This window comes from Cyanobium sp. WAJ14-Wanaka (genome assembly GCF_024345375.1).
In the GTDB taxonomy this organism is placed as follows: Bacteria; Cyanobacteriota; Cyanobacteriia; order PCC-6307; family Cyanobiaceae; genus Cyanobium_A.
In genome coordinates this window covers 107976-336937 of record NZ_JAGQAZ010000002.1, presented here as the reverse complement: position 1 = coordinate 336937, position 228962 = coordinate 107976, and the positions used below count along the sequence as shown (strand labels likewise).

214 protein-coding genes, 2 tRNA genes and 1 pseudogene (2 of these 217 cut by a window edge) are annotated in these 228962 nt (G+C 61.1%); 104 read left to right on the top strand and 113 right to left on the bottom strand.

Translation table 11 applies throughout. The features are described 5' to 3' along the window. Positions 1–90, top strand: the end of a protein-coding gene (gene clpX, locus KBY49_RS08455) for an ATP-dependent protease ATP-binding subunit ClpX (RefSeq protein ID WP_254934348.1). 1278 nt of this gene lie to the left of the window's left edge; the window shows 90 of its 1368 coding nt (coding positions 1279–1368); its start codon lies off the left edge, out of view; the stop codon is at positions 88–90. Positions 91–118: 28 nt separating this feature from the next. Next, the gene (locus KBY49_RS08450; RefSeq protein ID WP_254934347.1) at positions 119–2032 is read left to right on the top strand and encodes a DNA polymerase III subunit gamma/tau; all 1914 of its coding nucleotides are present in this window, start codon (positions 119–121) and stop codon (positions 2030–2032) included. A gap of 27 nt (positions 2033–2059) precedes the next feature. Here KBY49_RS08450 and KBY49_RS08445 read toward each other — a convergent pair whose 3' ends face one another. Together KBY49_RS08445 and KBY49_RS08440 are read right to left on the bottom strand one after the other, a co-directional pair. Continuing rightward, the gene (locus tag KBY49_RS08445; RefSeq protein ID WP_254934346.1) at positions 2060–3430 is read right to left on the bottom strand and encodes a glycosyltransferase family 2 protein; all 1371 of its coding nucleotides are present in this window, start codon (positions 3428–3430) and stop codon (positions 2060–2062) included. A 24-nt stretch (positions 3431–3454) separates the two neighbouring features. Then, positions 3455–4891, bottom strand: a complete 1437-nt coding sequence (locus tag KBY49_RS08440; protein WP_315857015.1) for a SpoIID/LytB domain-containing protein — start codon at positions 4889–4891, stop codon at positions 3455–3457. Positions 4892–5057: 166 nt separating this feature from the next. On the opposite strand from KBY49_RS08440, the gene rpmI reads away from it, so the two are divergent. The 3 genes from rpmI to KBY49_RS08425 are packed head-to-tail and all read left to right on the top strand — an operon-like array spanning position 5058 to position 6211. Further along, a complete protein-coding gene (rpmI, locus tag KBY49_RS08435) occupies positions 5058–5255 on the top strand; it encodes a 50S ribosomal protein L35 (RefSeq protein WP_254934641.1) in 198 nt (65 codons plus the stop codon). A 49-nt stretch (positions 5256–5304) separates the two neighbouring features. Continuing rightward, a complete protein-coding gene (gene rplT, locus KBY49_RS08430; protein WP_254934345.1) occupies positions 5305–5652 on the top strand; it encodes a 50S ribosomal protein L20 in 348 nt (115 codons plus the stop codon). 22 nt (positions 5653–5674) lie between these two features. Next, complete coding sequence (locus tag KBY49_RS08425) at positions 5675–6211, top strand: hypothetical protein (RefSeq protein ID WP_254934344.1); 537 nt, start codon at positions 5675–5677, stop codon at positions 6209–6211. A 39-nt stretch (positions 6212–6250) separates the two neighbouring features. On the opposite strand, the gene KBY49_RS08420 is transcribed toward KBY49_RS08425, so the two are convergent. After that, positions 6251–6802: a hypothetical protein gene (locus tag KBY49_RS08420; protein WP_254934343.1), complete on the bottom strand. Its 552-nt coding sequence runs from the start codon at positions 6800–6802 to the stop codon at positions 6251–6253. 149 nt (positions 6803–6951) lie between these two features. On the opposite strand from KBY49_RS08420, the gene KBY49_RS08415 reads away from it, so the two are divergent. From KBY49_RS08415 to KBY49_RS08400, 4 genes are all read left to right on the top strand, one after another. Beyond that, positions 6952–7734, top strand: a complete 783-nt coding sequence (locus tag KBY49_RS08415) for a thiazole synthase (RefSeq protein WP_254934640.1) — start codon at positions 6952–6954, stop codon at positions 7732–7734. Positions 7735–7859: 125 nt separating this feature from the next. After that, positions 7860–8027, top strand: coding sequence for a photosystem II assembly protein Psb34 (gene psb34 / locus KBY49_RS08410; protein WP_254934342.1), 168 nt, complete (start codon positions 7860–7862; stop codon positions 8025–8027). A 55-nt stretch (positions 8028–8082) separates the two neighbouring features. Beyond that, positions 8083–9276, top strand: coding sequence for an NAD-dependent epimerase/dehydratase family protein (locus KBY49_RS08405; protein WP_254934341.1), 1194 nt, complete (start codon positions 8083–8085; stop codon positions 9274–9276). Positions 9277–9290: 14 nt separating this feature from the next. After that, positions 9291–10439 carry a glycosyltransferase family 1 protein gene (locus KBY49_RS08400; protein ID WP_254934340.1) on the top strand — a complete coding sequence of 383 codons (1149 nt, stop codon included), beginning with the start codon at positions 9291–9293 and terminating at the stop codon, positions 10437–10439. On the opposite strand, the gene mrdA is transcribed toward KBY49_RS08400, so the two are convergent. The 5 genes from mrdA to cbiD are packed head-to-tail and all read right to left on the bottom strand — an operon-like array spanning position 10436 to position 16096. Further along, positions 10436–12199, bottom strand: coding sequence for a penicillin-binding protein 2 (gene mrdA, locus KBY49_RS08395; protein ID WP_254934339.1), 1764 nt, complete (start codon positions 12197–12199; stop codon positions 10436–10438). The two genes, KBY49_RS08400 and mrdA, sit on opposite strands and share 4 nt — an antisense overlap. Positions 12200–12201: 2 nt before the next feature. Continuing rightward, a complete protein-coding gene (locus tag KBY49_RS08390) occupies positions 12202–12558 on the bottom strand; it encodes a hypothetical protein (RefSeq protein WP_254934338.1) in 357 nt (118 codons plus the stop codon). Positions 12559–12615: 57 nt separating this feature from the next. Next, on the bottom strand, positions 12616–13257 hold the full coding sequence (locus KBY49_RS08385; RefSeq protein ID WP_254934337.1) for a hypothetical protein: 642 nt from the start codon (positions 13255–13257) through the stop codon (positions 12616–12618). Positions 13258–13303: 46 nt separating this feature from the next. Then, the gene (gene guaA / locus KBY49_RS08380; RefSeq protein WP_254934336.1) at positions 13304–14902 is read right to left on the bottom strand and encodes a glutamine-hydrolyzing GMP synthase; all 1599 of its coding nucleotides are present in this window, start codon (positions 14900–14902) and stop codon (positions 13304–13306) included. Positions 14903–14935: 33 nt separating this feature from the next. Next, entirely contained in the window at positions 14936–16096 is a 1161-nt protein-coding gene (cbiD, locus tag KBY49_RS08375) for a cobalt-precorrin-5B (C(1))-methyltransferase CbiD (RefSeq protein WP_396099671.1), read from the bottom strand. Positions 16097–16175: 79 nt separating this feature from the next. Between cbiD and KBY49_RS08370 the strand changes: the two genes are divergently transcribed. Continuing rightward, positions 16176–17327: an alanine--glyoxylate aminotransferase family protein gene (locus KBY49_RS08370; RefSeq protein ID WP_254934639.1), complete on the top strand. Its 1152-nt coding sequence runs from the start codon at positions 16176–16178 to the stop codon at positions 17325–17327. Positions 17328–17339: 12 nt separating this feature from the next. Next, positions 17340–17411, top strand: a tRNA-Gly gene (locus tag KBY49_RS08365). Positions 17412–17430: 19 nt separating this feature from the next. Here the strand turns inward: KBY49_RS08365 and KBY49_RS08360 are convergent. The 3 genes from KBY49_RS08360 to KBY49_RS08350 all read right to left on the bottom strand — a co-directional run bounded on the left by KBY49_RS08360 (position 17431) and on the right by KBY49_RS08350 (position 18436). Beyond that, positions 17431–17592 (bottom strand): hypothetical protein, encoded by a 162-nt coding sequence (locus KBY49_RS08360; RefSeq protein WP_254934334.1) that lies wholly within the window; start codon positions 17590–17592, stop codon positions 17431–17433. 275 nt (positions 17593–17867) lie between these two features. After that, the gene (locus KBY49_RS08355) at positions 17868–18104 is read right to left on the bottom strand and encodes a hypothetical protein (protein WP_254934333.1); all 237 of its coding nucleotides are present in this window, start codon (positions 18102–18104) and stop codon (positions 17868–17870) included. Positions 18105–18163: 59 nt separating this feature from the next. Next, entirely contained in the window at positions 18164–18436 is a 273-nt protein-coding gene (locus tag KBY49_RS08350) for a hypothetical protein (protein ID WP_315857014.1), read from the bottom strand. Positions 18437–18480: 44 nt separating this feature from the next. On the opposite strand from KBY49_RS08350, the gene KBY49_RS08345 reads away from it, so the two are divergent. Next, complete coding sequence (locus KBY49_RS08345) at positions 18481–18948, top strand: DUF6554 family protein (RefSeq protein WP_254934332.1); 468 nt, start codon at positions 18481–18483, stop codon at positions 18946–18948. Between the two features lie 16 nt (positions 18949–18964). Continuing rightward, complete coding sequence (locus KBY49_RS08340; protein ID WP_254934331.1) at positions 18965–19381, top strand: hypothetical protein; 417 nt, start codon at positions 18965–18967, stop codon at positions 19379–19381. Here the strand turns inward: KBY49_RS08340 and KBY49_RS08335 are convergent, their stop codons facing one another. Beyond that, a complete protein-coding gene (locus tag KBY49_RS08335; RefSeq protein WP_254934637.1) occupies positions 19382–20971 on the bottom strand; it encodes a DEAD/DEAH box helicase in 1590 nt (529 codons plus the stop codon). A gap of 74 nt (positions 20972–21045) precedes the next feature. Between KBY49_RS08335 and KBY49_RS08330 the strand changes: the two genes are divergently transcribed. Further along, positions 21046–21486 (top strand): HNH endonuclease, encoded by a 441-nt coding sequence (locus KBY49_RS08330; protein WP_254934330.1) that lies wholly within the window; start codon positions 21046–21048, stop codon positions 21484–21486. Here the strand turns inward: KBY49_RS08330 and KBY49_RS08325 are convergent. Further along, on the bottom strand, positions 21432–21647 hold the full coding sequence (locus KBY49_RS08325; RefSeq protein WP_254934329.1) for a serine protease inhibitor: 216 nt from the start codon (positions 21645–21647) through the stop codon (positions 21432–21434). The genes KBY49_RS08330 and KBY49_RS08325 overlap by 55 nt on opposite strands. A gap of 32 nt (positions 21648–21679) precedes the next feature. Here KBY49_RS08325 and KBY49_RS08320 point away from each other — a divergent pair, with 32 nt between their 5' ends. Together KBY49_RS08320 and pdxA are read left to right on the top strand one after the other, a co-directional pair. Next, positions 21680–22630, top strand: a complete 951-nt coding sequence (locus tag KBY49_RS08320; RefSeq protein WP_254934328.1) for an SDR family oxidoreductase — start codon at positions 21680–21682, stop codon at positions 22628–22630. A 108-nt stretch (positions 22631–22738) separates the two neighbouring features. Then, positions 22739–23767, top strand: a complete 1029-nt coding sequence (gene pdxA / locus KBY49_RS08315) for a 4-hydroxythreonine-4-phosphate dehydrogenase PdxA (RefSeq protein WP_254934327.1) — start codon at positions 22739–22741, stop codon at positions 23765–23767. Here pdxA and accB read toward each other — a convergent pair. Together accB and efp are read right to left on the bottom strand one after the other, a co-directional pair. Beyond that, positions 23754–24239: an acetyl-CoA carboxylase biotin carboxyl carrier protein gene (gene accB, locus KBY49_RS08310; protein ID WP_254934326.1), complete on the bottom strand. Its 486-nt coding sequence runs from the start codon at positions 24237–24239 to the stop codon at positions 23754–23756. The genes pdxA and accB overlap by 14 nt on opposite strands. Before the next feature lie 5 nt (positions 24240–24244). Further along, entirely contained in the window at positions 24245–24805 is a 561-nt protein-coding gene (efp, locus tag KBY49_RS08305; RefSeq protein ID WP_254934325.1) for an elongation factor P, read from the bottom strand. 146 nt (positions 24806–24951) lie between these two features. Between efp and KBY49_RS08300 the strand changes: the two genes are divergently transcribed. Continuing rightward, entirely contained in the window at positions 24952–25992 is a 1041-nt protein-coding gene (locus tag KBY49_RS08300; protein WP_254934324.1) for a peptidylprolyl isomerase, read from the top strand. 60 nt (positions 25993–26052) lie between these two features. On the opposite strand, the gene gap is transcribed toward KBY49_RS08300, so the two are convergent. Further along, entirely contained in the window at positions 26053–27075 is a 1023-nt protein-coding gene (gene gap, locus KBY49_RS08295; RefSeq protein ID WP_254934323.1) for a type I glyceraldehyde-3-phosphate dehydrogenase, read from the bottom strand. Between the two features lie 189 nt (positions 27076–27264). On the opposite strand from gap, the gene murC reads away from it, so the two are divergent. The 3 genes from murC to KBY49_RS08280 are packed head-to-tail and all read left to right on the top strand — an operon-like array spanning position 27265 to position 29989. Further along, positions 27265–28716 carry a UDP-N-acetylmuramate--L-alanine ligase gene (gene murC / locus KBY49_RS08290; protein ID WP_254934636.1) on the top strand — a complete coding sequence of 484 codons (1452 nt, stop codon included), beginning with the start codon at positions 27265–27267 and terminating at the stop codon, positions 28714–28716. A 4-nt stretch (positions 28717–28720) separates the two neighbouring features. Next, positions 28721–29623 (top strand): UDP-N-acetylmuramate dehydrogenase, encoded by a 903-nt coding sequence (gene murB, locus KBY49_RS08285; protein WP_254934322.1) that lies wholly within the window; start codon positions 28721–28723, stop codon positions 29621–29623. A gap of 24 nt (positions 29624–29647) precedes the next feature. Then, positions 29648–29989 (top strand): YbaB/EbfC family nucleoid-associated protein, encoded by a 342-nt coding sequence (locus KBY49_RS08280; protein ID WP_254934321.1) that lies wholly within the window; start codon positions 29648–29650, stop codon positions 29987–29989. On the opposite strand, the gene rsgA is transcribed toward KBY49_RS08280, so the two are convergent. Genes rsgA through grpE form a run of 4 tightly spaced genes read right to left on the bottom strand, consistent with a single transcriptional unit; the run spans position 29986 to position 33050 of the window. After that, positions 29986–31008, bottom strand: a complete 1023-nt coding sequence (gene rsgA / locus KBY49_RS08275; protein ID WP_254934320.1) for a ribosome small subunit-dependent GTPase A — start codon at positions 31006–31008, stop codon at positions 29986–29988. The genes KBY49_RS08280 and rsgA overlap by 4 nt on opposite strands. After that, complete coding sequence (locus KBY49_RS08270; RefSeq protein ID WP_254934319.1) at positions 30998–31192, bottom strand: sulfurtransferase TusA family protein; 195 nt, start codon at positions 31190–31192, stop codon at positions 30998–31000. Before KBY49_RS08270 ends, rsgA begins: the two co-directional genes overlap by 11 nt. 50 nt (positions 31193–31242) lie before the next feature. Then, positions 31243–32364, bottom strand: a complete 1122-nt coding sequence (gene dnaJ, locus KBY49_RS08265) for a molecular chaperone DnaJ (protein WP_254934318.1) — start codon at positions 32362–32364, stop codon at positions 31243–31245. Continuing rightward, a complete protein-coding gene (gene grpE, locus KBY49_RS08260; protein ID WP_254934317.1) occupies positions 32364–33050 on the bottom strand; it encodes a nucleotide exchange factor GrpE in 687 nt (228 codons plus the stop codon). Before grpE ends, dnaJ begins: the two co-directional genes overlap by 1 nt. 106 nt (positions 33051–33156) lie before the next feature. Between grpE and KBY49_RS08255 the strand changes: the two genes are divergently transcribed. The 3 genes from KBY49_RS08255 to KBY49_RS08245 are packed head-to-tail and all read left to right on the top strand — an operon-like array spanning position 33157 to position 37311. After that, entirely contained in the window at positions 33157–34959 is a 1803-nt protein-coding gene (locus KBY49_RS08255; protein ID WP_254934316.1) for a GspE/PulE family protein, read from the top strand. Between the two features lie 21 nt (positions 34960–34980). Then, a complete protein-coding gene (locus KBY49_RS08250; protein ID WP_254934315.1) occupies positions 34981–36057 on the top strand; it encodes a type IV pilus twitching motility protein PilT in 1077 nt (358 codons plus the stop codon). 3 nt (positions 36058–36060) lie between these two features. After that, entirely contained in the window at positions 36061–37311 is a 1251-nt protein-coding gene (locus KBY49_RS08245) for a type II secretion system F family protein (RefSeq protein WP_254934314.1), read from the top strand. Here KBY49_RS08245 and KBY49_RS08240 read toward each other — a convergent pair. Next, positions 37299–38609 (bottom strand): NAD(P)/FAD-dependent oxidoreductase, encoded by a 1311-nt coding sequence (locus KBY49_RS08240; protein ID WP_254934313.1) that lies wholly within the window; start codon positions 38607–38609, stop codon positions 37299–37301. The two genes, KBY49_RS08245 and KBY49_RS08240, sit on opposite strands and share 13 nt — an antisense overlap. Positions 38610–38615: 6 nt before the next feature. Here KBY49_RS08240 and dusA point away from each other — a divergent pair, with 6 nt between their 5' ends. Beyond that, positions 38616–39641, top strand: a complete 1026-nt coding sequence (gene dusA, locus KBY49_RS08235) for a tRNA dihydrouridine(20/20a) synthase DusA (RefSeq protein WP_254934312.1) — start codon at positions 38616–38618, stop codon at positions 39639–39641. Between the two features lie 21 nt (positions 39642–39662). Here the strand turns inward: dusA and KBY49_RS08230 are convergent, their stop codons facing one another. From KBY49_RS08230 to KBY49_RS08200, 7 genes are all read right to left on the bottom strand, one after another. Further along, positions 39663–40166, bottom strand: coding sequence for an RNA-binding protein (locus KBY49_RS08230; protein WP_254934311.1), 504 nt, complete (start codon positions 40164–40166; stop codon positions 39663–39665). A gap of 90 nt (positions 40167–40256) precedes the next feature. After that, positions 40257–41669 carry an argininosuccinate lyase gene (gene argH, locus KBY49_RS08225; protein ID WP_254934310.1) on the bottom strand — a complete coding sequence of 471 codons (1413 nt, stop codon included), beginning with the start codon at positions 41667–41669 and terminating at the stop codon, positions 40257–40259. A 44-nt stretch (positions 41670–41713) separates the two neighbouring features. Next, positions 41714–43057, bottom strand: a complete 1344-nt coding sequence (locus KBY49_RS08220; RefSeq protein WP_254934635.1) for a PP2C family protein-serine/threonine phosphatase — start codon at positions 43055–43057, stop codon at positions 41714–41716. A 42-nt stretch (positions 43058–43099) separates the two neighbouring features. Next, on the bottom strand, positions 43100–44584 hold the full coding sequence (gene ftsY / locus KBY49_RS08215; protein ID WP_254934309.1) for a signal recognition particle-docking protein FtsY: 1485 nt from the start codon (positions 44582–44584) through the stop codon (positions 43100–43102). Positions 44585–44591: 7 nt separating this feature from the next. Then, positions 44592–45263: a transcription antitermination factor NusB gene (nusB, locus tag KBY49_RS08210; RefSeq protein WP_254934308.1), complete on the bottom strand. Its 672-nt coding sequence runs from the start codon at positions 45261–45263 to the stop codon at positions 44592–44594. Continuing rightward, positions 45263–45988 carry a DUF502 domain-containing protein gene (locus tag KBY49_RS08205; protein ID WP_254934307.1) on the bottom strand — a complete coding sequence of 242 codons (726 nt, stop codon included), beginning with the start codon at positions 45986–45988 and terminating at the stop codon, positions 45263–45265. The genes nusB and KBY49_RS08205 overlap by 1 nt, the downstream gene beginning before the upstream one ends. Before the next feature lie 57 nt (positions 45989–46045). Then, positions 46046–46717, bottom strand: coding sequence for an HpsJ family protein (locus KBY49_RS08200; protein WP_254934306.1), 672 nt, complete (start codon positions 46715–46717; stop codon positions 46046–46048). 42 nt (positions 46718–46759) lie between these two features. Here KBY49_RS08200 and queG point away from each other — a divergent pair, with 42 nt between their 5' ends. The 3 genes from queG to KBY49_RS08185 all read left to right on the top strand — a co-directional run bounded on the left by queG (position 46760) and on the right by KBY49_RS08185 (position 51184). After that, on the top strand, positions 46760–47707 hold the full coding sequence (gene queG / locus KBY49_RS08195; RefSeq protein WP_254934305.1) for a tRNA epoxyqueuosine(34) reductase QueG: 948 nt from the start codon (positions 46760–46762) through the stop codon (positions 47705–47707). 26 nt (positions 47708–47733) lie between these two features. Further along, positions 47734–48642, top strand: coding sequence for a tetratricopeptide repeat protein (locus tag KBY49_RS08190; protein WP_254934304.1), 909 nt, complete (start codon positions 47734–47736; stop codon positions 48640–48642). 67 nt (positions 48643–48709) lie between these two features. Then, on the top strand, positions 48710–51184 hold the full coding sequence (locus KBY49_RS08185; protein ID WP_254934303.1) for a DNA topoisomerase (ATP-hydrolyzing) subunit A: 2475 nt from the start codon (positions 48710–48712) through the stop codon (positions 51182–51184). Positions 51185–51227: 43 nt separating this feature from the next. Here the strand turns inward: KBY49_RS08185 and purF are convergent, their stop codons facing one another. Genes purF through dnaN form a run of 4 tightly spaced genes read right to left on the bottom strand, consistent with a single transcriptional unit; the run spans position 51228 to position 57020 of the window. Further along, positions 51228–52724, bottom strand: coding sequence for an amidophosphoribosyltransferase (gene purF / locus KBY49_RS08180; RefSeq protein WP_254934302.1), 1497 nt, complete (start codon positions 52722–52724; stop codon positions 51228–51230). 11 nt (positions 52725–52735) lie between these two features. Next, on the bottom strand, positions 52736–55111 hold the full coding sequence (gene purL, locus KBY49_RS08175) for a phosphoribosylformylglycinamidine synthase subunit PurL (RefSeq protein ID WP_254934301.1): 2376 nt from the start codon (positions 55109–55111) through the stop codon (positions 52736–52738). A 26-nt stretch (positions 55112–55137) separates the two neighbouring features. Then, entirely contained in the window at positions 55138–55842 is a 705-nt protein-coding gene (locus tag KBY49_RS08170) for an RNA methyltransferase (RefSeq protein WP_254934300.1), read from the bottom strand. Positions 55843–55847: 5 nt separating this feature from the next. Beyond that, positions 55848–57020 (bottom strand): DNA polymerase III subunit beta, encoded by a 1173-nt coding sequence (gene dnaN / locus KBY49_RS08165; protein WP_254934299.1) that lies wholly within the window; start codon positions 57018–57020, stop codon positions 55848–55850. Between the two features lie 240 nt (positions 57021–57260). Between dnaN and KBY49_RS08160 the strand changes: the two genes are divergently transcribed. After that, on the top strand, positions 57261–57407 hold the full coding sequence (locus KBY49_RS08160; RefSeq protein ID WP_254934298.1) for a hypothetical protein: 147 nt from the start codon (positions 57261–57263) through the stop codon (positions 57405–57407). A 24-nt stretch (positions 57408–57431) separates the two neighbouring features. Here KBY49_RS08160 and thrC read toward each other — a convergent pair whose 3' ends face one another. From thrC to KBY49_RS08145, 3 genes are all read right to left on the bottom strand, one after another. After that, the gene (thrC, locus tag KBY49_RS08155; RefSeq protein ID WP_254934297.1) at positions 57432–58490 is read right to left on the bottom strand and encodes a threonine synthase; all 1059 of its coding nucleotides are present in this window, start codon (positions 58488–58490) and stop codon (positions 57432–57434) included. 85 nt (positions 58491–58575) lie between these two features. Then, positions 58576–59142, bottom strand: coding sequence for an alpha/beta hydrolase (locus KBY49_RS08150; RefSeq protein WP_396099656.1), 567 nt, complete (start codon positions 59140–59142; stop codon positions 58576–58578). Positions 59143–59182: 40 nt separating this feature from the next. Next, complete coding sequence (locus KBY49_RS08145; protein ID WP_254934295.1) at positions 59183–61045, bottom strand: AarF/ABC1/UbiB kinase family protein; 1863 nt, start codon at positions 61043–61045, stop codon at positions 59183–59185. Positions 61046–61173: 128 nt separating this feature from the next. Between KBY49_RS08145 and recN the strand changes: the two genes are divergently transcribed. Together recN and uvrA are read left to right on the top strand one after the other, a co-directional pair. Then, positions 61174–62850, top strand: coding sequence for a DNA repair protein RecN (recN, locus tag KBY49_RS08140; RefSeq protein ID WP_254934294.1), 1677 nt, complete (start codon positions 61174–61176; stop codon positions 62848–62850). Between the two features lie 25 nt (positions 62851–62875). Then, positions 62876–65839, top strand: coding sequence for an excinuclease ABC subunit UvrA (gene uvrA / locus KBY49_RS08135; RefSeq protein WP_254934293.1), 2964 nt, complete (start codon positions 62876–62878; stop codon positions 65837–65839). On the opposite strand, the gene KBY49_RS08130 is transcribed toward uvrA, so the two are convergent. Next, complete coding sequence (locus tag KBY49_RS08130) at positions 65836–66873, bottom strand: LCP family protein (protein WP_254934292.1); 1038 nt, start codon at positions 66871–66873, stop codon at positions 65836–65838. The genes uvrA and KBY49_RS08130 overlap by 4 nt on opposite strands. Before the next feature lie 64 nt (positions 66874–66937). Further along, positions 66938–68134 (bottom strand): formate-dependent phosphoribosylglycinamide formyltransferase, encoded by a 1197-nt coding sequence (gene purT, locus KBY49_RS08125; RefSeq protein WP_254934291.1) that lies wholly within the window; start codon positions 68132–68134, stop codon positions 66938–66940. 98 nt (positions 68135–68232) lie between these two features. Between purT and KBY49_RS08120 the strand changes: the two genes are divergently transcribed. After that, a complete protein-coding gene (locus KBY49_RS08120; RefSeq protein ID WP_396099795.1) occupies positions 68233–68421 on the top strand; it encodes a cytochrome B6 in 189 nt (62 codons plus the stop codon). Positions 68422–68438: 17 nt separating this feature from the next. Here the strand turns inward: KBY49_RS08120 and KBY49_RS08115 are convergent, their stop codons facing one another. The 3 genes from KBY49_RS08115 to KBY49_RS08105 are packed head-to-tail and all read right to left on the bottom strand — an operon-like array spanning position 68439 to position 70098. Next, positions 68439–68681 (bottom strand): hypothetical protein, encoded by a 243-nt coding sequence (locus KBY49_RS08115; RefSeq protein WP_254934290.1) that lies wholly within the window; start codon positions 68679–68681, stop codon positions 68439–68441. Between the two features lie 12 nt (positions 68682–68693). Then, positions 68694–69791 (bottom strand): phospho-N-acetylmuramoyl-pentapeptide-transferase, encoded by a 1098-nt coding sequence (mraY, locus tag KBY49_RS08110; protein WP_396099652.1) that lies wholly within the window; start codon positions 69789–69791, stop codon positions 68694–68696. A gap of 31 nt (positions 69792–69822) precedes the next feature. Further along, positions 69823–70098 carry a DUF3134 domain-containing protein gene (locus KBY49_RS08105; RefSeq protein ID WP_254934289.1) on the bottom strand — a complete coding sequence of 92 codons (276 nt, stop codon included), beginning with the start codon at positions 70096–70098 and terminating at the stop codon, positions 69823–69825. Between the two features lie 81 nt (positions 70099–70179). Here KBY49_RS08105 and KBY49_RS08100 point away from each other — a divergent pair, with 81 nt between their 5' ends. Continuing rightward, positions 70180–70377, top strand: coding sequence for a hypothetical protein (locus tag KBY49_RS08100; RefSeq protein ID WP_254934288.1), 198 nt, complete (start codon positions 70180–70182; stop codon positions 70375–70377). Positions 70378–70394: 17 nt separating this feature from the next. After that, positions 70395–71600: an argininosuccinate synthase gene (locus tag KBY49_RS08095; protein ID WP_254934632.1), complete on the top strand. Its 1206-nt coding sequence runs from the start codon at positions 70395–70397 to the stop codon at positions 71598–71600. Here KBY49_RS08095 and KBY49_RS08090 read toward each other — a convergent pair. The 4 genes from KBY49_RS08090 to KBY49_RS08075 all read right to left on the bottom strand — a co-directional run bounded on the left by KBY49_RS08090 (position 71566) and on the right by KBY49_RS08075 (position 73871). Next, positions 71566–71871 carry a hypothetical protein gene (locus tag KBY49_RS08090; RefSeq protein ID WP_254934287.1) on the bottom strand — a complete coding sequence of 102 codons (306 nt, stop codon included), beginning with the start codon at positions 71869–71871 and terminating at the stop codon, positions 71566–71568. The two genes, KBY49_RS08095 and KBY49_RS08090, sit on opposite strands and share 35 nt — an antisense overlap. A 107-nt stretch (positions 71872–71978) precedes the next feature. After that, positions 71979–72365: a 30S ribosomal protein S6 gene (gene rpsF, locus KBY49_RS08085; protein WP_254934286.1), complete on the bottom strand. Its 387-nt coding sequence runs from the start codon at positions 72363–72365 to the stop codon at positions 71979–71981. 88 nt (positions 72366–72453) lie between these two features. Further along, positions 72454–72918, bottom strand: coding sequence for a Tic20 family protein (locus KBY49_RS08080; RefSeq protein ID WP_254934285.1), 465 nt, complete (start codon positions 72916–72918; stop codon positions 72454–72456). Between the two features lie 47 nt (positions 72919–72965). After that, on the bottom strand, positions 72966–73871 hold the full coding sequence (locus KBY49_RS08075) for a shikimate dehydrogenase (RefSeq protein WP_254934284.1): 906 nt from the start codon (positions 73869–73871) through the stop codon (positions 72966–72968). A 123-nt stretch (positions 73872–73994) separates the two neighbouring features. On the opposite strand from KBY49_RS08075, the gene dnaK reads away from it, so the two are divergent. Continuing rightward, the gene (dnaK, locus tag KBY49_RS08070; protein ID WP_254934283.1) at positions 73995–75902 is read left to right on the top strand and encodes a molecular chaperone DnaK; all 1908 of its coding nucleotides are present in this window, start codon (positions 73995–73997) and stop codon (positions 75900–75902) included. On the opposite strand, the gene KBY49_RS08065 is transcribed toward dnaK, so the two are convergent. Together KBY49_RS08065 and psbQ are read right to left on the bottom strand one after the other, a co-directional pair. Continuing rightward, positions 75886–76971, bottom strand: a complete 1086-nt coding sequence (locus KBY49_RS08065; protein ID WP_254934282.1) for an FAD-binding oxidoreductase — start codon at positions 76969–76971, stop codon at positions 75886–75888. The genes dnaK and KBY49_RS08065 overlap by 17 nt on opposite strands. 22 nt (positions 76972–76993) lie before the next feature. Then, complete coding sequence (gene psbQ, locus KBY49_RS08060; protein ID WP_254934631.1) at positions 76994–77488, bottom strand: photosystem II protein PsbQ; 495 nt, start codon at positions 77486–77488, stop codon at positions 76994–76996. Between the two features lie 125 nt (positions 77489–77613). Between psbQ and purU the strand changes: the two genes are divergently transcribed. Continuing rightward, positions 77614–78486, top strand: a complete 873-nt coding sequence (gene purU / locus KBY49_RS08055) for a formyltetrahydrofolate deformylase (RefSeq protein ID WP_254934630.1) — start codon at positions 77614–77616, stop codon at positions 78484–78486. 29 nt (positions 78487–78515) lie between these two features. Here purU and KBY49_RS08050 read toward each other — a convergent pair whose 3' ends face one another. The 3 genes from KBY49_RS08050 to KBY49_RS08040 form a co-directional block, all read right to left on the bottom strand. Continuing rightward, positions 78516–80234 (bottom strand): S8 family serine peptidase, encoded by a 1719-nt coding sequence (locus KBY49_RS08050; RefSeq protein WP_254934281.1) that lies wholly within the window; start codon positions 80232–80234, stop codon positions 78516–78518. Positions 80235–80262: 28 nt separating this feature from the next. Next, the gene (locus KBY49_RS08045; RefSeq protein ID WP_254934280.1) at positions 80263–81834 is read right to left on the bottom strand and encodes a radical SAM protein; all 1572 of its coding nucleotides are present in this window, start codon (positions 81832–81834) and stop codon (positions 80263–80265) included. Positions 81835–82247: 413 nt separating this feature from the next. Beyond that, positions 82248–83432 carry a hypothetical protein gene (locus KBY49_RS08040; RefSeq protein ID WP_254934279.1) on the bottom strand — a complete coding sequence of 395 codons (1185 nt, stop codon included), beginning with the start codon at positions 83430–83432 and terminating at the stop codon, positions 82248–82250. On the opposite strand from KBY49_RS08040, the gene KBY49_RS08035 reads away from it, so the two are divergent. Both KBY49_RS08035 and KBY49_RS08030 read left to right on the top strand, forming a co-directional pair. After that, complete coding sequence (locus KBY49_RS08035; RefSeq protein ID WP_254934278.1) at positions 83426–83629, top strand: hypothetical protein; 204 nt, start codon at positions 83426–83428, stop codon at positions 83627–83629. The two genes, KBY49_RS08040 and KBY49_RS08035, sit on opposite strands and share 7 nt — an antisense overlap. 71 nt (positions 83630–83700) lie before the next feature. Beyond that, positions 83701–83934 (top strand): hypothetical protein, encoded by a 234-nt coding sequence (locus KBY49_RS08030; RefSeq protein WP_254934277.1) that lies wholly within the window; start codon positions 83701–83703, stop codon positions 83932–83934. Positions 83935–83979: 45 nt separating this feature from the next. On the opposite strand, the pseudogene KBY49_RS08025 reads toward KBY49_RS08030, so the two are convergent. Both KBY49_RS08025 and acnB read right to left on the bottom strand, forming a co-directional pair. After that, a pseudogene (locus KBY49_RS08025) lies at positions 83980–84180 on the bottom strand (hypothetical protein); the annotation flags it as partial. A gap of 67 nt (positions 84181–84247) precedes the next feature. Further along, positions 84248–86860, bottom strand: a complete 2613-nt coding sequence (acnB, locus tag KBY49_RS08020; RefSeq protein WP_254934276.1) for a bifunctional aconitate hydratase 2/2-methylisocitrate dehydratase — start codon at positions 86858–86860, stop codon at positions 84248–84250. 180 nt (positions 86861–87040) lie between these two features. Between acnB and KBY49_RS08015 the strand changes: the two genes are divergently transcribed. Continuing rightward, complete coding sequence (locus KBY49_RS08015; protein ID WP_254934629.1) at positions 87041–88120, top strand: 3-deoxy-7-phosphoheptulonate synthase; 1080 nt, start codon at positions 87041–87043, stop codon at positions 88118–88120. Here KBY49_RS08015 and KBY49_RS08010 read toward each other — a convergent pair. From KBY49_RS08010 to KBY49_RS07995, 4 genes are all read right to left on the bottom strand, one after another. Further along, a complete protein-coding gene (locus KBY49_RS08010) occupies positions 88106–88795 on the bottom strand; it encodes a diacylglycerol/polyprenol kinase family protein (RefSeq protein ID WP_254934275.1) in 690 nt (229 codons plus the stop codon). The two genes, KBY49_RS08015 and KBY49_RS08010, sit on opposite strands and share 15 nt — an antisense overlap. A gap of 33 nt (positions 88796–88828) precedes the next feature. Further along, positions 88829–89776, bottom strand: coding sequence for a sigma-70 family RNA polymerase sigma factor (locus KBY49_RS08005; RefSeq protein ID WP_254934274.1), 948 nt, complete (start codon positions 89774–89776; stop codon positions 88829–88831). 157 nt (positions 89777–89933) lie between these two features. Beyond that, a complete protein-coding gene (gene ppk1 / locus KBY49_RS08000; protein WP_254934273.1) occupies positions 89934–92078 on the bottom strand; it encodes a polyphosphate kinase 1 in 2145 nt (714 codons plus the stop codon). Positions 92079–92144: 66 nt separating this feature from the next. Beyond that, positions 92145–93401, bottom strand: a complete 1257-nt coding sequence (locus KBY49_RS07995; RefSeq protein WP_254934272.1) for an MFS transporter — start codon at positions 93399–93401, stop codon at positions 92145–92147. Positions 93402–93527: 126 nt separating this feature from the next. On the opposite strand from KBY49_RS07995, the gene moaC reads away from it, so the two are divergent. Together moaC and KBY49_RS07985 are read left to right on the top strand one after the other, a co-directional pair. Continuing rightward, positions 93528–94025: a cyclic pyranopterin monophosphate synthase MoaC gene (gene moaC, locus KBY49_RS07990; RefSeq protein ID WP_254934271.1), complete on the top strand. Its 498-nt coding sequence runs from the start codon at positions 93528–93530 to the stop codon at positions 94023–94025. Then, positions 94000–95253 carry a molybdopterin molybdotransferase MoeA gene (locus tag KBY49_RS07985; protein ID WP_254934270.1) on the top strand — a complete coding sequence of 418 codons (1254 nt, stop codon included), beginning with the start codon at positions 94000–94002 and terminating at the stop codon, positions 95251–95253. Before moaC ends, KBY49_RS07985 begins: the two co-directional genes overlap by 26 nt. A gap of 2 nt (positions 95254–95255) precedes the next feature. On the opposite strand, the gene KBY49_RS07980 is transcribed toward KBY49_RS07985, so the two are convergent. Beyond that, the gene (locus tag KBY49_RS07980) at positions 95256–95717 is read right to left on the bottom strand and encodes a molybdenum cofactor biosynthesis protein MoaE (RefSeq protein WP_254934269.1); all 462 of its coding nucleotides are present in this window, start codon (positions 95715–95717) and stop codon (positions 95256–95258) included. Between the two features lie 11 nt (positions 95718–95728). Continuing rightward, on the bottom strand, positions 95729–95989 hold the full coding sequence (locus KBY49_RS07975) for a MoaD/ThiS family protein (RefSeq protein ID WP_254934268.1): 261 nt from the start codon (positions 95987–95989) through the stop codon (positions 95729–95731). Positions 95990–96057: 68 nt separating this feature from the next. Here KBY49_RS07975 and moaB point away from each other — a divergent pair, with 68 nt between their 5' ends. Then, a complete protein-coding gene (gene moaB / locus KBY49_RS07970; protein WP_254934267.1) occupies positions 96058–96555 on the top strand; it encodes a molybdenum cofactor biosynthesis protein B in 498 nt (165 codons plus the stop codon). A gap of 112 nt (positions 96556–96667) precedes the next feature. On the opposite strand, the gene KBY49_RS07965 is transcribed toward moaB, so the two are convergent. Beyond that, positions 96668–97714: a GTP 3',8-cyclase MoaA gene (locus tag KBY49_RS07965; protein WP_254934266.1), complete on the bottom strand. Its 1047-nt coding sequence runs from the start codon at positions 97712–97714 to the stop codon at positions 96668–96670. A 176-nt stretch (positions 97715–97890) separates the two neighbouring features. On the opposite strand from KBY49_RS07965, the gene KBY49_RS07960 reads away from it, so the two are divergent. Beyond that, on the top strand, positions 97891–98160 hold the full coding sequence (locus KBY49_RS07960; RefSeq protein WP_254934265.1) for a hypothetical protein: 270 nt from the start codon (positions 97891–97893) through the stop codon (positions 98158–98160). 6 nt (positions 98161–98166) lie between these two features. Here KBY49_RS07960 and KBY49_RS07955 read toward each other — a convergent pair whose 3' ends face one another. Further along, positions 98167–98850: a molybdenum cofactor guanylyltransferase gene (locus KBY49_RS07955; protein ID WP_254934264.1), complete on the bottom strand. Its 684-nt coding sequence runs from the start codon at positions 98848–98850 to the stop codon at positions 98167–98169. On the opposite strand from KBY49_RS07955, the gene KBY49_RS07950 reads away from it, so the two are divergent. Beyond that, complete coding sequence (locus KBY49_RS07950) at positions 98849–98980, top strand: hypothetical protein (RefSeq protein WP_396099642.1); 132 nt, start codon at positions 98849–98851, stop codon at positions 98978–98980. The genes KBY49_RS07955 and KBY49_RS07950 overlap by 2 nt on opposite strands. 5 nt (positions 98981–98985) lie before the next feature. On the opposite strand, the gene KBY49_RS07945 is transcribed toward KBY49_RS07950, so the two are convergent. Next, the gene (locus KBY49_RS07945; protein WP_254934263.1) at positions 98986–99480 is read right to left on the bottom strand and encodes a nitrate reductase associated protein; all 495 of its coding nucleotides are present in this window, start codon (positions 99478–99480) and stop codon (positions 98986–98988) included. A 59-nt stretch (positions 99481–99539) separates the two neighbouring features. On the opposite strand from KBY49_RS07945, the gene KBY49_RS07940 reads away from it, so the two are divergent. Beyond that, positions 99540–101684, top strand: coding sequence for a molybdopterin oxidoreductase family protein (locus tag KBY49_RS07940; RefSeq protein WP_254934262.1), 2145 nt, complete (start codon positions 99540–99542; stop codon positions 101682–101684). A 9-nt stretch (positions 101685–101693) separates the two neighbouring features. Here KBY49_RS07940 and KBY49_RS07935 read toward each other — a convergent pair whose 3' ends face one another. From KBY49_RS07935 to KBY49_RS07905, 7 genes are all read right to left on the bottom strand, one after another. Continuing rightward, on the bottom strand, positions 101694–102254 hold the full coding sequence (locus KBY49_RS07935) for a Crp/Fnr family transcriptional regulator (RefSeq protein WP_254934261.1): 561 nt from the start codon (positions 102252–102254) through the stop codon (positions 101694–101696). 10 nt (positions 102255–102264) lie between these two features. Then, positions 102265–103104: an ABC transporter ATP-binding protein gene (locus tag KBY49_RS07930; protein WP_254934260.1), complete on the bottom strand. Its 840-nt coding sequence runs from the start codon at positions 103102–103104 to the stop codon at positions 102265–102267. A 13-nt stretch (positions 103105–103117) separates the two neighbouring features. Continuing rightward, a complete protein-coding gene (locus KBY49_RS07925; RefSeq protein ID WP_254934259.1) occupies positions 103118–105157 on the bottom strand; it encodes a nitrate ABC transporter ATP-binding protein in 2040 nt (679 codons plus the stop codon). Continuing rightward, on the bottom strand, positions 105157–105999 hold the full coding sequence (ntrB, locus tag KBY49_RS07920) for a nitrate ABC transporter permease (RefSeq protein ID WP_254934258.1): 843 nt from the start codon (positions 105997–105999) through the stop codon (positions 105157–105159). The genes KBY49_RS07925 and ntrB overlap by 1 nt, the downstream gene beginning before the upstream one ends. Positions 106000–106125: 126 nt before the next feature. Further along, the gene (locus KBY49_RS07915; protein ID WP_254934257.1) at positions 106126–107421 is read right to left on the bottom strand and encodes a CmpA/NrtA family ABC transporter substrate-binding protein; all 1296 of its coding nucleotides are present in this window, start codon (positions 107419–107421) and stop codon (positions 106126–106128) included. A gap of 225 nt (positions 107422–107646) precedes the next feature. Beyond that, on the bottom strand, positions 107647–107784 hold the full coding sequence (locus tag KBY49_RS07910) for a nitrate reductase associated protein (RefSeq protein ID WP_254934628.1): 138 nt from the start codon (positions 107782–107784) through the stop codon (positions 107647–107649). Between the two features lie 22 nt (positions 107785–107806). Continuing rightward, a complete protein-coding gene (locus KBY49_RS07905) occupies positions 107807–108886 on the bottom strand; it encodes an anthranilate phosphoribosyltransferase family protein (protein WP_254934256.1) in 1080 nt (359 codons plus the stop codon). A gap of 151 nt (positions 108887–109037) precedes the next feature. On the opposite strand from KBY49_RS07905, the gene KBY49_RS07900 reads away from it, so the two are divergent. From KBY49_RS07900 to KBY49_RS07885, 4 genes are all read left to right on the top strand, one after another. Then, positions 109038–110567 (top strand): ferredoxin--nitrite reductase, encoded by a 1530-nt coding sequence (locus KBY49_RS07900; RefSeq protein ID WP_254934255.1) that lies wholly within the window; start codon positions 109038–109040, stop codon positions 110565–110567. Between the two features lie 79 nt (positions 110568–110646). After that, on the top strand, positions 110647–111984 hold the full coding sequence (locus tag KBY49_RS11715) for a CbiX/SirB N-terminal domain-containing protein (RefSeq protein WP_254934254.1): 1338 nt from the start codon (positions 110647–110649) through the stop codon (positions 111982–111984). Then, positions 111981–112760, top strand: a complete 780-nt coding sequence (cobA, locus tag KBY49_RS07890) for a uroporphyrinogen-III C-methyltransferase (RefSeq protein ID WP_254934253.1) — start codon at positions 111981–111983, stop codon at positions 112758–112760. Before KBY49_RS11715 ends, cobA begins: the two co-directional genes overlap by 4 nt. 164 nt (positions 112761–112924) lie before the next feature. Next, a complete protein-coding gene (locus KBY49_RS07885; protein ID WP_254934627.1) occupies positions 112925–113401 on the top strand; it encodes a redox protein in 477 nt (158 codons plus the stop codon). Here KBY49_RS07885 and KBY49_RS07880 read toward each other — a convergent pair whose 3' ends face one another. The 7 genes from KBY49_RS07880 to queC all read right to left on the bottom strand — a co-directional run bounded on the left by KBY49_RS07880 (position 113402) and on the right by queC (position 121931). Next, positions 113402–115531, bottom strand: coding sequence for a transglutaminase family protein (locus KBY49_RS07880; protein WP_254934252.1), 2130 nt, complete (start codon positions 115529–115531; stop codon positions 113402–113404). A 3-nt stretch (positions 115532–115534) separates the two neighbouring features. Further along, positions 115535–116416, bottom strand: coding sequence for a transglutaminase family protein (locus KBY49_RS07875; RefSeq protein WP_254934251.1), 882 nt, complete (start codon positions 116414–116416; stop codon positions 115535–115537). Beyond that, positions 116401–117399 (bottom strand): alpha-E domain-containing protein, encoded by a 999-nt coding sequence (locus KBY49_RS07870; RefSeq protein WP_254934250.1) that lies wholly within the window; start codon positions 117397–117399, stop codon positions 116401–116403. Before KBY49_RS07870 ends, KBY49_RS07875 begins: the two co-directional genes overlap by 16 nt. Then, positions 117393–118850 (bottom strand): circularly permuted type 2 ATP-grasp protein, encoded by a 1458-nt coding sequence (locus tag KBY49_RS07865; RefSeq protein WP_254934249.1) that lies wholly within the window; start codon positions 118848–118850, stop codon positions 117393–117395. Before KBY49_RS07865 ends, KBY49_RS07870 begins: the two co-directional genes overlap by 7 nt. A 128-nt stretch (positions 118851–118978) precedes the next feature. Further along, on the bottom strand, positions 118979–119872 hold the full coding sequence (locus tag KBY49_RS07860) for an aminotransferase class IV (protein ID WP_254934248.1): 894 nt from the start codon (positions 119870–119872) through the stop codon (positions 118979–118981). Beyond that, positions 119869–121227: an anthranilate synthase component I family protein gene (locus tag KBY49_RS07855; RefSeq protein ID WP_254934247.1), complete on the bottom strand. Its 1359-nt coding sequence runs from the start codon at positions 121225–121227 to the stop codon at positions 119869–119871. Before KBY49_RS07855 ends, KBY49_RS07860 begins: the two co-directional genes overlap by 4 nt. Beyond that, a complete protein-coding gene (queC, locus tag KBY49_RS07850; protein ID WP_254934246.1) occupies positions 121224–121931 on the bottom strand; it encodes a 7-cyano-7-deazaguanine synthase QueC in 708 nt (235 codons plus the stop codon). Before queC ends, KBY49_RS07855 begins: the two co-directional genes overlap by 4 nt. Positions 121932–121958: 27 nt before the next feature. On the opposite strand from queC, the gene KBY49_RS07845 reads away from it, so the two are divergent. Beyond that, positions 121959–122567 carry an ecotin family protein gene (locus tag KBY49_RS07845; protein WP_254934245.1) on the top strand — a complete coding sequence of 203 codons (609 nt, stop codon included), beginning with the start codon at positions 121959–121961 and terminating at the stop codon, positions 122565–122567. Here KBY49_RS07845 and KBY49_RS07840 read toward each other — a convergent pair. The 4 genes from KBY49_RS07840 to gcvT all read right to left on the bottom strand — a co-directional run bounded on the left by KBY49_RS07840 (position 122564) and on the right by gcvT (position 127888). Further along, positions 122564–123208 carry a 7-carboxy-7-deazaguanine synthase QueE gene (locus tag KBY49_RS07840; RefSeq protein WP_254934244.1) on the bottom strand — a complete coding sequence of 215 codons (645 nt, stop codon included), beginning with the start codon at positions 123206–123208 and terminating at the stop codon, positions 122564–122566. The genes KBY49_RS07845 and KBY49_RS07840 overlap by 4 nt on opposite strands. Further along, positions 123186–124829: a CTP synthase gene (locus tag KBY49_RS07835; RefSeq protein ID WP_254934243.1), complete on the bottom strand. Its 1644-nt coding sequence runs from the start codon at positions 124827–124829 to the stop codon at positions 123186–123188. The genes KBY49_RS07840 and KBY49_RS07835 overlap by 23 nt, the downstream gene beginning before the upstream one ends. Positions 124830–124847: 18 nt before the next feature. Beyond that, positions 124848–126695: an aspartate--tRNA ligase gene (gene aspS / locus KBY49_RS07830; protein WP_254934242.1), complete on the bottom strand. Its 1848-nt coding sequence runs from the start codon at positions 126693–126695 to the stop codon at positions 124848–124850. A gap of 71 nt (positions 126696–126766) precedes the next feature. Further along, positions 126767–127888 carry a glycine cleavage system aminomethyltransferase GcvT gene (gene gcvT / locus KBY49_RS07825; RefSeq protein WP_254934626.1) on the bottom strand — a complete coding sequence of 374 codons (1122 nt, stop codon included), beginning with the start codon at positions 127886–127888 and terminating at the stop codon, positions 126767–126769. A gap of 338 nt (positions 127889–128226) precedes the next feature. On the opposite strand from gcvT, the gene KBY49_RS07820 reads away from it, so the two are divergent. After that, positions 128227–128625, top strand: a complete 399-nt coding sequence (locus KBY49_RS07820) for a Crp/Fnr family transcriptional regulator (RefSeq protein WP_254934241.1) — start codon at positions 128227–128229, stop codon at positions 128623–128625. A 4-nt stretch (positions 128626–128629) separates the two neighbouring features. Here KBY49_RS07820 and speE read toward each other — a convergent pair whose 3' ends face one another. Both speE and KBY49_RS07810 read right to left on the bottom strand, forming a co-directional pair. Beyond that, the gene (speE, locus tag KBY49_RS07815; protein ID WP_254934240.1) at positions 128630–129514 is read right to left on the bottom strand and encodes a polyamine aminopropyltransferase; all 885 of its coding nucleotides are present in this window, start codon (positions 129512–129514) and stop codon (positions 128630–128632) included. 25 nt (positions 129515–129539) lie between these two features. After that, complete coding sequence (locus KBY49_RS07810) at positions 129540–131249, bottom strand: hypothetical protein (RefSeq protein ID WP_254934239.1); 1710 nt, start codon at positions 131247–131249, stop codon at positions 129540–129542. Between the two features lie 59 nt (positions 131250–131308). Here KBY49_RS07810 and arfB point away from each other — a divergent pair, with 59 nt between their 5' ends. Beyond that, on the top strand, positions 131309–131740 hold the full coding sequence (arfB, locus tag KBY49_RS07805; RefSeq protein ID WP_254934238.1) for an alternative ribosome rescue aminoacyl-tRNA hydrolase ArfB: 432 nt from the start codon (positions 131309–131311) through the stop codon (positions 131738–131740). Between the two features lie 18 nt (positions 131741–131758). Here arfB and mazG read toward each other — a convergent pair whose 3' ends face one another. From mazG to KBY49_RS07785, 4 genes are read right to left on the bottom strand one after another with little or no spacing between them, the layout of a single operon-like run. Further along, on the bottom strand, positions 131759–132673 hold the full coding sequence (gene mazG, locus KBY49_RS07800) for a nucleoside triphosphate pyrophosphohydrolase (RefSeq protein WP_254934237.1): 915 nt from the start codon (positions 132671–132673) through the stop codon (positions 131759–131761). Positions 132674–132691: 18 nt separating this feature from the next. After that, entirely contained in the window at positions 132692–133177 is a 486-nt protein-coding gene (locus KBY49_RS07795) for a DUF2227 family putative metal-binding protein (RefSeq protein ID WP_254934236.1), read from the bottom strand. A 26-nt stretch (positions 133178–133203) separates the two neighbouring features. Beyond that, positions 133204–133980, bottom strand: a complete 777-nt coding sequence (locus tag KBY49_RS07790; RefSeq protein WP_254934235.1) for a hypothetical protein — start codon at positions 133978–133980, stop codon at positions 133204–133206. Positions 133981–133985: 5 nt separating this feature from the next. Beyond that, the gene (locus tag KBY49_RS07785; RefSeq protein WP_254934234.1) at positions 133986–134951 is read right to left on the bottom strand and encodes a lysophospholipid acyltransferase family protein; all 966 of its coding nucleotides are present in this window, start codon (positions 134949–134951) and stop codon (positions 133986–133988) included. A gap of 26 nt (positions 134952–134977) precedes the next feature. Here KBY49_RS07785 and KBY49_RS07780 point away from each other — a divergent pair. Both KBY49_RS07780 and KBY49_RS07775 read left to right on the top strand, forming a co-directional pair. Next, positions 134978–135049, top strand: a tRNA-Val gene (locus tag KBY49_RS07780). 379 nt (positions 135050–135428) lie between these two features. Then, positions 135429–135929, top strand: a complete 501-nt coding sequence (locus tag KBY49_RS07775) for a glycosyltransferase family 32 protein (protein ID WP_254934233.1) — start codon at positions 135429–135431, stop codon at positions 135927–135929. Between the two features lie 53 nt (positions 135930–135982). Here KBY49_RS07775 and KBY49_RS07770 read toward each other — a convergent pair whose 3' ends face one another. Further along, entirely contained in the window at positions 135983–136237 is a 255-nt protein-coding gene (locus KBY49_RS07770) for a hypothetical protein (RefSeq protein ID WP_254934625.1), read from the bottom strand. A gap of 80 nt (positions 136238–136317) precedes the next feature. Here KBY49_RS07770 and KBY49_RS07765 point away from each other — a divergent pair, with 80 nt between their 5' ends. Genes KBY49_RS07765 through KBY49_RS07755 form a run of 3 tightly spaced genes read left to right on the top strand, consistent with a single transcriptional unit; the run spans position 136318 to position 140430 of the window. Further along, on the top strand, positions 136318–136755 hold the full coding sequence (locus KBY49_RS07765; protein ID WP_254934232.1) for a protein phosphatase: 438 nt from the start codon (positions 136318–136320) through the stop codon (positions 136753–136755). Positions 136756–136781: 26 nt separating this feature from the next. Then, positions 136782–137630: a hypothetical protein gene (locus tag KBY49_RS07760; RefSeq protein WP_254934231.1), complete on the top strand. Its 849-nt coding sequence runs from the start codon at positions 136782–136784 to the stop codon at positions 137628–137630. Continuing rightward, positions 137590–140430 (top strand): valine--tRNA ligase, encoded by a 2841-nt coding sequence (locus KBY49_RS07755; RefSeq protein ID WP_261346435.1) that lies wholly within the window; start codon positions 137590–137592, stop codon positions 140428–140430. The genes KBY49_RS07760 and KBY49_RS07755 overlap by 41 nt, the downstream gene beginning before the upstream one ends. A gap of 30 nt (positions 140431–140460) precedes the next feature. On the opposite strand, the gene KBY49_RS07750 is transcribed toward KBY49_RS07755, so the two are convergent. The 3 genes from KBY49_RS07750 to KBY49_RS07740 are packed head-to-tail and all read right to left on the bottom strand — an operon-like array spanning position 140461 to position 143439. Further along, complete coding sequence (locus KBY49_RS07750; RefSeq protein WP_254934229.1) at positions 140461–141174, bottom strand: ATP-binding cassette domain-containing protein; 714 nt, start codon at positions 141172–141174, stop codon at positions 140461–140463. Positions 141175–141187: 13 nt separating this feature from the next. Next, positions 141188–142339 (bottom strand): ABC transporter permease DevC, encoded by a 1152-nt coding sequence (gene devC, locus KBY49_RS07745; protein ID WP_254934228.1) that lies wholly within the window; start codon positions 142337–142339, stop codon positions 141188–141190. A 14-nt stretch (positions 142340–142353) separates the two neighbouring features. Next, positions 142354–143439 carry an efflux RND transporter periplasmic adaptor subunit gene (locus KBY49_RS07740; RefSeq protein ID WP_254934227.1) on the bottom strand — a complete coding sequence of 362 codons (1086 nt, stop codon included), beginning with the start codon at positions 143437–143439 and terminating at the stop codon, positions 142354–142356. An 84-nt stretch (positions 143440–143523) separates the two neighbouring features. Between KBY49_RS07740 and KBY49_RS07735 the strand changes: the two genes are divergently transcribed. Further along, positions 143524–144156, top strand: a complete 633-nt coding sequence (locus tag KBY49_RS07735) for a TVP38/TMEM64 family protein (RefSeq protein ID WP_254934226.1) — start codon at positions 143524–143526, stop codon at positions 144154–144156. A gap of 310 nt (positions 144157–144466) precedes the next feature. Continuing rightward, positions 144467–147538, top strand: a complete 3072-nt coding sequence (locus tag KBY49_RS07730; protein ID WP_254934225.1) for a choice-of-anchor I family protein — start codon at positions 144467–144469, stop codon at positions 147536–147538. A 68-nt stretch (positions 147539–147606) separates the two neighbouring features. Here the strand turns inward: KBY49_RS07730 and KBY49_RS07725 are convergent, their stop codons facing one another. Beyond that, positions 147607–147786, bottom strand: coding sequence for a hypothetical protein (locus KBY49_RS07725; RefSeq protein WP_254934670.1), 180 nt, complete (start codon positions 147784–147786; stop codon positions 147607–147609). Between KBY49_RS07725 and KBY49_RS07720 the strand changes: the two genes are divergently transcribed. Then, positions 147785–148078: a hypothetical protein gene (locus KBY49_RS07720; protein ID WP_254934224.1), complete on the top strand. Its 294-nt coding sequence runs from the start codon at positions 147785–147787 to the stop codon at positions 148076–148078. The genes KBY49_RS07725 and KBY49_RS07720 overlap by 2 nt on opposite strands. Here the strand turns inward: KBY49_RS07720 and ligA are convergent. Beyond that, positions 148075–150168, bottom strand: coding sequence for an NAD-dependent DNA ligase LigA (ligA, locus tag KBY49_RS07715; RefSeq protein ID WP_254934223.1), 2094 nt, complete (start codon positions 150166–150168; stop codon positions 148075–148077). The genes KBY49_RS07720 and ligA overlap by 4 nt on opposite strands. A gap of 9 nt (positions 150169–150177) precedes the next feature. After that, positions 150178–150597: a hypothetical protein gene (locus KBY49_RS07710; RefSeq protein ID WP_254934222.1), complete on the bottom strand. Its 420-nt coding sequence runs from the start codon at positions 150595–150597 to the stop codon at positions 150178–150180. 107 nt (positions 150598–150704) lie between these two features. Between KBY49_RS07710 and KBY49_RS07705 the strand changes: the two genes are divergently transcribed. After that, positions 150705–151244 carry a SprT family zinc-dependent metalloprotease gene (locus tag KBY49_RS07705; RefSeq protein ID WP_254934624.1) on the top strand — a complete coding sequence of 180 codons (540 nt, stop codon included), beginning with the start codon at positions 150705–150707 and terminating at the stop codon, positions 151242–151244. A gap of 115 nt (positions 151245–151359) precedes the next feature. Further along, positions 151360–151866 carry an RNA helicase gene (locus tag KBY49_RS07700; RefSeq protein ID WP_254934221.1) on the top strand — a complete coding sequence of 169 codons (507 nt, stop codon included), beginning with the start codon at positions 151360–151362 and terminating at the stop codon, positions 151864–151866. Here KBY49_RS07700 and KBY49_RS07695 read toward each other — a convergent pair. After that, entirely contained in the window at positions 151863–152477 is a 615-nt protein-coding gene (locus tag KBY49_RS07695) for a chorismate lyase (RefSeq protein ID WP_254934220.1), read from the bottom strand. The genes KBY49_RS07700 and KBY49_RS07695 overlap by 4 nt on opposite strands. 130 nt (positions 152478–152607) lie before the next feature. Between KBY49_RS07695 and KBY49_RS07690 the strand changes: the two genes are divergently transcribed. The 5 genes from KBY49_RS07690 to KBY49_RS07670 are packed head-to-tail and all read left to right on the top strand — an operon-like array spanning position 152608 to position 157967. Further along, a complete protein-coding gene (locus KBY49_RS07690; RefSeq protein ID WP_254934623.1) occupies positions 152608–153651 on the top strand; it encodes a glycosyltransferase family 4 protein in 1044 nt (347 codons plus the stop codon). A gap of 8 nt (positions 153652–153659) precedes the next feature. Next, positions 153660–154958 carry a glycosyltransferase gene (locus tag KBY49_RS07685; protein ID WP_254934219.1) on the top strand — a complete coding sequence of 433 codons (1299 nt, stop codon included), beginning with the start codon at positions 153660–153662 and terminating at the stop codon, positions 154956–154958. Between the two features lie 21 nt (positions 154959–154979). Next, positions 154980–156116, top strand: a complete 1137-nt coding sequence (locus tag KBY49_RS07680) for a glycosyltransferase family 4 protein (protein WP_254934218.1) — start codon at positions 154980–154982, stop codon at positions 156114–156116. Between the two features lie 10 nt (positions 156117–156126). Next, positions 156127–157215 (top strand): glycosyltransferase family 4 protein, encoded by a 1089-nt coding sequence (locus KBY49_RS07675; protein WP_254934217.1) that lies wholly within the window; start codon positions 156127–156129, stop codon positions 157213–157215. Between the two features lie 8 nt (positions 157216–157223). Further along, a complete protein-coding gene (locus KBY49_RS07670; RefSeq protein ID WP_254934216.1) occupies positions 157224–157967 on the top strand; it encodes a glycosyltransferase family 2 protein in 744 nt (247 codons plus the stop codon). An 8-nt stretch (positions 157968–157975) separates the two neighbouring features. Here the strand turns inward: KBY49_RS07670 and KBY49_RS07665 are convergent, their stop codons facing one another. Together KBY49_RS07665 and mnmG are read right to left on the bottom strand one after the other, a co-directional pair. Beyond that, positions 157976–158620, bottom strand: a complete 645-nt coding sequence (locus tag KBY49_RS07665) for a hypothetical protein (RefSeq protein WP_254934215.1) — start codon at positions 158618–158620, stop codon at positions 157976–157978. Between the two features lie 108 nt (positions 158621–158728). Continuing rightward, complete coding sequence (gene mnmG, locus KBY49_RS07660) at positions 158729–160672, bottom strand: tRNA uridine-5-carboxymethylaminomethyl(34) synthesis enzyme MnmG (protein WP_254934622.1); 1944 nt, start codon at positions 160670–160672, stop codon at positions 158729–158731. An 80-nt stretch (positions 160673–160752) separates the two neighbouring features. Between mnmG and KBY49_RS07655 the strand changes: the two genes are divergently transcribed. Beyond that, positions 160753–162009, top strand: a complete 1257-nt coding sequence (locus KBY49_RS07655) for an O-antigen ligase (protein WP_254934214.1) — start codon at positions 160753–160755, stop codon at positions 162007–162009. Between the two features lie 61 nt (positions 162010–162070). Further along, the gene (locus KBY49_RS07650; protein ID WP_254934213.1) at positions 162071–163216 is read left to right on the top strand and encodes a glycosyltransferase family 4 protein; all 1146 of its coding nucleotides are present in this window, start codon (positions 162071–162073) and stop codon (positions 163214–163216) included. Between the two features lie 43 nt (positions 163217–163259). Here the strand turns inward: KBY49_RS07650 and dnaB are convergent, their stop codons facing one another. From dnaB to KBY49_RS07635, 3 genes are all read right to left on the bottom strand, one after another. Beyond that, entirely contained in the window at positions 163260–164693 is a 1434-nt protein-coding gene (gene dnaB / locus KBY49_RS07645; protein WP_254934212.1) for a replicative DNA helicase, read from the bottom strand. Between the two features lie 35 nt (positions 164694–164728). Beyond that, entirely contained in the window at positions 164729–165187 is a 459-nt protein-coding gene (gene rplI, locus KBY49_RS07640) for a 50S ribosomal protein L9 (protein WP_254934211.1), read from the bottom strand. A gap of 89 nt (positions 165188–165276) precedes the next feature. Then, complete coding sequence (locus tag KBY49_RS07635) at positions 165277–166203, bottom strand: acyl-CoA desaturase (RefSeq protein WP_396099623.1); 927 nt, start codon at positions 166201–166203, stop codon at positions 165277–165279. Positions 166204–166258: 55 nt separating this feature from the next. Here KBY49_RS07635 and KBY49_RS07630 point away from each other — a divergent pair, with 55 nt between their 5' ends. Then, positions 166259–167041, top strand: coding sequence for a hypothetical protein (locus KBY49_RS07630; RefSeq protein WP_254934210.1), 783 nt, complete (start codon positions 166259–166261; stop codon positions 167039–167041). Here KBY49_RS07630 and KBY49_RS07625 read toward each other — a convergent pair. After that, on the bottom strand, positions 167038–167901 hold the full coding sequence (locus KBY49_RS07625) for a fatty acid desaturase (RefSeq protein ID WP_254934620.1): 864 nt from the start codon (positions 167899–167901) through the stop codon (positions 167038–167040). The two genes, KBY49_RS07630 and KBY49_RS07625, sit on opposite strands and share 4 nt — an antisense overlap. Positions 167902–168102: 201 nt before the next feature. On the opposite strand from KBY49_RS07625, the gene KBY49_RS07620 reads away from it, so the two are divergent. The 4 genes from KBY49_RS07620 to KBY49_RS07605 all read left to right on the top strand — a co-directional run bounded on the left by KBY49_RS07620 (position 168103) and on the right by KBY49_RS07605 (position 173057). Next, positions 168103–169362 (top strand): methionine gamma-lyase family protein, encoded by a 1260-nt coding sequence (locus KBY49_RS07620; RefSeq protein WP_254934209.1) that lies wholly within the window; start codon positions 168103–168105, stop codon positions 169360–169362. Between the two features lie 20 nt (positions 169363–169382). Beyond that, positions 169383–169772: a glycine cleavage system protein GcvH gene (gene gcvH / locus KBY49_RS07615; RefSeq protein ID WP_254934619.1), complete on the top strand. Its 390-nt coding sequence runs from the start codon at positions 169383–169385 to the stop codon at positions 169770–169772. Continuing rightward, a complete protein-coding gene (gene gcvP, locus KBY49_RS07610; protein ID WP_254934208.1) occupies positions 169772–172714 on the top strand; it encodes an aminomethyl-transferring glycine dehydrogenase in 2943 nt (980 codons plus the stop codon). The genes gcvH and gcvP overlap by 1 nt, the downstream gene beginning before the upstream one ends. A 148-nt stretch (positions 172715–172862) precedes the next feature. Continuing rightward, the gene (locus KBY49_RS07605; RefSeq protein ID WP_254934669.1) at positions 172863–173057 is read left to right on the top strand and encodes a hypothetical protein; all 195 of its coding nucleotides are present in this window, start codon (positions 172863–172865) and stop codon (positions 173055–173057) included. Positions 173058–173069: 12 nt separating this feature from the next. Here the strand turns inward: KBY49_RS07605 and KBY49_RS07600 are convergent, their stop codons facing one another. From KBY49_RS07600 to KBY49_RS07590, 3 genes are all read right to left on the bottom strand, one after another. Further along, the gene (locus KBY49_RS07600) at positions 173070–174893 is read right to left on the bottom strand and encodes a diflavin flavoprotein (RefSeq protein WP_254934207.1); all 1824 of its coding nucleotides are present in this window, start codon (positions 174891–174893) and stop codon (positions 173070–173072) included. 4 nt (positions 174894–174897) lie between these two features. Beyond that, complete coding sequence (locus KBY49_RS07595) at positions 174898–176637, bottom strand: diflavin flavoprotein (RefSeq protein ID WP_254934206.1); 1740 nt, start codon at positions 176635–176637, stop codon at positions 174898–174900. Between the two features lie 130 nt (positions 176638–176767). Next, complete coding sequence (locus KBY49_RS07590) at positions 176768–177178, bottom strand: Hsp20/alpha crystallin family protein (protein WP_254934205.1); 411 nt, start codon at positions 177176–177178, stop codon at positions 176768–176770. A gap of 366 nt (positions 177179–177544) precedes the next feature. On the opposite strand from KBY49_RS07590, the gene KBY49_RS07585 reads away from it, so the two are divergent. Genes KBY49_RS07585 through KBY49_RS07575 form a run of 3 tightly spaced genes read left to right on the top strand, consistent with a single transcriptional unit; the run spans position 177545 to position 182245 of the window. Beyond that, positions 177545–178177 carry a peptidylprolyl isomerase gene (locus KBY49_RS07585; protein WP_254934204.1) on the top strand — a complete coding sequence of 211 codons (633 nt, stop codon included), beginning with the start codon at positions 177545–177547 and terminating at the stop codon, positions 178175–178177. After that, on the top strand, positions 178174–181083 hold the full coding sequence (locus KBY49_RS07580; RefSeq protein ID WP_254934203.1) for an ABC transporter transmembrane domain-containing protein: 2910 nt from the start codon (positions 178174–178176) through the stop codon (positions 181081–181083). The genes KBY49_RS07585 and KBY49_RS07580 overlap by 4 nt, the downstream gene beginning before the upstream one ends. Before the next feature lie 4 nt (positions 181084–181087). After that, on the top strand, positions 181088–182245 hold the full coding sequence (locus tag KBY49_RS07575) for an HlyD family secretion protein (RefSeq protein ID WP_254934202.1): 1158 nt from the start codon (positions 181088–181090) through the stop codon (positions 182243–182245). A gap of 3 nt (positions 182246–182248) precedes the next feature. On the opposite strand, the gene KBY49_RS07570 is transcribed toward KBY49_RS07575, so the two are convergent. Genes KBY49_RS07570 through KBY49_RS07555 form a run of 4 tightly spaced genes read right to left on the bottom strand, consistent with a single transcriptional unit; the run spans position 182249 to position 187021 of the window. Next, complete coding sequence (locus KBY49_RS07570) at positions 182249–182791, bottom strand: MEKHLA domain-containing protein (RefSeq protein WP_254934201.1); 543 nt, start codon at positions 182789–182791, stop codon at positions 182249–182251. Then, complete coding sequence (locus tag KBY49_RS07565; RefSeq protein ID WP_254934618.1) at positions 182757–183677, bottom strand: SWIM zinc finger family protein; 921 nt, start codon at positions 183675–183677, stop codon at positions 182757–182759. Before KBY49_RS07565 ends, KBY49_RS07570 begins: the two co-directional genes overlap by 35 nt. Positions 183678–183696: 19 nt before the next feature. After that, on the bottom strand, positions 183697–186798 hold the full coding sequence (locus tag KBY49_RS07560; RefSeq protein WP_254934200.1) for a DEAD/DEAH box helicase: 3102 nt from the start codon (positions 186796–186798) through the stop codon (positions 183697–183699). 10 nt (positions 186799–186808) lie between these two features. After that, entirely contained in the window at positions 186809–187021 is a 213-nt protein-coding gene (locus KBY49_RS07555; RefSeq protein ID WP_254934199.1) for a hypothetical protein, read from the bottom strand. Positions 187022–187054: 33 nt separating this feature from the next. Here KBY49_RS07555 and alaS point away from each other — a divergent pair, with 33 nt between their 5' ends. Both alaS and KBY49_RS07545 read left to right on the top strand, forming a co-directional pair. After that, positions 187055–189769 (top strand): alanine--tRNA ligase, encoded by a 2715-nt coding sequence (gene alaS / locus KBY49_RS07550; protein ID WP_396099617.1) that lies wholly within the window; start codon positions 187055–187057, stop codon positions 189767–189769. A gap of 15 nt (positions 189770–189784) precedes the next feature. Continuing rightward, positions 189785–192385, top strand: a complete 2601-nt coding sequence (locus KBY49_RS07545) for a cyclic nucleotide-binding domain-containing protein (RefSeq protein ID WP_254934198.1) — start codon at positions 189785–189787, stop codon at positions 192383–192385. Here the strand turns inward: KBY49_RS07545 and speA are convergent. Next, positions 192370–194316 carry a biosynthetic arginine decarboxylase gene (gene speA, locus KBY49_RS07540; RefSeq protein WP_254934616.1) on the bottom strand — a complete coding sequence of 649 codons (1947 nt, stop codon included), beginning with the start codon at positions 194314–194316 and terminating at the stop codon, positions 192370–192372. The genes KBY49_RS07545 and speA overlap by 16 nt on opposite strands. Positions 194317–194606: 290 nt before the next feature. On the opposite strand from speA, the gene ndk reads away from it, so the two are divergent. Continuing rightward, on the top strand, positions 194607–195065 hold the full coding sequence (gene ndk / locus KBY49_RS07535) for a nucleoside-diphosphate kinase (protein ID WP_254934615.1): 459 nt from the start codon (positions 194607–194609) through the stop codon (positions 195063–195065). Between the two features lie 19 nt (positions 195066–195084). Here ndk and KBY49_RS07530 read toward each other — a convergent pair whose 3' ends face one another. Continuing rightward, a complete protein-coding gene (locus tag KBY49_RS07530) occupies positions 195085–196215 on the bottom strand; it encodes an FAD-dependent oxidoreductase (protein WP_254934197.1) in 1131 nt (376 codons plus the stop codon). 87 nt (positions 196216–196302) lie between these two features. On the opposite strand from KBY49_RS07530, the gene gatB reads away from it, so the two are divergent. Further along, positions 196303–197784, top strand: a complete 1482-nt coding sequence (gene gatB / locus KBY49_RS07525; protein ID WP_254934196.1) for an Asp-tRNA(Asn)/Glu-tRNA(Gln) amidotransferase subunit GatB — start codon at positions 196303–196305, stop codon at positions 197782–197784. Position 197785: 1 nt separating this feature from the next. On the opposite strand, the gene coaE is transcribed toward gatB, so the two are convergent. Further along, complete coding sequence (gene coaE / locus KBY49_RS07520; RefSeq protein ID WP_396099788.1) at positions 197786–198403, bottom strand: dephospho-CoA kinase; 618 nt, start codon at positions 198401–198403, stop codon at positions 197786–197788. A gap of 74 nt (positions 198404–198477) precedes the next feature. Here coaE and argJ point away from each other — a divergent pair, with 74 nt between their 5' ends. The 5 genes from argJ to KBY49_RS07495 all read left to right on the top strand — a co-directional run bounded on the left by argJ (position 198478) and on the right by KBY49_RS07495 (position 202596). Then, positions 198478–199713 carry a bifunctional glutamate N-acetyltransferase/amino-acid acetyltransferase ArgJ gene (argJ, locus tag KBY49_RS07515; protein ID WP_254934194.1) on the top strand — a complete coding sequence of 412 codons (1236 nt, stop codon included), beginning with the start codon at positions 198478–198480 and terminating at the stop codon, positions 199711–199713. Between the two features lie 146 nt (positions 199714–199859). Continuing rightward, positions 199860–200138, top strand: a complete 279-nt coding sequence (locus KBY49_RS07510; RefSeq protein WP_254934193.1) for a hypothetical protein — start codon at positions 199860–199862, stop codon at positions 200136–200138. After that, positions 200139–200585 carry a hypothetical protein gene (locus KBY49_RS07505; RefSeq protein ID WP_254934192.1) on the top strand — a complete coding sequence of 149 codons (447 nt, stop codon included), beginning with the start codon at positions 200139–200141 and terminating at the stop codon, positions 200583–200585. Then, positions 200585–200923 (top strand): hypothetical protein, encoded by a 339-nt coding sequence (locus KBY49_RS07500; protein WP_254934191.1) that lies wholly within the window; start codon positions 200585–200587, stop codon positions 200921–200923. Before KBY49_RS07505 ends, KBY49_RS07500 begins: the two co-directional genes overlap by 1 nt. Continuing rightward, entirely contained in the window at positions 200923–202596 is a 1674-nt protein-coding gene (locus KBY49_RS07495) for an AarF/ABC1/UbiB kinase family protein (protein WP_254934190.1), read from the top strand. Before KBY49_RS07500 ends, KBY49_RS07495 begins: the two co-directional genes overlap by 1 nt. A 15-nt stretch (positions 202597–202611) precedes the next feature. Here KBY49_RS07495 and eno read toward each other — a convergent pair whose 3' ends face one another. Further along, positions 202612–203907: a phosphopyruvate hydratase gene (eno, locus tag KBY49_RS07490; RefSeq protein ID WP_254934189.1), complete on the bottom strand. Its 1296-nt coding sequence runs from the start codon at positions 203905–203907 to the stop codon at positions 202612–202614. 130 nt (positions 203908–204037) lie between these two features. Here eno and gloA point away from each other — a divergent pair, with 130 nt between their 5' ends. From gloA to KBY49_RS07425, 13 genes are all read left to right on the top strand, one after another. Further along, positions 204038–204430 (top strand): lactoylglutathione lyase, encoded by a 393-nt coding sequence (gloA, locus tag KBY49_RS07485; protein WP_254934188.1) that lies wholly within the window; start codon positions 204038–204040, stop codon positions 204428–204430. 11 nt (positions 204431–204441) lie between these two features. Next, on the top strand, positions 204442–207144 hold the full coding sequence (locus tag KBY49_RS07480) for an ATP-dependent Clp protease ATP-binding subunit (protein WP_254934187.1): 2703 nt from the start codon (positions 204442–204444) through the stop codon (positions 207142–207144). Between the two features lie 66 nt (positions 207145–207210). Next, positions 207211–207462 carry a preprotein translocase subunit SecE gene (secE, locus tag KBY49_RS07475; protein ID WP_254934186.1) on the top strand — a complete coding sequence of 84 codons (252 nt, stop codon included), beginning with the start codon at positions 207211–207213 and terminating at the stop codon, positions 207460–207462. A gap of 121 nt (positions 207463–207583) precedes the next feature. Then, positions 207584–208192 (top strand): transcription termination/antitermination protein NusG, encoded by a 609-nt coding sequence (nusG, locus tag KBY49_RS07470; RefSeq protein ID WP_254934614.1) that lies wholly within the window; start codon positions 207584–207586, stop codon positions 208190–208192. A 125-nt stretch (positions 208193–208317) separates the two neighbouring features. Then, the gene (gene rplK / locus KBY49_RS07465) at positions 208318–208743 is read left to right on the top strand and encodes a 50S ribosomal protein L11 (protein ID WP_254934185.1); all 426 of its coding nucleotides are present in this window, start codon (positions 208318–208320) and stop codon (positions 208741–208743) included. Between the two features lie 50 nt (positions 208744–208793). Further along, on the top strand, positions 208794–209501 hold the full coding sequence (gene rplA, locus KBY49_RS07460) for a 50S ribosomal protein L1 (protein ID WP_254934184.1): 708 nt from the start codon (positions 208794–208796) through the stop codon (positions 209499–209501). Between the two features lie 269 nt (positions 209502–209770). Beyond that, positions 209771–210298 (top strand): 50S ribosomal protein L10, encoded by a 528-nt coding sequence (gene rplJ, locus KBY49_RS07455; RefSeq protein WP_254934183.1) that lies wholly within the window; start codon positions 209771–209773, stop codon positions 210296–210298. A 50-nt stretch (positions 210299–210348) separates the two neighbouring features. After that, positions 210349–210732, top strand: coding sequence for a 50S ribosomal protein L7/L12 (rplL, locus tag KBY49_RS07450; RefSeq protein ID WP_254934182.1), 384 nt, complete (start codon positions 210349–210351; stop codon positions 210730–210732). Positions 210733–211089: 357 nt separating this feature from the next. Next, positions 211090–211824, top strand: a complete 735-nt coding sequence (locus KBY49_RS07445; RefSeq protein WP_254934613.1) for a ribonuclease H — start codon at positions 211090–211092, stop codon at positions 211822–211824. A gap of 9 nt (positions 211825–211833) precedes the next feature. Continuing rightward, complete coding sequence (locus KBY49_RS07440; protein WP_254934181.1) at positions 211834–212994, top strand: quinone-dependent dihydroorotate dehydrogenase; 1161 nt, start codon at positions 211834–211836, stop codon at positions 212992–212994. Beyond that, positions 212994–214592: a PilN domain-containing protein gene (locus KBY49_RS07435; RefSeq protein WP_254934180.1), complete on the top strand. Its 1599-nt coding sequence runs from the start codon at positions 212994–212996 to the stop codon at positions 214590–214592. The genes KBY49_RS07440 and KBY49_RS07435 overlap by 1 nt, the downstream gene beginning before the upstream one ends. Then, positions 214589–215272 carry a hypothetical protein gene (locus KBY49_RS07430; protein WP_254934179.1) on the top strand — a complete coding sequence of 228 codons (684 nt, stop codon included), beginning with the start codon at positions 214589–214591 and terminating at the stop codon, positions 215270–215272. The genes KBY49_RS07435 and KBY49_RS07430 overlap by 4 nt, the downstream gene beginning before the upstream one ends. 199 nt (positions 215273–215471) lie before the next feature. Beyond that, the gene (locus tag KBY49_RS07425; protein WP_254934178.1) at positions 215472–217466 is read left to right on the top strand and encodes a type II secretion system protein GspD; all 1995 of its coding nucleotides are present in this window, start codon (positions 215472–215474) and stop codon (positions 217464–217466) included. A 1-nt stretch (position 217467) separates the two neighbouring features. On the opposite strand, the gene KBY49_RS07420 is transcribed toward KBY49_RS07425, so the two are convergent. Continuing rightward, positions 217468–218139: a pentapeptide repeat-containing protein gene (locus tag KBY49_RS07420; RefSeq protein WP_254934177.1), complete on the bottom strand. Its 672-nt coding sequence runs from the start codon at positions 218137–218139 to the stop codon at positions 217468–217470. 260 nt (positions 218140–218399) lie between these two features. Between KBY49_RS07420 and KBY49_RS07415 the strand changes: the two genes are divergently transcribed. Continuing rightward, positions 218400–219533, top strand: coding sequence for a histidinol-phosphate transaminase (locus tag KBY49_RS07415; RefSeq protein ID WP_254934176.1), 1134 nt, complete (start codon positions 218400–218402; stop codon positions 219531–219533). Between the two features lie 10 nt (positions 219534–219543). On the opposite strand, the gene KBY49_RS07410 is transcribed toward KBY49_RS07415, so the two are convergent. Then, a complete protein-coding gene (locus KBY49_RS07410) occupies positions 219544–220626 on the bottom strand; it encodes a glycosyltransferase (RefSeq protein ID WP_254934175.1) in 1083 nt (360 codons plus the stop codon). Between the two features lie 50 nt (positions 220627–220676). Between KBY49_RS07410 and KBY49_RS07405 the strand changes: the two genes are divergently transcribed. Continuing rightward, on the top strand, positions 220677–221429 hold the full coding sequence (locus KBY49_RS07405; RefSeq protein WP_254934174.1) for a hypothetical protein: 753 nt from the start codon (positions 220677–220679) through the stop codon (positions 221427–221429). Positions 221430–221451: 22 nt separating this feature from the next. On the opposite strand, the gene KBY49_RS07400 is transcribed toward KBY49_RS07405, so the two are convergent. Further along, positions 221452–222657 carry a phosphoglycerate kinase gene (locus tag KBY49_RS07400; protein ID WP_254934173.1) on the bottom strand — a complete coding sequence of 402 codons (1206 nt, stop codon included), beginning with the start codon at positions 222655–222657 and terminating at the stop codon, positions 221452–221454. A gap of 96 nt (positions 222658–222753) precedes the next feature. Here KBY49_RS07400 and KBY49_RS07395 point away from each other — a divergent pair, with 96 nt between their 5' ends. Genes KBY49_RS07395 through KBY49_RS07385 form a run of 3 tightly spaced genes read left to right on the top strand, consistent with a single transcriptional unit; the run spans position 222754 to position 224953 of the window. Beyond that, on the top strand, positions 222754–223128 hold the full coding sequence (locus KBY49_RS07395; RefSeq protein WP_254934172.1) for a universal stress protein: 375 nt from the start codon (positions 222754–222756) through the stop codon (positions 223126–223128). Further along, positions 223125–224015, top strand: coding sequence for a ribosome biogenesis GTPase YlqF (ylqF, locus tag KBY49_RS07390; protein ID WP_254934171.1), 891 nt, complete (start codon positions 223125–223127; stop codon positions 224013–224015). Before KBY49_RS07395 ends, ylqF begins: the two co-directional genes overlap by 4 nt. Then, the gene (locus tag KBY49_RS07385; protein ID WP_254934170.1) at positions 224012–224953 is read left to right on the top strand and encodes an RluA family pseudouridine synthase; all 942 of its coding nucleotides are present in this window, start codon (positions 224012–224014) and stop codon (positions 224951–224953) included. Before ylqF ends, KBY49_RS07385 begins: the two co-directional genes overlap by 4 nt. Here the strand turns inward: KBY49_RS07385 and KBY49_RS07380 are convergent. After that, positions 224950–226557 carry an ABC transporter ATP-binding protein gene (locus KBY49_RS07380; RefSeq protein WP_254934169.1) on the bottom strand — a complete coding sequence of 536 codons (1608 nt, stop codon included), beginning with the start codon at positions 226555–226557 and terminating at the stop codon, positions 224950–224952. The two genes, KBY49_RS07385 and KBY49_RS07380, sit on opposite strands and share 4 nt — an antisense overlap. A 114-nt stretch (positions 226558–226671) precedes the next feature. Here KBY49_RS07380 and KBY49_RS07375 point away from each other — a divergent pair, with 114 nt between their 5' ends. Beyond that, a protein-coding gene (locus KBY49_RS07375) for a bifunctional (p)ppGpp synthetase/guanosine-3',5'-bis(diphosphate) 3'-pyrophosphohydrolase (RefSeq protein WP_255002964.1) crosses the window boundary here: on the top strand, positions 226672–228962 show its 5' portion. The gene runs 28 nt beyond the window's last position; 2291 of the gene's 2319 nt are visible here — the first part of the coding sequence; it begins with the start codon at positions 226672–226674; the stop codon falls past the right edge of the window.

Below are 228962 nucleotides of genomic sequence, written 5' to 3'. Positions count from 1 at the left end.
ATCACCCGAGATCTGGTGGACCAACGCAGCAAGGCCCAGGTGTTGACCCATCCCAGCTCGCTGGAACTGGAGCGGCAAGAATCGGCCTAATCGCCGGTAACCTGCGGGTTCAGTTCCGGTGCGTCCTACGGCATACCAGCCGCTCCACCACAAATACCGGCCCCAGCGTTTTGACCAGCTGGTGGGCCAGGAGGCGATTGCGGCCACCCTGGGCAATGCCCTGCGCCAAAACCGAATCGCGCCGGCCTACCTGTTCAGTGGCCCCCGGGGCACCGGCAAGACCTCCAGCGCCAGAATTCTGGCCCGCTCGCTGAACTGCATCGGTTCAGACGGGCCCACGCCAGAGCCCTGCGGCACCTGTGAACTCTGCAAATCGATTGCATCAGGCCAGGCCCTGGATGTGATCGAAATTGATGCCGCCTCCAACACCGGCGTCGACAACATCCGCGAACTGATCGAGCGCTCCCGCTTTGCGCCGGTTCAGGCCCGCTGGAAGGTGTATGTGATCGACGAGTGCCACATGCTCTCGACCGCAGCCTTCAACGCCCTGCTCAAAACCCTTGAGGAACCGCCGCCGCGGGTGGTCTTTGTGCTGGCCACCACCGACCCCCAGCGGGTGCTGCCCACGATCCTGAGTCGCTGCCAGCGCTTTGATTTCCGCCGGATCCCCATGGCGGCCCTCGAGCAGCACCTCGGCTGGATCGCCGAACAGGAACAGATCGGCATCACGGCCGAAGCCCTTTACGTGGTGGCCCAGCGGGCCCAAGGGGGGCTGCGCGACGCCGAAAGCCTGCTCGACCAGCTGAGCCTCCTGCCTAGCCCGATTGAGGCGGCGGCGGTTTGGGAACTGCTGGGGGTGGTGCCGGAGCAGGAATTGCTGAATCTCGCCAGTGCCATGGCCGCCAGCGAACCCCTGACCCTGCTGGAGGCCAGCCGAGAACTGCTGGAAAGGGGCCGTGAACCCGGGGCTGTGCTCCAGGGGCTGGCCAGCCTGTTGAGGGATTTGGTGCTGGCTGGCACGGCCCCAGATCGGCTCGAGTTGACGAGCGTTTCACCCCAATTCCGCAGCGAACTGCCCGAACTGGCCCGCCGCATTGGCAAGGCCAAGTTGCTCCACTGGCAGGCCCAGCTCAAGGGCAGCGAGCAACAACTGCGCCACAGCGTCAACCCCAGGCTTTGGCTGGAGGTGCTGCTGCTGGGTCTGCTGGCAGAAGCCCAGGTAGCCGCCCCGGCCATGCCGGCAAAAGTTGCCCCCCAGGCTCCCCAAGCACCCCACCAAACCCCGCTCGCCCAGACCGCACCAACGACACCCACCGCTGCTACTACCCCTGCAGCTGCCCCTGCCGCTCCCACCGCCCCCGCAACTCCCCCAGCCCCAATTGCTGGGCAGAGTCCACCTGGGGAAAGCCCGCCTGAAGTGGGCACAGTTGAACCCAACACCGCCAACCTGCCGGAGCTCTGGCAGCAGGTGTTGGCGGGGCTGGAGCTGCCCTCGACCCGAATGCTCCTATCCCAGCAAGCCCAGTTGGTGCGGCTGGATGGCAAACGGGCCGTGGTCAGCGTGGCGGGCAATTGGATGGCCATGGTCCAAAGCCGGCTGCCCCTGCTGGAAAAGGCCATGACCCAGGCCCTCGGCAACCCCCGCCAGTTGACGCTGGAAAGTGGCGGCGAAGTTCCCCAAGCCCAACCATCAGCACCAGCTCTACCGGTAATCCCAGCGGCGCCAGTGGCCCGGGCGGCCGTCCAGGCAATCCCAGCACCAGTGCCGGTGGTTCCCCGCCCAGGGCCCACCACCACTGCTACAACCACCACTGCGGCAACCAACCCAGCGCCCATTCAGCAGGCCCCAGTTACGCAGAGCCCAATTCAGCAGGCCCCAGCTCCCCTGGAAGCCCGTCCCCTGGAAACCCGTCAGCAAGCACCCCTCGATGAAAAAGCCAAGCGCCTGGCGGATTTCTTCAACGGCGAAGTGATTGAGCTGGATGGGGGCTTGGAAGGGCCAGACGAACCGGCTGACATCGACGCCGCCTAAGCCAAGGCCAAAAACTCAGGCCCAAAATCAGGCCGGCAGCTCCTCGCCCACCTCACCCAGGTGCATGGTTTTTGCCCATACAAGCCGCTTCGGCAGCAGGGCCATGCGCAGGCTCGTCCAGGGGATGACCACAAACCAATGACCCAGGTAGGCGATGCCAAGGGCCAGGGAGATGGGGTTAATGGCAGGTAGGGGAGGCCCCTCACTGGGGCGGCGGCAACCCACCGCAATCGAAGCCCCAGAAAGGCCAAAGGCCACAAAAGAGAGGGGCCAAATCAAGGGCAGCGTGGCCGTGATCAAGGCCCCAAGCAAATCCGCAATCGCCACCATGGGCAGGGCGTACTGGAGCAGAAAAAAGCAAGCCAAATCCAGCTTTTGGGCTCCCGTGAGTCGATCCGAAAGCAGCTGGGGGCCGTAGTCGAAAAAGCGCTGCAGCCCCCCCTCTGCCCAGCGCTGGCGCTGGCGCCACAGGGCTTTCCAGCTCAAAACCGCCTCCTCCTGCACCGGTGGATCCCAAAGCACGCCTATCGGCTGCTGGTTGACCAACAAACGGAAGCTGAGGTCGAGGTCGTCAGTCACCGTGGCCTCGTTGAAGCCGCCGCAAAGATCAATGGCATCACGGCGCAACAGCTGCCCGTTGCCCCGCAGTTCGGCCACACCAGCAGTGGCAAGGCGGCCCTCCTGAATCACCGCATCCAGGGCCATCTCCATCGCCTGGAGCCTGGTGAGCCAATTTACCGAGGCATTGACCTCGGCCTTACGCAATTGCACAGCCGCCCAGGCACCGGTCTCGGCGAATGGGATCAACCGCTCCAGGGTGTCGGCCTGCAGATCGGCATCGGCATCGAGCACCAACATCCAGCGGGCCTGCAGCTGCTTCAGCACCTCATTGAGGGCTCCGGATTTGCCGCCACCGGCATCCGGGCTGCGCCGCAACACCTGCAACAGGGGAAAGCGCAGCTGCAGCTCGCCCAACCGCTCCGGGGTGCGGTCGGTGCTGCCGTCATCGACTACCCAAAGTTTGATCAGGTCGGTCGGATAGCTCAACTGGGCAATGCGCTCCACAAGCCGGCCGATTACGGCTTCCTCATCCCGGGCCGCAACCACCACATCCACCGCTGGCCAATCAAAGGCGAATAAATCTGCCGCCATGGCTGGCTGGCCTCCATCACCTGGCTGGGCAGATTGCCCAGACCTATTCCTCATCACGGACGACAGCACCGTGCGCATGCTGTAGCCCCCCAACAGCACGGCCAAGGCAATGGCGGGGATCAGGTTGAAGGGCGTATGCAACCAATGGGGGGCCATGCCAGCCCAACCACAACTGACCACAAACAGCACTGACTTGCCGCGACGTGGCTGGTGGGCGGTTTCGGTAGTACTGCCGCCCGCAGCCATGGACTTCCAAGAATTGAGCAAACTCTAAAGCGAACCCAACGGCCGCAAGCTGGCCCCAGGGAAGTAATGCTCAAGGATCCGCTGCAAACTCCAGCCCCGGGCCGCCAAATCAATGGCCCCAGCCTGGGATAGGCCCGCCCCATGGCCAAAGCCACCACCTTCTAATTGCCAGCGACCTGGACCCGCGGGCTGCACCACAAACAGGGTGCTGGGCAAGGTTTTAAGCCGGCGGCGGATGGCGTCGAGGCGCAGCAGCTCCACACCCTTGGGGCCCTCAATCCTCAGGACAAGCACCCGGCCACTGGGACCCCGCTCCAGCACCTCCAGGTGCTTGGCCTCAATCAGACGACTCCAGCGATAGCGGGGATGGTCGGCGCCATAGGCCTGGGCCCCCGGGCTGCTGGATCCAGGGGCCAGCCACCTTTCGAGGGCGCCGCTCTGGAGCGGCAAGGGGAACTGTTTTTGGAGGCCCAAGGAAGCATCTAATGCCGGCTTGAGATAGGGCAGGGGCCCGCCACCCCAGCCCTCCTCAAAAGCGGCAGCAACTCCGCCATTGGTTGCGTGATAGACGGCGTGGATCGGTTTTCCCTGCCAGCTGAGCACCTGGCCTGCAGTCGCTGCAATCGCTTTGGCCACAGATGCATTGGCCGCCCTGGGATCCCCATAGACCTGGCACTGGGTATCGGCGCAAAGGTGGTAGCCATCCACCTCAAAACGCTGCTGGTTGCGCACCGCCCAGGTGCGCGCCAAGACGGCCTGGGCCTGGAGGGCGGCCACCGGGGCACCCGCACCAATTTCAAAGGGCACAACCCCATGCAGATAGCGCTCTAGGGGTACCTGCTCCACCAGGGTCCAACGGTCGGTCGCGTCGCTTTGGAGCCGAAACGGCCCGGCATAGACCCCGCCCTGCCAGCGCAGGCCCCCCGGAGCCTCTATGCGGGCGGGCGCATCCAAAACCAGCGTCTGGGGGGTGCTGAAGCCAGGGGCGGGTCCGCGCACCACAAGCACCGAGCGCTGGCCCAGCTTTTGCTGCCAGAGCCGCAGGGGGGGATCCCCTGGCCGGGTGTCCGGCAGCGGCCCATTGGCCTGGGCCCAGACCTCCCAATCCGCCGGATGGGCAATCTTGGTGCTCACCCCCAGGCGCTGCCAGCGCTCGGAGGCCGCCTGGGCACTCTCGTAGCTGGCGAAGGGTCCCCAAACCTGGCGCCGCAGTTCGAGGGGTTGGCGCAGGGGCTGTTGCTGCCAGCGAAATACCAGTTCGGGGGCGATCAGCCGCTGGCCCGAAACACTGATAAGGCTGATTGATCCCTTGGCGCTGCGCAAGACCAGCGGTTCAGGCGGATGCAGGTGGGCAGCCAGGGCCAACCAAAGCCGGGGATCCCGCTTGGCAAGCGGCTGGGGGGCGGCCACTGGCCAATGCAGGGCGGCGCCGGGCTGCTGGGGGGGCTGGAACCCTTGCACCTCGGCACGGCAACCGCCGGTGAATAGGCCCCAGGCTGCCCAAAGAGCACTCCAAGCAAGCGATTTGGGGAATCGCATCGAGGCCTCAGCCATTGGAAGCGGTGGGGGTATTGGTGAAAAGCATGCCCGCGTCGTACTCTGCTTGTTTGCGCACGCGCCAGGAGACATGCCGAAGCTCAAGACCCGCAAAGCAGCCGCCAAGCGGTTCAAGGCGACCGGCACTGGCAAATTCATGCGTCGTCGGGCGTTCCGCAGCCACCTGCTAGACCACAAGAGCCCTAAGCGCAAGCGCTACCTGGGCACCATGGCCGTTGTTGATGAGCGCGATGCGGACAATGTGAGCGCCATGCTCCCCTACGCCTAGGTCCCACCTGGCTGACCAGCCACCTTCATAACCACAGAAATTTCCAGCTATGGCTCGCGTAAAGAGGGGCAACGTCGCCCGTAAACGCCGTAACAAAATCCTTCGCCTAGCCCGAGGTTTTCGGGGTGGTAACGGCTCCCTCTTCCGCACCGCCAACCAGCGGGTGATGAAGGCGCTCTGTAACGCCTATCGCGATCGTCGCCGCCGCAAGCGTGATTTCCGTCGTCTCTGGATTGCCCGGATCAACGCCGCAGCCCGCCTGAATGGCTTGAGCTACAGCCGTTTGATGGGTGGCCTCAAGAAGGTGGACGTTCGCATCAACCGCAAGATGCTTGCCCAGCTAGCTGTGGTCGATCCCGCCAGCTTCACCAGTGTGGTTGGTGCCGCTAAAAACTGAGTTAACCCCTTCGTAGGCCCCCTTGGACGCCCTCCTTCCCCAGGCCTACCTAATTGGTCTTGTCGTGCTGCTGGGGGCCGCCGCCGTGGTGGTGGCCCGCCAGATTTGGCGCGTGCGGGGCGATGAGCTAACCCTCGCCAAGTTGGAAAACAGTGGCGAAGGCAAGCCTTCGGATGCAGCAACCCTCTACGAACTGGCCTCCGTACAACTGCGTAAGCGGCTCTACGGCCAGGCCGCTGAGAACCTGAAGCTGGCCCAAAAACGGGCTGAAGCGGCAAAGGAACCCGCTGAGGCCAGGGCCCTAATCCAAAACGCCCTGGGCTTTTCCCTAGCCGCCCAGACCAACTACAAAACTGCCATTCGCCACTACCGGCTCGCCCTCGAGGCCAAGCCGGACTACCCGGTGGCCCTCAACAACCTGGCATTTGCCCTGGAAAAACAGCTCAAACAGGAGGAGGCAAAGGCCACCTACGAACGGGTATTGGCCCTAGACGGCGCCAATAAGACGGCCAGCAAGCGTCTCAAATTGCTCGAAAGGCAACTGGGAACTGGCAAATAAGTGAACTAGAAACGAACTAGGAGCAAACCAAAAAACCGCCTACTTCTGGCCAGGCTTCCAGAGCGGGCGGATTGGCACAGCTTTGCTGGAGCCCTGGGGTGCCAGGGCCAACTTGCCTCCCATGTCGGTGAGGCGATCGGCGTTCCAACCACTGAGGGCGATGCCCTGCAGACCCTGGAAGGAACCGCCTGCGTTCAAGCCCCCGCCGAGTTTGCCCGCCAAGGGCAGCAGATCCAGCTGGTCGGATTGGGCGTTGAGATTGCCCTGGACCGGAGTGGCTTGGCCGGCAATGGTCATGCTGCCGCGCAAAACCACCATGGCGCCAACGGCATTGACAGACTCAAAATTGAGGAGCACCGGCACCGGGGCACTGCCCCCAAAGGCCTGATAGGTGCCGCTCCAGCGCCGGGGCATTTCCTTGGCGATCGCCTGGGCCCGGGCCCCAGGGTCAAACATCTGCACCGGCCCGAGCTCGGTATCGGTGGCGGAGTCGAACCTGGCGGCTGCCCCAGTGGGCTGCTGGAAGGGCACAAACGCCCCACCGGGCAACTGCGCTACCTCTACTGGGGCTGGAGGCAAGGGGACGGGCACGACAGGGGAGGGTCTATTGGATGGGAGGCTAGTCGGACTGAGCCTCGACGACCGGTTTACCCGTGTCAGAAACACCCCTGTCCGCAAACAACTTCGGCGAAGCAAACCCTGGGGAGTCAGCCCTAGCTGGGGGCAGCTGCCAAGACCCCCTGTGGATTGGGGGCCGCTGCTTTCGTAGCCGCCTGATGACCGGCACTGGCAAGTACCCCAGCCTGGCCGCCATGCAGGCCTCCCTAGCCAGCAGCAACTGCGAGATCGTCACGGTGGCAGTAAGGCGGGTGCAAAGCCTGGCCGCAGGCCACGAGGGCCTAATCGAAGCAATCGACTGGTCGAAAATTTGGATGTTGCCCAACACTGCTGGTTGCGCCACCGCAGAGGAAGCAATCCGGGTGGCGAGGCTGGGGCGCGAACTGGCCAAGCTGGCCGGCCAAGAGGACAACAGCTTCGTGAAGCTGGAGGTGATTCCCGACGGCAAATATCTGCTGCCTGATCCGATTGGCACCCTCAAGGCGGCCGAGCAACTGGTGAAGGAGGGCTTCACGGTGCTGCCCTACATCAATGCCGATCCCTTGCTGGCCAAGCACCTAGAAGAGGCAGGTTGCGCCACGGTGATGCCCCTGGGCTCGCCGATCGGCTCTGGCCAGGGGATCCGCAATGCCGCCAACATTGCCCTGATCATCGAAAACGCCACGGTGCCCGTGGTGGTAGATGCGGGCATTGGCGTGCCCAGCGAAGCGGCCCAGGCCATGGAAATGGGGGCTGACGCCCTGCTGATCAACAGCGCGATTGCCCTGGCAGGTGATCCCCCAGCCATGGCAAGGGCCATGGCCATGGCCGCCGTGGCCGGTCGTAGCGCTTTCCAGGCCGGCCGACTGCCGATACGGGCCGAGGCCAGCCCCAGTTCGCCCACCGGCGGCAGGATCGGCAGCTGAATCGGCGGGAAGCCACAGCAAAAATCGGCAGCGCCAATGTTCAACAATCCGTGAAGTTCCATGCCAGCTGGATGGGCCAATCCCGCTGGGCTCCATAGGTTTGCCCGCAAATCCAAATCGATGTGATGCAGGTCACCGAAGAAGACGGCGGACGCCTCAATGCCTTTGCCAAGGAACCCCGCATGGTGCTGATGGAGGAGGGCGAAAACAGTGTCAGCGACAGCAAAGTGCTGCTGATTGGTGGGGCCCTGTTTGTGGCAGCCCTGGTGGCAGTGGCGGCGGGAATCAGCTGAACGCCTGTAGTAACTTGCGCAGAGGAGCATTCCGCTCGTACCGCTGGAGTTTGGAGTGAAGGTTTTCGTTCTCGGTGGCGACGGCTTTTGCGGTTGGCCCTGTGCTGTGAATCTCGCCGACGCTGGCCACGAGGTGGTGATCGTCGACAACCTCAGTCGCCGCAAGATCGACATCGACCTGGAGGTCGAGTCGCTTACTCCTATCGCCACCATGGGCGACCGGCTCAAGGCCTGGGAGGAGGTGGGCGGCAAGCCGATGCGCTTTGTCCACCTAGACATCGCCCAGGAATACGACCGGCTGGTAGACCTGCTGCAGACGGAGAGGCCAGGGGCGGTGGTCCATTTCGCCGAACAGCGGGCAGCGCCCTATTCGATGAAGAGCAGCGCCACCAAGCGCTACACCGTGGACAACAACGTCAACGGCACCCACAACCTGCTCGCCGCGATCGTGGAAAGCGGCCTCGACACCCACATCGTGCACCTCGGCACCATGGGGGTCTACGGCTACGGATCCCACCGAGGCGCCACGATCCCCGAGGGCTACCTGAAGGTGGAGGTGCCCCAACCTGACGGCAGCCGTTTTGAGGAGGAAATCCTCCATCCGGCCAGCCCAGGCAGCGTGTATCACATGACTAAGACGCTCGACCAGCTGCTTTTCCTCTACTACAACAAAAACGACCGGATCCGCATCACCGACCTGCACCAAGGCATCGTCTGGGGCACCAACACCGCGGCCACTGAGCGGGATCCCCGGCTCACAAACCGCTTCGACTACGACGGCGATTACGGCACCGTGCTCAACCGCTTTCTGATGCAGGCGGCCATTGGCTATCCGCTGACGGTCCACGGCACCGGTGGCCAAACCAGGGCCTTTATCCACATTCGCGACTCGGTCAAATGCGTGGAGCTGGCCCTGGAGAATCCTCCGGCCAAGGGGGAGCGGGTGAAGATCTTCAACCAGATGACCGAAAGCCACCAGGTGGGCGAACTAGCCCAAAAGGTGGCTGCCCTGACGGGTGCCCAAATCAACAACCTGCCCAACCCCCGCAACGAAGCAGTCGAAAACGACCTGATCGTCGACAACCGCTGCTTCATTGAGCTGGGCCTCAAGCCCACCACCCTTGATGACGGCCTTCTGGCCGAAGTGGTGGACGTGGCACGGCGCTGGGCCGACCGCTGCGACCGCAGCCGGATTCCCTGCGTGTCGGCCTGGACCCAGGACCAGGCCCAGGCCATCGCCAAGCCCTAATTCAGGCGAATCCATTGAAGATCGCCTTTTTTACTGAGACCTTCCTGCCCAAGGTCGACGGCATCGTCACCCGCCTGACCAAAACGGTGCCGCACCTGGTAGCGGCTGGCGATGAGGTGCTGATCTTCTGTCCCGAAGGTGCTCCAGACAACTACCTGGGGGCCCAGGTGGTGGGCGTGCCCGCCATGCCCCTGCCCCTCTATCCAGAACTAAAACTTGCCCTGCCGCGGCCCGCCGTGGCCGAAGCCCTCGATCGCTTTGATCCCGACCTAATCCATGTGGTGAATCCGGCCGTGCTCGGCCTGGGCGGTATCTGGCTGGCCAAGACCAAGGGCTATCCCCTGGTGGCGAGTTACCACACTCACCTGCCCAAATACCTGGAGCACTACGGCATGGGCATGCTGGAGCCGCTCCTCTGGGAGCTGCTCAAGGCCGCCCACAACCAGGCCAGTCTCAATCTCTGCACCTCCACCGCCATGGTGGGCGAGCTCAGTGACAAGGGCATCCAACACACCGCCCTGTGGCAGCGGGGCGTGGATACGGAGTTGTTCCGGCCGGCACTGCGCTCCGATGCCATGCGTGAGCGCCTGCTGGGAGGCCGCAGCGACACCGGCAGACTGCTGCTCTACATCGGCCGGCTATCGGCCGAAAAGCAAATCGAGCGGATCAAGCCGGTGCTCGATGCCCTGCCCGATGCCCGGCTTGCCCTGGTGGGTGATGGCCCCTATCGCCAGCAGCTCGAAAAGATCTTTGCCGGCACCGCCACCAATTTCGTAGGTTACCTGGGCGGCGAAGAGCTGGCCTCCGCCTATGCCAGTGGCGACGCCTTCCTATTCCCCTCCAGCACCGAAACCCTCGGCCTGGTGCTGCTGGAAGCGATGGCTGCCGGCTGCCCCGTGGTGGGAGCCAACCGGGGGGGCATCCCGGACATCGTCACCGATGGAATGAACGGCTGTCTCTATGACCCCGAGGGCAGTGATGGCGGCGCTGCCAGCCTTATTGCCGCCGTCAGTCGCCTGCTGGGGGATCCGGCCCAACACCAAACCCTGCGCCTCAACGCCCGCGAAGAAGCCGAGCGCTGGGGCTGGGCTGGCGCCACCGATCAGCTGCGGAGCTACTACCGCAATTTGCTTGCCAAGCCAGAACTGCAGTTGGTTGCCTAAGTCTGGATTGGCTTGGTCGGGGCCTTGTATCCCCTAAACCAGGTGGTCATCAGGGCGCGCACCATCGGTGCGGCAACGGTGCCGCCATAGCCGCCGGAATTTTCACCAAAGGCGACGATCACCAAGGTGGGCTTGCTGTTGGCGGGGGCGTAGCCCCCAAACCAAGCATGGTCGGGGCGGGGCGGATCCTCTCCAGTACCGGTTTTACCAGCCACCGGCGGCAGGTTGGGATCGTTGAGCACCTTGCCGGTACCGATGGTCACCACCTGGCGCAGGCCCTGGTGCAACACCTGCAGGGTGACCGGTTTGAGGCCCAGCCAGCGGCGCTGGGTTGGACGCTCCACCAGGTGCGGAGTCACCAGCCAGCCGCCATTGGCCACTGCTGCATAGAGCCGGGCCATCTGAATAGGCGTCACCTGCAGGGCCCCCTGGCCAATCGCCGAGGTGATCGTGTCGACCGGCGTCCAGGGTTCACCCAGGGCCTTCTTTTTCCAGGCGGGATCTCCCAAAAGGCCCGGCGTTTCCTCGTCGTGCAATTCCAAACCCGTGGCACTGCCATAGCCCAGGCGCCTCGCCGCCTCGAACAGGGCAGTCGGGCCCACCTTCAAGCCCACTTGATAAAAAAAGGTATTGCTGCTGGCCGCCAAGGCCAGGGGAAAGCCAATCACCCCCAAAGCCCCATGGTCGCCGTAGCAGAGCCCTGCGTAGCAAAAGGAATGCATGGTCATCAGCTTGGAATCCGCCGTGAACTTGCCCGACTCCAAGGCTGCAATGGTGGTCACCAACTTGAAGGTGCTGGCTGGAGGGAAACCCTGAAAAGCTCGATTCAAGAGGGGTGCATCTACTCCGTTTAACCGGGCCCACTGGCTGGTGCTGGGGCCATCGGCGAAGACATTGGGATCAAAGGTTGGTCGACTGGCAATGGCCCGAATCGCTCCGGTTTGGGGGTCCATCGCCACAATTGCCCCCTTGCGCACGCCATCGAGGGCTCGCTCGGCCGCCCGTTGCAGGGGTAAATCAAGGCTTAGGCGCAGATCCTGGCCCTGTTTGGCCGGTTTATCGCCAAGGATTTGCTGCACCTGGCCGGCCGCATCCACCTCCACCTGCTGGCCGCCCCACTGGCCCCTCAAGATCGACTCATAGGCACGCTCAACCCCGCTGCGGCCAATTCGATCGCGAAGGCGGTAACCCTTGCCCTCCAGCTCCTGATATTCCGCCTCGGTGATGCCGCTGGTATAGCCCAACACGTGGGCCCCCAGTCGCCCATTGGGATAGCTGCGAAGCACGTCCACATCCACCTCGGCCCCCCGGAGGGCATCGGCCTGCTCCCTAAACCTCAACACCTGCTCGGGCTTGAGCTCCATCGCCAGGGCAATGCGAAAACCCTCCGGATTGGCCCCATCGCGGCGCTGCTGCTCCAGGGTTGCGGCCGGAATGGCCAGGATCACCGCCAAGCGATCCCGCAGCTGGGGCCATTGGCCAGGCTCCAGCTGGTTGGGCTTGAGATAGAGGTTGTAGGTAAGGCGGCTAGTCGCCAGCACCTGACCGTGGCGATCGAGGATGCGGCCACGAATCGGATTGCGGGGCATCAGCCGAATCCGGTTGTCGTCGGCACGGGCCCTGTTTGCAGGGCCCTGCAGCAATTGCAACCAGGCAAGCCGCGCCACCATCGCGCCACTGGCAAGCAACACCAGGGCCAGCAGCAAAACGGGCTGCTGACCCATGCCGCTGCGGCGAACCGTACCTTGCCCCGGCAGCATGCCTAGGGCGCCCCCAGCCTTTGCTCCAGGAGCTGCAGACGCTCACCGATCTGCTGCAGACGCTCCTGCAGCTCGGTAGGGGGGGCAGGGGCTTGCTCCGGCGGCACATCCCGCACGCTCACCTTCATCACCGGGTTGCCCAGGCCCGGACTTAGCCGATCGAGCTGTTCACGTACCTGGGATGCCGCTACTTCACCTTCCTGGCGCAACTGCTCGAGGGGATTGCCATCACCACCTTGGAAGGCAGCCACCACATCCTTAGCTCCTCCCTTGCGGGCCCGACCAGCCATGGCAAGCCCCACCGGCAGCACGTCCTGCATCAACTTCAGGCGCAGGGAGTCAAGGGGATCTACGGCCATGGACCTGTTGATGGCACTGAGATAGGCAGTCTGACCCTTGACGAATGGTTCTGGGCCCTAGGGCGCGGGCCGTTGCAGGGCGGGTTGCACCCCTGGATCCAAAATCACCTGGCGGCAATTCTGCTGACTGCCCCACCACCAGCCTGCGGCCACCGCCACGGCCAGCAATCCAGCCAGGGGCAAGACCGCTTGGCGGGTCACGTCTAAAGCACCCCACTCCAGCCAGGCCCGCATGTTGCGCTCGCGGTCAAAGCGGCGCCGGATCTTTGCCTCCGCCCTTTCGCGCCTCTTCAGTGATCTGACCACCCAGCGCTCGAAGGCCCGCTTCTTGGTGACCGCCATCTTGCGCTCAACCTCGAGCAGGTGGCCAGCGCTCAACTCGGGATTAAACGTGCTGATCAGCTCGAGGCTTTTGAGAAACATCTCAACGGCCCCATCCTTGGCGGCCGCCTCCTGATCATCCAGCAACTGCCAATCCAGCTCCGGATAGAAGCGGCTGCGGTTACTGATGATCTGGTCTTCCTGGAGTTGGCCGGGCTCCCGCAGCCAGCGGTCGGTATTGGCATCAAAGCGGCGCCAATACAGGAAAGGATTGAGGTAAATAACCTTGCCGCCCAGCAAAATACTGTCCTGCTGGAGCCGACGTTGCAGCTCCTGTTCGTTGGGCTGGGAGCTAGTGGGCTCGGGGGCGGCAGTCACGACAGGAGGCCTGGGAGCCGATGGTATCGAACTTGCCTAGCCGGAGCTACTCCCACTCAATAGTGCCTGGGGGCTTGCTGGTGATATCGAGCACAACCCGGTTAACCCCCTTCACCTCATTGACGATCCGGTTCGAGATGGTCTCGAGCAGGTCGTAGGGAAGGCGCGACCAGTCGGCGGTCATGCCGTCTTCGGAGGAAACGCAACGCACCACCACCGGGAAGGCATAGGTGCGCTTGTCACCCATCACGCCCACGCTGCGCACGGGTAGGAGCACGGCGAAGGCCTGCCAAATTTCGTCGTAAAGACCGGCATCTCGCACTTCCTCACGCACGATCAAATCCGCATCCCGCAGGATATTCAGCTTCTCGGCGGTAACTTCGCCCAAGATGCGAATTGCCAGGCCTGGGCCCGGGAAGGGATGGCGACCGACAATTTCCTGGGGCAGGCCCAGGTTGCGGCCCACCCTGCGCACCTCATCCTTGAACAGGCGCCGCAGTGGCTCCACCAATTTAAATTGGAGATCCTTAGGTAGGCCGCCAACGTTGTGGTGGCTCTTAATTTTGACGGCAACCCGCTCACCGGTTTTGGGGTCAATGCCGGTACCGGCACTCTCAATCACATCCGGATAAAGGGTGCCCTGGGCGAGGTAATCAAAGGGCCCAAGTCGCTTGCTCTCCTCCTCAAACACCCGAATAAATTCGGTGCCGATCAACTTTCGTTTTTCCTCTGGATCGGTAATGCCGGCGAGCTTGTTGATGAAGCGCTCGCGGGCGTTGATGTATTCCACATTGATGTGGAATCGTTTATCAAAAAACTCCACCAAAAACTCAGGCTCGCCCTTACGCATAAAACCCTGGTCGATAAACATGCAGGTCAGCTGATCGCCAATCGCCCTATGCAGCAGGAAGGCAAGGGTGGAGGAATCAACACCCCCTGAAAGGGCAAGCAGCACCCGTTTATCACCCACCTGGGCTTGCACATCTGCCACCGCTTCTTCGATGAATGCGGCGGTGGTCCAATCAGCCTCACAACCACAGATGTGGTACACGAAGTTGCGCAGCATCGCCATGCCGCCAATGGAATGGACCACCTCAGGATGGAACTGGACCCCATATAGCCGGCGCCCAGGATTAGCTACTACCGCCTCAGGTGTGTTTTCGGTATGGGCAAGACGCACAAAATCTTGGGGTAGCTGCTCGACGGAATCGCCGTGGCTCATCCACATCGTTGATCCGGTCTCCACATTGGTGAGCAGATCAATCGGGTCGTCAACAAATAAAGGTGCCTTGCCATATTCAGCGCGGCCTGCGGCCACCACCGAACCGCCCAGCTGCTGCACCATCAACTGCATGCCGTAGCAAACCCCGAGCACCGGAATACCCAGATCCCAAATGGCTGGATCGCAAACCGGAGCATCAGGCTCATAAACCGAATTTGGGCCGCCACTGAGAATGATTCCCTTCGGCGCAATGGTCCGCAACTCTTCAGCGGTGGTGGTGTAACCCATTACCAGGGAGAACACCTCCGTTTCCCGCACCCGCCGAGCAATTAATTCGGAATATTGGGAACCAAAATCCAATATCACAATCGCCGGATAGCGGGACGATTGGGAGGTTTGATCGAAAACAGCTACTGAAGACATCCGCGGCACTTGGCCCGAAGCATTCGATCAAGCCTAGGTGTCGCCCCCAACCTTTCCACCCAAATCCCTGCCACCCCAATCCCTAAAGAAGCGCTCACCCACAGGACCCTGGCCGCAAATTGTCCGAGAGCGATCAAAGAGCACTGCCCCCACCGCCAGCTGGAGCTGGCCGTAGCGGGCCAGATAGGCCATGGAACGCTCCTCCACGGCCCTGGCCAGGCGCCGCCGCAGGCGCTCTGCCATAGCTGGATCACTGGTTGCCAACTCCGCCAAGCCCTGCTCCACCGTGGCCGCCCGATATAGGTCCTGGAGGGCATCACCGGCCATACCCTCCAGGGCAGCCAGGGAGGTGAGCACCTCGGCCCGCCCATCCGCCAGATGGTGGTGGGTATGGAAAATGCCACCCGCAAGCTTTATCAACTTGCCCTGGTAGCCAAACAGCAGCAGGCGGGCTACCCCAGCTTCAGCGGCGGCCACCAACACAGGGCCCAGCCAGTTGCCTGCCTTTAGCAGCAGCTCTGGGGCCAGGCCCAGCTGGGGGGCGAGATCGAGGCCGTTTTCGCCGATCACCACCACCAGATCCCCGCCAAATCCTGGCCTGGCCGCCCGCTGGCGCAGCTCCAGGAGCACCCGCTCCAACTGGTCGGGGGTGGCGCTTTGCTGCACCTCCGCCTGGGTGCCTATCAGGGCCAGCCCCTCCACCACCCCAAAGGCGGCGTTGCTGGTGCGCTCCGCCAGGGCCCGACCGGAGGGGAAAACCACCCGCACCGCCAGGGCCTGGCCTGGCTCCACCAGGGGGCCCAGGTTTACCTCCAAAAGTTCACGGGCAAAAGCAGAAAGACAAATCTCACCGGTTTGGGAGTGCACCCCCACCCCTTCACCAGCCTCCAGCTGCAACCAGCCCTCGCTGGGCGTCAGCTCAGGCATCCAACGCACCTCCACCCAGATCACCAGCCCGCGGGTGAGGTCGAGCCCATCGCCGGGCTCACAGCGGGCCACCGCCAGGGCCCGGCCTTCACCAAGGGGAGCCGCCGCAACCACCGGCACCTCGGCCAGCTGCTGCTGTTTAGCCAGGGGATCGAGCAGCAATGGCTGGCTAGCCAGGAAGGGCTCTCCCCTAAGGGCCAACATCGCCGCCCGGGCAGCCGCTGCCACCCAGACGGGCAGGGTGTAGCCGGGGGGTGAAGGTGGCACCAAGACGGACCAATCAGGGTCGTTTTTTATGGTGGTCGATAACCAGCCCTTGGCGTGCTTTGAGCGCCCCCTAATTTTCATGCAGGACAAGCTCACCCTGATGATCCCTGGCCCCACCCCGGTGCCGGAAAGCGTGCTGATGGCCATGGGCCGCCATCCGATTGGTCACCGCAGCGCCGATTTCCAAAAAATCGTCAAGCGCACCACGGAGCAGCTCCAATGGCTGCACCAAACCAAGGAATCGGTTTTGGTGCTGGCGGGCAGTGGCACCGCTGCCATGGAAGCCGGAATCATCAACGTGCTCAGCAAGGGTGACAGGGTGCTCTGCGGCGACAACGGCAAATTTGGGGAGCGCTGGGTAAAAGTTGCCAAGGCCTATGGCCTTGACGTGCAGGTGATTAAGGCTGAGTGGGGCCAACCGCTGGATCCGGAAGCCTTCCGAACCGCCCTCGAAGCAGATGGCGCCAAGGCGATCAAGGCCGTGATCCTCACCCACTCGGAAACCTCCACTGGGGTGATCAACGACCTTGAAACCATTGCCAAATATGTGCGCGCCCACGGCACAGCCCTGACCATTGCCGACTGCGTCACCAGCCTGGGCGCCTGCAATGTGCCTATGGACGCCTGGGGCCTGGACGTGGTGGGTTCCGGCTCCCAGAAGGGCTACATGATGCCGCCGGGCTTGGCTTTTGTGGCCATGGGCGAGCGGGCCTGGGCAGCCCACGCCAAATCCGACCTTCCCAAGTTTTATTTGGATCTGGGTAAGTACAAAAAAGCGGCGGCAGACAACAGCAACCCCTTCACTCCCCCGATCAACCTCTACTTCGCCCTCGAGACAGCCCTCGAGATGATGCAGAACGAGGGGCTGGAGGCAATTTTTAGCCGCCATGGGCGCCATCGCCGCGCAGCCCAGGCCGGCATGAAGGCCATTGGCATGGCCCTCTATGCCGCCGAAGGCCATGGCAGCCCCGCAATCACGGCGGTGGCTCCAGATGGAATCGATGCGGAAAGTCTGCGCAAGCAGGTCAAGGAGCGCTTCGACATCCTTTTGGCCGGTGGTCAGGACCACCTCAAGGGCAAGGTGTTCAGGATTGGCCACCTCGGCTTTGTTTGCGACCGCGATGTGCTCACCGCCGTGGCCGCCATCGAAGCGACAGTGCAGGCCCTCGGCCTCGCCAAGACGCCAATCGGCTCCGGGGTGGCCGCAGCTGCCACGGAGCTGGCCCGCTAGGATCGAGGGCATGCGGGTGTAATTCAGTGGTAGAATGTCAGCTTCCCAAGCTGAACGTCGCCGGTTCGAGTCCGGTCACCCGCTTGTTTAAAAATGCCTCGCTTCAAGCCCGTGGCTTGATTAATTGGAGCATCTGGGGGCCAGAGGCTGCCATGCGCCGCTCGCAATCGAGGCCAGCCAAGATTGCCTTAGCTGATTCAGTTATCTCACCCTGCTCGGCAGCCTGCTTGGCCTGCTCTTCAAATCGCAGAGCCGAAAGGCTCAAGCTGTGCCTCTGCCCCGCCTGGGCTGGCTGTGGATTGGAAATCTGAAGGATGGCGGCAGTCATTAACGGCTAGCGAAACAAAAACAAGAGAAACAAAGCAACAGTCAAACTACGCGCGAAATGAGAGGGCGTGTAAAGCTGATGATCAACGCACGAATCTCGAAGCATTCCCACCAAAAATGGCAGGAAAGTTCCTATCGAATAATCATACTAAACAACCAACTACATCTTTCCCCGTGGCCAAGGAGGCTGGGGGAATGGATCGAAAGTTAGGGCTAGGTTCCCGGTTCTTCCTGATTGCCTCCCAGGGCAGCAATTTGGGTTCGCAGTTGTTGGGAGCGCTGCAGATCACCCCGGGTGAGGGCAACCGCCAGGGCAAATTCCAATTTTTCAAGCTTGTGCTCACCCTCTAGGGGCGCAACAACCGGAAAAGTGCCCGGGCGGTGGCTCGCACCGGATACGCCACTCTCCTGGGGTTGCTGGGGGCGGTGCTGGGAAGGAGGAAAGGCCATGGCAGGCTTTCTCCCCATTCTGGCACCGCTGCCAATAGCGGCGCGGGCTTCGGGAGTTCTTAGGCGGCCTCAGCCAGCTGCTGGGGGGCGATCTCCAGCAGATTGCGGCAATCGTTGAGCAGGCGCTCCACATTGTCGAGGCTGGCCAGATCGGGGGGCTCCTCCTGGTTGCGGTGATCTAGCTGGATTTCCAGGGCAGCCAAACGCTGCTCGAGTTTGACGAGGCGATGGGAGAGGGCATGGATGGTTTCAGCCAAATCCTCCGCATTGCGGGTGATCCGAAAGGAGACCGACTCGGGGGCCATGGTGGCAGTGGCAATGGAGCCGATCACAACACAAATCCACCCCTTGAGCAAAGCCAATTGGCCCGATAGCGTTGGTCACCCTTTCCACCAGCCCCCACAAGGACATGGCCCTGCTCAAACGCTGCACCTTGCGTTGCACCTTGGGCCGGCTAGCCGTGTTCCTGGCCCTGGGCCTAAGCCCAGCGGCGGTAAGGGCCCAGGTGAGCGAAAGCGCTGTGCAAACCACGGAAGGCAATGTGATGGTCACGCCTGGGGCCAAGGGAGCCCAGATGTATTGCTACCTGCGCGCCAACGGCAACAGCTACCAGGTGAGCTGGAATGCGGCCTACGCCCTGGTCAAGCGCCAGAAAGACAGTCCCTTCAAAACCTCGGAGGAACATGCATCGGTGATGATTTCCGAGGCTGTCGTCCAAAATCCTGCCAAATTCCCCGATTGCGGCCGCTACCTGGGTGACCTATTTACTAAGGGCGAAGCCAAGACCGAGAGCCCAACCGAAACCAAGGCTGGCAGCGGCAGCGGCGCTACCAATCGCAAGTAGCCGCGCCGTTCCACCCTTGGCCATCAGGGCCCTGGGAACCCTGCTGCTGGGGGGCCTGCTGCTGACGGGCTGCAGCGAACAGCCCCTGCCCGAGCGGCAAATGCGCAGTGATGATTGCCTACGCCAACTCACCTTCGACCAGCTCGCAGAGCAACTAAAGCGCTGCGACGAAGTGGTCAAGGCATTCCCCAACAACCCCGGACCACTCAACGACCGCTACCTGCTGCGCAGCCTGATCGAGCCACGCCAAAACAAAGCCGCCTGCCAGGACATTCGTCGGGCCAACGCCCTGGCCAAGCAGGCCAAGGCGGGAAGCCTTGGCATAACCATGCAGAACGAACTGAAGCTGCGGCTGGAGCTTTGCAACACGCCCCTGCCCCGCCCAGCCCCAGCCCCAGCCCCAGCCCCAGCCCCAGCCCCAGCCAAGGGCTAATCACCACTCCTGCATCAATTGCCGCACCATCGCCGGCAGGCTGCGCCGTTGCAAGAGCCGCTCCTGGCTGTTGAGCAACAGGGAAATCCGCTCGGCCTTACTGGCAATCAGGCCATCCACCAGCTGGTCGGCCACACCGAGCTGGAGCCAATGGCTGGTTAGGGCACGCCCCATGCCGATGCGATGACAACGGTCTTCCGCCTGCTCCGTATCGCCAGGGGTCCAGGGCCGCTCGACCAGCACCACGTGACTGGCGCGGTGCAAGGTGAAACCCAGGCCACCGGTGCCATAGGTGGCAATCAGCAGGGAGCTGCTGCCGCGCTGGAAACCATCCACCTGGCGCTGCCGCTCGGCGGGGGCTACGGCACCGGTGAGCAAGGACCCCTGGGCCAGGGCCTGGTGCAGCAATTGGGCCGTGGCCACAAAGGAGGTGAAGACCACCACCGCCTCCCCCTGCTCCAGCAGGGGAGCAACCAGATCCCTGGCCGCCGCCAATTTGTATTCGGAGCCGATTTGGCGCATGGCCGTGAAAATTGCCAGAACTGCCGCATCTCGGCGCACCTCGCCGCGGTCGGCCCGGCGGCGGTAGGCCTCCACCTTGCGCTGCAAACGGTGGTCAAACCCCTGGCCAGCGGCAGGGTCCAGTTCCACGGGCCAGCAGCGGCGCAGCTTGGGCGGCAGATCCAGGCAATCCTGCTTGCGGCGATGCAGGAGCAGGGGGCGGGTGAGCCTTTGGAGCTCGGCCAAGCGCGTGGCGCCCGAGGCCTGCCAGACCCGCTGACCAGCCTGTTCACGCCAATGGCCCAAACAAAACAATTCCTCGTATTGGCGCTGATCCCGGGCTAGGGGGTGGCCAATGGCGGCCAACAGGGGAAAAAGCTGGGCGGGTCGGCCATTTTTCATCGGTGTGCCCGTAAGCAGCCAAATGGCCCGCAGCCGGGGATGGCGCGCCAGGCGCAAAAGGGCACGACTGCGGGTGGTCTGGCCGTTCTGGGCAAAATGGGCCTCATCGGCAATCAATACCGTGCCGGCTGGGGGCAATTCGGCCGGCAGCTTGGCCCAGCTGTGCAGCTCCAAATGCAGGCCCAGGGCCACCGCCTCAGCCCCCCAATGGGCGTGCAGCCCCACCGGGGCAATCACCATGATTCGACAGTCGGCCAGGCGTCCCAGGGCCCTTGCCGCCACCAGGGCGGTGAGGGTTTTGCCCAAACCCATGGCATCGGCCAGCACTGCCCCCCGCCGGGCCAACAACCAGCGCACCCCGGCCTTCTGGTGGGCGAAGAGGCTGCGGCCATCGGGCAAGGGATTTTGTAATTCAGCTGCGGCCACCATTTGCCGGTGCGGGGGCAAAGGGGGCAGGGGCTGCTCCATCCAGGCCAGCCACTGGGCCAGCTCAGGCTCCAAAGGGAAGCGGCCGGCCAAGGCCTGCTGCAGGGCCGCTGAAGCCTCCAGGGGAAATTGCCAGCAGCGACGCTTGCTTAACCACTGCCCCCTGGGGCGAATCGCCCGGAGCTGGGCCTGGGTTACCGCATCAAACGGGCTAACCACCTCGATTTGCCCCGTTGCCCCCAGCCGCAGCAAACAGCGCATTCGCGAAACTGCAGTCTTCGACACATTGACAGCCAGGGCAATAGCGTCAAACTGCCGCCAACCGAGTCGCGCTGATGCAGGCCAGGGATGCAGTTTTCCTCGAGGATCTCTGTCCCAAGCTCCGTGTCAGACGATGGCGCCAGTCGCTCCACCAATTCACCGATCAGAGCTGCATCTACTGCGGCAAGCGCTCTGAATCGATTGATCACGTGCACCCCCAGAGCTTGGGTGGCCTGAGCGTCACCGAGAACTGTGTGCCCGCCTGCCTGGCCTGCAACGGCCACAAGGGGGATTCCGATGCCTTCAGCTGGTATCGCCGCCAGAGCTTCTATGACCCCCGGCGGGCCATGGCCATCCGCGCCTGGACCGATGGGGACCTGCGACTAGCCCTGCGCCTGTTGCAGTGGGCCAATCCCAGCCCCGCCACTGAGGAAATCCCGCAGCTGCAGCCGGTGGCCAATCACCAAACCTTGCAGGCATCGACGCCGTTGTGGCGCTGGCAGATGGCGGCCTGATCACTGGGGCGCTCCGGCGCCACCACCACCGCCACCAGGCACAAAACCGCCGCCAGCAGGGCCGGTCCAGCCACCGGAGCGATCCGCTGCCGCCGGGCGTGATGCTGAACTGAAGGGCGAGGAACCGGGGCAAAGGTGGGAGTGAAAGCTGAGGCCGTCATGCCAACAAGATCTAACTAATACAGATGTACTCATGACCAGGGCTGCTGTCAACCCCCCTCTCCAGTTGCTGGTTATTGGCGGGGGCTACACCGGCCAGCGGTTTGCCCGGGCCTGGCGCCAACTCGGCAACGGGGCCTTACTCACAAGCCGCCAGGCGAAGGCCCCCAGCTACCCAGGAAGCTGGCTGGTGTTTGACCCGGAAATCGGGGCCATCCCAACCCTGGAGGAGCTGGCAGGCACCACCCACGTGCTGGTGAGCCTGCCGCCCAGGGCCAATGGCGAAGATCCTGCCCTGCTGCACCTTGGCGAGCTACTGCGCCACCTACCCCTGGCCTGGCTGGGCTACCTATCGACAACGGGCGTCTACGGAGACAGCGGGGGAGCCTGGGTGGACGAAAGCACGCCGGTGGCAGCAGCCCAAGGCCGCAGCAGGGCCAGACAGCAGGCAGAAGAGAGTTGGCTGGAATCAGGCCTGCCTGTGCAAATTTTTCGCCTACCAGCTATCTACGGCCCCCACCGCTCCCCCTTCAAAGCCTTGTTGGCGGGAGAAAGCAGGCTGATTCACAAGCCCCAGCAGGTTTTCTCCCGGGTGCATGTCGACGACATCGTTGGCTCCCTGCTGCATTGCCAGAAGCAAACGGCAAGCGAACGGCCAAAGCTGATAAACGTCTGCGACGACTATCCCTGCCCCTCCAGCGAAACCCTGGGCTTCGCGGCCCATCTGCTCAACTGCCCCTTGCCCAGGGCCGAAAGATTTGGGGAGATTGCCCCCAGTCTCAGTGCCATGGCCCGCAGCTTTTGGGCCGAAAACCGGCGCGCCTCCAATCACCTGCTCTGCCAAAGGCTGGGTTACAAACTCCGCTACCCGAGCTACCGCCAGGGCTATCTGGCCTGCCTGGCAGAAGAACGGGGCGCCGACTGGTTCGGCAAAGGCGAGCTCGGCGCGGCACAGTCGGAGAAGCCTTCCAGATCAGTCACGTAGGGCAAGCCCAATTCTTGGAGCATGCGACCCCAACGCAGCACAATCCAACCCTGACGCAGGCCCGTTCCCAGGCCAAACAACAGCAAGCCGATCACCAACCAGCGCAGCATGGGCACAAGCTTGAGCCAGGCCCCATCCAACCCCAAGCAACTGCGCCTGGCCATTGCCCTCGGTGATCCCGCCGGCATTGGGGCGGAAGTGACCCTCAAGGCCCTCGCCCAGGGGGCGGCAAGCGAACAGCCCCCCCTGCTGGTGGGCTGCCGCCGCTGGCTTGAAGGTCAGTACGAAATGCTGCGGCAAATCAGCCCCGAACCCCTAGTAGATCCGGCCCAGCTGGAGATGCTGGACCTACCCCTGACAGAACCGGTCAAGCCGGGGCAGGGCAGCACCGGCAGCGGCCATGACAGCTTTCTCTGGCTCACCGCCGCCACCCAGGCAGTGCAAAAGGGCCAATGCCAGGCATTGGTGACCGCTCCAATCTGTAAGGCCAGCTGGCATGCCGCAGGCCACCGTTATCCAGGCCAAACCGAGCGCCTGGCCGAATTGGCCGGCTGCGCCCATGCCTCGATGCTCTTCACCGCCAAAGCCCCCGGCGGCCACTGGCGCATGAACACCCTGCTCGCCACCACCCACATCCCCCTAGCCGAGGTGCCCCGCCAGCTGAATGGGGAGCTCGTGCAAGCCAAACTCGATCTGCTGAACGGGTTTTGCCGGCGCTTTACGGCCCGCCCCCATCTGCTGGTAGCGGGGCTAAATCCCCATGCCGGCGAAGGGGGCCAACTGGGCCTGGAGGAAAGCCAATGGCTGGAAGCCAGCTTGGCCAGCTGGCAACGGGCCCATCCAGAGGTTCGCCTGGAGGGACCCCTACCGCCAGACACCTGCTGGCTTGGGGCTGCGGAGGCCTGGAGAAGCTCCGCCCCTGGCCCAAACGGCTATCTGGCCCTGTATCACGACCAAGGCCTGATCCCGGTGAAACTGCTGGCCTTCGACGCCGCCGTGAACACCACCCTGGGGCTGCCTTTTCTGCGGACCTCACCAGACCACGGCACGGGATTTGGGATCGCCGGCATGGGCGTCGCCCGGGCCTTGAGCATGGCGGCGGCCATCGAAACCGCCGGGGAACTCAGCCGGGCTTGACCCGCATCAAAACCTGGCCAAATTCGACTGGGGTGCCATTTTCCACCAGTATTTCCACCACCTCTCCACCCACTTCGGCTTCGAGCTCATTCATGAGCTTCATCGCCTCAAGGATGCAGATTGTTTGACCCACGCTGATGCGGGAGCCCACTTCGATGAAGGGGGCCTCTCCGGGGGCCGAGGAGCGGTAGAAGGTCGCGACCATCGGGGCCGTGATCTCCAAGAGGTCAGTGCGGCTAGCGGCAGCGGCCGGGGGTGGCGGGGAGGGCGTCGCCGGCAGTCCCCCAGCAGCTGGTGCCATCTGCATCGCAGCAGCCATTGGGGCGGCCTGGACCATGGCCACTGGGGCTGCCCCAGGCAGATTGCGGCGCACCTCGAGGCGGAAATCGTCGCCCTCAAGCTTCAGTTCCTGGATGTCGCTCTCGCCAATCAGGTCGAGGAGCTGGCGGAGTTGGTCGTGACTTAACTGCATGGCGATCAGTTCTCCCTACCCAGGTAGCTATCGGTGCGGGTATCAATCTTGATCCTCTCGCCGATTGAGAGGAACAGGGGAACCATCACCTGGGCACCTGTCTCCACAATGGCGGGCTTGGTGCCACCTGTGGCCGTATCACCCTTAACCCCAGGGTCGGTCTGGGTTATCTGCAGCACCACGGAATTGGGCAGTTCCACCTCCAAGGGCTTGCCATTCCAGTAGATGACGCTGACCTCCATGCCCTCATTGAGGTACTTGCGGGTATCGCCAATCTGTTTGGCGGTCAGACGGGTCTCCTCGTAGGAAGCCATGTCCATAAAGACGTAGTCATCACCCTCCATGTAGGTGTGCTGGAGGGTGGCCTTCTCGAGCACCGCCTGGGGCATGGTCTCGCCAGCCCGGAAAGTCTTCTCCACCACGTTGCCGCTTTGCACCGCCTTGAGCTTGGTGCGCACAAAAGCAGAACCCTTGCCGGGTTTTACGTGCAGAAATTCAACGACACGCCAGACCTGGCCATCCAGCTCAATCGTGGTGCCCGTACGAAAGTCGTTGCTGGAGATCATTCCGGCGGTTCGGATCTGGCGGATTGTACGGCTGGCTACAGGGGCAGCCCCAGCCAGCCCCCAACAATGGACGGTTTCGTTATGCCAAAGTCCAGGCAGCGACACAAAAGGGCATGGCAAAAGGCCAAAACTGGTGGGCCTGGGCAATGTCCCTATTGCTCGGATTACTGGTGGCCCTGCCACCTGCCTGGGCCGCGCTGCCCCAGGGCAATGCGGTAACCGATCCAGCAGCCCTGCTGCGCAACGCCCTGCCGATCGATGCCCCAGATCTGCAGAACCTCCAACACAAAATTGAGGGCACCAGCGACGATCTACGGGCCAAGCGCTGGCCAGCCCTAGAAAACTCCGTTCGCAAGAGCCAAGCGCTGCTGACCACCCGCCAGGGCCCGATCCTGGCCAGCTTTAAGCAACAGGACCACGTCACAGCTGATGAGCTGCTGGGCCAGCTCAATGGACAGCTACAAACCCTGGCCGCCGCCGCCGAAGCCCAGGACCGCGACCGCTTTCTAGAAGCTCGCCGCACTGCCCTAACCACGATTGGCACAGCCGAAGACCTGTTGGTCGGTCCCTTCCCCTATACCCTTCCAGCCGAATACGACGACCTGCCCAGGCTGCTGGGCCGCGCCACCGTGCAACTCACCACCACCAAAGGCGATCTGACCGCCGTGGTGGACGGCTACAACGCCCCCCTGACTGCTGGCGCCTTTGTGGACCTGGTGCAGCGGGGTTTCTATGACGGGCTGCCCTTCATCAGGGCCGAAGACTTCTACGTCCTGCAAACGGGGGACCCCAAGGGCCCCGAAGAGGGCTTTATCGATCCCCAAACCAAGCTGGAGCGCAAGGTGCCACTAGAAATCAAGGTGCCGGGCCAGGAAACCCCCTTCTACAACCAGACATTCGAAGACCTGGGCATGTTCAAGGCAGCGCCGGAACTGCCCTTCTCCACCAAGGGAACCCTGGGCTGGGCCCACTCCGACGAGGGGCTTGCCGATGGTTCATCCCAGTTCTTCCTCTTTCTGTTTGAGCCAGAACTAACTCCGGCCGGGCTAAACCTGATCGATGGGCGCTATGCCGCCTTTGGCTACGTGGTGGATGGCTTTGATGTGCTCGAAGAGCTCACGGCCGATGACGGCATCGTCAAAGCCAAGGTTGTCGAGGGTGGATCAAACCTCCAGCCCCACGCCTAACCCCATCGGGACTAGGCAAATAGACAAAAAAAACCGCCCCGTTCGGGGCGGCCTGGAAGATCACTTCCATTGTTTGGCAACTATCTCAGCGAGATCAACAACGCGCTGGCTGTAGCCCCACTCGTTGTCGTACCAGCAGATCACCTTCAGCATGTTGCCGCCCATCACCAGGGTGAGTTCGGAGTCGATGATGGTGCTCTCATCGGTGCCGGCGTGGTCGCTTGATACCAGGGGCAAATCGCAGTACTTGATGATGCCCTTCATCGAGCCCTCGGAAGAGGCCTTGAGCAGGGCGTTTACCTCTTCTTTGGTCGTGTCGCGGCTGATGTCGAGGACGATGTCAACGACGGACACGTTGGGGGTCGGAACGCGCATGGCGATGCCACTCAACTTGCCCTTCATCGGCGGATAGACCAAGGCAACTGCCTGGGCAGCACCGGTGCTGGTGGGCACAATGTTGACGGCTGCGGCCCTTGCCCGGCGCAGGTCGCGGTGGGCGGAATCCAGGATACGCTGGTCACCGGTGTAGCTGTGGGTGGTCGTCATGGTGCCCTTGACGATGCCGAACTCCTGATCCAGCACCTTCACCACCGGAGCCATGCAGTTGGTGGTGCAGCTGGCGTTGCTGAGGATGTCCCAATCTTCGTGGCGGTACTGGTCAGCGTTAACACCCACCACAAAGGTTCCAACCTTTGCGCCTTTACCGGGGGCCGTGAGGATGACCTTCTTGGCGCCAGCCTCAAAGTGCTTGCTGGCACCAACATCGTCGTTGAAAACACCGGTGGACTCAATTACCAAATCCACGCCCCACTCCTTCCAGGGCAGGTTGGCTGGATTGCGATCGCAGAAGGTCTTGATCTCTTTTCCGTTGACAATAATTGTGTCTTCGGTATAGGTCACCTCCGCATTGCGGAGGGGGCCAAGCATGGTGTCGTACTTGAGCAGGTGGGCATTAGTTTTCATATCGCCCGAACCATTGAGACCAACAATCTCAATGTTTGTGTCTGCACCTCTACTCAGCCAGCAGCGCATGAAGTTGCGTCCGATTCGTCCGAATCCGTTAATTGCAACGCGCAAGGTCATGGCAAACCGCAGCAAAGCCGCGAGAAGAGGGGTTTTGGCTGCAGATCATACAGAAACAGTTTTGCCGAACCCTCTTGCGGCGGAGGCGATCAGGCAGGACCATGCCAAAACGCGCAGCAACTCTTTGCAGAGTTCTGGGCCCCGCCGGCCTAATTTCAGACTGGCCACCATCCCGGATTGGAGTTGCCCTTGGCCCCGTTGCTTGATCGCCACCAGCCTGTCCACTTCATCGGTGTTGGTGGCATCGGCATGTCAGCCATAGCCGAAATCCTTGCCCTCAGGGGCTTTGTCGTCAGCGGCTCCGATGCCCGCGACAACGAAGTTCTCGACAACCTGCGACGCAATGGGGTGCGGGTTTTCCGTCAGCAAAGCGCTGCCACGGTGGCCGCAATCCGCAGCGGCACCTCCCGCCAACCACTGGTGGTAATCAGTTCGGCCGTACCGGAAACGAACCCCGAACTGCGGGAAGCCCGGCGCCTGGGCCTGAGCATCTGCCATCGATCGGATGTGTTGGCCGCGCTGATCAATGCCCAACCTTCCATTGCGGTGGCAGGTAGCCACGGCAAAACCACCACCAGCACCCTGATCGCCACCCTGCTGGCGGCCACCAACCACGATCCCACCGCCGTAATTGGCGGGATCGTTCCCGCCTTTGGCAGCAATGGGCGTTCTGGAGCTGGCCGGCTTTTGGTGGCCGAGGCCGATGAATCGGATGGCTCCCTGGTGAAATTTCAACCCGAATGGGGGGTCCTTACCAATGTGGAGCTCGATCACACCGACCACTACCCAAACCTGGAGGCCCTGATCAGCACCCTGCAGCGCTTTGCCAAGCGCTCCAAGGGGCTCCTGGCCAATAGGGATTGCCCGGTACTGAAGGAGCACTTCAAGGCCCGCCACTGGTGGTCAAACGAAAATCCCGCCCAGGTGAGCTTCGCCGCCATCGCCACCGATGAGCGCGGCGATGGCACCAGTGCCGACTTCTATGAAAAGGGCGAAAAGGTCGGCTCCTTTGAGCTGCCCCTGCCGGGACGCCACAACCTCAGCAACGCCACGGCAGCCATGGCGGCCTGCCGCCTGGTGGGGGTTTCCTTTGCTGAATTGCGGCTGGCCGTAGCCGCCCTTAAGCCGCCAGGCAGGCGCTTTGATTTCCGCGGCGATTGGCACGGCCGCCTAATCGTGGACGACTACGCCCACCACCCCAGCGAGGTGGCCGCCACCCTGGCAATGGCCCAGTTGATGCTCAGCAGTGGCCGCAGCACCCTGCCGATTAATCCGAAGCGGCTGGTGGCCGTGTTCCAGCCCCACCGCTACAGCCGCACCGCCCAATTCCTCGAGGGTTTTGCCCAGGCCCTCAGCCAGGCGGACCTCGTGATAATCGCCCCCCTTTATGGCGCCGGTGAGGCCCCGATTCCGGGGATCAGCAGTGCGGCCCTGGGCCAATCAATTAAGAAGTTGGCGCCCAAGAGCCAGGTGCACGTTGCCGGCAGCATTAAGGAATTGGCCCAGCTGGTGGCCGAGATCAGCCTGGCCGGCGACCTGGTGCTGGCCATGGGGGCAGGCGATGTGAACAACCTCTGGGACCGGCTTCTGAAGGTCAAGTTGCCCAGCGAGCAGGCCACCAACGTGGCCATGGCGGCCTAGGGCCTTGGCGGCCTTGCCTAACCACCCGCCCCTGGGCCTGCAGCGGGCCGTCCGCTTGGATGCCTTCACCACCTGGAAAGTGGGGGGTGAGGCGCAATGGTTTGGCGAACCGGCAACCGGGGCGGAGCTATGGGCCCTGGTCCGTTGGGCCCAACTGCAAAAGCTTCCCTTGCATTGCATCGGGGCCGGCTCCAACCTGCTGATCGCCGATGGGGGCTTGGGGGGCCTCACCCTTTGCCATCGCCGCCTCCAGGGCAGCCAGCTGGATGGCTCGAGCGGATTGGTGGAGGCCGAAGCTGGCGAGCCGATCCCAACCCTGGCCCGCAAGGCCGCCCGGGCCGGCCTCAGCGGCCTGGAGTGGGCCGTGGGCATCCCAGGCACGGTTGGTGGGGCGGTGGTGATGAACGCCGGCGCCCAAGGGGGATGCACGGCCGAATGGCTGCATTCAGTGACGCTTCTCAATCCCCTTCAACCAGAAAAACCAATCGAGTTACTTGCCGCTGAACTCGCCTTCGGATACAGGCAGAGCCTTCTGCAACAGGAACCATGGATTGTGCTTTCGGCCCGCTTTCAACTTGAAAGCGGCCATGACCCAGCTGCAATTACGGAACGCACCAGCGCCAATTTGCACAGCCGCACCAGCAGCCAGCCCTATCAACAGCCCAGTTGCGGCAGCGTTTTTCGCAACCCCGAACCCCACAAGGCGGGGCAATTGATTGAGGCCCTTGGGCTCAAGGGCCGCCAGGTGGGTGGGGCCCAAATTTCGCCCATGCATGCCAATTTCATCGTCAACAGCGGTGGCGCCACGGCCGCAGATATCGAGGCCCTGATTGCCGAAGTTCAGGACCAGGTGCAGTTGGCCCATGGCATGCGCCTGCACACCGAGGTGAGGCGCCTGGGCGATTAGCCTGCAACCAATAACCCACCCCATATGGCTGGCTTCGGACTACCCAATTTTGGCCAGCTGACCGAAGCCTTCAAAAAGGCCCAAGAACTGCAGCAAAACGCCCAAAAGCTCCAGGAGGAGCTCGATGCCATGGAGCTGGAGGGCCAAAGCAGCGATGGCCGCGCCAGCGTCTGGCTATCGGGCAACCAGCAACCCCTCAAGGTGCGGCTGGATCCAGCCCTATTGGCGCAGGGCCAGGAGACGGCCGAGGCCGCCGTCCTGGAGGCCCTAAAGGCCGCCTATGCCGAATCGACCGGCACGATGAAAGGTCGCATGGAAGAGCTCACCGGTGGTCTCAATTTGAACCTGCCTGGCCTGGGCGGTTAATCCGCCTCCGGTTCACCCTGGCGCTGGCGCCGCCTGGAGGCCTGCCGCAGGCTGGGATCCAACCGGAGCTCCAGGCGCCCGCCCCGCTGCCTGAGGCCGGGCTGGGGCCTAACCGTGGCCACTGCCAGCCGCTCCGACACCGCGATCACCTCAGCCAAGCACTGGCCGTAGAGGCCGTAGCGGTCCCAATCTGTGCCGATCGCGCAGCCGGGATCACCCTGGTGCAAACAATTACTGAAGCGGCATTCACCCAGGGCCAGGCCCTGGCGCAACTCTGGAAACAGAGCTGCCAAGGCCGAGGGATCTGAGGGCCATTCGGGTCGGTTGAAACCGGGGGTATCGGCCACCAACGCCCCCGCTGCCAATGCAAAGAGTTCCACGTGGCGGGTGGTGTGTCGACCCCGCTGCAGACGTCCAGAAACTGCCCCGACCCGCAACTCCAAATCAGGCTTCAGGCAATTGAGCAGGCTGCTCTTACCAACCCCAGAGGGGCCACTCAAGACGCTGATTCCAGGCTTTGCCAACAGCGCCCGCAACTCCGGCAGGCCCGCACCTGAATGGGTGGAGATCGCTTGGACCCCATAGCCCCAAGAGCTAATCCGTGCCAGCCAGCCAGCCAACTCCTGGGGGGGCACTAAATCCGCCTTGGAAAGCACCAACAGCACCTCCTGGCCACTGGCCTCAGCAGTGATCAAAAAGCGACAGAGCTGAAAGGGATCCAGGGCCGGCTCTGCCATGGCCACCACCACGACCACCCGGTTCACATTTGCCACGGCCGGGCGCTGCAGCAGGGAGCGCCGCGGATCCACCGCAGACACCGCAGCACGGGCCTGCACCCAGTCGATGCCCTCCACCCTCACCCGATCCCCCACCCAGACCGTTTGCCCCCCCTTGGCCAGCCTGGTGCGGCGCGTGCAGAGCAGCCGTTCCACCCCGCCTGGGCCCTGTTGATCCAATTGCACCCAACAAAAATTGGCCACCAGGGCCACCACCAAACCCGACAGCCCCTCAGCCGCCATGGCGGGTAATCAACAGACGCACGGCGGAGCCATCGCTGGGATGGGGCAGGGCGCTAAGGGCATGGCCTTCGCCGCGGAGACCTTCAGCCACCGTTTGTTCCGGCTCACCCCGGTCGAGATCCACTTCCAATAGGGCGCCGACGGGGATTTTTTCGAGGGCCAGGCGGGTGCGAATGAAGTTCATCGGGCAGGGCGTGCCCCGCAAATCCAGCCTTACAGCAGGGCTTACCCCCACTAGCCGAACAAACCGCCAAAAAGCCCACTTTTATGGGGATGCTTTTGGCCCTTGTTGCTGTGGTGACCTGCCAGTTGCTGCAACAGCTCCCGCTCCTCAGAGTTGAGCTTGGTGGGCAACTGCACCTTGACGCTAAAGAGGTGGTTGCCCCGGGCCACGGGATTGCCCAATTTCGGCACCCCCTTGCCCTGGAGCGTCAGTACGGCACCGGGTTGGGTGCCAGCCGGAATCGGCAGTTGTTCGAGGCCATCCACGGTTTCCACCTCGATGGTGTCGCCGAGAATCGCCTGGAGATAATTCAGGTTGATCTCCGAGCCGATGTTGATCCCATCACGGCGCAGCTGGCCATGGGATTGCACGCTCAAAAACACATAGAGATCGCCCGCCGGGCCGCCCCTTTGGCCCGCATTGCCCTCATTGGCCACCCTTAGCCGGGTGCCGGTATCTACCCCGGCGGGAATATTGATCCGCAGTTTTTTACGCACCTGCTGGAGACCCTGGCCGCCACAGGCTCCGCAGGGATCGGCAATCACCTGACCGCTGCCCTCACAGCTGGGGCATGGGGCCACCTGGGTGAAGTTCCCAAAGGGGGTCCGGGTGGCCCTACGCACCTGGCCCTGGCCCCCACAGGTGCCACAGCTGGTGGGACCACTGCCGGCCTTGGCGCCGGTTCCCTGGCAGGTGCCACAGGTCTCCAGGTGGCGGATCTGCACCTCCTTTTCGATTCCAAAGACCGCCTCCTGAAAGCTGATCGTCAGATCAAGCCGAAGGTCATCGCCCTGGCGGGGGCCCCTACGGCGCTGTCCCGCACCAGCCTGCTGGGCCCCACCAAAGCCACTGAAAAAAGTTTCAAACAGGTCGGCAAAGCCGCCCATGTCGCCCATGTCGGGCGCACCGCCGCCACCGCCCAGGCCGGCTTCCCCAAACTGGTCATAACGGGCCCGGCTTTGGGGATCGCTCAGCACCTCATAGGCGCGTCCCACCTCCTTGAATTTGTCTTCCGCACCGGGGTCCTTGTTGACATCGGGGTGGTACTGGCGCGCCAGACGCCGGTAGGCCCGCTTGAGGGTGTCTGGGTCGGAATCCCGGGCGACTCCGAGCAGGTCGTAGTAATCGGCCATCAGCCGTCCTGGTGGTCCACGGGACCGGCCCCAGCAGCTGGGGATTGGCCGTCTGCCGGCCCAGGACCCATCGACACCTTGACCAGGGCATGGCGCAGCACCCGGCCATTTAGGTGATAGCCCCGCTGCAATTCCTCGATCACCACATCCTCCGGATGGGTTTCGCTGGGCTCCCGCAAAACCGCCTCATGGAGGCTGGGATCAAAGGATTCGCCCTCAACCCGCATCGGCGAAACCCCGAGCTGTTTAAAAACATCCACCAGCTGCTTGTAGAGGCCCTGGTAGCTGCGATGGAGGGCCTGGGCCTCCTCGTGCTGGGGATTGAGCTGCTGGCGGGCCCGGTCGAAGTTGTCGACGACCGGCAGGATTTCGCTGAGGGTGGTGCAGGTGATCTGCAGGCGCTGGTCCTCGCTATCCCGGCTCTGACGCTTGCGGAAGTTGTCGAAATCAGCCGCCAGGCGCATGTACTGGCCGTTGAGCGCTTCGTTCTGCTCCCTAAGGCTGGCTAGCTCGGCCTCCAGATTGACCGGGCTCTCGCCAGTTTCCTGGGAAGTAATTGGCTCTTCCCCTGGTTGTTCAGGGTCAACAGCAGCAGGTTGTTCGCCTGCAAGGGGGGTGGTTTCACCCTCTAAAGCCTGTTCTGGCGCGCCCTGGGGGCTGCCCTCGAAATTGCTCTCACCGCTCATGGAGGAGTCGCCGCTCATGGCTGACGGGGGCACAAATCAGATCTAGACATGTTGGAGGCAGATGGGCACCTCCCACAAGCGGCGGAAGCCCGCACCTTTTGTTCCGATGATTTTTCCCTCCGGCCTTCCCATACCCGAAGCCCGCATCCTCGAGCAACAGCGCCTGGAGGCGGAACTGCTGCTGCAAAAACCGGTGTTGACCCCAGGGGAACTGGGCCAGGCCGATGCAACCCTCCTGGGGGGAGCAGGCGCCAGTTTGGAGATTTGGCGGAGCTGGGGGGCCATGCCCCTGCAGCAGGAGGGCCAGATCCTGAGGGTGGCCATTCCCTGCAACTGGGGCCCCGAGCAGCGCCAGCAACTCCTCCACCAGCTGGGCCGGCCAGCAGAAGAAACCCAATTCCAACTCGCTTTGGCGGCGGACATCAACAGGGCCCTGGAGCAACAAGTAACCCCTGCGCCGATGGTCCGCACCCGATCGCTCACCGAGGGCCTCACCCTGCCCGCAACCGACAGGGCCCTCCAGGAGGGGGGTAATCCGGAGGATCTCGAAACTTCAGCCGCCAACAACGGTTCACCAGTGGTGAGCCTGGTGGATCGCATCATGATCGAGGCCCTCGAGAGTGGGGCCAGCGATATCCATGTGGAGCCCCAGGAGACGGGGCTGGCAATCCGCTTTCGCCTCGATGGGGTTCTCCAGAAGCAACTGGATGACCTGCCCAAACACCTGGTGCCCGCCATCACCTCCAGGCTGAAAATCATGGCCGACCTGGATATCGCCGAGCGGCGCCTACCCCAAGACGGCCGGATTCGACGCAATTACCGCGGCCGAACCATGGATTTCCGGGTGAGCACCCTGCCCAGTCGCCACGGCGAAAAGGTGTGTCTAAGGCTCCTAGATAGCGGTGCCACCCAGCTTGGGCTCGACAGCCTGATCACGGATCCCGATGCCCGCCAGGCCCTGCGGGCCCTGGGCTCCAAGCCCTTCGGCATGATCCTGGTGACAGGCCCCACCGGCTCAGGGAAATCCACCACCCTCTACGCCCTGCTCTCGGAGCGCAATGGGCCGGGCATCAACATTTCGACGGTGGAAGACCCGATCGAATACTGCCTGCAGGGCATCACCCAGACCCAGGTGAATCGCGAAAAGGGCTTCGACTTCAGCACCGCCCTACGGGCCTTCATGCGCCAGGACCCAGACGTGCTGCTGGTGGGGGAAACCCGGGATACCGAAACTGCCAAAACGGCCCTGGAGGCTGCCCTGACCGGTCACCTGGTGCTTACCACCCTGCACTGCAACGACGCCGCCAGCGCCATCGCCCGCCTGGATGAGATGGGGGTGGAGCCGTTCATGGTGAGCGCATCCCTATTGGGGATCGTGTCGCAGCGTTTATTGAGACGGGTATGCCGCCATTGCCGAATCCCCTACCAGCCCAGCAGTGAGGAACTGGGGCGCTTTGGCCTACTGGCCAGCCATGAAACAGCGGTCAGTTTTTACAGGGCCCAGACCTCCGCCAGGGCTCAGCACTCCGCCAGGGCTCAGCAGGGCAACCCCACGGCAGATAGCTGCCCCCACTGCCTGGGCAATGGCTATAGGGGACGGATTGGTGTCTACGAGATCCTGCGGATGAATGAAACCATCGCCGCGGCCGTGGCCAAACGCTCCAGCACCGATGCGTTGCGGCGCCTGGCCCTGGAAAGCGGCATGAAAACCCTGCTGGGCTACGGCCTCGACCTGGTGCGCCAGGGCCACACCACCCTGGAGGAGGTGGAGCGGATGTTGCTGACCGATGCGGGCCTGGAATCGGAGCGTCGAGCCCGCTCCCTGGCCGCCTTGAGTTGCGGCAGCTGCGGGGCGGGACTGCGGGACGAATGGCTGGAATGTCCTTACTGTCTGACCGCAAGGAACTGAGTTGCGGCGGAGCTAGGGGCCATGGAGCCTTATCTCGAAGACCTAATGACCAGGCTGGTGCAGGCGGGCGGAAGCGACCTGCACCTGGGCGCGGGCCAACCCCCCTACGGACGCTTCAACGGCCAACTCAAAGCCATGGCAGCAGAAGCCCTTGATGGGGAGAGCTGCAACAGGCTGGTCTTGGCGCTGCTTAACAACACCCAGCGCAAACAACTGGAGCAAACTTGGGAGTTGGACTGCTCCTACGAACTGCAGGGGGTCTCGCGCTTCCGGGTGAACGTATATCGCCAACGGGGCGGTTACGCCGCCTGCCTGAGGGCGCTGGGTCAGCAGATTCCCAGCCTGGAAGCCCTGGGCCTGCCCCCGGTGATCGAAGCCATGGCCCGTAAACCCAAGGGTTTACTGCTGGTAACAGGGCCCACTGGCTCCGGCAAAACCACAACCCTGGCGGCCCTGGTTGAGCACATCAATCAAAGCCGGGTGGAACACATCCTGACGATCGAAGATCCGATTGAGTTCACCTACACCAGTGCCCGCAGCCTGATTCACCAAAGGGAGGTAAACGAAGACACCCGCAGCTTTGCCAATGCCCTGCGCTCTGCCCTACGGGAAGACCCCGACGTAATCCTGGTGGGAGAACTGAGGGATCTGGAAACCATCCAATTGGCCATCAGCGCTGCCGAAACCGGCCATTTAGTACTCGGCACCTTGCACACCAGCTCAGCCGCCCAAACCGTTGATCGGATGGTGGATGTCTTCCCCGCCAGCCAACAGACCCAAATTCGGGTGCAACTCAGCAACAGCCTGGTGGCGGTGTTCTGCCAAACCCTTTGCCGGCGAAGTCAGGCCGGGCCGGAGCAACAGGGCAGGGTGATGGCCCAGGAAATCATGGTCAACACCCCCGCCATCGCCAACCTGATTCGCGAGGGCAAAACGGCCCAGCTCTACTCCCAGATCCAAACGGGAGGGCAATTTGCGATGCAAACCCTGGAAAAGGCGCTGGCAAACCTGGTGCAGGCGGGCACGGTAAACCTGGAGGAAGCCCTCAACAAAACCGGCAAACCGGAGGAACTACAAAGGCTGCTGGAGCGCCCCTAGGCCGTGGCGCGCTTTGTAAGTACCTACGTCGGCAAAAACGGCGAACCCCGCCAACTGCGGGTTGAGGCGGTTGATTGGTTTGATGCCAAAAGGCAACTGAGGCGGCGGGGAATCCGGGCCAGCCAACTGGAGCTCCTAACTGCCTCCCAACCTCCAGGCCCTGACATTTCAGGGAGCTCAGGCGGCTTTATGCAGCTTGAAAGACTGCTTGAGGCCAGGCCTGGGATCAGGGAGAAGGCCCTCTTTGCCAACAAATTGGCCGCCATGGTGGATGCCGGTGTGCCCATCGTGCGCAGCCTGGATTTGCTGGCAGCCCAGCAAAAAATGCCCCTGTTCAAGCGGTCCCTGGTGAGCCTTTGCCGTGAGGTGAACGAAGGCAGCAGCTTGGGAGCCGCGATGCGGGCATGGCCCCAGGTATTTGACCGGCTCACGGTTGCCATGGTGGAAGCGGGCGAGGCCGGCGGGGTAATGGATGAATCCCTAAAGCGCCTGGCCAAACTGCTGGAAGACAACGCCAAATTGCAAAATCAAATCAAGGGGGCATTGGGCTATCCAATGGCGGTGCTTTTAATTGCAGTTTTAGTTTTCCTAGGTATGACAATATTTTTAATCCCCACCTTTTCAGGAATCTTCGAAGATTTAGGAGCCCAGCTGCCCCCATTCACCCAACTAATGGTGACCCTAAGCCAGCTGCTGCGCTCGATCTTTTCCCTCTTTGCGGCTGCCGCCCTATTGCTGGGGGGTTGGCTATTTAGCCGCTATTACGCCAGCGCCCATGGCCGGCGCCGCATAGATGGCTGGCTACTGAAACTGCCCCTATTTGGAGATCTGCTGCAAAAAACAGCCACAGCCCAGTTCTGCAGAGCCTTCAGCTCCCTAACCCGGGCAGGTGTTCCGATCCTCTATTCCCTAGAAATAGTGCGCGAAATAGCTGGCAACATCCTGATTGCCGATGCGATCACAGCCTCCCGCAACGAAGTGCAGGAGGGAATGCCCCTCAGCCTGGCCCTATCGCGCAAAAAGGTATTTCCAGAGATGGCCCTGAGCATGCTTGCCATTGGCGAAGAAACCGGTGGCATGGACACCATGCTCTCAAAGGTGGCCGACTTCTACGAAGACGAGGTGGGGGCTGCCGTAAAAGCGATCACGGCCATGCTCGAACCGGCGATGATCGTGGTTGTGGGCGGGATTGTGGGATCGATCCTGCTGGCGATGTATTTGCCAATGTTTTCGATCTTTGATCAGATCAAGTAGCCCTGGCGAGCGGCAATCGCCTGCCCCACCAGCCAACCGGAACTCCAGCAGTGTTGGAAGTTGAACCCACCGGTGATTCCATCGACATCGAGTAGCTCACCGGCCAGATAAAGCCCGCTGCTAATCCGACTTTCCATCGTGGCCAAGCTCAATTCCGCCAAGGGCACGCCACCGGCGGTTACAAACTCCTCGCCAAAGGGTCCCCTGCCGGTAACTTCGTAGCGGCTGGCCCGCAGGGCCTGAATCAGGCCGATCTGATGGACCTTGGAGAGATCGGCCCAGCGCCGCTCTGGATCGGCCCCCACCTGAACCAAAAGATGCCCCCAAAGGCGGCGACTCAGCTCGGGCCAGGGACGCCAATTAGTCAATTGGCGCTTGGCCTGGTGGCTGCGGGCCTCGGCAAACCAACCCTCCAGCTGGGCCTGGGAGCGGCCGCCGCTCCAATCCAGCTTCAAGACGGCGCGATAGCCCACCTGCTTCAAGGCGCGGGCGGCAAAGGCCGTCAGCCGCAGGGTTGCCGGCCCACTTAGGCCCCAGTGGGTAATCAGCACCGGACCCTGTTGGCAAAAACGTTTTGTGCCAACTGCCCTATCGCCGGTTGCCAAGTCGGCGGAAAGTTCCAGCTCCATTGCCACCGGATCCATCGCCACCCCCGCCAGCTGCCGCAGGGGGTCAGCGGCGAGGGCCAGGGTGAACAGCGAGGGCACGGGCGCCACCAGGGTGTGGCCCAGGCCAGCGGCCAACTGCCTGCCGCTTGGGTGACTACCCGTGGCCAAGACAAGCTGACCGGCCTGCATGGCCGCACTGCGGGAACCATCGGGCCCCGGACAGCGCAGCTTCAGCTCAAAGCCCTCCCCAGGAGCGCCAATTGGCACTGCCGTTTGAAGGGCGGTGCCGAGGTGGAGCTCTACCCCGGCCAACTGGGCCGCCCGGCGCAGGGTCTTAATTACCGATTCCGAGCGATTGGAGCGGGGAAACATCCGCCCATCGCCTTCCTCAACCAGCTCCAGGCCGTGGTCGTCAAACCAGGCGACGGCATCGCCCGTGGCAAAACGGCTAAAGGGGCCGCGTAGGGCCTGGGATCCCCGGGGGTAATGGCCTACCAAAACCCTGGGATCCCAACAGGCATGGGTGACGTTGCAGCGGCCACCGCCACTGATTCGCACCTTGGCCAGGGGTTCGGGGGTCGCCTCCAGCAGATGGACATCCCTAGCTCCGGCTTCGGCCGCGGCAATTGCGGCCATAAATCCCGCCGCCCCGCCGCCGGCCACCACCACGGCGGCACGGGTGGGCAGCATGGGGGAATGGAGCACGTCGACGGGAGTAGCTATCGCTTCAGTGTGGCTCCAATGATGGACTACACGGATCGGCACTTCCGGGTGTCGATGCGCCAAATAACCAAGCGCAGCCTGCTCTACACCGAAATGGTGGTGGCCCAGGCCCTGCACCATGCCCGCAAACTGCCGGAGGCCAGCCAGCCCGGTGGCCGCCTGGAGCGCCTGATCGGCTTTGATCCAAGCGAACACCCGCTGGCCCTCCAGGTGGGCGGTGACGATCCGGTCCTGCTGGCGGAGGCTGCAGCCCTGGCGGCCGATTGGGGCTACGACGAGGTCAATCTCAACGTGGGCTGCCCCAGCGAAAAGGTGCAGAAAGGCAGGTTTGGGGCCTGCCTGATGGCCGAACCCGACCAGGTGGCCCGCTGCATTGCCGCCATGGCCGCCGCCAGTGCCCTGCCCGTAACGGTGAAACACCGCATCGGCATCGACGAGCGCGATTCCTATGGGGAGTTGCTGCAATTTGTTGACACGGTGGCCGCCGCCGGAGCAAGCCGCTTCAGCGTGCACGCCCGCAAGGCCTGGCTGGAGGGCCTCGATCCCAAGCAAAACCGCACGATCCCTCCCCTGCGCTACGAGTTGGTGCACCAACTAAAGATCGATCGGCCTGACCTCAGGATCGAAATCAACGGGGGGCTCCAGACCCTGGCTGCCTGCCAGGAACAACTGACCCTGGTGGATGGGGCGATGGTGGGCAGGGCCGTGTACGACCACCCCCTGCGCTGGGCTGGGGTCGACCGGGACATTTTTGGCGACAGCCAAGCTGCGCCGATCAAAGCCTCAACAGTGGTGCGGGGTCTGATTCCCTATGCCGAGGGTTGGCTCCAGCGGGGCAATCGGCTTTGGTCCATCGCCCGCCATTTGGTTCATGTGGTGGAAGGGGTAAACGGCGCCCGGGCCTGGCGACACCAGCTCGGTGTGGCCGCTGGCCAAAAAGACGCCGGCACGGAGGTGCTGGACCAGGCTGCCCGGGCCCTGGAAGAGCGGGGTTACTAGGCCCAAACCCTGGGCTAGCCGTCAGGCCTCGCTGCTGCCGCTACGGCGGCGACGGGTGCGGCCCGCATCAAAGCTGTCTCCAGCAGGCGCTCCACTGCCATAGCTGCGGTCCTCCCATCCCTTGGCGCCCGATCCCCGTTCAGGGGCTGATCCACGCTCAGCACCGCCGCCATAGGCGCCACGACCAGCGCCATAGCCCCCACCCCCACCAGCTCCTGAGTAGCTGCCCCCGCCATAGCCGCCCTCGTTGCGGCGGGGGGCCCCACCGCCGCCACCGCCAGCACTGCGGGGTTCCGCCTTGTTGATCCGCAGGGGGCGACCCATCAATTCCACACCCTGAAGGGCATCAATTGCCTTCAGTTCGGCGGCGTCATCGACCATTTCCACAAAGGCAAAACCGCGCTTGCGCCCGGTATCGCGCTCCAGGGGCAGGGCGCAATTCGCAACTTCACCAAAAGGTGCAAACAACTCAGCCACGTCTTCCTGCTCTGCGCGGAAGGGGAGATTGCCAACAAAAATGCTCACGAACCAAGGTCGGCCCCGGGGCCGCTGAAATGTGGGCCCAAGGGCCTCTAACCAAGCAAGCCTAAATCGCCTAATTACATCTGGCCGGGCCTAGCAAGCCAAGCGGCTGCGCATTCGTTGCAGCTGTTGATCCACCTGCTCGAAGCCAGTACCACCCTCACTGCGGCGGGCCGCCACAACCTGGCGGGGGGCAATGGCCGCATAAATGTCGGCTTCAAAGGAGGGATGAAGCTCTTTCCAGCGATCGAGGCGAAGGTCCTTGAGCAGGAGCCCCTCCGCCAAGGAACTTTTCACCAGGCCACCCACCAGTTGGTAGGCCTCCCGAAAGGGCACCCCCTTGGCCACCAAATAATCGGCCACATCAGTGGCATTGGAGAAGTCGGCAGCCACTGCTGCCTCCAGGCGTTGGGGGCGAAACTCGAGGCCCTCCTCAAACAAAATTGCCATCGCTTCTAGGCAATCCAGGCAGGTGCGCACGCCGTCGAAAAGGGCCTCCTTGTCTTCCTGGAAATCCTTGTTGTAGGCAAGGGGTAGGCCCTTAATCATGGTGAGCAGGCCCACCAGATGACCAAACACCCGGCCGCTCTTGCCGCGCACCAATTCGGGCACATCTGGGTTCTTTTTCTGGGGCATCAGGCTGCTGCCGGTGGCACAGCGGTCGGTCAGGCCGATAAAGCCAAATTCCTCACTGGCCCAGAGAATCACCTCCTCACTTAGGCGGCTGAGGTGCACCAACACCAAACTCGCCGCCGCCATGAATTCCACGGCGAAATCACGATCGCTTACGGCATCCAGGCTGTTGGCATAGATCTCGGCGAAGCCCAATTCGCTGGCCGTTTGCCTGCGATCAATCGGCACGGGCGTTCCGGCCAGGGCCGCCGCCCCCAGGGGACAGATATTGACCCTGCCGCGCACATCGGCCAGACGACAGCGATCCCGCTCGGCCATCTCGATGTAGGCCAGCAGATGGTGGGCCAGGCAGACAGGCTGGGCCCGCTGCAGGTGGGTGTAGCCAGGGATCAAGGTGCTGCGGTGGGTTTCCGCCTGGCTCAAGAGGGCCCTTTCGTAGCGAATCAGGGCAGCATCGATGGCATCGATCTGGCCGCGCAACCAGAGCCGCACATCGGTGCCCACCTGGTCGTTGCGGGAGCGACCGGTATGCAGTTTTTTGCCCAGGGGTCCGAGCAATTCAATGAGGCGGTGCTCAACGGCAAAGTGCACGTCTTCCGCCTCCAGGCCAGGGTTGAACTGGCCGGCCGCCGCCTCGGAGCGCACCGTCTCCAGGCCCCCAATCAACTGGGAAGCCTCCTGCTCGGAAATCACCCCACAGGAGCCCAACATGCGGGCATGGGCCACGGATCCATCGATGTCCTGCTGGAGCAGGGCAATGTCGAAGCCGATCGAAGCGTTAAAACGCTCAATGGCGGGGTTGAGGCCCTCCTCAAAGCGATCACTCCAGGTGCTGGCCGGAATCGAAGAAGCGGAATTGGGCTCGGCGGCCATTGGGCGCTGCTGGCTGGAAGCGAGCCCTCAGCTTGGCAGGAAGGTCAAGGGATGCCCCCTTCCACCTTCAGCACCACCATCGAGGCGTCATCTTCGAGCTGGTGATCTACCCCCACAAAGCGATCGAGGCGGGCAAAGACCTCATCGAGGATGCCCTGGGCCCCCAGACCCGATGCGCAGACAGTCTGGAGATGGGCTAGCAGGCGTTGCTCAGCAAAGCGTTCGCCGTTTAAGCCCGTGGCCTCCGTAACCCCATCGGTGTAATAGAGCAGCACATCGCCTGGCTCCAGCACGATCTGCCCTAATCCGTAATTCACATCCAGCTGGAGACCAATTAATAACCCCGGTGCATCGAGGCGCTCGATCCGCCGGCGGGCTTGGCGCCAGAGCAGGGGGGGGTTGTGGGCCGCATTCGCATAGCGCAGCAGACGGGTGCGGGGATCGAAATCGGAATAGAAGAGGGTCACAAAGCGGTGGGAATGGTCCAGGTCCTCCTGGGCCAGCTGGTTGAGATCGTGGAGAATCCGATCCGGGCGATGGCCGCTTAAAACCTCTGCCCGCAACATGCCGCGCAACAGGGTCATCAACAGACCAGCGGGCACCCCCTTACCCATCACATCCCCCATCACAAGGGCCCAGCGGCTGGCCTGCCGCCGGCGCCCCGTCAGCTGGGGCCTAGTGGGAATGAAGTCGTAATAGTCGCCGCCAACGGCAAAGGCCGAGCGACATCGGGCAGCTAGATCAACCCCCTCAATCACCGGGCAACGGTCCGGCAGGAGCTGGGCTTGAATCTCTGCGCCAATGCTCATTTGGCGATCTAGCCGCTCGTGGCGCTGCTTCGCCTGCAGGAGGCTCTCACTTTCCAAGGCCACCCCGGTGAGATCGGCGACCAACTGGAGATGGCGGCGATGAATCCCACTCCAGGGCAAACCGTGGGAGTTGCCAAAAACGTACAAACGTCCGCGCTGGCGGTTGCGGGCCACCACGGAAGTGGCGACCACCTCGACCTCCCCCAAAAGTCGCCCCACCAATCCATCGAGCAGGGCCACCAGCGATTGGTGATCGCTGCAGGCAGCTAAATCAGCATCAGGTAAGGCGGCAAGCTGGCGCAACAGCTCGGCGCAACGATCAGCTGGGGTGGCCTGTAGCTGGTCGTGCCAGAGGCGTCCGTCGTCATGGAAGACCAGCAAAATCGCACCCTCGGCATTCACCAGCCGGCTGGTGAGCAGGGGCACCAACTCGAGAAAGCGGCTGAGGTTGGTGAAACTGCGCAGGGCAAATGCCAGGGAGGCCAGCAGCTCCTGGTTGTGGCGTTGCTCCTGGCTGAGGCTGTCGAGCAACTGGCTTAAAGACGCCGAAGCCGAGAAAACGGAGCCATTGGGCGGCATGGTGCTCACCAAACGGCCTCAAGAGACCCGAAAGATAGCGACCTAACTGGCCAGGAGCGCTTCCACAAACTCAAAACTGTTGAACGGTCGCAGATCGCGAATCCCCTCTCCCGCGCCCACAAAACGAATCGGCAGACCCGCCTCGGAGGCCACCGCCAGGGCCACACCCCCGCGGGCACTGCCATCGAGCTTGGTGATCACAACCCCAGTCAAACCAGCGGCCTTGGCAAAGGCCATGGCCTGCCTCAGGCCGTTTTGACCCTGGCTGGCATCAAGCACCAACAACGACTCCACGGCCGCCTCCGGCGCCAATTTGTCGACGATCCGGCGCACCTTGGCCAGCTCCTCCATCAGGTTGTGCTTGGTCTGCAGGCGCCCAGCCGTATCGACAAGCACCAGCTCGGTGCCCTTGGCCTTGGCAGCCCCAATTGCATCAAAAACGACCGCCGCTGGATCGGCATTAGCAGTGGTGTTGGCAATCACCGGCACGTCGCTGCGATCACCCCAAACCTGCACCTGTTGGACGGCCGCGGCCCGAAAAGTATCCGCAGCCGCAATCAGGCAGCTGTAGCCACTGCGCACTGCCAGGTTGGCCAACTTGCCCAGGGTGGTGGTTTTACCTACCCCGTTCACCCCCACCATCAGCCAAACATTGAGGCGATCCCGCTGGGGGGCCAAAAGGTCTTGGCCGCTCTCCTTAATCGGGCCCTGCAGCACCTGCCGCAGCTGGTCCTTGAGGAAGCGAATCCCCTCCGTGGGATCCACCACCTCCTCGTTAAGACGCTTGCGTAGGGCATCGAGCACCCGGTCGGTGGCCTGAACCCCCACATCGGCCCGCAATAGGGCCCCTTCTAGGTCGTCAAGGATTTCAGGGGTGAGGGGATCGTCACCGAGGTTGTCGAGCAACTGGGTGACAAAACCCTGGCGGGTTTTCTCCAACCCCTGGCGCAGGCGAGACAGCCAATCGATCTCCTCTAGGGAAATCTGATCAACCCGCTTGCCCTGGGCTGCGAGCACCTCGGCCGACCAGGTGAAGGTCTCGTCAAATTCCCCCAACTGGGGCTCGGCGCTGGCCCGCGCCGGCCCAGAAGCATCAGCTAGGGCGCCAACTTCTGCCGGAGCGACAACTTCTGCATGGGCGGCGATGCTCTGTTGGCGCTGGACCCGCTCGGCTGCGGCCTGCTCCAGCAGCGAAAGACCCTGCACCGGAGCGGGGGTTTCGGGGGCTGTTGTTGGGGGGGCTGCTGTTTGGGGGTCCGCTAATGGCTGTTGTTGTGCAGGTTCCGCAGGGACTACTTGCTCTTGAACTGGATCGGGCTGGGGTGCATGCTGCTCTTTGGCGGTTTCCTGTATGGCAGCTTCCTCCTTGGCCGCCTGCTGCTGGGCCTTTAGACGCGCATAGGCCTGCTTCGCCCACTCCAGGGCCTCAGCATTGGGATCTACGGGGGCCGCCTGTTCGGCGGCGGGGGTCTCTTCCTGGGGAGCCTGGCCCCCTTCGCCAGTGCGGTTAAACCAGTCGTAAACCATGGCTAAATCAGGCCTCCCCGCTTGTCAGAACCTGGCTGGGGATATGGCCAGCCGCCTTGGCGGCGGTGTAACGGCGCAGCACCCCATTGATCATGCGCCGGCCCTGCTCATCGCTGTAGCGGTTGGCCAACTCCACCGCCTCATTGCAGGCCACGGCCGCCGGAGTGGCGAACTGGCCCAAATCGACTACGGCCAGGCGCAGGATGTCGCGATCAATCCTGGGCAAACGACCCAAACGCCATCCCTCCATCACCCCATCCAATTCAACGTCGATGGTTTCCCTTTGGGCCAAAACCGCCCGGGACCGCTGAATGGCCCCCATCCGCACGCTCTCCTGATCGGCCAGGAGCAAAAGACGGGGCAATTCCAGGCTGGCTGAGAGGCGATTAAGGGCCTGCTCGGCCGATTCCAGGCCGGCTTGGAGGTGCTTTCGAACCCGCGGCAATTGCTGGTCACCCTGCTCCTGCAACTCACTGTCGAGCAGTTGCTGCTGGGCCGTTTGCAGATTTTCGGCCGATAGGTCCAAGGCCTCGCGCACATGCTGCTGAAGGGTGGATAGGGCCTGTTGCAGCAGGACATCCATGGCCCCATCGGCCAAGCTCTTCGGGCCCGGACCCCGGTCACTGGTCTGACCCAACATCAGCAGGGCCAGTTCACGGGAAAGGGTGCGGCTCTGCATCAAGACATCTGGGGGGCGCGCAGCTGGGCCAGCAAGCTGGAAAAGCTGCGATTGGGGGTTTCACGCTCATCGGGGTTGACGATGCCCGCGGAAATGATCGTGCGGAAGGCATCCTCCACGGAGAGATCAAGATCCTTAACGGAGCGCTCTGGCACAACGGTGTACCAGCCGGTGGTTGGGTTAGGGGCGGTGGGAATAAACACGCTGAGCATCGGTTCGGTAAATCCAGCCTGCATGGCTGATCCCAGCACGCCCGTGACAAAACCAAGGGCAAATAGACCCTCCCTGGGATATTCCACCATCACAACCCGGCGAAACTTGCTTGAACTGCCCTGAAGAAAGGTCTCAAGCAGCTGCTTGAGGGTTTTGTAAACCGAACCAGCCACGGGAATCCGCAGCAGGGTGCCCTCCCCAAACTCGAGCAACCAACGGCCGACAATGTTGCGGGCCATCAAGCCAATCAGCAGGATCCCGAGCAGGGGAACCAGGAGGCCCACGCCCAGGTTGATCAGCTCCAGCAACAGCGGATTAAGGGTGTTGAAGGGGTTGAACTGTTTGGGTATGGAGGTGAGAAAAGCCAGCACAAAACGGCTGACCGTGGTGGCCAGCCAAATGGTGGTGGCCAGCGGAATCACCACCAACAGACCTGCAATCAGGTCGTTCTTGAGGTCCTGCTGAAACCGATTGGCCAGCGGCTGGTCAGATTTGGGATTGGACTGAACCAAGGAACAATCCGGAAATCCGGTATTCAGCTGTCTGGGGGCAACCTAGCGAGGCACGTCTCAGATCAGGGCCACCAGGGCCAACACCCCAAAGGCAATGGCCAAAACTGCCGCACGCCAGGTGCCACCAAAGCGCCTCTGCTGCACCGCCAAATCCCTGCCCAACTTGGCCTGACCCAGTTGCTGTTCCTGCTTCTCGAGCTGGGGCTTGAGCTGGGTATCAATAAATTGACGGGCCTTGAGCTGCTTTTCCTGCTCCGACATCGTGGCTGGAATTTGACCGGCCTTCTCCGCCTGGGCAATCACCTGGTCCACCGCCTTGGGATCGGCCAATTGCTGCTTCTCTCGCTCCAGTTGCAGGGTCTGCATAGCTAGGGCGCCATCGGCCTGGGCCACCTGTTCGCCCGTGGCCTTTTCAGAGCCGATCGAAACGGGCACCGCCACCACCATCGTGATGGCAAGCACGATGCTTACCAGGCCCACCACCCAGCGGATGGGGGTGCGTTCGGGGCCCGGTTGATCAAGCCTGGAGCCGTAAAGCATCAACACCAGACCCAACAGGGCCATCGGGGATTCACCCACCAGACGGTCTACAAATAATTGGCGAAAGGGCTCCAAGGCCCAGTTCCAGGAGGCCAACAGCACCAGCATTTGCAGCGCCAGCAGCACCACCAAGGTGATGCCCACCCAACGAAGCAGGTGGCCGAAACGGGTAATTGACGCGGTGCTCACGGGGTTTACGCAGCAAACTATGGGGATGGCGCAACTTTACGGGTGTTAGCCCTAGCCCTCCAGCTCAAGGAGCAGGCCCGCTCCCTGGGCTTCAACCCGGTCGGTCTGGCGGCCGTGCCGGGGGGGGAGAGGATCGCCCTGAGAACTGCCGCCCTCCAACGGTGGCTGGCGGCGGGATACCAGGCCGACATGGGCTGGATGGCAGACCCAAAACGACGGGCCATAGAAAAATTGCTTCCCGGGGTGCGCAGCCTGCTGGCGGTGGGCCTGAACTACTACGTGAAAACCGAGCGCGCCGAGGGTTCCCTTGCCGTGGCGCGCTACGGCTGGGGCCGCGATTACCACCGCACCATTGATCGCCGCTTGCGGCAGCTTGGCCGTTGGCTTGAGCAGCAGGTGCCAGGGGTGGGTTGGCGGGCCTGCGTCGACAGCGCTCCCTTGATGGATAAGGCCTGGGCTGAGGAGGCCGGCCTTGGCTGGATTGGCAAACACGGCAACCTGATAAATCGCGACCAGGGCTCCTGGCTATTGATCGGCCACCTGCTCACCGATTTGGAATTGCCCGCCGATGGCCCTGGCCAACCACTCTGCGGTAGATGCACCGCCTGTATCGAAGCCTGCCCAACCGGCGCAATTCGCGAGCCCTTCGTGGTGGATAGCCGCCGCTGCATCGCCTTCCACACCATCGAAAACCGGGATGCGGAGCTGCCAGCGGCCATCGAAAAGGGCATGGGGCCGTGGGTGGCAGGTTGCGATATCTGCCAGGACGTCTGCCCCTGGAATCAGCGGGAGCTGGAAAGCAGCACCGATCCGGATCTACAGCCCCGGCCATGGGTGCTCAATCTCCAGGCCACAGAAGCCCTGAAATGGAGCGATCAAAACTGGGATGGCAAGCTCCGGGCCTCGGCCTTGAGGCGGATCAAACCCTGGATGTGGCGCCGCAATATCCAGGCCGCCGAAAAATCCCTTGCCCAGCAACTACCTCCCTAGGGTGGGTTACCCCTATTTCTTGCCCCATGGCCCCCCGCTGGCTCCGAGCTGGAGTGGCAGCACCCCTGATGTTGGGGCTCTCCCTGGGAAACCTGCCAGCTGCGAGGGCAAACCTGGTGCCCTACGTCTACATCCCCCAAAGGGTTGAGTTGGAAGGGGCTGGTCTAGGTATCGCCCAAGCCGCATCACGCCTACTGCGCCTAGGCCAGGCGGCGGAAGCCGCCCAATTGGCCGCCCTCACCGTGCAGCTTTTGCCCGATGACCCAAGGGGCTGGCTGCTGCTTGCAGAAGCCCAACTACGCAGCAAACAGCTCAAGGAAGCGGGAACTTCCCTGGCTCGGGCAAAGGAATTGGATCCGCGCAATCCGGGCATCTGGTTTGCCCAGGGCTCCCTCGCCCTGCGGGAAGGCAAGCCGGAAGCTGCCATTGAGCTTTTGGGCCAGGGCCTCAAGCTCGATTCCAACAATGCGGGTGCCTATTTCGACATCGGCAATGCCCACATCCAGCTGGCCCAACCAGGCCCTGCCCTAAAGGCCTTTGAACAGGCCGCCAAACTGCGCCGTGATTTCTGGGAAGCGATCAACAACCAGGGATTGGTGCTGTTCGACATGGGTAAAACCAAGGAGGCCCTTGGTCGCTGGCGCCAGGTGCTCAGCCTTAAACCGGATGCAGCCGAGACAAACCTGGCCTTGGCCACGGGCCTTTTCAGCGAAGCAGCAGGACGCCAGGACAGCAAATATCAGGAGGCCTTGGCCCTAGCCAACAAGGCCCTGGCAGCTGACCCCAACTACGTGCTGGATAGCTACCAAAAAGACCAGCTCTGGGGGCCAAAACTGCGCCTTATAACCCAGGAGTTACTTCAGCAAAGTGGGCTTAAGGCAGCGGTGGAAAGGGCCCTGGCCAATGCCAACCCCGATGGCAACGAAGAGGAGTAGGAATTCCGGGGTCTAGGCACCATCTGTAGGCTGAGCCCAAAATTCAGCCTTCTCCCAGCAGCATCGGATGGCCGAAGAACGGATCCAACCGATAGCCCTGCATCAGGAGATGCAGCGCTCCTACCTCGAATACGCGATGAGCGTGATCGTGGGTCGGGCCCTGCCCGATGTACGCGATGGCCTCAAGCCCGTACAGAGGCGGATCCTGTTTGCGATGCATGAGCTGGGCCTGACCCCAGATCGCCCCTACCGCAAGTGCGCCCGGGTGGTGGGCGACGTGCTTGGCAAATATCACCCCCACGGCGACCAGGCCGTCTATGACGCCCTTGTACGGCTGGTACAGACCTTCGCCAGCCGCCATCCCCTGCTGGATGGCCACGGCAACTTCGGCTCGGTCGATGACGACCCCCCGGCCGCCATGCGATACACCGAAACCCGGCTGGCCCCGATCGCCAACGAGGGGATGCTCGATGAAATCAGCAGCGACACGGTTGATTTCGCCCCCAACTTCGACAGCTCCCAACAGGAACCCACGGTGCTGCCGGCCCAGCTGCCATTCCTGCTGCTGAATGGCTGCACCGGAATCGCCGTGGGCATGGCCACCAGCATTCCGCCCCACAACCTCGGCGAAGTGGTGGATGCCCTGATTGCCCTAATCCGCAAACCGGACCTAAGCGATGAAAAGCTGCTGGAACTGGTGCCCGGACCCGACTTTCCCACCGGTGGTGAGGTGCTTATTGGCAGCGGCCTGCGCGAGACCTACCTGGGCGGCCGGGGCAGCATTCCCATGCGCGGTGTTGCCCACATTGAAGAAATCCAAATGGGCAAGGGCCGCCACAAACGCTCTGCGGTGGTGATCACTGAACTTCCCTACCAACTCAGCAAAGCTGGCTGGATTGAAAAATTGGCCGACCAGGTCAATGAGGGCAAGATCGGCGGCATTTCAGACATTCGCGATGAAAGCGATCGCGACGGCATGAGGGTAGTGGTGGAGTTGCGTCGGGATGCAAGTCCGGAAGCGGTGCTGGCCGATCTGCAACGGCGCACTGCCCTCCAGAGCAATTTCGGAGCAATTCTGCTGGCCCTGGTGAACGGCCAACCGGTGCAGCTGAGCCTGCGCCGCATGCTCCAGCACTTCCTCGAATACCGGGAACTGACAATCCTGCGCCGCACCCGCCATGCCCTAAAGCGCTGTGAGGACAGGCTTGAGGTGGTGGAGGGGCTGCTGAAGGCCCTCCGGGCCCTGAAACAGGTAATTGAAATGATCACCGCCGCCGCCGATGCGGCCAGCGCCAAGGCAAGCCTGCAGGTGCACCTGGATCTGAGCGAACGCCAGGCCGATGCCGTTTTGGCGATGCCCCTGCGCAGGCTCACCGGCCTTGAGCAAGAAAGCCTGCGCAAGGAGGCGGAAGAACTGGGACTTGAGCGCAAGGAACTGCGCCATCTGCTCGATAACCGGGAGGTCCTGCTGGACACCCTGGTAAGCGAACTGAAAGCCCTAAAAAAACGCTTTTCCACGCCCCGGCGCACCCGCCTGGTGGAAGGTGGAGATGAATTGGTGGCCCAGCGGGCAGCCGCGGTTCGCCCCAATGCCGAACTGCAACGGCAGCAGGCTTTTGCCGCATTGGCCAGTGAAAGCCGCCTGCTTATCCAAGCCGACGGGGCGGTCAAGATTGTTAGCCCCCAAATGCTGGGGCGAATGCACCTCGAGGAGGTGAGTCCGTTAGGCGACAACCCCTCACCGGCCCAGCTGATCTATCCCATAGCCCAGCAACCTCTGTTGTTGGCCTTCAGCGAAAGCGGCCGAGTTGCCCTATTGAGGTGGGAATTTGCCGGCCAGCTGAATGGCTCCCTCGAGAAATTTTTACCCGACAGCATGGAGGGTGAAAGGGTCGTCCAGGTGGTTCCACTTCCCACTGAAACCAGTAGCAGCATTGGTTTATTGAGTAGCGACGGGCGCTTCAAAAGGCTGTCGCTTGAAGATTTTCAGGAGCTCTCCGGCAGGGCTGCCACGGTGCTCAAGCTGAAGGAGGGGGTGTGTCTACAGCGGGCGGTGGTCTGCCGAGAAAACAGCGATTTAGTGGTGGCAAGCAGCACCGGCAGGGTGCTGCGCCTGGAGGTAAATGAAGGGAATCTGCCCCTAATGGGTAGGGCTGCCCAGGGCCCAACGCTTATGCGTCTGCTGCCGGGAGAAGCGGTGGTAGGCGCAGCCTGCGTTGGCAAATCCAGCGAAAACTCCCTTAGCAGCCTGGTGCTGGCCACCAGCTATGGCCAAATAAAACGGCTCAACTTGGACGATTGCCGCATCTGCCAGAGGGGAGATCTAGGACAAATCGGGCTGAGATTTGAACAGCGCGGTGATCAGCTAGTTGATCTCTGCGGGGCTTCATTTGGCCTGATCAGCGCAGTGGTGAGTGAAACCAGAAACATTCGCCTTAAACCCGATGAAATCGAGGCGCAAGACACCGCAGGCAGCGGCGATAATATGGGGCTTAAGGCTGGAGAACACCTACAAAGGTTGGTCCCTCTCTTAACAATCTAAGCAGTTAACAATCTAAGCCCTTAAAATCTAGCCTATTAAGAATTTAAACAGTGGCCGCAATACCAGCGGGCTCCAACATCAGTTTACTGGAGCTCACTGATTCTTCCATTTCAATGGGATAGGCACCATCGAAGCAAGCAGAGCAGAAATGACTGGAATTGTCCTTTGCTGCATCAACCATGCCAGATTTACTTAGATAGGCAAGGGAATCCACTCCCAAGTGCTCAGCTATCTCTGCCAAGGTGAGGCGGGCAGCAATCAACTGATCCTGGGTATCCGTGTCTATTCCGTAGAAGCAGGGGTGGGTTACGGGCGGCGAACTAATCCGCATGTGCACTTCGGTGGCACCGGCATCCCGGAGGGCCGCCACCAGCTTCCTGCTGGTGGTACCTCGCACAATCGAATCATCAATCACAACAACCCTTTTACCGGATAGCACATCCGGCAAAGGATTGAGCTTTACCCGGATACCTGCCTCACGCATCGCCTGGGTGGGCTGAATAAATGTGCGACCAACATAGCGATTTTTTATCAACCCATCTCCAAAGGGAATGCCGCTGAATTGTGAATAGCCAATCGCGGCGGGGATTCCGGAATCAGGAACGCCAATTACGATATCTGCTTCTACGGGATTCTCACGGGCCAGGGTTTCACCAATACGCACCCTATAGCTATACAGTGATTCGCCAAAGAAACGGCTGTCTGGCCTGGCAAAATAGATCATTTCAAACACACAAAGCTTGACCGGCTCGCTAGTCCATTGACTGCGCTGGGGCTGGGAATTCCCCGGTTTAAAATGGATAATTTCACCTGGATTCACATCACCATCAAATTTGGCGCCGATAATATCTAAACCACAGCTTTCACTACTTACAACCCACTGGGCCTTTTCAATATCACCAATATGGCCAAAAACCAGCGGCCTTATCCCATGGCCATCCCTAAGGGCAAAAAGGCCCACCGGAGTACCGATCACCAGGCTAAAAGCACCCCGACAGCAGCCAGCAGCTGAGCGCAAAGCCCCATCCCAATCCTTGCCCTCATTGACTGCCTTTTGAAGACAGAAAGCAATCAGCTCAGAATCGGTGGTGGAGGTGAGCTCATTGGCAATGTCGGCCAGCTTCTGGCGCAATTCGGGAGCATTGACCAAATTGCCGTTGTGGGCGAGGGCAAATGGACCCAGACGGGTCATCAAAACCACCGGCTGGGCGTTACAGACCTTGCTGCTGCCAGTTGTGGAATAGCGGTTATGGCCGATGGCCAATTGACCCTGCATCCGCTCAAGCATGTCCTGGTCAAAGACCTGGCTCACCAAACCCATGTCTTTATGGAGCCTGACCTTGTGCTCTCCATCAAAAACAGCTATGCCCGCCGATTCCTGACCGCGGTGCTGGAGGGCATAGAGACCGAAATAGGTGAGGTTTGCAACTGGCTGGTCGGATGCCAGAACGGCATACACACCACAGGCTTCTTCTGGCTTGTCGGGACGCTCTTTAACCACAGGCGCCTGGACAAACCGATAGGGGATTTCATTCTGCATCAGCGAGCCCATCAAAGCGGGGGCGCCAGATCAGCCCCCAAACGCCTGGGCAGGGCCTGCTCAAAACTTTCGCGGAGTTCGGCCACCGGCAGTTGCAGCAGATCAACCCCGGCCTGGCTGATCAAAAATTGATCACCCGCCTCCACCACCCCCAGACACTGGGCTGGCACCTGGTTACCTGCGGCACCAAATTGATCTAGGGCCTGCTGCCAGGCCGCAGCCTGGGCGGGCTTAATGCTCACCAAAATGCGTGCCCCGCCCTCGCCAAACAAAAGATGGTCCAGGCGAGCTGGGGAGGAAGGCAGCTCCAGGTGGGCGCCATACCCGGAAGCAATGCAAGCCTCAGCTGCAGCGACCGCCAAACCCCCATCACTGAGGTCGTGGGCAGAGGCAACCAGACCAGCCGCAATGGCCTGGCGTAGGAAGGCCTGAACGTCCCTCTCTAGAACTAAATCAATCTCCGGGGGCCTACCGGTCACCAAACCGTGGACAACCTCCAGATAGCTGGTGCCGGCAAGGCTCACCCTCGGATCCAAACCATCGGTCAAAGGTGCTCCCAAGAGCCAAATCCGATCACCTGGTTCCCGCCAGGCCAAACCGGTTACGTGGGCCAGATCGTGGACCAAGCCCACCATTCCCACCACCGGAGTGGGGTGAATCGGTTGCATCCTTCCGTCGGGGAGGCGGGTTTCGTTGTAGAGGGAGACATTGCCCCCCGTAACCGGGGTATCAAGGGCCATACAAGCGGCCGATAAACCCCGACAGGACAGGGCAAGTTGCCAATAACCGGTCGGAGTTTCCGGGGAAGGAAAGTTGAGGTTGTCGGTTACGGCCAGGGGCTCTGCCCCCACACAACTGAGGTTGCGAGCAGCCTCTGCCACCGCCGCCATGCCACCCCTTTCCGGATCTAAATAGACCCAACGATTGGGGCAGTCGACCACAGCGGCCACGCCGCGGTTCGCCTTGGCCATCGCATCGGGCCCCTGCTGGGGTCGCAAGCGCACCACGGCGGCATCAGCTCCCCCCGGCGGCACCACCGTGTTTGCCTGGACCTGGTGGTCGTATTGGCGATAAACCCACCGCTTACTGCCGATCGTGGGATCGTCGAGCAGGGCCAACAGCACCTGGCCCCAGGTTTGGGGATTGCCGGTGGCAATGCCAGCTAAGGAAGCCTGGGGCAGCTGGGATTCTTGCCAGCGCCAATGGGCCTGGATTTCCGCTGGGGGTTCACTGATCAATTCATGGTGATTGATCGGGGTGTCGTCAGCCAGGGCATTAGCTGGCACCTCCGCTGCCACCTCACCGTTTTGCAACACCCGCACAATGTTGTCGGGCAAGACCCGACCCACCACGGCAGCCTGGAGACCCCAGCGGCGGAAACGGGCCATCAAGGCCTCCTCCTTACCTGGTTTCACCACAAACAGCATCCGCTCCTGGGATTCGCTGAGCAAGAACTCATAGGGGGTCATGCCTGCTTCCCGGGCCGGCACCTTGTCGAGATCAAGCTCGATCCCCAAGCCACCTTTTGCGGCCATTTCCGAGCAACTACAGGTAAGACCCGCAGCTCCCATATCCTGGGCGGCCAGCACATCGCCGCTCTGGAAGGCCTCTAAACAGGCCTCAATCAAACCCTTCTCCAGGAATGGATCTCCCACCTGCACCGCAGGGCGATCATCCAGGGAGGCTTCGGTGAGCTCCGCACTGGCAAAGCTGGCACCACCCATGCCGTCACGGCCCGTGGTACTGCCCACGTAAACCACCGGATTGCCCACACCCCTGGCGCCGGAGCAGACGATCTCCTCGGTCTCCATCAGCCCAAGGGCCATGGCATTGACCAGGGGATTACCGGAATAACTGGGGTCAAATGCCACCTCTCCACCAACCGTTGGCACGCCAACGCAGTTGCCGTAGTGGGCAATGCCTGCCACAACCCCCTCCATCAAGCCCACATTGCTCTCCTCATCTAGGGGGCCAAAGCGCAGGGCATTCAGCAGGGCAATGGGCCTGGCACCCATGGTGAAGATGTCGCGAAGAATCCCTCCCACCCCGGTGGCGGCCCCCTGGAAGGGCTCAACTGCAGATGGGTGGTTGTGGCTTTCAATCTTGAAAGCGAGGCGCTGCCCATCCCCCAGATCCACCACTCCGGCATTTTCTCCAGGGCCCACCAGAATCCTGGGGCCGGTGGTGGGAAAACCCTGGAGCAGGGGCCTGGAATTGCGGTAGCAACAGTGCTCCGACCACATCACCCCAAACATCCCCAGCTCGGCGCGGTTGGGAGATCGGCCCAAACGTCGGCAAATCTCGTCGTAGTCAGACTGGCTGAGGTTCTCCTTACGGAGCGCATCGGACACGGAGTAGTCCGGCGCATCGAAGCGGACAGCAACCACAACGGATCAGCAGCAGGCTTCCAGTATCAGATCCAGGGGTCTTCATCGGTTTCTGGGCGACCTGATGCTGGGCCCCGCCCGGGCCCATTCCGTTCCTGGGGTTGCTCCCACCCATCTTTTTGCCAAGGGGGCTCCTCAAGCCAACCCTCAACCCGCTCTTCGAAGCGGTCCCCAACCTGCTGGAACTGATCTCGCCAGCGCCTGGACCTGCGCAGAAACTCCTGGCGCACGCTGGCCTTAGCGAGCGGTAAGTCGTCCAAACCTTCCAGTGGTGTCAAAACCTGGCCAGGTTTTTGATCGACAATCCGATCAGGAGTGAGCCGCCAACGGCTGCTCCCAGGCACTCGGGGATCGCTGCGACTGACCAGGTAATGGAGAATCCTGCCGGTTTTGAGCTCAATGGCCGCATCCGCCACAAAACCAATGGCCTCCTGGCGGCGATCCAAGAGGGTGGCATCTATCAAGGTTGGTAGGCGCTCCACCGTGGCCTGATCTGTTTCGCTGGGATCGCCCTTCACAAACAGCTCGGTCTCAGCCAGAGAACGCAATTGGTTGAGGCGCCAAACCAAACGCTGGTTACCAAAGGAGGCGGGCTTACTAATCCACCCCAAAACACGGTGCACGGGGGGATGCATCCAGACACTGACCCCTGAGCCCTGGTCGCCGACCTGCTCGTCCATCACCCGCAGGCGCAGGAGATCACGCAACAGCAGCTGCTCGGGAAGCGCCAAGGCAATCAGCTACGGATTTGAACGGGCATCACCAGGTAGGTGAAGCGACCACCATCTACGGGAGTAAGAATCGCCGGAGTAGTTGGGGCGTTGCACTGCAAAACCACCTGATCGGTGGCCATGGCCTTGAGACCATCAAGCAGGTAGCGAACATTGAAGGCAATCTGAATGTCTTCACCACTGATGTCGGCGGCGAGGGCCTCTGAACCACTGCCCACATCCTGGGCATCAGCCTGGATCAACACCTGGCCCTTGGCTGAATCGGCGCTGAACTTGACCACGTTGTTGTGTTGGTCAGCGAGGACCGCCACGCGCTCTAAAGCAGAGATAAGACCCCGACGATCGAGCTGAAGTTGGCGGTTGAAAGCCTCGGGAATCAACTGTCGATAGTTGGGGTAATTGCCATCCAGGCTGCGACTGGTCAGCACCTGATCAGCCCAAAGAAACACCACCTGGCCCCGGTCGCAAAAAAGGCTCAGGGGCTCGTTGGATTGGCGACCGGAGAGCAACCTCTCCAATTCACGCAATGAGCGGGCGGGCACCGTTACGGAAAAGGGTTCGCCGTCGTTTTCACTGGTTTCTGCGGAGTGGCTTTCTGTGGCAGGGTTTTTTGTGGCATGGTCCAGACGCAAAACCGCTAGACGGTGGCCGTCGGTGGCTGCGCATTCGAGACCATCTGCATCCAGGGCGAGGTGGACGCCGGTGAGGATTTGCTTGGCTTCATCGGCACTACTGGCAAACAGGCTTGCCCGTAGCCCCTTAACCAGCGATTCAGCCTCCAGCTTGATCGGAGTGCCGCTTTGTACCAGGGGCAAGTCTGGAAAATCATCAGCTGGCATGCCCCGCATCTGGTAGCTACCCGAGAGACTGGTGAGCTCAACCTGCTCAGAACCCTCAGGGCAATGCAGGGTGATCGGACTATCCGCCGACATCCTGGAGACGATCTCACCAAACATGCGGGCGGGCAGGGTGATGGCACCACTGGCTTCGACACTGGCCGCCAGGCTGGTCTGAATGCCCAAGCTGAGATCAAAGCCCGTGAGGCTCAGCCTGCCAGTGCCTGCATCGGCCGTAAGCAGCACATTCGCCAAGACCGGGTGGGTAGGCCTTCCTGCTACTGCGCGGCTGACCAGCTGGAGGCTGGCGTTGAGTTCCGATTGGGAGCAAACCAGCTTCATGGGATTCGGACCTTCGAGCCAGGTGGCCTGCAAACGATGACACCCACGCTTCCATAGGGCCGCCTTTTGCGCAACGCCTGTGAACCGTCCTCCCCAGGCTCTGTTCTTAAAGGATTAATTGATTTAAAGGACAAAATCAAAATCGCCGTAGTAGGGGCTGGTGGTTCTTGGGAAAACCTTTGGAAGCATTGCTACTAAAGAGATGTTGCCATTGCAGGCCTGGGGATTGAGATTTGCCAAATGGGTAAAGCCGATCGTTTTCCACCTTTTCCCTTGCCTGCGGAAAAGCCGATCTTTTTAAAAATCGAGCACGGGGTGTTCCCTGCCCAGCTTTTGCGGGGTTTCCCCCAGGTTTTGGGCAGACGCTTTGTCGATTGGTTGTGCTGATTTTTCCCGGAGCCCTTGGAATTTTTAGAAACCCAAAACCTTGGCAACTACTTCGGTGTTGGCAGCTAAACCCGTATGGAACTTGGCATCGTTGTGCTCGATTGCAGTGGTGGGGTCTTTAAGGCCATTGCCGGTGAGTACGCAAACGACCGTTGCCCCGTTGGGCACTTCGTGCTTGCGCTTGAGAAGGCCCGCTACGGAGGCCGCGCTGGCCGGTTCGCAGAAGACCCCTTCACCGGCCCCCAGCAGCTTGTAGGCGGTGATGATCTCGGCGTCGCTGACCGCCATGAAATCGCCCCCACTGGCCTGGCGGACGTCTAAGGCTTTCTCGCGGTTTACCGGATTGCCGATGCGGATCGCTGTGGCAATGGTGTCCGGTTGTTCAACCTTGTGCCCCAATACGAGGGGGGCTGAGCCAGCTGCCTGGAAGCCCATCATTTTGGGCAATTTGCGGCTGTGGCCAGCTTCCTTGTATTCGTTGAAGCCCATCCAATAGGCGGAGATGTTGCCGGCATTGCCCACGGGGATGCAGAGCCAATCCGGTGCTTCCCCCAGGGCGTCTACGACCTCAAAGGCGGCAGTTTTTTGGCCCTGAAGTCTGTAGGGATTTACTGAGTTCACCAGGGTGATCGGGTAGCGATCGGCCACATCGCGCACGATTTCCAAGGCCGCATCGAAATTGCCCTGCACGGCCACCACTTCAGCTCCGTAGAGCAGGGCCTGGGCCAATTTCCCCTGGGCCACATAGCCATCTGGAATCAGCACAAAGGCCCTCATGCCCCCCCGGCGGGCGTAGGCGGCGGCGGCGGCCGAGGTGTTGCCGGTGCTGGCACAGATCACCGCCTCTGAGCCGGCCTCCTTGGCCTTGCTTATGGCCATGGTCATGCCCCTGTCCTTAAAGGAGCCGGTGGGGTTCAGGCCGTCGTACTTGAGAAATACCTTTACGCCCCTACCTATTTCGCCAGCAATTACGGGAGCTGGGATCAGGGGTGTGGCCCCCTCCCGCAGGGTGATGACTGGTGTTTTTGCTGATACCGGCAGCCAGTGGCGGTAGGCCTCAATCAGGCCAGGCCAGTCCTGCATGGTCGGCTTAGCCCCGAAGCTCAAATTGCCCAGACGCCGGATGGATCGGAGCACGGGCACGGGCAAAAGGGTTTGCGTTTCGAATCTAGGGCGCGGGCTTCAGACCATCGAGGGGCGATTCACTGAAAAATCTCACCAGTTCGGCGAGGGAACGGGCTTTCTTCAGGGCGGCCATCAAGGCTGGAATGCTCACTTCCATTTCCGCCACCGGATAGGCCTTTAAAAAGGAAATGGCGTTGATCGAGCCATTGCCGTTGGCGATGGCAATGATCACAGCTGCGCGTAGGGCTAGGACGCCTTCTTGGGATGCCTTGAGCGGATAGACCACCTTCGCCAGGCGGGCCAAGATTGCTTCGCCTATGCGGGTATTGAGCAGGCGACTGACCAAGGTGACCGGCATGCTCAGCGATTGGTTGAGCATTTTTGCCACTTCCGCGGGCTTTTGCTTGCTTATGGCCAGCACATCTGCGGTCAGACCAACGGCTTGGCCTGTCTGGGCCAGGTGCTCTAATTCGGCCACGGGAATTGAGCGGCGAAAGGCACCGCTAACGAAAACTAGGTTTTCGGCTGCCAGGCCAGCCGGCGAGCCGACAGCTAGGCCCAGGGCTGCAGCTGCAGCGAAAAGAGCGCGGCGCTTGTTCAAGGAGCTCAAACCAATATGACCGAAACCCTAGGTGCTTTAGCCCAACTGCTCAAGCGGGAACAAGCACATCCCTCAAGAGACGCACCACGCTGCGCTCCGCCAGGCCCTTTGCCATTTGCACACCCATCTGGCGCAGGTTGGGTTCCCCCAGGACCCGGGGCAGGCGTTTGAGCAGGAGCTGGGGCTCGAACCCAGGTAGGGCCTGCAGAATTGCCACCAGTTGCCGAATCGGCTCCAGATTCAGCATTGGCAATGGATCCTGGCTGGCCTTCCAGGAGCCTTTTTTGAGCCCAGGTGGTTGTAACCGCGCTGGGATCCGCTGGCTGAGTTGCAGGGTGGCGCTCCAGGCAACCGCATCCACCTGTTCGATCGCGGCCTCCACCAGCTGCTGGCGCAACAGCCCCCCATTGGCGGAGAACAGAAAATCGAGAACTTGATCCAGCAGGCTTTCCAGATCCAGTTGGCTGCCCTGGGAGGCACTGGCAATCAGGTTGTCGAGCCTTTGCCAGCGGAAGATTTCGCCGTCAAACAGCATTTCCTTGAGGCTTTCCCGCAGGGATGGATCGGGATCTTCCATTAGGCGCCTGGCGAAATAGGGGTAGGCCGCTCCGAGGATTTTGAAATCGGGATCCACGCTTAGGGCGATCCCCTCGAGGGTCACCAGTGACCTGATGATCAGGGCGTAATAGGGGGGCACCCGGAAGGGGAAGCGATACATCACACCGGAAAGGTCGTCGGTGACGGCCTTGAAATCCATCCTGCTGACGCCCATTTCGATCGCCTGGCCAAAGACATTTTCGAAGGCGGGCACGATCGGCTCGAGGTTCACGTCTTCCGCGAGGAAGCCGAGGGATACAAAATCCTTGGACAGTTTTGAGAAGTTGCGGTTGACCAGATGCACCACCGCCTGGATCAGGCCGGTGCGCGATTCACGGCTCACCTCACTCATCATTCCGAAGTCCAGGTAGGCCAAACGGCCATCGGGCAGGGCCAGCAGGTTGCCGGGATGGGGATCGGCGTGGAAGAAGCCGTGCTCCAGCAGTTGTTGCAGGCTGCAGTTCACCCCTACGTTCACCATGTCGTCGGGGTCGATACCCAGCTGGCGAACCGCCTCCAGATTGGTGAGCTTTACCCCATCAATCCATTCCATCGTCAGCACCCGGCGGCTGGTGGCGTGCCGGTAGATGGCTGGTACTGCTATGCGGGGGTTTTGGCTGTGGAGCCGGGCAAAGGCCTCGGCGTTGCTCGCTTCATTTAGGTAGTCCATCTCCTCAAACACCCGCTTGCCCAGTTCGTCGATCAGGGCGACCAGGTCGGAGCGGATCAGGCCCACGTTGCGGTTGAGCCAGGCGGCGATATTGCGCACGATGTATAGATCGAGCGTGATTTGCTCCCGCAGGCCAGGCCTTTGCACCTTCACGGCCACCGTTTGGCCAGTGGGTAAAACCCCCTTGTGCACCTGGCCCAGGGAGGCCGCCGAGATGGGTTCGGCATCCAGCTGGGCATAGATCGTGCTGATTGGTGCGCCCAGGTCCTCCTCAATGCAGGCCATCGCCAGGGCGCTGTCGAAACCGGGTAGTTGGTCTTGGAGTTGGGCTAGTTCCTCCAGCAGCACCGGGGGCACGATGTCTGGCCGGGTGGATAGGGCCTGGCCGGCCTTGATGAAGGCAGGCCCCAGGGCCACCAGCAGTTCTGCGGCTTCCCGGGACCGGTTGCGGGCCCGCTCCGAATTGCGCAAGAGACCGAATAGCCAGTCGCTTGCCACTCCCAATAGGTAGAGGCCGATCGGTACCAGGGTTTGCCAGAGCCTCTTGATCAGCCTTTGCGGGTGGCCGGCATAAATCCGGGTAATGGCAGCTGGGTCGTAGCTGAGCAGGCCAGAGGCCTCAATGAAATCGCCGAGTTCACTCATGACCCACAGGCTCACAACATGGATTCCCCCGCCCATCGCGGAGGGTCCCTTTAAATCTGAGCCCCTTCTAAACGAAAGACACAGCCGCTACGGTCGGGCCGATCACTCTTTGGCTGGCGGAAGGGCCTGTGCTCACCGGACTGCGCCTCGAAAACATTGCCCTAATTGAGCAGCTCCAGCTGGAGTTCAGCGCTGGTTTCACCGTGCTTACTGGTGAAACCGGGGCAGGTAAATCGATTTTGCTCGATGCCCTCGATGCCCTGCTGGGTGGTGGCCCCCGTTTGCTTCGCCAGGGTTCGGAGCGGGCCCTGATCGAGGCCAGCTTCAGCCTCACCCCGCCGCTGCAGGCCTGGCTCGAGCAGCAGCAACTGGATGCCGATGAGCAGGAAATTCTCCTGAGCCGGGAGTGGCGGCTCAGCGACGACAGGCTTAGCAGTCGCCACCGCCTCAACGGTGTGGCCGTCAATCGGGCTCAAATCCAGGAACTGCGGCCCCTACTGCTCGATCTCACCGTGCAGGGCCAAACCCAGCAGCTGGGCAAGCCCGGTCAGCAGCGGCGCTGGCTAGATCGCTTTGCCGGAGCTGAGCACCAGCAGCAACTTGGCCCGGTTGCGGAGGCTTATCGGGCCTGGAAGCGGGCCGTTCTTGGTTTGGAGGAGGCCCGCAGGGATTGGCTACAGCTGCAACAGGAGCGGGAGCGCCAGGAACAGCTGCTGGCGGATCTGGAGGCTGCTGGCTTGGAGGATCCGGCGGAGCGGGAGCGGCTCCAGGTCGAGGAAAACCGCCTGGCCCATGGGGTGCGCCTCCAGGAGGGGGTGATGACCCTGCTTGGGCGTCTGGTGGAGGGCGCCGAGCAGGCCCCATCGGTGCTGGACCATCTGGCGGCCTGTGGGGCCGAGCTTGACCTGATGCAGCAGCTCGATCCATCCCTATTGGAGCTGGCCACCAGTTGCATTGATGGCCTGGCCCTGGTTCAGGATTTGGCTCGGGATCTTGATCGCTATGGCTCTGGCCTCGAGAGCGATCCCGAAAGCCTCGGGCAGCTCCAGGAGCGCATCGCCCAGATCAAGGCCTTGGAGCGCCGCCACGGCAAGGATCTGGCCGAATTAATCCTCTGGCGCGACCAGTTGCGTCAGCAACTAGCCCCCGGCGGAGCGGAAGCTTCCCTGGAGGCCCTCGAGGCCGCTGAATCGGCAGCCAGGGCTGGGCGTGACCTGGTCAATGGTCGGCTCAGCGCCGCCCGCCGCAGCGCCGCCAGCGAGCTGGAGCAGCAGTTGATGGCCGCCCTGCGGCCGATGGGCCTGGCAAACGTGCGTTTTTCCGTGGCCATTGAGCCAACAGCACCGGGGGAGGAGGGGGCCGATGGGGTGCAGTTTCTGTTTTCTGCCAATCCGGGCCAGGCCCTGGCACCTTTGGCGGAAGTCGCCTCGGGCGGCGAGATGTCGCGTTTCCTGCTGGCCCTAAAAACCTGCCTGGCGGCGGCGGATCCCCACGTGACCCTGCTATTCGACGAGATCGATGCGGGCGTGAGCGGCCGGGTTAGTGGGGCCATGGCCGAGCTGTTGCAGCGGTTGGCGGCCCAGCGCCAGGTGTTCTGTGTGACCCACCAGCCCCTGGTGGCGGCCGCGGCTGACCACCACTTCCGGGTGGTCAAGGAGGTGCTCAAGGGTTCCACCCACACGCGGGTGTCCCAACTGCGGGACATCCAGGCCCGCGAAGCCGAACTGGCGGAACTGGCGGGGGGTGATTCCGGGGAAGCCCGCAGTTATGCGGCCAGCCTGCTGGGTCCGGAGCGGCGCCCGTAGGATTACCTGTTACGTAGTCGCCCGGATGCCCCGCGCCCTCGCCAAGAGCGTGAACGAAAAAGCGGCGCTGCAGTCGCTCAATGGCGGTTCCCTGGAGGACGTGATCCGGGTGCGGGGTGCCCGCCAGCACAACCTCAAAAACATCGATCTCACCATTCCGCGCAATCGCCTGGTGGTGTTCACCGGGGTGAGCGGTAGCGGTAAGAGCTCCCTGGCCTTTGACACCATTTTTGCGGAGGGCCAGCGCCGCTACGTGGAGAGTCTCTCGGCCTACGCCCGGCAGTTTTTAGGGCAGGTCGACAAGCCCGATGTGGATGCGATCGAAGGCCTCTCACCGGCCATTTCGATCGATCAGAAATCCACCAGCCACAACCCCCGCTCCACCGTGGGCACGGTGACGGAAATTCAGGATTACTTGCGCCTGCTCTATGGCCGGGCTGGGGAACCCCATTGCCCCCAGTGCGACCGCTCGATTAGGCCCCAAACCATCGATGAGATGGTGGACCAAATCCTCGCTTTGCCAGAGGGCACCCGTTACCAACTCCTGGCGCCGCTGGTGCGGGGCAAGAAGGGCACCCACGTGAAGTTGCTGGGGGGCCTGGTGGCCGAGGGCTTTGCCCGGGTGCGAATCAACGGTGAGGTGCGTGAACTCGCCGACAACATCGAGCTCGACAAAAATCACGCCCACAACATTGAGGTGGTGGTCGATCGCCTGGTGGCTCGCGAAGGAGTCCAGGAGCGGCTGACCGATTCCCTGCGCACTTCCCTTAAGCGCGGCGATGGTCTGGCCCTGGTGGAGGTGGTGCCCAAGGCGGGTGAGGAGTTGCCGGAAGGGGTGGAGCGGGAGCGGCTCTACTCCGAAAACTTTGCCTGCCCGGTCCATGGGGCTGTCATGGAGGAGCTTTCGCCGCGGCTGTTCTCCTTCAACAGCCCCTATGGCGCCTGTGCCGACTGCCATGGCATTGGCCACCTGCGCAAATTCACGGCCGAACGGGTGGTGCCGGACCCCAATTTGCCCGTTTATGCCGCCATTGCCCCCTGGGCAGATAAGGACAATTCCTATTACTTCTCCTTGCTCTATTCGGTGGGAGAGGCCTTCAAGTTTGAGTTAAAAACCCCCTGGAACCAACTCAGCGACGAGCAACGGGAGGTGCTGTTAACCGGCAGCAAGGAGCCAATCCTGATCCAGGCGGATAGCCGTTATCGCAAGAGTGCGGGCTTTGAGCGGCCCTTTGAAGGTGTCCTGCCAATCCTGGAGCGTCAGCTGCGCGATGCCAGTGGGGAATCGGTGCGCCAGAAGCTGGAGAAATACCTGGAGCTGGTGCCCTGCTCCACCTGCCATGGATTGAGGCTCAAGCCGGAGGCCCTGGCGGTGAGGGTCGGCCCCTACGGGATCCATGAGCTCACTTCCGTGAGCGTGGGTGAAACCCTGGCCCGTATTGAGGCCCTGATGGGGGTGGGAGCAAGTGAGGGAGTGGATCCCTTGCTCAATGCCCGCCAGATCCAGATCGGCGACCTGGTGCTGCGGGAGGTCCGCATGCGCTTAAAGTTTTTGTTGGATGTGGGGCTCGACTATCTGAGCCTGGATCGGCCAGCCATGACCCTCTCAGGGGGGGAAGCCCAGCGGATTCGCCTGGCCACCCAGATCGGTGCCGGCCTTACCGGAGTTTTGTATGTGCTCGATGAGCCCAGCATTGGCTTGCACCAGCGCGATAACGATCGCCTGCTCACCACCCTGATGAAGCTCCGCGACCTGGGCAATACCTTGATCGTGGTGGAGCACGACGAAGACACAATCCGTGCAGCCGATTACATCGTGGACATTGGCCCCGGTGCGGGAGTCCACGGTGGCCACATCGTGGCGCAGGGTGATTTTCAGGACCTCTTGGCGGCGGAAGACTCCCTGACGGGTGCCTATTTGAGTGGTCGCCGTTCAATTCCCACACCGGCAGAACGCCGCACCGAAGGCAGCCGCAAGATCACGATGGTGGATTGCGCCCGCAACAATCTCAACGGCATCAGCGTGGAGATTCCCCTGGGCAGGTTGGTCTGCGTTACCGGAGTTAGTGGTAGCGGCAAGAGCACCTTGGTGAATGAATTACTCCATCCAGCCCTGGAACATCAATTGGGCATGAAGGTGCCATTCCCTGCGGGCCTTGCTGAGCTGCGGGGAATTAAGGCGATCGACAAGGTGATCGTGATCGACCAATCACCCATTGGCCGCACCCCACGCTCCAACCCCGCCACCTATACGGGGGCCTTTGATCCGATTCGTCAGATTTTTGCCGCCACCGTGGAGGCGAAGGCCCGCGGTTATCTGGTGGGCCAGTTCAGCTTCAACGTCAAGGGTGGCCGCTGCGAGGCCTGCAGTGGCCAGGGCGTGAATGTGATTGAGATGAACTTCCTGCCGGATGTCTATGTGCAGTGTGATGTGTGTAAGGGGGCCCGCTATAACCGCGAAACCCTGCAGGTGACCTACAAGGGCCACACCATTGCCGATGTGCTGGAGATGACCGTGGAGCAGGCGGCGGAGGTGTTTTCAGCGATTCCCCAGGCGGCGGATCGCCTGCGCACCCTGGTGGATGTGGGCCTGGGTTACGTCAAGTTGGGACAACCAGCACCCACCCTTTCCGGCGGTGAGGCCCAGCGGGTCAAATTGGCCACCGAGCTTTCTAAGCGGGCCACCGGCAAAACCCTTTACCTGATTGACGAACCCACCACGGGCTTGAGCTTCTTTGACGTGCATAAGCTGATGGATGTGATGCAACGCTTGGTGGATAAGGGCAATTCGATCCTGGTGATTGAGCACAACCTGGATGTAATTCGCTGTGCCGACTGGGTTATTGATCTCGGTCCAGAAGGCGGTGACAAGGGCGGCGACTTGGTGGTAATGGGCACGCCTGAGGAGGTGGCTGAGCATGCCACCAGCCACACGGGCAGGTATCTCAAGCAGGTGCTGAAGCAGCATCCGCCTGAGGTGGTGGGCTAGGGCCCAGGGGCTGGCCCATCTACGCCGGTGTAGTGGTTATTGGCATCGGGCATCCAGAAGCTGAGGTCGTTTTGCCAGAAAATCCTGCCGGGAAGCTGGTTTGTCGTCAGCTTGGTGCCGGCCATGGCCGTTACCAGTTGGCCCATTTCCAGGGCCGATAGATCGGTTTTCACATCGCTGCCAGCGATTTTTAGCAACCTGGGCAATTGGGCCAAGGTGCTGGGCTGGCCCAGTTTTTTGAACAGCTCAGCGAGCACAAGTTTTTGCCGTTCCATGCGACCCAGATCGCCCATTTCGTCGTGGCGGAAACGCAGGAAGCCCTCGAGCTGGTCGCCTTTGAGTAGCTGGGTGCCTGGATAGAGGTCGATGTAGAGCCCCTGGCTGTTGTCGACGTAATACATCCGCTTGGGCACATTGACTTCCACCCCGCCTAGGGCATCACCAAGCCGCTTGATTGCCCGCATGTCGACGCTCACATAGCGATCCACCGGCACCTGCAGCAGGTTGCTCAATTCCTGTTTCACCCCCTTGATGCCCCCGTAATTGAGCAGGGCATTGGCCTTGAGCACCCCATACTCCTGGGATTCCACGAAGGTGTCCCTGGGCACCTGGGTGAGTTGGGTTTTGCCGTCCTTGATCTGAACGGTGAACATCACATCGGTGTTGCCTGCCACCTTGTCGGCGCCCATCACCAGAATGCGTCGATCGCCTATGCCAAAGGGATTGATCAGGGCCCCGAGGCCTTGCGGGCCATGGAGCAGGGCCGCAACGGCACCTCCTGCAAGGTGGGGCAAGGGGCCTGCTAGTGCCCAGCCGACGGCGATCCCTACGGCAAATGGTTTGAGGGGCGAGCCCCTGCGGCGAGCTGGCTGATTTTTTTGCTTTTTCTGCTGTGCGCTGGGTTTTTCACGGCGTTGGCTGGACCCCTGGCCGCTGACGCGACGCTCTTTGCGGCGAATTTCGCGGCGCTCTTCGCGGCGAATTTCGCGATCGAACTCCCTGCGGCGAGGCGGACGGGGTTGGGCCTGGGTCATGGTGCAGCACGCTCGGCGCACCATAAGGTTCAGATCCCTTGCGCGCCAGGGGGGTGGCAGCTTTTCATCCCATTGGGACCACCCGCACCTGGGCGGCGGCGGTGTCGGCTTTGCGGCGGGCTTCCACTTCGTTGACACCCCGGGCTATGGCAACGCCCATGCGGCGCTGGGGTCTGGCATCAGCTTTGCCGAAGAGCAGCAACTGGGTATCGGCCTCAGCCAGGGCCTCGGCCACCCCTTCAAAGCACACTGCGGCAGAGCTTTCCGTGGCAAGTACCACCCGGCTGGCGGCTGGTCCAAGTGAGGTGATTTCGGGAATCGGCAGCCCCAAAATCGCCCGCAGGTGAAGCTCAAATTCACTTAGGTTTTGGCCCATCAGGGTCACCAGGCCGGTGTCGTGGGGCCGGGGCGACAGCTCCGAGAAAACGACTTCCAGCTTTTCTGAACGCCGGCAGAGGAAAAATTCCACCCCAAATAACCCCGCCCCCCCCAGGTTGTCGGTGACAGCCCTTGCCATGGCCTGGGCTTCGGCAAGTTCGTTGCTGCCCATGGCGGCCGGCTGCCAGCTGCACTGGTAGTCGCCCCGCTCTTGGATGTGGCCAATTGGCGGGCAAAACAGGGTGGGTCCGTGCCATTGCTTAACCGTGAGCAGGGTGATCTCCAGCTCAAAATCAAGGAACTCCTCCACGATCACCCGGGCTCCCTGGCCCCTGGCTCCGGCCATGGCGGCCTCCCATGCGGCTGGAATCTCTTCCGGGCCTTTGACCACGCTTTGGCCCTTGCCAGAGGAGCTCATCACCGGTTTCACCACCACGGGCCAACCCAAGGGTTCGGCCCTGGCCGCCAGTTCGGTTGCACTTTCGGCATAGGCAAAACGCGCCGTGCGCAGGCCCAGCTCCCGGGCCGCCAGATCTCTGATGCGGTCGCGGTTCATCGTCACCGCCGTGGCCCGGGCCGTGGGAATCACGGTGATTCCCTCCGCTTCCAGTTCGGCCAGGGCATCCACCGCCAGGGCTTCGATCTCGGGAATCACCAGATCGGGTCGGTGCCGGCGCACCACGGCTTTTAGGGCTTCAGGGTCGGCCATGGCCACCACTTCGGCCTGGTCAGCCACCTGCATGGCCGGGGCGCCTGGATAACGGTCCACCGCAATAACCCTGCAACCAAGTCGCTGGGCTGCGATCGCCACCTCCTTGCCCAGCTCCCCACTGCCCAGCAGCATCAGGGTGCGGGGGAAGGCCTGGGCTGCGCTCTTTGTCACTGCACTTAAGGGCAAGCTGCCTTGATCCTGCCTGACCCCTGCCAATCCCCTATTCCTGCTAAACAGGATCCCTAGATACGGCTTGGGATATGGGTTTTATGGAGCGGGGTCTGCTGGCTGCCATGGGAGCCCCTTACTTGGGCTTCAGCACCGCCGGTGATGCGGCCAATGGACTGTTGTTTGGCTGGGATATCGCCGATTTCCAGAAGTGGGCCCTGATTTACTTGGGCATCTCTTCCCTGGCTTTTGTGGTGGTTTGGGTGGTGGGTTACCTGCGCCGGGCCTAGGACTCCCTGGCTAGCCCTTAGGGCTCGCAGAGCAGGGTCAGCTGGCGCACGGGGGACTCCTCACTCACAAATCCATAGGCCTCAAAGACCGCTGGATCGGGGTGGGTGATGTGCTGACCGTCGCTGTGGCGCTCGATGCTGAAGCCCTCCTGGGCCATGCGCCGCATCAGTTTTGCCGCCTCTTCAAATCGGGCTGCCATCGCCTCGAGGCTGGCGCAATCGCCGGTGAGACCGGTTTCCTTCCAGGTGAAGTAGGCCATCTTTGGAGCTGGCTAGGGCAGCAAGACCAAACCCACTCCTACCAGCAACAGGCTGGCCAGCCAAAAATTGATTACCACCTGTTGTTCAGCCATGCCCCCCAGCTCAAAGTGATGGTGCAGTGGGGCCATCCGAAACAGCCGTTTGCCTTGGCCATCGGGGCCTTTGGTGGCTTTGAACACCCATACCTGCAGGATCACTGAGAGGGATTCAGCTAAAAACACGCCGCCCATCACCAGTAGGGGCCAGAGGCTGTTGGAAAGCAGGGCCACGGCGCTGAGGCTTGCCCCCATCGCCAGGGAGCCCGTATCACCCATGAACAGCCGAGCCGGGTGGCGGTTGTGGGCTAAAAAGCCCAGCCAGCAGCCAGCCATCGCCACGGAAAAGGCCGCCAGGGAGGGATCACCCTGGTTGCCCCGCAGCATCAGTTGCAGGCCCATGCCCGTGAACACCACTGCCCCGCAACCAGCAGCTAGGCCATCGAGGCCATCGGTGAGGTTGGTGGCGTTGCTTTCCGCCAGGAACACAAACAGGCCCAGGGGCCAGATCAGTAGCCCCAGGGGCAATACCCAGCCCATAGGTAGGGCCACGTCGCCAGCCCCGGCCCCACCTAGCCACTGTCCGTAGGCGGCCCAAGCAAGAAAAAGAAGGGCTGCACCGCCCTGCAGTACCAATTTGCCCTTTGGCCCTAGGCCGGTGTTGGTGCGCTTGGTGAGGCTGCGCCAGTCATCGATGGCCCCAATCGCCATGTAGGCCAGGGTGATGGCCGCAATGGCCAGCAGCCGGGGATCGGCGGGGTTGATCAACCCCCCCACTAAAATCCCAACCGGCACCACCAACAGCCCACCCATGGTGGGAGTGCCTGCCTTGCTCTGGTGACCCTTAGGCCCCTCTTCGCGGATCACCTGTCCGAGCTTGAGGGCCCGCAACCGGGGTAGGCCCCAGCGGGTAACTGTCCAGCTGATCAAGGCCGTAAGCAGCAGGGGCAGGGCCAGCCTGGAGTTGGCCACCAGGCCGTCGCAGATCAGGCAGGCTCCAAGCAGCAAAAAGCCCAGCAGGGCCGCCGTGGAGCGACTGTTGCTGGGCCAGGAGAGTTGCAAGGGAAGCTGCAAGGGATGGGCTTGGGCTTGAACAGGCGGGAATTCAGTCTTCCCAGTTTTCTTCCTGCTGTTCGTCGTCCTTGTTGTAGTCCTCTTTTTCGCCCATCAGTGCCGAGAGCTCTTCCTCTTCCACCGTGCTCACATCGGTGCTGGCGGTTTCCTCATCGGCCACCAGGCGGCCGCTGCTTTCCAGCCAGCTCAACAGATCCGGTTCATCGCGCAGGGGCAGTACGGGCGCCATTTCGGTGCGGCCGTAGCGGGTCAACGAGGGGTTGATCGTGTCGAGGCGACTGCTGCCGCTGGTTGCAAGCGTGCTCATGCTGTATCCAATTACGGGACAGGCTGGAGCCTGCTTCCCCAATCCTCCACCATAGCTTCCAGTGCTCAGCGGATAGCCCCGATGCGTCAAGTCCTGCAGCTTTGGGCCCTAGCCCTGGCCCTGAGTGTGGTTTTGGTGGCAGCGGGAGACCGTTGGCCAGAGCCGTTGCAGCTGCAACCATTGCTTGTCTGGGGTTTGGTGCTGGCGCCTCCCGCCTTGATGGGCATCTGGCTATTAAGTCGATGGCGGATCGACGGCAAGGGAGAATCGGAGAATTGAGCGCAGGAGACCGCCTAATGGGTCGGGCAAAAAAGGCAGTTTTGGCCTATTCCGGTGGTGTGGACACCAGCGTTTGCATCCCCTACTTGATCAAGGAATGGGGCGTGGAGGAGGTGATCACCTTCGCCGCCGACCTGGGCCAGGGTGATGAGCTCGAGCCGATTCGCCAGAAGGCGCTGGATTCGGGAGCCAGTCAGTCGATCGTTGGGGATCTGATTGAGCCCTTCATTACGGAGTTCGCCTTCCCCGCGATCCGGGCCAATGCCCTCTACGAGGGTCGCTATCCCCTCTCCACTGCCCTGGCGCGGCCCCTGATTGCCCGCCGCCTGGTGGAAATTGCCCGGGAGGTAGGCGCCGATGCGGTGGCCCACGGCTGCACTGGCAAGGGCAACGATCAGGTGCGTTTTGATGTGGCGATAGGTGCCCTTGCCCCCGATCTCAAGGTGCTCACTCCGGCCCGCGAATGGGGCATGAGCCGCGAGGAAACGATTGCCTACGGCGAGCGCTGTGGGATCCCTTCGCCGGTAAGCAAAAAATCCCCCTATTCGATCGACCTAAACCTGCTGGGTCGCTCGATCGAAGCCGGACCCCTGGAGGATCCAAATGTGGAGCCACCTGAGGAGATCTATGCCATGACCGTGGCGGTGGATGCGGCCCCAGCCACTGCCCAAACTGTGGAGATCGGTTTTGAGCAGGGCAATCCCGTGAGCATCGATGGGGTGCGGCTTGATCCGGTGAGTTTGATTCGCCAGGCCAACGCCCTGGCCGGTAGCCACGGTTTCGGCCGGCTCGACATGATCGAAAACCGGGTGGTGGGCATCAAGAGCCGGGAGATTTACGAAACCCCTGGCCTGCTGCTTTTGATCAAGGCCCACCAGGAGCTTGAAAGCCTCACCCTGGCCGCCGACGTGCTGCGCACCAAGCGCCAGCTGGAAATGCAGTGGGCAGACCTGGTGTACCAGGGTCTCTGGTTTGGCCCCCTGAAGGATGCCCTCGATGGTTTCATCGATCGCAGCCAGCAGACCGTCACCGGCACGGTGCGGGTGAAGTTGCACAGGGGCAACGCCACGGTGGTGGGCCGCAGCAGTGAAACCCACAGCCTCTATGTGCCAGACATGGCCACCTACGGCTCCGATGACCAGTTCGACCACCGTGCAGCGGAGGGCTTTATCTATGTCTGGGGACTGCCTACCCGGCTTTGGGCAGCAGCTCGTCGTCGTTGAGATCAGAGAGCTCGAGATCTGCGAGCCCGCTGGTTTGTCTCGGCTGAAGCAGGGCCAATTGCTTCGGGGCGAGTAACTGCTGGCGGAGGGTCCGATTTTCGGCCAGCAGTGGTTGGAGCCGCTGGTTAAATTTGCGCTCAAAAATTTCCGGGATGTCTTCCAGCAACTCGTGCAAGGTGGCCAGCTCGGCCCGCGCTTGGGCCAGTTCTTGCTCGACCAGCTGCAGGGCTTGAGGCTGCCCCTGGGCCTGGGCCTGCTCGGCAGCCAGCACAGCGTTCGCCCAAGCAAAAACCGAAGCGGTCTTGGAGGACCACTCCGGTTCAGGTGATTGGTGTAGATCTGGCTCCATCGCCGGACCATACAGATCGGAAGGCAGCTTTACAAGGCTGGGACTACTTCGATTTCGCTGGTGGCGGGCTGCATTGGAGCGGCTTCGCTGGCGGCACCGGGGATGGTGCGAGGTGCCGGCATGGGGCCGTCCTGCTTGATGGTGAGGTAGCGGATCACGTCTTCCGAGAGGCGCATGGCCCGCTCCAGGGGAGCCACGTGTTGGCCATCACCATCGTGGTTGAGCTGCACGTAGATGCCTTCACGGTGCTTGGCAATCGTGTAGGCCAGGCGGCGCTTGCCGCGCATTTGGCAATCCAGAACCACTCCACCCGCCTCTGTTACGAGGTCGCGGTATTTGGTCACATGGGTTTCCACCTCTTCCTCCGGGATGTCCGGACGAAGGATGTACATGGTCTCGTAATAGGACTGCGTCATGGTCGCCTGTCGGAGAAAGCCTTTGGGGGCAGGGGCCAGCAGGTCAGGGACCCACCAGCGACGGATTGGTCAACCTATCGCAGCGGGGTTAGTTGAGCTGCAGCCGCACCGCTTCTGATATCGAGGGGATATCGGCTTCCTTGCCCCGCAGGCTCTCCACCACTGCAAAAGCGACCAGCACCAGGATCGCCAGGAACACCGTGTTGCCCAGGGTGCGTCCGGCAAAACTGCCGTTGCCCAGGCGCAAAACCCCAAAAGCCAGGTTGATCAACACCAGCACGATGTCGACAAGGATTGCCTGCAGCACGTTGAAGCGCAGGAAGTAGGGCACCTTGCTGTTGCGCACCACGGCCAGGTAGAGCACCAGGAACAGCACCAGGCTGCCGAAGGGCACCAATTGCTGCACCATCACCACCGGCAGGGCAGGCAGTTGCAGCCACTGCAGCAGGGGAAAAACACCAAACAAGCCTTGGCCGAAGGGCAGGGCATCACTCCAGGGCAGCAGGTAGGCCGCGGCCGCGAGTAACCGTTGCCAGATCGGTGGACCTTCCATGGACACGACTCTGCCGAAGGGGCCCAGGCTAGGGCTGTCGAACCTGCCTAGGAAAGGCGCCGGAGGCTGGAGTCAAGGCTGGTCTCAACCGCGCTGCGCATGCTGGCTACGGGCACTTCGCTGCGGCCACTCCAAAGCCGCAGGGCGGCGGCCCCCTGTTGCACCAGCATCTCCAGGCCATCCTGGGTGGGGCAGCCCCGGTCCGCGGCCTGCAGCAGCAGGGCCGTGGGTCGGGGTGTGTAGATCAAGTCGTAGACAAGGCAGCTGCTCTGGAGTTGGTCAAGCTGGGCCGGGCTGAGGGGGCTTTGATCCACCGCTGCCGGATTTGTTGGCGAGGCCATGCCTACCGGCGAGGCCATGCCCACCGGAGTGGTGTTGACCACCAGATCGGCGGCATTCAGTTCGGCGCCCCAGCAAAGGGTTTGCAGCTGGGGCGCCCAGGCGTGGCAACTGCTCGCAAAGGCCTCCAGGGCATCGGGCCGCCTGCCCACAACGGTGATTAGGTCGCAATTGAGCTCCACCAGACCGGCCACCACTGCCCGGGCGCTACCTCCGCAGCCAAGCACCACCGCCCTTTTGCCCTGCCATTGGCGCTGTCGCAGCGGCGCCAGAAAGCCCTCCACATCGGTGTTGGTGCCATGCCAGCCGCCGCCCTCGAGGGGCACCAGGGTGTTCACCGCCCCGACCCGTTGGGCAAGGGGGCTTAGCTCCCGGCAGAGCGCCGCCACCGCCTGCTTGTGGGGGATCGTGACGCTTAGGCCGCGGCAGCCGATGGCCTCAAGCGCCTGCACCACTGCTGTCAGCTGGGCAGCCGGGGTCGGCAGGGCCAGATAGATCCACTCCAGCCCCAGTTCAGGGATTGCCGCGTTGTGCAGGGTGGGGGAGAGCGAGTGGCGCACGGGATCGCCCAGGACCCCCAGAAGAGCAGTGCGGCCAGTGATCTCAGAAGCCATGGCTTGGGGTCTGGTGGGCGGCACCGTAAACGCCTGTTCGGGAACCACACCTCGCCTGGGCCAGGCCCTGCTGCTGAAGATGCATTCAGTTCTGATTCGTTCACCGTAAGCAGGTGGTAACCCATGGGCAAGGTTGTCGGTATTGATTTAGGCACCACTAACAGCTGTGTGGCGGTGATGGAAGGTGGCAAGCCCACCGTGATTGCCAACGCCGAAGGCTTCCGCACCACCCCGTCGGTGGTGGCCTACACCAAAAACCAGGACCAACTGGTTGGTCAGATCGCCAAGCGCCAGGCGGTGATGAATCCGGAAAACACCTTTTATTCGGTGAAGCGATTCATTGGCCGTCGGGTTGATGAGGTGAACGATGAATCGAAGGAAGTGAGCTACGGCGTTGAGAAAGCCGGCTCCAACGTGAAGGTGAAGTGCCCCGTACTCAATAAGCAGTTCGCCCCGGAGGAGGTGAGCGCCCAGGTGCTGCGCAAGCTGGCTGAAGACGCCGGCAAGTATCTCGGTGAAACCGTCACCCAGGCGGTGATCACGGTGCCCGCCTACTTCAACGACTCCCAGCGCCAAGCCACCAAGGACGCCGGCAAGATCGCCGGCCTCGAGGTGCTGCGCATCATCAACGAGCCCACCGCGGCGGCGCTGGCCTACGGCCTCGACAGGAAGAGCAACGAGCGCATCCTGGTCTTCGACCTGGGCGGCGGCACCTTCGACGTCTCCGTGTTGGAGGTGGGTGATGGTGTGTTTGAGGTGCTCTCCACTTCCGGTGACACCCACCTCGGTGGCGACGACTTCGACAAGGTGATTGTTGACCATCTGGCCGCCACCTTTAAGGCCAACGAAGGCATCGACCTGCGCCAGGACAAGCAGGCCCTGCAGCGTCTCACCGAGGCAGCTGAGAAGGCCAAGATCGAGCTCTCTAGCGCCACCCAAAGCGAGATCAACCTGCCGTTCATCACGGCCACCCCGGAGGGCCCCAAACACCTCGATTTGACCCTCACCCGGGCCAAGTTTGAGGAGCTGGCCTCCAAGCTGATCGACCGCTGTCGGGTGCCGGTGGAGCAGGCGCTCAAGGACGCCAAGCTCTCCTCGGGCGAGCTGGACGAGATTGTGATGGTGGGTGGTTCCACCCGCATTCCGGCCGTGCTGGAGCTGGTCAAGCGGGTAACCGGTAAGGACCCCAACCAAACCGTCAACCCCGACGAGGTCGTGGCCGTCGGCGCTGCAATTCAGGGCGGTGTGCTGGCCGGTGAAGTCAAGGACATCCTTTTGCTGGATGTCAGCCCGCTGTCCTTGGGGGTGGAAACCCTGGGCGGTGTGATGACCAAGATGATCCCCCGCAACACCACGATCCCCACCAAGAAATCCGAGGTTTATTCCACGGCCGTGGACGGCCAGACCAACGTGGAAATCCACGTGCTCCAGGGTGAGCGCGAGATGGCCAGCGACAACAAATCGCTGGGCACCTTCCGTCTCGATGGCATTCCCCCAGCTCCCCGGGGCGTACCCCAGATCGAAGTGACCTTCGACATCGATGCCAACGGCATCCTCAGCGTTACCGCTAAGGACAAGGGCAGCGGAAAGGAGCAGAGCATCTCGATCACCGGGGCCTCCACCCTCAGCGACAACGAGGTGGACAAGATGGTTAAGGACGCCGAGAGCAACGCCTCGGTGGACAAGGAAAAGCGCGAGCGGATCGACCTGAAAAACCAGGCCGAAACCCTCGTTTACCAGTCCGAAAAGCAACTCGGCGAGCTGGGCGACAAGGTTGGTGCCGACGACAAGGCCAAGGTGGAGGCCTCTTCAGCCAAGCTCAAGGAGGCCCTGGAGAAGGAAGATTTCGAGACGATCAAATCCGAGCTCGAAACCCTTCAGCAGGCCCTCTACGCCGCTGGTGCTGCCGTCTACCAGCAGGCCGCTGGGGCTGAAGGCGCTGCTGCTGCCGGCGGCAACGGCAACGGTGCTGGCCCTGCTGCCTCCTCCAGCGACGACGTGATCGACGCCGAGTTCACCGAGAGCAAGTGATCTGGCCGGCCACCCATTCAGCGGTGGCCGGTGCAAGTAGCACGCCGTTGCGGTAGTGGCCGCTGGCCAGAACTAGGCCATCATCCAGCTTTTGAAGCAGGGGGGCTGGCTGTCCAATCGGGTGGGGCCGGTGGCCCTGCCACTGGCGCACCACCTGGGCTTTCTCGAGCCAGGGCGGTGCGTTTCCATTTAGCTGGCGCAGTTGGCTGAGTGCCTCCGTTGCCGCCAGCTCCCCCGGTTCGAGGGTGGCCCCCAGCCAGAGCCTGCGGCCCCCGCCCAAATCAGGACGTGGTACGAGGTTGATGCCCTGCCAAAGCACGGCTCCTGGCCAGTTCCAGCCGGGCTCTTCCTGCAGTTCCAGCTCCAGGGCTTGGCCCAGTACGGGCTCCATCGGCAGCTGGTATCCCAGGGGTTCCAGGAGTGCAGAGCTGGCCACAGCGGCGCTAACTACGCACCAATCGGCTTGCCAGCTGCGGCCGCTTTGACCCTCTGCCTGCCAGCGCTGGCCGGCGCCGCTCCGCCGCAGGATTACTACCCGATCCTGGTGGGTGGCCATGCCAAGGCGCTCCCCATCCAGGCGAAATGCCCGTAGGGCTTGGGCTGGATCGAGTTGGCCGTCGGCGGCTGAATGGATTGCACCCGAGCCCCCAGGGGGCAGCTGGGGCTGGAGCTGGGCTAGTTGGTCCTGGTTCCATAGGGTGAGGGGCAAACCCTGGCCTTGGCGTTCTTTGGCCAGTCGTTCTTGGCGGCTGCGCTCTTCCGGGCTGGCGGCCAGCAGCAGCAGACCTGGGCGCCAATGGATCGGGTGCCCCTGGTCGGCTAGCAGCGGCAGCCATTGGTTCCAGAGCTCGAGGCTGCGCTGGCGCAGCCGCCAACCCCTTCCGCTGGAGCGGTGAAACACCTGGGCCATCAACACCCCCAGGGCTGCGGGGCTGGCAGCTGGCTGCGGGTCGATCAGCTCCACCCGGTGGCCCTGGAGCTGTAGCCACCAGGCAATGGAAAGGCCCACCATTCCCGCTCCCACCACCAGTACGGACTGGCTCTGGAAGTTGGGGTCCTGGGGGGCCAATTGAGGGCAGGTTTGGCCTAGATCAGGCCTGCTTCAGATCAGCTTGAACCTGGGCGGGCAGTACGTCGGCGTAGAGACCGAAGCCGCTGGCGACTTGGATATAGGCCTTACGCAGCTTGTCGCCGTCCTGGATTTTGGCGGCCTCATCCAGTTGGGCGAGGGCTGTTTTGAGGTTTTGGGCCAGCTCGTTGGCCTCGGGGCGATCGGCGGGCAGCAGGCGCTGATTGATGTAGCTCATTTCGCGACCCACTTCCTGCATGGGGCCATGGATCAGGTTGGCCGTGAACACCCAGTTGCGCTCGTTGACCAGGGCAGCCAGTTCGGGGAGGCGATCTCGGGCGGAGAGGAAGCCCTTGGCCTGGCGTTCAATCGCCGCCATGTCGGTGTCGCTGATCGTGGCGGTCTTGCGGCTTTGATCACCACAGGCGGCCAGCCCAAAACAGAGCACTGCGGCCAGGCCCAGCAAGGCGAGGCGGCGGAGCTGTTGGGTGAGCGCAGAGAGCAGCCCAGTAAGCATGGGGGGCACCGGAGGGTGGTTCGTGCTGGCGACTTTATCCGTGCCCCCCGGGCTTTGACACTTGCTGTAGCCCCTCGCAACCTGGAGCGCCTTGGGCCATGCTGCCAATACTGCCTAATTCGACGATGAGCTCCCCCACGGCGATCCTGCAGATGATCTGCCCCGATCAACCGGGGCTGGTGCGGGAGCTTTCCGGTTGGGTCACATCCAATGGCGGCAACATCGTCCATGCCGACCACCACAGCGACCCCACGGCGGGCCTTTTCCTGAGCCGCATTGAGTGGGAGCTAGAGGGGTTTGGTTTACCCAGGGAGGCGATTTGCCCCACGGCCCATGCCCTGGCCGAACGGCTGCACGGTGAATACAAGGTCAACTTCTCCGATTACCGCCCGCCGGTGGCGATTTTCGTGAGCAAGCAGGACCACTGCCTGCTGGATTTGCTCTGGCGTAAGCGCACCGGAGAGCTGCCCATGGAGGTGCCTTTGGTGATCTCCAACCACCCTGATCTGGGCCCGATTGCCACTGAATTTGGGGCCCGCTTTGAGCACGTGCCGGTTGATCCAGATGGCAAACCCGAGGCAGAGGCGCGCCACCTGGAGCTGTTGGCTGAACACAAGATCGAGTTGGTGATCTTGGCCAAATACATGCAGGTATTGAGCAAGGAATTTTTAGTTGCCTTTGATCCCCCGGATGCTTTTCACAAGGTGATCAACATTCACCATTCCTTCTTGCCCGCCTTCATGGGAGCCCAGCCCTACCACCGGGCCTGGGATCGGGGCGTCAAATTGATTGGCGCCACGGCCCACTACGTAAGTGAGGAGCTGGATGGGGGGCCAATCATTACCCAGGAGACCGTGCCGGTGAAGCACCGTGATGAGGTGGGCGATTTGATCCGCAAGGGCCGCGACACCGAACGTCTGGCCCTGGTCAAGGCCGTGCTGTTGCACCTCAAGCGCCAGGTGATGGTCTATGGCAGTCGTACGGCTGTTTTTGATTGAGGGCTTCGGCTCAGGAGTTTAGAGAGTTTTCAGGCCAAGATGATGTCTTTGCTAGTAATTGCGCCAGTCACCATGGCGATCAATTCGTCCTGATCTTTTCCTGTGGTATCAAATTGGTTATTGCCATTGCGATCCCAGTAGATCGAAGTTATGCCTGTACTGACAGTAGTGAAGTAAGTTCCGTTGTGGAACTGTAGCTTGTCTATGCCGGTGTTGAAGTCAGTGATCCGGGCATAATCGCTGAGGCCGATGTTGTTGTTGCTGCGGTCGTCGTAGAAGACCCCGCGGGAATCTCCTAGCAGAAAGGTGTCTGCACCAGGACCACCTGTGAGTATGTCAATCTGTCCCAGACCCATTGCTGCGCCCGTGGTTCCGTTTGCTTGCACCCCAGTGATGCTGTCGTTGCCATTGCCGCCGATGAGAATGTCGCTAGCGGCTGTGCCCCAAAGAACCTTATTTTGGACAGCTGCACTTGAGGTGATGGTGGTGCCTGGGAAGTTGATAGCCCAAGCGAAGGGGTCTGCAGTACCTGCGACCGAGGGTTTGACCATGTCGCCGGTTGTTACGCCCCCCATCAATAGAGCTCCCGCCACGTGGGGGGAGGCCATGGAGGTGCCGCTGAGGTTGGCTAGAGCCCCGTTAGTGTAATAGGACAACACATTTACCCCTGGAGCCGCGAAGTCGACGCTGTCGTTAGGGTCAGTGGAGGTGACCTGATCCCAGTTTGACCAACTGGGCATTTGATAGGCGCTGTCGACCGCTGATACCGTATATACATTTGGGTGGGTCCCGGAACTAGCTGGAGACATTGTGTCGGCGTCTGCCCCGTTGTTGCCGGCAGCGACGGCGAAACGGATGCCTAGATTGGCCGCATTCAGCATTGCCGAATTCAAGGCGGAGTTGAGCCCGCCGGCAAGGCTAAGGTTGATTACTACTTTTGAGAGATCAAGTTTATTAGTCCTTATTACCGATACTGCATAATCGATTGCGGCAATGATGTTGAGACTGCTGCCATTGCCGGAGCTGTCGAACACTTTCAGGGAAACGATCGAAGCACCGGGTGCAACACCGACCATCCCTAACCCATTGACTAGGGCACCAATAGTGCCCGCCACATGGGTGCCGTGACCATCATCGTCCGTGAATGCGTCCTGGCCGGAGATCCAGCTACGGGACCAGCTGGTATTGAGGTTGAGGTCACCTGTGGTTGCTAGGACTCCCGAATCGATTACGAATGCGAAGCTGCCTGCGCCGGAGTTGCCCATGCTAGATATATCTCTACCCTGCCATATCGCCCGTACACCCCAGGGCACGGTTTCTCGGTTTGATATAATAGCGTTGGTATAGCTGACAAGTGCCTGGGGCACAAAAACGTCGTTCTTTTCCGAGTCTTGAAGCATGGGTGGATCTAGCCGCATCGGCCGATCCAGCTCCAGGCTAATCACCTCACGTCTTTGGCTCAGCCGCTCAGCTTGGCGTTGGTTGAGGTCGATGGCAAAGCCCCCGAGCTGTTCAAAAAGCAGACTCGGGGTGCTGTCCGGTATGACTTCCTTTAACAGTTGCCGTACTGCCTGATCAAGCTTTTCAGGTTCTATTGGTCCCTTCAGGAAAACCAAATAGGTGAGACGGTTTTCTGGATCAGATTGGAGGGAGGTGTTAGCCAACAGCAAATTTTGATCCGCGGCAGCTGCAGATCCACCTGCAATGAATTGTTGGGCGAAAGCCCAATCAAAAACTTCAGTCGACATTTTAATGACCTCTCTTTGACTAAACTTACTACTCCAGTGCTCCTTTGTGGTGGTTGGCCAGGGTGGTTTTTGGCAGGGGTCCTTCCAGGTGATCCCAGGGCAATACGCGCCCGGGATCCCAGCTGGCGTGGATCACCTCCTCCCAGGGGGGCAATGGAGCCGAGTTTGCGGCTGGCCCTTGCTCCAGTAGCTCCCTGTAGGCCTTTTTCCAGCCCCCCAGGCTTTCGTTGCGACCGCGGGCGGCGGCGATCACGGGCGCCAGGCGCCGATCGCTGCGCGACAGCAGGGCCTGGATCACGCTCCAGCCGTAACTCTCGGGCCGCAGCTCGATGCCCTTGGGCTTGAGCCGTTTGCCGAGAAGCTTGAGACGTTTTTCGGCTTCTGGGCGTACTCCTTGCCACTGGAAAGGCGTGTGGGCCTTGGGCACAAAGGTGCTCACCCCAAAGGAAAGCCGCAGGCCCGGAGTGGCCTTCTTTAGGGCCAGTAGTAGGTCGGCGGTGGTTTCAATGTCGGCCTCCTCTTCCGTGGGTAGGCCCACCATTCCGTAGAGCTTCAGGCCCGTGAGACCCCCTTCCTTTGCATAGCGGGCGGCGGCGTAAATCTCTTCATTGGCGAGTTTTTTGTTGACCACCTGGCGCATGCGCTCGCTGCCGGATTCGATGGCGATCGTGAGCGACTTGCTGCCCCGTTTGGCCAGGATTCGGCCCAGCTCTGGGGTCACGGTGGCGGCCCGCACGGAACTCACGCTTACCCGGGTGCCCTCAAAGCGATCCTGATCTAGCCAGGCCAGTAGGTCGGCGAACTGGGGGTGCTGGGTTACGGATGCCCCGAGCAGCCCGAGACGCTGGGTGGCGGCTAAACCCTTTTCCACCGCTGGAATCAGGCCATCATCCAGGGATGGGGTCCGAAAGGGCAGGGTGAGGTAGCTGGCCAGGCAAAAGCGGCAGAGCTCGGGGCAGCTGCGCACCACCTCCACCATGTGGATCGAGGGCCAGGCCGCCTCTGGGGTGATCACCATCGAGTGGCTGAGGGTGTTGCCGCGCCAGGTCTGCTTGGCCACTGTTGCTGGGATGCCGGTGTCTGTTGGCTCAATGGCCAATAGCTGCCCGTCTGGGCCATAGCGGGGGGCATAGAGCGATGGCACATACACGCCCGGCACCTGGGCCAGCTGGTGTAGGCGTTCGGCTCGGGGGGTATGCCGGCAGGCCTGGATGGCGTCGATGAAGGTAGGCAGTAGCAGTTCGCCATCTCCAAGCAGCACCACATCGAAGAAGGGCGCCAGGGGTTCGGGGTTGGCGGTGAGCACGGGCCCGCCACCGAACACGATTGGATCGTTATCGTCTCTTTCGCTGGCCCAGATTGGAATGCGTTGCTGTTCCAGTAGCTCGAGCAACACCGGTCCATCGAGCTCCCAGCTCAGCGACAGGCCAAAGAGGTCTAGATCGGCACCGCGACCCCTCTGGGAGCCGTGGGCCGGGTCGCCCTGGTCGGTGAACAGGCGGCGCACATCCATATCGGAGCGCTGGGCCAGGGTGGCCCAGACCACCTGGTAGCCCAGGCTTGTGATCCCCACTGTGTAGGTGCTGGGAAAGGCCAGCACCGCTTTAAGCGCTCCAACCTGGGGCTGGGCGGGTTCAAACAGCAGGGTTTCTTGGTTCAGGGGTGGAGGCTAGTTGACTGCTCCCAGACTGACACCTGGGCAGCTTGAACCATAGGCTGGATGCTGGTTGAATTTGCATCAACTTCGGCAATTCAGCAGCATCAGCAGGACGTTGCTTTGACGTAACGAGGTACTTTTATGAGTTATAGTGATTGTGTTGATCTAGTTGGGTCGGCACGCTTTTTCTGTCAAAAATAAGAGTTGTACCGCATTCACAGCGAAGAAGAAGAGTGGATTTTAGAGTTGGCTTGAAATAGTTCGAACTATTTAAATGCTTTTAATCTTTTAGGTATAAAGCTTAATAGGTTGGGAGGATATTTAAGTAGCGATTATGTTTCGCCATCGTCGTATTGCTATTTAAGAATTTGAGCTGCCGTAAAATAGGACAGAGTGCTACCGATCGATGCGAATGGCTGGCCTCCGTCAAAAATCCCTGTATTGGCTTCACCTGCGACTGATGTGGGCCCTAAAGCACTACCTTGTAAGGTTGGTTCAAATGTCTGCCAGATAGCGTTGTCTGAAAATTGCCCGTTCTTCAGGCGGTGTATGTAAGCATTTCCACCATAGATTTCTCCATTGGTTTTGACAGCAAAGAAAGGTGCCTGATAAACATCATCCCCCATATGGTATATGCCTTGAAAATGTGTAATGACACTTGAATATCTGTTATTGTCATTATTATAATTATAATAATGAATATTGGTTGCTATGCCGGTAATTGGGTCAATGTCGGCAAGCATGCCATGGCCCAGGGCGGCATCAGGCAAAATTTTGGCGACCCTAGCAATAGCATTGACCATATTTCTATTACGTAAGAATCTTCGAGAGTAGGAAGCCCCCCCTGAAACTGTGTAGGTATTGTTATCATTTTCCCAAATGCCAAAAGTGCTGTGGTATGTGGCATTGTCTGAGTAAGTTATGTTGGTTTGTTTATTGGTCAGTGGGTTGAAAACAAAAGAACCAGCTCCTGGTCCAACATTAATTGTAAGCCCAATCGGGCCACCGCTTGTGGTGTAGTTGCCGGCTACATATCCTCCATCAACACTATGGAGATAGGTATAATTGGCAGGAGAATTATTTTTTGTTGTAGCCTGAAAATTTTGAAAGCCTTTTGTAATTGCACCCGAGGTATCACCATTGAGAGCTGAGATGTCACCTTTGTAATACCAACCAGTTGTAACCCCAGAAGAATTAATCCAAGTTCCTGTCAGTGCCACATCCCCGATGCCACCAGGGCCGGTTCCTGCTGTGAGAATATCTGGCCCGTAAGCAGAGGTCTGCTGTGGATTCCATGTTGAAGGAACTGAAAAGTTGTACCAAGTGCCGCTGCCACTTCCACTGGATGTGGATGATCCATCGATGGCGCCTATATAAAGGGCTCCATAGCCCGGAGGGGCAAGGCCGTCTCCTGTTGTTCCGGCCAGAAGGTATGAGTTAGGAGATAGATGGTTTTTCTTGATGCCTTGCAGCGAATTGGCGGTGCTGTCAATGGTGACTGATGTCGAGACAAACGGCTGAAAGAAGGTTGGGTTTGACATTTTATGCTTATTTTGAGATCTACACTAGCACCCATGACTTTTTAAGTCAATTGATTCGTATGCAGTGGGTATCCGATGCGGTGACCGCCAGGAAGGATGACGCCGATGCTGCTGCTCAGGCAGCCATCGCAAATGTAGGTTTTTTGGCGTTGTTTTCCTCAGGTGGTGGTGGATTGATCCAAACCACTTTTGGTTGATGCCAGCTACGCGTTGATCGTGACCAGCGGCGCGGGTTTTGCTGCCGTGCCTGCTCGTAGACAACAGCCCGGTGACGGCAGATCTCCATGGCATCTCCACAGTGACGCCCCATCTGCGCCACTGTGGCGCCGCTACGGCTATTTGTCAGCAGCGCATTGACGTCTATGAGAAGGCCCGCCGGGCTAATCCATCGCGTTGGAGCAGGCAGATCCGCTGTTGGCGTCAACCGGCTGAAGTGTGGATCAACAAGCCACCAGAGGAACCCAATTCAATTCAGCCACTACCCTTAATCCTGGCCGCCTGAGCGGCAGCCGAGGAGTGGCACCTTTCCTGAAAGTCACCGCGCCAGGCCATTCTGTTCCCAGCTCAAAGACAGACCAAACAGATCGAGATTGGGGCTCCGACATCCTTGGGAGTCGTGGGCCGGGTCGCCCTGGTCGGTGAACAGGGGGCGCACATCCAGATCGCTGAGCTGGGCCAGGCTGGCCCAGACCACCTGGTAGCCCAGGCTGGTGATCCCCACTGTGTAGGTGCTGGGAAAGGCCAGCACCGCTTTAAGCGCTCCAACCTGGGGCTGGGCGGGTTCAAACAGCAGGGTTTCCTGGTTCAGGCGCGTCTTAGACCTCTGCCAGCACTTTGGCCTCCTGCTCGGCGCTCATTACCCGGCCCTCGTCTGCAAAGCCCGCCAGTTGGTCGAAGTTGAGGTAGCGGTAGAGCTCGGCGCTATGGGGGTCGATTTTGGCTGCTGCCACGGCCAGGTAGTCGGTTTTGGAGGGAATGCGGCCCAGCTGGGCACATACGGCGGCCAGTTCGGCGCTGCCCAGGTACACCTGGGCGCCATTGCCGAGGCGGTTGTTGAAGTTGCGGGTGCTGGTGGAAAACACCGTGGTGTTCTCCTCGACCCTGGCCTGGTTGCCCATGCATAGGGAGCAACCCGGCATCTCCATGCGGGAGCCGGCCGCCTCAAAGGTGGCGTAGTAGCCCTCCTGTTTAAGCATCTCCTCATCCATCCGGGTTGGGGGACATACCCACAGCTGCGCCGAGTTGGCACCTTGGCCCTCCAGCACCTTGGCGGCGGCGCGGTAATGGCCGATGTTGGTCATGCATGAGCCGATGAATACCTCATCGATCCTTTCTCCCGCCACATCGGAGAGCAATTTGACGTTGTCGGGGTCGTTGGGGCAGGCCAGGATCGGCTCAGTCAGTTGATCGAGGTTGATTTCAATTACGGCGGCGTATTCGGCATCGGCGTCGGCCTCCATCAACACCGGATTGGCCAGCCAGGCCTGCATCGCCTTGATGCGGCGGGCCAGGGTGCGGCCATCGCTATAGCCCCGGGCAATCATGTTTTTGAGCAGGGCCACGTTGCTGCGCAGGTATTCGCTCACCGTTTCCACGGAAAGCTTGATCGTGCTGCCGGCACAGGACCTCTCAGCGGTGGCATCTGTCAGCTCAAATGCCTGCTCCAGCTTGAGGTCTGGCAGGCCCTCGATCTCCATAATCCGGCCACTAAATACATTTTTCTTGCCGGCTTTTTCCACCGTGAGCAGGCCCTGCTGGATCGCCACGTAGGGGATGGCATTCACCACATCGCGCAGGGTGACGCCCGGCTGCAGGGAGCCTGAAAATTTGATCAGCACCGATTCGGGCATGTCCAGGGGCATGGCGCCGATGGCGGCGGCAAAGGCCACCAGGCCTGAGCCGGCCGGGAAGGAAATGCCCAGGGGGAAGCGGGTGTGGCTGTCACCGCCGGTGCCGACGCTGTCGGGCAGCAGCATGCGATTCAGCCAGCTGTGGATGATGCCGTCGCCGGGGCGCAGGGCCACTCCGCCGCGGGACGCCATGAAATCGGGGAGCTCGGCGTGGGTTTTGAGGTCCACCGGCTTGGGATAGGCGGCCGTGTGGCAGAAGCTCTGCATCACCAGATCGGCGCTGAAGCCCAGGCAGGCCAGCTCCTTCATCTCATCGCGGGTCATCGGCCCGGTGGTGTCCTGGGAGCCCACGGTGGTCATCAGCGGTTCGCAGCTGGTGCCTGGGCGCACGCCCGCCAGACCGCAGGCCTTGCCCACCATCTTTTGGGCCAGGGTGTAGCCCTTGCCGGTGTCGGCCGGGGCGCTCGGGCGGATGAAGAGCTCCGATGGGGCCATGCCCAGCTGGGAGCGCACCTTGTCTGTAAGTGAGCGGCCAATCAGCAGGGGGATGCGGCCGCCGGCGCGCACCTCATCGGTGATCGTGCTGGGCTTGAGCTCAAAGCGGGCCACGATTTCACCGGCATTTGGTTCGCCGGCTGCCCGTTCGATCGTGCCGGCGTAAGGACGGATCGTGATTACGTCGCCACTGTTCAGGGCGCTTACGTTGCACTCGATCGGCAGGGCACCAGAGTCTTCGGCGGTGTTGAAGAAGATCGGGGCAATCTTGCCCCCCAGCACCACTCCGCCAGAGCGCTTATTGGGCACATGGGGAATGTTGGTGCCGGTGTGCCACAGCACCGAGTTGATCGCGGATTTGCGGGAGCTGCCGGTGCCCACCACATCACCCACGTAGGCCACCGGATGGCCCTTGCCTTTCAGCTCATTGATCAGCGCCAGCCCGCCGGGCATGCGGGTTTCCAGCATCGCCGTGGCGTGCAGGGGGATGTCTGGACGGGTGGTGGCGTGGGTGGCGGGGGAGAGGTCGTCGGTGTTGGTTTCGCCCTCCACCTTGAACACCGTGACGGTGATCTCCGCTGCCAGCTCTGGCTTGGATGTGAACCATGCCGCCGTGGCCCAGGCCTCCACCACCTGTTTGGCGTAGGCATTGCCCTGGGCCAGTTCCAACACATCGTGGAAGGCGTCGTAGACGAGCACGGTGCGGCTCAGCCCCGTGGCGGCCTGCTGGGCAATGGCAGGCTCAGGGCTGGAGAGCAACTCGATCAGGGCGCCCACGTTGTAGCCGCCGATCATCGTGGCCAGGAGCTTCACGGCTTCCACCGGGCTCACCAGGGGGCTGGTGCGGCTGCCCTTGGCCACGGCCGCGAGCCAGCCTGCTTTCACGTAGGCGGCCTCATCCACACCGGGTGGGATTCGTTCACCCAGTAGGTGCAACAGGAAAGCCTCCTCGCCAGCGGGGGGCTGCTCCAGCAATTCGGTTAGGGCCTGGGCCTGGGGCGCGTCTAGGGGCAGGGCTGGCACACCCAGGGCGGCCCGTTCGGCTTCGGCTTGGCGATAGCTGGCAAGCAGGGCGACGGCCATGGGCTTTGCAGGCAGGGAGATCCCCGCAGGGCAAACGATGCAGCCATTCTTCTTGGTCGCCTGGCCCCGCCTTGGTGTGCATGGCTGCAAAAGCCAGGGCAAAGGCTTGCCGCCAAGGGCTAAATGGTTCCGCTGTTTAGGGTGGACCCCTACCTCCCGGCAGCAGCGCCAGCCCAGGCCATGAATTCCACCACCTCAGATCTGCATGTGGTGGAAACCAGGCCCTTGATGGCCCCAGCCCTGCTCCATCGGGAATTGCCGATCACCGAGCGCTCGGCGGCCACGGTGCAGCAGGCCCGCCAACGCATTCAGGCGATCATGCACGGCCGCGACCAGCGCCTGCTGGTGATCGTTGGCCCCTGTTCTGTGCACGATGTAGGGGCTGCAAAGGAGTACGCCAACGCCATTGCCCTGGAGCAGGAGCGCCACAGGGACCAGCTCGAGATCGTGATGAGGGTCTACTTCGAAAAACCCCGCACCACGGTGGGCTGGAAGGGGCTGATCAACGATCCCCACCTCGACGACAGCTACGACATCAATACGGGTCTGCGCCTGGCGCGGGGTTTGTTGCTCCATTTGGCCGAGATGGGCCTGCCGGCAGCCACCGAGTTGCTAGATCCCGTGGTGCCCCAATACATCGCTGATTTGATCAGTTGGACAGCGATTGGCGCCCGCACCACCGAAAGCCAAACCCATCGCGAAATGGCCTCTGGCCTCTCGATGCCGATTGGTTTCAAGAACGGCACCGATGGCAGTGCGATCACCGCGATCAACGCCATGGAGTCGGCCGCCATGCCCCACCATTTCCTGGGAATTAATGGGGAGGGTCAGGCCGCGATTGTGGCCACCACCGGTAATCCCGATGGCCACCTGGTGTTGCGCGGCGGCAAGCGGGGCACTAACTACCACCCCGAGGCCGTGGCTGAGGCGGCGGCAGAGCTGGCCAAGGCAGGCTTGCCCGCCAGGCTGATGGTGGATTGCAGCCATGGCAATTCCAACAAGGACTACCGCCGCCAGGGGGAGGTGGCCGAGCAGGTGGCTGGGCAGTTGCGCAGCGGCTCTAGCCCGGTGATGGGAGTGATGCTCGAGAGCCATCTGGTGGCTGGCAACCAGAAGCTTCAGCCAGATCGCTCCAAGCTCACTTATGGCCAGAGCGTGACCGATGCCTGCATCGACCTGGCCACCACCTGCGAGGTGCTGGCTGGCTTGGCCGACGCGGTGCGGGCAGCTCGGACAGTTGAACCCCTAGCCCTGGCCTAGGGGCTGGCTGAGCAGGCTCCACAGCCAACCGGCGGCAATGGGCACGGTGAGGTTGTCGATGCCCAGGATCGCCAGCTGTTCGAGCAGCACACTCACCAGGACTATCGCCCCGAGGGCTGCAGGATTTGGGGCCGCCAGCCCTTCGACGCCAGCCAACTGGCGCAGAAGGAGCAATACCCCCAGGCTGCCTGCGGCCATGGCGCCAGTGCCGACTAGGGATTTTCGTTGGCCGAGTACCTGCCAGCAGGGCGATGGAATCAGGGGCCCGATCAGGCCCGCCAGGCCATCACCAATGGCCATCACCAGCACACCTGCCGCCACGGCATCGGGCCTGGACGGCCAATAGATGGCCAGCAAAATGGTGATAGAGGCGCCGTAGGCGACCGTGCCGTAGCTGGAGCGGCCCACATCCTCTATGGCTGGCAATACCCGTAGGCGGTGATTGAGCAGGGCCAGCAGGGTGATCAGGGCGGCGGCGGGTAGGGCGATGCGCCGGTCAATGGCGCAGGCCCAGGCAATCAACACCACCAGGCCCGTGCCCATGTGGACCAGTTTTCTGCTCCACTCCCTTTGGCCATGCCAGCGGCGGCGAACTTGAATCGCCAGGAACGCCAGCAGGGTTAGCCAGAGGGCAATTGCTGTTATGCCTAGAAATTGCTGCGACCACCAGGCCATCTGTCAGATCCCTTGCCAGGCGATGGCCAATACCTAGGCCGCCTGCTGCACGTCGCTCATCATCCGCAATTTGAGAATCGCCTTTGACTCCAGTTGGCGCACCCGCTCGCGCGAGACATTGATCAAGCGACCAATTTCAGCCAGGGTCAGGGGCTCGGAACCCTCCAAACCAAAACGCAGCTTGATGATTTTTTGCTCCCGTTCGTTGAGTTGGGAAAGCCAGGCACCGAGGTGCTCTTTTTGGAGATGGCGATCCATCGAGTCCATGTGCTCGTTGCTGGCCGGATCGGCAATCAGCTCACCGAGGGTGCTGCGATCTTCCTCGCCCCGGGCATGGGCATCCAGGGAGGCGCAGGGTGCGCTTTGAGACATCAGCTCTTCGAGCTCTTCGGGTCGCATGTCCATGGCATGCGATAGCTCCAGTCGATTGGGTTGGCGCCCTAGGCGGTGGGAAAGTTCGCGGCTGATCCGGCGCATCTTCGAGAGCTTTTCACTGATGTGAATCGGCAGCCGAATCGTGCGGGCGCTGTTGTCGATGGCCCTGGTCATGCCCTGGCGGATCCACCAATAGGCGTAGGTCGAAAACTTGTAGCCCATGGCGGGGTCAAATTTATCGACGGCCCGCTCCAGGCCAATCGCCCCCTCTTGCACTAGGTCGAGCAGTTCGAGGCCCTGGTTTTGATACTTCTTGGCCACACTCACCACCAGGCGCAAGTTGGCAGCCATCATTCGATCGCGGGCCCGTTGGGCCATGCGTAGCTGGCGCTTGTGTTTGGGGGTGTGTTCTTCTGCGGGCAGCTCGAGCAGGCGTTTACCCGCCTGAACATGGTGGGCTAATTCAATTTCTTCTGCCGCAGTAAGCAGGGGCACCCGGCCGATTGTGCCCAAATACCAGCCAATTGAATCGGCGCTGAGTCTTCCGCCGGAACGCGGTCCAGTCGTTTTAGAAGGTCCAGCTGCTCCCTTGCCAGGAAGTGCCATCAAAGATGGCTCCTGTTTCGAAACATTGGCGTTGCCAACGTCTGAAACGGATTGCATAGGCGTCCCCACACCCAAGCTCCGAATTGATTTGCTTGGAATGTAGCACTACTACTAGCGCTGGAACGTTATGAATTGGAAGAATTCCTGTATGGCGTTGTTATTTGATTGGCAGCAGGCCACCTCGCCAGCGCTTTATCAACTCCTGCTGCACCAAATGGCTTTCCCCCTCCAGTTGGCGTTGCTCAAAACTGCCATCGCTAGCCATATGCCAGGCAGCGGTGTCTGCCTGATAGAGATCCAGCAACTCTTCCAGTTGGCTCCGCAGCCTTGGGTCTTCGATCGGGGCCACCGCTTCCACTCGATGGTCGAGGTTGCGCGACATCCAATCGGCACTGCCAAAGAACATTTCCGGACTGCCTCCATTGGCAAACCAAAACAGGCGTGAGTGTTCAAGGAAGCGACCAATCACGCTCACCACCTGGATGTGCTCGCTGATGCCTTCCAGGCCAGGGCGCAGGCTGCACATTCCCCGCACCACCAGGTCCACCTGGACCCCGGCCTGGGAGGCTTCGTAGAGCAGGGCAATCATGCCTGGATCCACCAGGGCGTTCATTTTGGCGCGGACGTGGCCACCAGCCCCTGCTTGGGCGTGCTCAATTTCACGCCTGATCAGATCCTCCATCCGGCCCCGCAGGGTGACGGGTGCCACCAGCAATTTTCGAAAGCTTTGCTGTTTGGAGAAGCCCGTGAGGTAGTTGAACAGCTCCACCAGATCGGCCCCAAAGTCGGGGTTGGCGGTAAGTATGCCGATGTCGGTGTAGAGGCGGGAGGTTTTGGAGTTGTAGTTGCCCGTGCCGATGTGCACGTAGCTGTTGAGGCGTTCCTTTTCCTTGCGCACCACCAGGAGGATTTTGGTGTGGGTTTTCAGGCCCAACACCCCGTAGACCACATGCACTCCCGAACTCTCCAGCTGTTTGGCCCACTGGATGTTGTTGTCCTCGTCGAAGCGTGCCTTGAGCTCAACAAGCGCCATCACCTGTTTGCCGTTTTCGGCGGCCCTGATCAGGGCGGCCACCACGGGGGAATCCTTGGAGGTGCGGTAGAGGGTCATCTTTATGGCCAGCACCGAGGGGTCATCGGCGGCCTGGTTGAGAAATTCCTCCACCGAGGTGGAAAACAGGTCGTAGGGGTGTTGCAGCAGCACATCGCCGCGCCGAATCACCGAGAAGATGCTCTCGAATTCCTCGGCCTTAATGGAGCCGTCCTCCAGTTGGCTCTTTTGGGTGGTGGCGAGTCTTCGGGAGGTGCGGCCCTTGTGGGGCTTGTCCTTGAGCCTGGGCAGGGGGATATCCATCAACCCCATCAGGTCGTCGAGTCCTAGGGGGCCATTGATTCGATAGACGTCTTCTGACTCCACGGAGAGCCCCTCCATCAGCAGATGCACCACCGCATCAGGCATCTCATCTGCCACTTCCAGCCGCACCACTTCACCGCCCCGGCGGCGTTTGCGCAGGCCCTCCTCAATGGCGCCCATTAGGTCGTCGGCCTCCAGGTCCCGCAGGGCTAGATCGGCATCCCTGGTGACCCGGAAGAAGTAGTGACCTTCAATGTGCATGCCGGGGAAAAGCAGCCCCAGGTTGAAGGCCACTGCCTGCTCAAGCGGTACGGCCGTGAATACCGGTTTGGGATTGCTGCCACTTAGCCCTACCGGAATTGGCACAAACCGCGGCAGGATTTTTTGGGGCACTTTCACCCGGGCAAATTCCTGCTGGCCCGTATCTGGATCCCGTATCAAAGCAGCCACATTCAGGCTGAGGTTGCTCATGAAGGGGAAGGGGTGGGAAGGGTCCACCGCCAGGGGCGTCAGCACGGGGAAGATCGCCGTGCGGAAGTAGTCGTTGAGCCACTCCCTTTGGCTGTCGTTGAGATTGGCGTAATCGATCAACTGAACGCCGTATTCGGATAGTTGGTTCTTGAGGGAGTGGCGATAGTGCTGCTGCTGCATCTCCAGCAGGGCCGGCAACTTTGCCTGAATGGCCTGGATCTGCTGCTTCGGGGTGAGGCCGTCTTCTGAGAGGGTGGAGATGCCGGCGTCTTCCTGCGACTTCAGGGATGCCACCCGCACCATGAAGAACTCATCGAGGTTGTTGCTGAAGATGGCGCTGAATTTGGCCTGCTCCAGCAGGGGAGTGTGCTCGTTTAAGGCCTGGGCCAGAACCCTGTAGTTGAAGGCCAGCCAGCTCAACTCCCGGTTGATATAGAGCTCCGGAGCCAGGAGCGCAGCAGCCGATGCTTCAGCCATATACCCCAATCCACCACTAAATTCGTGCTACCTAATTAGCACTTCTTGACCCCCAAGATTGCAGTGTCAGGATCCAGCCTTTGGTGTTGGGCTTGCTTGACCAGGTAGGCCCCCAGCCACCAACAAAGCCACCCCGGCCAAGAGGCTGATGCCGAGCCAAAAGGGGCTGGTGCGACCCAGGGTGTCGTAGGCCAGGCCTGCCACCGGCGGGCCAATGAAACTGCCGGCGCTCTGGAGCCCCTGCAGGCTGCCCAGTGCCGCACCCTGGCCGCTGTCGTCGAGGCGCCGCGACACCAGGGAGCGCAGGCAGGGGGTCACCAGGCCGGTGCCCATGGCCAGGATCGCCACGGCGCTAAAAACCACCACTTGGGCATTGCTGGCCTGGGCCAGGGTGATCAGCAGGCAGCCGCAGATCACCAGACCGAGGCCGCCCAGGGTCAGTCGCCATTCGCCAAAGCGTTTGACCAGGGGCCCGATCAAGCCGCCCTGGACCACGGTGGCGACCACACCCACCACCAAAAAGGCTGCTGCCGCCAACCCCGGCCCCCAGCCAAAGGCCTGCTTGAAATAGAGCACCAGGACGGCCGTGAAGCCGTTGAAGGCCATAAAGAACAGAAAAAAGGCCAGACACAGCCGGCGCACCTGGGGGTTGCCAAACACCTTGGCCAGTTGGCTGAGGGGTTGGAGTTCCCGTCTGCGGGGCAGGGAAATGCGCGCTTCGATCGGGTGGGTTTCGGGCAATAACACCAGCACTAGGGCCAGGTTGATGGCGGCGATTACGGCGGCCAAAAGCACGGGCAATGTCACGTTGATTCGGCCCAGGAGGCCGCCCAGGGCTGGCCCGAGGATGAAGCCCAAACCAAAGGCCACCCCAATTAGGCCGAAGGCTTTTGCCCGTTTTTCCGGTGGTGAAATATCAGCTAAAACCGCGCTCGCCGTGGCTGCGGTGCCCCCGCTGACCCCATCGATTAACCGGGCAATAAACAGCAGGGTGAGCGGAATTGAGCTGCCAGCTGCCCAGGGAATGGCCTGCCAGTTGATGCTCACCGTGAGGGCGAAGAGCCCCAGGCCCAGCACCGAACCGGCCACGCAGAAGGAGATCACGGGCTTGCGGCCATAGCGATCACTGAGGGCGCCGATCAGGGGCGTGAAGGCGAACTGGGCCAGGGCATAGCTGCCGGCCAGCAACCCCAGGGTGCGGCCATTGCTGGTGAAACTGGCCAGTAAAAAGGGCAGGAGTGGGAAGACGATGCTTTCCCCTAGCCGGTCATTGAGCAGGGTGAGAAAGGCGCAGAAATAGGTGGAGGGGCGCGAAAGTCTCACAGGCCAGCCTGGATTGGCCTTCAGGTTATGGGCAGCCTGGTTTTGGGGAGATGGTTTTGAGGAGGTGGCTTTGATGGGATCCTCCTGGCTCGATCAGGATGGAGGCTCCGTTGTCGCCGCTTAGCCATGGGTTCGTCCTTGCCCCAGGCTTCCCTGAGCCATCTCAATGCCGCCGGTGAGGTGCACATGGTGGAGGTGGGAGATCGCCCTGCCAGCCGACGCGAGGCCACGGCCGAGGGGTTAATCCAGATGCTGCCTGAGGTTTTGGCCCTGGTGTTGGAGGGCCGTGCCCCAAAGGGAGATGTGCTGGCGGTGGCGAGGGTGGCGGCGATTCAGGCGGCCAAGCGCACCTGGGAGCTGATCCCCCTTTGCCACCCGATCGCCCTCAGCGGCGTCAGCGTGGAATTGGGGCCTGCCGCCGATGGGTCCGGTCTGCGCCTTGAGGCCACCGCCCGCACCACCGGCAGCACCGGAGTGGAAATGGAGGCCCTCACTGCGGTGCAGGTGGGTCTGCTCACCCTTTACGACATGCTCAAGTCGGCAGATCCAGCCATGAAGATCACGGGGGTGCAGTTGCTCCGCAAGAGCGGAGGCCGCCATGGCGATTGGCAGCGTGATGCTTGAGCCCTATGGCCGTGAAGGACTGCCCCTAGGGCAGGCACGCACCCAAATTTTGGCGGCGATCAAGCCACTCTCAGGGTCCGAAATCCTGCCGCTAATGCAGGCCCTGGGCCGCACCACGGCGGCGCCGGTGATCGCATCTGCTGCGGTGCCGGGATTTCGGGCCTCAATCATGGATGGCTATGCCATTGCCGGAGCTGCCGAGCCTGAGCCTGGTGCCCTCTGGTGCCTAGTGGGCGTTTCAGCGGCAGGGGCCCCCCATGGGGCGGCGTTGCGACCAGGAGAAGCGGTGCGCATTCTCACCGGTGCGGTGGTGCCGGAGGGTAGTGATCGGGTCTTGCCCCAGGAATTGGTGGCGGCTAAGGGAGATCAATTGGAATTGACCAAACCCTGTGGCCCCAATGCCTGGATTCGCCAGCCGCAGGAGGAGGCGGCCCCGGGTCAGGAACTGGTGGCGGCGGGTCAACGAATTGGTGTGGCCGATCTCGGCCGCTTGGCCAGCTGCGGCGTGCAGCAGTTGGCGCTGACGCGTCGGCCGCGGCTGGGCTTGTTGATTAGCGGCGATGAGCTGCTGCCGCCCGGGGTGCAAAGGGGGCCGGGGCAGATCTGGGAGAGCAACTCGGCTTTGCTCAGGGCTCTCCTGCAGCGGCTCGGTTACGACGTGGCTGATCAACGGGTGGTTGTCGATCAACCAGAGCAGTTGCGGCTGGCACTGCAGGAGCTGGCGGCGGGTTGCGATGTGGTGGTGAGCACGGGCGGTGTGTCCGCTGGCGACAGCGACTGGATTCGGCAGCTGGTGGAGGAGCTCGGTCAGGTGAAATTCTGGAAGCTGTTCCTTAAACCCGGTCGGCCCTTTGCCTGGGGGCAGGTGGCGGGGGTGCCTTTTTTTGGTTTGCCTGGCAACCCAGTGGCTGCTGCGATAACTGCTTTGCAGTTGCTGTGGCCGGCGCTGCAGCGGCTGGAGGGGGCGGAGCTGCAGCTGTTGCCGAGGCTGAAGGTGCAGCTGGAGCAGCCCATGCGCCGCGGTTCCGGGCGGCCGGAACTGGCCAGGGCCCAGCTGGTGGTGACAGCCGCTGGCGATCTCTGGGCGCGGGTGGGGGGATCCCAGGCCTCCTCGCGCATCGGGTCGCTGCAGGGGGCAGATTTGCTGCTGGAGATCCCGGCGGAGATGGGGGCGCTGGAGGCTGGTACCGAGCTCTGGGCGCAGCTGTTGCGCTTGCCGGTGTTTTGAGCTCAAAGCGGCGTGTTGCCCGTAAGCCACTCGCCTGTGCCATCACTTCGCCACTCCCGTTTCCAGAAAGGAGCTTCATGTTTGAGCGCTTCCAGCAGCTCTTGACAGCAGCTCTGGGCAGGGCCGCGGCGGTCTGCGCCGATGGCTACCAGCACGATCGCTTCGCCGGGGAGCACCCGGCCGATGCGGTGCTGAATCAGGCAGCTGTAGGCGCCGTGGCGGCCGCAGCTGGACTCAGCCAGTTGGCATAGCTGGCGTTCGGTCATGCCCGGATAGTGCTGAAGCTCCAGGGCAATTAGCGCATTGCCATCGGCGGCTGTGGCGCGAACCCTGCCGATGAAAAGGCTTTCGGCGGCGCAGGTGTCTCCGGCGGCGCTGCCTTGAGCTATTAATTCAGTGCGCCACTGCTCCAGGCGCCCTAGGGGCTCAAATGCCTCACTGTGCAGATCGATTCTGAGTTGCATGGCAGCTGGGTTCAACCACCGCTAATCGGCGGCAGGAAGGCCAGCTCATCTCCGGCCTTTAGTGGGGTGTCTGCGTCGCTGAACTGCTGGTTGATGGCGACGCGTATACCGCTCAACTTTCCAGGCATATCCAATTCTTTCCAGAGTTGGCGAGGGGTGGGGGCTGCCCCAGAGCATGGGGCTGTCGGCCATTGCCGCTCACCCCAACCCGCCTGATCACGCAGGGCTGCAAATAGAAGGATTCGGATCGAAGTAGCTGATATTTCCTCCATGGCACTGAAGCTAATCAGCCTCGTTGCCTTTTCCTTGCCACGATGGTGATTCCATTGGTTGTTCCTGCTTGGGCCTCGCCATCGCCCTGCTCACCGTGTCCGACACCCGTACCCTGGTGGATGACCGCTCCGGTGATGCCCTCCAGCAGCGGCTCGAGGCCAATGGGCACAGACTGGTGGAGCGGCTAATCAAGCCAGATAACCGCTATCAGATCCGGGCGGAGTTGAGCCGCTGGATTGCGGATCCTGCGGTGCAGGTGGTGATAACCACCGGAGGCACCGGCCTCACGGGACGTGACGGCACACCGGAAGCGGTGGTGCCGCTCCTGGATAAAAAAATCGAGGGCTTTGGTGAGCTATTTCGGGTTCTTTCGTTTGAAACGATCGGCACCAGCACCTTGCAGAGCCGCTGCCTAGCGGGAGTGGCCAATGGCACCGTTATTTTTGTGCTGCCCGGGTCGCTTGATGCTGTGGAAACCGCCTGGGATCGCCTGATAAGCGCCCAGCTCAATGGAGCCACCCGTCCTTGCAATTTGGTGCAGCTGTTGCCACGGTTGCTGGAGTAGGTGCCTTGGTATTTGTGAGATGGGCAGATGGTGCAAGCGAACTGACGCTGAAGGGCTGGTTTGTGGCCAGTGGGTTTCCCTGAAGTTGCTGGGGTTCTAAGACCAGGCCTGCTCAGCCGCCCAAATAAGCCATCTCGGCATGGTTGCGGTCGCCCCTGCCGCCCTGTTGGCGCTCTTCGCTGTAGCGATCGTTTCGGTGTTTCCATAGGCCGGCCAATGCCTGCTCCAGCTCGATTGGATCGCTATCCGTTTTCAGCCAGGGCCTGAGATCAGTGCCACTGCCTGGGGAGGCGAACAGGCAGGTGTAGGCGATTCCATCGGCCGTAACTCGCAGCCGGTTGCAATCGCCGCAGAAGGGTTGGCTCACCGAGGCCACAACGGCGATCTTGCCCCGGCCATCGCGATAACTCCAGCGGCTCGCGGTGCTGTTGTTATCTCGGCCGAGGGGTTCTAGGGGCCAGATGGCGCCCAGCTGCTCCACCATTTCGGCGGCGCTGAGCACGGCGGCTCGGCTCCAGCCGTTGCGGTTGCCCACATCCATGTATTCGATCAGACGCAGTTCCAGGCCCCTTTCGCGGCAGAGGGCCGCCAGCGGCAGGAGTTGATCGTGGTTGCGGCCGCGCTGGATCACGGCGTTGAGCTTCAGGGCACCGACTGCCGGATCAAAGCCCGCCGCCCGTGCGTGCTCGATCGCTGCCAGTACAGCCGCCAGGGTTCGCTCGCCGGCGCTGGCATCAGCCAGGCCTGCCATACCGGCCACCGCAGCGCCCGTGGTGCCATCGAGGCTGAGGGTGATTCGATCGAGGCCGGCGGCGCGAAGAGCCCGGGCCCGTTTGGCGCTCAGCAGGGTGCCATTGCTAGTGAGGGCGATCTGGCGCAGGCCGGGGCCTTCTTTGCTCTGGGCCCGCAGAGGTTGCACCGCGGCGATTAGCTCCTCCAGCCCGGAGTGCAGTAACGGTTCGCCGCCGGTCAGGCGCAGGCTATGGGCCCCCAGTGCCACTGCCGCCGCGACGACCTGCAGCCGCTGAGTGGCCGTGAGTAGGCCGGGGGGCTCAACTCCATCGGGCAGGCAGTAAGGGCAGGCCAGGTTGCAGCGGGCCGTGAGCGAAAGCCGCAGCACCCCAAGGGGTCTGTTGAGCCTGTCGGTGGCGTTCGCCATGGTGGCCACGCTATGTCGACCAGCGGTAGGGTTTCAACATGGTCGCCCCAGCTGGCGAGCGTTTTGCGCCGCCCACCATTACTTGGCGCCAGCCGCTGGCGCTGCGGATGCCGAGCGCCTGAGCGGTTCCCGTTGGCATGTGTTTGGCGATGTGGCTCGGGAGGGCCGGATGCTGTATGTCGCCCGCTGAAGACGCCCTGCTGCTACTGGCGATTGTGCGTCGCCATTTGCGCAGCCTGCGGTTGACCCTTGACCCTGGCTATCCAGATGAGGACTGGGGCTTCACGGCCCAGCAGGCTTTTGAGAAATTGCTCAAAGCCTGGATTGTGTTGGCCGATCGTCAGCCCCCCAGCTCCTGGAGTTACAGGTGTTTGCCGTGGAGGCCCGCTACGAGGAGGGGCCGTTGTGAGCGCATGGTGGAGAAGCTGGGCAAATCCGCGGACTGATTTGGCTCAGATCCGTTTATCCGCTTCGGGCCGGTTCACGTTGCGAATCACTCTGGGATCCAGTGTCACCGCCTGGTAGGGCAGCTCCACCAACCAGCTCTGCAGGCGCCGTTCGCCGCGCTCCACCGCCGAGGCCAGGTGGCAGCGGATTGGCGCGCTGCTGGGATAAACCCCTAGCAGCGGTTGCAGCCGCTCACCGTCGTGGGCCAGGTGCAGCCAGGTCGGGTTTTCGGCTGTTGCTGAAGCGTCGTCTGCTGCTGCCGCCAGCAGGGTTTGCAGGGCCGCAAGGCTGAGATCTGGCATGTCCACCGGGCATAGCAGCAGCCGCTCGTCGGGGTGCTGCTGCATCAACCGGTGCAGGGCCAGCAGCGGCCCCTCCCAGGGCGGCGGTTCCGCCAGAACCGACACTGGCGAGCGCCGGGCGAGCTTGAGGGCTATCTCTTCTGCCAGCTCCAGATGGGCCGAATGGCGGCTTATCAGGGTGATCGGCATCTCCAGCTGGGCCAGCAGGCGCAAGCTGAGCTCCAGCCAGGTGCTGCCTGCGTGGTGGGGCAGCAGGGCCTTGTCGCGGCCCATGCGACGGCTCTCGCCACCGCTGAGTAGGCAGGCGCGTAGGGGCAGCTGTAGCAATGGCTGCCAGGCCGGTCGCCGCCCATCCCTAGGGTCCCGTCCCATAACCAGTCCCTCCATGGCTCTGTCTCCCCAAACCACTACCCTGCTCGACTCCAAGCGCTGCAGCGGGCTCAGCTTCGCTGACCTTGGCGCCCGCCTGGGTCAGGACGAGGTGTGGACCGCCAGCCTGCCCTACCGCAAGTGGTGAGGCGTTCAGCCGTCTGCCACCAGCAGTTCAAATTCGGCCAGCGCCCGCGCCAGGTTGCGGTGCTCGTGGCCGGGGTGGCTGAGCTTCACCAGGGCAAAGCGCTGCAGTTCGTCCAGTTCCGCCCAGCCGCTGCTGCGGATCTCCAGGCCGAGCTGGGTGCAGGAGGCGGCTAGTACTTCAGGCAGTTGGTCGGCCTGCTGCCAGGGTTCAGCGTCGGGTCGGGCCAGGTCCTTTGCAGGGCCGGCGCTGAGGGCGGCGCTGCGCGCCTGCAGGTGCTGGCGCAAGGCCTCGATGGCGCTGGGGTCGTCGGGCCAGGCCAGCAGCTGGTCCCGCTCGGCTTCGCCCAGCTCACTCCAGTGCTGCAGCTTCAGCTTCACGCCGGCCAGATCCAGCTTGCGTCGCACCGCCATCGGGATGCAGCGCAGGTCAGCGGTGAAGTCGGCTTCGAAGCCGAAGCAGGTGTTGGCTAGGGATGTGCTCAGGGGGAACTGTGGCAGCAAGCGCCACTAGGTAACAACCGCCACCATCATTGGGTGCCCCGGCTTGGTCGAATGGCCCTATGGCCAGTGATCCCGCCGCCACCCCAGCCGCCAGTTCAGCTGCCCGGGCCCAGTGCCCCTACTGCGGCGTGGGTTGTGGCCTGGAACTCAAACCGCCTGATCCGGCAGCAGCCGAGGCCATTTGGGTGGCCCGCGGGGATCGACACCATCCGTCATCCCTGGGGCAGGTGTGTATCAAGGGCGCCACGGTGGGCGAAACCCTCCACCACAACCGGCTAACCACTCCGCTATGGCGCGAGAGCCTCGATCAGCAGTTTGCACCGATCAGCTGGGATCGGGCCTTTGAGCTGTTGCTGGCCCAGATCCGCCGCACCTTGGAGCAGCAGGGCCCCCAGGGACTGGCCATCTACGGCTCGGGCCAATTCCTCAGCGAGGACTACTACGTGGCCAACAAGCTGCTCAAGGGTGCCCTTGGCAGCAACAACTTTGATGCCAACTCACGCCTTTGCATGAGTTCTGCGGTGGCGGGCTATGACCGCAGCCTGGGTTCGGATGGCCCCCCCTGCTGTTACGAGGACCTCGATCTGGCTGACCTGGTGGTGCTGATCGGTACCAACACTGCCGATTGCCATCCGGTGCTGTTTCAGCGGCTGCTTAAGCGCAAACGCAAGCAGAAGCAGGCCCTACGACTGGTTGTGGTGGATCCCAGGGCCACCGCCACCGCCGATGCGGCTGATCTGCATCTGGCGATCCGCCCGGGCACCGATTTGGTGCTACTCCACGGCTTGGGCAATCTATTGGGGGAGTTACGGGCCCTCGATCGGCCCTACATCGACGCCCACACCGAGGGCTATGGCGAGCTGGAAGCGCTTTGGCGCCTTTGGACGCCCCAACGGGTATCTGCTTTGTGCGGAATTTCCGAGGCCGACCTGCGCCAACTTGCCCAGTGGTGGGCTGCAGCCACTGGGGTGCTCAGCCTCTGGTCGATGGGGGTGAACCAGAGCAGTGAAGGAACTGCCACCGTGGGGGGCATTATCAATTTGCACCTGGCAACGGGCCACATAGGTAGGCCGGGCGCCGGCCCGTTTTCACTCACCGGCCAGCCCAATGCCATGGGGGGGCGTGAGGTGGGCGGCCTGGCCCAGCTACTGCCTGGTTACCGACTCGTGGCCAATGCCGAGCATCGCGCGGAGGTGGAGCGCCATTGGGGTTTTGCTGCCGGTGTGATTGCGGCAGAGCCAGGCCTGGCGGTCTGGGAGCAGATCGAGGCGATGGAGTGCGGTGAGCTGGGGCTGTGGTGGGTTGCCGCCACTAATCCCCTGGTGAGCCTGCCCAGCCTGGATCGGGTGCGGGCGGCGGCGGCAAACTGCCCCCTGGTTGTGCTGAGTGAGGCCTATGCCGGCACCGAAACTGCGGCTGTGGCACACCTGCTTTTGCCTGCTGCCCAATGGAGCGAAAAGGCAGGAGTGATGACCAATTCCGAGCGTCGGGTGACCCTTTGTTCGGCCTTTCGCAAACCCCCTGGTGGGGCCAGGCCCGATTGGGAGATCTTTGCCGAGTTAGGCCGCCGGCTGGGGTTCGTTGATCAGTTCAACTACGACTCCGCAGCCGAGGTTTACAAGGAGTTGGCGGCGCTCACCGCGGGGCGGGTCTGCGACTTCAGTGGGCTCAGCCATCAACTGCTGGCCGAACACGGCCCCCAGCAGTGGCCATTCCCCCTAGAAACGGCCCCTGGCAAAGGGGCGGCGCGCCTGTACGTCGACCATCGCTATCCCACCAAATCCGGTCGGGCTCGCCTGCTGGCGGACCCGCCCCTGGGTTTGGCGGAACCCCCCTGTAAGGACTATCCCTTGGTGCTCACCGTGGGCCGCTACCTGGGGCACTGGCACACGATGACGCGCACCGTGCACGTGGATCGGTTGAGGAAGCAGCATCCCGAAGCCCTTCTAGAGATAAATCCCCAGGATGCGCAGTGCAATGGGTTAAATGATGGCGCCATGGTCGAAGTGCGCTCCCGTCGCGGCATGATCGAGGTTCGGGTGCTGATCAGCAAGCGCATCCGCCCCGGCACCTTGTTTTTGCCGATGCACTGGGGTGCCAGCCAGCCCAATCCCTGCGAGGCGAATCGGCTTATGCATGAGCTTTGCTGCCCCCTTTCGAAACAGGCAGAGCTCAAGGCGGCGGTGGGCCTTGCCCTCGCCTGAGCCAGTTATTCACGCGGCCAGCAGCTGAGGCGAAACCCGCAACAGCCGATTGGGGCCAGCTGCCTGTTCCACCAGACCCTGCTTGCGCCAACGGGAAAATTGCTTGGTCACGGTTACGCGGGTGTGGCCGCTGAGTTCAGCCAGCTCGGCATGGGTGAGCCGAAAGGGAAGCTCGTACCACTTGCCGCTGCGCCGACCCAGCCGTTCTACAAGCAGTTGAATTAGGGCCTGAATGCGCTGCTCTGCCTCCCCAATGTGGCGAACTAACAGCAGGTTCAAGGTCCAGTCATTCAGGCTGTTAGATCCCGCTGGAGCCAGGCCAGAAGTTGCCTCCACCAGTCGCGTGGAATTAATAGCCTGCAGGTGCAGTCGCGAATTACGAAATAGATCCAGGGAGAGATGGTCCCCTGCTTGAAGAAATCCTAGAGTTATTAAATTGGTTTGTAGTGCTTCATGCTCCGGATTAGATATGGCAACCCGCAGCAGGCCTGATTCCACGCTTAGGTAATAGGTTGTATTAAACAACCCTTCACTGAGCAGCACCGTATGCCCTGACTGAATAGATAGCATATTAGCTACTTCAAGCATCGTCATGGGCGTAGCGGCGGTATAGAAAGTCGAGGGCGTGGTTGCGCAGCACTCCGTAGCGAGGGTCACCCTGGATCAATTCAAAGTCTCGGGGGCGATTAAATGGCACCTCCATGATTTCGCCAATTGTGGCCGAGGGACCATTGGTCATCATCACTATTCGGTCGGCAAGAAAAAGGGCCTCGTCGATATCATGGGTGATCATCAATACGGTGGGTTTGTGCTCACGCCAAATTGCCAGTAACTCCTCTTGTAATTCTTCTTTGGTAATGGCATCAAGGGCGCCGAAGGGTTCATCAAGCACCAATACCGCTGGTTGTACCGCCAGGGCGCGGGCGATGGCAACTCTTTGGCGCATGCCGCCGGAAATTTCTACCGGTCGCTTGTGGCGGGCCTCGATTAGCCCAACCATCTCTAAGTGGTGTTCGACCACTGCTGCCCGGGCTCCTTTGTCTAAATCGGGGCGGGCTGCTTTTACTGCCAGGGAAACGTTTTGATCAACCGTCTTCCAGGGCAGCAGGGAGTAGTTCTGAAAGACAACCATTCGGTCTGGGCCAGGCCCTTCGATCGGCAGGTTATTCAGAATTACCCTGCCACTAGTTGGGTTCAGAAAGCCGGATACCATATTCAGCAAGGTGCTTTTGCCGCAGCCTGAGTGGCCTACTACGCAAATAAATTCACCTTGGGCTACTTCCAGGTTTATGTTGCTTAGGGCTTCGAATGGGCCATTTTTTGTTTGAAACACATGCCCTACCTCCTCGAAGCGCAGATAGCTCGGGTTAAGGGTTAGGTCTCGCTCGAAACTGCCTTGATTAGCTTTGGCTTCGATCATGAAGTTGGCCATCTCAGGAATAGGGAAGGGGTTTATCGGTATCACAGCTGGGCATCTCCATCGCTGCCTGAGCTGAGTAGCGGCTGAAGGGAAGTTGTTGGAGGTAGTTGATCGGAAAGTCTTGGTCGAATGGAATCCCGCAGGCCATCGGGATAGGTTGGCGTTCTGGCCTTAGGGCTGGTAAACCAATCCGCTCCAGTGCGGCACTGCAAATGTCGTTGCGATAGACCCTCCCCAGTATTTCCAGGCGATTGCTGGGGAAGGGTATCCAACCCCAACGGCTGAATTGGGTGAGTATCCACGCCCCTTCCGCAGCGTTTGCCACATGGCAACGATCGCTGTGATATCTGTTAAGTGGTAACCGGTTATCTGTAGGTTCTCCGTTTCCTAGGTTGAATTGGCGCTGCAGTGCCAGGGCTGAATCGATTCCCAGCCACTCCGGCCGGCTGAGAAGGCCCACCAGATTTTCGTGTTGACCTCCGTCCTCGCAGATCTGACCGCCACGAATTAATCCACTGCAGAAATCCAAGAGCAGTGTTTCGTTCCTTGTGGCCCAACCCTCATGGCAGGTGATTACCTTTTCGGGGTGGTTACTCCAGATGTCTAAATCTGAAGCGAGCACAAAGGCCAGCCCAGACTCCACTGCTTTTGCTACGCGATAGCGGCCTGCGATGAAACCATCAATTTCCCCTGCCTGCAGGGAAGCCTGCATTGCCATGGGCGAGAGGGTCTCTAAAACCACCTCCTGATCAGGGTCGATTCCAGCACTGGCAAGCCAGTGGCGGAGCAGTAACTCCTGCATGCTGTCGTTTTGGCCGATCGCCAGCCTGAGCGGCCACTCGCGACGCTTGAGGCTTGGGGCCAGGGAGGCCAGCGAATTGATGTTTAGGTCGAGGAAGCGGCGTGCCAGACAGATGGCATTGCCGTTGCGTGTCACTGTGATTGGTGTAATCGCTGGCCAGGCAGGTTCGCCACTGATCCCTAGGCTCATGGCCAATGGGGCGGTTGCCGAGGTGATTGCCAGATCCAGCTCGCCCGCCCGCAGCTGCTTATCCATCTCTTGCCAATCCTGGAAGATTGACGGGACCAATTGCAGGTTGCTCTCGGCAAAGAAACCACGCTCGATGCCAACGGCAAGTGGTGCTAGGTCGAGGCCTGGCAGGTAGCCAATTCGCAACTGGCTTGTTGTTGCTGGGGCCTTTGCTGTTGTTGAGGCTTTAACTACTGAAGGGGATAGTGCGTCGCTGCTGATGGTTTGGCGGTGCTGCTTGAGGCGCCGTTGCTGCTGCAGAAAGTTGATAAGTTCAGTTCTCAGTGCGTAGTAGTTCGAGTGCTCCATCACCTCGAGCCTTTGCCGTGGTCGCGGCAGGTTCACATTGACGATTTGGCCAATCCCGGCAGCTGGTCCGTTGGTCAGGCAGATCACTCGGTCAGATAGCAGCAGGGCCTCATCGACTGAGTGGGTAACCATCACTGTTGTAACCCCAGCCTGCTGGCAGATCTCCATCAGCTGTTGTTGCAGATTGCCGCGGGTGAGTGCGTCAAGTGCGCCAAAGGGCTCGTCTAGCAAGAGCAGTTTGGGCCTGATTGCCAGGGCGCGGGCAATCGCAACCCTTTGCTTCATTCCGCCAGATAGTTCCCGTGGCAATTTGTCAGCGGCCTGGGTTAGGCGGACAAGCTCGATGCTTTGGTCAATGCGCTCCTGCCGCTCAGCTTTGCTGGAGCCAAGCATTACATTATTTACAGCCAGGGCAATGTTCTGGCGCACTGTCTGCCAGGGAAGTAGCGAGTAGTTCTGGAAAACCACCATCCGATCCGGCCCGGGTTCGGTCACTTGGCGACTATTCATTAGAATGCCACCGGTGTTGGCTTGATCAAGCCCTGCCATTAGGTTTAGGAGGGTTGATTTACCGCAGCCGGAGTGGCCAATTAGGGAGATAAATTCGCCCTCGGCTATGCTTAAATCGATGTCCTTTAGGGCAATATAATTTCCGCCATTTGGAAGGGCAAAGCTGCGACTGATATTGTCAATTGTGATTAGGGCATTCTTCATTAGTTGCCTCCATTTGCAACTAATTTGCCCACCGCTCCGACCAGGCGATCCAGGGCAAGGCCCACGAGGCCGATCACTACAATTGCAAGGATGATTTGGCTTGTGCTTGTGTCGCCCCCGGCATTATAGGCATCCCAGATGAAGAAGCCGATCCCACCATCTGCCTTAAGCATTTCGGCCGCCACGATTGCGAGCCAGGCCAGGCCAATGGCTATTCGCAGGCCTGTAAAGACATAGGGGGCTGTCGCTGGCATGAGGATGTCCCGCAGGTAACTGCGCTTGCGCAGCTTCAGCACCCGGGCCACGTTTGTGTAGTCCTGCGGGATTTCGGTGATGCCAACGGCCGTATTGATGACAATGGGCCAGATGGCAGTGATGAAAATCACGAAAATTGCAGCCGTATCCGCTTGCTGAAACAGCAATAGGGAGATTGGTAGCCAGGCCAGGGGTGGCACGGTGCGCAGTACCTGGATCAGGGGGTCGAAGCCGCGGCGAAGAAAGCGATTTAGGCCAATTGCCAGGCCTGCGGCAATGCCTACAACAGCCGCCAGGCTGTAGCCCACTGCCACCCGCTGCAGGGATATAAGCAGTTGTAAAGCAAGCCCCTTTGAGGTGCCTCCGTCATCAAAGAAGGGATGGATTATGTAGGGGTCCCAGGTTTCACTAATAACGTCAATCGGGCCTGGAAATCCCTCGCTGTTGAATTGGGCCAGGAATTGCCAAAGTACCAGGGTGAGGCCGATGCAAACCAATGGCGGCTTGATTTGGTTCGCGAGGGGTGAGCGCAGCCAGCTAGCCGTTGCATGGCGTCTGCTGCGTTTGGGCGATGGATGGCTGGTCATTGTCGATGCGACCGATGGTGAAGGCAAGGGAATTGGGGATTCGTGCCTGACTCACTTGGCAGAACCTGAACGCTTTAGGTATGGGGGGGGGCAGTTAGAGGCGTTAGCCCTACTGCCCCCGCAACCTCACTTCATCGCCTTAATCTTCAAGCTGTTGAGGTAGGCCTGGGGATTGTTGGCGTCGAACTTTGTGCCATCAAAGAAGACTTCGACACCACGGGAATCACCAGATGGACCGTTGCCATAGCCATTGGCTTTGGCTGCAGCACGCCAGAGGTCGCTGCGATTTACCTTTTTGACCAGGGCCTTCGTGTTTGTACCTTGAGGCAGATACCCCCAGCGAATATCTTCAGTTACGAACCAAGTGTCGTGGCTCTTATAGGGAAATGAGGCGTTATCGGCCCAGAATTTCATTGAGAGGTTTTTCATATTAGCCACCTTGCCATTGCCGAAGTCGATGGTTCCCTGCAGTCGGGGTAGTAGGTCTTCGGCGTTTGCCTTGACATACTTATCTTCGGCAAGGATATTGGAAAGCTCCACGGTGTTGGCTGGGTTGTCAGCCCATTTTTGGGCCTGTTGCACGGCCATCAGCAACCGCAGGGTGGCATTGGGATTCTTATCAACCCATTCGGCTCGCATGCCAAAGGCTTTTTCCGGATGGTTTTTCCAGAGTTGGCCAGTAATTAAGGCTGTGTATCCGAGTTTCTTATTAACTAAACGCTCATTCCATGGTTCTCCTACACAAAAAACGTCCATGGTTCCCGACTTCATGTTGGCAACCATCTGCGCTGGGGGGATTACCACTAGGTCGGCCTGCTTGTTTGGGTCTACCCCATTGGCTGCTAGCCAATAGCGCATCCAGAGGTCGTGGGTGCCACCAGGGAAAGTAACTGCTGCCTTGAACTTATCTCCGGTTTTGTTCTTAGCCTCTACGCCCTTGGCAATGTTTGCACCCTTGACGGAAAAATTGTATTTCTTGAACTCATTAGATGCCGAAATTGCTTGACCGTTGAGATTTAACCGAGCCAAAATGTACATGGGTACAGGTTTTTTGCTCTTGCTGATCGCCCCAGTTGTCAGTAGGTAGGGCATGGGTGAAAGAATGTGGGCTCCATCGATGCCGCCCCTTGAGCCACCGAGTTCCAGGTTGTCGCGGGTTACGGCCCAGGACGTCTGTTTCTTTAGTTCTACGCCTGTCATGCCCTGCTTGGCAAAGAATCCCTTCTCTTTGGCAATGATTAGGGGTGCTGCATCGGTAAGGGCGATGAATCCAAGCTCGACAGTGGTGGTTTCCGGCTTGCCGGGGGCTGCCTGTGCCGGGCTGGAATTAAGCAGGCTGGCAATTCCGCCAAATTGAATGGCAATACCAGTGGCCGTTGCCAGGCCGGTGAAAATTGCTTTGCGTCGAGTGATTGGTGTCATGGTTTTATCCCTTGGTGGGTACGTACAATCAATTTATATCCCGTGGCAGACCACCACTTGGGAGAGCGAATTGACGGGTCTCACAACAACGGACTTTTGTCAACACTGATTTGTTAAGCTGGCGCCAATGCTGACCAACATGTTTAGAAAACCACGTTTGGGCTACCTGCTGAAGTGATCGTTGTTACAGGTTTTAGGTTTGCTTTTTCGGCCTCGCTGGGGCATCTAGGTCTTGCCTGGCTGCGAGATTTCGTGCAAGGCGGCGTCAAGATTGTGGTGATTGTGGCCTGGTTTTGCCAGTTTCCAGAGGGCAAAAAGCCACAATTCCCCTAGCTGCTGCCAGTTTTCTGAATCAAGGGGCAGCCCCCTGATTAGGGCGGCCTCTTCAGCTGCAGTGCTGATGTATCGCTGCCAGATGGCCTAGGGGCTTGCCCGAGTGGAGCAGTTTGCGGCAGCTTTCCAGGCCAGCTTCCTGGGTGTTGCTTAGGCCCGCCTGCCATAGGTAGTTGCCCGCATTCCAGATCAGGGAGGTGGCTAGGGGCCCCTGCCCCCCTAGGGCAGCTAAGGCCTGGTCAGCCCAGGTGTCGAGGTCAATCCAGGCTGGATCGTTGCCGTAGCAGTCGTGGTCGCGGGGGTGAAGGATGAGGCGGCCATCGCCGCTGTCATTGGGGCGTCCCGTCACGCAGGCTCGGCTGATCGGTAGATCGGTGCTTCCCTCAAGCCCCTTAATGGTGAGGATCTCTGTTTCGCCGGCGAGTTTTAAGGCTTGCCAGGCCCGGGCCTCCGTTGGCGGATGTACAAAGCCGCTCACCAATAGATGGTTGCCCCTGTGGGCTGTCCACAGCAGTTCCAGGCTGGCCACTGGTGGTCGCTTGCCAATGTCTTCACGGATCGGGACCAGTACTTCGGCAGCGGGGAAGTGGTCGGGTTGGTGAATCAGGGCGAGATTCCAAAGGTCTAGGCAGTTCTGAACCCAGGCGACACTGCGGTCCCTAAGGGCCAGGCCAAGGGCAGCGAATAGCTCCATGGCAGTGACCCCGTATTTGACCGGCATGCGCCCTCCCCCCTGCAATACCACTGGAATGCCTGCGCTGGCCAGTAAAAGTGATGTGAGGGGATAGATGGGCGAGGTGCGGCTGCGGCCGTCGAAGGGGATGCCAAAACAAAGTGCTGGCTGGTTACTTATTAACTTCGGTCCAAGCTGACGGTAGACATCCAGCATCCCGGTCAGTTCCTGGGGCTCCGGCCGGCGAATGCGATGGGCGATCAGAAAGGCGCCAATCTGGGCCGGGCTGGCTTCGCCATTGAGCATTAATTCCAGGGCATCTGCCGCCTCCCCGCGGCTGAGACCACTGCTGGTGTGCTCGCCGCTACCCACCTTGCCCAGGTAGGTGCGAAAGCGATCGCGTCCAGGGATTTTGGCGTCCTGCTTGGGTTGGGGTGGCACTGCAGGAGCCTGGGCCATCTTGCACAGATTGGAAGGCTAGAAGCTGATTCTCATTCACGGCGCAAGCTGCTGTGCCTAGGTGCGACAGGAACAGCTTTTTGTAGCGAAGACGACACCACTGGAACTGTGTCTTTCATCACTCTGGGCGTCCCCCCAGCCTCTGGCTCAGATGGCAGCTGCCCTAAGCAAGATCGAGCAGGCCAAGGCAGATTTCTGCGGGCTGGAGCTAGTTCCCCGGCTGGGTGAGCTGGCCTCTGAGGGCTGGGAAAACATTGATGAGGCCACCCTCACCATCCGACTCAAGTGGCTGGGTATTTTTTTTCGACCGGTCACTCCTGGTCGATTCATGGTGCGGCTGCGCCTGCCCAATGGGGTGATCAACGCCGATCAGTTAGGGGCCCTTGCCGATGTCGTTGACCGCTGCGGAGAGCATGGTTCTGCCGACATCACCACGCGTCAGAACCTGCAGTTGCGAGGCCTGTTGCTGGAAGATATGGCTCCGCTAATGGCGGCCATGGAGCCCTTGGGTCTCACCAGCCGCCAATCGGGCCACGACAATCCCCGCAATATCACCGGCAACCCTTTCGCTGGGATAGATCCCGAGGAGATCGTTGATACCAGGCCTTTTGTGGAGGCAATTCAGGAGCGGCTACTGGCCGCCGATGGTCCCCGCAACCTGCCCCGCAAATTCAACATTGCCGTCGGCGGCGCGGCCGATAGCTTTCTGCTTCACAACGATCTGGCCTTCCTCCCTGCAGATCACAACGGCGAGCTTGGCTTCACCGTGATGGTGGGCGGTTTCTTTTCCGCCCAGCGCAATGAGCTGGCCATTCCCCTCGGGCTATGGCTGCGGGGCGATCAGCTGCCCTTGTTCAGCCTGGCAATCCTTCGCCACTTTGAGCGCTGCGGCAATCGTCAGGCCCGCAATAAGAGCCGGCTGATGTATTTGGTGGATGAGCTGGGGCTTGAGGACTATCGAGTAGCGGTGCTGCAGGAATTCGCAGCCCTTGGTGGGGAGGCCGAACCCCACGATGGCCTGCACCGTGTGAATCGTGCCCCCCGCTCTGGTGTTGGCGTTCACTCCCAGAAACAGCAAGGGCTTTGCTGGGTGGGATTGGGGGTGCCGGTGGGTCGCCTTGATGGGGCATCGATGCTGGAGCTGGCGAGGCTGGCGAGGGCCTATGGAAGTGGTGAGCTGCGTTTTACGGAGGCTCAGAACGTGCTTCTCATAAATGTGCCGGCCGAGCGGGTCGAGGCCCTGCTGGCAGAGCCCCTGCTGCAGACGTTCCAGCCCGAGCCGGGTGCACTGATGGCGGAAGCGGTTAGCTGCACAGGAAATCGCTATTGCAGTTTTGCCCTGATCCCCACCAAAACTACGGCCCAGTCTGTGGTGGGGGAGCTGGAGAGACGCCTGGAGCTGCCCCACCCGGTGCGCAGCCACTGGACTGGCTGCCCCAATGCCTGCGGCCAGCCCTACATGGGTGAGATCGGCCTGATGGGGGCCAAGGCTCGCCATGAAGGTCAGATGGTGGAGGCGGTCAAGATTTTTCTAGGGGGCGATATGGGTGCGGATCCCAAGTTGGCGGAGCTGCACGAGAAGGGTGTGCCCCTCACCCAGTTGGCGGATGTGCTTGAGCAGCTGCTGATAGATCGCTTCGGTGCCCGCCGCCGTAGTTCCGCGCCCTGCCAGGGTGGTTAAAGCGGAGATCTGGGCGCCCTTGGGGCTGAGTGAATCCACTGATAGCTGGCAACAGCTGGAGCAGCTCCGGCGCGGGAGAGTGCCCGTTGAACCCGTCCTAGAGCAGATCAACCAGGGCGAACTGCCCGCTTCCGCCGATCTTTTGGCAGCCCTAATTGGGCGGCTGAACCGTGCTGGGGTGGAGCAGCTGCTCTCCGGTCCGGTGGGCAGGAACCCTGCCTGTTTGCTGGAGGCGGCGCGCCAGGTGCTGGCACCCCTTGCGGCTGAGCCGTCCGTGAAGCAAGCCTGGCTGGAACCCCTGCTCGCCCTACCGCCCAGCCCAGCTGGCCTGGGAGTGCTTGGTTATTTCCAGGACGCCTGTGTGGCAGGTCGCCTGCGCGCCCAGCTGGAGGCAATCGAACCCTCGGAGCGCAAGCAGGAGGCCATGCAGCAGCTTTTGCCGCTGTTGGGTCGTCAACGCCAGCCCCAAGACGCTGGCTTGCTGCTGGAGCTGGCCCTGGCGCCGGCCCCCCTGGCCTGGCGCCGCGCCGCGCTGGAAGCCCTCGCCCTGGGGCTCTCTGCCTGGCCGCTTGCCCCGCTCACCCGCGCCTTACAACAGCTCGCCGGCGATCTTGACCCTGGTCTGGCTGCGCAGGCAGTGGATTTGCTTAGCCGTCTGCCCGATGGCCAGATGCTGTTGCGACAGCTACAGCACCGCCAGCTGGAACCGGCAGTGGCGGAGCGCCTCCGGCGGCGGCTGACCGCTTCGCCCCTGGTGTTGCTGGTGCATGGCCGCCAGGGCGGTGTGATTCCTGATGTGTTGCAACAGCTTGCGGCTGAGCTGGAACAGCGCCGCCGTTCGCCCGTGATATTGCAGGCGTTAACAGCGGCTGCCCCGGAGGGCGACCCAAGCTTCTGGATGGCGGCGCGGCGGGCGGGTGCTCTCAGCCTGGTGCCCCTTTTGATGCTGCCCGGGGAACATGTTCGCAGCGATGTTCCGGCCATTGCCAGGCAATGGCAACTGCGCTCTAGGGCCAGGCTTGGCCAGGTTGTGGCTTTGCGGCGCCGGCCTTTCCTAGGGGCTTGGCCCCAGTGGCAGCAGCTGCTGGCGGCCGAATGGGGCAAGGCGGCAGGGGGGCGAAGCTTGCTCTGGCTCCACCATCCTCTGCAGGGTGCGCTGGCTGATCGCTTCTTGAAGTATTTGGCTGGGGTTTTGGCTTTGCCCGGGGCACCGGCGGCCTACAGCGACCCCCAGGCAATCCTGGCGGCCCAGGCCGAGCCTCCAGTGGTGCTCGCACCGCTCACCCTGGCGCCCAACCGTCTGAGTGAATCCCTCAAGATGGTCCGGTTAGCACCGCCGGCTGAGGTGCTGCCCCCCTTGCTCGATCTGCCTGCCGTGCGCGATTTTCTGCTGTCCAGCCTTGAGGCCCTGCCATGAGCGAGCTTGGCAAGGTGTATCTGGTGGGGGCTGGTCCCGGCGATCCGGAGCTGCTCACGGTCAAGGCCCACCGCTTGCTGCAGGGCTGTGATGCCCTTGTCTACGACTCCCTGGTGCCCCAGCAAGTGCTCGATCTGGTGCCGGAGCGCTGCGAGCGCCACTTTGTGGGCAAGCGCCGCGGCCACCACTCGGTGCCCCAACCCAGCACCAATGCGGTCTTGGTGGAGTTGGCGGGTCGCTGCCGTTGCATCGTGCGGCTGAAGGGCGGCGACCCCTTCTTGTTTGGCAGGGGTGGGGAAGAGGCGGCCCATTTGGCCAACCATGGGGTGCCGGTGGAGGTGGTGCCAGGGGTCACGGCCGGGATTGCGGCACCTGCCTACGTGGGCATTCCGGTGACCCATCGGCGGGCCGGATCCAGTGTCACCTTCGTGACCGGTCACGAGGAAATCGACAAGCGGCGCCCCGGTGTGGATTGGCGGGGTCTGGCCCGGGCCAGTGATGGCCTGGTGATCTACATGGGGTTGCACAACCTGCGCCGCATCGCCGAGGAATTAATCGCCGGAGGCCTCGCCCCAGACACCCCCGCCGCCGTGGTGCAGCAGGGCACGGTCAAGGGCCAGAGGCATTTGGTGAGCGAACTTGCGCTTCTGGCGGATCAGGCGGAGGCGATGGGGTTCTGCTCCCCCTCGATCGTGGTGGTGGGCCAGGTGGTGGCCCAACGGGTGGAAAGTGCCGCGGCTGAGCCTGCAAACGTGGATATGCCCATTCCCTTCTGAGGCGATTTGTAAGTCAATCACTGAAGTGGTCTGCGTTGCCATGGTTTCGTAGCGCCTGCAACGTTTTGTCCGACCACTGAACGGTTCACTTGGTCATTGAGTTGGCTCTTTAAAAGCCCCATTTACCCATGGCTGGTATTGCTGCCCTCACGGATCGCTCACCGATGTTTGAGCTGATTCCCTACGAGAAATTTCGCGATACCCCTGCAGTTCGTTTTTTTGATATCACCGTTGCTGAATCCAACGCCCGCGACCTGGTGATCCATTCCGGTCCGGCGATCAGCCCCCCCGATGAGGAAAAAACTGGCGCCTGGCAGTTCTATTTGCATCCCCACCAGGAAGACAACCTTTTAGCTCTCCATGGCGGCCGCACCTTTTATCTGGTGAACCTGGGCTGGAATTATCCGTTTCACATTGTTCGCCTGGAAACCGCTGGCGACATCCTGCGCATTCCGCCCGGGACCTTCCATCGATCGGTCTCTGACCCCGACGGCTCGGTGGTGCTCAACCAGGCCGTGCGCGATCAGGGCGCCAATGTTCAAAGGGAATTTCGGGTGTACAACAGCCGCAAGATTCCGCGCCTGTTTGCCACCACGTTCCGAACGGCACCCCTGCCCAAACTGCACGGCGTCAGCTGGTAGTTAATTCAGCCGTAAATCAACGGTGCAGGCCCCAGGCCAGCTCCCTTGCCAGGGTGTTTGCTCTGGGTTTGGCAATTGCAAATCTGCTTCTTGCCCATCTACAGCCGTTGGTTTAAAGCCGCTCGCCTCCTGCTCCAGCACCCAGCTGGCCAATGGTTTTCTTGGGCCAGTTTTTGCCGGATCAATTTCCTGGCTATCGACAAGCACCAGTTCCAGGGGCACATGGTTGGCGATGCAGGGATGGAGGCAGGGATAGAGGCTTTCTTGCCGGTAGCGCACGGCCAGGGGTTGGCGACCATCGGTGCCGGGCCGTAGGGGGCGGCCATTTAGCACCAACCCATAGCGCTGGTGGAAGGCGCCATTGCCAATCACCTCAAAACGCCGCAGGGAGCTGTCCACAAAGCGGCTGGTGCTGCCCCCTTCCACTGGCGTGTCGCAGAGCAGGGGCCAGGGTTCGAGGGCGCGGCGGATTTCCAGGCTCGCCTGCTGCTCCTGCCACTGCAGCAGGACCGGAAAACGCCAGTTCCAGATGGTCCGAAAAATGCTGGCATCGAGGGGCAGCCCGTCGGCTGTTAGCTCCTCCAGCACGGCCTCCAGGTCAAGCCAGAGCTGGCTGGGCAGCAGCCATTGGTCGTGCAGGCTTGCGCCCCAGGGTTTAAGGCTGGAGGGGCGCTGGCTAGGCCGCAGCAGATGCAGGGCCAGGGCCCGCCAGAGCAGGGCCACGGCCCCTGTCCACTGGTGGTGGGGGAAGGTTTCTAGGGCCCGAAACTCAATCAAGCCCTGGCAGCCGGCGGCCCAGGCGGGATTCCAAAACTTGTCGAGGCTTATTTCACTGCGGTGGGTGTTGCCGCTCTTGTCGGCATGGAGATGGCGGAGGGTTTCACTGATCGCCACCCGTTGATCGCCTTCGGGCAGGGCCTCGAGAATGCTGTGGGCCAGTTGCAGGTCGAGCCAGTCGGCACTGCCCTCGTCTGGGCGGGGTGCCTGGGATGCGGGGCCCACCGAGTTGCCGGAAAAGAGATAGGCCAGGCTCGGGTGGTGTTGCCAGTAGCGCAGGATTCCGACCAACCAGGCCGGCCGCGGGAAGAAGGGATTTGTTTCCAGGCTGGGGCCGCCCCAAAGCAGGTGGTTGCCGCCACCGCTGCCTTCGATCTGGTCACCCCGGCGCCGCCAGGAGCGCAGCCCCACGGCCTCACCTGCCTCCTCCAGCACCCGTATCCAGCCCGCGTAGGCCTCCCAGCTGCGACACACCGGCAGATTTACCTCCAGCACCCCAGGGTCGGCGGTCAGGCCGAGCACCTGCCAGGTGCCGTCGATGTCGAGGGGCAGCACGCCACTGAGCTCGGGTTGGCTCCAGCCCCTTGATGCTTCAGCGATCACCAATAGCAACTGCTCAAGGGGCTGGCGGGCCAGGGGGGGCAGAAATAGGTTCCAGCCATCTGCTGATATCTCCAGGGTCAACACCTGGCAGAGCACCCCTTGGGGGAAGTGCTGCAGGGGTAGGCGCAGACCAGCGGGCCCAGGGGCCCCACTTAATTCGCGCAGTTTTCTTTTCAGGGGCCATTGGGCCCCATGCCATGACCCTTCGTCGTGGGAATCAACGTCTTCGTGGCAGAGCGGAGCGGCCCAGACCCGGTTGCTCGCAGAAAGGGGATCGCGCAATTCGAGGGGATGCAATTTGCAACCCAGGGCCGCGCCGATGGCCGCCAAAAACTGGCGAGCCGCTTTTTTTGTGGGGTGGGGTAGGGCAGCTTGGGCCGCTGGCTCCAGGCCCTGCTGGGGCCAATTCACCACCGGAGTGCCATCTGCACCGGTGATCAGGCGCAGGGCCCAGCGGGGATTGACTTCGCCGTCGTAGCGCTTGCCAGGGCAATAGATCAGGGTGCTGCCGGGCCACTGCCGCTCCTGCAATTTCCTGCCCAAGGCCTTGGCATAACCAAGTTTGCTGGGGCCATCGGCCGCCACGCTCCATTCGGCGCCCTCTGGATCAAAAGGCACGTAAGTGGGCTCGCCACCAAAGGTGAGCTCTATGCCTGCTTCAACCAACCGCCTTTCGACTGCTTCTGCAACTAAGGCTGAATTTGCAACTGAGGTTGAATTTGGAGCTGAAGCTGTCGAATCGGAAGCCATTATTTAGTAGCCAATTTTTAGCTGGCTATTGCTGATTATCTCGGCCTCTATTGCCCACTCAAATATGCTTTCAACGCCTGGTGGGCCAGAGAAGCTGCCGGTAATTGCGGCAGTTAGGTCTGATTTGGAGGAGGTGACGATCGGGATATAGCGATCATCTACGGCACCGATGCCACTGGCATCAAAACCGCGCCAACCAGCCCCCTGAAGATATACCTCGGTCCAGGCATGGAGGTCGTAGCGATCGGGTTTGGGCTCTACCAGGTGGTAACCACTGACGAATCGAGCCGGCAGGCCCACGCTGCGGCAGCACTCAATCATCAGCATCGCCAGATCTCGGCAGGAGCCCACCCGCTCCTTCAGGGTGCGGCTTGCGGGCCAGGCCGGACCGATGTGGCGTTGGGTGTATTTGACCCGGTCTTGAATGATTTCGAGTAGCTGCTGCAGGAAGGTCAGGCTGCGTTGATCACTACCCATCAGTGCTTCCTGGGCCAGGTCCACCGCCGCGGCATCGTGCTGGCCATTGGGTAACCAGCCCTGCAGGTTGCTAGCCAGGTCGGGGTTTAGCCGGCCAATCGGCACCGGTAGGCGCGCCATTTCTTCGTCGAGGCAAGCCTCCACCAGGGGGGCGGTGAAGGTTTCCACCTCCGAGCGGGAGACCACCTGAAATAGGTCGGTGTCCCCTAGAAAGCGGGCCCGGGTGATGGCATCACCGCCGGCGGCAAGCAGGTCAAAAAGTTGGCTCGGATCCGGCGTCACCTCCAGTCGATAGTCGATCAGTCGCTGGAAGCCATGGGGGCGGGGCCTGAGGCAAAACCTGTGCGGACCCAGCTGCACCGGCTTGCTGTAGCGGTAGGTGAAGGTGTGGGTTAGGCGGGCACGCATGGCAACTCTGCGCTGGAAAGGGTGGTGGGAGAAGCAGAGATGTTGGCAGTGATGAAGTACCGCTGTTCAATCTGTTCGTGAAGTTGATTGAAATCGCTTTGCAGGCTGTCGATGGCTTCATGGAGGCCCTCGGCAATCAACGCATCAATGCTGGTGTAGCTCCAGCGGGCCAGGGTCAGACCGCTGAGGCATTCCAGCTCATCAGGAGCGCCGGGCACGGATTCACCCCTGATTATCTTGAGCGTTTCGTGGATGCGCTCGAGGCAGTAGCGCACCGAACGAGGAAAGATCGGATTGAGTAGGAGAAAGCCCGCCACCGCCTTTGGTTCGATCGCCTGCTGCCGCGATTGGCGGAACATTTGATAGGCCCCCGCACTGCGCAACAGGGAGATCCACTGCAGTTCATCGAGCACCCCCCCCACCTCATCGGGGGAGGGCAAAAGCAGGAAGTACTTCACATCGAGGATGCGGCTGGTTTTTTCGGCCCGCTCCAGCAGGCGCCCCAGCCGGCTGAATTGCCAGGAGAGGTCGCGGCTCAAGGTTGAATCGGTGATCCCATAAAAGAGTTGGCAGGCCCGTCGAATGTTGCGCAGCTGCTCCTGGCCCGGCTCCTTCCAGAAGGTCGTGCTTTCTTGCAGGATCCAGTAGATGTCGTTGAGCTGCTCCCACATTTCCGTGGTGATCACCTCGCGGATTTGGCGGGCGTTTTCCCGGGCAAAGGCGATGCAGTTGATGATGCTGTTGGGGTTTTCTTCGTTGCGCACCAGGAAGCTGACCACATCTTCCGGGGTGGCGGAGGGGTGCAGCTTGTCGAAGAGCTCCCGGTCCCCATTGGCCTCGATTAGGGGTAGCCAGGGTTCGGCGCTGCCGGGGGGGCAATCGAGGGCCATCGCTTCGCTTACTTCAACGAAGCGGGAGATGTTCTCTGCCCGCTCCACGTAGCGGTTGATCCAGTAGAGGCAGTCGGCAACTCGACTCAGCATGGGACAAACTCCTGGGCCGAACTTTCATCGACTATCCAGGTGTCCTTACAGCCGCCGCCCTGGGATGAATTCACCACCAGGGAGCCCCGGCGCAGCGCCACCCGGGTCAGGCCACCCGGACTGATCCAGGCCCCCTTACCCCGCAACACGTAGGGCCGCAAATCCACGTGGCAGGGAAATAGCTCGCCTTCGCTGAGGGATGGCACCGTCGAGAGTTCGAGGGTGGGTTGGGCGATGTAGTTGCGGGGGTCGGCCTTGATCTTTTCCGCAAAATCAGCAATTTCAGCCTGGCTGGCATGGGGCCCGATCAACATTCCGTAGCCCCCGGCTTCAGCCACCGCCTTCACCACTAGTTCGCCCAGGTGGGCCAGCACATAGGCCTGGTCATCTGGGCGGGAGCAGAGGTAGGTGGGCACGTTTTCAATGATCGGCTCTTCCCCCAGGTAGTAGCGGATCATTTCCGGCACGTAGGCGTAGATCTGCTTGTCGTCGGCCACACCCGTGCCCGGGGCATTGGCGATGGCTACCCGGCCGGCTCGGTAGGCGCCCATCAGGCCCCGCACCCCCAACATCGAATCGCTGCGAAATACGGCTGGATCAAGGAAATCGTCGTCGATGCGGCGGTAGATCACATCCACGGGCTCCAGGCCACTGGTGCTGCGCATCCAAACCCGGTCTTCCTGGCAGAGCAGATCCCGGCCTTCCACCAGCTGGATTCCCATCTGTTGGGCCAGGTAGCTGTGCTCGAAGTAGGCGCTGTTGAAAACTCCAGGGGTGAGCAGCACAACCTTGGGGTTGTCGGTCCAGGGGGCAAGTTCCCGCAAGGTTTGCAGCAGATGGGAGGGGTAGTCGTCGATCGGTTGGACCGTGCGCCCCGAAAACAGGCTCGGGAACATGCGCTTCATCACGCGCCGGTTCTCGAGGAAATAGGCCACCCCGGAGGGGCAACGCAGGTTGTCCTCAAGCACGCGCCAGGTGCCTTCACCATCCCTGACCAGATCAAGGCCAGACACATGGCACCACTTGCCGAGGGGGGGCTGAAAGTCCCGCATCTCGGGCCGCCAGCCCTGGGAGCTTTCAACATCTGCGCGGGGAACCACCCCGTCGTTGAGAATTTTTTGGGGCCCGTAGACGTCTCCAAGAAATTGGTCGATCGCCTCAAGCCGTTGAACCAAGCCCTGCTCCAGGCGTTGCCAATCCGCCAGGCCAATGAGCCGGGGCAGGGGGTCGAAGGGCAGGATTCTCTCTACGCCCTTATTACCGGAATCGTTGAGCCGGAAGGTGGCGCCTAGGCGTTTGAGCAGCATGCCCGCGGCCGCATGGTTCCGATTCAGTTCGGCCAGGCCCAGCTGACCCAGGGAAGAGAGCAGGGGTTGGAGGCTGCTGCGGGGTTGGTCAAAGGCACTGAAGTATTCGTCGTATCCCCGGGTGGGTCGGTATTCGGTAAACATTCCCCGCCCGTGACAGCTGGGCTGATCCTGGCCAGCAGGGGCTAATGCCCGAGTGCCTATTGCTACAAACCCAAGGCTTGCGTGGCAGTTTGCCCAGGGTTAGTGCCTAGTTCGGATTTATGAATTGCTCAAGTTGTGATTCCCGGCGCCGCCAGCAATTGCCGCCATAGGGCTTCAGGTTCAGGGGCGATCGGCAGGGGCTGGTCGCCCAACTGGCTGATCGGCCGGCAGCCCAGGCTGTTGATCAGTAGGGCGCCGGCGCTGGCGTGCAAATCAGCGGCGCCAATCACCTTTTCTTTGGCCAGGCCCAGCTGCAGGGCCAGGCCGCGCATTACCCCCGGGAGGCAACCGCTGGCCAGGGGAGGGGTGATCCAGCCAGAACTGCTGAGCACCAGGAGATTGGCGCTGGTGCCGCAGCTCAATTCGCCTGGGTGCGGGCCCCCCGAGCAGGGGAGCAGGGCGTCGTCGAAACCGGCGGCTACCGCCTGGCGGCGGGCCTGGATCGCCGCTCCGTAGGCCATGGTTTTGCAGCAACTCAGCAGGCTGGTGGCACTGCGGCTTTCCGTGGGACTGACGAACAGCCGCACCGGCGCAAAGTTTGGGCGGTAGGGATTTAGTTGCAGCCAGAAGCGGCCGCTTTGCTCGCTGGGCAAATCCAGGCCCCGCCCGGCCCCGCTCGGCCCCCCGCTCGGTCCCCCGCTGGCCCGGCTCCAATTGAGCCTGAGGGCACCGCCTGTGATGCCGCTGCGGCTAACTGCTTCGCCAATCAGTTTTTGCACCTGGCCTTTGGCCGGGGGCTCGGCCATGGCGAGCAGGTGGGCGCCCCTTTGCCAGCGGGCCAGGTGTTCCTCAAGCCTGCAGCTCACACCTGCTTCCACCAGCAGGGTTTCAAAAATCCCATCGGCCAGCAGTAGGGCCCGATCACTGATGGGAATGGCCAGATCGTCGGGGCTGCCCCAACTGCCCTTTGGCCCGGGTTGGTCGATCCAGGCGATCGCTTTGCCGGGGCCGTCCGCACTCATGCCAGGGCCTCCAGCAGGGGCTTCAGCTTCCAGCCCATTTCTTCTGCTTCAGCCGCTGGATCGGAATCGGCGACGATGCCGCAACCGGCATGTACCCGCAGCCTTTGGTCCTTGATCACAACTGATCGGATCAAGATGTTGCTATCGAATTGGCCATCTGGAGCAAGCCAAAACAGGCTGCCGCAGTAGGGCCCCCGGGGCACCGGTTCCAGGCTTGCCAGCCGTTGAGAAGCCCGAATTTTGGGGGCTCCGCTGATGGAACCGCCGGGCCAGCAGGCCCGCAGCAGGTCCACCAAGTTGCGCTCAGGTTGCAGGCTGCCCCGCACCACCGAGGTGAGGTGGTGCACCTGGCGATAGCTCTCTAGACCCACCAGTTGGCTCACCCCAATCGATCCGGGCTGGCAAACCCGGCCCAGATCATTACGGAGCAGGTCCACGATCATCACGTTTTCGGCCCGATCCTTGCCGCTGGTCACCAGGGCGGCGGCTTCGGCTGCATCGGCCTGGGCATCGCTGCGGCGCGGGCGGGTGCCCTTGATCGGTCGAGTTTCCACCTGGCCGTCCTGCCCCAGCCGCAGGAAACGCTCCGGGGAGCTGGAGAGCACGGCTTCGCCCTGGGCCCCAGCGCCGGCGATCGCCAGGCCCCCAAAGGGGGCGGGGCAGCCCTGGCGCAGGCGGCCGTAGAGGGCAAGGGGATCGGGGGTAGCTGGGGCCTGGAATTCGCAACAGGCCGTCAGATTGGCCTGAAACATGTCTCCGGCAGCTATCCATTCCAGGATCTTGCTTACCTGGCGGGCGAAGGCGGCGGGGTCGGTGTGCCACTGCCAGGCCGGCAGGGGAATGCCAAGGTTTGCTGCCTCACCGGCCTGGTGGGGCCCCTTGGCCATGGGCAGGGCTTCGATCAGCTCAGCCATGGCCTTGATTCGCCCCGGATCGCTGCCCTCCAGCACCAGGCTCTGTTCCTGGTGGTCGAGCAGCAATATCGGGTCGTGCCGGGCGGCCCACAGCACGGCCATGTCGCTGGTGGCCCAGTGTGCGCCGGCCTCCACCCAGGCCCCGGCCTCGTAGGCCAGCCAGCCCATCCAGTGGCCGCCATCCTGGGAGATGGAACTCAGGGCGGCGAAGGGATCTTCCGAGCAGGGATCTTCCGGGCAGGTGGGCCCCGGCAGGCCGCGGCAAACCCGCTGGGCCAGGGGATTGATGCCTATCCGGCTGCAGCGGCCTTGCCCCACACCATCGCCGTCGAGCCAGACCAAACCCTCGCGGCCGAACTTGGCTACCAGGCCGTGCACAAGGGCCATGGGCTCGCGCCAGGCCATGGCCCGCTGCAGCCTTTTGGTCGGTAGGGAGTTCATCGACGATTGCTGGCCAGTTCGGGATGGCCCGCCTCGACCAGGGCTCCATCGCGAATTCGGCAGCTGTCGCAAACGCCGCAGGGCTCTTCGCCACCGCTGTAGCAACTCCAGGTGGCTCCGATCGGCACCCCCAGCCGCAGGGCCTCCCGCACGATCTCGGTTTTGCCCCATGCCACCAGCGGTGCCCACAGTTGGGCTCCGCGGCCTTCCCTACCGCTCTTACTGGCCAGGTCCGCCAGGGTTTGGAAGGCGGCCAGGTAATCCGGGCGGCAATCGGGATAGCCCGAATAGTCCACCGCATTCACGCCCAGCACCAGCTTTTCTGCGCCCTCGGCCTCGGCCAGGCTCAGGCCCAGGGCAATGAAAACCGTGTTGCGTCCGGGCACATAGGTGCTGGGGATCAGGCCGCTTTGCACCCCTGTGGTCGGTACGGCGATGCTGGCATCGGTGAGGGCCGAGCCCCCCCAACTGGCCAGATTTACGGAGATGGTGTGGTGGCCGTTCAGCTGCAGGTGGGCGGCCAGCTGGTTGGCTGCTGCCAATTCGCGCCGATGCCTTTGGCCATAGTCGAAGGAAAGGCCGGTAACGGCATAGCCCGCCTCGATCGCCAGGGCCGCTGCCGTAGCTGAATCCAGGCCGCCGGAAAGCAGGGCAATCGCCTTTGGGTTACCTCCAGGAACTTCGCTTGGCAGGGGGCTACTCATTTCAAAAGGCTGCCAGATCAGCAGGCGATGTCTACCCGCCCTGTGGCCCTGGCGGCGTTGCTCGCCAAGATGGGCCCAGTTGGAATTTGGCCTGTGCTGCTGTCTCGCCTGTTGGGCTTGGGAATGGGAATGGCTGCGGGCATTGCCACCGGTGGGTTTGGCCCCCTTGCCCTGGCGGGCTTGGCGATTCCACGGCTCGATCTCAGCGGCTATCCGGCGGCCGCGGCTGGGGAGACCCGCTGGGTGATCCAGCTGCCTGGGGTGCTGCCGCCCACTGCTGATCCCACCATTTCCCCCAATCCCCGCGATTGGCGGGTTGAGGTGTTGGTCGGCCAGCTTGTCAAGGCGGACTGCAACCAGTACACCTTTTCGGCGCGGTTGCGGGTTGACCATCCGCCGGCCAACCCCGAACTCAGCTATCTGAAGATCAGTGATGTGGGGCCCCTTGCCTCTACGCGCATGGCCTGCCCCCCCGGCCAACCGCTGCAGGAGCGCTTTGTGGTCCGCGCCGGCAAACCCTTTGTGATGCCCTACAAGGTGAGCCGGCCGATCGTGATCTATGCACCCAAGAACCTGCAGGTGCGCTGGAAGCTCTGGAAGGCGGAAACCCAGCACCGCGCTGCCAACGCCATCTAGCGCACCCCCAGCCACTTGTGGCTTTGCAGGCTGAGCCGCCACGGGCGGTGTTGGCGCACGTAGGCAATAGCGAGTTCTTTCCCCTCCTCGCTTTGCCAGCCGGGCTGGAGCAACAGGGCCGGCTGCCCGAGCTTTTGGCTGGCGCTTAGGCAAGCAGTTGCCATCTCTTCGGCAAAGGCCAAATCTCCAGGTCCATGCACGATCACCTTGAGTTCCTGGCAGGCGGCCAGCAGCTCAGGGGTGGGTGGCCGGTGGGCCTTCGGGGAGAGGGTGATCCAGTCGAACCGACCGCTCAGGGGATCCACGCCGCTGGTTTCCAGGTGCAGGGGCAGACCCGATTTGGCCAGGGCGGTGCAGAGGTCGTCGAGGTTGTGGTGCAGGGGTTCGCCGCCCGTAACCACCACAAAGGCAGCTCCAGCTCCAGCTGCTTGCTGGGCTTCCGCCGCAAGGGAGGCCAGGCTTCGGCTGGGGTGGGCTTCGGCCGGCCAGGAATGTTTGGTGTCGCACCAACTGCAGCCCACGCTGCAGCCGCCCAGACGAATGAAAAAGGCGCTGCGGCCCGCATGCAACCCTTCCCCCTGGAGGGAATGGAAGGTTTCCACCACCGGCAGGCCTGCTTCAGCTGGCGCTGGGTTGTCCAAGGCTGCTGGGGATGGGGGCTGCGGCCGACACCTGTTGGGCGGCTTCCGCCAGGCCCCTAAACAGGGGATGGGGTTTGCCCGGCCGCGAGAGAAATTCCGGGTGGTATTGGCAGGCCGTGAAGAAGGGGTGGTTTTTCAATTCGATCAGTTCCACCAGGCGGCCATCGGGGGAGGTGCCGCTGATCTCGTAGCCCGATTCCAAAAAGAGGTTGCGATATGCGTTGTTGAACTCGTAGCGGTGGCGGTGGCGCTCGTAGACCACCTCATCGCCGTAGAGCCGCTGGCCCATGGTGCCCGGGGTGAGCCGGCAGGGATAGACGCCCAGGCGCATCGTGCCGCCCAGATCGACCACATCCTGTTGCTCTGGCAACAGGTGAATTACGGGGTGGGGGCTGTCGGTATCCAGTTCGGCGCTAGTGGCCCCAACGAGTCCGGCCTGGTTGCGGGCCCATTCGATCACGGCGCACTGCATCCCAAGGCAGAGGCCGAGGAAGGGCACCCGCTGTTCGCGGGCCCAGCGGATTGCAGCCACCTTGCCATCGACGCCCCGGTTGCCAAAACCACCGGGCACCACCACCGCATCCATGCCCTTGAGCAGGGCCTCGGCCCCTTGGCTTTCAATTTGCTCGGCGCAAACCCAGCGCAGATCGAGGGAGGCATCCACATCGAGGCAAGCGTGGCGCAGGGCCTCCACCACCGAGAGGTAGGCATCGTTGAGCTGCACATATTTCCCCACCAGAGCTACCTTCACGGCGGGACCCGGGTTGCGTAGTTTGGTCACCAACTCCTGCCAACGCACCATGTCGCTGTTGTGGTTTGGCAGGTCGAGTACGTCCAGCACCTCCTGGCAGAGGCCGGCCTGCTCCATGGCCAGGGGCACGGCGTAAATGCTGTCGGCATCAAGGGCCTCGATTACCGCCTTGGTGCGCACTCCGCAGAAGCCGCCGATCTTGGCCTTGAGGTCGTCGCTGATGGCCCTGTCGCTGCGGCAGACGAGCACATCGGGCTGGATGCCGATCGAACGCAACTCCTTGACGGAGTGCTGGGTGGGCTTGGTCTTGAGCTCTCCGGAGGTGCCAATGAAGGGCAGCAGGGTCACATGCACGTAGGCCAGGTCCTGGCGGCCCACGTCCCCGCGGAATTCGCGGATTGCTTCAAGAAAAGGCAGGGATTCAATGTCGCCCACGGTGCCGCCAATTTCCGTGATCACCACATCGGCACTGCTGTTGGCGGCCACCCGTTTGATCCGTTCGCGGATTTCTCCGGTGATGTGGGGGATCACCTGCACGGTGCCGCCGTTGTAGTCGCCCCGGCGTTCCTTATTAATTACGGATTGGTAGATCGAGCCGGTTGTCACGCTGTTGAGGCGAGACATGGCGGTGTCGGTGAAGCGCTCGTAGTGGCCGAGGTCTAGGTCGGTTTCGGCCCCGTCTTCGGTGACAAAAACCTCACCGTGTTGGTACGGACTCATCGTGCCCGGATCCACGTTTAGGTAGGGATCGAGCTTGAGGATTGAAACGCTATAGCCCCTGGATTTGAGCAGCCTTCCCAGGCTGGCGGCCACGATTCCCTTGCCGATACTCGACACCACTCCGCCAGTTACAAAAACGAATTTGCTCATGGCGGGTCGACTGATTCTTCAATCTACCGACAGTGCAAAGCCGTCTTCTGCCTCATCCACCCAGGTGCTGGCCACATGCAGCTCTTCCAGCTGACTTAGGGCCGCTCCGCCCGGGGCTCCGGTCATTAGGCAGCGGGCCTGCTGGGTTTTAGGGAAGGCGATCGTGTCGCGGATTGATTCCTCGCCGGCCAAAAGCATCACCATCCGATCGATGCCGAAGGCCAGGCCGCCGTGGGGTGGGGCCCCCATGTCGAGGGCTTCCATCAGGAAGCCGAACTGCTGGTTGGCTTCTTCGAGGGGTAGGCCAATGGTCTGCAAAACCTGGCGCTGCAGGGCGGAATCGTGGATGCGTAGGGAGCCACCCCCCAGCTCTAGGCCGTTGAGCACCAGGTCGTAGGCCTGGGCGCGGGCGCCGGGCAGGGTTTCGGCCCAGGCTGCTGGATCGTTGCCGAGGTCGCCCGGATGGGGGGCGCAGAAGGGGTGGTGCAGCGCTTGGAAACGGTTTTCGCCAGCGTTGAACTCAAACATCGGGAAATCCACGACCCAAAGGAAGTTCCAGGTGTCGTTCTCCCTATCTTTTTGCACCAGCCCCAGCTCCCGGGCCAGGTATTGGCGCACCCGATCGAGGGCCTTATTCACCGTGGCGGTGTCGCCGGCACCGAATAGCAGCAGGGTGCCGGGCTCGGCGCCGCTGCGCGCCAGCAATTCGGCCTTTTTTTCCTCGCTGAGGTTGTCCTTGATGGCGCCAATCGTGTCGATTTCGCCGTCTTCGCGCACGCGGATGAAGGCCAGGCCGCCCGCCCCGGCTTTCTGGGCTTCGCTAAACACATCGCCGCCGGGCTTGATCCGCACGTTGCTGATCGCCTCATTGCCACCGGGCACGGCGATGCACTTGACCGAGCCACCAGAAGCGACGGCCCCTGAGAACACCTTGAAGCCCATGTCGGACACCAGGTCGCTGACGTTCAACAGCTCCAGGCCGTAGCGGGTGTCGGGCCGGTCGGTGCCGTAGCGCTCCATGGCCCCATGCCAGGTGAGGCGGGGGAAGGGGCGGGGCAGCTCGACCCCCTTCACCTTTTTCCAGATCGTGCTGATCAGGGCTTCGTTTAGTTCCAGGATTTGCTCCTGGTCCATGAAGCTCATTTCGATGTCCAGCTGGGTGAATTCCGGCTGGCGGTCGGCCCTGAGGTCTTCGTCGCGGAAGCAGCGGGCCACCTGGTAGTAGCGCTCGATGCCGCCCACCATCAGCAGCTGCTTAAACAGCTGGGGGGATTGGGGTAGGGCAAACCACTCGCCGCCACATACCCGGCTGGGCACCAAATAGTCGCGGGCACCCTCGGGGGTGGAGCGGGTTAGCACGGGTGTTTCCACCTCGATGAAGCCCTCGTCCTCGAGGAAACGCCGGGCGGCCTGGATGGTCTGGGCCCTCAGGCGCAGGTTGCCGTTCATGCGCTCGCGGCGCAGGTCCAGGTAGCGGTGCCGCAGCCGCAGTTCTTCGCGGGTGTTCTCCTCGTCGTGCACCGATACGGCAAAGGGGAGATTGCCCTTCACGGCATTGAGCACGGTGATGACATCGGCCATCACCTCGACGCCACCGGTGGCGAGCTTGTCGTTAAGGGCCTCGGCGGGGCGCTCGCGCACCTTTCCACGAACCTGAATCACCGTCTCGTTGCGTAGGTGCTCGGCCGTGGCAAACATCTCGGCGCCGTTGTCCGGATCCACCGTTATCTGCACCGTGCCGCTGCGGTCACGCAGGTCGATGAAGATGACACCGCCGTGGTCCCGGCTGCGGTCCACCCAGCCGCACAGCTCGACTACCTGGCCTACGGCTTCAGCGCGCAGATCACCGCACCCGTGGCTGCGCATGGGGTATTACAAAACAATTACCAATTTTCCCACGCCGACCCTTCCCTCGCCGCCTCCCAGCTTGATGGTGTTCAGCGTCGGTAGAAGGGGCGCTTCACCACCACGGCCGGTTCTGATTTGCCGCGTATTTCCACCGCCAGTGCTGTGCCGAGCTTCGCCAGGGGTGTGGGTACGTAGGCCAGGGCAATCGCTTCCTCAAGGCTTGGCGACCAGGTGCCGCTGCTGATTTCACCCACGGCGCTGCCGTTGTGCAGCACCGGGTAGCCGTGGCGAGCAATCGCCCGGCCCTGGAGCTTGAGCCCCACCAACCGCTTGCTTACCCCTGCGGCGCTCTGCTTCTCCAGCACCTCGCGGCCAATGAAGGGCTTGGGCATTTCCAAGTGCACCAGCCAGCCCAGGCCCGCTTCCAAGGGGGTGGTGCTGGCATCCATGTCGTTGCCGTAGAGGTGCATGGCCGCCTCCAGGCGCAGGCTGTCGCGGGCGCCGAGGCCGCAGGGCGCTACTCCCTCCGCCAAGAGCTGGGCCCAGAGGGCCACACCTGCCGGGGCCTCCAGCAGCAGCTCAAAGCCGTCTTCGCCGGTGTAGCCCGTGCGACCAACAAATAGCGCCGCCCCAGCTGCAGCCCCTGCGGCCGAGCCGTTGAGCTGGATCTGACGGTGGCCAAAACGGGGCAAGCTGGCCAAGTCGCAGCCGCTGAGCGCTTCCAGCCGGGCGGCGGCGGCGGGGCCCTGCAGGGCCAGCAGCACCCCGTCACCCTTGCGATCTGAGATGGCAACGCCCTTGGGCTCCAAATGCCTGCGCAGCCAGGCGGTGTCGCCCTCCGCACAGGCCGCATTGATCACCACCAGCAGGGAGTGGGCCTGGCAGTCGGGCTGCCAACCGCAGTCGTAGATGATCAGGTCATCGATGATGCCCCCCTGTTCGTTGAGCAGCACCGTGTAGCAGGCCTCGCCGGGGCCAATGCGAAAGAGGTCGGTGGGCACCAGGCCCTGGAGGGCGTCTTTGGCCCCATCCCCCTGGAGCTGCAGCACGCCCATGTGGGAGATGTCGAACATGCCGCAGTGGTTGCGCACTGCCCTGTGTTCAGACACCAAGCCTTCAAATTGCACGGCCATCTCCCAGCCGGCAAAGGGCACCATGCGGCCGCCAGCAGCTTGGGCGGCCTCAAATAAAGGGGTTCGCTTCATGTCCAGGACCCTATTTGCTGTGGGCGGCCAATGCAGAAGAGAGTCGAAAGATTGGCGGGTGGGTGCTTTGCATTTGCCTTTGCCATTTCTACGGTGGGCTACCCCCTCGAGGGCTCGATGGTTCAACGCCCTTGCTGCCGTAGCTGTCGCCACTGCGTTGCGCCGACCGCTGCGGGCAACTCAAATCGCCAGCTCAGCCTCGAACCCATGCTCGAATCCTGAAGGAAATCTTAATTTTTAAACCAGTATTGGCCGAATTTGGCCATTTGCTGCCATTGAGGCACCGGTGTCGGGCCCGGAGGAATGTAATAGGTGAGTAATAACTTTCTATCGGAGCTGAAGGATTGGTTGCATCCCTGGCCATCAACACCGCTCTTGAGCTGATGGCAGCCCAAGTCGACTGTGAGGTCATCACCCTGCCCACCGGAGCCAAGGTTTTTAGCCGCGGCAGCTCGGCTGAAGCGATTTATGGCATGCGCCGCGGCATCGTCGAGGTGATTGGTGAAGGGGGCGAAAAGCTCTGTTATCGGCCCGGTGAGGTTTTCAGTTATCAAGACATCGTTTGGCACGAGGGGACCTACCGCAACGAGGCCGTAGCCCTCACCCCGGTGGAGGTGGTGCGGCTGGACCGACTGCGTTTCTTAAACCTCCTGCACAACCACCCGACCCTGGCGGTGTTGCTGATCAGCCAGCAGCACGAGCGCCTGCGGGAGCAGCGCACCAGCGGCACCTGCTGTTACTAGGGCCCTATTCGGCTAGGGCCCGCTCCACATAGGCGGGGATCGCCTCGAAGGCGCCGCCCTGCCAGCGGGGGCTCCAGATTTCACAGCCACAGGCCACGGCCGCGGCGCGGGCGGGATCCGGCTGCAGATACCGGCGGCCGTCTGTGGCGGCGAAGGTCCAGCTCCACCAGCCACTCGGGTACATCGGTACCCAGCCATACATCGGATCGGCGTGGCCGAATACCTCGCGTATCAGGCGCACGGTGTCGATGTGCACGTGGCGGAAGGCCTCCGGTGATTCGCTCTGGGTGGCGAACACGCCGCCGGGCTTGAGGATGCGCCGGCAGTGTTCAAAGAAGGCGCGGTTGAACAGGCCCTCGGCCGGACCGGCCGGATCGGAGCCATCGACTATCACCACGTCGTAGCTGGCATCGGCTGCGTTGGCGGCCCAGGCGATGCCATCGCCCACGGTGAGCTGGAGGCGGGGATCACTCCAGCAGCCTCCGCCAATGCTGGGCAGGTGCTGCTGGCTCCACTCCACCACCAGGCCATCGATCTCCACCAGGTCGAGCTGGCGCACGCCCTTGTGGCGCAGGCATTCGCGGGCGGTGCCGCCGTCGCCGCCACCAATCACCAGCACCCGCTCGAGCGTCTCGGCGGCGCAGAGGGCCGGGTGCACGATTGCTTCGTGGTAATGCCGCTCCTGGCGTTCGGCGGTCATCCAGCAGCCATCCAGCAGCAGGCCCTTGCCGTAGCGCGCGCTCTCGATGATCGTCACCCTTTGAAAGGCCGATTGCTGCTCGGCGATCACTCGGCCTTCCAGGCCGTAGCGCACGCCATCGAAGGTTTCGTCGATCCAGTTAGGGCTGGAGATGGGCCAGCCGGAGGTGGTGACGGGTGACGGACTCACGGGTTTTGGCTAAATCTCGGTACAGCTAAGCCTCCCATCCGAGTGTTGTGCTTGCGTTCGGAAAGGCCACGCTGTAAAAGGCGATGCCATCGTTTCGCCAGCCTTGCTCCAGCCAGTGGCGCCGCTCGTCGAGGGAGGCGGTGATGGCGTGCTGGCCATTGGGTGAGACCAGTTGCCACATCGGATCGAGTCCCTGCAGAGGCTTGTTGTAGGCAGTGAAGACCGTGCCTTGGTTGTTGTAGCCGGCTCTCTCCAGCAGGCTGATCTGGCCTGGATCAGCGGAATACACGGTGTCGTTGCGGTTGCTGCTGCGCAGCTCCACCACATTCGCCACGTAGCTGTCGTTGGGGTTGGTGGCAAAGGGCACGTTCACCAGTTGCCAGTTACCGGAGCTCACCAAGCTGTTGGCTTGGCTGGAACTGCTGGTGAGGCGCCATTCGCCGGTGATCGAATCACGCAGGCGAAAGGCCACCGCCAGGTCATCGGCGCTGTCGTAGGAGGCCAGGCTCTGATCAGCCCAGCTCACCGTGGCCGGATCCTCGAGGGCGAACTCCACAGCGATGGTCTGGCCTGGTGAGGGCTGGGTGTAGCGGTAGGCGGGCAGGGGATCGGTGCCGGGACCGCCGGGGTTGTAGATGGGGCTGTGGGTGCCAAGGCGTGGATCGGGCAACACGACGGCCTCTAGGGCGCGGATCGCTTTGGGACTCGAGGCCTTGATGATGATGTCGAACTGGTTGTCGTGGTCTTCCGCGTAGGTGTAGTCGGGGTTGGCAGAGAGGCCGTTGCCGAGGTCGGCGATGCCCAGCACCTGGAGCGTCCCGCCCTTCACCTTGACGTTGGTGCCGGCCTTGTCGATGGTGATCGCTTTCCGGAATCGCCCCTGAGCTTTCAGCTGGAAGAAGCGCGCAAATTCCTGGGGCAGGAAGCCGCTAACTCCATCAGGGGAGAAGCCGCCAGAGGTGAACAGGCGCAGCCGGTAGAGCTTTTCGCTGGTGCCGTAGTACTCCACTCCATGGTTGGCTACGGAGTTGGTGAAGGCCGGCGCTGGGTAATCCCCAGCCAGTGAGAGACGGCTGAGCTTGGCGCCCACCAGGGTGGGGCCGTTGAAGGGGTCGTAGGGGTTGTTGCTGCTCTTGCTCAGGCCCGTGCCGTCCACCAAGCCACTTGGGGTGATCAGCTGCACAGGGTTACTGCCGCCATTGACCACCTCGAAGCGCACTGGATGCACGGCACTGGGATCTCCGGTTGGGAGCCGGTTCGCGAAATAACCGAAGGCCACCACGGTTTGCCGCTCGTTGAAGTCGAGGTTTGGGTTCTGGGCCACATAGAGCGGTGTCACCACCTCTCCGGTGTTGAGGTGGATGCGGAAGTTCTCGGGCAGCACCGTGCTTGGCAGCAGCGGATGGCTGAATTCGATCGGCATCGCATCCATGAAGGTCTGCGTCGCCATGGCGTTGCTGAAGCCACCGAGTTGAACCCCTGACGGCGCCGTGCCTGAGGTGATGTTGCGCAGTGGTGCGGCTGGATCCAGCCCCAGCAGCTCCTGCACCACCCCGGCGCCCGCCGCCTCGGCCAGGCCGATCTGGTTTTCGCTGACCAGGCCTGGGATCCCCGTGATGCCCTCGAAGCCAAGCCCAGCCGCCAGGATGCGGGGTTTGCTGCTCGCGCCGCCGTAGATGTCGGCTCGGATTACGATGCTGCGATGGAGCTGGTCGTAGCGGGAACCCTGGCCCATGGAGATTGCCGATGTGATGGCGCTGCGATCATGCTGGCAGCGGGCAGTGATTTCTGTAAGTGGATCTGCAGCTCAGCCCTCGCCTGCTTATCCCAGCTACGGAGCTGCGCTGGCGCTTCTCCCGCTCCTCCGGTCCGGGCGGTCAGAACGTGAACACCACCGACTCGCGGGTGGAGTTGGTTTTTGATTTGGTGGCCTCTGCTGCCCTGCCGCTGCTGCTCAAGGCCCGGGCCCTGGGGCGGCTGGAGACCCGGCTAATTGATGGCTGCGTGGTGATTGCGGCCAGCGAGCACCGCTCCCAATGGCAAAACCGGGTGGCTGCCCAGCGCCGCTTGGTGGAGTTGTTGCAGGAGGCGATCAAGCCGCCGCCGCCGCCTCGACGAGCCACCAAACCGACCCGGGGCTCTAAGGAAAGGCGCCTGGCAGCCAAAAAACAACGCAGCGCCATCAAGGGCCAGCGCAGCGGCCGGGTTCAGCTGCCGGAGGATTGAGGGGAAGTTGACCGGGGTTTAGGGGCTAGTGGGGGCATCGCGTTCAGCCCGAATCTGGGCCTTGGCCTGCTGCCACAGGCCCTCCAGTTCGCGGATCGAGCGGCCGCCCAGCTCGCCGCCCAGGGCAGCTTCCACCCGGGAGAAGCGATCCAGAAATCGCTGGTTGGTGCCGGCCAGGCCCTCTTCAGGGCAGATCTGACACCAGCGCGCCACGTTCACCAGGGTGAACAGCAGATCGCCCAATTCCTCCTGGGCATGCGCTTTGTCGCCGGAACTAAGGGCTTCCTGCACCGCTTCCTTGAGTTCGTCGAGCTCTTCGTTCACCTTGGCCCAAACCCCTGCCATGTCGTCCCATTCGAAGCCCGCTGCGGCGGCCTGTTTTGAGATGGTCATGGCGCCAGCCAGGGCGGCTTGGCCGCGCACCTTGCCCGCCAGGCGATCGCTCAGGGGGCTGGCTGATTTGGTGGCGGATGCGTTGGCAGATGACATCGCTGGCAGCTGGGCTTTTTCGGCGGCCTTGATCGCTTCCCAGCTGGCTCTGACTGCGGCACTGTCTGCGGCTTCTGCACCGGCGAACACGTGGGGGTGGCGGCGCACCAGTTTTTCGCTGATGCCGATTGCAATCTCGGCTAGGTCAAAACGGTTTTCTTCACTGGCGATTTGGGCATGGAGCACCACCTGCAGCAACAGGTCGCCCAGCTCTTCTGCCAGGTGGCTGTCATCGCCATGGCGGATGGCATCGGCCACTTCGTGGGCCTCCTCCAGCACGTAGGGAATGAGGGAAGCGTGGGTTTGCTCCAGGTCCCAGGGGCAACCACTATCTGGATTGCGCAGCTGGGCCACCACATCAATCAGCCTCGCCACGGCCGCCAGGCTTGCCGTTGGGCTTGCCGTTGGGCTCGAATCGGGCAAGGGGGGAAGCGGGCTACTCATGGCGGCGGCCAATTTGCCTCACCTTCCCACCTTTGGCAGGCGGGGCATGGGATCGCCATCTTGAATGAGGTGCAGCCAACTGCTGGCTTCCACCCCCACCAGCGCAGCAATTACTAGCGGCCTTTGCTGCAGCCAGAGCTGGTGGATCTCGCGCAGCACGGATTCCGGGCTGGGTGCACCCCAGGGATGCAAAAGCGCGCAGATCATCAGCAGCATGGCCAGCAGATAGGCCAACCGCAGGCCGCTCCCCAGCAGGGGACTATGGGAAAAGAGCGAGCGGTGGCTGAGCAGGCTCCGGTAGGGCCACCACAGCAGCTTGAGGGGCCCCCAGCGGCGGGTGGGATTTGAGCGGGTGTCTAGATCGGGCGAAAGCAGCAGGCCCCCCAGCAGAAAGCCCAAACCGGCGCTGCCGATGCCCGCCAGGCCAAGCCAGGGCCCCCAGAGCAGGCCAAAGGGGAGGCTGAGTAGCCAGGTGGCGCGATCGTGTTGGCGTCCGCTGGCCATGGTTTCAGTAGGGCTTCAGCGACAAATCAATTGCCCCAATCGCTTTTTAGTTCTGCCCTCAGGTATCGCCAGAGCCAGGGCTTGAGCGGATAGCGAAGCACGATTGATAGTGGCGGCAAGGCAGCCAGAACGCTATCCATTTTGGGTTTGCCATGGAATTTTAGAATCAAGGATTGGTTCAGTTTTGTGGCAGCTAATTGGCGGTTTTTGTTTGCTGTTTTGAGGAGAACTTTATATGAACTAATCCATTCACTTGGCCAATATCGCAATTCTTCATTGTTTTTATCTTGGAAGACTTTGAAAATAAAGTTCTGATCGCCTGGAAAATGTGATTTGTCGTAGCGCTCTTCGCACCATGCTGTCCAGACTTCCTGGGTGGCTGGGCTGGGTTTAATCCAAAGTACGGAGGAATTAAGAATTGGATAGTTCCAGTCTGCGACCCCAATCAAGCTTGCCTGGCTTGATTGACCCTCCTCAATTAGGGGATCTAAGCTGTTTCTGACAACAAGGGTCAGATCCAGATATAGAAACGGCTGGACTCCCGTCAGGCGTTGGTCAAAAAGCCTTAACTTTGCAAAATATCCGAGTAGTTGATTCGCTTCGATATCGACCAGCTCGATTATTTGGTGGCTGAATTCTGTGCATTCAAAGTTGTTGGCGGCCACTTTGTCGGTATAGATTGTAAAAGTATGGGGCTGTTTTACATGCTTTGCGACCGATCTTGCTAGCTTGCCTACCCATTGATCAGGGTATTGACTGCCGACGTGGACAGTGGCAATTATTGGCGTAATTACTTCGGCCATGGGGGTTAGGCGCGTCGCAAGGCTCTTTCTGCCACAGGCCCGCTGGGTCTTAGGCGTTGCCCACTGCCGTCATTGGAGCGCCAGCGGCGGTTTATCCAGTAGTACTGCTCAGTGTAAGTGTTAATCCAGGTTTCCTGCCAAAGGCTTAGGGCATTGGCCCGGTCGCTGAGATCGCTGCTGGAGTCGGTGGGGATTAAGGGTTTGCCGCAGCTGAAGTGAAAGCGGTCGTTATCTGTTCTCACATGGGCCACGGGAAACAGCGGACAACCCGCCCTTTGGGAAAGGGCTAGGGGCCCTTTGGCGACCCTGGTGTTGAGGCCAAGGAAGTCTGCCTGGGGAGCGCTGCTGCTGCGGGTATAGAGATCGGTCATCATCACGAGACTTCCGCCGTTTTTGATGCATAAAAGTATCTTTTTGGTGTCAGATTGGGACACCCACTGGCAATTGCTATTGCTTCTGCGAGCCGCATTTAGGACCGCATCACTGTGGGGATTTCTGGCTGGTCTGTATACCACAACGAGATTGTCTAGATGCTGACTAAGCCAACGTAGGCCGATATCCCAGCAGCCAAGATGTAGCGATCCCACTATTAGCCCCTGGCCCCTCGCTTGGGCCTTAAATAGATCTTCCAGGCCCTCTCCGTCCACGTCAATTAACGGGGGCTCGATCGGCTGAATAATCGATTCGAGGCAGGAAAGAAAAAAACTATCTAGGGATGTAGCTGCGATTGATTGCCGCTGCTTTGCTGTCAACTGGTCGCCATAGACCAGGGCTAAATTTGAATTGGCGGTGGCGAGTCTTTTGCCAAGGGCCGGTGTGGCTAGCTGGCGGGCCCAGCGGACTCCTTTTCGCATGGTTCGGTGGGAGCGGCCCTGCAGCAGCATCACCAGCAGCCTGGTAACAGTGGCTTCGCCTTTCCAGACGATCTGTTGCCAGAAGCGGGTGCGGTAATTTGCTCGTTTTTTGGCCATGGCCTATTGATGTATATTGGCGTTAAGCCCGATTAGCTCAGCGGTAGAGCGCCTGCCTTACAAGCAGGACGTCGCTGGTTCGAACCCGGCATCGGGCATCATTTTTGTTTATTTAGATCCTATGCCTCCCTTAGCCAGGCTGGATGCACTGGTGCCATGACGGCCGCGAATCGATTTGGTAACTCTATTGGAAGAGTGCACAATTATCCAGCCTACATACTGGGTAGGTGTTTGAAGTTTGTAGGCAATCTTTGCAAAGGGTTGATCCGGGTAGTTTATATAGCTAGCCCTGGGTGGCGAGCCTTGATTCCGTCTAGTTCCCAGGCCATATTTTTTCGTAGAAGCCAACGCCAAATAAGCCCAGTTCTGTGGCAAACTAACTTCACAAGAAGGGTGGCAATACCAGTGAAGTTAAATTATTTTTGCAATCGCCTACTTGCTGGATCGAGCTCCTATCACTGCGTATCCGATGAGGAGATGGATATATTCGTTGGTAATCATTTCCAGGGTCGTATTCAAGATTGTTTTAGCCGTTTGACCATTGGCGCAGCTAGGGCAGATCTGTGGCGCCTATTGGTGCTTTATCGGGAGGGGGGAATTTATATGGATGTCGATGCCCATTTGGTCTGGCCAGTAAATTCTCTTTTAAGGGACGATCCCAGTGAAATATTTTTAGTCGGAAAAGATGGTCGCTTTACTAACTATTTTCTTGCCAGTTCACCAGGCAACCCCTGGATAAAATTGCTGATCGACGAGGTGCTTCGTCGAATTGAAGATGTTCAAACTAATAATGTTTACCACATAACAGGCCCTGGCGTTATGGACGATGTTCTTGCTGGTTCAAGCTGCAATGTGCTGCGTATGGAGGAAGTTTGTTTGCATGGGAATTTCACAAATAAATATTTTCAATATATTGATAATGTCGACGGACATTGGATTACTGCAAAGAAAACAAGGGCCGCAGTGCGTCCCCGCTAGGATCCATGCTCTAGCAGCACTAGTCTCCTGAGCTGGGGGGTGAAGGTACCACCTCATCCTTCCGGGAATAGCAGGCTGGCCAGTTCGTCGGCATCCACGTCGTAGACACGCGCCAAGCTGGTCTCGATGGCGCTGGTTACTTCGCCGGGTAGGAAGCGCATGGCATTGAGGGCATCGTCGGCGATGTCATCGGTGAGCAGGGTTTCACCCCCTAGTTTTTCGTCATTGATGACCGCCATTACCCAGCTCTGGTAGGCGTAGACGAGGTCGGCAAATTCCAGGTCGGGATCGTTGAGATCGATGGCCATGCCGCCTGCTCCATTGGGTTGTGCATGCAGTTTGCCGGTTTGCTTGCAAAGTTGCAGCATCCGTTGCCCAGGATGGGGTGATGGACACCACCCGTTTGCAGGCCACCCTCCTTGATTTCGCCCTGGCGGAGCTGGTGCGCGAGCACCGCGAGAGCTTCCAGCCCCTGTGGAGTGTGGACAGCTGGGCCAAATTGCTGATTTGGCTTTCCTTGAATTGCGGTTGCAGTGGCGATCAGGACAGCCTGGAGGAGTTTGGAGCGGCCCTGGGCCCGGTGCTGGCGGCTCGAATGCGACGGGTGTTTTTTGAGCGGGAGCTGGTGGCCCTTGAGCTGCAGGTGATGGGCGATCCGGCTGAGCAGCAGGTGCTGGTGTTGCCCCTGGCCCTTGGTCAGGGACCCTTGGCCCCCGATCTGGTTGCTGGGGCCCTTGAGCAGGCGGGCCTCATTGAACTTGTGGTGGCCGACCGGGATCGCTGGCAGCAGCTCGATCGGGCCGTGGCCGTGCCCTGGCTTAGATAATAATGACCTGGTAGGAGATTTTGGCCGTGTCGACCCTCCCCCAAGGTTTTGTGGCCAACCGCCACCGCATTGCCCGCAGGCGCCGGATCCAAATGCTGGCGAGGGTGTTGTTGATGATCCAGGCCTTGGCTGGGGCCAAGGTCCTGGTGCATGCCCTTGGTTGGGAAACAATTCAGGTGACGCCCCTATTCACTTCGGTGGTGGCATCGACGGTTTTTTTGCTCGGTTTTTTGCTCAATGGGGTGCTGTCTGATTTCAAGGAGAGCGAAAAACTACCTGCTGAAATTGCCACCTCCCTGGAGGTGCTTGGCCTAGAGATCCAAGCCATTTCTGCCCACAACCCTGCAGCCGCTGTTCAAGGGCATTTGGTGGCGGTGGCCGATTTGGCCGAGGGCATGGTGGCCTGGCTGCTGACGCGCATCACTACGGAGCAGTTCATGCAGCTTTTTCACCGCGTTTATGGCTCGGTGGTGCAAGCTTCGGTCTTGCTCAAGGGCAATGCCACGCTCCAGGCCCGGCTGGTGGCCGAAATGGCGAATATCTTGAGGTTGGCCAACCGGGTCGAGACGATCCGGGAAACATCCTTTGTGCCCCTGGTCTATTGGCTGGCCAATTTGGGCACGGGCCTGTTGTGTTTTGGCCTTGTTTTCATGGCCGTGCGCACCCTGCCTGAGGCCCTTTTCTTTTTGGCCGTAATTGCATTTCTGTTGATCTTCCTGATTCGCCTAGTGGTCGACCTCGACAATCCCTTTGGCTTTGGCGATCCCCATTCGGCTGAGGATGTGTCCCTGGACGCCTTGGCCGCGGCCGTACGACGGATCGAAGTGATGCGAGATGGCTCTGGGGCGGCACCCCCCTTTGAGAGCATGGGCTGATTGCGATTGCCCTGCCGTGACTGAGGCCTTGCCGAAGACCTATGACCCGGCGGGTACGGAAAGCCGCTGGCAGCAGGCTTGGGAGAGTAGTGGCGCCTTTCACCCCGACCCCCAAGCCCCTGGGGAGCCGTTCAGCGTGGTGATTCCGCCGCCGAACGTCACCGGCAGCCTGCACATGGGCCACGCCTTCAACACGGCCCTGATCGACACGATCGTGCGCTTCCAGCGTCTTCAGGGCAAAAACGTCCTGTGTTTGCCAGGCACCGACCACGCTTCGATCGCCGTCCAGACGATTCTCGAAAAGCAGCTCAAGGCCGATGGCCAGTCCAAGGAGGCGCTGGGGCGGGAGGCCTTCCTGGAGAGGGCCTGGGCCTGGAAAGCCGAGAGCGGCGGCACGATCGTGGGCCAACTGCGGCGCCTGGGCTACTCGGTCGATTGGCGGCGGGAGCGCTTCACCCTCGATGCCGGCTGCAGTGGCTCGGTGATTGAGGCCTTTAACCGCCTCCATGAACAGGGGTTGATTTATCGGGGTGAATACCTGGTGAACTGGTGTCCGGCCTCCGGTTCGGCGGTGAGTGACCTGGAGGTGGAGATGAAGGAGGTGGACGGCCACCTCTGGCACTTCCGCTACCCCCTGAGCGCCGGCACCTGTGCCGATGGCCGCACCCACCTGGAAGTTGCCACTACCCGTCCCGAAACCCTGCTGGGGGATACGGCCGTGGCGGTGAACCCGAAGGATCCCCGCTATGCCGGATTGGTGGGCCAGACCCTCACCCTGCCCTTGGTGGGGCGCCAGATTCCGATCGTGGCCGATGAGCACGTGGAGGCGGAGTTCGGCACGGGTTGCGTCAAGGTGACCCCCGCCCATGACCCCAACGACTTCGCCATCGGCCAGCGCCATGGCTTGCCCTTGATCACGGTGATGGCCAAGGACGGCACGATGAACGAAGCGGCCGGCCGCTTTGCCGGCCTGGATCGCTTTGAGGCCAGAACTGCAGTGGTGGCTGCGATGGAGGCGGAGGGCTTTCTCGTCAAGGTGGAGCCCTATCGCCACAGCGTGCCCTTTTCCGATCGCGGCAAGGTGCCGGTGGAGCCCCTGCTCTCCACCCAGTGGTTTGTCAAAACCGAACCCCTGGCGGCCCTCTGCCGTGAGGCCCTGGATGCCTCCGCCACTGGGCCCGATCCCCGCTTTGTGCCGGAGCGCTGGACCAAGGTTTATCGCGATTGGCTCACGGACATCCGCGACTGGTGTATCTCCCGCCAGCTGTGGTGGGGCCACCGCATTCCCGCCTGGTTTGTAGTCAGTGAAACCGGCGGCGAAATCACTGACAGCACCCCATTTGTGGTGGCCAGGAGCGAAGCGGAGGCCTGGGTAAAGGCTGGCGAGCAATTTGCTGCGGCCGCTGCGGCTGGCGGCCAGCCCTTGGCTCTAGAGCAGGACCCAGACGCCCTCGACACCTGGTTCTCCAGCGGTCTATGGCCCTTCTCCACCCTCGGCTGGCCGGATGCGGATGCTGCCGATTTGCAGCGCTGGTATCCCACCAGCGTGCTGGTGACTGGCTTCGACATCATCTTTTTCTGGGTGGCCCGGATGACGATGATGGCCGGCGCCTTGACGGGTCAGATGCCCTTTCGGGATGTGTACATCCACGGCCTGGTGCGTGATGAGCAAAACCGCAAGATGAGTAAGAGCGCCGGCAACGGCATCGATCCGCTGTTGCTCATTGATCGCTACGGCGCCGATGCCCTGCGCTTTGCCCTGGTGCGTGAAGTGGCAGGAGCAGGCCAGGACATCCGCCTCGACTACGACCGCAAAAGCGACACCTCAGCCACGGTGGAGGCCACCCGTAACTTCGCCAACAAGCTCTGGAATGCCACCCGTTTCGCCCTGATGAATCTGGGCGGCGAGACCCCAAGCTCACTGGGTGAGGTGGATCCTGCCGAACTGAAGTTGGCCGACCGGTGGATCCTTTCTCGCCTGGCTCGGGTCAACCAGGAAACGGCCGAACGCTACGGAACCTATGGCCTCGGCGAGGCAGCCAAGGGGCTCTATGAATTCGCCTGGAATGAGGTTTGCGACTGGACGATCGAGTTGCTTAAGAGCCGCCTCAACCCCGGTGAGAACCCCAGCCCCGCAGCCCTCGCCGACCAGCGGGTGGCACGGCAGGTGCTCGCCAAGGTACTTAGCGACCTCTTGGTGATGCTCCATCCCCTGATGCCCCACTTGAGTGAGGAGCTTTGGCATGGTCTGACTGGCTTGCCAGCGGACACCTTCTTGGCCCTGCAGAGCTGGCCTGCGGTGCATACGGCTGACTTAGATGGGGAATTGGAGGCGTCTTTTGCCGAACTGATCGAGGCGGTGCGGGTGGTGCGAAACCTGCGGGCCTTGGCCGGATTAAAGCCAGCCCAGTCGGCCCCGGTGGTGTTTGTGACCGGTCGCGGAGAGCTTGCAGCTGTTTTGGAGGAGGCAACGGCTGATATCACTTCCCTAACCAGGGCGGAATCGGTACAGGTGCTCGCCCAGGCCCCCGCCCTGCCCGGCTGCCTGGCGGCGGTGAGCGGTGAATTGCAGGTGCTGTTACCGATTGAGGGTTTGGTGGATCTCGATGCCCTTAAAGGGCGCCTAGAAAAAGATCTGGCCAAGGCCGAAAAGGAGATCGCAGGGCTGGCGGGCCGGTTGGCCAACCCAAATTTTGCCGATAAGGCCCCGCCAGAGGTGGTGGCCGAGTGCAAAGCCAACCTGGCCGAGGCCCAAACCCAGGCGGATCTTGCCCGCAGCCGCCTAGGGGATCTGGGCTGAGGCACCCTTCACCGGCTCAGAGATCACGCCTTAATTGTCCACCAACTGGCCAGCCTCGAGGTTCACGATCCGATCAGCTATGTCGAGAATTTTGTTGTCGTGGGTGACCATCACGATGGCAGCCCCGTGCTGATCGGCCAGGCGCCTAAATAGGTCGACCACATCACGGCCAGATGTTTTATCGAGGGCGGCGGTGGGTTCATCGGCCAAGAGCAGGCTGGGCTTGGGGGCCAGGGCCCGGGCAATGGCCACCCGCTGCTTTTGGCCCCCGGAAAGTTTTTCTGGGTAGTAGGTGAGCCGTTCCGCCAGCCCCACTTCGCCGAGCATGGCGGCAGAGCATTTATCCATGGCCGCCTTACCCCGCCCCAACCACTCAGGGGAGACCTCCAGGCCAAAGCGGACGTTTTCTTGGGCCGTGAGGTAAGGCAGCAGATTGTGGGCCTGAAAGATGAAGCCCGCCTGGCGTCTGAGCCGGGTGAGGCTGGTGTTATCGGCATTTAGTAACTCCTCCCCCAGCACCTTGAGGCTGCCGCTTTGGGCGGCCCGCAATCCCCCGAGCATGGTCAGAAGGGTCGTCTTGCCTGAGCCCGACGGACCGGTGAGGATCACTATTTCGCCTGCGTGCACCGTCAGGTTGATGTCGCTGAGTACCTGCTTTGCGGTTTCAGCCTTTCCAAACCAGTGGTCGAGATGGTTTACCTCGATGCGAATTTCGGGGTTGGGCGCAGTTTGAGTAGGGGCCATCAGATAGGGGCCATTAGAAAATGTCGGCCGGATCCAGCCTTCGCAACTTGCCGGTGGCCAACCAGCCCGATCCAGCTGACATGGCCAGGGTCAGGGCAAACACAGTTACAGCCCGCTCGAGCGTCATGGCAATCAGCAGCGATGTGGCGCGAAACAGGAGTGCGTAGAGCCCCATGGCCAACAGCAGGCTGGGTAGAAAAGCCAGGGCTGCCAATAGCAGGGATTCCTGAACAATGATGCCGACCACAAAGCCATCGCCATAGCCCATGGCTTTCATGGTCGCGTATTCGGGCAGGTGATCACTTACGTCGGAATAGAGAATTTGGTAGACGATAATTGCCCCCACTACTAGGCCAACTAGTACCCCGAGGTTAAAAATTAGTCCGAAGGAAGTGTTGTTTCGCCAATGCTCTACTTCTATGGCTTCCAGTTCCTTGAGGGTGAGCACCTTCACCGAGGGATCAAGGAAGTTGGCCAGGGTTGCTTGCACCTGCTGGGGGCTAACCCCCGCTTTCAATTGAATTACCCCTAGCTGGATGTCATCACTGGTTTGATCTGGAAACCAGTTTTTGAAATTGCTGGCGGAAGTGAGCAGGTTGATGTCGGCTGAGAAGGTAAGGCCCATCCTGAAGATCCCGTTTACAACTGCCCGCTTGCCATTTAGTTCGGTGTCATAAAAACCTTCTGTTGCCACTATTTGGGCCACCGGACCGGCGGCCTTTTTTGAAAGGGTGTCGAAGAATAGGCCATCCGGTCTCAGCAGCTTGCTGCTATCTGTGGCCAGTTCGGGTATGCCCAGGGCAGGGTTCTCTGGGGCCAGTCCGAAAATCAGCGCCTGTTTTTTCTCGCGACTGTCGCGGTTGAGCCAGTTGGTTTTGCCTATGTACAGCGGCGTCACTGCCTTGACCCCTTGCACGCCCAGGGCCTGGACCAGGCGGCTGCGGGGCATGTTGAGGGGCTCCCCCAGGTTTGTGTATCGACGGCTGACCATCACCAGCTCGCCAGTCAGCAGTTGTAGCGGTCGCTTTTGGCTGGCGTAGAGCCCGCTGGCCAGCCCCATTTGGAAGAACACCAGCACGTTGGCGAAGCTCACCCCCGCGATGGCAGCGAATAGGCGCATCGGCCGATGGCTGGTTTGGCGCCAGGCCAGGGGGATGCGGTTCAAGGCCCTTGGGGGTCTCATCTGCTGGTGCTCGCTTCCAGGGCTTTGCGGGCTGCTTCCTGGCGAGCCCTTTGGGGGGCAGTTAATGGAGCAAACAGCAGGTTTACCTGCAGATAGTTGAGGTTGCTGGCCATTACCAAAGCTTCTTTAGGGAGCGCGATCTTCACCTCCAGCACCCGCCGGTCCAGATTTTCGCCGGCCTGGCCGCTGAAAACGCTCTGGCGACTGACCTCTCGGGCTATCTCCACCACCTGGCCTTGCACCTGCCGGCCCTTAAAGCCGTCGGCGGTGATAGTCACCTTTTGGCCCAGGGCAACCATGGGCCGATCGCTCTGATACACCTCGGCGATGACGCCCATTCGGCTGCTGTCCCCCATCTCCAGCAGCCCCTCCTCGCCAACCTTGTCGCCCGGACGGACATGCAGCTTGAACACAGTGCCTGAGAAGGGGGCCAGCACCGTGGCTTTGTTCCGCTCTACCTGGTCTTTCTCGAGGGATGTCCGACTTTCCCGCAGTTCTTCCACCAGGGTGCCTTTGCTGGCAATTGCCTCGGCCAACTGGGCCTTGGCACTGCTTTCATCCGCCTGGAGTTGCTCAACCCTGTTGGCACTGGTGGCACCAGCTTTGAATAGTTGCTCCGATCGTCTGGCTTCGGCGCTGGCCTGGCGCAGGTCAGCGCGGTAGCGGGCAATGACGCTGTCCTGGGAGACCAGCTTGCTTTCGGCGACGCGGATTGCCGCCTTGGATTTGCGCACGCTTCCTTCGAGGGTGTCGAGGCTTTCCAGCACTGCCAGGGGCTGGCCCTTGCGCACCTCTTGACCCTCCTTCACCAGGATTTCACGCACCCGGTCATTGCTGAGGGAACTGGGCACCGACACCTGGCTGATGCCGTCGAGGGGTTCGATCCGACCGATGGCTGACACCTGGCGTGGAAGCAGGGGGATGGCCCGGCGGGCCTCCTCTTTGGTTTGTTCGCGCTTCTGCCATAGACGCGTACCCAACCCGGCCAGCAGTACCAGGGCCAGGAGACCAGCCACCCACGGCCAGGGGCCGCCGCCCTTGCGACCGCTCGGCTGGGGATTTGTCATTGCTGGATTTGCCATGCCCTGGATTTCTTATAGGGCTGGGGCTTGGCCCTGTCTATCGCTACGGTTTAAGGGGCTGATTTGTTGGGGGAAGGTTTCAGGATGGATGCGGCCACGATCAATGGTTTCGGCCTGCTGGATCAGCTCTTGCCTGCCCTGCAGTCTCCCCTAGGCGCAGCGGTTTTTGTGCCCCTCTATGCCCTCTGGGTCACCCTTTTGCTCCCGGGGGTCTGGGCCTCGATGTTGGCGGGAGCCCTCTATGGGCCCTGGTGGGGAAGTTTGATTGTGTTTGTGGGGGCCTGCCTGGGGGCAGAAGCTGCCTTTTTGCTGGGCCGCACCTGGCTGCGCGACTGGGCCCGAAAAAGGCTGGCGGCCGTACCCAAGCTGCAGTCGGTGGAGCAGGCCGTGAGCCGGGAGGGCCTGAAACTGGTTTTGTTGACCCGCCTTTCGCCGGCCTTTCCCTTCAGCCTGCTCAACTTCGCCTATGGGCTCAGTGAGGTGAGCCTGCGCGACTACTCGATTGGCCTGATCGGGATCCTGCCGGGCACGATTTTGTTTTGCGGCCTCGGTGCCCTCGCGGGCGATGTGGCCCGTTTTGGGGAGGTGCTCTCCGGCCGCGCCGATCCAGCCACCTGGGCCCTGCGGGTGGTGGGCCTGGGGGCGACAATTGCAATAGTGGTGCTGGTGGGCAAAGCAGCCCGCCGCGCCCTTCAGGAGGCAGAGCCGCCGGGCTGATCAGGATTACTCAGGCGCCAATCCCTCAGCGCCGCAATCAACACAAACCAGGCCAGCCGCAGCTTGGCCAGGGCCCCGGGCCTTTGGGCGAGCTCGTCGTATTTGGCCCGGCCGCAGGCGGTTTTGATCTAATTGTAGGCGACCTATCGAGGGACCTTATTGGGGCTAGCCATTGCTTCAGAAATGTATTTTATCAATCATAGAAATGTGCTTAGGATGACAAAAGCTTGATGGCCAGCGGGTCTTAAGCAGCTTTTAACTTACTAAGCGGCGCAGTAACCATAGTATGTAATAGTTAATAAATTCTTCAATGTCTTTAGCGAATTTCGTCTCTAAATTACAATCGGCATCTTTGAAGTCTAGGAGTGCTGAGGGGGCTCCTTCTATTCCGCTTTTGGGGAGTATTGACCTCTCGCCCAGGATTACAAGTCCTGCCACGGAGCAGTTTCAGGCGGAAATATCTGCTCAAGTGAGCATTTCTAATAATGCTTATATCGTTTCTAGTGGTGGCGGCAGCACTCTTCAGGTCACGGATGCCTCCAACCCTAATTCCCTGACTTTGCTAGCGCGCGAAAGTTTCGGTGGCAACTATGTATCTCAGGCAGTTGCCGCCTTTGGCAACCTGGTGGCAGTAGCCCTTGCTCCAGGCAACTACAGCACCTCAGCAGGCAAGGGTTTGGTGCGCTTTTACAAGCTCGGCACTGATGGCAGCCTAAGTTTTGTTGAGGATGTGGAGGTTGGCTACCTGCCTGACAGCATCGCCTTTAATGACCAGGGAACCAAGTTGGTGATCGCCAACGAAGGCGAACCCACCATCAACTACAGCATTGATCGTCCCGGCAGCATCGGGATTATTGATATTGAGGGCTTTACAGGCAGACAGAGTTTCTCCTACACCGATCTGGGCTTCGCTGGACTGACCTTGCCTGCTGGAATCCGCATCTCCGGCACCGCAGGCACCACCCAAGCCAATGATATTGAACCTGAATACGTCTCGATTCTGGGCAACTATGCCTATGTGACTCTGCAGGAGAACAATGGTGTTGCTAAGGTAAACTTGGCGACCAATAGGATTGAGAATATTTTTGCCCTTGGTGCGGTTGATTTTAAGACCCAGCTTGTAGATCTAACCGACCGCGATAATTCAGCAGATAACAACAGTATTTTCAAGCCCCTACTTGGCCAGAACTACGAAGGCCTGCGTCAGGCTGACGGCATCGCTGCTTACAGGGTTGATGGTAAGGAATATTTCGTGACCGCCAACGAAGGAGACACCCGCGATTACGGCACATTTTTGGATGAGGTTCGTGGCTCTGGCAACGCCAATCGCGTCAAGCGCCTTACTGATGATGCCTCCGTCGGCAGTAAAGACCGCATCACTACCTTCGGTAGCCGAAGCATCAGCATCTTCGATGCAGTTAGTGGTGCCTTGCTTTGGGACAGTGGCAACTCCCTGCAGACCATCGCTGTGGCGGCAGGGATTTATGACGACCTGCGCAGTGATGACAAGGGAGTCGAACCTGAGGGCGTAGTGGTTGCCCAGCTCAATGGCCGCAGTTACGCGATCGTGAGCATGGAGCGCACTACCAAATCGATGTTGGCTGTCTTCGACGTAACCGTTCCAAGTGCGGTTAGCTTCGTGACAAGCGCGGTCATTGCCGGAAGTATTTCGCCCGAAGGGCTGGAAGTGGTGGAAGCCAGAAATAGTCCTACCGGACGCGATCAGTTGATTGTATCCAATGAAGTATCTAACACCCTCAACGTGTTTGATCTTCAGACCCTGATTGCTTCATCACCGGTAGCTGGAGCTGGCACTTTCGCTAGCACCATGCTCAAGGATGTGGCGGGAGGCCCCACCTTGAAGATCAGCAGCCTGATCACAAACGGCGAGTTCACCAACAGCACCGCGCCTGGCAGCGTCTTCGTACCCCCGGGCATCTTTGACGGACAGGGCGCCTACAGCAATGGCGATGGCACCTACACCGTGCTTGTGAACCATGAGGTTAGTGCCAGCGCGGGCTACGCCTACACCGCCGAGGGTCTCAACGCCTCGGTCACCGGCTCCCGCATCAGCCGCTTCATCGTCGACATCGATGCCGACGACAATGCCCAAAACGGCTTCCAGTCGCGCATCGTCAGTGGCGACCTCGCTTACGACAAGGTGATCGGCAACGACACCGATGGCCTCGATCGCTTCTGCGGCGCCAACTTGGTGGAGGCCAACAGCTTCGGCGCTGGCCGTGGATTTGCTGATCGCATCTTCCTCACCGGTGAGGAGGTGTTCGGCGCTGGTGGCGGCGCCTTCTATGCCCTTGACACGGCCAACAGCGACCTGCATCAGGTGAAAGCCTTCGGCAAGGGCACCTGGGAATCGGCCACCGCGATCGACACCGGCAGCGTCAACACGGTCGCCGTGCTGCTCTTCGATGACGACAAGGCCCCCCTGAGGCTCTGGGTTGGTCAGAAGACCGCGGGCGGCTTCCTGGAGCGCAACGGCCTGGCGGAGGCCAACGGTGTCCTCTACACCTTTGTGCCCACGGCCCTGGCGGAAACCGGTGTCGACAACACCTCCGGCCCTGACTCCGACGACCTCAAGGCCCTGGCCCTGGGGGCTTCACTGGCCGGCAGCTGGGTGAAGATCGAAAAGCCAGCGGACAAAGCCAGCTACTTCGACCTCAGCGATGCCGAGATTCGCAACCTCACGATCGGCCTTGGCGCCCTGCAGTTCAGCCGCATCGAGGACGGTGAGGTCAATCCCCTGAATGGCCAGCAGGCAGCCTTCAATACCACGGGTACGAAGGATTTCAGCAACGGTGACCTCTACGGCAACGTTTACACCCTGAGCTTCGCCAATGCCTTCGGTGCCGATGGCCGCCTGGCCAGCGCCGGATCCAGCAGCCTGCGGATCATCTACGACGCCGACCGCCTCGCCGATCCCACCACGGGCCTGCGCAACCCCGACAACCTCACTTGGAGCGCCGACGGCCGCCTCTACCTGCAGGAGGACCGGGCCAACGGCGGTGGCCTCGACATCGCCAACGGCAACTTCGGCACCCAGGAAGCCTCGATCTGGAAGCTGAACCCCAGCGGCCCCATCGATCCGATCACGGGTGCGCTAGCGGAGCGCTGGGCCCAGATCGATCGCACCGCCATCCCCACGGCATATGGCCAGACCCAGCCCGCCTATACCAACGCAGACTCCAATGGCATTGGCAACTGGGAGTCCTCGGGGATCATCGATGTATCGAAGATCTATGGTGCCGCCCCCGGCAGCTTCTTCCTGGCCAATGTTCAGGCCCACAGCCTCGGCGGCGGCAACATCAACGGCTCCGGCTACCTGGTGGAAGGTGGTCAGATCGATCTGATTCAGCAAACCATCTAAGTACTCCAGCTTGGATTAACTCACCCCCCGAAAGGGGGGTTTTTTATTGCCTGTGTTTGTTGCCTGCCTTATGGCAGCCGCCAATCCCTCAGCGCGGCAATCAACACAAACCAGGCCAGCCGCAGCTTGGCCAGGGCCCCGGGCCTTTGGGCGAGCTCGTCGTATTTGGCCCGGCCGCAGGCGGTTTTGATCCAGTTGTAGGCGGAGGGGATCGGGTCCATGCTGGGGTCTGGTTGAACTTTGGTCATGAAGCTGCGTTCTGTTCTAACGGTGGTGGTCTGCTCTGCTGCAACGGCGCTTGTTTGGGGCGATGCCACCCAGGCGGCCGTGGTCTGTACCGGTCCTGGCGTGCCCGTTGGCTGTGTTGTGGTGGCTCCGGTGGTTGTGCCTGGCGGTCCTGCGGTCGTGCCTGGCGGTCCGGTACTCAATCCCACGCCTGGCGTGGGCTACGGGCCCCGTGGAGTTGGGGTGCGTCCAGCGGCGGGGCCGGGGGTTGGTCCAAATGTGGGCGGGCCAGTAAACCGTCCTGGGCGCCGTTAGTCCCCTTTGGTGAGCTGAAGCAGCCCCGCCTCATCCAGCACCGCCACGCCCAACTCTTGGGCTTTGCTGAGCTTGCTGCCGGCCTCATCCCCTGCCACCACATAGCTGGTTTTTTTGCTGACAGAACCAGTCACCTTGCCGCCCGCCGCTTCGATCAGGGCCTGGGCGTCCCGGCGGCTGAGGTTGGCCAAGGTGCCCGTGAGCACAAAGGTTTGGCCAGTCAGGTGGCCGGCAGAGCCAGCCCGGCTGCCTTGGCTGTTGGCTAGTTCTTCTTGGCTGGCCGCCAACGACAAGCCCAGGCTTTCCAGATCGACCAGCAGGGCTTGATTGGCCGCAGTGGCAAACCACTGCTGGAGCGACTGGGCAATTTCCTCGCCAATGCCATAGATCGCCGTGATCGCCTGGAGTGGGGCCTCAGCCCCTTGGCTTTCAATTTGCTCGGTTGGTGTCTTTAGGGCTAGGGCCAGTTCGCTGGCGCTGGCGAAGTGGCGGGCCAGGGCCTTGGCGTTTACTTCCCCCACATGGTGGATGCCCAGGCCGTAGAGCTGGCGGTGCCAGGGCTGGGTTTTCGAGCCATTCAGCGCTGTTATCAGCTTTTGGGCGGAGGCTTCGCCCATCCGCTCCAGGCTGGCCAGCAGGGCCCCATCCAGCCGGTAAAGATCGGCAATTGAGCGAACCAGACCCCGGTCCACCAACTGTTCAATCAACTTGCTTCCAAGACCATCCACATCCAGGGCCCCCTTGCCCACCCAGTGGCGCAGGGCGCCCCGCAGGATCGCCGGGCAGCTGGAATTGACGCAGCGGGTGGCCGCCTCCCCCGCCTCGCGCACCAGCTCGGAGGAGCATTCAGGGCAGGTGTGGGGCAACACCAACCGCTGGGCGCCCTGGGGACGCAGTTCCACCAGCACCCGCACCACCTCGGGGATGATCTCGCCGGCCTTGCGCACCACGATCGTGTCGCCAGCCCGTAGATCCAGTTCGGCTAGGCGATCGGCGTTGTGCAGGGTGGCCCGGGCCACCGTGGTGCCGGCCAGGGGCACCGGTTGAAATTCGGCGACGGGGGTCACCACCCCGGTGCGGCCCACCTGACAGGTGAGCCTCAATAATTTGCTCGGCGCTTCTTCGGCGGCGTATTTGAGCGCTATGGCCCAGCGCGGCGCCTTTTGGGTAAATCCGGCGGCATCCTGCAGGCGCAGGTCGTTGAGTTTGACCACCACCCCATCGGTGGCATAGGGCAGCTTTTTGCGGTCCTGGTCCCAGTCGGCAAAGAAGCGCTCGATTCCCGCCAGGTTCTCGAACAACTGTGCATTGGGGTTCACCTTGAAGCCGGCAGCCCTAAGCCAATCGAGGCATGTCCATTGGCTGCTCGGGCCCGGGTATGGGGAGGGCAGGTGCAGGGTGTAGGCGAAGAAATCGAGTCGACGGGCTGCGACCACCTGGGGATCGAGCTGGCGCAGGGTGCCGGCGCAGGCGTTGCGGGGATTGGCAAATGGGGCGTCGCCCTGGGTCGCCCGCTCGGCGTTAATGGCGGCGAAGGTGGCGTCGGGAATGAAGGCTTCGCCCCGCACTTCCACCCACTCAGGGGGGTTCTCCAGTTGGAGCCGCAACGGCACCGAAGCGATGGTGCGCACGTTGGCGGTGATCTCTTCACCCCTTTCCCCATCCCCCCGGGTGGCTGCCCGCACCAGCAAGCCCTGCTCGTAACTCAAGGCAAGGGCGTTGCCGTCGATCTTTAGTTCGCCCACCAGGGGCAACTCGGCCCAGGGTTTGCCAGCCTCAGGGGGCCGATCCAGGGCCCCGAGCAGGCGGCGATACCAGGCCTCCAATTCAGCGCTGTTAAAGGCGTTATCGAGGCTGAGTAAGCCGATTCGATGGGCCACGCTGGAAAAGCCCTTTGCCGGACTGCCGCCGACCCGCTGGGTGGGGCTATCGGGGCTGATTAGTGCTGGATCGGCGGTTTCGAGTTCGGCGAGTTCTCGGTAGAGCTGGTCGTAGACCGAATCCTCCATCAGGGGAGCATCCAGCACGTAGTAGGCGTGGGCCGCTCGGGTGAGCAGCCGCCTCAGCTCCTCGGCGCGGGCCTGACTCACGGCAGGGTCTCAGGCGGCCATCTTGGTGATGCGATCAACCCGCCACTGCTCCTCCACCTTCGTGAAGGTGAAGTCGAGGGGCAACTCCTCGCTGCCGTCGGATTTGAGCTTCACCGTCAGCATGATTAGGCCGTCCTCGATCCGGGGCCGACCCGATTTGAGGTTGCGGTATTTGTTGAGCTGCAGGCCAGCCAGGAAGCGGATGAATTGCTGGCGGTTGACGTGGGAGCGGTAGTTCTTGGTGGTGAGCAGGTAGGCCCCATCCACCTGGCCACTGGCCACCTGGGTGAAGAACTGCTTGATCAATGGGTTGATGCCGCGGGCGCTGAGCACCAACTTCACCGCATTGACGGTCCAGTAGAGGAGCAGGGAACCAGCGCCGGCCAGTAGGGCCTTCGAGCCGATTTCGCGGGTCACACCCCAATCCATTGCGTTTGTCGCTTTGCTGTGAGATCCAGAGTCTGACCGACGACCCTCAACTTTTGGTCCTGGCGTCGGCACCGGCCACAATGCAGCGGTGTATTGGCTGCTGCCAGGTGCCCCTCGAGCCGCTGCTGCCCCTGTTCCACCGGCTCAATCGGGAACACTTCGAAGGCAGCCTGGCCCCGAAAGGGCTGCCGATGGTGGAGGTGCGCTGGAGTGATGGCCGCCTCAGCCGCACCGCGGGCCTCTATCGAAGGGGTCGCCACGCCGATGGCAGTGATCTCTGCGAGATCGTGCTCTCGCGGCCCCTGCTCGAGCCCCTACCGAGGGAGGCCACCTTGAGCACCCTCTGCCACGAAATGATCCACGCCTGGGTGGACCGGGTGCTGGGCGCCCAGGAGGTCCATGGCCCCGAATTCCGCAGGCGAATGGGGGCGATCAATGCACTTCAGGATGTTTTCCAGGTGAGTGTGCGCCACCGTTATCCGGTTCCTGCCCGCTCAAGCCGCTGGTTGGCCCGTTGTCCCAGCTGTGGGATCCAGGCCCCCTACCAACGGCGTGTCAGTGGTTTGGCCTGCAAGCTCTGTTGCGAGCGCTTCCACGGCGGCCGTTGGCATCCCAGCTGCCTATTGGAATTTGAGGCGGCGGCTTAGCCTCAAAGCCATGGGTGTGTTTCTTTGGACCCTGGAATTTGGCGGCCTGGCCATTGCCCTGGTGGGCATGGGCCGGGAGCGCTGGCTGGCGGCTCGGCGCCGATAGGTTGGGGCAATGACGGATTCCTGGTCTGACGACGATCGGCTCTCGCGCCTGGTTAATGCGGGTCGTCAATTGGTGGATGGGGTTTCCGGTGCTCGCCCTGGCTCCCGGGGGGCATCGCGCTCGGCCTCCCGCAACCCGGGGCGGGGCCGTCCAGCTGGGGTGCCCCGGTTTGATCAGCTCGGTCGCTGGGTGGAGGACAAGCTGGATCGAATCCTTGAAGACGACGAAGATTGGCGTGAGCCCTGGCAGGAAGCTCCCCCGCAAAAACCCTCCCGTCGCCCCTTGGAGGCGATCTCAAGGCGAAGGGGCATTGCACCTGCTGCTGTGCCGGCTGCTGCACCCGCCGCTGTGCCGCTAGATGCCGATGGCTGGCCTGAGGATGGGGCCTTCGCCGTAGCCCGCTGGCAGCGCCCCCCCAGTTCCGTTGAAGCTGCCACTGAGATAGCCCCCGAAAGTGCTGTTGAAGGAGCTAACAGCAATTCCAGGCCCCTGCCCCGCTCCACCCGCCGCCGTTAGGGCTTGGCAGTTTTGGAGCTTGCCGGGCTGGTTCTTACCGATCTGGTTCTTGCTGGGCCAAGCCAGGTTTCCAGCTGGGGTGAAAACACCTCGCGAATCACGGTGAGCTCCTTGCCCCCACGGAAGAAGCGATAGTGCCTACTCCAAAAGGGTCCTGGGAAGCCAAAACGCTCCTCCAGCCAGGGGGCGTCCACCTGGGCCAGCCCATCCACCTCCCGAAACAGCTCGGCCCGGTGGCTGGTCAGGCTGCGCCAAATCGGTTGGTCCCGCTCCTGCAGGTAGGTGTCTGCCTGCTGCTGGTTCCACCAGCTCTCCGCCCAGGCCAGGGTTTGTTCACCACAGCACAGCCAGACCTGCCGGCGCAATAGGGGCGCAGTTAGCTCTGCCACCTCTTCGGGCAGGGGACTGCCGTCGGTAGGGCAATCGTTCTCCGGGGCCATGCCGATCAGTTCGATCTCCACCGGTATCCCGCTGAGGCTTTCGAGATGGCGAGTGGGGCTGCCATCACCCAGTAGTAGTAGGCGCCAAGGGCCGGTCAGGGAGCTGCCCGCCAGGCCCTGCAGAACAGCTGTTTTCGAGGCTTGCCAGGTTGGTGGAGGGGAGATCAGCAAAGCCGATTTGGGGCCAGGATGGCCACCAGGCTAGGAAGATCCGAGTTCCAGCCCCCAGGCAGCAAGGATGGCGGATAGAAGTAGGGGGCAGTCCGTGGTGCGCAAGCAAGCCAGACAGCCCTTGGCCGATGTGGTTGTCACCAATTTCCACGCCCGCTACACGGGGGTTTCAGCCACGATTCAGGCCCTGGTGCCCCTGCAACGTCGGCAGTGTTCCATTGGTGTTTGGGATTGGGGCCGGCTTGAGTTGTCCGGAGCTGTGGGTTGGAAGGGCGTATTGAGCCAAGGTTGGTCAAAGCCCCAGCAGGGCCATTTCAGGATTTGGCATGCGCGGCGCGATATAGAAATTCTGATGGGTCTGTTTCTTCGTTCCGTTTTGGGCCAGCCCTGGAAAGTTTTATTTACTTCGGCTGCGCCAAAACCACCTGGCAGGTGGCTGAGCTGGTTGATAGGCCGCTGTGACGCGGTAATTGCCACATCGGATCGCTCAGCCGACTTTCTGCCCTGTCGCAGCGTTGTTATTAACCATGGGGTGGATACGGATTTCTATTCACCAAATCTCTACTCAAGTAAGCCTGATATGCCCCTATGCTTGCGAGCTAACCCATTGAATCTTGATCAGCAATGGATTGGAGCATTCGGACGGATTCGTCTAAGTAAGGGAACTGATTTGCTGGTGGAGGCGCTGCTTCGAGTGCTACCTGATTATCCAGGATTTTCAGCATTTTTTACGGGTCTTTGCCAGGAAAAAGACCAACCTTTTCTGGATAACTTAAGATCAAAAATTGCAGCTCATAATCTTTCTGAAAGGATTTTATTCCTTGGGGACTTGGATCGCAAGTCGGTTCGTGACCTATATAGAACCTGCGTTTTGGCTGTGGCTGCATCCCGTTCCGAGGGTTTTGGTCTGACTCCCCTAGAGGCGATGGCCTGCGGCACCCCTGTTCTTACTTCGATGGCAGGGGCTTGGCCCCAAATAGTTGATTCCCGCGTTGGCGAGCTATTTCAAACTGGAAATGTCGATGAGCTGGCTCTAAAGATGGCTGACTTGATCTCTGATCAATCCCGGTTGGCTGAATTGGGGCCAGTTGCCCGCGCAAGGGCTGTCGATCATTATGGGCTTGCCCTAGAGGCAAATTCCATAAATCAGCTTTACGTTGGATTGGCAGGTTGAATAAAAGAATGGTGCAACCAAATCGGCTCACTTGCGATCTGACAGAACTGTTTGCTGGTTCACTGGGTCGCGGTGGCTTTTATGGGATTGCCCGCGTGGTGGCGGAGATAGCTAACGGGCTTAGTCAAATTGAGCCGGAGTTGGATCATGTCGTTTACTTTGCAGGTATAAATCGTTTTGTAGTTGTAGATTTTGATTTTGAATTATTTGCCTCTGGCAGGCCTGCAAAGCTTGGCTTTGAAGTGCAAAGATTGCTGTTCAGCCTGGATCAACAGTTGTTTCGACTCAGGACTTTTCTGCCAAGGTTTCTCCACGACTGTTTGAGAGATTGGCTGGCTAAAGGGCTTAGTGACAGGCATTCACGATTTTTAGATACTAAGGTAAACCGCGTTCTCTTTTCAGCGGCCAGGCCAAAATTCATTGCCAGCTATCTCAAGCTCTTAGAATCAATCAATGCCCAAGGTTTTGGCCAATGGCGCCTGGCTAGCCTGCTGCATGACTTTTTCCCCCTACTGGATCAATATGATCGCCCGGGTAGGCGATTTGTCGACCAATTTTCCCGCGACAATGCCCTAATACTGGAATCTTCCAGTTATGTATTTGCAAATTCATATTTCACCAAGCAGTGTCTTTTAGAGCTACAAAGCCGGGATCTAATGCCAGCCAGTGCAGAGGTCCATGTGGCGCAGCTTGCCCATGAGTGCCGCACTCCCAACATGGGCTCGCCCTTAGCCGGAATTGGTAAGAATTTTTTTCTTGCCGTGGGCTGCCGTCCTGGGCGTAAGAATCTAGAAATACTGCTTGATGCCCTATTAATACTTAATGAATCTGAACCTGATGGTTGCCATTTGGTTTTGGCAGGGGCGGCGCGCACTTCCACAAAAAGATTACTCAAGCAGCCAAGATATCAAAATATTCGCCCTAAAATTCATATCCAGGTGACCCCATCCCAGTCTGAGCTGGTGGAACATTATCAACGGGCTATGGCGACAGTGCTACCTAGCTATAGTGAAGGCTGGGGATTGCCAGCTTCTGAGTCCCTATGGTTGGGCACGCCAGTCTTGGCTTCTGATACACCAGTTATGCATGAAGTCTGTGGAGATTTGGGTTTGTACTTTTCTCCGGATCAACCTGCGGAATTGGCTAATTTGATGCAGAGGTTGCTGTGCGAACCGCTTTTTCTTGAGGCAAAAAGACTGAGTATTCAAAACTCCCATGCTGATCTACGGAAATGGGCCCAAACAAGTGCTGATATTGCCTCTGTGTTGCTTGCTGGTGATTCTCCCAAATATTGTATGGAGATATAAATGCCATTGTCCTTGGCAATAGTGAAGCAAAAGTTTTTAGCCTTTGGTGGGGCTGAAAAAGTAATTAATGAGGCAATCAAGGCTTTTCATGCCAATCAAGCAATTGAGCTTTCGATTTTGGCTCGTTCATGGAGCCTTCCTCCAGAAATTGCCACAGGTCAGAATTGTCGTGTAATCCGTTGTAACCCATTTTTCTTGGGAGGAGCGATGCGCTCTCGCTCCTTTGTGCGGGCCGTATCCAGGCAGCTCCCTAATTTTGATTTGGTTCAGGCCCATGAGCCCATTCCTGGTGCCCATATCTATCGAGCTGGTTCAGGCTTGCACGCCCAATGGTTGAAGCAGGTGGCCCATGGCCGCACTGCTCGGCAGCGCCATCAACTTTTTCAGGAGCCAAAACACCAGGCGGTGCTACAGCTGGAGCGAGAGATGTTTGAGCACCCCTCCCTAAGGGCTGTGATTGCTAACTCCCAGATGGTTGTTGATGACCTTGCTGAGCTCTATCCCAACTTTGACAAGGAACGGGTCCACTTGATTTGGAACGGTGTTGACCACCAGCGCTTCTCCCTTGAAAGAAGAAGCGCTCTACGTCAGGAGAGCAGAAATAATCTTGGCATACCAGCCAACTCGCAGGTTCTTTTGATTCTTGGTTCAGGTTGGCATCGTAAGGGCCTGTCCACTGCCCTTGAATTTATGGCGTTGCTACCTAAATCTTTAATCCTTTTGATTGCCGGAAAGGAATCCCACCCCAAGCGATTCCGTAGCGCTGCTGAATCCCTTGGTATAGGCAAAGAGCGACTCCGATGGATTGGTCCGACTTCTAATCCAATTCAGCTCTTTGCAGCAGCAGATGTATTTGTACAGCCTTCCATGTATGACCAGATGCCCAATGCATCTTTGGAGGCCATGGCCTGTGGTTTGCCAGTTGTCGTTAGCCGCACTTCAGGAACTCGGGACTTAATCGATGAGGGAGTTGAGGGTTTTGTGAGAGATTGGCACGCAGCGCCCGATTGGGTTGAGCCAATCCTGCATGCGCTCGAGTATTCTGAGTCAATGGGTCAGGCCAGTTATCGGCGAGTTTTGCCGCTTACTTTTGAGCGCATGCTTTTTGAGTGGTTGGCCTTATACAAAGAATTGCTGCCCTCTTCGTTCTCCTCTTAGTTCCGCGGCCATGGCCTATTCCATTGTCCATACCGAATCTTCGATTGGTTGGGGCGGTCAGGAAATGCGAGTCTTGTCTGAGGCCAGGGGTTTTATTGAGCGTGGACATCGTGTAACGGTGCTGGCACCCCCCAATGCGCAGCTAGTAGGTCGGGCAGTTGATTACGGAGTTCCGATTAAAACTGTTCCAATTTTTGGCCGAAACTTGCGAGCTTTCCTTTGTTTGAGAGCGGCATTGGTTGCCCTGAATCCGGATGTAATTAATACCCATAGTTCTACGGATAGTTGGTTAGTGGCATTGGTTCTATTGACCCTATGGCGGAGGCCAAAGGTTGTTCGTACGCGCCATATATGTGCTCAGCCCAGTCGAAGTTTAACGACTCGGTGGCTTTATCAAAAAGCTGCCCAGAGAGTTGTAACCACCGGTGAGGCCATTCGCCAACAGATTGTTTCGATCGGTGTCCCTGCTGATCAGGTATTTTCTATCCCAACTGGTATAAATCCAGATAAATTTGTTCCCGGTTCTGCCGATGGGGCCAAGTCTCTTTTGGGGCTTGAGTGCCTTACTGTGATTGGCCTGGTGGCAACCATTCGTTCTTGGAAAGGGCATCGAGTTTTGATCGACGCCGTAAGAGATTTTTCTGCGGATAATGTCAGGGTTGTTTTCGTTGGGGATGGTCCCATTCGCCAGACTCTGGAGCAGGAGATTTGCGATGCGGGTTTGGCTTCTTTATTTATTTTTGCAGGGCATCAGCAGAATGTGTTGCCTTGGTTGCAGGCCATGGATATTTTTGTACTTCCTTCCTATGCAAATGAGGGCATCTCGCAGGCCTTGGTCCAGGCAATGATGGCCTCAATACCTGTCGTGACGACTACCGCAGGTGCAATTCCTGAGGTTGCTAGGAACCGTGAAACTGCTCTTGTCGTTCAACCTAATGATCCGATCCAATTACGTGCCGCGATTGTTGAGTTGATGGCTAACCCTTCGCTAGCTAGCGAATTGGCGATGCGTGCCCGTGAGTTTGTTTTAACCCATCACAGCGAGGCCGGCATGCTTTCTGAGATGGATCAACTGTTTACAACAGTTCTGCAGAGTTGATTTGTGTTATGGGTGCGTCTGAATCTCTCACAGCTATTTTAATATCAAAAAATGCTGCTGAAACCATCGGTAAATGTCTGGCATCATTGGATTTTTGCCAGTCGATTGTGATTGTTGACGGCGGCAGTACCGATCAAACTGTCGATATTGCGAGGTCATTTGGCGCTGTTGTTATTACTGATTTGGATTGGCAGGGTTTTGGAGTGCAAAAGCAACGGGCCCTTGAGCTTGTCAACTCCGGCTGGGTATTTTCCATTGACTGTGATGAGGTTGTGCCTGCCCAGCTTGCAAAAGAAATTAAAACTGTCTTATCTGCACCGAAATATTCTGTCTATCGGATGCCTCGCTTAAATCATCTTTGCGGGCGTGCCGTTCGTGTTGCCGGATGGTACCCCGATTACGTGAGTCGCCTATTTCATGCCGGATCCGCTAGTTTTAATTCAAATACTGTGCATGAATCTTTGGTTTTTGAGGGTTCCGTAGGCACATTAAGATCAAATCTTTTGCATTATACCTATTCTTCCTATGGAGCTGCGGTTGAGAAAATGAATGCCTATTCATCTATTGGGGCGGAATCTCTCAGGCAGCGGCGCAGGTCGATCAATCATTTTACCCCAGTCCTTAGGGCTTTATATAGATTTTTATCCTGCTATTTCCTGCGTTTGGGATTTCTGGGGGGCCTTGACGGTCTCACTGTTTCTTCGTTACAGGCTTTTGGGACCTATCTGAAATACTTAAAGGCTTTGGATTGAGGTTGGGTTTAGGGGGATGCTGAAACTGACAAGTTGCGTTGTACCCCATTGCTTTCAATGGCAGCACCTTCTCCTGTAGTGCGTCTAAGTGTCCATCCGCTAGCACCTATGCGTTCACCAACTGCTGCAGTGGCAATTGTGCCCTGAATTTGAAAAATTGCAGAGCCGCTTCCTGATGGGCCTTGAATTACCCCAATTAGCACTGGAGTTGAGTTTTCGGTTACTTGCGCCGTCTTTGAGTTCAGTGATTTGCCTACGGGAACTTGTATGAGTGGCATGTTGCTTGCTCCATTTGCCGGCAGTTGGGCCAGTTCCTCCATCCATGGTTCTTGCTGTGGTGGGGGTGGAGGAAGGCTTTCATCGAGGTGAATGGGCAGCTTTTTGCCGGCAACTTCCCTTGCCGTTTGGCTTGTGGCTGTCTTGAGTTGGTTAAGTAATAGGAGATTTCTCTCTTCTGTGGCTGTCCTTTGATTGGCTTGCCAGAGACCAAAAGCCATCAAACTAGTTCCAAGGATGGCGATACCTGCGGTGGCTGCCACCCATACTGCCCTTTCTTTGCCAATAGGAATTTTGCGAGCTTGGATTTCCTTTACTACCACCTCAACTGGATCTAGGTTGGGGCTGGATTGTGCTTGAAATACCCGATTTAGCACCTGGTCGGCTTTTAGTTCCCAGTAGGCCCGTGTTGCCGGCTGCTTGCTTGCTGCTCTCAATTGAATCTTATAGCTAGTAGGACCCCAACCATAACCAATTTTAGTTTCCTAGTCGAGGCCCTTTTGGTTCGATTCCTTCCGGCTTTGAACCTCAAGCCAGAGAAGTAGGGCTGCGGTGTCGGCATGGCTTACTCCGGGAATCCGTGATGCTTGGCCTAGGTTGTGCGGTTGAATTTTGCCAAGTTTTTCCCTGGCTTCGTTCGAGAGGGTAGTAATTTCTGAATAGTTTGTGTTCGTTGGCAGAATCCGCTCGCTTTGGGTTTTGATTTTCTGTATTTGTTGCTGTTGCCTGGCTAGATACCCATTATATTTGATATCTATTTCTACCCCTTCCCTCACATCTCTGCCAATGTCATCTGGCGTTAGCCCATGGTTTACCAGATCTTGGCTGCTGATGCCTGGCCGCCTAAGTAATTCGGCCAGGCTGATTGAGCCTTTGATTGGTAGGGCAGTTTGCTTGGTAATTGCGATCGTAATTGGATCTGCTTCCTTGATGCGTACCTTCTCTAGGCGTTGGTTTTCCTCGGTCATCGCCCGTTGTTTTCTGCTGTAGATTTCCCAACGACGATCGTCGATTAGTCCCAGTTCTCTGCCAAGTGGGGTTAGTCGACGGTCAGCATTGTCACCGCGCAAGATAAGTCTATATTCACTGCGGCTAGTAAGCACCCTGTAGGGTTCTTTTAGGTCTTGGGTAATGAGATCGTCGATCATGGTACCGATATAGCTATTTTCTCGAGAAAAATGTACAGGGTTTTCTCCTTTGACAGAGCGTGCAGCATTCAGCCCAGCCACTAGCCCCTGCGCAGCAGCTTCTTCGTAGCCTGTGGTGCCGTTCAGTTGACCTGCCGTAAATAGGCCCTTGGCTGTCTTTGCTTCCAAGGATGGTTTCAATTGGGTTGCCACTAATACGTCGTAGTCAACTGCATAGGCAGGCCTCAGCATCACGCATTTTTCTAGGCCTGGCAGGGTTCTGAGCAGCTCTAATTGAAGATTTTCAGGAAGGCCAGTAGAGAAGCCCTGCACGTAAATTTCTGGGGTGTCACGCCCCTCGGGTTCAAGGAATATCTGGTGGCTCTCCTTATCGGCAAAGCGTACTATTTTGTCTTCAATAGATGGGCAGTATCTTGGACCTTTACTGTCTATAAAGCCTCCGTAGATTGGAGTGAGGTGAAGGTTGTCTCTGATTAACTTATGGGTTGATTTGGTTGTGCGAGTTATGTGGCAGGCCATCTGTTCACCGCTCAACCAGGCGCTGGGGTCGAAGGAAAAGAAGCGATCGGCAGCATCACTTGCTTGTTCTTGAAGGACCGAGTAGTCAATGCTGCGGCGATCGATTCTTGCTGGTGTTCCAGTCTTAAGCCTTGTGGTATTCAGGCCTAGGGAGTTGAGTGCTTCCGTAAGACCTTCTGCAGCCTGCTCACCTGAACGGCCGGCGGCCATGGATTTGTTTCCGACCCAGATTTGTCCGCCCAGGAAGGTGCCTGTGGTTAAAACCACTGCTTTTGCTCCGTAGCAACTTCCGAAGTAAGTCTTTATTCCAACGATTTGGTTGATGGCAATTTCTTCAGTATCGGGATTTCTAGATTCCACGCACAGCCCGGTCACCATTGCTTCGCGTAGGGCCAGGTTTTCTGTGTTTTGGAGTATTTTCAGCATTTCTCTTGCGTATCGACGCTTGTCTGTCTGGGCGCGAAGGGCCCAGACAGCAGGGCCCCGGCTTGCATTCAGTATCCGCTTCTGTAGTGCAGTGGCATCAGCCAGCCGACCGATGACGCCACCTAGGGCATCTACTTCATGGACAAGTTGGCTTTTTGCGGGTCCACCAACCGCCGGATTGCATGGCTGCCAGGCGATGCGATCGAGATTGAGGGTAAACAGGGCAGTCGAGAGGCCAAGGCGAGCCGAGGTAAGCGCGGCTTCGCAGCCCGCATGCCCTCCCCCTACGACGATGACGTCGAAGGATTCGCTAGCTGATTCCGTGGGTGATTGGATCAACTGTTTGGATGTGACCATTGGTCGAATCTATCGCGAAGTCGCCTTGGCAGGTTTTAGGCCATTGGTCATGTCCTAGGTTGGGAGTTGACTTTGTTTATTCAGCTGTGCTCAGCAGGCCTATTAAACCAGTATTTTTCTATTGGTCTTTATTCGGCTTCTACTCTCTGATTTTGTTGATACCCGACTCCTTTGGTTTTTTTGCTGCTGTTTTGGTCATTTTGAGTCTTGGGGTTATGTTGTGGCAGCGTCCTTTGCGTTTTCTTGGAGAAGACCGTATCTTTGCATGCCTTCTTGTTGCGTTTCCTCTGCTTATGGTGCCATCTCTCCTTATAAATGGTGGGGATTGGAGTTATTTTGACTACCCAGTGCGGGCACTTTTGTTTATTCCTTTAATTGTGGGACTGCGCAGTTTTGTTGAACCTTTGCGGGCAAGGGGCTTTTTGTTCTTTGGTGCGGGAACTGGAGGAATTACTGCTGCAGTTTTTTCTGCTAAATCGTTATTAATAGATAAGGTTGTTCGTGTGGGTCTCCCAATTACGAATTCTATTCCCTATGGGCAGATTGCAGCGATTTTGGCTTTAATCTCTTTCGCTGGAATTTTTATTTTTACTACGAAATTTGCGAGATTTTATTTGTTTGCAGGGTTTTTTGCTTCCCTTTTTGCTCTCTATGCATCTGGATCCGGAGGAGCTCTTTTGGGTTTTGCTGCTGGTTGGTCGATTGAGGTTTTTTTGATTGCTTGGAGATTGGCTCGTCGTCAGATACAAAAATACTGGTTTATTTTTTTCACAATTACAGTTGTGATCCTCTTCCCTCTTTTTTCTTCTAAGTTTATCCAAACTGTTAATGAAGTGGCTGCTTCTTTAGACGGTGGCGGTATGGGCACTTCTAATGGAGGTAGGTTTTATTTGATTTTGATTTCTGTAAAGAGTTTCTTGGCTAACCCTCTATTAGGTGTTGGCCCTGGCAATGGGCACCAGGTAATTGCAAATTACTGTTCAAATCATTTTTGTTCACCAGGGTTTGTCAATTGGAGTGGAGTCCATAATCAGTATTTTGATGTTCTGATGACTACGGGCATTGTCGGTTTGACCGGTTTGCTTGTATTCGGTCTTGGTATCGCCTGGATGTTTTTCTCATTGGTAAAACGAAATAGTGCAAATATTAGTGCCATATGTGGTGGTTCCATAGTTGTGGCTATGCTTGTGAGCGCTTTTCCGCAGCCTCTTTATCACCATAACATTTCTGTAATTTCATTTTTCTTTACCATTAGCTTTTTCTGGTATTTATCTTCGGAGCCTGTCGAGGGCCAATTTTTAAAATCTTCTGCATAACCTTCTCTCGTTTGAGTTTTTTGTGATTTGTTAAATTTGTTTGCCATTTCATCCAGCCTTTATGACCAATGCCAAGCGAATATTTTACTTTTATGAGCTACTTCCTGGCTTTGATTCTGGCTCTTCTGCTCAGATATTAAGAGATTATGTCACGGGGGGGCTTCCTCGCTTGGGATGGCAGATTACACTCCCATTCAAGGTTTTCCCAAATAGATTTGATGGTTGGCCGGAGTTTGCCTGCAGGAATGAGTATTCTCGTTCTTTGGCTATTAAATCCCTCTTTTTTGCAGATAAATTCTTTGCAAGACTTTATCTGCTTTTTCACTTTGTTGCCTGGGCTCGAAATTTTCCTGGTGGTATTTGTATTTGCGTAATTAGGGAGGATAAATTTCTTTACCTTGCCATGGTATTAAGGGTTTTGTGTCGATTTAAATTGATAAGCGAGCTGCATGAGGGTGGTATGCCTTTTGCTTCCCGCTCAAATACCACTTGGCAGTATCAAACTTTTTTAAATAGTATTGATGGTATTGTATTTACTTCTCGCGCGCAATTAGAATATATAGTTAAGCTTGGTTTTGTGCCGCCACGAAATGCGATAGTATTGCCTAATAGCGTAGAGACTGGTAAATTTTCTAAGGCAACGCGCAGCCTTTCGAAGGATGTCTTAGTTTTGACTTATGCAGGAAGTTTTATACCTTGGAAGAATGTGCCGCTGTTATTTGCCTCGCTTGCCCTTTTGCCCTCGAATTATCGTCTTAGAATTGCTGGTGGAAAGCGTAATAGTTCACATGCTGACGAGTATATTCGTGGGCTGTCTAGTAAATATGATGTAGGGAATCGAGTTGATTATCTTGGGTTTGTCGAGCCTGAGAGGGTGATTGATGAAGTTATTGACGGTAGTTCTGTTTTGCTTTGTCCTTTGGATCGGAGTGTCTCGTCAATGTATGCAACTTCTCCAATGAAGCTCGTTGAGTATATGGCTACGCCAATTCCTATTGTGGCTGCTGATGTGCCATCCGTAAGATCCTTGGCCTCAGAAGATGAGGTATTTTTGGCATCCCCAGATCCAACAGAGTTTGCATCTGCAATAGTTTTGGCTAGCCAGTCTGATTGCAGCGTAATGATTGCTCGTGCAAACCAGCGAGCTAGGACCTACGATTCAAAATGTCGTGCCGATGTTTATTCGCGTTGGCTTGTATCGCTTTAGCCAGGATTGAGTTTCTAAGCTGAATAACCTTTGGTGGTCTAGATTACGGCGCCGCTAGGTTCCTAAACCTCGTAAATTGCGGCTCAAACAGCAGTTTCACGGTGCCCACTGGGCCGTTGCGGTGCTTGGTGACAATTACTTCGGTGATGCCTCGGTCGGCGGTTTCGGGGTTGTAATACTCGTCGCGGTAGATCATTAGCACCAGGTCTGCGTCCTGCTCGATTGAGCCCGATTCCCTGAGGTCGCTGAGCATCGGTCTTTTGTTGGTGCGAGATTCAACGCCGCGGCTGAGTTGGGAGAGGGCTATGACTGGCACATTCAGTTCGCGGGCCATACCTTTTAGGCCCCGGGTGATGCGTGAGAGTTCCTGGACCCGGTTGTCGGGGGTGGTTCCCTCCATCAGCTGTAGGTAATCGATCACGATTAGCCCCAGTTCTTTGCCCTGCTCTGCCATTAACCGGCGGCAGAGGGAACGCATCTCGAGAACGCCGGAATTTGGCTTGTCATCGAGAAAGAGAGGGATCTGGCCCAGGCTGTTGATGCCTTGGCCCAATAGGGGCCATTCCTCCTGTTGAAGTCGCCCAGTACGTAGCCGGCCGCTTTCGATGCCCACCTCCATCGACAACAGTCGGTAGGTCAGTTGTTCCTTGCTCATCTCAAGGGAGAAGACGCAGACCGGGAGCTGGTGGAGTTGGGCTACGTTTTTGGCGATATTCAGCACGATTGAGGTTTTACCCATCGCCGGCCGGCCGGCCACGATGATCAAATCACTGCGCTGTAGCCCCTGGGTTATTGCGTCTAGGTCGTAGAAGTTGCAGGGGATGCCCGCCACGGCCGTTCCCAGGGAGCGGCTTTCAATTTCGTTGAAGGTACTCGTCAGAATTTCAGCTGTGGGCGTGAGGCCCACGCTTGGTTTTTCCTGGCTGATTGCAAAAATCTTTTGTTCGGCCTCATCGAGCACCTGTTCCATTGGTTTTGCTTGATCAAAACCGAGCCGGATTACCTCATTACCCGATTTGATCAGCTGGCGCCGAAGGAACTTATCCATCACCAACCTGGCCACCTGGTCGATGGCGGCTGTCGAGAGGGTGCGTTCCACCAACTCCATCAGTCGGTTGCTGCCCCCAACTTTTTCCAGTTGGGAGGTGTCCGCCAACCAGGCGCACATCGCAGTTAGGTCCGTGGGTTTGCCCTGGCTGTGCAGCATCAGGGCGGTGCGGTAAATCTCCCGGTGGGCACTGAGGTAGAACGCCTCAGGCTGGAGCACGTCAGCTACCCGGCTGATCGCATCGGGATCGAGCAGGATCCCGCCGAGGACTGCCTCTTCTGCCTCTAGGTTTTGGGGTGGAATTGAGTCCGGCAGGGCCTCAAAATTTGCCTCCTCACTGCGGTTGCGCCTGGAATTGCCAACACCCCTCTGGCCCCTCTGGGTAGGGCCTTCGAAGGGTTCTTCGTCCCTAGGGATGGCCGCTGTCACCACGGATTGGCTTTGGGAGATTGGGCCATGGCGCCCTAGTGGCTGGTGACTTCCAGGTTGATTTCCGCCACCACCTCAGGGTGGAGCTTCACCTGGACCTTGTAGGAACCTGTGCGGTGGATTTCGGGCACCGTGATGTCGCGGCGATCCACTTCCTTCTTGGTGGCTGCTTCGATGGCCTCTGCCACGTCGCCGTTGGTGACCGTGCCAAACAGCACGTCGTCACCACCGGTTTGCTTCTTGACGGTGAAGCGGCCAATCGTGTCAAGGGCGGTGCGGAAGGCAACCGCTTCGGCCTTAAAGGCCGCTTGGCGTTCAGCTTCCTTGGCGCGGCGGGCCTCCACCTGGCGCAGCACCGCTGCCGTTACTGCCTGGCCCTTGCCGGTGGGAAGCAGGAAGTTGCGGGCGTAGCCGGGGGCCACTTCCACCAGGTCACCGTTTTTGCCCAGGCTGAGAACGTCTTCCTTGAGGACGACTTGTACGCGCTTCGCCATGACCTGCTGCCGGGGATGGATAGGTGGGGTGAGAAAGGAATTTCAGGGGCACCTGAGGGCGGTGCCCGCTTCACAACCGATCTGTAACCTTACGTCACTGGCCTGGGCCGGGCTGCAGCTGGTAGGCGCAACTGGGTAGCGAGGCCCAGGGCGTGCATCAACCGGATGTGCTGCCAGGTGAGGTCGATTTGGCGGCCGTAGCCATGGCGAGCCGAGTGGGGGAAGGCGTGGTGGTTGTTGTGCCAGCCTTCGCCAAAGGTCAGGGCCGCCACCCAGCCGTTGTTCCGGGAGGAATCACCGCTGGCATGGGGTGCATCACCCCAGTAATGGGTGGCCGAATTCACCAGCCAGGTGCAGTGATACACGAGCACCAGGCGCAGGGGGATGCCCCAGAGCACCAGGGCCCAGCCGCCGGCCCCAGTGACGCTGCCGATCCAGAACAGCAGGGCCGCCAGGGGGACTTGCAGCACCAGGAAGTTGTTGTTGAGCCAGTGGTAGTAGGGGTCCTGGGCCAGGTCGCCGGTTAGGCGGGGAACGGCAGCCATGGCGGGGATGTCCTCAAACATCCAGCCCATGTGTGACCACCAGAGCCCCTTGAGGCTGCTGTGGTGATCCATATCCGTATCGGAAAACTTGTGGTGGTGGCGATGCAGCCCCACCCAGTCGATAGGGCCGTGCTGGCAACTCAGGGCACCGCAGGTGGCGAAGAACCGCTCCAACCAATGGGGCACCCGAAAGGCCCGGTGGCTCAGCAGTCGGTGGTAGCCCACGGTGACGCCAAGGCAGGCCGTGAGCCAATAGAGCACCAGGAAGGTGGTGACCGACTGCCAACTCCAGAACTGGGGCATCAAGGCCACCAGCGCCAAAATATGGATCGCGGCCATAAAGCCGATCGTGCCCCAGCGGGTGCTCTTGGGACTCGGACGGTGGCCCCTGTGCAGGGAAAGGGCCCTTTGGGTGCCCCGATCTCCCGAATTAATCGAAGCTGGACTGCGTGTGCTGGTTGTGGCGGCCATGGCGGACCGACTCCTGATCGAACTGTAAAATAGTAGCAATACGGATCCGTATCGAGTGGGTTACCGGGAAGAAATCGCATCAGGCCGGGTGGCTTTCGCCCATCTGATCAGGGTGTGGCACGAGCGCAACGGCTGGAGCCATAGGGTTTTGCCCGCCCTCGCGGAGGCCCTCGACCTGGGCCGGGTGCACAATTCCCAGCTCTCGATGCTGCGCAACGGCAAGCTGGCTTCCCCCGGCCCCGAACTGTTTTTGGCCCTGGGGCGCATCAATCAGCTGCTGGCCCAGCAGGTGCAGGGCGGCCAGGTCGGTGCGGACCTGCGCCAGCGACTTTCGGACCATCCCGAGCTAGTGGCGGCCCTGGAAATCTCTGCCCTGCCGGTGCAGGGGGAGGGGGAGCCGGTGCTGGGACCGGGCCAGTTGATGGAGATATTTGTGGGCTTGAGCCAGCCCCCTGCTGCTTTCGACCTGCGCATTGCCGAGTCTGAGGCTGCCCCCTTGAGTGCGGCCTTGGCCCTGTTGTTCACCGCCGGCCGTCCCTGGCGCCAATGTCGAGAGCAGTTACTGGCTGCCTATCCAGTGGAGAAGAGGCAGAGAAGGGATCGCTTCGCCGCCGTAATGGCCGGCCAATCGGACTACTCTGCCGCCGAACTGGACTGCGAATTGCCCGACCTGCGCCGCACCTTGGCGGCCCTGGGGGCCGCAGGCGAGGGGGAGCTGGAGGCCGATCAGTTTCTTGATCTGCTGCGCCACAAGGCGAGCGATTGGCAGCAGGGCCCTGGAGCGCCTGGTTCTGGCGATCTCGGGGCGGCGATCCGCCAGCAGATGGCCCGTTTTTAGGCCCGATAGCTGGCTTCGCGCACCTTCTTGGCCAACCCCAGGGAGCGCAGCAGCTTGATGTGTTGCCAGGTGATATCGAATTCGAACCAGCGCAGGCCGTGGCGGGCCGAGTGGGGGAAGGTGTGGTGGTTGTTATGCCAGCCCTCACCAAAGGTCAAGATCGCCACCCACCAGCAGTTGCGGGAGAGGTCGGGGGAATCGAAATTGCGATAGCCGAAGGCATGGGTGGCCGAATTCACCAGCCAGGTCACGTGATAGACGATCACCAGCCTCAAAGGAATCGCCCAGAGCACCAGGCCCAGGCCCCCGCCATGGACCCCGGCAATTTCGCCATACCAATAGAGGGCTGCCCCAAGGGGCAACTGGAGCAGCAGAAACCAGCGGTCCAGCCAGCGATAGAAAGGGTCCCGCTGGAGGTCTCCGGTGAGTCGATCTACGTGGCTAAGCGCTGGAATTGGGTGCAACATCCAGGAGCTGTGGGCCCACCACAGGCCCCGGGCGGCGTCGTGATGGTCGTTGGGTTGGTCAGAAAACTTGTGGTGGTGCCTGTGCAAGCCCACCCATTCGATCGGTCCGCTCTGGCAGGCGAGGGCTCCCATCAGCACCAGGATCCGCTCCACTGGTTGGGAAACCACGAAGGCCCGGTGGGTAACCAGGCGATGGAGGCCCATGGTTACCCCGAGCACGGTGACCCAGTACAGGACAACCAGCGCCACAACCGCTTGCCAGCTCCAGAATTGCGGCAGCAGGGCGAACACTGCCCCCACATGCATCGCCAGCATGAAGCCGGTGGTGCCGGATTTGAATTTCCTTTGGGAACGCGGCAGGGGTTCCCTGGTGGTTTCCACCGCCTCGCGCATGCGGGATTCGAGATCCCTGCTGGGCCGATCAAGCGTTAGCAATTGGGCTTGCAGGTCTGCTGCAGAGCCGTTTGTGCCCACAACCAAATTCTTTCTCCTGGTAGAGCTGCCTTAGGGAGCCCCCAGGTAGCCATAAAAATCTAGTGCCCGCTGGTTTACCCCCATTGGGCGGCAGCATGGGTACACCACTACCGCAATCGGATGGCAGCTTCGGCCTGGGCCAAGGAGCAGGTGGAGGCAGCCCTGGGGCGCAGCGCTGGGCGAGCTGCTGAGTTCACGGCCCAGGTGGGGCCGCGCCTGGAGCGGGTGTTGGCGGCCTTTGCTGCGGAGCGCTTGGGCAGCCACCATTTCGCTTCGGTGAGTGGCTATGGCCACGGCGACCAGGGCCGGGAAGTGCTGGATCGGGTTTTTGCCCGGGTGCTCCAGGCTGAGGCTGCTGCGGTGCGGCTCCAGTTTGTAAGTGGCACCCATGCCATCTCCGCTGCCCTCTATGGGGTGCTGCGCCCAGGCGATCGGCTGCTGGCCATTACGGGCCGCCCCTACGACACCCTGGAGGAGGTGATTGGACTGCGCGGCAGCGGCCAGGGCTCCCTGGCGGAATTCGGCATCCACTACGACGAGTTGGCCCTGCTGGCCGATGGCAGCGTGGATCAAGGAGGATTGGCCGATGCCCTATCGGTGCCTACCCGAATGGTGCTGATCCAGCGCAGCTGCGGCTACAGCTGGCGGCCCTCCCTGGGGGTCGATCAGATCGGCTTGCTCTGCGGGCAGGTAAAGGAGATCCAGTCGGCATGCATCTGCTTTGTCGACAACTGCTACGGCGAGTTGGTGGAGTCGCAGGAGCCCACCGCCGTTGGGGCAGACCTGATCGCCGGTTCCCTGATTAAAAACCTGGGGGGCACCATTGTCCCGACCGGTGGCTATGTGGCTGGCCGAGCCGATCTGGTGGAGATGGCCTGCTGCCGCCTCACCGCCCCCGGCATTGGCAGCGAGGGGGGGACGGGCTTTGACCTGTATCGCCTGCTTTTCCAGGGCCTTTTCCTGGCGCCCCAAATGGTGGCGGAGGCCCTGATCAGTGCCGAGTTGGTGGCGGAGGTGTTCGCTGGCCTGGGCTATCCGGTCAATCCGATGCCAGGGGCCATGCGCGCCGACGTGATTCAGGCCGTGCGCCTGGGCTCAGCCGAACCGCTGCAAACCATCTGTCGGGCCTTCCAGGCCGCTTCGCCCGTGGGGGCCTACCTCGATCCGGTGCCAGCATCGATGCCTGGCTATGAAAGCGAGTTGGTGATGGCGGGGGGCACTTTCATTGATGGCAGCACCAGCGAGTTCTCCGCCGATGCCCCCCTGCGGGAGCCCTACGTGCTCTACGCCCAAGGCGGCACCCATCGGGCCCACGCCCAATTGGCCCTGGAGCGGGCCCTGGTGGCGTTAGCGGATAGCGGTGTGTTTCAGGCAAACTGAATGGCAGCAATTGACTGTCGATACCGATGGAGTTCCCCAGCGCCTGTCGCTACGCCGACAGCCATGAATATGTGAGGCAGGAGGGGGGCTTGGCCCGCCTGGGCCTGAGCGCCTTTGCAGTCGATCAGTTGGGCGACATTGTGTTTGTGGAGCTGCCCGAGGTGGGGGCCACGATCGCGGCCGGCCAGAGCTTTGGCAGCGTCGAATCGGTCAAGGCCGTGGAGGATCTGTTGGCTCCAATCGGTGGCGTGGTGCAGGCCCGCAATGAGGCGGTGCTGGCCAGCCCTGAAGAACTGCAGAACGATCCCTATGGAGAAGGCTGGCTGTTGGTGGTTGAGCCCCAGGATCCAGCCGCCATTGCTGGACTGATGGATGCGACCAGCTATGCCGCCAAGGTTCAGGGCAGTTGATGGAGAACTTTGAGGGGCGCCACATCGGCCCCAGTGCCAGCGACCAGAGCCAAATGCTGGCTGAAATCGGCGCCACCAGCCTGGAGGATTTGTCCTGTCAGATAGTTCCTGCAGACATCCTGCTAAGTGCCGCTGAGGCCGCCCAGGGTTTGCCTGAACCCTGCTCGGAAGCCGAGGCCCTAGGCGAGTTGGCGGCGATTGCGGGGCAGAACCAGGTGCTGCGCAGCCTGATTGGCCAGGGCTACTACGGCACGGCCACCCCGGCGGTGATTCAGCGCCATGTCTTTGAAAATCCTGCCTGGTACACCGCCTACACCCCCTACCAGGCTGAAATTGCCCAGGGGCGCCTCGAGGCCCTCCTCAATTTCCAGACCCTGATCAGCGAACTGACCGGCCTGCCGATCGCCAATGCCTCACTGCTGGATGAGGCCACGGCGGCAGCTGAGGCGATGGCCCTGGCCAAGGCCGTTTGCAAGCGCCCCGGCGCCCACCGCTTTGTGGTGGATCAGGCGATCTTCCCCCAAACCCTGGCGGTGCTGCAGACCAGGGCCGAACCCCTCGGCATTGAAATTGTCCTGGTGGATGGACGCACCCTGGCAACTGCGCCTACTGCTCAAGCTCCGGAGCCATTTTCAGAGGAGGTCTTCGGGTTGCTGCTCCAGCTCCCCTGCAGCGATGGCGGCCTGTTTGATCCCAGTTCGCTTTTGGCCGCCGCCAGGGCCGCAGGGGTAATTAGTTGTGTGGCCATTGATCCGCTGGCCCAGGTGTTGCTGGCCCCGGTGGCTGAGTTGGGAGCCGATATTGCCGTGGGCAGTGCCCAGCGTTTTGGGGTGCCGATGGGTTTTGGCGGCCCCCATGCCGCCTTTTTGGCCACCACAGAAGCCTTCAAACGCCAAATCCCTGGCCGCTTGGTGGGCCAATCCCTCGATGCGGAGGGCCGTCCGGCCCTGCGTTTGGCCTTGCAGACCCGCGAGCAGCACATCCGCCGCGACAAGGCCACCAGCAACATCTGCACCGCCCAGGTGCTGTTGGCCGTAATGGCCAGCTTCTATGCAGTGCACCACGGCCCCGAGGGGCTCACCGCCATTGCCCGGCGAATCCTGGCCCTGCGCTGCGTCCTGGCCGAGGGCCTGGCCCAGCTGGGTTTGCAGGTGAAGCCCGGCCCAGGTTTTGACACCCTCTGCTTTTCAGCGCCCGAGGCCGAACTTCTGGTGGCCCGGGCCCGCGCCGCCGGTTTCAACCTGCGCCACTTTGGCGAGCATCAAGCGGGAGCTCCCCAGGCTCCGAAAACCTGGGTGGGCATCAGCCTCGATGAGCTCTCTAGCCCGAAGGAGTTGGGCTGTCTGTTGACGGCCCTTGGCGGCGACAGTTCTGCTCTGGTTATGCCAGCTGATCTGGTTAGCACAGCAGATCTGGCCGACCAGGCTCTGCAGGATTTGCCCCTGCGCCAGAAGCCCTGGCTGCAGCAGGCGGCCTTCCATCAGTACCGCAGCGAAACCGAACTACTGCGCTACATCCAGCGCCTGGTGAGCCAGGATCTCTCCCTGGTGCACGGGATGATCCCGCTGGGCAGTTGCACCATGAAGCTGAATGGGGCGGCGGAGCTGGCACCGGTCAGCTGGCCAGCTTTTGCCCAGATGCACCCCTTTGCCCCCCCTGAACAGGCCGAGGGTTATGCACGCCTGGCCTCAGACCTTGAGGATTGGTTGGCGGCAATTACTGGCTTTGATGGGGTTTCGCTCCAGCCCAATGCCGGATCCCAGGGGGAATATGCCGGCCTATTGGCTATTCGGGCCTGGCACCACAGCCGCGGCCAGGCCCATCGCCGCATCTGCCTGATCCCCACCAGCGCCCATGGCACCAACCCGGCCAGTGCCGTGATGGCCGGCATGCAGGTGGTGGCAGTGGGCTGTGATGACCAGGGAAATATTGATCTGGCGGATCTGGAGGCCAAGGCCGCTGCCCATGGGCCGAATCTGGCGGCCCTGATGGTTACCTATCCCTCCACCCACGGGGTATTTGAAGCCAGCATTCGTCAGATCTGTGGCTGCGTCCATGCCCATGGGGGCCAGGTCTATCTCGATGGCGCCAACCTCAACGCCCAGGTGGGGCTATGCAAGCCAGGCCTCTATGGCGCTGATGTTTGCCATCTCAACTTGCACAAGACCTTCTGCATTCCCCACGGCGGCGGTGGGCCCGGGGTGGGACCCATTGCCGTGGCTAAACACCTGGTGCCCTTCTTGGCAGGGTCCGGAACCGGTGCTGGCGCCGCTGTAGGCGCGGTTTGCGCCGCCCCCCTTGGCAGCGCCAGCATCCTGCCGATCAGCTGGATGTATATCCGCATGATGGGGGGCTCCGGGCTGCGGCGGGCCAGTCAGGTGGCCCTATTGGCGGCCAATGTGATGGCCCAGCGGCTCGATCCCCATTTCCCGGTGCTCTTCTGCGGAACCGGTGGGCGGGTGGCCCACGAGTGCATTTTGGATTTGCGTCCCCTCAAGCGAAGTGCTGGCCTCGAGGTGGATGACCTGGCCAAGCGGCTGATGGATTACGGCTTCCATGCCCCCACGGTTAGTTGGCCCGTGGCGGGAACGGTGATGGTGGAGCCCACCGAAAGTGAATCCCTGGCGGAAATAAATCGCTTTTGCCAAGCGATGGTGGCGATTAGGGCCGAGGTGGCTGCGATTGAGGCCGGTGAGGCCGACCCCCATGACAACCCCCTTAAGCGTTCGCCCCACACCTTGGCGGCCGTTACGGCAGACCGTTGGGACCGGCCCTACAGCCGCAGCCAGGCGGCTTTCCCTGCCGGCGATTCCCAGCGCTCCCATAAGTTTTGGCCGGCGGTGGCCAGGATCGACAATGCCTACGGCGACCGCAACCTGGTGTGCACCTGCCCCTCAGTTGAGGAACTGGCCCAAGCTGTACCAGTTGCTACGGCCAGTTAGGCCTTTGATAGTGCAAAATGAACTTAATTGGCGGGCTAAAACACAGCATTTTTTAGTGTTTGTGTTCTTGCTTTTCCAACACTATTTGCTGTAATTGCGCTAGGGGTTTATCCCCCATGGTCCAGTTGCTGGCATAAGCCATTCATTCTTGGGGATTATGAACGGCAACAACAACGGTTCAGGCCCAACCACCGTGAGGGTTGAGGGCACCAACGTGGTGCGGGTTCCATTTGGTGTGCGTCAGGCCCGCCGCGCCAAGCCCAAACGCCCGGACCACTGGGCCACCCTGGTGCTTCCCTTTCACCTGGGCATCGATCCCACCCCCCCACCCCAGGCGGCCTAGGCCCGGGGGGTATTAGTAGTTGGCGCCGCTGCGGCGTTGGTGCACTGCCGTGGTGCCGCCTGGATCCAGGACCCCGCCAGCTCCTACCTGGGCGTAGAGCAGCCAGTGGTCGCCGCATTCCATCCGTTGCTTCACGGTGCACTCCAGCCAGGCCAATCCCTCCGGCAGGATCGGCTGGCCCGCCGGGGTTGTGGCCATTTCAAGGCCGGCGAAGCGATCGGCGCCAGGGCTGAAGGGCTGCAGAAATTGCTTCATCGGTCCGCTCTCTTTGCCCGCGGCCAGCACGTTGAGGGTGAAGCAATCGCCAATGTGCAAAAGCATTTCCACGGCCCGGTCCTTGGCGACGGCCACGGTTAGCCCCGGGGGCGAAAAGCTGGCCTGGCTTACCCAGCTCGCCACCATCGCACCGCTGAGTTTGGAGTCTGCTGTTCCCTTGCAGGTCGTGAGCACGCACAAGGAGCCGACTATTCGGCCCAGGGCTTGGATGGCTGGATTGCTGCGGCTTTCACTCAGGCCACCAGCGGCGCTGCGGCGCTCCTTTTTGCGCTGGTTTGCCAGCAGGCTGCGGCCCAGGGCCGTGCCGGTTTCCTCGATGCTCTTGATCCTGGCCGCATCCGGACTGAACTTCACCTTGATCGGCTCAAAGCCAAAGCGGAAGCCGCCATCGCGCAGCTTGTTTTCTAGAAGATCCAGGGCTTCTCCACTCCAGCCAAAGCTGCCAAAGACGCCCACGGGCTTTTGGCGATCGCCTTCAGCCAGCACGGTGCCTAGGGCCGAGACGATCGGCGTGGGGGCATGGCCCCCCAGGGTGGGGGAGCCGATCAGGATGGCGTCGCAATTGCGGATTGCAGCAAGGAGCTGCTCCGGCGGGCTGAACTCGCAATTGATGCTCTCCACCCGCACCCCGGTGCGTGAAACCCCCTGGGCCAGGGCATCGGCAATGGCGGCCGTGTTGCCGTAGGCGCTGGCGAACAACAGGGCCACCGCTAGGTTCGAGCGTTCCTGGGCTTCGCCCCAGCGGCGGTAGTCGTTGAGCAGGCTGCGCCAACTGCTGGCAATGGCGGGGCCATGGCCTGGTGCGATGGTGCGGATGTCCAGGGTCTCGAGGCGCTCCACCACGGTCTCCACCTGGCGGGCCATTGGAGCCATCAGGCAATCGAAGAAGTAGCGGCGATCTTCTTCCGTGCTGCTGGCGGTGGGTTCAGCAAAGGCCTCGGTGCATAGATGGGCGGCGAAGAACTTGCCGCTCATCAATAGGCCGGTGGCTTCTTCAAAGGCAATCAGACCTCCCGGCCAGCGGGGCGTGGGGGTGGGCAGCAGGGTGAGCCGATGGCCATCGGCCAGGGTCCGGCTCACCTCCTGCTTGACAATGTCGATCTTGGGTAGGAGTGGAATTGCCATTTCCGCTTGATCGCCGCCAGCTGGTGCGGGTTTGAGCTGGTCCCACAGTTCGCCAATCAGCTTGGCGCCCGTGTTGGAGGCCACCAGCATCAGTTCGGGCCAGTGGGCGGCCAGCTGCCGCAGCATCGACACCCGGTTGGGGTTCACATGGCCCACCACCACCTTCAGGGCTGCCCCTTGGGGCACCAGCTTTTTGAGCTGCTCGAGGAAGGGGGCGGCGAAGGATTCTCCTGGTGGAAAGAGCAATACCGGTGGTACCGGCTGTCCGGCGCTGGTGTTGCCGGCGCCAAATAGGAAGCTGTTGGCGCTGGTGCCCCGCTCAAGGCCGTACTCCACCTCAAAGCGCAGGCGGTTGGGGCTTAGTCCCCTAAGGCAGAGCAGCCCCGCCTCAATCGGCAGCACAATCACCCGCCGTTCTTTGCTGATCGCTTGCATGGGCTCAGTAGTGGTTGCCCACCTTGCGGTGGTGCACGGCAGTGGCTGCCTCGGTATCAGAGACGTTGCCCTCCTCCACGGCGGCATAAATGATCCAGTGGTCTGGGCCCTCCATCCGTTGGACAACCCTGCAACCCAAAAAGGCCAGGGCATCTCCCAGCACGGGACCCCCTTGGGCGGCGCCCTCGAGGGTGCTCACCCCGGCAAAGCGGTCGGCGCCAGGGGGGAAGCGCTTGAGGAAATGGCGTAGCAGGTCTTGGTGGTTGTCGTTGCGAAGGATGTTGAGCACGAAGCGGTCGTCCACCTGCATCAGGGCTTCGATGGCTCGATCCTTGGCTACGGCCACGGTGATGCCAGGGGGATCAAAGCTGGCCTGGCTCACCCAACTGGCAACCATGGCCGAAGAGCGCCCTTCCTGCTGGGCCGTCACCACGTAAAGCCCCCCGCTGAGGCGACCTAGGGCCCTGTCGAGATCGCCGTCGAGGGCCTTCATGGCCGCAATTGTTTTTGCCTTGGTGAGCAGTTGGCCCAGGTCGGTGCCGGCTTCTTCGCAGCGCTGGTAATCGTTGCCGTCGGGCACCTGGCGAATGCGTAGGGGGTCGAAGGCTTCCTTTTGGCCCAGGCTGCGCAGTTGGCTGGCCAAGCTGTCTATGGGTTCATCATTGCCGCCAAAGGCGTCGTAGGAGGCCACCCATTGCTTCGCCTTAAGCGATGCGAGCAGGATGCCGATTGAGGCCTGGAGCTCGGCCTCGGGCTCTGCCGGCCAGGTGGGCACCACCACGGCCTGGGCTTCGCCGATCAGGGCACTTAGCTCCTGGGGATCAGTGGCCCGCAGGTCCACCAATTGCACATCTGCGCCGGCCTTGCCGACCCCCCGGGCAATCGCCTGGCTAAGCCGATCGCAGAAGCCGTATTGGCTCAGATAGCAAATTGCCGCATAGGTTTCGGAGCTGCTGCGGGAGCTGCTCCAGTCGCGGTAGTCGTTGACCCAGAGCTCGAGGTGGTGGCGCAAAAGGGGCCCATGGCCCACGGCGATGGTGGTGATGGGGGGCAGCCCATCCATGCGCTTGAGGGCCTGCAACACACTGCGGGCGTTGGGACCCATCAGGCAGTCGTAGTAGAAGCGAAAGTCGGGGGCGATCGCACCGGGATCGGTGTCGAAGATGGCCTCGCTGCAGTAGTGCAGGCCAAAGGCATCGCAGGTGTAGAGGATGCCGGTGCCGTGGTCGAAGGAAAAGATCGTGTCGGGCCAGTGCAGGTTGGGGGCACTGAGAAATTCAAAGCGGTGCTGGATACCGCTATCCGGATTAACGCCCAGATCCAGTTCCTCGCCACTCTTGACGGCCCTGGACTGGAAGGGGCGATGTACCTGGTCGGCCAGGTAGGCAATGGCCACCTTGGAGCCGACGATTTCGATCGCCGGGTTGCGCTCGAGCAGGTGGCCAATCAGGCCGGAGTGGTCGGGCTCCGTGTGGGAAACAATCAGAAAATCAATCTTTTGGGGATCGATCTGCCCCTCCAGTAACGGCAGCCACAGTTGCTCAAACTTCAGATGGCTGCTGTCGATCAGGGCTGTCTTTGCACCCCGCACCAGAAAAGCGTTGTAGGTGGTGCCGTTGCGCAGGCCAAATTCAATGTCAAAGCGGCTGCGGTCCCAGTCAAGGGAGCGCAGGGTGGTGGTATCGGGCCCGATGGCCTCCGCCTGAACGCTGAGGCGCGTGGTGCTGGGGCTGGCGACAACCATGGACACCCACAACAAAGAACCCAACTGTAGTCAGGCCCCTGGGCCAATTTGGGCACAAAAAAAGCCCGGCTTGTGGGGCCGGGCCGAAACTCTCGTGTCTCAGTGGTGCAGTTGCGCTTGGGTTGGGCCGTCAGATCTCCACTTTCACCTGAACCGTGGTGAGGGTTTGGGCCTTGGGGGCCACCACGGTGAGCAGGCCGCCTTGGTAGGAGGCCTCTAGGGCTTCGCGTTCAATGCCATTGGGGAAGCGGAAGCTGCGGCTCCAAGTGCCGTAACGGAACTCACTAATTAGTGGGGCATTGCCGTTTTCAGGTTGCTTCCGTTCGGCGCTGATTACCAGGGAGCGGTCGGTGGCTTTGACGTCGATGCTGGTTTTGTCGACGCCCGGAAGCTCCAGGGAGATCGTGTAGCAGGCATCGCTCTCGATCACTTCAGCGGCGGGCACCCGCTCAGCGGTGTGCAGTTGTTGTTCGAGTTGCTTAAACAGGCTCCTATCTAGAAGGCCTGTGTCGAATAGATTTTTTTCGCGAAGGGTAAGCATGGTGAAGGCTCCTATTGGGGATGCGGGAGTCACCCGCAACGCCAATGTGCTGCCATCTCTTTGCCAACTGAAGGGCGAGAACCGACCCTTTTGGTACGGCGCCTACGGCCTAGTTCGGTTGGCACCACTTGGATGGGGTGGGAACCGAAGGACTTTCTGAATCATGCATGGCCGGGCCTTGAGCTGCCCTTACAATTCGCATGTGTTCCTGGCTGAAGCGGAAATTCCCCGCCCGTTTTAATCCCTGTGCCTGAATTGAGTTCGCCGCCTGAATTAAAATCTTGTTTCAATCCAGCCCACTGGCTGTGGCTTGCAAGAAATCAGCTCCACCTTCCGGCCCTGCGAGCCAGTGTCTTGAATCGGGCCATGGCGTCTGTTGAGCTGGATTCAGCTGAATCAGAAAGTGCCCTACAAAATTTTGCTTCCCAACAGCAACTTGCCGATCAGGCTGCCCTTGATTCATTTTGCCAAGCAAACTTGATTACCTTGGCGGATCTCCAGTTCTGGGCAGAACGCCCGATACGCGTTCGTAAATATTGCGATGTGCATTTTGAGCCTAAGGTTGAGGCACGCTTCCTAGACAGGAAAAACTCACTTGATAGGGTGGTTTATAGTCTAATTAGGTTGAATGATAGGGGCATGGCAAGGGAGCTCTATCTGCAGATTTCAGCTGGTGAGGCTGATTTTGCTGTGTTGGCGGCAGAATTTAGTGAAGGCCCGGAGCGTCAGACCAGGGGAATCGTGGGACCCGTTCCCCTGAACCAGGCCCACCCCAATCTTGCTGAGCGTTTGCGCATAACCAGGCCTGGAGTGCTGCTGGAGCCCTTTAAAATCGAGGATTGGTGGCTAGTGGCTCGCTTGGAATCTCTCCAGCCCGCCCAATTGGATAGTCCCATGCGGCAAGCCATGGCAGAGGAATTGATGGAGGAGTGGATTAAGGCTGAAGTGGCTAGGGAAGCGTCGGCCTTGGCTACAGACCTACAGCTGAGCAAGTCATGAACCAGCAGCAGCTTCCCAAATCCGTATTGGAAAATCCTGGCTTTGCTGCTTTAGCAGAGCCACTGCGTAACGAACTTTTTTCGGCCATCGAGTTAGTACGTTTTAACGTTGGTGATTCCCTAAGCCTGTCTGGCCAAATTCCAGCACAGCTGCTCCTTCTATTAGAGGGATCGGCGAGGCTTTTGGTAAATGATCAAGAACGATGGATCACAATTGATCGGCTCAGACCAGGAGACTGGGTTGGAATCGCCTCATTGCTGAGAGCTGGTGGCTGTGAGGAGGTGAGTGCCGCCGAATCTGTATTGGCAGCAGCTATTCCGGACCATATTGCGATTAAGTTAATTGCCAATTTGGGATTCTGGCGTTCTGCTTGCGGCGAAATCTTTCCTGCTGAAATTGCCTGTTTAATCCAGACAATTCTGGAGCAGAATAACCAGTCTGGCCAATCAGTGGTAAAGCTTGTTGAGCGCGTACGGCATCGGGCGGTCTTGATAGATGGCGATCTAAGCGCAGTTGATTCTGAGCAACATATTTATGCAGCTAGTTGCAATTTGCTAGGGCATGCCTATGGAGCCCAGTTAGATCCCGATCTGGGCTTGCCAATTGCCAGGCCCCCCCTGCCTGCCAGGTTGATTGCCGTACCCGCTGGATTTTTTACTGCCGATGCCCATGGGGAAATAGTTAAACAAACTCTTTCTGATCCCCGTCTGATTTCTGAGCAGCCGCTGGCAACTGGTCTGGATTTAGGAGTTGGTGGGGAAAGGCAATTCCGCTTAATCCAAGGAGAGGGACCCATTGCCGAAACCTTGGCATGTTTCCAGATGCTTGCCACAGAATTGGATCTGCCGTTTCGTAAGGATTCCGTAGAAAAGGTTCTGAGGGATGTTTTGCGCCGCGGTCAGACACCTGATCTCCAACTATGCGGAAATCTTGCGGCCATGTTGGGTTTGCATGTCAGCGGGGCATCTGTTGATGCCTCCATGGGAACCAGATTGCAAACACCTGCTTTACTTCCCTGGAAGGGTGGCTTCGCCCTACTGCGTAAAAGCAATGCTGCCGGAATCGAGCTTGCCTCCCCCAGGGATGGGTTGTTGCAAATAGCGCCAGCCCAAATTGCCGAGCATTTCCCGGATGGTATTGAGTTTTTGATGCTCGAGCGCACAATTCAAACCCCTGAAAAGCGGTTTGGGCCCAGTTGGTTTTTGCCTGCGATTAAGCGCTATCGGGGCGTTCTTGTGCAGGTATTGCTGGCATCCTTTGTGGTCCAGCTATTTGGCCTGGCTGCTCCCCTGCTGATTCAGGTGATTATCGACAAGGTGATTACCCAGAGAAGTCTGGATACATTGCAGGTTTTGGGATTCGCCTTGGTTGTGGTGACGCTGATGGAGGGAGTGCTTGGTGCACTTCGCACTTTTCTTTTTACTGAAACCAGTAATCGCATTGACATGCGATTGGGTGCTGAAGTAATTGACCATCTTTTGCGCCTGCCACTTAATTATTTTGATAGGCGACCTGTTGGTGAATTGGGAACTCGCATTGCTGAGTTAGAAAAAATTCGCAACTTCCTCACTGGTCAAGCCCTAAGCACTGTTTTGGATGCTGCACTTTCGGTAATTTATATTATTGTTATGGTCGCCTATAGCTGGCTTCTTACCCTTATTGCCTTGGGAGTGTTGCCCATTCAAATTGGCCTAACTCTGCTTGGCGCCCCTCTATTCAGGCGTCAGTATCGGGAGGCTGCCCAGGAAAATGCCCGAACTCAGAGCCATTTGGTTGAAGTCTTAACAGGTATACAGACTGTTAAATCCCAGAACATAGAGATGATCAGCCGCTGGAAGTGGCAAGACTTTTATTCAAAATATATTTCCCGTACCTATGAAAAAACTATTACGGGTACAGCCCTCACTGAAACCAGTCAGGTGCTTCAGAAGCTCTCCCAGCTTCTGGTTCTTTGGGTTGGGGCAACATTGGTTTTGAAAGGTGAGATGAGCCTGGGTCAACTTATTGCTTTTAGAATCATCTCAGGTTATGTGACTCAGCCCTTGCTGCGTCTTTCTGGTATTTGGCAAAATATCCAGGAGTTGAAGGTCTCATTTGAGCGTTTGGCAGATGTGGTGGATACCCCCCAGGAGTCGGATGACAATGATAAGAAGAAGATTCCTTTGCCGCCAATTAGTGGAGCTGTTGTTTTTGATCAAGTTCGTTTTTCCTTTAACACTTCTCAGCCACCAGTCCTCAGGGATGTGAGCTTAGAGGTACCCTCTGGTTCCTTTGTAGGAGTTGTTGGCCAGAGTGGCAGCGGCAAGAGCACTCTGACAAAAATGCTTTCCAGGCTATATGCCCCAGACAGGGGAAAGATTTTAATTGATGGCAATGATATAGCCAAAGTTGAGCTCTATTCCTTACGTCGCCAAATTGGTATCGTTCCCCAGGAGCCATTGCTCTTTAGTGGCTCTGTTGCCGATAATATAGCTCTTGCTGATCCAGAGGCCAGCAGCGATGACATCGTTTTTGCAGCCAAACTTGCCTGTGCCCACGATTTTATTATGGAGATGCCATCTGGTTATAGTAGTGACGTAGGGGAGAGGGGTTCCGGATTATCTGGCGGCCAGCGGCAGCGCATAGCCTTGGCTCGGACCCTGCTTCTAAAGCCGAGATTATTGGTGTTAGATGAGGCCACCAGTGCCCTCGATTATGATACGGAGCGTCGAGTTTTTTCTAATCTAATCGACTCTCTTGATGCTACTACCGTATTTTTTATCACCCATCGACTATCAACCATTCAAAAGTCCGATCTTTTGGTGATGATGGATCAGGGTTCAATCGTTGAAACCGGTACCCACGATGAATTGATAAATTTGAAGGGTCGATACTACGCCCTTTACCGGCAGCAGGAGGCAGCCTAGAAACATGAAAAATAAGTTTTTCTCTTGGTTCGGATCTGCTCAAAACTTGTTGGAGAAGAGTGTTTCATCTAGTCACCAAAAAGTCTTGCTTAAGCAGTCACCCTCCCTCTCTAGAACTTTGATCTGGTCGCTAATGGGTACGACAGCATTTGGTTTGCTTTGGTTGTCTTTTGCTAAGACCGAAGAGGTGGTAGTTGCCCCAGGTAAGCTAGAGCCCATTGGCGATGTAAAAACTGTCCAAATGCCCCAGGGGGGAGTCTTGCGGCAGATGCTTGTCAAGGAGGGGCAAAGGGTCAAGCGTGGTCAAATTCTGCTGAAGCTCGACGATGATGTGAGCTTAGAGCGGCAGGTTCGTTTAGCTGAAAGTATTGCATCTAAGAACAAGGAGATAATTCTTAAATCTGTTGAGTTGCAACGATATTTGGATGTTAATACCACTGAACAGAAGGTTGCCGAGCAGGCATTGGCCCTGGATTCTAAGATTCTTAGTCGTTTAGTTGTTCTTAGTCGTCAGGGGGCTGCAGCTGAGCTGCAGGTTTTGCAGCAACGTAGCAAGGTTGAGGAGGATCGAGGTCGCTTGGCCTCTGCCAAGGCAGATCGACTGCGGCAGATAGCAATCTTGAATCAGCAGATTGAGGCCTTAAGGTCAGGACTATCCGAAATATCTAGTCGTTTTGTGGAGTCCAGGGTTGCCAACCGCTATCAGGATATCCGTTCTCCTGTGGATGGCCTGGTCTTTGACCTAAAGCCCACGGGGCCTGGCTTTGTGGGTCAGGGTAGTGAGCCAGTGATGAAGATTGTGCCCTTTGATGCATTGCAGGCCAAGGTTGAGGTACCAAGCGACAAGATTGGCTTTGTAAGGGTTGGCCAATTAGTTGATATCACCATTGATTCTTTCCCTTCCAGCGATTTTGGTGCTTTGGCGGGTGTCTTAAAAAGTATTGGTTCTGATGCACTTCCGCCTGACCAACTTAAGCAGCAATACCGCTTCCCAGTCAATGTGCGTTTGGATGCCCAGAGGCTCAAATTAAAATCAGGCCAATCCTTGCCGTTGCAGGTGGGGATGTCGCTGACGGCAAATATCAAACTTAGAAAGGTTACCTATCTTCAGCTTCTGCTTAGTGATTTTAAGGACAAGACGGACTCGTTGAAGTCAATTTGATATTTACAGCCACCACCAACTTGAGAAGCTTGCGGCTTGGCCGAAAGTGGTTTCTTCACTTGAGTTGAGACCATCACCTGTGGTTCCCAGGCTCCAAATTCGAGCGGCGTTGATTTGGAAGCGCCGTCCGGTGCTGTCGATGCGAATACCGCTGTAGCCGGTGATGGTTGCTTGTTGTTGGGCCGCAGCTAGCGCCATTTGCCTGCTGTGGCGCTCGCTGGGCTCGGCTGTGAGCTTGGAGGGCAGGCCCACCATCTCGCGCCAGGCACGTTTCCATAGGGCCAGGGCGGCCCGATTGCCGTAGATCAGCCGGGGGCCATCGCCTTGATCGAGGGGGCTGCCGTTGTGGGCGAGCACCACCAGTGGGGCAGCAAATAGCTCCTGGGCCCGCTGGGTTGGGTTCGCAACCCCGGCGGCGGCGATGAGCGGCCGGTCAAAGGCTCGGTGGAAGGAGCTCAGGATGCAGTCCGCGGTGGCGATCGCCCCTGGGGTCAGCCAGGGGGCCGGCGGTTCATGGAGCATCGCCCTTGCTCGCTTCTGGTCCATCGCTTTGACCTGCTGCCATGGCCTTGGCCATGGCCAGGGCTGCCGTTTGTTGGCCGTGTTCCTTGAGCCGCTCCAGGAAGCGGGCGTTGGCGTCGCTGAAGCGGCCATCTTCCGCCAGCGGTAAGGGTCCGGCGGCATCCAGGCCCGATTCGCCCTCCATGGCCGGGGTGATCACCACGAGCTCCGGATCGAGGGCGGCGCCATAACGCCACCAGCGGTTCGGGTCCTTGATGGCTGGATGCACCGGTACCAGGGGCTCCGGGGCGGCCACTTGGTCGAGTTTTTTGGCTGCAGCCTGCCGCGCCTGTTTTGCCAGCACCTTGCGCCGACGCAAGGCCAGGTCCGCCAGCAGCTGGGCCCTGGTGCGACCGCGCATCTGAAACAGCACGAAGGGATCTTCGCTGAAGCGATCGCCCATCAGGTAGTAAACGGCGCTGATGTGTTTGCAGGGGTTGGCCTTATCCGGGCAGCTGCACTCGCTGCGTACCTCTTGCAACTTGAAGGGAAATAGGCGGCGGCCGCTGGCCGCAAAGGCCCGCTCAATGTCCTGGGGCATCACCCCGGCCAGCAGCTGGGCGGACCAGCGGGCTTTTTGGGTTAGGGCCTCGAGTACGTAGCCCCAGTCTTCGTCGGTGAGTACATCGAGCCAGAGCTTCACCTTGTAGGGGTCGGGGTCAGTGCCCTGCACCCGGGCATGCACCCGCCGGCCCTCAAAGCGAATCGAGGTGACATTGCCGCTGCGGGCGTAATCCCAGGCCCGCTCCAGCCGCTTCTTGAAGCGATAACCATTGATCAGTTCCATCCACTGCTCGACCCACCAGGGCTGCTGGCCCAGGCCCTGGTCGCCCAGTTGGGTGGTGATCGGGTTGTGGGGGCTGGTGGTCATGGGAAGTGATTTCATCGGCCTATTCCTCCTCCAGGGCCACGAGATCGCGCAGTTGGCCCACTTCGAGGCCGCCAAGCCATTCCTCGCCGGAGCCGACGATGTCGGCGGCAAGTTTGGATTTTTCGCGAATCATCCGATCGATCTTTTCCTCCACCGAACCACTGGTGATGAACTTGTGCACCAGCACCCGGTTCTGTTGGCCAATGCGATAGGCCCGGTCGGTGGCCTGATTCTCTACTGCCGGATTCCACCAGCGATCGATGTGGAACACATGGCTGGCTCGAGTGAGGTTTAGGCCCACCCCACCGGCCTTGAGGGAAAGCAGGAACAGCTGGGGGCCCCGGGGGTCGTCCTGGAAGCGATCGACCATGGCCTGGCGTTCGTTTTTGCTGGTGTTGCCATAGAGGAAGGGCACTTCCTGGCGCCATTTGCGCTCCAGATGGGCCTTCAGCAGCAGCCCCCATTCGGCGAACTGGGTAAACAGCAGGGCCCGATCGCCCGCTTCGATCACCTCCTCGAGGATCTCCTCTAGGCGCTGCAACTTGGCGCTGCGGCCGGCAAAGCTGCCGTTGGCGCCGATGGCGACCTCCGGAGCTTCCTTCAGGGCTAGGGCGGGGTGGTTGCAGATTTGCTTGAGCTTAGTGAGCAGGGCCAAGACCTGGCCATGCTTTTGGCCCAGGGGCGCCCGGGCAATGGCATCGAGGCTGGCTTCGACGGTTTGGTTGTAGAGCTTTTTCTGCTCTGGGCTCAGGCCTACCCATTCGCTCAGTTCCACCTTTTCGGGCAGGTCGGTAATGATCGATTTGTCGGTTTTGAGGCGCCGCAGGATGAAGGGCCCCACCCGGGCCTTGAGGTCCCGCAGGGAGGCCATATCTCCATAGCGCTCGATCGGCAGCCGGTAGCGCTGGCGGAAGAAGGGTTCATCCCCGAGCACCTTGGGGTTGAGGAAATCCATCAGGGCCCATAGCTCACTGACCCGGTTTTGCACCGGTGTGCCGGTAAGGGCGATTCGGAAGCGGCTCAGTTTGCCGGGTCGGGCCAAGTCGCGGGCTGCCATCGATTGCTTGGCCGTGGGTGTCTTGATTGCCTGGGCCTCATCGATGACAACCCCTTGCCAGTCAATGCTTTCCAGCAGTTCGCTATCGCGCTGCAGCAGGCCATAGCTGGTCAGTAGTAAGTCGACCCCCTTAAGGGCTTTTTTGAGGGCCTCCGGGCTGGCAGGCCGCCGGGGCCCGTAGTGCTCACGCACCTGCAGCTCGGGGGTGAAGCCATGGGCTTCCCGTTTCCAGTTGGTCAGCACCGAGGTGGGAGCCACCAGCAGTACTGGCCGCTTCAGTTCTGCCTCTGCCTTGAGGTGCTGCAGGAAGGCCAGCAATTGGATTGTTTTGCCCAGGCCCATGTCGTCGGCCAGGCAGGCGCCCTGGTCGAAACGGTGCAGGAAGGCCAGCCAACCCAGGCCCCGCTCCTGGTAGGGCCGCAATTGGCCGGAGAAGCCCTCGGGGGCGGGCAGGGCTTCTGGTGCTTTTTGCTGGTGGTATTGCTCGAGAACGGCCTGCAGCCGGGGGCCACCCTCAAAGCGATGCACCGGCAGGCGCATCAAGGTGTCTCCATCGGTGGCGGTGAGCCGCAGGGCGTCGTCGAGGCTCAGGCCCAGGTCGGCGACGCTGAAGCGTTCGGCATTTTTGATGTCGTTGGGGCGCAGCTCGATCCAGGCGCCCTTGTGTTGGACCAGGGGGCTGCGCTTGGCGGCCAGGCGTTCCAGGTCCTTGAGGCCCAAGGTGACCCCGCCGATCATGAAATCCCACTTCCAATCCAGGCTTTCGCCCAGGGTGAAGCCCCTGGATTTGGCGGGTAGTTCGGCGCTAATCGCCAGGCCCAGGCGGCTGGCGAGGCCGCCGCTGAGGCTGGGGGGCAACACCACTCCCACCCCCACATCGCGCAGTTGGCGGGCTGCGGTGCGCACCAGCACAAAGGCCTCGGCCGGGGTTAGCTGCATCGTTTCCGGGGTGGCCGCATCGATGCCGCGGGTGATTGGTTCAAACACCGTGAGTGCCCGGCCCATGCCCTCCAGCAGCAGTTCGCTGGGTTGGGCCACGGCCACTTCACCCATCTGCAGGCCCCGCTCTCCCGCCGCCCATACGGCGGCCGCCGGCACCCGCAGGCTGGGGTCGGCCTCAGCCTGGAGGCCAAAGCGCAATTCCCATAGTTCTTCTCCTTCGAGAGGGGTGAATAGCTCCAGGCAGGTGCGGGCGGCGGCCACCCTGCCGGCCACCCCCTCGCGCCAGTGGTGGGTGGCAATGCCGAGGCGCTCGAGGTCTTCTTCGCCGAGGGCCAGTTGGCCGGTGCCCTTGCCCAGGCCCTTTTGCCAGGCCGTGAGCAGGGGGTCGAGGCCCTCGCTGCTGGGGTTGAAACCAGAGCGCAACTGGCCATCCAGCAGTGACTCCAGCAGGCTTGCCACCCGCAGGCGGCCACTTCCCGGCCGGCGACAGGCCAGGCTCGGATCCCCCATCAGGCCCGCAGCCAGGGCACAGGTCGCCACCTGGGGCAGGCCGGTGGCGAGCTCTTCTAGGCGGCGGCGGTCGTCTTCGCGGTTGAGCAGGGGAAGCCAGCGGGCATGGCCGTCTTCGATCTGGGGCAGCCAGCGGCCGCGGGCAATCAGGCTCAGGGCCCAGCGCTGCAGATGACTCCACCAGCGCAGTTCATCGGCCATCTCCGGGTGCTCGCCCGCCAGGGGGAGTTCGCCCAGCCATTCGCCGGCGCTGGCTGGATCGAGGGCCCAGCCCTCCACCTGCCAGGGCCACCAAAGGGGTTCCTTGGGCAGGGGTTCGCCCGCTTGCAGGGGCAGGCCACTCCAGCTGTCGGTTTGCTTGGTTTTTCCCTTGGCTGCCTGGTGGCGGCTGGGCAGGCTCAGGGTTGCCCGCGCCGGCCTCAGGGACTCCGACCAAAGGCTGTTGTCGTCGAGCCAATTGGCTAGGTCGTCCTCGTTGAGGGCAAGGGGGTGCTCCGGGGCTTCAGCAGCTGGGGCGACGGGCGCGGCCACGCGCCAGGTGTCTGCCCATAGGAATAGGCGACCGCCCGAACCTTCGGGGGGAAACAGCCAGGTGGCATGCAACAGGCTCATGAAGCCGGCGTCAAAGCCGTGGAGCGGGCGGAATTGGCTGCAATAGGGGCAGCATCAGGCGAAGCACCAGGGCACTGCAGATCAGCGGCAACCAGAGGGGCAGCCAGCCGCGGATCACACCCATCATCACTGTTGGCAGGCTTTGCGCCAGCTGCAGGTTGAAATTGGGGGGCAGTTCGCTGGCCGCCCCCAGGGACCGGATTCGCAACTCGGCTCGGGACACGCTTTCGACTAACGGAACCTGTTCTGGGCGATCATGCCCCTTCCAGGCTTGTTTTGCTCCGTCATGGCCGTAACTCCACGCCGTGCCTGCCCCAGCAGTGGCGCAGAGATCCGGGCGGCATTCCTGGATTTCTACGAACAGCGGGGCCACAGGCCGATGGCCAGCGCCTCCCTGATTCCCGAAGACCCCACCGTGCTGCTCACGATTGCGGGAATGTTGCCCTTCAAGCCCGTGTTTCTGGGCCAACGGCAAAGGCCTGCCCCAAGGGCCACCAGCAGCCAGAAGTGCATCCGCACCAACGACATTGAAAACGTGGGCCGCACGGCGAGGCACCACACCTTCTTCGAGATGCTGGGCAACTTCTCCTTTGGGGATTACTTCAAGGAGCAGGCCATTGCCTGGGCCTGGGAACTGAGCACGGAGGTGTTCGGCCTCTCGCCCAACAATCTGGTGGTGAGTGTCTTCCGCGAAGACGACGAAGCCGAGGCGATTTGGCGCGATCGGGTGGGGGTGAACCCCAAGCGGATCATCCGCATGGATGAGGCCGACAACTTCTGGGCCTCTGGCCCCACCGGCCCCTGCGGCCCCTGTTCGGAGATCTACTACGACTTCAAGCCCGAGCTCGGCGACGACGGCATCGACCTGGAAGACGACTCCCGTTTCATCGAGTTCTACAACCTGGTTTTCATGCAGTACAACCGCGATGCCGATGGCGATTTGACGCCGCTAAAAAACCGCAATATCGACACGGGCTTGGGGCTCGAGCGGATGGCCCAGATCCTGCAGGCGGTGCCCAACAACTACGAAACCGACCTGATCTATCCCTTGATCGAGACGGCTGCGGGCCTGGCGGGGGCCGACTACCGCAGCCTCGACGCCAAGGGCCAGACCTCCCTCAAGGTGATCGGCGACCACAGCCGCGCCATCACCCAACTAATCAGCGATGGGGTTACGGCCAGCAACCTGGGCCGCGGATACATCCTCAGGCGTCTGTTGCGCCGGGTTGTTCGCCACGGCCGGCTCCTGGGCATCGACAGGCCGTTCCTGGTCGAGCTGGGGGAGGCATCAATTGCCCTGATGGCGCCGGCCTTTCCCGAGCTCCTGGAGCGCCGGGAGGTGATCCTGGCGGAACTGGCCCGCGAAGAGGCCCGGTTCCGAGAAACCCTTGAAAGGGGTGAAAAGCTGCTGGCCGAGGTGCTGGCGACCAAGCCCCAGCAGATCCCAGGTGAGCAGGCCTTCGAGCTCTACGACACCTATGGCTTCCCCCTGGAGCTCACCGAGGAGATAGCCGAGGAGCATGGCCTCACGGTTGATTTGGAAGGATTTACGGCGGCGATGGAGGCCCAGCGCCAGCGGGCCAAGGCCGCGGCGGTGAGCCTGGATCTCACCCTCCAGGGCGCTATTGAACAGATGGTGGCCGAGCTGGATGCCACCGAATTCAAGGGCTATGGAACCCTCGACCATCCCTGCTGTGTGCTGGCGTTGGTGGTCAACGGCGAGCCGGCCGAGAGCGCCTCAGCTGGCGATGGGGTGCAACTGGTGCTCGATTCCACCCCTTTTTATGGGGAGGGCGGCGGCCAGGTGGGTGACCGCGGCCTGCTGAATGGCGATGGGGCCGGCGGCGATGGCGTGATCGTGAGCATTGAGGGCGTGACCCGCAACCGCAGTGTGTTTGTGCACAGCGGCCGCATCGAGCGGGGCAGTTTGGCGGTGGGTGATCTGGTTAATGCCCAGGTGGATCGGGCCTGCCGCCGCCGTGCCCAGGCGAACCACACGGCAACCCACCTGCTCCAGGCTGCCCTCAAGCAGCTGGTGGATCCGGCCATCGCCCAGGCTGGATCACTGGTGGACTTTGAGCGGCTGCGCTTCGATTTCCATTGCCCTCGGGCGGTGAGCCCGGCAGAGCTCGAGCAGATCGAGAACCTGATCAATGGCTGGATTGCCGATGCCCACAGCCTTGAGGTGCAGGAAATGGCAATTGATAGGGCCAAGGCAGCAGGGGCGGTGGCGATGTTTGGTGAGAAGTACGCCGATGTGGTGCGCGTCGTAGATGTGCCCGGGGTTTCGATGGAGCTCTGCGGCGGCACCCATGTGGCCAACACCGCTGAGATCGGGCTGTTCAAGATCATTGGCGAATCGGGTGTGGCCGCCGGCGTGCGTCGCATTGAGGCCGTGGCCGGTGCTGCAGTGCTTGCCTACTTACAGGAGCGGGAAGCGGTGGTGAAGGCTCTTTCTGAGCGCTTCAAGTTGCAGCCGGGGGAGATTGTTGATCGGGTAATGGCGATGCAGGAGGAGCTGAAGCAGGGGGCGAAGGCCTTGGCGGCGGCACGCCAGGAGTTGGCACTGCTGCGGGCCGGGGCTCTAACCCAACAGGCCAAATCGTTTGGCTGCAGCGCCATTGGCGAGCCCTATCAGCTGTTGGTGGCCCGCCTCGATGGGGTGGAGGGCACTGGCCTACAGAGCGCGGCCCAGGGGCTGGCCGAGCAACTCGGAGCTGGAGCGGCGGTGGTGCTCGGTGGTTTGCCCGATCCAGCCGATCTGGGCAAGTTGGTTCTGGTGGCGGCCTTCGGTGAAGTGGTGATCAAAGCGGGCGCTAAGGCCGGCGCCTTCGTGGCTGCCCTGGCCAAGCTCTGCGGCGGCGGCGGCGGCGGACGCCCCAACCTGGCCCAAGCGGGCGGTCGCGATGGCGCCGCCCTCGATCAGGTGCTGCAGCAGGCCCTAAAGCAGCTTGAGCAACAATTGGGATAGTTCTTGATCGCAGCGATGCAGCTGTTCAGCCGTTGGCCTGAGGCCCAGGCCCATCGTTTGCGTTGGTTGCTGTTGATCGGCTGGTTGTTGCTGATCCTGTCGTTGCTGATTCCAGCGATATCCCTGCCCCTGGATATGGTGCCGCCCTGCCCGGCGGCTAGTGGGGATTGTTGGCGCCATGGCCAACCAGGCAATCGCTTCTTTTGGGGGGTGGTGGTGCCCTCAGGGGTATTGATGATCGTTTTGTTCAGCCATGAGCTCTGGCGCCGCATTTGTCCGCTGGCTTTTGTCTCCCAGCTCAGCAGGGCCCTGGGGCGGCAGCGCACTCGCATCGCCAAGAACGGCAAAGCTGAAGTGGTGAAGGTGCAAGCCGATTCCTGGCTTGGCCGTAACCATCTGCAATTGCAATGGTCTTTGCTGATCGCCGGTTTGTGTTTGCGGCTGCTGGTGGTGAATAGCAGTCCCCTGGGGCTGGCTTTGTTATTGCTATGCACCATCGCGGCGGCGCTGATTGTTGGCTGGGCCTATGGCGGCAAGGCCTGGTGCCAGTACGTTTGCCCGATGGCTCCGGTGCAGACGATTCTCACCGGCCAGCGTGCAGCCTTGGGCAGCACCGCCCATATGGGAACGGGTTCAAAAATCACCCAATCGATGTGTCGCAGTATCGGCAGCAGCGGTCGAGAGCAGAGCGCCTGTGTGGCCTGCGCCTCTGCCTGTATTGATATCGATTCAGAACGCCAATTCTGGACAAATCTGAATGGTAAACGGGGTTTGGAGTGGGCTTGGTACTCCTACCCAGGCTTGGTACTGGTGTTTTTTGAATATCTGGCAGAAATGCATGAACAGGTTCTGGTTCTGCCCTTTTTCTCTAACAGCCAGCTCAGCTATCTACGCAATGGCTTCTGGGCCTACGACGCTGAACTGCCGCAGCGCAGTTTGCAGGGATTTAGCGCTGAGATTCCTGTGCCCAACCTTATTATGGTTCCCCTGGTGTTGAGCCTGGCCGGTGCCATTTCGGTGCTGCTGTTCCGTTGGTTGGAGGTTCGTCTGCAGCACAGGCTGGAGCGGCAAGGTCGCCGCGATGCCAAGGCTCGGGCCCGCAGCCGCACCAGGTTGCTGGCCAGTTTCAGTGGAGTGAACATATTTTTTTGGTTTGTAGATCCCAGCCAGGGGGCCTTCGGTAGCGATGGCGGTCAGTTGATCCGCTCGGTTGTATTGATCGCCACAGCGATTGTGCTGTTCCGCAGCTGGGGTAGGGATCAGGACACCTATCGGCGCGAGAGCATCAGTGAAAGTTTGCGTCGTCAGCTGCAGGATCTACCGGAGCTAGACCAGGCCCTTGATGGACGCTCCCTGCAGGAGCTCTCCCCCCAGGAGGTTGTTACCCTGGCCAAGGCATTGCCTGCAGTTGGTCAACAAAAGGCCCGCTTGATTTATCGAGGGGTGATCGCAGATTTGTTGCGCAGCGGGCGGCTTGAACGGGCAAGCTCTTTGCTGCAACTTCAAGATCTGCGCCAGGCTTTGGGACTGGAGGATCAAGATCACCACGCAGCTTTGCGAGTGCTTGCCGATGAGCATCCCCAACTACTGAAGTTGGATGGTTTGCAGCTTCAACAACAGGATCTGCGCCAGGCGGCGGTTGCAGAGCAGCTGGAGGAGTTGATGGATGCCGCTGATCTGCAGGTGCTGGTTCCGTCTAGCCTGCGCCCGGCAATGCAGCAACGGCTTGAAAAGTTGCGGCAAAGTTGTGGTTTGGCCGCTGATGATTGGCAGCAGATGCTCAGACGTTTCGGGCCCCAGGGAGACCGATTGCGCCAACACATTGAAAGTCTTGGTCAACAATGGCGGCAACAGGGGCAGTTGCTGGCCACCCTGAACTTGGCCGCCAATCAACATTCCCTATTGCGGCCCTTGGTGCTGGCCATGCAGCTGCGCGTTAAAACCTTGCAAGGCTTGCTGCTGATCCAATCCAAACATCTCGAACAGGAGTATCAGCACCAACAGCTGGACCCCGCTGGAACATTGCAGGAAGCCCTGGATCAGTTGTGGTTAGATCCCGATCCTGATACCGCTGGTTGGGTATTACTTGTGGAAAGGCAGCTTTATCCAGAACAGGTGAGCCGCCGCTTGCAGCAATCTCGCCAATGCTCAGCTAGCTCCCCTTTCCTAGAGATGCAGATCAGTGGCGAACCCCATCCAGATGCAGCCGAGTTCCCCTACCTAGCTGCTTCACCGTTGTTTGCTGATGTTTTGCCTGCAGGTGTGGTTTGGATTGCCACCCAGGGAGATATTTATCAATGGGGTCCTGGGGAGATGGTTATGGCCGAGGGCACGATCAGCGATGGTTTTGGGATTGTGCTTTCAGGAGCTTGTGAAGTGGCCCTCGATCAAGGCAATATCGTGGTGCTGGGGCCTGGGGAAACGGTGGGCGAGATGGGAGTTATTACCGGCAATCGGCGCAATAACAATGTTGTGGCAGGGGCCCAAGGGCTCAAGGCATTTCAGGTGCCAAGTGATGCTTTTGAGGAATTGCTGCACCGCTCACCTTATTTCTCAAGAGGCTTACTGCGGCAGCTTGCCGAGCGTCTCAGCGCAGCAGATCAGCCCTGCAGATAGGTGGTTTGGCGCAGGCTGGTTTCCAGGTGATCCATCAGGCGTTGAGCATCGCTGATCTTCAGGTTGCCATTGCTGATCGCTGCTTCGCTGGCCAGGCGCAGCCGCTCCAATAACAGGTCTGGGTTGTGTTCCATTGCCCTGAGCACATCGGCGTTGGTGTCGCCCCGAACAACGTGCTCCACCTGGTAACCACCGCCGGGGGCTAAACGGATGTGCACGGCATTGGTGCTGCCGAACAGGTTGTGCAGGTTGCCCATCACCTCCTGATAGGCGCCCCCCAGAAACATGCCGATCAGGTAGGGCTCGCCGGGGCGCAACTCATGGAGCTCCAGCAGTGGTTTGGCCTGGCCGTTGCCGATGAAGCGAGCCAGCTTGCCATCGGAATCACAGGTGAGATCAGCGAAATGACCCAGTTGGCTGGGTTCTTCATCCAGCCGTTGCAGTGGCAACACTGGGAACAGCTGCTCTATCGCCCAGGTGTCTGGCGCAGAACGGAAGATTGAGAGGTTGGCGTAGTACGTGCCGGCAAGGGCGGCACGCAGGGAGCGCAGGTCTTCCGGCACGGGGCCGTTGCGGGGCAGTTGAGCAACGATCGCCTGGGCGCAGGCCCAGGTGAGCTGTTCCGCCATGGCCCTTTGGCTGAGGCTCAAGTAGCCCAGCCGGAAGGCGGCAAGGGCATCGTCCTTGAATTTGATCGCATCATTCCAGGCCTCCTGCAACCTGGAGCTTTCGCTAAATTCATCTGAGTTTTGGTTGTTGATGCCGTTCAAGGTGTCGCGCAGGTTGCGCACCGTGAGCGGTTCATCGCTATGGATTGCTGGAATGGCTCCGGGAACGGTGCTACTGCCGAGCACATCAAATACCAATACAGAAAAATGGCTGGCGATCGCCCGGCCGCTTTCGCTTACCAGGGTGGGCAATGCCACCGCATGCGGTTCACAGCATTCCCGCACCGTTGCCACTACATCGTTGGCGTAGTTCTGCAGTGAGTAGTTGGTGGAGGCGGCAGTTGCCGTGCGGCTGCCGTCGTAGTCGATACCGAGACCACCGCCTACATCCAGGTAGCCCATCGGCGCCCCTAGTTTGGTGAGTTCCACATAGATCTGCCCGGCCTCCTGGAGGGCATCCTTGAGTACGGCAATGTCGTTGATCTGGCTGCCGATGTGAAAGTGCAGCAGCCGTAAATCACCGAGTAAATCTGCTTGCCGCAGGCTTTCCACCGTGGCCAGTAGATCTGGCACGGAAAGCCCAAACTTGGCTTTGTCGCCAACGGAGCTGCCCCAGCGACCGGTGCTGCGGCTGGAGAGTTTTGCCCTGATGCCGATGAACGGCGCTGAACCGAGGGATTTGGTGGCATTGATGATCCGCTCCACCTCATCCGCCTGTTCGATCACAACCACCGGTTGACGACCGAGGCGGCGGGCCAGGATTGCGGTTTCGATATAGCGCTGATCCTTGTAGCCGTTACAGATCAGCAGCGCCTCGGGATCATCTATCAAGGAAAGGGCGATCAACAGTTCGGCCTTGCTGCCTGCCTCCAGGCCGAAATGCCAGCGCCTACCCCTCGCCACCAGCTCCTCCACCACATGGCGTTGCTGGTTGCATTTCACCGGGAATACCCCTTGATACCGCCCGCTGTAGCCGTATTGGGCGATGGCTCGCTCAAAGGCGGCATGCAGCCGCTCCATGCGGTCGTCGAGGATGTCGTCGAAGCGGATCAGCAGGGGCAGGCCCAGGTTGCGGCCCTGCAGACCCTGCACCAGATCAAACAGATCGAGGCTGCCGCCCCGTTCCCCCTGGGGCTGCACGCTGATATGGCCGCGGCCATTTACCGAGAAGTAGGGCTCCCCCCAGCGATCGAGGCTATAGAGGGCCGCACTATCGGCCACGCTCCAGCCAGCGGCGGCAGTCCTGGTGTCGCTGTTTGTCACGGTCACCAGAGGGTCTGCACGTTGGGCTCGAGCTGGATCATGCCAGTGCTTCCCAGTCTTCCTCGCCAACAGGTTCTAGGGGATCTACGTACTTGGACACGGTCCCCCGTAGTTCCCCCAGAGGGTCAGCTGGGGTTTCTTCTGACTGGTTGTAGCGACGCAATTCCAACGGAGCCCTGCCGTATCCAAGTTGATAAGGGTTAGTAGACCGTAGTTAACTTCCACACCCCTTGCCAATGGGCCCTGCCGCCGCAGACGATGTGGCAGATCAATCCCTTTATCTTTTGGATATGGCCGCCGAACGCAGTTTTATTGCCATCAAGCCCGACGGCGTTCAGCGGGGTCTGGTGGCTGAAATCCTTGGCCGCTTTGAGCGCAAGGGCTTCAAGTTGGTGGGCCTCAAGCAGCTCACCCCCAGCCGCGAGCTGGCTGAGAGCCACTACGGAGTGCACCGCGAGCGCCCCTTCTTTGCGGGCTTGGTGGATTTCATCACCTCCGGCCCCGTGGTGGCGATGGTCTGGGAAGGCGATGGCGTGATTGCCAGTGCCCGCAAGCTGATTGGCGCCACCAAACCCCTCGAGGCTGAGCCCGGCACGATCCGTGGTGATCTGGCGATCAACATCGGCCGCAACGTGATCCACGGTTCCGACGCTCCAGAAACCGCCGTCTTTGAGATTGGCCTGTGGTTTAAGCCCGAAGAGCTCAGCGACTGGACCCCTTCCGATCAGGCATGGCGCAGCGAGGGCTGATTCGGCCCAGCCAGGCGCATCAAAAGCGATCCCAGCGGAAGAGCTCCAATAAAGAGGGCTGCTCGGCGTTCACCCCCCCAGGGTCTAGATAGGCGCCGAGCAGCTCAGCTGTGATCGCTGCTAGGAGCACCCCATTGCGATGGTGCCCTGCAGCCAGCGCCAGCCCTGCCAATGGACTGCCCCCCAGTAGGGGCCCTTCATCTGGGGTGCAGGGCCGGAAGCCCCACCAGCGCTCCATCGGGGGCCATTGGCTGGCTTCGGGCAGCAGTGCTTCGATCCCTGCCTGCAGCTGCCGCTGGCCGAAGGGGGTCAGCCCTTCGGTGAAGACCGCATCCCGCTCGCTGGTGGCGCCCACCACCAGGAGGCCGTCCTCGCGGGGCACCAAGTAAGTGCCTGGCCCAAAGATCACCCTTTGCAGGGCATCCCGGGGCCCCTGCAGCGACAGCATCTGGCCCTTCACCGGAAAGATCGGCAGCTGGGGCATCAGCTGGGCGCTCCAGGCGCCGCAGCAGAGCACCGCTGCCCTGGCTTCCAGGCTGTGCATTTCGGCGGCGGCATCGCGCACCCGCACGCCCGTTAGTTGGGCGTTTTCCTGCAGCAGCTCCAACACCTCCACGCCCTCTTGGAAGCCCACGCCCAGCTCCACGCAGGCCCGCTCCAGGGCACGCATCAGTTGGCGGCGGTTGTCTATCTGGCCGTCCTGCCGGAACAGCAATCCCGCCTGCCAGCCGGGCCCGATGCCATGCAGTTCCTGCTCTAATCCCTGGCGATCAAGGGCTTCCCCCCAGGCGGCGGTGGGATACACATCTCGCTCGGCGGCGCTGGCAAAGGGCACCACAATTCCGCAGGGCCTTAGGCCACATTTCAGGCCACTGTCGGCTTCGATTTGGGCCACCCAGCCAGGGATCCGCGCCAGGCTGGCTTGGCCCAGGGCAAGCAGCTCCCCGCTGAGGCCTTCGGCGTGGGGGGCCAACATGCCGGCTGCCACGAAGCCTGCGGCCTCACTGCGGCGCCGGCTCAAAACATTCACTGCCTGGCCGCGGCGAGCCAGCTGGTGGGCGATGGCCAATCCCATCAGTCCGCCACCCAGGATCAAGACCGGTTGGGCGCCATGGGCCCGCCCTGGATTTATGGCCACCTGATTCGTCACCAGTTGATGGTGGCACCAACCCAGCAGGGTTTCAGCGCTCGGCGCTCCCCCATAGGATCATTCCAAGCAAATAGATGGGAGTCGGTAATGGCAGGGGCAGCTGCGGAAGCCGCATGGGAAGCCGTGATCGGCCTGGAGACCCACGTGCAGCTGGGTACCGATAGCAAGATTTTCACCAGCGCCTCCACCACCTTCGGAGACGAGCCAAATACCCACATTGATCCCGTTGTTTGCGGCCTGCCTGGCACCCTGCCAGTGCTGAACCAGAAGGTGCTCGAGTATGCGGTTAAGGCCGGCATGGCCCTAAACCTCCAGATTGCCGAACACAGCAAGTTCGACCGCAAGCAGTACTTCTATCCGGATCTGCCCAAGAACTACCAAATCTCCCAATTCGACGAACCGATTGCCGAGGAGGGCTGGATTGAGGTTGAGGTGGCCGAGAAGGGTAAGGACACCTACCTCAAACGGATCGGCATCGAGCGGCTGCACATGGAGGAAGACGCCGGCAAGCTCGTGCACGCCGGCAGCGACCGCCTGGCGGGTTCAACCCATTCCCTGGTGGACTACAACCGGGCCGGGGTGGCCCTGGCCGAGATCGTCTCCAAGCCAGATCTGCGCACGGGAAGAGAGGCGGCTGAATACGCCTCAGAGATTCGCCGGATCATGCGTTATCTCGGGGTGAGCGACGGCAACATGCAGGAGGGCTCCCTGCGCTGCGACGTGAATATCTCGGTGCGGCGCGGGCCCGATGCCCCCTTTGGCACCAAGGTGGAGATCAAGAACATGAACTCCTTCTCGGCGATCCAGAGGGCCTGCGAGTACGAGATCCAGCGCCAGATCAAGGCCTATGAGACCGGCGAGCCGGTTATGCAGGAAACCCGGCTTTGGGATGAGGGCAAGCAGCTCACCAAAAGCATGCGCAGTAAGGAAGGAGCCAGTGACTACCGCTATTTCCCCGATCCCGACCTGGGCCCAATTGAGGTGAGCGTGGAGCAGCGGGAGGCCTGGCGCGCCCAGCTACCAGAACTGCCAGGGGCCAAGCGACACCGCTACGCCGACGACTTGGGCCTGTCGATCTACGACGCCCGGGTGCTCACCGATGAGCGCTCGATGGCCGAATACTTCGAGGCCGCCGTGGCAGCAGGGGCCGATCCCAAGGGTGTGGCCAACTGGATTACCGGTGATATCGCCGCCTATGTGAATGCCAACCGGCTGTCCCTGGCGGAATTGCCCCTCAAGCCGGAGCAGCTTGCCGAGATGGTGGGCTTGATTGATGACGGCACCATCAGCGGCAAGATTGCCAAGGAACTGCTGCCAGAGCTCTTGGTGCAGGGCGGCTCCGCTAGGGCGATCGTGGAGTCCAAGGGATTGGGAATGATCAGCGATCCTGCGGCGATCACGGCAATTGTAGATGAATTGCTGGCGGCCCACCCCGAGGAAGTTGATGCATTCCGTGGCGGTAAGTCCAAGCTGCAAGGCTTTTTCGTGGGCCAGCTGATGAAAAAAACCGGTGGCAAGGCCGATCCCAAGCTGGCCAACCAGATTCTCAGCACCAAGCTCAAGGGCTAATTCAGACCCCACCACGGAGCCCCCGCTCGATCTGCGCCGCCAGCAGTTCAGGCCCGCCCCGGTTGTCGATCAGCCGATCCGCCAGGGCCCGTTTGCTCTCCAGGGGCCACTGGGAATCGATGCGGGCCTTGGCTTCGGCTTCGCTGAGTTGGTTGCGCTCCATTAATCGCACCAGCTGCTGCTGGGGGTCGCAATCCACCAGCCAGATTTCGCTGCAGAGGCCCCCCAGGCCCGCTTCAAACAGCAACGGGATCATTAGCACCACCGCCGGCGCTGCTGCCAGCTGCTCCAGCTCCAGGGCAAATCGCTCCCGCACCAGGGGATGGACCAGCTGCTCCAGCCATTGCCGCTCCAGCGGATCGGCAAACACGATGCGCCCTAGGGCGGCACGATCGAGGCTGCCATGGCGCTCCAGCACCGCTAGGGCTGCTGGGCTGCCCGGTGCCAGGGCCTCCCGGGCAAAAAGGTCCGCATCCAGCACGGGCAGGCCGTGTTGATCCCCCAGGAGCTGGGCCACCTTGCTCTTACCGGTCGCTATGCCACCTGTAAGGCCAATGCGCCGCTGGGGGCCGCTCCAGCGCTGGGATGCACGGGCTTGGCTGGGTTCGACATCAGCCATGGACTGATCAGCCATCGAAATTTGGCGTTGGGGCTGCTGTTGTCCGATGCTCAGGTTCGCAGCAGTAGTGCCCTGTGTCTTCCCCCTGGCAGCCGATCCCCGGTGGCATTACGGCCCCGGTGGGTTTTAAGGGTTGCGGCATCACGGCAGGGCTCAAGGCCTCGGGCAACCCCGACCTCTCCCTGCTGCTCGCGCCGAAGGGCGCGGTCTGTGCTGGCACCTTCACCACTAGCGTGGTGCGGGCAGCCTGCGTCGATCTCTGCAGCGACCGGCTACGGGCGAGCGGCGGCAAGGCCAGGGCAGTGCTGACCAATTCCGGCCAGGCCAATGCCTGCACCGGCGATCGGGGCCTGATCGACAGCTTGCACGCCACCCAGGCTGTGGCCGAGCGACTCGGCCTGGAAGCCGAGGAGGTGCTGATCTGCTCCACCGGGGTGATTGGTGTGCCGATCTCAATGGAAATCCTGCTGGCGGGTTTGGATCCCCTGGTGGCGGCTTTGTCTGCGGATCAGGCCGCTGGTGATGGGGCAGCGCGGGCAATTTTGACCACCGATTTGATCGACAAGCAAATAGCCCTTGAGGCGGATCTGGGCGGCCGCACGGTTCGCATTGGCGGCATGGCAAAGGGTTCGGGAATGATTCACCCCAACATGGCCACCATGCTCTGCTACCTGAGCTGCGACGCCGGGGTGCCTGCGGAGCAGTGGCAGGCGATGGTGGGACGGGCGGTGGATCGCTCGTTTAATTCGATCACGGTCGACGGCGACACCAGCACCAACGACACATACCTGGCATTTGCAGCCGGCGAGCCCCTGGGCCAGGAGCACTGGCCAGCCCTAGAGATCGGCCTGACGGCGGTGTCGCAACATTTGGCCAAGGCGATCGCCCGCGACGGCGAGGGAGCGACCTGCCTAATTGAAGTGCAGGTGGAAGGTGCCAGGGATGGGGCTGACGCCCGCAGCATCGCCCGCACCATTTGCGGCTCTTCCCTGGTGAAGTGCGCCGTGCATGGCCGAGACCCCAACTGGGGCCGGATCGTGGCTGCCGCTGGCCGCTCCGGGGTGGTTTTTGATCCCGGGGCGGTGGCCCTATGGCTGGGCCCATTCCAATTGATGGAGGCCGGCCAGCCCATGGCCTTCGATCGGCCGGCAGCTTCTGCCTACATGGGCCAGCGGGCTGCCGGCGCCTACCTCCAGGACGACACCGTGTTGATACGCCTGGTGGTGGGATCAGGCCGAGGCGAGGGCAAGGCCTGGGGCTGCGACCTTTCCGACCAGTACGTCCGTATTAACGCCGATTACACAACGTAGGCCGTCCGCCGCAGTGGCCATCCCCTGCCGTGGGATCATTGATGGGGCAAATTCCTGCTCTGCTTCTGGGGTTTTCCTGCCGCCAGAAGGCCTATTCGCCGCATAGTCGCGCCGCATTTGTAGATCGCATTTAATCGACAGCACCCATGGGCAAATTTCAGTCGATTATTTCTTCTGTGGCCGCCATCGGCACAATCGTGATCACGGTTGTGGCCGTATATCGCGGCTTGGATAACCAAAAGCAGTTCAACTTGAAGCAGCAGCTGGAAATTCAGAATCTCCAAAAGCAGCTGTTGGAAAAGCAGTCGCCCGCTCCCAGCCAGGTAACCCAGCCCCAGCGCCCCGCCGCAGAGTTGGCACCGGCGTCTGGCGGTCAACCTGACCTAGCGCCCCTGCCTCCGCTGCCCCAGGCGAATACCCCCTAAATGCCAATCGCGAAAACCCCACCCAGGTCCCGTTGGCAGGGCCCCCTGCTGGTGGGTCTTTGTTTTGGCCTGGGCTATGGCATAACCCAGCGGCTGCTCTCCCTCCAGCTGCCTGCTTTTGTGCAGTTGGGGGAAGGCTTTGAGCTGCGCCAGTTTCCCGGCGCCAGTTTGGACAGCCTGCGTCTGCGTTTTGGTGCAGAACCCCAACAGCTAAAGGAAGTCCAGGATCCCCAGCCGCAGGAAGTCCAGCAGCCCGCTGCTGAGATTCCCCTGGATCCAGATCCATTGGCTGCTCCCCAGGGCGGGGACGTTCCCCAGAGTGGGGTCGCTCCCCAGAGTGGGGTCGGTTCCGCCAACCTGGATGGGGCTCCGCCGGATTCCGTGCCTCCCGCTCCCAAGCTGCCCGCTCCCCAGCTACCGCCCCCAGCTTCCATTCCCCAGCCCTGATGTCCTCTCCCCAAATCCTGTTTCAGGCAGCCCTGCAAAGGCTGGGTGCGCGCTTGGGTAGTGGCTTGGTTGATGCGGCGGCGAATGTGTCGGTTTTGGCCCAGGACGCCCCAGAAAAGCTGCGCCAGGAATTCCAGCTCTTTTGGGAGGAAGTCGAGGCCGAGGCCCAACGGCTCGAAACCGGAGCCGAACCAACATCAGGGCCAGCCTCACCTGCCAGCAGCAATGCAGCTTCCACCGTTAGCTCGGTGGATTTCGTCACCGATGCCCAGGAGCTGATAGATGGTCTGCGGGCCAAGGTTGCAGCCATGGCCCGTGGCCTGGATCAAGCCAAGTGATGGCCTGGCGTCTGGCCGTGCTGCGGCCCCTGCGGATTTGGTGGGTCGCCCTTGGCCTGTTGCTCGGCCTTTGGTGGAGCTCCCAAACCTGGACCTACGGCGGCGGCTTTAGCCCCCAACGCCAGGCCCGGCGCCGGCGTCGACTGGCCCGCTGGCTGGCCCAGCAGTTTTTGTCCCTGGGTTCGGCCTTCATCAAATTGGGTCAGCTGCTCTCGGCGCGCCCCGATGTGTTGCCCGCAGAGCTGGTTGAGGAATTGGCCCGCCTGCAGGACCAGGTGCCTGCCTTTGGCTTTGATGTGGTCCAGGGCCTGCTCGAGCAGGAGCTGGGTGATCGCTGCGCCGAGATCATTGATCTTGAGCCGACACCCCTCGGTTCAGCCAGCCTGGCCCAGGTGCACCGCGCCAGCCTGCGCAGCGGCAGGCAGGTGGTGCTCAAGGTGCAACGGCCCGGCCTCGAGCATTTGTTTCGCTCCGATTTGGAGGTGCTCCAGCAGCTGGCGGCCCTGGTGCAGCGCCATCCCCGCTGGGGCGTGGGCCGCGATTGGGTGGGCATCGCCCAGGAATGCCGAAGGGTTTTGTTGCGTGAGCTCGATTTCCGCCTGGAAGCCGAACATGCGGCCCGCTTTCGGCAGCAATTTCTCGATGATCCCGGCATCCGTATCCCTGGCGTTATCTGGGAGTTGAGTGCCAGGAGGGTGCTTTGCCTGGATTACCTGCCTGGCATCAAGATCACCGATCGTCAGGCCCTGATCGAGGCGGGAATCGATCCAGCAGCCGTGGCTGAGAAGGGGGCGGCGAGCTACCTGCAGCAGTTGGTGCGCTTTGGTTTCTTCCATGCCGATCCCCACCCCGGCAACCTCGCCGTAGCCAGTGATGGCGGCCTGATCTACTACGACTTCGGGATGATGGGCCAGCTTTCCACGGCCCTGCGCAGCCGGCTTGGCCGGATGGTGGTGGCCGCAGCCGCCAGGGATGCGAGTGGTTTGGTGGAGGAGCTCCAGGCGGCTGGTGTGATCGCCAAGGGCATAGATCCGGGCCCGGTTAGGCGTTTGGTGAGGGTGATGCTCAAGGAGGCGCTTACCCCACCCTTTTCCGCCAATGTGCTCGACAAGCTCTCCGGTGATCTCTACGACCTGGTCTATGGCCAGCCCTTTCGCCTGCCGCCCGAGCTGATTTTTGTGATGCGGGCCCTTTCCACCTTTGAGGGGGTCGGCCGCAGCCTGGATCCTGGCTTTAGCTTGGTGGCGATCGCCCGCCCCTACCTGCTGCCCCTCATGACCTCCAGCGGTAGTGGTGCCAACGACCTGCTCAATGAGCTATCTCGCCAGGCGGCGGAAGTGGGCAGCAGGGCCTTGGGCATTCCCAAACGCCTCGACGAGAGTCTGGCCCGCATCGAGCAGGGCGACCTGCAGGTGCAGGTTCGCGCCGGTGAGACCGATCGCCTCCTCAGGCGCATGGCCATGAGCCAGCAAAGCCTGGGCCAATCGGTGTTGTTGGGGGCCCTGGCGATTGCAGCGGCCCTGCTCGCCGGTGGCAGCCGTCCGGCCCTGGTGGCGATTCCGCTGGTGGCAGGTCTTCCCGTGGGCTGGGCCTGGCTGAAGCTGCAAACCCGGCTCAAGCGCGATGGTCGCTTGGATGTGATCTCAAGGGCCCCTGAAGCCCCCAAGGTTTGATCTAGATCAGACCCATCAGGCCTTGCCGCGGGGGCCCCGGTCTTCAGCTCCGGCGTAGACAGCCTGGCTACCCAGTTCGTCCTCGATGCGCAGCAACTGGTTGTACTTCGCCACCCGATCGGAACGGCTGAGGGAACCGGTTTTGATTTGGCCAGCGCGGGTGGCTACTGCCAGGTCGGCAATGGTGGTGTCTTCGGTTTCGCCGGAGCGGTGGCTAATCACGCTGGTGTAGCCAGCACGGCCAGCCAGATCGATGGCCTGCAGGGTTTCGGTAAGTGAGCCGATCTGATTCACCTTGATCAGAATCGAGTTGGCAATACCGAGGTCAATGCCCCGCTGGAGGCGGGCGGTGTTGGTCACAAACAGGTCGTCTCCCACCAGCTGCACCGTGCTGCCCATTTTTTGAGTGAGCAGGGCCCAGCCATCCCAATCGTCTTCGGCTAGGCCGTCCTCAATCGACACGATCGGGAAGCGGCTCACCAGTTGGGCCAGCTGGTCGACCATTTCGGCGCTGCTATAGCTGCCGCCGCCGAAGTTGTAGCGACCATCTTTGAAAAATTCAGTACTGGCCACATCCAATGCCAGGGAGATCTGGTCGCCGGGGCGATAGCCAGCCTTCTCAATTGCCTTTACCAGCAGCTCGCCGGCGGCGTCGTTGCTTGACAGGTTGGGGGCAAAACCGCCCTCATCGCCCACTGAAGTGGAAAGGCCCTGGTCGTGGAGCAGGCCCTTAAGGGTGTGGAACACCTCGGCGCCCATGCGCAGGGCCTCCCGGAAGCTGTTGGCGCCGTGGGGCACCAGCATGAATTCCTGAAAGTCCATGTTGTTGGAGGCATGGGCCCCGCCATTGATCACGTTCATCAAGGGCACCGGCAGCAGGTTGGCCATCGGCCCACCCAGGTAGCGGTAAAGGGGTAGGCCCACCCCATTGGCTGCGGCCCGGGCAGTGGCCAGGCTCACGGCCAACACGGCATTGGCGCCCAGGCTGGATTTGTTGTCGCTGCCATCCAGCTCGGCCATGGCGCCATCTACGGCGCCCTGGTCGAGGGCGCTTAGGCCACACAGGGAAGGGGCAATCCGCTCTTCGATGTTGTTTACGGCCTGGGTTACACCCTTGCCGAAATAGCGGCTGCCGCCATCGCGCAGCTCGTGGGCCTCATGGGCTCCGGTGCTGGCGCCGCTCGGCACAATCGCCCGGCCGCTAGCCCCGCCCTCCAGCAGCACTTCTGCTTCCACGGTGGGGGTGCCCCGGGAATCGAGCACCTCACGGGCTACCACTGTGTCGATCACAAGGTCGAGGGAGTCGATCACGAAGCCGTAAAACGTTGTCTCATTCAGGATCTTATGGGCCGCCCGCTTCCAGCCTTTGTGCTAACGGGTACCAGCCGCTCCGTTCCTGGTCAGAATGGGAGTCCATCCCATGTTTGCTCCAGGTCCACCGATGCGATTGCTGCACACCATGCTGCGGGTGGGCGACTTGGAACGCTCCCTTGGCTTCTATACGGAGGTGCTGGGCATGCGCCTACTGCGCCGCAAGGACTATCCCAGCGGCCGCTTCACCCTGGCGTTTGTCGGCTATGGCGAAGAGAGCGACCAAGCCGTGCTGGAACTCACCCACAACTGGGACACCAGCCACTACGAGATCGGCACTGGCTATGGCCACATAGCCCTCGGTGTCGACGACATTTACGGCACCTGTGCGGCGATGGCCGCCAAGGGCGGGCGGGTCGTGCGGGAGCCGGGGCCGATGCAGCACGGCTCCACGGTGATTGCCTTTGTGGAGGATCCTGATGGCTACAAGGTGGAGCTGATCCAAATCAGCTCCCGCGCCTAGGGGAGCTCGCCATGGTGGTTGAACAAGCTGGCTTTGCTGCCGCCTCGCTAAGCCTCACCAGCGATCCGGAACTCTTCAGCGAGGAGGCCTGGGAGTTGCTGCTGGCGGCCCAGGAAACGGCCCGGCGCTGGCGCCATGGCTCGATGGATGTGGAGCACCTGCTGCTGGCCTTGCTGACGGACCGCCGTTTTGGCCGCTGGGTGGATCCCCTACCCCTAAATCGCGATCGGCTGCTCGATCGGGTCGAAGCCTTTTGTGCGGAGCAGCCCACCAGCTCCGGCCGGGATCTTTACATCGGTGAAGCCCTCGAAGAGCTGCTCGATGGGGCCGACCGGCGCCGCCAGGCCTGGGGCTCCCAGCTGATTGATGGCCCCCACCTGCAGCTGGCCTTGCTGGATGAACCCCGGCTCGGGGCCGCCCTATTCCAGGCCGAAGGTCTGGGCGAGGCCCAGCTGCTCCAATCCCCTGCCGCTGGAGCCACTGGCTGCCCGGTGGGCACCGAATCCCCCCCTATCCCTGAACCCAGCCAGATCCCTGAACCCACCCCAAGCCCTGGGGCCAGCCAGATCCCTGGGGCCCTGGAGGTCATTGAACAGCCGCAGTCGGCCCTCGCCACCTACGGCCGCGACCTCACCGCCGCAGCGATGGCCGGTGAGCTCGATCCCGTGGTGGGCCGCGATGCTGAAATCCGGCTCCTGATCCAGGTGCTCTCCAGGCGCAGCAAAAACAATCCGGTGCTGATCGGCGAGCCGGGGGTGGGTAAAACCGCCGTGGCCGAGTTGCTGGCCCAGCGGATTGTGGCTGGGGAGGTGCCAGATGCCCTCAAGGGCCAGCGCCTGGTGGCCCTGGATTTGGGCGCCCTGATTGCCGGGGCCAAATTTCGGGGTCAGTTCGAGGAGCGCCTGCGCAGCGTGCTCAAGGAGGTGCGCCAGGCCGATGGGGACCAGGGGGTGGTGCTGTTCATCGATGAGCTGCACACGGTGGTCAACAGCGAGCGTTCCGGGGCGGATGCCAGCAGCGTGCTCAAGCCCGCCCTGGCCCGGGGCGACCTGCGCTGCATCGGCGCCACAACCCCGGAGGACTACCGCCGCACGATCGAAAAGGATCCGGCCTTTGAGCGCCGCTTCCAGCAGGTGCCCATCAAGGAACCCAATCCGGACACAACCGTGGAGATCCTGCGGGGCCTCAAGGAGCGCTACGAACTCCACCACGGTGTGGCCATCACCGACCAGGCCCTGGTGGCGGCGGCCCGCCTGGCGGATCGCTACATCAGCGACCGCTGCCTGCCCGATTCGGCCATTGATTTGGTGGATCAGGCGGCGGCCAACCTGCGCATGGAGGCCACCTCCAAGCCCCAGGCCATTGAGCTGGCTGAGGCGGAGCTAAGGCGGGTGGAGTTGGCCCTGCTATCTGCGGAGGCAGCCCCCCAACCGGAAAGGGTGCAGCTGCAGGAACAGCGCCGGCTGGCCAGCGATGGCCTGGTCCAGTTGCAGGAGCGCTGGCAACGGGAGCGGGAGCGGCTGGCCGAATTGCGGGAGTTGTTGCAGCAAGACGAGCACCTGCGCCACGCCATCGCCGAGGCGGAACGGGATGGGGACCTGGAGGAGGCGGCCCGCCTCCAATACGATCAACTGCACGGCCTACAGGAGCAGCGAGATGCCCTAGAAGCCGAACTGCGCGCCGATCAACAGAGCACCCATTCGCTGTTGCGCGAGCAGGTGGAGGCCAGGGATATCGCCGATGTGGTGGCCCGCTGGACCGGCATTCCGGTGCAGAGCCTGCTGGCCGGTGAGCGCCAGAAACTGCTGGAGCTGGAGGCCAAGTTGGGGGAGCGGGTAATTGGCCAGCCCGAGGCGGTCACAGCGGTGGCCGCGGCGATTCGCCGGGCCAGGGCTGGGATGCAGTCAGCTCGCCGGCCCGTGGGCTCCTTCCTGTTTTTGGGCCCCACCGGGGTGGGTAAAACCGAATTGGCCAAAACCCTGGCCGCCGCCCTGTTTGATGAGGAGGACGCCCTGGTGCGGCTCGACATGAGCGAATACATGGAGCGCAATGCCGTGGCCCGCCTGGTGGGGGCACCCCCTGGCTATGTGGGCTACGAGGAAGGGGGCCAACTCACCGAGGCGGTGCGTCGCCGTCCCTATGCGGTGGTGTTGCTAGATGAGGTGGAAAAGGCCCATCCCGAGGTCTTCAACCTGCTGCTGCAGGTGCTCGACGACGGCCGCCTCACCGATTCCCAGGGCCGCACCGTCGATTTCCGCCACACGGTGGTGATCATGACCAGCAACCTGGCCAGCCGCGCCATTCTCGAAAATGCCCGCTCCGGTAATCCCCAGGAGGAAAGCCTCGACCAGGCGATTGAGCAGGCCCTGGCCAGCCACTTCCGCCCCGAATTCCTCAACCGCATCGATGAGGTGATCCGCTTTAGGCCGCTGGCCCAGGAGGATTTGCAGCGGATTGTGCTGCTGCAGATCGCCGAACTGCGGACCCTGCTGGCTGAACAAAACCTCCAGCTGGAGGTCGATGGACAGGTGGTGCAGGCACTGGCCCAGCAGGGCTATGAGCCGGAGTACGGCGCCAGACCCCTGCGGCGGGTGTTGCGTCGCCAGATCGAAAATCCCCTGGCCACCGAACTGCTGGCCGAGCACTTCAGCGGGGCCTGGGGTGTGCGGGTGGAGTGGGGTGAGCCCCTGCGTTTCACGGCTCTAACTGAATAGGGGGGACTACGTCCGGTAAGGTGATCGTTTGCAGGTACGCGCGGACGCCCCCGTGCGCGAGCGCCAGTGGATACTGAACTTCCCTCCGGGCCTGCCCCGGACGCCCCATCACCAGAGCAGCCAGCTGCACCCCCGGTCAGCCGCCCTGAGGGTTTTGTGGCCGCCACCTTGGCGGAATTGCGCAAGGTGGTTTGGCCCAGCCGCCAACAACTCTTCAGTGAGTCCGTGGCGGTCATCCTGATGGTGAGTCTTTCGGCAGCTGCGATTGCGGCGGTTGATCGTTTTTACCGCTGGGGCTCCACCCAGGTTTTCCGTTGATCTTTCCCCTTCTTTAAGCCCTGTGTCTGAGTCCGTATCCGACATTCTTGAGCTGCCTGCTGATGGGGCAGATCTGCCTGAGCAAGTCGAGCCAGCAACTTCTGAGTTGGCCCCTCTTGAGTTGGCCCCTCTTGAGCTGGTAAGTGGTGAAATCGCTGAAAAGCGCCAGGTGGCCCGCTGGTATGCCGTGCAGGTTGCCTCGAGCTGCGAGAAAAAGGTGAAGGCCACCCTGGAGCAGAGGGCCGTGACCCTCGGGGTCGACAACCGCATCCTGGAGATTGAAATCCCCCAAACCCCCGGGGTGAAGCTCAAAAAGGACGGCTCCCGCCAGTCGACCGAGGAGAAGGTGTTCCCCGGCTACGTATTGGTGCGAATGATCCTTGATGAGGACACGATGATGGCGGTGCGCAGCACCCCCAACGTCATCAACTTTGTCGGTGACGAAGAACGGCGGGCCACCGCCCGGGCCCGCGGCCACATCAAGCCCCGGCCCCTCAGCCGCCAGGAGGTGGACCGCATCTTCAAGCGGGCCGCCGAGAAGAAGGCGGTGGTTAAGGTTGATCTCACCGAGGGTGATCAAATCCTCGTTACGGCTGGACCCTTCAAGGATTTCCAGGGCGAAGTTATCGAGGTTTCAGGCGAGCGCAACAAGCTCAAGGCCCTGCTCTCCATCTTTGGCCGGGAAACCCCGGTTGAACTGGAGTTCTCCCAGATCACTAAACAGAGCTAGGACCCACCTAGCCCAGCGGCCGTCTCCCTGCGGAGGGCGGCCGTTTTCGAAGCCCCTTCCCAAAGGGGTGATCCGCAGTTCTGCCCCCACTCCCTCTGGGAGTTTTGCTCAAGTAGCTAGAGACGATGGCCAAGAAAGTCGTTGCCGTAATCAAGCTGGCCCTCGATGCCGGCAAAGCCAACCCCGCACCTCCGGTGGGCCCTGCCCTCGGCCAGCACGGGGTCAACATCATGGCTTTCTGCAAGGAGTACAACGCTCGTACGCAGGACAAGCCCGGCTACGTGATTCCGGTGGAGATTTCGGTCTTTGAAGACCGCAGTTTCACCTTCATCACCAAAACCCCTCCCGCTTCCGTGCTTATTTCCAAAGCAGCTGGAATCGAGAAGGGTGCCGCCACCTCCGCCAAGGGAGCCGTGGGTGCCATAAGCCGCGCCCAGCTCGAGGAGATCGCCAAGACCAAGCTGCCCGACCTCAACTGCACCAGCGTTGATTCGGCCATGCGCATCATCGAAGGCACCGCCCGCAACATGGGCGTCGCCGTTCAAGACTGAATCCACCATTACCGGGGGAGACCGCAAGGTCGTTCGCACCCCATCCCACCATGCCCAAAATTTCCAAGCGCTTCACTGCCCTGATCGCCACGGTCGAGGACCGCTCCTATGGCCCCCAGGAGGCCATTGAGTTGGTTAAGACCAATGCCAACGCCAAGTTCGACGAAACCATCGAAGCCCACGTGCGCCTGGGCATTGATCCCAAGTACACCGACCAACAGCTGCGTACCACCGTTGCCCTGCCCCATGGCACCGGCCAATCGATTCGCATCGCCGTAATCGCCCGGGGTGAAGCGGTAGCTGCCGCCAAGGCCGCCGGTGCTGACCTGGCGGGCGACGATGAGCTCGTTGATCAGATCGCCAAGGGCGAGATGGGTTTCGACCTGCTGATCGCCACCCCAGACATGATGCCCAAGGTGGCAAAGCTGGGCCGGGTGCTGGGCCCCCGGGGCCTGATGCCTAACCCCAAGGCGGGCACGGTTACCACCGACCTGGCCGGCGCAATCAATGAGTTCAAGGCCGGCAAGCTGGAATTCCGGGCCGACCGGGCCGGCATCGTGCACGTGCGCTTTGGCAAGGCCAGCTTCGATGCGGCCAAGCTGCTCGACAACCTCAAGGCCCTGCAGGAAACCATCGACCGCAACAAGCCCAGTGGGGCCAAGGGTCGCTACTGGAGAAGTCTCTACGTGACTTCCACCATGGGCCCCTCCGTGCAGGTGGATTTCTCCGCCCTGCAGGACATCAAGCAGGAGGCCTGAGGCCCAGCCCCAGGCTCTGTTGTAAGTTGGTCAACTGGCTTAGGCCAGAAGGGCACGCGCCCTACCCAAGACAGCAGGTGGACCTAGGTCCGTAAGCCCTGCCGAGGTCAACGCGATTGATTCGTTTCCAGGCTTCCCTTTTGGTGGGCCGATTGGGTGCGGAACAAGCAGCGGCCTCGCGGTGTTGGCAGGTTTTCCCTTTGGGTAATCCTTCCTTCTCCATGTTGGGGCCGCGTACCCGGCTTGTTCCCCCGATCCGTTCCAAACCTATGGGCCGCACGCTGGAGAACAAGCAACAGATCGTCGAAGAGCTCAAAGGGCTCCTCGGCGAGGCCGAAATGGCGCTGGTTCTTGATTACAAGGGCCTCACCATCAAGGAAATGTCTGATCTGCGGACCCGTCTGCAGGCCAGCAGCGGCGTGTGCAAGGTGACCAAAAACACCTTGATGCGCCGTGCCATTGATGGCAACAGCGCTTGGTCAAACCTCAATTCCCTGCTAACTGGCACCAACGCCTTCGTCCTGGTTAAGGGCGATGTCGGCGGCGCGGTTAAGGCCCTTCAGTCCTTCCAGAAGGACACGAAGAAATCGGAGGTTAAGGGCGGTCTTTTCGAAGGCCAGCTCCTTTCCCAATCCGAAATCCAGGCCATCGGGGATCTGCCCTCCAAGGAGGTGCTTATGGCGCAGATCGCAGGTGCGATCAACGCTGTGACCACCAAGCTGGCCGTGGGCATCAACGAGGTTCCGTCCGGTCTTGCCCGGGCTCTCAAGCAGCACGCCGAAGGCGACGCCAGCTGAGTTCCCTCGATCCGACTGTCCCCCAACAGATCTGTTGCTGATTCCCAACCATGTCTGCTACTACCGACAAAATTCTCGAGTCGCTGAAGACTCTCTCGCTGCTGGAAGCTTCCGAGCTTGTCAAGCAGATTGAAGAGGCCTTCGGTGTGTCCGCTGCAGCTTCTGCTGGCGTAATGATGGCCGCGGCTCCCGCCGCTGCCGCTGAAGCCGCTGAAGAGCAGACCGAATTCGACGTCATCCTTGATGGCTTCGAAGATTCGGCCAAGATCAAGGTGCTGAAGGCCGTCCGCGAGGTCACTGGCCTCGGTTTGGGCGAAGCCAAGGCCCTTGTGGAAGCTGCTCCCAAGGCCATCAAGGAAGGCATCGCCAAAGCCGAAGCCGAAACCATCAAGAAGGCCGTGGAAGAAGTGGGCGGCAAGGTTTCCATCAAGTGATTCCTTTGGGTTTGGGCCCGGGGTTTCCCCTGGCTTAAGCCCTCCCCATTTGCTTTTGCATCTCAGCCGGTCCCATGGGGCCGGCTTTTTGATGGGTGCCGTCAAACGGAGACTCCGCAATAAAAAAGCCCCGCCAAAGGCAGGGCTCTGAGTTAGGAACGCTTTCTGGGAGTCTGTCCTCGTTTCGACCCCGGAAAGGTTGTTCCTCACTCCTCACACAAATGAACCATACCTTCATATTCCCGGGGCATGCCAGCCAAGCAGGACTCTCTGGCAACTGGCACTGTGCCAGTGACTCGGTAGGTTCGGCTGAATGGCAATAGGCAAGTGGCGAGAGAGCAGGTGGCCGTAAAGCAAGTGGCTGAAAAGCAAGTAAGGGTTGTGGCGGCCGCCTGTGATGGGGCCTGCAGCGGGAATCCTGGCCCCGGTGGCTGGGGGGCGTTGCTGCGCTTTGAGGATGGTTCGGTGCAGGAATTCGGTGGGGCCGATGCCGCCACCACCAACAACCGCATGGAGCTGACGGCTGCCCTGGCCCTGCTCGAGGCCCTCAAGCAGCTGCCTTACCAACCGGGCTTGGAGATCCGCACCGATAGCAAATATGTGATCGATGGTTTCAGCAAATGGATCCAGGGCTGGAAACGCAAGGGTTGGCGCACGGCCTCGGGTGGCCCCGTGCTCAACCGCGACCTCTGGGAGCAACTGGATGGGGCACGCCTGGATGGGGTGCAGCTCGGTTATGTGAAGGGCCATAGCGGCGATCCCGACAACGACCGCTGCGATGCCATTGCGGTGGCCTTTTCCAAGGGTCAGGCCCAGCCTGTTGCCGTGCCCGCAACCCAGGCAGTGTTGCCCGCAGATCCAGCTCCTGCGGCCCTGCAGCAATTGCTGGGTCGTTTGGAATTGGCAGATCGACTGGCGAGTGGTGGCTATGCCCTCAGCCTGGTGGAGCTGGCCCAGCTGGTGGAGTTGCCCCTCAAGCAGCTCGAGGCCAAAACTGCCGCCTGGCAGTGGCGTGATTGGTTGGTGCAGCCAGATGCCGATGGTCGCTGGCGTTTGGCCCGTGCCGCGGGAGAATGGGCCGGTGAGGGGTAGACGGGAGTAATGGCTGCTAATTCCGGGTCGCTTTACGGCCAGTTTGTGGGCCCCCTGTTGGCGGCAGATGGGGGTGCCGACGCCGAACAGCTCAGCCAGCTGACCCTGACGGCCCTGGCCCAGGCCTCGCTGCGGCGCCGGTGGCCAGTCGTGAGTGGTGCCCTGAATGGCTTGGCGGCGGAGCTGCAACGCACCGATCCGCGGCTGGGCCAGAGCCTGTTTGGTTGCCGTTTTGCAAACCCTGTGGGCTTGGCGGCCGGCTTCGATAAGAACGCCGTGGCTGCTGGCATTTGGCACTGTTTCGGCTTTGGTTTTGCCGAGTTGGGAACTGTCACCTGGCACGGCCAGCCCGGTAACCCCAAGCCCCGGCTGTTTCGCCTGGCGGCCGAGCAGGCGGCCCTCAATCGGATGGGCTTCAACAATGGGGGAGCCCAGGAGGTGCGGCGCATCTTGGAGCGCCAAAAGCTGCGGCCCACGGGCCAGCGGCCCGCCGTTTTGGGTATCAATTTGGGCAAGTCCAAAATCACACCCCTGGAGTTGGCTCCCGACGACTACGCCTCCTCCCTGGAGCTGCTGGCGCCCCTGGCCGACTACGCCGTGATCAACGTGAGCTCCCCCAATACCCCCGGGTTGAGGGAGCTGCAGGAAGAGGTGTTGTTGAGGCGACTGGTGGAGCGGTTGCGCCGCCTGCCGGCTTGCCCGCCCCTATTGGTAAAAATCGCTCCAGACTTGGAAGACGACGCCATTGATTCGATTGCCCGGATGGCCTACGAGGAGGGATTGGCCGGGGTGATTGCTGTTAACACCAGCCTCAATCGGCTCGGCCTGGAGCAGCGCCGCTTGGTCCAAACTGGTCGCACCTTGGCGGAGGAGGCGGGGGGTCTGAGCGGGGTACCCCTGCGGGCACGGGCCCTGGAGGTGCTGCGGCGGCTGCGGGCCACGGCCGGCCCCGCCCTGCCCCTAATCGGGGTGGGCGGCATTAATTCGGCCCAGGCCGCCTGGGAGCGGATCAGTGCCGGAGCAGCCCTGGTGCAGCTCTATACCGGCTGGATTTACCAGGGCCCAACCCTGGTGCCCCAAATCCTGGAGGGTTTCAGCCAGCAACTGGATCGCCATGGCCTGGCCCACATTGGCGAGGCCGTGGGCTCCGGCTTGCCCTGGCGGGATTGATGAAAGGCGAGGAGATCCCCGGCTATTTGCAGGAGCGCTGGCAGGAGCTCCAGGGCCAACTCTTCCCTAGGCGCCTGCGCCTGGAGATCACGGACGGGGGCCTTCGCGGAGTGCTGCTGGGGCAGCAGGGCAGGGGTCCGAGGTTGGTGTTTGAAGTTCCCTTGCCTGGCGGAATTTGCCTGGCGGGCCAACCCCAACAGATTCCGGCCCTTGGGGATTTCATTGGCGACCTGCTCTTGGAGCAAGGCCTAGTGAACGCCAAGGTGGCGGCGGTTTTGCCTGCGGAAGCTTGCCATTGGCGTGTCGTCAGTTGGCCCTTTGATCAGCCCCCTGATGATCCGCTAGCGGCAATAAGGCAATTGGAACCTGAGCTGCAGCTGGTCGGCTCCTTAGACGACTGGGCACTGACCTACTTGCCCCTTAAAAATCCACCACCCCAGGCGGCCCAAACCCTGCTGGCCGCAGCTCCGCGGAGCTTGGTGCAGGCGTGGCAAGAGGTTTTTGGCTTGGCGGGGATCAGTCTGCAGCAGTTAATTCCAGCCCAACTGCAGGACTGGCATGCCTTGGCCTGCAACGAAAAGGGAGAGAGCTGGTTTTTAAGCCTGGGTCCTCAGGCTTCCAGGCTTTGGCTGACGATGGACGGGGAACCCCAGGCCGATTGGCCCTTGCCCGGCTGGACCCCTGGCAGCTCCTTCGACCTCAAATGGCAGGGCGCCTTGCGGAGTCGCCAGCAGTTTTGGCGAGCACGGCAGGTGCAGGATGGCCGCGCCAATTTCTGTTGCTATGGGCCAGGCAGCGATGACGCTTTGCTCCAGGTTGAGCTTCAGGCGGAGCTCCGGACCTTTTGGGATTCTTTCCCAGTGGTGTGGCTCGGATCGGATTTTCTTGCAGCCAACACGGTGGGGGCGGATTTAGTGCAGGAGCAATGTCTAAATCCCGGTCAAGCTTCCAAGTCTCTAGTGCCCGTTGAGGAGCTTGGCGGGCAGGATCTTTTCAGGCAAGGTATCTGGGCTGGAGCAGGTTTGCTCGCTGCCATGGTCCTGGCTTGGGGAGGGCTGGCTTTCCTCAATGGCCGCAATCAATCTGAGCTTGCCGCCCTGGTGCCGGCGCAGGCCCAGGCGGAGCTGCTGGCGGGTCGCCTGCAGCGGCTGCAGTTGCAGGTAGGGAGGTTGGATCGCGGGAATGGCTCATTGGCTGTTGGTCTGGTGGCGGTGCAATCGGGGTCGGCTTTGCTTGCGGAGTTCAGGCGGCTTACGCCAGCTGGCGTTCAACTGACTTCCTTGAAGCGGGAACCAGGTTTGCTCCGAATCCAGGGTTTGGCCAGTGACCCCCAGGCTTTTGTTCGCATCAATGCCCTTGAGCTGGAGCTTCAGGGTTCTGGTTTATTTGAGGGAAATGACGTCAAATTGGTGAAGGCGAGCCGGCAAGATGGCGCCCCTAATGGGCCTGGCCCAGCCGCTGAGCCCGTGCAATTTGAGATCAGCGCGCCGCTTGCCAAGAAGGCAGTGCCCCTCTCGATTGGGCAATTACGTGCCCTTGGATCGCTGGGGATGGCTGAACGGCAGGAGCTTTTGCGTCGGGAGGGCTTGTTGCCTTGAGGGGTCTCCAGCAGCCTGCGTTTTGGCTGCCGCTGGCCTGCGGTGGCGCCATCACAGCCTTGGTGGCTGGCTTTGCGGTGGTGCCCCAATTTCAGCAGTGGCAGCAGGAAGAGGCCCGGTTGATGGCCCTGCGCGAGCAGGTGGATCAACTCCCCTCACTGCGTCGACAGTTGACGTCCCAGCAGGAGCGCCTGGAGCGGGCCCAGCAGCAGCAGGACCTGCTGCTCCAGCTGATTGCAGGCAGTGGCAATTTGGCCACCTTTCTGGCGCAGGCGGATCAGCTGGCTAATCGCACTGGAGTTGAGCTAAGCCTCTACGAGCCCCAACCCCAGGGAGCGGCGCCCCAGCCATTGCCAGCGGCTCAGGCTGACCCCAAGGGCGCTAAAGCGCCCCAGGATCCCCTGGCAGTGGATGGCCTGCAGAAGCGAACCGTGTTGCTGGCGGCCAAGGGCCATTTCAGCCAGCTATGGGCCTTTTTGCAGGGGCTGGAAAGGTTGAATCTGCTAGTGGTCCAAAGCGATTTACTGCTGTCCCCCGAAGAGCCCAAGGCCGCCACTGGCGCAAGTGCCCCTGGCGGGTCCACTACTGGCCCCACTCCCCCTGGGGCGAGCATCAAGGCACCGGCTTCGGGGAAGCTGGTTTTGAGGCTCAATGTGAGTTTCTACGGCCGAACTCCCTAGGCCTTCCAGTACAAGATTGGCTTGAAACTGGCTTTATCGGTGTTCAATCGATACGATCCGGCCAGCATGAATGGGTGAGGTGGTGCAGCGCGCTCCACGCCGGCAAGGCTGGCTTTTGATTGGTGGTTTTGCTTCCATAAATTTAATTCCTGTCCCGGCGCTGCAAGCTTTGGCAGCCACACCGGCTGGAGCCATCGAAATGAGCATTCGCCGGCTGCCGGATGCGGTGGAGCTGGTGATTGGGGGTGTGGGCGCTGCTCCCCAGCTGCGCCAGAGCGGTGATGCCAGCCGCTGGGAAGCGCAAATTGCCACTGACAAACCTGGTGCCCTGAAATTTGGTCCCCAGCGATTGGCAATGCCTGAATTAGGACTGCAGCTGGTTAGTTTGCAGGGAGCCGGATCTACCTATCAGGTGGAGATCACGGCTACTCCAGGCCTGCCTTTGCGCCGCCCCACTATCAGTGCAGATGGCCAAAATCTGATCATTGCCTTTGCGGCGCCTTTCCGATCGGCACAGCAAACGGGGCGCCTTGATCTCAACCAACCCGGCAGCATTCCCCAGCCCGGCTATGTCCCACCTCTGCGGCCCAGGGCAGTCGCTCCGCCTTTGGGCGACATGGCCGTTGGTTCGATGGTGCTTCGCAATACGGCCCTTCTTCAGGTCAAGGGTCCCCGGGTAACCCTCACCCTGCGCAATGCCCCCGCCAAGGACGCCCTAATGGCCTTGGCCCAGATCGGCGGCTATGGATTTGTCTATGTAGATCCCGATGGGGAGGGCCCAGCGAGTAGTCCGGCCCCCAGGCTCCGGGCCGTCACGATTGCCTTCAAAAACGAGACCTATCCCCGAGCCTTGAATGCCGTGCTGTTGGCAGCTGGTTTGCAGGGTCGGTTGGAGGGAAACCTAATCATGGCTGGCCCCAGCCTTGCGGGCAAAGGTTTTTCACCCCAGATGTCCAAGGTATACCGACTGAATCAGGTATCGCCTAATTCCGCGGCTGATTACCTCGCCAATTTGGGCGCCACGGTCACCAAAATCAACACCATCACCACTGCCGTTACCCAGGGAGTTGCCCAGGCAAATGCGGTTGCGGCTGCACCCATTGCCCAGACGACACAATTATCGGCCCAGACCTCGGTGGAATCGTTTGGGGCCCCAAAGGGGCCCTTGCTGGGCCTGCAGGCCACCACGGATCCAAGACTTGGCACCGTGACTCTGATTGGTGATTCAGGTTTAATTGTGGTGGCAGAGCAATATCTCAGGCAGCTTGATCTCAGGCAAAGGCAGGTGGCCCTGGCCGTGAAGATTTTAGATGTGAACTTAAATAATGACACCAATATAGCCAATAGCTTTGCCTTCCGCTTCGGCAACAATTTTATTGTTAATGATTCGGGTAAGTTTTTGGGATCGTTCGGCAATGGCTATCCAGCTTCGACCCCGGCAGTAAGCCAGCCCAGTGATGGCTCGTTTGTGGATTACCTGCGGGCCAGCATCGTCTCTAGCAACACCAAGTTGTTGGCATCCCCCACCTTGATTTTGTCGGAAAATCCCGAGCCGATAGAAGGTGGTGCTGAGGTGGCGGCGGCCACAAGTGCCGGTGGGCCCAATGGAGTGAGTAGCTCGCTGTCAACCGCTTCAATTGGGCGACCAAGGGCCAATGAATCCTTCGTGACTGTCGGAACAAATGTGGTGACCGCCTATAGCTCCAACCAGACGACCGGCAGTAACAGCAGTAACATCGTCACCTGTACTCCGGGATTTGGCATATCAGGCCTCACCTTGGGGGCACGGGTATCCAAAATAGATGACAATGGGTTTGTGACATTTACCTTGTCGCCAGCCATTTCTGCGGCCACATCAAAAACTGCAGTTCAGGGTTGCGGTGAAATTCAGATATTGAGTGTTCGTCGACTTGATACGGGCACGGTGAGGGTGCGTGATGGTCAAACCTTGATCCTCACCGGTGTGATTTCTGATTCCGATATCTCAACGGTTACTAAATGGCCGATCCTTGGAGATATTCCCCTAATTGGTCAATTTTTCCGTAACTCTGGGCGTACCCGTGATAAACGCGAATTGGTGATCATGGTGACCCCAAAAGTTATCAATGATGAATCTGGTGGCGTATTTGGCTTTGGCTACCAGCCCTCCTCCTCCCAGGCCCGGGAGTGGATGGGTCAAGCGACTGGCTATTGATCTAGATGCCGATTGGGAGAAGGGCCAATCCGGCCAGGGGACCGAGCAATTTGGCCAGGGCAGCAGCGGTGCCAAGTAATTGGCTGCCGATGCCATTGCCGCCTGGTTCCTGTTTTTGGGGCTTGGCCAGGGCTGTTGCTGCCTCTTTCAGTTGTTTTGCGCTCTCCCCGTCGCCCCTTTGGGCGTAAAGGCGTGCTGCGGTGTCGAAATCATTGGCGGCCAGAGGTGTTTTGCCCTGCTGGCTGCGGCTTATGGCCCTTGCCACCCAGCTCACGGCCGCTTCAGGTTGGCGTTGGATGGCTTGGCTGAACCAGAGTTCAGCTTTTTGCGGTTGGCCGGCGTCGTGGGCAGCCACGCCCGCATTGTGCAGTTGGGCATAGCTCAACTGGTTGCTGTTGATTCCCTTCGCTTGCTGCCAGTGGGCCCGTTCCAGAGCTGTTCGATCCAGTAGGGCGCCGCTGAGGTCGGCCTGGCGTAGGTCGGTGCCCTCAAGATTGGCGCCCCGCAGGTCTGCTCCCCGCAACGAGGCGCCCAGCAGGCTGGTGTTGCGCAGGTCGGCCCCATTGAGCTTTGCCCCGTCCAATTGGGCTTGGCTGAGATTTGCCCCATTGAGCTTGGCTCCCCGCAAATCCGCATTTGGCAAGTGGGCCAGCACCAGGTCGGCATCTGTCAATTGGCAGCCTGCACAACGGCCCTGATCCAGGAGCTGAATGAGTAATTCCGGCCGCTCGGCTGCCTTGCCTGCAGCTCCAGGCAGCAAAAACCCGGGCACGAAAACCAAAGCCAGCAGCGAGCGCAGCAGGGGATCTAGGGGGCCAGTTGGTTTTGGCTTGGGAAATCGGATATGGGTGATGGTCTTGCTCCGGTGCCCGTTTTTAGCGTCTTCTTGCCCTGTTGGCGACAGGCCCCTGGGCGGCCCCGTAGCGTCGCTGCATGGCTGCTGCACCTCTCATGGAGCCCCATGGCGGCAATCGCGCCTCAGTTGCGAGGCGGCTCGGTTGTCGGCCAGATCAGCTGCTCGATGCCAGTGCCTCCCTGGTGCCCTTTGGGCTTCCCCTGGTTGATCGTTTCCAGCTACTGCGATCGACCCTGGGCTCCCCCCTGAGGGACTATCCAGACCGCTCCTACAGCGGTTTCGCAGCGGCGGCGGCGGCTTTGCATGGGGTCCAGAAAGCATCAGTTTTGGTGGGCAATGGGGCTGCTGAACTGTTCACCTGGGCTGCCCGCGATGCCGCGGCGGCCGGGTCTAGTTGGCTCCCTGAGCCAGGTTTTGCCGACTACCGGCGTGCCCTCGCCACCTGGCAGGCGAAGGTGCAGTCGGTCCCACTGCCGGCGCATTGGTCTGCTGCCTTCCCGCATGCTTTTGCCACTGCCACTGCCACTGCCACTGCCGCTGCCGTTGGTGAGGGTGCGCTTTGGCTAACTAACCCCCACAACCCCACGGGTCAGCTTTGGAGTCGCGAAAGCCTGGAGCCTTGGTTGGAGCGCCAATCCCTGGTGATTTGCGATGAGGCCTTTCTGCCGCTGGTGCCAAATGGTGAGGCCCAGAGCCTGATTCCCCTGGTGGAGAGCCATCCCAACCTGGTGGTGATTCGCAGCCTCACCAAGCTCTATGGCCTGGCTGGTTTGCGCCTGGGCTATGCGATCGCCCAGCCCGAGCGACTGGCCCGTTGGGCCGCATGGCGTGATCCCTGGCCCGTAAATGGCCTGGCGGCATCCCTTGGGGCGTGGCTGTTGGGCGATCCCCAGCGCCATGGCCGTTGGTCCGCCAGGGTGCAGGGCTGGGTAAGGGAGGAGGGCGCTTGGTTGGCGTCGGAGCTGGCCGGTTTGCCGGGCCTTAGGCCAATGCCATCGGCCGCCAATTACCTACTGATCCGTTCAGACCACGAGCTTGTGTCTATGCGGGAGGCCCTGGAGCAACGCCATCGGATCCTGCTCCGGGATTGCCGCAGTTTTGCTGGTTTGGGTGAGAACTGGCTGCGAATCGGTTTTCAGAAGCGAAGCCAGAACCGGCGCATCGTGGCAGCTTTGCGGCAGGAGTTAGCTGGCTATGGCCAAGCCCCCTAGGGCTCAGCATCTAAGGCTCAGCCAGCCCCACCAAAATCTCGGCCAACTGCCTATCAGCATCGCGTACCGCCAGTTGGGCCATGCCATGGGCCATGGCCCGCAGGGGATCGGCACTGCCCTGGTAGCCCCGCAGCCGGGGCCCGAGTAGGCGCCAGATGCTGCGCTCGAGGGTGGCGATCCCGGGTTCGTGTTGATGCACGATTAGGGCTGCCCCCAATGCCGCCGCAGCTGCCGCATTGGCCTCCTGGTGGCCATCGGCGGCGGCTGGGTAGGGCACCAGGATCGCCGCGGCAGCGCAAATCGCCAATTCACTCAGGCTGCCGGCTCCGGAGCGGCTGATTACCAGATCTGCGTGTTGCAGTAGGCCGGCAATTTCATCGGAAAATTGGCGCTCCACCACCCCGGTTAGGGGGCCGCCGCATCCAGCTTCTGGGTCGTTGCTGCCGGTTAGGTGCACCACCCGCACCCCCGCCTGGCTAAGTCGGCCCAGCAGGGGCCGCACCATGCGGTTGAGGCCCACGGCCCCCTGGCTGCCGCCCATCACCACCAGCAGCGGCCCACTCCCCCCTGGCACCCATGGCGGTAGCTCCGCTGGCTCCAGGAAGGCTTGGCGCACCGGAGTGCCGCAGACCTCGACATGGCAGCGCCCCAAACGCTTGGCGGCTTGGGGCAGGCCCAGGGCCACCCGGGTGCAGTGGCGGGCCAGTAGGCGGGTCACCTTGCCGGGAATGGCATTGCTCTCATGGAGCACCACGGGAATCCCGCAGCTACGGGCCGCCAGGATTGCCGGGGCAGCGATGTAGCCCCCGGTGCTGAAGACCGCGCTCACCTGCTCCCGGCGGATCAGGCGCCTGGCCGCCTGGATGGCAAGCACCAATTGGAGCGCGTTGAGCAACTTGCGCAGGCCCCGGCCCTGGAGCCCGCCGGCCCGCACGGTGTGCAGGGGATAGCGGCTCGGCACCAGCTGCCGCTCAAGCCGGTCTGGCACCCCCAACCAGTGCACATCCCAATCCCCTGGCATCGCCTCCGCCACCGCCAGGGCTGGGAAAAGATGGCCTCCAGTACCGCTTGCTGCAATTAGGAGCCTGGGCATCGGCAGAGCCTGGGGGCCGACCTAACTTAAAAGCGGTTTTGGCTGCCTCGATGCCGCGCGTTTGGTTTGGATTGCTGGGCCTGATCGGCGGGCTTGGCTTGGCTGGTGGCGCCACCCTCGGCAGTGCCTGGGCCGCTGCCCCCACTCCCCAGCAGCTCCAGGGCCTGGAGCGGGCCTTCAACGGCGCTGGCGAACTGAGCCTGGTGCTGGAGCCTGGGCCCGGTTTGGATCCGGCCCTGGTGGAAATGCGCCGCCGCGTGCTGCTCAAGCAATTTCCCGATGCCCAGTGGCAGGTCAGCCCCGGCGCCCCCCTGCGGGACGGCAGTGCCACCACCCAGGTCAAGGTGACGGGCCATCAAAAGGCTGGTCCCCATGCCTACACCTTCGAAGCGGTGCAGCGGTTGGCCCTGGGCAGCGATGGCGGCCGCATCAATAGCCAGCGGGTTATTGAGGAGCAATCGGTGCTCCACAGCAGCGATTCCCAGCTGCCGGTGAGTCTTTTGATCCCCGATGCGGTGCTGACGGGCCAGCGCTATGACGTCGACGTCTTATTTGATGAACCCCTGGCCGGCTCCGTGTTGGCGGGGGGCCTGGCAGCGATCAGCGACCAGATGGTGACCACCATGGCCAGTCCGTCCCTGCCCCTGGGGGCCCTGGGTGGCGGCGGCCTGTTTAAAACCGTGCAAGCGCCCCTTAGCCCAGGTTCCCAAACCTGGGCCGTGCTGCTGGTCCATCCCAAGGGAATCGTGACGGCCACCAAGCGGGTGCGGGTGGTGGCCGATAGGGATGCCCTTAATCCCTAGTTACCGGGCCTAGGCCTGGAAACTAGGCCTCATCTAGGGCGGCCACGCCGGGCAGCACCTTGCCTTCCAGCAGTTCGAGGCTGGCGCCACCGCCGGTGGAGATGTGCGACATCTTCTCGGCCACGCCCACCTTCTCAACGGCTGCGACCGAGTCGCCGCCGCCGATTATCGTGCAGCAGCCCTTGGCGCTGAGATCGGCGAGGGTGTGGGCAATGCCGTTGGTGCCAGCGGCAAATTTGTCGAACTCGAACACGCCCATCGGGCCGTTCCAGATCACGGTCTTGCAATCGGCCAGGGCCTCCTGGAAGGCCTTGAGCGAATCGGGGCCGATGTCTAGGCCCATCCAGCCATCGGGGATGGCGTCGATGCTGGTGGTTTGGCTGTTGGCATCGGGGGCGAAGTTGTCAGCTAGCACCACATCGCTGGGCAGCAGCAGCTGCACACCCTTGGCGGCAGCCTTGGCTTCCAGTTCCTTGGCCAGCTCGAGCTTGTCCTCTTCCACCAGGCTCTTGCCCACCGCCAGGCCCCTGGCCTTGTAGAAGGTGAAGATCATGCCGCCGCCGATCAGCACCTTGTCGCACTTGTCGATCAGGGCTTCGAGCACGCCGATCTTGGAGCTCACCTTGGAGCCGCCCACGATTGCAGCCAGGGGGCGCTTGGGCTCATCGATGGCGCCCTGCAGGTACTGCAGTTCCTTTTCCATCAGGGTGCCAGCGACGCTGGGGCTGAGGAATTTGGTCACACCTTCGGTGGAGGCGTGGGCCCGGTGGGCGGCGCCGAAGGCGTCGTTCACATAGATATCGGCCAGGGCTGCCAGTTTCTGGGCAAAGCCGGCGTCGTTCTTTTCTTCTTCAGCGAAGAAGCGCACGTTTTCCAGTAGCACCACATCACCGCCGGCCATGGCAGCCACTTTTGCTTCGGCGTCGGGGCCAATGCAGCTGTCGGTTTTGACCACGGTTTTGCCGAGCAGTTCAGCCAGGCGGGCTGCCACGGGGGTGAGCCGCATCGACTCATTCACCTGACCCTTGGGACGGCCGAAGTGGGCGGCCAGAATCACCTTGGCGCCATGGGCCGTGAGGTGGTTGATCGTGGGCAGGGCTGCCCGAATGCGGGTGTCGTCGGTGATGGCGCCGGAGTCGTTGAGCGGTACGTTGAAGTCGACCCGAACCAGCACCCGCTTTCCACGGAGGTCATCGGCTGTCAGGCTGGCCAGGGAACGCTTCGCCATGGGGCTGCAGGAGTAACGGAATTGCCGGGGGAGGCTAGCCCCCTGGCTTCGGTTTTCCCCAAATTCCCGCTTCGCCACTGGTTTTGCCTTTACAAGATGTTTGCCACCGTTTTGTTCCCCATTGATCGCAGCCGCCAGGCCCGGGAAACGGCTGCGGTGGCCCTCCAGCTGGTGCAGCAGCACAGCAGCGACCTGGTGTTGCTTTCAGTGGTCGAGCCCGGCCAGGACGATCCCGACGAGGTGGCCCGTTTTCTGGCCGAGGCCAAGGCCAGCTTTGAAGGGGCCGGGGTGCCCTGTCAGGTGCTTGAGCGGGAGGGCAAACCCGCCTTTGTGATTGGTGATGTGGCCGATGAAATCAATGCCGATGTGATCGTGATGGGCACCCGCGGCATCAGCCTGGAAAACGATCACCAGAGCACGGCCGCCAGGGTGATCCAGTTGGCCCCCTGCCCCGTTTTGGTGGTGCCGTGAGCGACCTGCTCAGTGCCGCTGCTCCAGCGATTCAGTGGTACCCGGGCCATATCGCCAAGGCGGAGAAGGCCCTCAGTGCCCACCTGGCCAAGGTGGACCTGGTGATCGAGGTGCGCGACGCCCGCATCCCCCGCTCCACCGGCCACCCCCGGCTCCAGCGCTGGATCGAAGGCAAGCAGCACATCCTGGTGCTCAACCGCCTCGACATGGTGCCAACGGCCGCCCGGGCGGCCTGGGATGCCTGGTTTCGCGCCGATGGGATCAAGCCCTGCTGGTGTGATGCCAAGGTCGGCACGGGCGTTAAGCAGCTGCAGCAGGCCGCAATTCGCTCCGGGGCGGCCCTCAATGCGCGTCGCGCCGGCAGGGGCATGAAACCGCGGCCGGTTAGGGCGCTGATGCTGGGCTTCCCGAATGTGGGTAAGTCGGCTCTGATCAATCGCCTGGTGCGCCAAAAGGTGGTGGACAGTGCCCGCCGCGCCGGCGTTACCCGCAGCCTGCGCTGGGTGCGCCTGGGCCAGGACCTCGACCTGCTCGATGCCCCTGGGGTGTTGCCACCCCGGCTGGATGATCAGCAGGCCGCCCTGCGCCTGGCCCTCTGCGACGACATTGGCCAGGCCGCCTACGACAGCGAGGCCGTGGCCCAGGCCTTTGTGCAGCTCCTGGCAATTCTGGAGGCGATACCGGCCGCCGGGGTGGCAGCTGGCCTGCTGGAGAAGCGCTATGGCCTGGCGGTGGCAGCCCTGCCAAATGGGGCCCCCGATGCCCAGAACTGGCTGGCGGCGGTGGCTGAAAAGCACACCAGCGGCGACACCGTGCGCATGGCCACCAAGCTCCTCGACGACTATCGCCGCGCCTTCCTGGGTCCGATGGCCCTCGAGTTGCCGTGAGTGCCTTTGGCGAGGGCGAAGGCGAACTGCTCGGCCTCGAATACCCCAAGCCCCTACCGATGCGGCTTGACCGCTGGCTGGTGGCCCAACGGCCGGAGCAGAGCCGGGCCCGGATCCAGAAATTCATTGATGCCGGCTACGTGCGGGTCAACGGGATCACCGGTCGCGCCAAAACACCCCTGCGCCAGGGCGACAGCGTTGAGCTGTGGATGCCTCCCCCCGAACCCCTGGAGTATCTCAAGCCAGAGGCGATGCCGCTCGATGTCCTCTTCGAGGACGACCACCTAATCGTGCTCAATAAGCCCGCCGGGCTCACGGTGCATCCGGCCCCCGGCAATCGCAATGGCACCTTGGTCAATGGCCTCCTGCACCACTGCCCCGACCTGCCGGGCATTGGTGGCGAAATGAGGCCGGGCATTGTGCATCGCCTCGATAAGGACACCACCGGTTGCATCGTGGTGGCCAAGAGCCAGGAAGCCCTGGTCAAGCTCCAGGTGCAGATCCAAAAGCGCATCGCCTCCCGCCAGTATTTGGCGGTGATCCACGGGGTGCCCAGTGCCGATGAGGGCACGGTGATAGCCGACATCGGCCGCCATCCGATCGACCGCAAGAAATATGCGGTGGTCAGCGAGGGGGGGCGCCATGCCTGCACCCACTGGCGGCTGGTGGAGCGCCTAGGCGACTACTCCCTGCTGCGCTTCAAACTCGACACCGGCCGCACCCACCAAATCCGGGTGCATTGCGCCCACCTGGGCCATCCAATCGTGGGCGATCTGACCTACAGCCGTTGTCGCAAGTTGCCGATGGCCCTGCCCGGCCAGGCCCTGCATGCTGTGCAACTGGGGCTGGACCATCCGATCACGGGGGAGCGCCTGAAGTTTGAGGCCCCCCTGCCCGAGATGTTTGAGCGATTGCTGGCCGTGCTCAGGCGGCGCTAGGTCTGGGCCAGGGCTGGCAGCCGCGGACAGGCCGCCACCAGGCTTTTGGTGATCGCCGCCTGGGGATCGCGCAGCAGCCTGGAGCCGGGGCCCTCCTCCACGACCTTGCCGCCATCGAGCACGAGCACCCGATGGCAGAAGCCGCTGGCCACGGAGAGGTCGTGGGTCACAAACAGCATCCCCAGGCCCATCCGCTCCTGCAGATCCCGCAGCAGCGTCAGTACATCGGCCTGAACCTCCGCGTCGAGCATGCTCACGCTCTCATCGCAGAGCAGTACCTGGGGCTGGAGAATTAGGGCCCGGGCGATGGCCACCCGTTGTTGCTGGCCGCCGGAGAGCTGGCGGGGCAATCGGGATTCAAAGGCCTCTGCCGGTGAGAGCCCAACGGCCTCCAACCATTGGCGGGCCTGGTCGCGTGCCCGGCTGGCCGTGGTCAGGCCATGGATTAGGAGCGGATCGCCGATCGCCTCCCCCACGACCATCTGGGGATTGAGGCAGGCCAGGGGGTCCTGGAACACCATCTGGATTTGCCGCCTGGCCTGGCGCCTGGCCTTGCCCCGCAGCTGGCCGAGGTCTTGGCCCTGCAGCTTGATCCGGCCGCCCCTTACCGGAGCCAGTTCCATTAGGGCCCGGCAGAGGGTGCTCTTGCCGCAACCGGAGGCCCCCACCAAGCCCACGGTTTCGCCGCGGTGCAGCTGCAGGTTCACCCCATCCACCGCCTTGAGCCAGTTTTGTTGCCAGGGGGCTGAGGGCAAGGGATGCCAGCAGCGCAGCGCCTCGATCTCCAGCAGCAGGGGGCTGGGCTCCTTTGGCCTGGCTTCGCCGCCTTCCCGGGCCCGGGCCTTGGCCACCAGCCGTTGGGTCAGGGGGAATTGGGGCGAGCTGAGCAGTTCCTGGGAGGCCCCCTGCTCCACCAGCCGGCCCTGGTCCAGCACGGCGATTTGATCGCACCAGCGCCCCGCCAGGGCCAGGTCGTGGCTGATCAGCAGCAGGGCACTGCCGGCCTCCTCGCAGAGCTCCTTCAGGGCGGCCATCACCTGGGCCGCCACCGCCACATCAAGGCTGGTGGTGGGCTCATCGGCAATCACCAGGGCGGGCTCCAGGGCAATCGCCAGGGCAATCGCCAGGCGCTGGCGCATGCCCCCACTGAATTCATGGGGATAGCTGCCGTAGCGCTTGGGGTTGATGCCCACCCTCTCGAGCAGGGCCTCGCTTTGGCGGCGCAGTTCGTCCCGGTGCCATTGGGGCCGATGGGCCCTGAGGGTGTCTCCCAGGTGGTCGCCAATGGTGAGGAGGGGGTTGAGCCGGGTCATCGGGTCCTGGAAGACCAGTCCCACCGCTTCCCCCCGCAGGGCCCGTAGGGCTGGGCCCCGCATTTCGCGTGGGTCATGGCCGCCCAGCTCCAGCTGGCCCGTGCAGCTGCTGCCGGGGGGTAATAGCTGCAGCACGGCCCTGGCCACCGTGCTTTTGCCGCAGCCGGAGGGGCCCACCAGGGCCAGCCGTTGGCCGGGCTCCAGTTCCAAGCTGAGGCCTGCCAAGGTGGCGCGCTCTGCCTGGGGGTAGCGCACCAGCAAATTGTCAATTTGTAGAACTGGCCTCGCCATAAGCCCAGCTTGGAGCAGGCCCACTTGGATTAGGCCAGTTTGGATCCGCAGACCAGCACATCACTGTGTTTGTGGCGGCGACTACATACGATTACAACCAGTCCGTTGGTTGGGATGCTCAGGCCGGTTCCCGATTTGGAGCCAGCGGAGCTGGTGGCAGCCCCGCTGAAACGGCGCCTGATTCAGTCGCCCGCCGACTACGAAGTGGCCCTGCCCGAGTGGCTTCAGCGCTGCATCGAACATGTGCCGCCGGGTAGCGGCGAGAGTTGCCCCATCGATTCAGAAGCCCTGCTGGCAGCGGCTTTTGATTTCGCCTTCCAGCTGCATCAGGGCCAGTTCCGGGCCACTGGCGAGCCCTACATCATCCATCCCATTGCCGTTGCAGACCTGCTGCGCGACATCGGAGCCAGCGCCGGGGTGATTGCGGCGGGCTTCCTCCACGACGTGGTCGAGGACACCGGTGTCACCGCCGACGAAATTGAAGATCACTTCGGCGCCGAGGTCAGGGCCCTGGTCGAGGGCGTCACCAAGCTGGGCGGCATCCATTTCACCAACCACACCGAGGCCCAGGCCGAAAATCTGCGGCGCATGTTCCTGGCCATGGCCAGCGATATCCGGGTGGTGCTGGTGAAGCTGGCCGATCGTCTCCACAACATGCGCACCCTGGGGGCGCTCAAACCCGAAAAGCAGCTGCGCATCGCCCGGGAAACCCGGGAGATCTATGCCCCTTTGGCGAATCGCTTGGGCATTGGCCGGCTCAAGTGGGAGCTGGAGGATTTGGCCTTCAAGATTCTGGAGCCCGAGGCCTTTAGGGATGTGCAACAGCAGGTGGCCACCAAGCGCAGTGAGCGGGAAGAACGCCTAGGCGTCACCGTGCAATTGCTCAGGGATCGGCTGGCGGCAGTGGGCCTGGAGGGTGTGGATGTAAGTGGCAGGCCCAAGCACCTCTATGGCATCTGGAGCAAGATGCAGCGCCAGCAGAAGGCCTTCCACGAGATCTTCGATGTGGCGGCCCTGAGGATCATTTGCCCCAACCTTGAGGGCTGTTATCGGGCCTTGGCCGTGGTACATGACACCTTCAGGCCGATCCCAGGACGCTTCAAGGATTACATCGGTCTGCCCAAGCCAAACGGCTACCAGTCGTTGCACACCGCCGTGATTGGCCGACACCGGCCAATTGAGGTGCAGATCCGCACCGCCGACATGCACCAGGTGGCCGAATACGGCATCGCCGCCCACTGGAAATACAAGGAAGGGGGCTCCCCTGCCGCCGCCGGCGACACCGAACGCTTCAACTGGCTGCGGCAGCTGGTGGATTGGCAAAAAGACGATGGGGGCACCGACAGCAGCGACTACCTCGCCTCGATCAAGGAGGACCTCTTCGATGAGGAGGTGTTTGTATTTACCCCCAATGGCGATGTGGTGGGCCTGCGCAAGGGATCAACGGCCGTGGATTTTGCCTACCGGATCCATTCCGAGATAGGCAACCACTGCCAGGGGGTGCGAATCAACGACCGGCTTTGCCCCCTCGCCACCCCCCTCCAGAACGGAGACTTTGTGCAGGTGTTGACCTCCAAGGCGGCCCATCCCAGCCTCGATTGGCTCAATTTTGTGGCCACACCCACGGCCCGTAATCGGATTCGCCACTGGTACAAACGCAGCCACCGCGACGAGAACATCAGCCGCGGCATGGAGATGTTGGAGCGGGAATTGGGCCGTGATGGCTTTGATGCCCTGCTCCATGGCGAGGCCATGGCCAAGGTGGCGAAGCGCTGCAACCTGGTGGCCAGCGAAGACCTCCTCGCCGCCCTCGGTTTTGGCGGGGTAACCCTGCACCAGGTGCTCAACCGCCTGCGCGAAGAGCTTCGCCTGGCCAGTGAGGCCTCGGCCCCTACCCCCAGCAATGAGGAGGTGGCTGCGGGCGTGGGTGCGGCCCATGGGGCCGGCCATCAGGAGTTCCACGTGCCCGGGGGCAGCGGCGGTGCCAGCCCGATTTTGGGCCTGGAGGGCCTCGACTACCGCCTGGGGGGCTGTTGCAGCGCCCTGCCGGGGGAGGCCATCCTCGGGGCGGTGGCCCTGGGCAACCACGGAATCACGATTCACCGCCAGGACTGCGCCAACCTCGTTTCCGTGCCGCCCGAAAGGCGCCTACCGGTTAATTGGAATCCGGCCGCCACGGCCCAGCACCGCCGCTATCCGGTCCAGCTGCGGATCGAGGTGCTTGATCGGGTTGGTGTCCTCAAGGACATCCTTACCCGCCTCTCCGATCACCGCATCAACGTCAGTGATGCCCGGGTGCGTACCAGCGCCGGTAAGCCGGCCCGCATCGATCTGCGGGTGGAGCTCGACAGCGCCAGCCAACTCAGCTCCACCATCAACCAGATCTCCTCGATGGCCGATGTGCT

Bases quoted from the DNA above. Each gene is read 5' to 3' on its own strand.
- gloA (WP_254934188.1), top strand. From the start codon at position 204,038: ATGCGATTGCTGCACACCATGCTGCGGGTGGGCGACTTGGAACGCTCC.
- KBY49_RS07545 (WP_254934198.1), top strand. From the start codon at position 189,785: ATGCAGCTGTTCAGCCGTTGGCCTGAGGCCCAGGCCCATCGTTTGCGT.
- KBY49_RS07600 (WP_254934207.1), bottom strand. From the start codon at position 174,893: ATGCAAGCGATCAGCAAAGAACGGCGGGTGATTGTGCTGCCGATTGAG.
- gap (WP_254934323.1), bottom strand. From the start codon at position 27,075: ATGACCTTGCGCGTTGCAATTAACGGATTCGGACGAATCGGACGCAAC.
- KBY49_RS08160 (WP_254934298.1), top strand. From the start codon at position 57,261: ATGGGTAAAGCCGATCGTTTTCCACCTTTTCCCTTGCCTGCGGAAAAG.
- KBY49_RS07795 (WP_254934236.1), bottom strand. From the start codon at position 133,177: ATGGCCAGCGGACGCCAACACGATCGCGCCACCTGGCTACTCAGCCTC.
- KBY49_RS07670 (WP_254934216.1), top strand. From the start codon at position 157,224: ATGGGTGCGTCTGAATCTCTCACAGCTATTTTAATATCAAAAAATGCT.
- KBY49_RS07405 (WP_254934174.1), top strand. From the start codon at position 220,677: ATGCCGCGCGTTTGGTTTGGATTGCTGGGCCTGATCGGCGGGCTTGGC.
- KBY49_RS07860 (WP_254934248.1), bottom strand. From the start codon at position 119,872: ATGAGTGCGGACGGCCCCGGCAAAGCGATCGCCTGGATCGACCAACCC.
- KBY49_RS07980 (WP_254934269.1), bottom strand. From the start codon at position 95,717: ATGCAACTCAGAATCGATCTGCACAGTGAGGCATTTGAGCCCCTAGGG.
- KBY49_RS08320 (WP_254934328.1), top strand. From the start codon at position 21,680: ATGACCAGGGCTGCTGTCAACCCCCCTCTCCAGTTGCTGGTTATTGGC.
- KBY49_RS08015 (WP_254934629.1), top strand. From the start codon at position 87,041: ATGAATTCCACCACCTCAGATCTGCATGTGGTGGAAACCAGGCCCTTG.
- mrdA (WP_254934339.1), bottom strand. From the start codon at position 12,199: ATGCTGCCGGGGCAAGGTACGGTTCGCCGCAGCGGCATGGGTCAGCAG.
- accB (WP_254934326.1), bottom strand. From the start codon at position 24,239: ATGCAGTTAAGTCACGACCAACTCCGCCAGCTCCTCGACCTGATTGGC.
- KBY49_RS08010 (WP_254934275.1), bottom strand. From the start codon at position 88,795: ATGGCCTGGTGGTCGCAGCAATTTCTAGGCATAACAGCAATTGCCCTC.
- rplT (WP_254934345.1), top strand. From the start codon at position 5,305: ATGGCTCGCGTAAAGAGGGGCAACGTCGCCCGTAAACGCCGTAACAAA.
- purU (WP_254934630.1), top strand. From the start codon at position 77,614: ATGAGCTCCCCCACGGCGATCCTGCAGATGATCTGCCCCGATCAACCG.
- gcvP (WP_254934208.1), top strand. From the start codon at position 169,772: ATGGAGAACTTTGAGGGGCGCCACATCGGCCCCAGTGCCAGCGACCAG.
- KBY49_RS08185 (WP_254934303.1), top strand. From the start codon at position 48,710: ATGGCCGAAGAACGGATCCAACCGATAGCCCTGCATCAGGAGATGCAG.
- KBY49_RS08240 (WP_254934313.1), bottom strand. From the start codon at position 38,609: ATGCTGCCCACCCGTGCCGCCGTGGTGGTGGCCGGCGGCGGGGCGGCG.
- KBY49_RS07875 (WP_254934251.1), bottom strand. From the start codon at position 116,416: ATGCGTGCCCGCCTAACCCACACCTTCACCTACCGCTACAGCAAGCCG.
- KBY49_RS07685 (WP_254934219.1), top strand. From the start codon at position 153,660: ATGGTGCAACCAAATCGGCTCACTTGCGATCTGACAGAACTGTTTGCT.
- KBY49_RS07870 (WP_254934250.1), bottom strand. From the start codon at position 117,399: ATGCTGAGTCGAGTTGCCGACTGCCTCTACTGGATCAACCGCTACGTG.
- KBY49_RS07500 (WP_254934191.1), top strand. From the start codon at position 200,585: ATGTCCTCTCCCCAAATCCTGTTTCAGGCAGCCCTGCAAAGGCTGGGT.
- KBY49_RS07435 (WP_254934180.1), top strand. From the start codon at position 212,994: ATGAAAGGCGAGGAGATCCCCGGCTATTTGCAGGAGCGCTGGCAGGAG.
- KBY49_RS07755 (WP_261346435.1), top strand. From the start codon at position 137,590: ATGGCTCTGGGGCGGCACCCCCCTTTGAGAGCATGGGCTGATTGCGAT.
- KBY49_RS07720 (WP_254934224.1), top strand. From the start codon at position 147,785: ATGAAGCTGCGTTCTGTTCTAACGGTGGTGGTCTGCTCTGCTGCAACG.
- KBY49_RS08300 (WP_254934324.1), top strand. From the start codon at position 24,952: ATGTCCCTATTGCTCGGATTACTGGTGGCCCTGCCACCTGCCTGGGCC.
- KBY49_RS07395 (WP_254934172.1), top strand. From the start codon at position 222,754: ATGTTTGCCACCGTTTTGTTCCCCATTGATCGCAGCCGCCAGGCCCGG.
- KBY49_RS07775 (WP_254934233.1), top strand. From the start codon at position 135,429: ATGGATATATTCGTTGGTAATCATTTCCAGGGTCGTATTCAAGATTGT.
- KBY49_RS07560 (WP_254934200.1), bottom strand. From the start codon at position 186,798: ATGAGCCTGTTGCATGCCACCTGGCTGTTTCCCCCCGAAGGTTCGGGC.
- KBY49_RS07885 (WP_254934627.1), top strand. From the start codon at position 112,925: ATGTTTGAGCTGATTCCCTACGAGAAATTTCGCGATACCCCTGCAGTT.
- KBY49_RS07790 (WP_254934235.1), bottom strand. From the start codon at position 133,980: ATGGCCGAAGTAATTACGCCAATAATTGCCACTGTCCACGTCGGCAGT.
- rsgA (WP_254934320.1), bottom strand. From the start codon at position 31,008: ATGGCGGCTGAGGGGCTGTCGGGTTTGGTGGTGGCCCTGGTGGCCAAT.
- uvrA (WP_254934293.1), top strand. From the start codon at position 62,876: ATGCCCCGCGCCCTCGCCAAGAGCGTGAACGAAAAAGCGGCGCTGCAG.
- KBY49_RS08355 (WP_254934333.1), bottom strand. From the start codon at position 18,104: ATGGCCTTTCCTCCTTCCCAGCACCGCCCCCAGCAACCCCAGGAGAGT.
- KBY49_RS08100 (WP_254934288.1), top strand. From the start codon at position 70,180: ATGCGTCAAGTCCTGCAGCTTTGGGCCCTAGCCCTGGCCCTGAGTGTG.
- KBY49_RS07565 (WP_254934618.1), bottom strand. From the start codon at position 183,677: ATGACCACCAGCCCCCACAACCCGATCACCACCCAACTGGGCGACCAG.
- KBY49_RS07730 (WP_254934225.1), top strand. From the start codon at position 144,467: ATGTCTTTAGCGAATTTCGTCTCTAAATTACAATCGGCATCTTTGAAG.
- KBY49_RS07810 (WP_254934239.1), bottom strand. From the start codon at position 131,249: ATGGGCCAGGGTTCCCGCTACGACCAGCTCCATCGCAGCATCGTAATC.
- rplL (WP_254934182.1), top strand. From the start codon at position 210,349: ATGTCTGCTACTACCGACAAAATTCTCGAGTCGCTGAAGACTCTCTCG.
- KBY49_RS08115 (WP_254934290.1), bottom strand. From the start codon at position 68,681: ATGGCCTACTTCACCTGGAAGGAAACCGGTCTCACCGGCGATTGCGCC.
- KBY49_RS08390 (WP_254934338.1), bottom strand. From the start codon at position 12,558: ATGGCCGTAGATCCCCTTGACTCCCTGCGCCTGAAGTTGATGCAGGAC.
- KBY49_RS08145 (WP_254934295.1), bottom strand. From the start codon at position 61,045: ATGAGTGAACTCGGCGATTTCATTGAGGCCTCTGGCCTGCTCAGCTAC.
- mazG (WP_254934237.1), bottom strand. From the start codon at position 132,673: ATGAGTAGCCCGCTTCCCCCCTTGCCCGATTCGAGCCCAACGGCAAGC.
- dnaJ (WP_254934318.1), bottom strand. From the start codon at position 32,364: ATGGCCGATTACTACGACCTGCTCGGAGTCGCCCGGGATTCCGACCCA.
- KBY49_RS07765 (WP_254934232.1), top strand. From the start codon at position 136,318: ATGGACACCACCCGTTTGCAGGCCACCCTCCTTGATTTCGCCCTGGCG.
- KBY49_RS07650 (WP_254934213.1), top strand. From the start codon at position 162,071: ATGACCAATGCCAAGCGAATATTTTACTTTTATGAGCTACTTCCTGGC.
- thrC (WP_254934297.1), bottom strand. From the start codon at position 58,490: ATGCAGGACTGGCCTGGCCTGATTGAGGCCTACCGCCACTGGCTGCCG.
- KBY49_RS08190 (WP_254934304.1), top strand. From the start codon at position 47,734: ATGGCCCCCCGCTGGCTCCGAGCTGGAGTGGCAGCACCCCTGATGTTG.
- KBY49_RS07785 (WP_254934234.1), bottom strand. From the start codon at position 134,951: ATGGCCAAAAAACGAGCAAATTACCGCACCCGCTTCTGGCAACAGATC.
- KBY49_RS07880 (WP_254934252.1), bottom strand. From the start codon at position 115,531: ATGGCTTCCGATTCGACAGCTTCAGCTCCAAATTCAACCTCAGTTGCA.
- dusA (WP_254934312.1), top strand. From the start codon at position 38,616: ATGGAGCACGTCGACGGGAGTAGCTATCGCTTCAGTGTGGCTCCAATG.
- cobA (WP_254934253.1), top strand. From the start codon at position 111,981: ATGAGCGAGCTTGGCAAGGTGTATCTGGTGGGGGCTGGTCCCGGCGAT.
- KBY49_RS08105 (WP_254934289.1), bottom strand. From the start codon at position 70,098: ATGAGCACGCTTGCAACCAGCGGCAGCAGTCGCCTCGACACGATCAAC.
- KBY49_RS08445 (WP_254934346.1), bottom strand. From the start codon at position 3,430: ATGGCTGCGGGCGGCAGTACTACCGAAACCGCCCACCAGCCACGTCGC.
- KBY49_RS07480 (WP_254934187.1), top strand. From the start codon at position 204,442: ATGGTGGTTGAACAAGCTGGCTTTGCTGCCGCCTCGCTAAGCCTCACC.
- pdxA (WP_254934327.1), top strand. From the start codon at position 22,739: ATGGGCACAAGCTTGAGCCAGGCCCCATCCAACCCCAAGCAACTGCGC.
- dnaK (WP_254934283.1), top strand. From the start codon at position 73,995: ATGGGCAAGGTTGTCGGTATTGATTTAGGCACCACTAACAGCTGTGTG.
- ppk1 (WP_254934273.1), bottom strand. From the start codon at position 92,078: ATGGCTGAAGCATCGGCTGCTGCGCTCCTGGCTCCGGAGCTCTATATC.
- rpsF (WP_254934286.1), bottom strand. From the start codon at position 72,365: ATGACGCAGTCCTATTACGAGACCATGTACATCCTTCGTCCGGACATC.
- KBY49_RS07380 (WP_254934169.1), bottom strand. From the start codon at position 226,557: ATGGCGAGGCCAGTTCTACAAATTGACAATTTGCTGGTGCGCTACCCC.
- KBY49_RS08005 (WP_254934274.1), bottom strand. From the start codon at position 89,776: ATGGCACTTCCTGGCAAGGGAGCAGCTGGACCTTCTAAAACGACTGGA.
- alaS (WP_396099617.1), top strand. From the start codon at position 187,055: ATGCCCCTTCCAGGCTTGTTTTGCTCCGTCATGGCCGTAACTCCACGC.
- KBY49_RS07965 (WP_254934266.1), bottom strand. From the start codon at position 97,714: ATGGCGAACGCCACCGACAGGCTCAACAGACCCCTTGGGGTGCTGCGG.
- KBY49_RS08330 (WP_254934330.1), top strand. From the start codon at position 21,046: ATGCAGGCCAGGGATGCAGTTTTCCTCGAGGATCTCTGTCCCAAGCTC.
- KBY49_RS07625 (WP_254934620.1), bottom strand. From the start codon at position 167,901: ATGCGCGAGGCGGTGGAAACCACCAGGGAACCCCTGCCGCGTTCCCAA.
- KBY49_RS07925 (WP_254934259.1), bottom strand. From the start codon at position 105,157: ATGAAGAATGCCCTAATCACAATTGACAATATCAGTCGCAGCTTTGCC.
- nusB (WP_254934308.1), bottom strand. From the start codon at position 45,263: ATGCAGAGCCGCACCCTTTCCCGTGAACTGGCCCTGCTGATGTTGGGT.
- KBY49_RS07635 (WP_396099623.1), bottom strand. From the start codon at position 166,203: ATGGCCGCCACAACCAGCACACGCAGTCCAGCTTCGATTAATTCGGGA.
- KBY49_RS07410 (WP_254934175.1), bottom strand. From the start codon at position 220,626: ATGCCCAGGCTCCTAATTGCAGCAAGCGGTACTGGAGGCCATCTTTTC.
- KBY49_RS08220 (WP_254934635.1), bottom strand. From the start codon at position 43,057: ATGCCGCCCAATGGCTCCGTTTTCTCGGCTTCGGCGTCTTTAAGCCAG.
- KBY49_RS07900 (WP_254934255.1), top strand. From the start codon at position 109,038: ATGGCAGCTGCCCTAAGCAAGATCGAGCAGGCCAAGGCAGATTTCTGC.
- rplK (WP_254934185.1), top strand. From the start codon at position 208,318: ATGGCCAAGAAAGTCGTTGCCGTAATCAAGCTGGCCCTCGATGCCGGC.
- KBY49_RS07975 (WP_254934268.1), bottom strand. From the start codon at position 95,989: ATGGAGGAAATATCAGCTACTTCGATCCGAATCCTTCTATTTGCAGCC.
- gatB (WP_254934196.1), top strand. From the start codon at position 196,303: ATGGCAGGGGCAGCTGCGGAAGCCGCATGGGAAGCCGTGATCGGCCTG.
- KBY49_RS07595 (WP_254934206.1), bottom strand. From the start codon at position 176,637: ATGGTTGTCGCCAGCCCCAGCACCACGCGCCTCAGCGTTCAGGCGGAG.
- KBY49_RS08255 (WP_254934316.1), top strand. From the start codon at position 33,157: ATGATTTTTCCCTCCGGCCTTCCCATACCCGAAGCCCGCATCCTCGAG.
- KBY49_RS07505 (WP_254934192.1), top strand. From the start codon at position 200,139: ATGCCAATCGCGAAAACCCCACCCAGGTCCCGTTGGCAGGGCCCCCTG.
- purF (WP_254934302.1), bottom strand. From the start codon at position 52,724: ATGCAGAATGAAATCCCCTATCGGTTTGTCCAGGCGCCTGTGGTTAAA.
- KBY49_RS07725 (WP_254934670.1), bottom strand. From the start codon at position 147,786: ATGACCAAAGTTCAACCAGACCCCAGCATGGACCCGATCCCCTCCGCC.
- rpmI (WP_254934641.1), top strand. From the start codon at position 5,058: ATGCCGAAGCTCAAGACCCGCAAAGCAGCCGCCAAGCGGTTCAAGGCG.
- KBY49_RS07495 (WP_254934190.1), top strand. From the start codon at position 200,923: ATGGCCTGGCGTCTGGCCGTGCTGCGGCCCCTGCGGATTTGGTGGGTC.
- KBY49_RS08120 (WP_396099795.1), top strand. From the start codon at position 68,233: ATGGAGCGGGGTCTGCTGGCTGCCATGGGAGCCCCTTACTTGGGCTTC.
- KBY49_RS08075 (WP_254934284.1), bottom strand. From the start codon at position 73,871: ATGGCTTCTGAGATCACTGGCCGCACTGCTCTTCTGGGGGTCCTGGGC.
- KBY49_RS07735 (WP_254934226.1), top strand. From the start codon at position 143,524: ATGGATGCGGCCACGATCAATGGTTTCGGCCTGCTGGATCAGCTCTTG.
- KBY49_RS07570 (WP_254934201.1), bottom strand. From the start codon at position 182,791: ATGGACCAGAAGCGAGCAAGGGCGATGCTCCATGAACCGCCGGCCCCC.
- KBY49_RS07425 (WP_254934178.1), top strand. From the start codon at position 215,472: ATGAGCATTCGCCGGCTGCCGGATGCGGTGGAGCTGGTGATTGGGGGT.
- KBY49_RS08130 (WP_254934292.1), bottom strand. From the start codon at position 66,873: ATGACCCAGGCCCAACCCCGTCCGCCTCGCCGCAGGGAGTTCGATCGC.
- KBY49_RS07915 (WP_254934257.1), bottom strand. From the start codon at position 107,421: ATGACACCAATCACTCGACGCAAAGCAATTTTCACCGGCCTGGCAACG.
- KBY49_RS08250 (WP_254934315.1), top strand. From the start codon at position 34,981: ATGGAGCCTTATCTCGAAGACCTAATGACCAGGCTGGTGCAGGCGGGC.
- KBY49_RS08270 (WP_254934319.1), bottom strand. From the start codon at position 31,192: ATGAACTTCATTCGCACCCGCCTGGCCCTCGAAAAAATCCCCGTCGGC.
- KBY49_RS07930 (WP_254934260.1), bottom strand. From the start codon at position 103,104: ATGATCGAAGCCAAAGCTAATCAAGGCAGTTTCGAGCGAGACCTAACC.
- argH (WP_254934310.1), bottom strand. From the start codon at position 41,669: ATGGCCGCCGAGCCCAATTCCGCTTCTTCGATTCCGGCCAGCACCTGG.
- KBY49_RS07770 (WP_254934625.1), bottom strand. From the start codon at position 136,237: ATGGCCATCGATCTCAACGATCCCGACCTGGAATTTGCCGACCTCGTC.
- queC (WP_254934246.1), bottom strand. From the start codon at position 121,931: ATGAGTAGCCCCCTGCCAAGCGAAGTTCCTGGAGGTAACCCAAAGGCG.
- KBY49_RS08335 (WP_254934637.1), bottom strand. From the start codon at position 20,971: ATGCGCTGTTTGCTGCGGCTGGGGGCAACGGGGCAAATCGAGGTGGTT.
- KBY49_RS08370 (WP_254934639.1), top strand. From the start codon at position 16,176: ATGCAGGACAAGCTCACCCTGATGATCCCTGGCCCCACCCCGGTGCCG.
- ndk (WP_254934615.1), top strand. From the start codon at position 194,607: ATGGCCGCCGAACGCAGTTTTATTGCCATCAAGCCCGACGGCGTTCAG.
- KBY49_RS07580 (WP_254934203.1), top strand. From the start codon at position 178,174: ATGAACCAGCAGCAGCTTCCCAAATCCGTATTGGAAAATCCTGGCTTT.
- KBY49_RS07955 (WP_254934264.1), bottom strand. From the start codon at position 98,850: ATGGAGGGACTGGTTATGGGACGGGACCCTAGGGATGGGCGGCGACCG.
- KBY49_RS07575 (WP_254934202.1), top strand. From the start codon at position 181,088: ATGAAAAATAAGTTTTTCTCTTGGTTCGGATCTGCTCAAAACTTGTTG.
- KBY49_RS07905 (WP_254934256.1), bottom strand. From the start codon at position 108,886: ATGGCCCAGGCTCCTGCAGTGCCACCCCAACCCAAGCAGGACGCCAAA.
- KBY49_RS07750 (WP_254934229.1), bottom strand. From the start codon at position 141,174: ATGGCCCCTACTCAAACTGCGCCCAACCCCGAAATTCGCATCGAGGTA.
- psb34 (WP_254934342.1), top strand. From the start codon at position 7,860: ATGCAGGTCACCGAAGAAGACGGCGGACGCCTCAATGCCTTTGCCAAG.
- KBY49_RS07440 (WP_254934181.1), top strand. From the start codon at position 211,834: ATGGCTGCTAATTCCGGGTCGCTTTACGGCCAGTTTGTGGGCCCCCTG.
- KBY49_RS07710 (WP_254934222.1), bottom strand. From the start codon at position 150,597: ATGGATTGGGGTGTGACCCGCGAAATCGGCTCGAAGGCCCTACTGGCC.
- KBY49_RS07585 (WP_254934204.1), top strand. From the start codon at position 177,545: ATGGCGTCTGTTGAGCTGGATTCAGCTGAATCAGAAAGTGCCCTACAA.
- KBY49_RS07950 (WP_396099642.1), top strand. From the start codon at position 98,849: ATGGCTCTGTCTCCCCAAACCACTACCCTGCTCGACTCCAAGCGCTGC.
- KBY49_RS07415 (WP_254934176.1), top strand. From the start codon at position 218,400: ATGGCTGCTGCACCTCTCATGGAGCCCCATGGCGGCAATCGCGCCTCA.
- KBY49_RS08050 (WP_254934281.1), bottom strand. From the start codon at position 80,234: ATGTCGACTGAAGTTTTTGATTGGGCTTTCGCCCAACAATTCATTGCA.
- KBY49_RS07960 (WP_254934265.1), top strand. From the start codon at position 97,891: ATGTCGCCCGCTGAAGACGCCCTGCTGCTACTGGCGATTGTGCGTCGC.
- KBY49_RS07740 (WP_254934227.1), bottom strand. From the start codon at position 143,439: ATGGCAAATCCAGCAATGACAAATCCCCAGCCGAGCGGTCGCAAGGGC.
- ntrB (WP_254934258.1), bottom strand. From the start codon at position 105,999: ATGACCAGCCATCCATCGCCCAAACGCAGCAGACGCCATGCAACGGCT.
- KBY49_RS08095 (WP_254934632.1), top strand. From the start codon at position 70,395: ATGGGTCGGGCAAAAAAGGCAGTTTTGGCCTATTCCGGTGGTGTGGAC.
- ftsY (WP_254934309.1), bottom strand. From the start codon at position 44,584: ATGGTTTACGACTGGTTTAACCGCACTGGCGAAGGGGGCCAGGCTCCC.
- KBY49_RS07400 (WP_254934173.1), bottom strand. From the start codon at position 222,657: ATGGCGAAGCGTTCCCTGGCCAGCCTGACAGCCGATGACCTCCGTGGA.
- guaA (WP_254934336.1), bottom strand. From the start codon at position 14,902: ATGTCTTCAGTAGCTGTTTTCGATCAAACCTCCCAATCGTCCCGCTAT.
- KBY49_RS08325 (WP_254934329.1), bottom strand. From the start codon at position 21,647: ATGACGGCCTCAGCTTTCACTCCCACCTTTGCCCCGGTTCCTCGCCCT.
- KBY49_RS07845 (WP_254934245.1), top strand. From the start codon at position 121,959: ATGTCTACCCGCCCTGTGGCCCTGGCGGCGTTGCTCGCCAAGATGGGC.
- grpE (WP_254934317.1), bottom strand. From the start codon at position 33,050: ATGAGCGGTGAGAGCAATTTCGAGGGCAGCCCCCAGGGCGCGCCAGAA.
- KBY49_RS07510 (WP_254934193.1), top strand. From the start codon at position 199,860: ATGGGCAAATTTCAGTCGATTATTTCTTCTGTGGCCGCCATCGGCACA.
- KBY49_RS07940 (WP_254934262.1), top strand. From the start codon at position 99,540: ATGGCCAGTGATCCCGCCGCCACCCCAGCCGCCAGTTCAGCTGCCCGG.
- KBY49_RS07590 (WP_254934205.1), bottom strand. From the start codon at position 177,178: ATGCTTACCCTTCGCGAAAAAAATCTATTCGACACAGGCCTTCTAGAT.
- psbQ (WP_254934631.1), bottom strand. From the start codon at position 77,488: ATGCTTACTGGGCTGCTCTCTGCGCTCACCCAACAGCTCCGCCGCCTC.
- KBY49_RS08080 (WP_254934285.1), bottom strand. From the start codon at position 72,918: ATGGAAGGTCCACCGATCTGGCAACGGTTACTCGCGGCCGCGGCCTAC.
- KBY49_RS08040 (WP_254934279.1), bottom strand. From the start codon at position 83,432: ATGTCAAACCCAACCTTCTTTCAGCCGTTTGTCTCGACATCAGTCACC.
- moaC (WP_254934271.1), top strand. From the start codon at position 93,528: ATGGGTTCGTCCTTGCCCCAGGCTTCCCTGAGCCATCTCAATGCCGCC.
- rplI (WP_254934211.1), bottom strand. From the start codon at position 165,187: ATGGCGAAGCGCGTACAAGTCGTCCTCAAGGAAGACGTTCTCAGCCTG.
- KBY49_RS08280 (WP_254934321.1), top strand. From the start codon at position 29,648: ATGGCTGGCTTCGGACTACCCAATTTTGGCCAGCTGACCGAAGCCTTC.
- KBY49_RS07675 (WP_254934217.1), top strand. From the start codon at position 156,127: ATGGCCTATTCCATTGTCCATACCGAATCTTCGATTGGTTGGGGCGGT.
- dnaN (WP_254934299.1), bottom strand. From the start codon at position 57,020: ATGAAGCTGGTTTGCTCCCAATCGGAACTCAACGCCAGCCTCCAGCTG.
- KBY49_RS07620 (WP_254934209.1), top strand. From the start codon at position 168,103: ATGGCAGCTTCGGCCTGGGCCAAGGAGCAGGTGGAGGCAGCCCTGGGG.
- rplA (WP_254934184.1), top strand. From the start codon at position 208,794: ATGCCCAAAATTTCCAAGCGCTTCACTGCCCTGATCGCCACGGTCGAG.
- KBY49_RS07985 (WP_254934270.1), top strand. From the start codon at position 94,000: ATGGCGATTGGCAGCGTGATGCTTGAGCCCTATGGCCGTGAAGGACTG.
- rplJ (WP_254934183.1), top strand. From the start codon at position 209,771: ATGGGCCGCACGCTGGAGAACAAGCAACAGATCGTCGAAGAGCTCAAA.
- KBY49_RS07935 (WP_254934261.1), bottom strand. From the start codon at position 102,254: ATGCTATCTATTCAGTCAGGGCATACGGTGCTGCTCAGTGAAGGGTTG.
- KBY49_RS07865 (WP_254934249.1), bottom strand. From the start codon at position 118,850: ATGTTTACCGAATACCGACCCACCCGGGGATACGACGAATACTTCAGT.
- acnB (WP_254934276.1), bottom strand. From the start codon at position 86,860: ATGGCCGTCGCCCTGCTTGCCAGCTATCGCCAAGCCGAAGCCGAACGG.
- KBY49_RS07855 (WP_254934247.1), bottom strand. From the start codon at position 121,227: ATGAACTCCCTACCGACCAAAAGGCTGCAGCGGGCCATGGCCTGGCGC.
- KBY49_RS07835 (WP_254934243.1), bottom strand. From the start codon at position 124,829: ATGAGCAAATTCGTTTTTGTAACTGGCGGAGTGGTGTCGAGTATCGGC.
- aspS (WP_254934242.1), bottom strand. From the start codon at position 126,695: ATGCGCAGCCACGGGTGCGGTGATCTGCGCGCTGAAGCCGTAGGCCAG.
- KBY49_RS07700 (WP_254934221.1), top strand. From the start codon at position 151,360: ATGACGGATTCCTGGTCTGACGACGATCGGCTCTCGCGCCTGGTTAAT.
- coaE (WP_396099788.1), bottom strand. From the start codon at position 198,403: ATGGCTGATGTCGAACCCAGCCAAGCCCGTGCATCCCAGCGCTGGAGC.
- efp (WP_254934325.1), bottom strand. From the start codon at position 24,805: ATGATCTCCAGCAACGACTTTCGTACGGGCACCACGATTGAGCTGGAT.